General features: G+C 43.0%; 207 protein-coding genes and 2 riboswitches. Of the genes, 88 read left to right on the top strand and 119 right to left on the bottom strand.

The features are described 5' to 3' along the window. From CCS02_RS12435 to CCS02_RS12470, 8 genes are all read right to left on the bottom strand, one after another. On the bottom strand, positions 1–1,557 hold a 1,557-nt coding region (locus tag CCS02_RS12435), incomplete at its 3' end, for an MG2 domain-containing protein (RefSeq protein ID WP_198515373.1). Positions 1,558–1,727: 170 nt separating this feature from the next. Further along, positions 1,728–2,756 carry a peptide ABC transporter ATP-binding protein gene (locus CCS02_RS12440; protein WP_100636717.1) on the bottom strand — a complete coding sequence of 343 codons (1,029 nt, stop codon included), beginning with the start codon at positions 2,754–2,756 and terminating at the stop codon, positions 1,728–1,730. After that, a complete protein-coding gene (gene dppD, locus CCS02_RS12445; RefSeq protein ID WP_100636718.1) occupies positions 2,753–3,721 on the bottom strand; it encodes a dipeptide ABC transporter ATP-binding protein in 969 nt (322 codons plus the stop codon). Before dppD ends, CCS02_RS12440 begins: the two co-directional genes overlap by 4 nt. A gap of 11 nt (positions 3,722–3,732) precedes the next feature. Beyond that, positions 3,733–4,647, bottom strand: coding sequence for a dipeptide ABC transporter permease DppC (dppC, locus tag CCS02_RS12450; protein WP_072838648.1), 915 nt, complete (start codon positions 4,645–4,647; stop codon positions 3,733–3,735). A gap of 10 nt (positions 4,648–4,657) precedes the next feature. Then, positions 4,658–5,668: an ABC transporter permease subunit gene (locus tag CCS02_RS12455; protein WP_072838647.1), complete on the bottom strand. Its 1,011-nt coding sequence runs from the start codon at positions 5,666–5,668 to the stop codon at positions 4,658–4,660. A 120-nt stretch (positions 5,669–5,788) separates the two neighbouring features. Then, entirely contained in the window at positions 5,789–7,381 is a 1,593-nt protein-coding gene (locus CCS02_RS12460) for an ABC transporter substrate-binding protein (RefSeq protein ID WP_072838646.1), read from the bottom strand. Between the two features lie 521 nt (positions 7,382–7,902). Further along, a complete protein-coding gene (locus CCS02_RS12465) occupies positions 7,903–8,772 on the bottom strand; it encodes an NAD(P)-dependent oxidoreductase (protein WP_100636719.1) in 870 nt (289 codons plus the stop codon). Between the two features lie 455 nt (positions 8,773–9,227). Next, entirely contained in the window at positions 9,228–9,848 is a 621-nt protein-coding gene (locus CCS02_RS12470; protein ID WP_100636720.1) for an SGNH/GDSL hydrolase family protein, read from the bottom strand. Positions 9,849–9,942: 94 nt separating this feature from the next. On the opposite strand from CCS02_RS12470, the gene CCS02_RS12475 reads away from it, so the two are divergent. Next, positions 9,943–11,373, top strand: coding sequence for a coniferyl aldehyde dehydrogenase (locus tag CCS02_RS12475; protein ID WP_100636721.1), 1,431 nt, complete (start codon positions 9,943–9,945; stop codon positions 11,371–11,373). A 63-nt stretch (positions 11,374–11,436) separates the two neighbouring features. On the opposite strand, the gene CCS02_RS12480 is transcribed toward CCS02_RS12475, so the two are convergent. Both CCS02_RS12480 and CCS02_RS12485 read right to left on the bottom strand, forming a co-directional pair. Beyond that, positions 11,437–13,422, bottom strand: coding sequence for a methyl-accepting chemotaxis protein (locus tag CCS02_RS12480; protein ID WP_100636722.1), 1,986 nt, complete (start codon positions 13,420–13,422; stop codon positions 11,437–11,439). A 122-nt stretch (positions 13,423–13,544) separates the two neighbouring features. Further along, a complete protein-coding gene (locus CCS02_RS12485) occupies positions 13,545–14,294 on the bottom strand; it encodes a DeoR/GlpR family DNA-binding transcription regulator (protein WP_100636723.1) in 750 nt (249 codons plus the stop codon). Positions 14,295–14,439: 145 nt separating this feature from the next. Here CCS02_RS12485 and CCS02_RS12490 point away from each other — a divergent pair, with 145 nt between their 5' ends. The 7 genes from CCS02_RS12490 (at position 14,440) to CCS02_RS12520 (ending at position 21,556) form a co-directional block, all read left to right on the top strand. Further along, on the top strand, positions 14,440–15,417 hold the full coding sequence (locus CCS02_RS12490; protein WP_100636724.1) for an ABC transporter substrate-binding protein: 978 nt from the start codon (positions 14,440–14,442) through the stop codon (positions 15,415–15,417). Between the two features lie 50 nt (positions 15,418–15,467). After that, positions 15,468–17,150, top strand: a complete 1,683-nt coding sequence (locus CCS02_RS12495) for an ABC transporter permease (protein ID WP_100636725.1) — start codon at positions 15,468–15,470, stop codon at positions 17,148–17,150. Further along, the gene (locus CCS02_RS12500; RefSeq protein ID WP_100636726.1) at positions 17,138–18,181 is read left to right on the top strand and encodes an ABC transporter ATP-binding protein; all 1,044 of its coding nucleotides are present in this window, start codon (positions 17,138–17,140) and stop codon (positions 18,179–18,181) included. Before CCS02_RS12495 ends, CCS02_RS12500 begins: the two co-directional genes overlap by 13 nt. Next, positions 18,178–19,263, top strand: coding sequence for an MBL fold metallo-hydrolase (locus CCS02_RS12505; protein ID WP_100636727.1), 1,086 nt, complete (start codon positions 18,178–18,180; stop codon positions 19,261–19,263). Before CCS02_RS12500 ends, CCS02_RS12505 begins: the two co-directional genes overlap by 4 nt. After that, positions 19,247–19,816, top strand: coding sequence for a histidine phosphatase family protein (locus tag CCS02_RS12510; RefSeq protein ID WP_100636728.1), 570 nt, complete (start codon positions 19,247–19,249; stop codon positions 19,814–19,816). The genes CCS02_RS12505 and CCS02_RS12510 overlap by 17 nt, the downstream gene beginning before the upstream one ends. Next, positions 19,798–20,250 (top strand): phosphatase domain-containing protein, encoded by a 453-nt coding sequence (locus CCS02_RS12515; protein ID WP_072838636.1) that lies wholly within the window; start codon positions 19,798–19,800, stop codon positions 20,248–20,250. Before CCS02_RS12510 ends, CCS02_RS12515 begins: the two co-directional genes overlap by 19 nt. A 130-nt stretch (positions 20,251–20,380) precedes the next feature. After that, positions 20,381–21,556, top strand: coding sequence for an aldose 1-epimerase family protein (locus CCS02_RS12520; RefSeq protein ID WP_100636729.1), 1,176 nt, complete (start codon positions 20,381–20,383; stop codon positions 21,554–21,556). Here CCS02_RS12520 and CCS02_RS12525 read toward each other — a convergent pair. Together CCS02_RS12525 and CCS02_RS12530 are read right to left on the bottom strand one after the other, a co-directional pair. Next, positions 21,525–21,935: a gamma-glutamylcyclotransferase family protein gene (locus CCS02_RS12525; RefSeq protein ID WP_232728872.1), complete on the bottom strand. Its 411-nt coding sequence runs from the start codon at positions 21,933–21,935 to the stop codon at positions 21,525–21,527. The two genes, CCS02_RS12520 and CCS02_RS12525, sit on opposite strands and share 32 nt — an antisense overlap. Before the next feature lie 140 nt (positions 21,936–22,075). Then, on the bottom strand, positions 22,076–23,176 hold the full coding sequence (locus tag CCS02_RS12530) for a bifunctional transcriptional activator/DNA repair enzyme AdaA (protein ID WP_100636731.1): 1,101 nt from the start codon (positions 23,174–23,176) through the stop codon (positions 22,076–22,078). Positions 23,177–23,425: 249 nt separating this feature from the next. On the opposite strand from CCS02_RS12530, the gene ypfH reads away from it, so the two are divergent. The 6 genes from ypfH (at position 23,426) to CCS02_RS12560 (ending at position 29,548) form a co-directional block, all read left to right on the top strand. Beyond that, the gene (gene ypfH, locus CCS02_RS12535; protein ID WP_100636732.1) at positions 23,426–24,052 is read left to right on the top strand and encodes an esterase; all 627 of its coding nucleotides are present in this window, start codon (positions 23,426–23,428) and stop codon (positions 24,050–24,052) included. An 86-nt stretch (positions 24,053–24,138) separates the two neighbouring features. Further along, on the top strand, positions 24,139–24,906 hold the full coding sequence (locus tag CCS02_RS12540) for a transporter substrate-binding domain-containing protein (RefSeq protein WP_072838631.1): 768 nt from the start codon (positions 24,139–24,141) through the stop codon (positions 24,904–24,906). Between the two features lie 162 nt (positions 24,907–25,068). Further along, positions 25,069–25,830: a sulfite exporter TauE/SafE family protein gene (locus tag CCS02_RS12545; RefSeq protein WP_100636733.1), complete on the top strand. Its 762-nt coding sequence runs from the start codon at positions 25,069–25,071 to the stop codon at positions 25,828–25,830. A 224-nt stretch (positions 25,831–26,054) separates the two neighbouring features. Then, a complete protein-coding gene (locus CCS02_RS12550; protein ID WP_100636734.1) occupies positions 26,055–27,572 on the top strand; it encodes a pectate lyase family protein in 1,518 nt (505 codons plus the stop codon). A 462-nt stretch (positions 27,573–28,034) separates the two neighbouring features. Further along, positions 28,035–28,901, top strand: coding sequence for a GGDEF domain-containing protein (locus CCS02_RS12555; RefSeq protein ID WP_157807994.1), 867 nt, complete (start codon positions 28,035–28,037; stop codon positions 28,899–28,901). A 23-nt stretch (positions 28,902–28,924) separates the two neighbouring features. After that, a complete protein-coding gene (locus CCS02_RS12560; protein ID WP_100636736.1) occupies positions 28,925–29,548 on the top strand; it encodes an FMN-binding negative transcriptional regulator in 624 nt (207 codons plus the stop codon). A gap of 21 nt (positions 29,549–29,569) precedes the next feature. Here CCS02_RS12560 and CCS02_RS12565 read toward each other — a convergent pair whose 3' ends face one another. The 12 genes from CCS02_RS12565 to CCS02_RS12620 all read right to left on the bottom strand — a co-directional run bounded on the left by CCS02_RS12565 (position 29,570) and on the right by CCS02_RS12620 (position 45,432). Next, complete coding sequence (locus CCS02_RS12565; protein ID WP_100186282.1) at positions 29,570–30,490, bottom strand: GGDEF domain-containing response regulator; 921 nt, start codon at positions 30,488–30,490, stop codon at positions 29,570–29,572. Between the two features lies 1 nt (position 30,491). Next, on the bottom strand, positions 30,492–33,230 hold the full coding sequence (locus tag CCS02_RS12570; RefSeq protein ID WP_100186283.1) for a response regulator: 2,739 nt from the start codon (positions 33,228–33,230) through the stop codon (positions 30,492–30,494). Positions 33,231–33,284: 54 nt separating this feature from the next. Further along, positions 33,285–34,568, bottom strand: coding sequence for a DUF917 domain-containing protein (locus CCS02_RS12575; protein WP_100186284.1), 1,284 nt, complete (start codon positions 34,566–34,568; stop codon positions 33,285–33,287). 623 nt (positions 34,569–35,191) lie between these two features. After that, a complete protein-coding gene (locus tag CCS02_RS12580; RefSeq protein WP_100636737.1) occupies positions 35,192–36,301 on the bottom strand; it encodes an ABC transporter ATP-binding protein in 1,110 nt (369 codons plus the stop codon). An 11-nt stretch (positions 36,302–36,312) separates the two neighbouring features. Further along, the gene (locus CCS02_RS12585; RefSeq protein ID WP_100636738.1) at positions 36,313–37,275 is read right to left on the bottom strand and encodes a carbohydrate ABC transporter permease; all 963 of its coding nucleotides are present in this window, start codon (positions 37,273–37,275) and stop codon (positions 36,313–36,315) included. A 33-nt stretch (positions 37,276–37,308) separates the two neighbouring features. After that, positions 37,309–38,175, bottom strand: a complete 867-nt coding sequence (locus CCS02_RS12590; protein ID WP_100636739.1) for a carbohydrate ABC transporter permease — start codon at positions 38,173–38,175, stop codon at positions 37,309–37,311. Positions 38,176–38,207: 32 nt separating this feature from the next. Further along, positions 38,208–39,563: an ABC transporter substrate-binding protein gene (locus CCS02_RS12595; RefSeq protein ID WP_100636740.1), complete on the bottom strand. Its 1,356-nt coding sequence runs from the start codon at positions 39,561–39,563 to the stop codon at positions 38,208–38,210. 47 nt (positions 39,564–39,610) lie between these two features. Beyond that, positions 39,611–40,621, bottom strand: coding sequence for a LacI family DNA-binding transcriptional regulator (locus CCS02_RS12600; RefSeq protein WP_100636741.1), 1,011 nt, complete (start codon positions 40,619–40,621; stop codon positions 39,611–39,613). A 253-nt stretch (positions 40,622–40,874) separates the two neighbouring features. Beyond that, positions 40,875–42,176 (bottom strand): methyl-accepting chemotaxis protein, encoded by a 1,302-nt coding sequence (locus CCS02_RS22475; protein WP_100636742.1) that lies wholly within the window; start codon positions 42,174–42,176, stop codon positions 40,875–40,877. Between the two features lie 317 nt (positions 42,177–42,493). Continuing rightward, positions 42,494–43,792: a methyl-accepting chemotaxis protein gene (locus CCS02_RS22480; RefSeq protein ID WP_100186286.1), complete on the bottom strand. Its 1,299-nt coding sequence runs from the start codon at positions 43,790–43,792 to the stop codon at positions 42,494–42,496. Positions 43,793–43,907: 115 nt separating this feature from the next. Further along, the gene (locus tag CCS02_RS12615; protein WP_100636743.1) at positions 43,908–44,516 is read right to left on the bottom strand and encodes a DNA-3-methyladenine glycosylase I; all 609 of its coding nucleotides are present in this window, start codon (positions 44,514–44,516) and stop codon (positions 43,908–43,910) included. Continuing rightward, positions 44,503–45,432: a LysR family transcriptional regulator gene (locus CCS02_RS12620; protein ID WP_100636744.1), complete on the bottom strand. Its 930-nt coding sequence runs from the start codon at positions 45,430–45,432 to the stop codon at positions 44,503–44,505. Before CCS02_RS12620 ends, CCS02_RS12615 begins: the two co-directional genes overlap by 14 nt. A gap of 200 nt (positions 45,433–45,632) precedes the next feature. On the opposite strand from CCS02_RS12620, the gene CCS02_RS12625 reads away from it, so the two are divergent. From CCS02_RS12625 to CCS02_RS12645, 5 genes are all read left to right on the top strand, one after another. Beyond that, positions 45,633–46,664 carry an amino acid ABC transporter substrate-binding protein gene (locus tag CCS02_RS12625; protein WP_100636745.1) on the top strand — a complete coding sequence of 344 codons (1,032 nt, stop codon included), beginning with the start codon at positions 45,633–45,635 and terminating at the stop codon, positions 46,662–46,664. Between the two features lie 112 nt (positions 46,665–46,776). After that, entirely contained in the window at positions 46,777–48,009 is a 1,233-nt protein-coding gene (locus tag CCS02_RS12630; protein WP_100636746.1) for an amino acid ABC transporter permease, read from the top strand. Continuing rightward, the gene (locus tag CCS02_RS12635; RefSeq protein WP_100636747.1) at positions 48,010–49,368 is read left to right on the top strand and encodes an amino acid ABC transporter permease; all 1,359 of its coding nucleotides are present in this window, start codon (positions 48,010–48,012) and stop codon (positions 49,366–49,368) included. It begins immediately after the preceding gene. Beyond that, positions 49,368–50,138: an amino acid ABC transporter ATP-binding protein gene (locus CCS02_RS12640; RefSeq protein WP_100636748.1), complete on the top strand. Its 771-nt coding sequence runs from the start codon at positions 49,368–49,370 to the stop codon at positions 50,136–50,138. The genes CCS02_RS12635 and CCS02_RS12640 overlap by 1 nt, the downstream gene beginning before the upstream one ends. An 80-nt stretch (positions 50,139–50,218) precedes the next feature. Then, a complete protein-coding gene (locus tag CCS02_RS12645) occupies positions 50,219–51,529 on the top strand; it encodes an NAD(P)/FAD-dependent oxidoreductase (RefSeq protein WP_100636749.1) in 1,311 nt (436 codons plus the stop codon). A 308-nt stretch (positions 51,530–51,837) separates the two neighbouring features. On the opposite strand, the gene CCS02_RS12650 is transcribed toward CCS02_RS12645, so the two are convergent. The 4 genes from CCS02_RS12650 to CCS02_RS12665 all read right to left on the bottom strand — a co-directional run bounded on the left by CCS02_RS12650 (position 51,838) and on the right by CCS02_RS12665 (position 55,578). Beyond that, the gene (locus CCS02_RS12650; protein ID WP_100636750.1) at positions 51,838–52,584 is read right to left on the bottom strand and encodes a SapC family protein; all 747 of its coding nucleotides are present in this window, start codon (positions 52,582–52,584) and stop codon (positions 51,838–51,840) included. A gap of 272 nt (positions 52,585–52,856) precedes the next feature. Beyond that, positions 52,857–54,365 carry an adenylyltransferase/cytidyltransferase family protein gene (locus tag CCS02_RS12655; protein WP_100636751.1) on the bottom strand — a complete coding sequence of 503 codons (1,509 nt, stop codon included), beginning with the start codon at positions 54,363–54,365 and terminating at the stop codon, positions 52,857–52,859. 92 nt (positions 54,366–54,457) lie between these two features. Further along, complete coding sequence (locus CCS02_RS12660; RefSeq protein WP_072838610.1) at positions 54,458–54,910, bottom strand: GNAT family N-acetyltransferase; 453 nt, start codon at positions 54,908–54,910, stop codon at positions 54,458–54,460. A gap of 29 nt (positions 54,911–54,939) precedes the next feature. Beyond that, complete coding sequence (locus CCS02_RS12665) at positions 54,940–55,578, bottom strand: Vat family streptogramin A O-acetyltransferase (protein WP_072838609.1); 639 nt, start codon at positions 55,576–55,578, stop codon at positions 54,940–54,942. 106 nt (positions 55,579–55,684) lie between these two features. Between CCS02_RS12665 and CCS02_RS12670 the strand changes: the two genes are divergently transcribed. The 5 genes from CCS02_RS12670 (at position 55,685) to CCS02_RS12690 (ending at position 61,148) form a co-directional block, all read left to right on the top strand. Then, entirely contained in the window at positions 55,685–57,355 is a 1,671-nt protein-coding gene (locus CCS02_RS12670) for a phosphotransferase (protein ID WP_100636752.1), read from the top strand. Further along, positions 57,348–58,283, top strand: coding sequence for a GAK system ATP-grasp enzyme (locus CCS02_RS12675; protein WP_100636753.1), 936 nt, complete (start codon positions 57,348–57,350; stop codon positions 58,281–58,283). The genes CCS02_RS12670 and CCS02_RS12675 overlap by 8 nt, the downstream gene beginning before the upstream one ends. After that, positions 58,280–59,395: an HprK-related kinase B gene (locus CCS02_RS12680; protein ID WP_100636754.1), complete on the top strand. Its 1,116-nt coding sequence runs from the start codon at positions 58,280–58,282 to the stop codon at positions 59,393–59,395. Before CCS02_RS12675 ends, CCS02_RS12680 begins: the two co-directional genes overlap by 4 nt. Before the next feature lie 140 nt (positions 59,396–59,535). Beyond that, entirely contained in the window at positions 59,536–60,873 is a 1,338-nt protein-coding gene (locus tag CCS02_RS12685) for a metallophosphoesterase (protein ID WP_100636755.1), read from the top strand. Positions 60,874–60,878: 5 nt separating this feature from the next. After that, on the top strand, positions 60,879–61,148 hold the full coding sequence (locus CCS02_RS12690) for an amphi-Trp domain-containing protein (RefSeq protein WP_011977997.1): 270 nt from the start codon (positions 60,879–60,881) through the stop codon (positions 61,146–61,148). Between the two features lie 88 nt (positions 61,149–61,236). Here the strand turns inward: CCS02_RS12690 and CCS02_RS12695 are convergent, their stop codons facing one another. From CCS02_RS12695 to CCS02_RS12715, 5 genes are all read right to left on the bottom strand, one after another. Then, positions 61,237–62,046, bottom strand: coding sequence for an inositol monophosphatase family protein (locus CCS02_RS12695; protein WP_100636756.1), 810 nt, complete (start codon positions 62,044–62,046; stop codon positions 61,237–61,239). 17 nt (positions 62,047–62,063) lie between these two features. Further along, entirely contained in the window at positions 62,064–63,137 is a 1,074-nt protein-coding gene (locus CCS02_RS12700) for an ABC transporter ATP-binding protein (RefSeq protein ID WP_072838603.1), read from the bottom strand. Then, complete coding sequence (locus tag CCS02_RS12705; protein ID WP_232728873.1) at positions 63,134–65,368, bottom strand: ABC transporter permease; 2,235 nt, start codon at positions 65,366–65,368, stop codon at positions 63,134–63,136. Before CCS02_RS12705 ends, CCS02_RS12700 begins: the two co-directional genes overlap by 4 nt. Before the next feature lie 84 nt (positions 65,369–65,452). Then, positions 65,453–66,484 (bottom strand): ABC transporter substrate-binding protein, encoded by a 1,032-nt coding sequence (locus tag CCS02_RS12710; protein WP_072838601.1) that lies wholly within the window; start codon positions 66,482–66,484, stop codon positions 65,453–65,455. Between the two features lie 185 nt (positions 66,485–66,669). Continuing rightward, positions 66,670–67,695, bottom strand: a complete 1,026-nt coding sequence (locus CCS02_RS12715; RefSeq protein WP_232728874.1) for a LacI family DNA-binding transcriptional regulator — start codon at positions 67,693–67,695, stop codon at positions 66,670–66,672. 304 nt (positions 67,696–67,999) lie between these two features. Between CCS02_RS12715 and CCS02_RS12720 the strand changes: the two genes are divergently transcribed. Beyond that, the gene (locus CCS02_RS12720) at positions 68,000–69,985 is read left to right on the top strand and encodes a methyl-accepting chemotaxis protein (protein ID WP_100636758.1); all 1,986 of its coding nucleotides are present in this window, start codon (positions 68,000–68,002) and stop codon (positions 69,983–69,985) included. Positions 69,986–70,067: 82 nt separating this feature from the next. Here CCS02_RS12720 and CCS02_RS22550 read toward each other — a convergent pair whose 3' ends face one another. After that, the gene (locus CCS02_RS22550; RefSeq protein ID WP_440137617.1) at positions 70,068–70,370 is read right to left on the bottom strand and encodes a hypothetical protein; all 303 of its coding nucleotides are present in this window, start codon (positions 70,368–70,370) and stop codon (positions 70,068–70,070) included. A gap of 168 nt (positions 70,371–70,538) precedes the next feature. Between CCS02_RS22550 and CCS02_RS12730 the strand changes: the two genes are divergently transcribed. Further along, the gene (locus CCS02_RS12730) at positions 70,539–71,009 is read left to right on the top strand and encodes a hypothetical protein (protein WP_100186304.1); all 471 of its coding nucleotides are present in this window, start codon (positions 70,539–70,541) and stop codon (positions 71,007–71,009) included. A 108-nt stretch (positions 71,010–71,117) separates the two neighbouring features. Here the strand turns inward: CCS02_RS12730 and CCS02_RS12735 are convergent, their stop codons facing one another. The 4 genes from CCS02_RS12735 to rarD form a co-directional block, all read right to left on the bottom strand. After that, complete coding sequence (locus CCS02_RS12735) at positions 71,118–72,497, bottom strand: histidine-type phosphatase (RefSeq protein ID WP_232728875.1); 1,380 nt, start codon at positions 72,495–72,497, stop codon at positions 71,118–71,120. A gap of 190 nt (positions 72,498–72,687) precedes the next feature. After that, a complete protein-coding gene (locus CCS02_RS12740) occupies positions 72,688–73,494 on the bottom strand; it encodes an ATP-grasp domain-containing protein (RefSeq protein WP_072838596.1) in 807 nt (268 codons plus the stop codon). A gap of 134 nt (positions 73,495–73,628) precedes the next feature. Then, a complete protein-coding gene (locus CCS02_RS12745) occupies positions 73,629–74,066 on the bottom strand; it encodes a hypothetical protein (protein ID WP_084122171.1) in 438 nt (145 codons plus the stop codon). A 183-nt stretch (positions 74,067–74,249) separates the two neighbouring features. Continuing rightward, positions 74,250–75,164 (bottom strand): EamA family transporter RarD, encoded by a 915-nt coding sequence (rarD, locus tag CCS02_RS12750; protein ID WP_100186306.1) that lies wholly within the window; start codon positions 75,162–75,164, stop codon positions 74,250–74,252. Between the two features lie 172 nt (positions 75,165–75,336). Then, positions 75,337–75,518, top strand: a riboswitch (FMN riboswitch). Positions 75,519–75,638: 120 nt separating this feature from the next. On the opposite strand from rarD, the gene CCS02_RS12755 reads away from it, so the two are divergent. Next, positions 75,639–76,568, top strand: a complete 930-nt coding sequence (locus tag CCS02_RS12755) for a DMT family transporter (RefSeq protein ID WP_100186307.1) — start codon at positions 75,639–75,641, stop codon at positions 76,566–76,568. A 79-nt stretch (positions 76,569–76,647) separates the two neighbouring features. Here CCS02_RS12755 and CCS02_RS12760 read toward each other — a convergent pair whose 3' ends face one another. The 6 genes from CCS02_RS12760 to CCS02_RS12790 all read right to left on the bottom strand — a co-directional run bounded on the left by CCS02_RS12760 (position 76,648) and on the right by CCS02_RS12790 (position 82,847). Next, positions 76,648–77,802, bottom strand: coding sequence for a hypothetical protein (locus tag CCS02_RS12760; RefSeq protein ID WP_100636760.1), 1,155 nt, complete (start codon positions 77,800–77,802; stop codon positions 76,648–76,650). 1 nt (position 77,803) lies between these two features. Then, entirely contained in the window at positions 77,804–79,117 is a 1,314-nt protein-coding gene (locus CCS02_RS12765) for a hypothetical protein (RefSeq protein WP_100636761.1), read from the bottom strand. A gap of 7 nt (positions 79,118–79,124) precedes the next feature. Continuing rightward, the gene (locus CCS02_RS12770) at positions 79,125–80,183 is read right to left on the bottom strand and encodes an OmpA family protein (protein WP_100636762.1); all 1,059 of its coding nucleotides are present in this window, start codon (positions 80,181–80,183) and stop codon (positions 79,125–79,127) included. Positions 80,184–80,343: 160 nt separating this feature from the next. Next, positions 80,344–81,117, bottom strand: a complete 774-nt coding sequence (locus CCS02_RS12775; protein WP_100636763.1) for a hypothetical protein — start codon at positions 81,115–81,117, stop codon at positions 80,344–80,346. Between the two features lie 600 nt (positions 81,118–81,717). Next, a complete protein-coding gene (locus CCS02_RS12785) occupies positions 81,718–81,996 on the bottom strand; it encodes a zinc ribbon domain-containing protein (protein WP_100636765.1) in 279 nt (92 codons plus the stop codon). Between the two features lie 77 nt (positions 81,997–82,073). Then, positions 82,074–82,847, bottom strand: a complete 774-nt coding sequence (locus CCS02_RS12790) for a complement resistance protein TraT (RefSeq protein ID WP_157807995.1) — start codon at positions 82,845–82,847, stop codon at positions 82,074–82,076. A gap of 375 nt (positions 82,848–83,222) precedes the next feature. Between CCS02_RS12790 and CCS02_RS12795 the strand changes: the two genes are divergently transcribed. Further along, positions 83,223–83,966 carry an autoinducer binding domain-containing protein gene (locus tag CCS02_RS12795; protein ID WP_100636767.1) on the top strand — a complete coding sequence of 248 codons (744 nt, stop codon included), beginning with the start codon at positions 83,223–83,225 and terminating at the stop codon, positions 83,964–83,966. Here CCS02_RS12795 and CCS02_RS12800 read toward each other — a convergent pair. Together CCS02_RS12800 and CCS02_RS12805 are read right to left on the bottom strand one after the other, a co-directional pair. Then, complete coding sequence (locus CCS02_RS12800) at positions 83,961–85,232, bottom strand: class I SAM-dependent methyltransferase (protein WP_157807996.1); 1,272 nt, start codon at positions 85,230–85,232, stop codon at positions 83,961–83,963. The genes CCS02_RS12795 and CCS02_RS12800 overlap by 6 nt on opposite strands. Before the next feature lie 285 nt (positions 85,233–85,517). Further along, positions 85,518–86,699: a hypothetical protein gene (locus CCS02_RS12805; protein WP_100636769.1), complete on the bottom strand. Its 1,182-nt coding sequence runs from the start codon at positions 86,697–86,699 to the stop codon at positions 85,518–85,520. Positions 86,700–86,864: 165 nt separating this feature from the next. Here CCS02_RS12805 and CCS02_RS12810 point away from each other — a divergent pair, with 165 nt between their 5' ends. From CCS02_RS12810 to CCS02_RS12830, 5 genes are all read left to right on the top strand, one after another. Further along, on the top strand, positions 86,865–87,767 hold the full coding sequence (locus CCS02_RS12810) for an EamA family transporter (protein ID WP_198515374.1): 903 nt from the start codon (positions 86,865–86,867) through the stop codon (positions 87,765–87,767). Positions 87,768–87,770: 3 nt separating this feature from the next. Beyond that, positions 87,771–88,754 carry a GlxA family transcriptional regulator gene (locus tag CCS02_RS12815; RefSeq protein WP_100636771.1) on the top strand — a complete coding sequence of 328 codons (984 nt, stop codon included), beginning with the start codon at positions 87,771–87,773 and terminating at the stop codon, positions 88,752–88,754. 146 nt (positions 88,755–88,900) lie between these two features. Further along, on the top strand, positions 88,901–90,109 hold the full coding sequence (locus tag CCS02_RS12820) for an MFS transporter (protein WP_100636772.1): 1,209 nt from the start codon (positions 88,901–88,903) through the stop codon (positions 90,107–90,109). 236 nt (positions 90,110–90,345) lie between these two features. After that, positions 90,346–92,496, top strand: a complete 2,151-nt coding sequence (locus CCS02_RS12825; RefSeq protein WP_100636773.1) for an FAD-dependent oxidoreductase — start codon at positions 90,346–90,348, stop codon at positions 92,494–92,496. Positions 92,497–92,499: 3 nt separating this feature from the next. Then, positions 92,500–93,315, top strand: a complete 816-nt coding sequence (locus CCS02_RS12830) for a DUF547 domain-containing protein (protein ID WP_100636774.1) — start codon at positions 92,500–92,502, stop codon at positions 93,313–93,315. Here the strand turns inward: CCS02_RS12830 and CCS02_RS12835 are convergent. After that, entirely contained in the window at positions 93,310–94,218 is a 909-nt protein-coding gene (locus tag CCS02_RS12835; RefSeq protein WP_100636775.1) for a LysR family transcriptional regulator, read from the bottom strand. The two genes, CCS02_RS12830 and CCS02_RS12835, sit on opposite strands and share 6 nt — an antisense overlap. Positions 94,219–94,349: 131 nt before the next feature. Here CCS02_RS12835 and CCS02_RS12840 point away from each other — a divergent pair, with 131 nt between their 5' ends. Next, positions 94,350–95,072 carry a sulfite exporter TauE/SafE family protein gene (locus CCS02_RS12840; protein WP_072838585.1) on the top strand — a complete coding sequence of 241 codons (723 nt, stop codon included), beginning with the start codon at positions 94,350–94,352 and terminating at the stop codon, positions 95,070–95,072. Between the two features lie 4 nt (positions 95,073–95,076). Here the strand turns inward: CCS02_RS12840 and CCS02_RS12845 are convergent, their stop codons facing one another. The 4 genes from CCS02_RS12845 to CCS02_RS12860 all read right to left on the bottom strand — a co-directional run bounded on the left by CCS02_RS12845 (position 95,077) and on the right by CCS02_RS12860 (position 99,114). Beyond that, positions 95,077–95,928, bottom strand: a complete 852-nt coding sequence (locus CCS02_RS12845; RefSeq protein WP_100636776.1) for an ABC transporter permease — start codon at positions 95,926–95,928, stop codon at positions 95,077–95,079. Further along, positions 95,928–96,776, bottom strand: coding sequence for an ABC transporter permease (locus tag CCS02_RS12850; RefSeq protein WP_100636777.1), 849 nt, complete (start codon positions 96,774–96,776; stop codon positions 95,928–95,930). The genes CCS02_RS12845 and CCS02_RS12850 overlap by 1 nt, the downstream gene beginning before the upstream one ends. Before the next feature lie 102 nt (positions 96,777–96,878). After that, positions 96,879–98,027, bottom strand: a complete 1,149-nt coding sequence (locus tag CCS02_RS12855) for an ABC transporter substrate-binding protein (protein ID WP_100186318.1) — start codon at positions 98,025–98,027, stop codon at positions 96,879–96,881. Beyond that, positions 98,017–99,114 carry an ABC transporter ATP-binding protein gene (locus CCS02_RS12860; RefSeq protein WP_100636778.1) on the bottom strand — a complete coding sequence of 366 codons (1,098 nt, stop codon included), beginning with the start codon at positions 99,112–99,114 and terminating at the stop codon, positions 98,017–98,019. Before CCS02_RS12860 ends, CCS02_RS12855 begins: the two co-directional genes overlap by 11 nt. A 197-nt stretch (positions 99,115–99,311) precedes the next feature. Here CCS02_RS12860 and CCS02_RS12865 point away from each other — a divergent pair, with 197 nt between their 5' ends. From CCS02_RS12865 to CCS02_RS12890, 6 genes are all read left to right on the top strand, one after another. Beyond that, positions 99,312–100,109, top strand: coding sequence for an MBL fold metallo-hydrolase (locus CCS02_RS12865; RefSeq protein WP_100186320.1), 798 nt, complete (start codon positions 99,312–99,314; stop codon positions 100,107–100,109). Continuing rightward, a complete protein-coding gene (locus CCS02_RS12870) occupies positions 100,106–101,155 on the top strand; it encodes a LacI family DNA-binding transcriptional regulator (protein ID WP_072838579.1) in 1,050 nt (349 codons plus the stop codon). The genes CCS02_RS12865 and CCS02_RS12870 overlap by 4 nt, the downstream gene beginning before the upstream one ends. Before the next feature lies 1 nt (position 101,156). Further along, entirely contained in the window at positions 101,157–101,930 is a 774-nt protein-coding gene (locus tag CCS02_RS12875) for an inositol monophosphatase family protein (protein WP_100186321.1), read from the top strand. A 148-nt stretch (positions 101,931–102,078) separates the two neighbouring features. Then, complete coding sequence (locus CCS02_RS12880; RefSeq protein WP_100186322.1) at positions 102,079–103,488, top strand: bifunctional diguanylate cyclase/phosphodiesterase; 1,410 nt, start codon at positions 102,079–102,081, stop codon at positions 103,486–103,488. 134 nt (positions 103,489–103,622) lie between these two features. Continuing rightward, the gene (locus tag CCS02_RS12885; RefSeq protein ID WP_011978025.1) at positions 103,623–104,123 is read left to right on the top strand and encodes a YgjP-like metallopeptidase domain-containing protein; all 501 of its coding nucleotides are present in this window, start codon (positions 103,623–103,625) and stop codon (positions 104,121–104,123) included. Between the two features lie 271 nt (positions 104,124–104,394). After that, positions 104,395–105,138 carry an oligogalacturonate-specific porin KdgM family protein gene (locus tag CCS02_RS12890; RefSeq protein WP_100636779.1) on the top strand — a complete coding sequence of 248 codons (744 nt, stop codon included), beginning with the start codon at positions 104,395–104,397 and terminating at the stop codon, positions 105,136–105,138. Between the two features lie 159 nt (positions 105,139–105,297). Here the strand turns inward: CCS02_RS12890 and CCS02_RS12895 are convergent, their stop codons facing one another. From CCS02_RS12895 to CCS02_RS12905, 3 genes are all read right to left on the bottom strand, one after another. Further along, positions 105,298–106,221, bottom strand: a complete 924-nt coding sequence (locus tag CCS02_RS12895) for a SphA family protein (RefSeq protein WP_100636780.1) — start codon at positions 106,219–106,221, stop codon at positions 105,298–105,300. 265 nt (positions 106,222–106,486) lie between these two features. Then, positions 106,487–107,170, bottom strand: coding sequence for a 7-cyano-7-deazaguanine/7-aminomethyl-7-deazaguanine transporter (locus CCS02_RS12900; protein WP_100186324.1), 684 nt, complete (start codon positions 107,168–107,170; stop codon positions 106,487–106,489). Between the two features lie 221 nt (positions 107,171–107,391). Further along, positions 107,392–107,889, bottom strand: coding sequence for an HPP family protein (locus tag CCS02_RS12905; protein WP_100186325.1), 498 nt, complete (start codon positions 107,887–107,889; stop codon positions 107,392–107,394). A 122-nt stretch (positions 107,890–108,011) separates the two neighbouring features. Between CCS02_RS12905 and CCS02_RS12910 the strand changes: the two genes are divergently transcribed. Further along, the gene (locus CCS02_RS12910; RefSeq protein ID WP_100186326.1) at positions 108,012–108,566 is read left to right on the top strand and encodes a TetR/AcrR family transcriptional regulator; all 555 of its coding nucleotides are present in this window, start codon (positions 108,012–108,014) and stop codon (positions 108,564–108,566) included. A gap of 28 nt (positions 108,567–108,594) precedes the next feature. Here CCS02_RS12910 and CCS02_RS12915 read toward each other — a convergent pair whose 3' ends face one another. From CCS02_RS12915 to nhaC, 6 genes are all read right to left on the bottom strand, one after another. Beyond that, the gene (locus CCS02_RS12915) at positions 108,595–109,452 is read right to left on the bottom strand and encodes a PA4780 family RIO1-like protein kinase (RefSeq protein ID WP_100186327.1); all 858 of its coding nucleotides are present in this window, start codon (positions 109,450–109,452) and stop codon (positions 108,595–108,597) included. A 105-nt stretch (positions 109,453–109,557) separates the two neighbouring features. After that, complete coding sequence (locus tag CCS02_RS12920; RefSeq protein WP_072838570.1) at positions 109,558–110,466, bottom strand: hypothetical protein; 909 nt, start codon at positions 110,464–110,466, stop codon at positions 109,558–109,560. A gap of 476 nt (positions 110,467–110,942) precedes the next feature. Beyond that, positions 110,943–111,968, bottom strand: coding sequence for a GGDEF domain-containing protein (locus CCS02_RS12925; protein WP_232728876.1), 1,026 nt, complete (start codon positions 111,966–111,968; stop codon positions 110,943–110,945). Between the two features lie 144 nt (positions 111,969–112,112). Next, positions 112,113–113,741, bottom strand: a complete 1,629-nt coding sequence (locus CCS02_RS12930; protein WP_100636782.1) for a methyl-accepting chemotaxis protein — start codon at positions 113,739–113,741, stop codon at positions 112,113–112,115. Between the two features lie 76 nt (positions 113,742–113,817). Then, positions 113,818–115,074, bottom strand: a complete 1,257-nt coding sequence (locus tag CCS02_RS12935) for a DEAD/DEAH box helicase (RefSeq protein WP_100186330.1) — start codon at positions 115,072–115,074, stop codon at positions 113,818–113,820. A 168-nt stretch (positions 115,075–115,242) separates the two neighbouring features. Continuing rightward, entirely contained in the window at positions 115,243–116,727 is a 1,485-nt protein-coding gene (gene nhaC, locus CCS02_RS12940; RefSeq protein ID WP_072838566.1) for a Na+/H+ antiporter NhaC, read from the bottom strand. Between the two features lie 743 nt (positions 116,728–117,470). On the opposite strand from nhaC, the gene CCS02_RS12945 reads away from it, so the two are divergent. From CCS02_RS12945 to CCS02_RS12955, 3 genes are all read left to right on the top strand, one after another. Next, complete coding sequence (locus tag CCS02_RS12945; RefSeq protein ID WP_269777502.1) at positions 117,471–118,196, top strand: response regulator; 726 nt, start codon at positions 117,471–117,473, stop codon at positions 118,194–118,196. A gap of 125 nt (positions 118,197–118,321) precedes the next feature. After that, positions 118,322–119,122 carry a substrate-binding periplasmic protein gene (locus CCS02_RS12950; RefSeq protein ID WP_157789871.1) on the top strand — a complete coding sequence of 267 codons (801 nt, stop codon included), beginning with the start codon at positions 118,322–118,324 and terminating at the stop codon, positions 119,120–119,122. A gap of 2 nt (positions 119,123–119,124) precedes the next feature. Further along, positions 119,125–121,470, top strand: a complete 2,346-nt coding sequence (locus tag CCS02_RS12955; protein WP_100636783.1) for an ATP-binding protein — start codon at positions 119,125–119,127, stop codon at positions 121,468–121,470. Here CCS02_RS12955 and CCS02_RS12960 read toward each other — a convergent pair. Together CCS02_RS12960 and CCS02_RS12965 are read right to left on the bottom strand one after the other, a co-directional pair. Further along, on the bottom strand, positions 121,467–122,759 hold the full coding sequence (locus CCS02_RS12960; RefSeq protein ID WP_100636784.1) for an NAD(P)/FAD-dependent oxidoreductase: 1,293 nt from the start codon (positions 122,757–122,759) through the stop codon (positions 121,467–121,469). The two genes, CCS02_RS12955 and CCS02_RS12960, sit on opposite strands and share 4 nt — an antisense overlap. A 64-nt stretch (positions 122,760–122,823) precedes the next feature. Continuing rightward, complete coding sequence (locus tag CCS02_RS12965; protein WP_100636785.1) at positions 122,824–123,774, bottom strand: ornithine cyclodeaminase family protein; 951 nt, start codon at positions 123,772–123,774, stop codon at positions 122,824–122,826. A 156-nt stretch (positions 123,775–123,930) separates the two neighbouring features. On the opposite strand from CCS02_RS12965, the gene CCS02_RS12970 reads away from it, so the two are divergent. Continuing rightward, the gene (locus CCS02_RS12970; protein WP_157807997.1) at positions 123,931–124,719 is read left to right on the top strand and encodes an AraC family transcriptional regulator; all 789 of its coding nucleotides are present in this window, start codon (positions 123,931–123,933) and stop codon (positions 124,717–124,719) included. A 175-nt stretch (positions 124,720–124,894) separates the two neighbouring features. Continuing rightward, positions 124,895–126,565 (top strand): GGDEF domain-containing protein, encoded by a 1,671-nt coding sequence (locus CCS02_RS12975; protein WP_100636787.1) that lies wholly within the window; start codon positions 124,895–124,897, stop codon positions 126,563–126,565. Between the two features lie 102 nt (positions 126,566–126,667). Here the strand turns inward: CCS02_RS12975 and CCS02_RS12980 are convergent, their stop codons facing one another. Beyond that, the gene (locus tag CCS02_RS12980; RefSeq protein ID WP_232728877.1) at positions 126,668–127,081 is read right to left on the bottom strand and encodes a TRAP transporter large permease subunit; all 414 of its coding nucleotides are present in this window, start codon (positions 127,079–127,081) and stop codon (positions 126,668–126,670) included. A 5-nt stretch (positions 127,082–127,086) separates the two neighbouring features. On the opposite strand from CCS02_RS12980, the gene CCS02_RS12985 reads away from it, so the two are divergent. After that, positions 127,087–127,599 (top strand): bifunctional 4-hydroxy-2-oxoglutarate aldolase/2-dehydro-3-deoxy-phosphogluconate aldolase, encoded by a 513-nt coding sequence (locus CCS02_RS12985; protein ID WP_232728878.1) that lies wholly within the window; start codon positions 127,087–127,089, stop codon positions 127,597–127,599. A gap of 451 nt (positions 127,600–128,050) precedes the next feature. Beyond that, the gene (locus CCS02_RS12990; protein ID WP_100636788.1) at positions 128,051–129,031 is read left to right on the top strand and encodes a carbohydrate porin; all 981 of its coding nucleotides are present in this window, start codon (positions 128,051–128,053) and stop codon (positions 129,029–129,031) included. A 273-nt stretch (positions 129,032–129,304) separates the two neighbouring features. Here CCS02_RS12990 and CCS02_RS12995 read toward each other — a convergent pair whose 3' ends face one another. From CCS02_RS12995 to gss, 4 genes are all read right to left on the bottom strand, one after another. After that, the gene (locus CCS02_RS12995; protein WP_100636789.1) at positions 129,305–131,707 is read right to left on the bottom strand and encodes a glycoside hydrolase family 3 C-terminal domain-containing protein; all 2,403 of its coding nucleotides are present in this window, start codon (positions 131,705–131,707) and stop codon (positions 129,305–129,307) included. Between the two features lie 13 nt (positions 131,708–131,720). Continuing rightward, on the bottom strand, positions 131,721–132,362 hold the full coding sequence (locus CCS02_RS13000) for a TetR/AcrR family transcriptional regulator (RefSeq protein WP_232728879.1): 642 nt from the start codon (positions 132,360–132,362) through the stop codon (positions 131,721–131,723). Positions 132,363–132,556: 194 nt separating this feature from the next. Next, positions 132,557–133,231 (bottom strand): aspartate/glutamate racemase family protein, encoded by a 675-nt coding sequence (locus CCS02_RS13005; protein ID WP_100636790.1) that lies wholly within the window; start codon positions 133,229–133,231, stop codon positions 132,557–132,559. A gap of 64 nt (positions 133,232–133,295) precedes the next feature. Then, a complete protein-coding gene (gene gss, locus CCS02_RS13010) occupies positions 133,296–135,197 on the bottom strand; it encodes a bifunctional glutathionylspermidine amidase/synthase (RefSeq protein WP_100636791.1) in 1,902 nt (633 codons plus the stop codon). Positions 135,198–135,451: 254 nt separating this feature from the next. On the opposite strand from gss, the gene CCS02_RS13015 reads away from it, so the two are divergent. Beyond that, on the top strand, positions 135,452–136,528 hold the full coding sequence (locus CCS02_RS13015; protein WP_100636792.1) for an alkene reductase: 1,077 nt from the start codon (positions 135,452–135,454) through the stop codon (positions 136,526–136,528). A 71-nt stretch (positions 136,529–136,599) separates the two neighbouring features. On the opposite strand, the gene madM is transcribed toward CCS02_RS13015, so the two are convergent. The 9 genes from madM to mdcA all read right to left on the bottom strand — a co-directional run bounded on the left by madM (position 136,600) and on the right by mdcA (position 143,988). Next, the gene (madM, locus tag CCS02_RS13020) at positions 136,600–137,367 is read right to left on the bottom strand and encodes a malonate transporter subunit MadM (RefSeq protein WP_100636793.1); all 768 of its coding nucleotides are present in this window, start codon (positions 137,365–137,367) and stop codon (positions 136,600–136,602) included. Between the two features lie 9 nt (positions 137,368–137,376). Further along, on the bottom strand, positions 137,377–137,778 hold the full coding sequence (gene madL / locus CCS02_RS13025) for a malonate transporter subunit MadL (RefSeq protein ID WP_072838550.1): 402 nt from the start codon (positions 137,776–137,778) through the stop codon (positions 137,377–137,379). Between the two features lie 104 nt (positions 137,779–137,882). Next, a complete protein-coding gene (locus CCS02_RS13030) occupies positions 137,883–138,785 on the bottom strand; it encodes an ACP S-malonyltransferase (protein ID WP_100636794.1) in 903 nt (300 codons plus the stop codon). Beyond that, positions 138,782–139,417, bottom strand: coding sequence for a malonate decarboxylase holo-ACP synthase (locus tag CCS02_RS13035; protein WP_100636795.1), 636 nt, complete (start codon positions 139,415–139,417; stop codon positions 138,782–138,784). The genes CCS02_RS13030 and CCS02_RS13035 overlap by 4 nt, the downstream gene beginning before the upstream one ends. Next, positions 139,414–140,259: a biotin-independent malonate decarboxylase subunit gamma gene (gene mdcE, locus CCS02_RS13040; RefSeq protein ID WP_100636796.1), complete on the bottom strand. Its 846-nt coding sequence runs from the start codon at positions 140,257–140,259 to the stop codon at positions 139,414–139,416. Before mdcE ends, CCS02_RS13035 begins: the two co-directional genes overlap by 4 nt. Then, positions 140,256–141,110: a biotin-independent malonate decarboxylase subunit beta gene (locus tag CCS02_RS13045; RefSeq protein WP_100636797.1), complete on the bottom strand. Its 855-nt coding sequence runs from the start codon at positions 141,108–141,110 to the stop codon at positions 140,256–140,258. Before CCS02_RS13045 ends, mdcE begins: the two co-directional genes overlap by 4 nt. After that, on the bottom strand, positions 141,103–141,417 hold the full coding sequence (locus CCS02_RS13050; protein ID WP_100636798.1) for a malonate decarboxylase acyl carrier protein: 315 nt from the start codon (positions 141,415–141,417) through the stop codon (positions 141,103–141,105). Before CCS02_RS13050 ends, CCS02_RS13045 begins: the two co-directional genes overlap by 8 nt. A gap of 13 nt (positions 141,418–141,430) precedes the next feature. Beyond that, positions 141,431–142,327 carry a triphosphoribosyl-dephospho-CoA synthase gene (locus tag CCS02_RS13055; RefSeq protein ID WP_198515376.1) on the bottom strand — a complete coding sequence of 299 codons (897 nt, stop codon included), beginning with the start codon at positions 142,325–142,327 and terminating at the stop codon, positions 141,431–141,433. Next, entirely contained in the window at positions 142,327–143,988 is a 1,662-nt protein-coding gene (mdcA, locus tag CCS02_RS13060; RefSeq protein ID WP_072838544.1) for a malonate decarboxylase subunit alpha, read from the bottom strand. The genes CCS02_RS13055 and mdcA overlap by 1 nt, the downstream gene beginning before the upstream one ends. A gap of 149 nt (positions 143,989–144,137) precedes the next feature. Here mdcA and CCS02_RS13065 point away from each other — a divergent pair, with 149 nt between their 5' ends. Further along, positions 144,138–145,058, top strand: a complete 921-nt coding sequence (locus tag CCS02_RS13065) for a LysR family transcriptional regulator (RefSeq protein ID WP_232617077.1) — start codon at positions 144,138–144,140, stop codon at positions 145,056–145,058. Positions 145,059–145,203: 145 nt separating this feature from the next. After that, the gene (locus CCS02_RS13070; protein ID WP_100636799.1) at positions 145,204–146,361 is read left to right on the top strand and encodes a methionine aminotransferase; all 1,158 of its coding nucleotides are present in this window, start codon (positions 145,204–145,206) and stop codon (positions 146,359–146,361) included. A 122-nt stretch (positions 146,362–146,483) separates the two neighbouring features. On the opposite strand, the gene CCS02_RS13075 is transcribed toward CCS02_RS13070, so the two are convergent. From CCS02_RS13075 to CCS02_RS13085, 3 genes are all read right to left on the bottom strand, one after another. Then, positions 146,484–146,891, bottom strand: a complete 408-nt coding sequence (locus tag CCS02_RS13075; protein WP_100636800.1) for a GFA family protein — start codon at positions 146,889–146,891, stop codon at positions 146,484–146,486. 30 nt (positions 146,892–146,921) lie between these two features. Continuing rightward, positions 146,922–147,197, bottom strand: a complete 276-nt coding sequence (locus tag CCS02_RS13080; RefSeq protein WP_072838539.1) for an Lrp/AsnC family transcriptional regulator — start codon at positions 147,195–147,197, stop codon at positions 146,922–146,924. A gap of 220 nt (positions 147,198–147,417) precedes the next feature. After that, positions 147,418–147,969: a flavodoxin family protein gene (locus tag CCS02_RS13085; protein ID WP_072838538.1), complete on the bottom strand. Its 552-nt coding sequence runs from the start codon at positions 147,967–147,969 to the stop codon at positions 147,418–147,420. A 137-nt stretch (positions 147,970–148,106) separates the two neighbouring features. On the opposite strand from CCS02_RS13085, the gene CCS02_RS13090 reads away from it, so the two are divergent. Further along, positions 148,107–148,487: a winged helix-turn-helix transcriptional regulator gene (locus CCS02_RS13090; protein WP_100636801.1), complete on the top strand. Its 381-nt coding sequence runs from the start codon at positions 148,107–148,109 to the stop codon at positions 148,485–148,487. Positions 148,488–148,500: 13 nt separating this feature from the next. On the opposite strand, the gene CCS02_RS13095 is transcribed toward CCS02_RS13090, so the two are convergent. Together CCS02_RS13095 and CCS02_RS13100 are read right to left on the bottom strand one after the other, a co-directional pair. Continuing rightward, a complete protein-coding gene (locus CCS02_RS13095; protein WP_100636802.1) occupies positions 148,501–149,838 on the bottom strand; it encodes a sensor histidine kinase in 1,338 nt (445 codons plus the stop codon). Next, complete coding sequence (locus CCS02_RS13100; protein WP_100636803.1) at positions 149,828–150,493, bottom strand: response regulator transcription factor; 666 nt, start codon at positions 150,491–150,493, stop codon at positions 149,828–149,830. Before CCS02_RS13100 ends, CCS02_RS13095 begins: the two co-directional genes overlap by 11 nt. Positions 150,494–150,689: 196 nt before the next feature. Here CCS02_RS13100 and CCS02_RS13105 point away from each other — a divergent pair, with 196 nt between their 5' ends. The 3 genes from CCS02_RS13105 to CCS02_RS13115 all read left to right on the top strand — a co-directional run bounded on the left by CCS02_RS13105 (position 150,690) and on the right by CCS02_RS13115 (position 154,876). Beyond that, positions 150,690–151,163: a DUF2271 domain-containing protein gene (locus CCS02_RS13105; protein ID WP_100186361.1), complete on the top strand. Its 474-nt coding sequence runs from the start codon at positions 150,690–150,692 to the stop codon at positions 151,161–151,163. An 18-nt stretch (positions 151,164–151,181) separates the two neighbouring features. Then, a complete protein-coding gene (locus CCS02_RS13110; RefSeq protein WP_100636804.1) occupies positions 151,182–153,404 on the top strand; it encodes a PepSY domain-containing protein in 2,223 nt (740 codons plus the stop codon). Positions 153,405–153,604: 200 nt separating this feature from the next. Beyond that, entirely contained in the window at positions 153,605–154,876 is a 1,272-nt protein-coding gene (locus tag CCS02_RS13115) for a sensor domain-containing phosphodiesterase (protein ID WP_198515377.1), read from the top strand. A 69-nt stretch (positions 154,877–154,945) separates the two neighbouring features. On the opposite strand, the gene CCS02_RS13120 is transcribed toward CCS02_RS13115, so the two are convergent. From CCS02_RS13120 to CCS02_RS13150, 7 genes are all read right to left on the bottom strand, one after another. Continuing rightward, entirely contained in the window at positions 154,946–156,007 is a 1,062-nt protein-coding gene (locus CCS02_RS13120) for an ABC transporter ATP-binding protein (protein ID WP_100636806.1), read from the bottom strand. A 2-nt stretch (positions 156,008–156,009) separates the two neighbouring features. Continuing rightward, positions 156,010–157,002 (bottom strand): levansucrase, encoded by a 993-nt coding sequence (locus CCS02_RS13125; protein ID WP_100636807.1) that lies wholly within the window; start codon positions 157,000–157,002, stop codon positions 156,010–156,012. Positions 157,003–157,024: 22 nt separating this feature from the next. Beyond that, positions 157,025–157,903, bottom strand: a complete 879-nt coding sequence (locus CCS02_RS13130; RefSeq protein WP_072838530.1) for a carbohydrate ABC transporter permease — start codon at positions 157,901–157,903, stop codon at positions 157,025–157,027. Beyond that, complete coding sequence (locus CCS02_RS13135) at positions 157,903–158,982, bottom strand: carbohydrate ABC transporter permease (protein ID WP_011978068.1); 1,080 nt, start codon at positions 158,980–158,982, stop codon at positions 157,903–157,905. The genes CCS02_RS13130 and CCS02_RS13135 overlap by 1 nt, the downstream gene beginning before the upstream one ends. Before the next feature lie 91 nt (positions 158,983–159,073). Continuing rightward, positions 159,074–160,351 (bottom strand): ABC transporter substrate-binding protein, encoded by a 1,278-nt coding sequence (locus tag CCS02_RS13140; protein WP_100636808.1) that lies wholly within the window; start codon positions 160,349–160,351, stop codon positions 159,074–159,076. Between the two features lie 109 nt (positions 160,352–160,460). After that, positions 160,461–161,510, bottom strand: a complete 1,050-nt coding sequence (locus CCS02_RS13145; protein WP_100186368.1) for a LacI family DNA-binding transcriptional regulator — start codon at positions 161,508–161,510, stop codon at positions 160,461–160,463. A 215-nt stretch (positions 161,511–161,725) separates the two neighbouring features. Beyond that, positions 161,726–162,766 (bottom strand): zinc-dependent alcohol dehydrogenase family protein, encoded by a 1,041-nt coding sequence (locus CCS02_RS13150; RefSeq protein WP_072838528.1) that lies wholly within the window; start codon positions 162,764–162,766, stop codon positions 161,726–161,728. A 140-nt stretch (positions 162,767–162,906) separates the two neighbouring features. On the opposite strand from CCS02_RS13150, the gene CCS02_RS13155 reads away from it, so the two are divergent. Further along, positions 162,907–163,368 carry an Lrp/AsnC family transcriptional regulator gene (locus CCS02_RS13155; RefSeq protein ID WP_011978072.1) on the top strand — a complete coding sequence of 154 codons (462 nt, stop codon included), beginning with the start codon at positions 162,907–162,909 and terminating at the stop codon, positions 163,366–163,368. Between the two features lie 141 nt (positions 163,369–163,509). Beyond that, positions 163,510–164,799 carry a GGDEF domain-containing protein gene (locus tag CCS02_RS13160; RefSeq protein ID WP_100636809.1) on the top strand — a complete coding sequence of 430 codons (1,290 nt, stop codon included), beginning with the start codon at positions 163,510–163,512 and terminating at the stop codon, positions 164,797–164,799. A 63-nt stretch (positions 164,800–164,862) separates the two neighbouring features. On the opposite strand, the gene adhP is transcribed toward CCS02_RS13160, so the two are convergent. After that, complete coding sequence (adhP, locus tag CCS02_RS13165; protein ID WP_100636810.1) at positions 164,863–165,873, bottom strand: alcohol dehydrogenase AdhP; 1,011 nt, start codon at positions 165,871–165,873, stop codon at positions 164,863–164,865. Between the two features lie 195 nt (positions 165,874–166,068). Beyond that, complete coding sequence (locus CCS02_RS13170) at positions 166,069–168,072, bottom strand: oleate hydratase (protein WP_100186372.1); 2,004 nt, start codon at positions 168,070–168,072, stop codon at positions 166,069–166,071. A 278-nt stretch (positions 168,073–168,350) separates the two neighbouring features. Between CCS02_RS13170 and CCS02_RS13175 the strand changes: the two genes are divergently transcribed. Continuing rightward, positions 168,351–168,803, top strand: a complete 453-nt coding sequence (locus CCS02_RS13175) for a PA2169 family four-helix-bundle protein (RefSeq protein ID WP_072838523.1) — start codon at positions 168,351–168,353, stop codon at positions 168,801–168,803. Between the two features lie 278 nt (positions 168,804–169,081). Beyond that, positions 169,082–171,070, top strand: a complete 1,989-nt coding sequence (locus CCS02_RS13180; protein WP_100636811.1) for a BCCT family transporter — start codon at positions 169,082–169,084, stop codon at positions 171,068–171,070. 84 nt (positions 171,071–171,154) lie between these two features. On the opposite strand, the gene CCS02_RS13185 is transcribed toward CCS02_RS13180, so the two are convergent. The 3 genes from CCS02_RS13185 to CCS02_RS13195 all read right to left on the bottom strand — a co-directional run bounded on the left by CCS02_RS13185 (position 171,155) and on the right by CCS02_RS13195 (position 174,740). Continuing rightward, the gene (locus CCS02_RS13185) at positions 171,155–171,742 is read right to left on the bottom strand and encodes a cytochrome b (protein ID WP_100636812.1); all 588 of its coding nucleotides are present in this window, start codon (positions 171,740–171,742) and stop codon (positions 171,155–171,157) included. Between the two features lie 201 nt (positions 171,743–171,943). Beyond that, a complete protein-coding gene (locus tag CCS02_RS13190) occupies positions 171,944–173,602 on the bottom strand; it encodes a diacylglycerol kinase family protein (protein WP_100636813.1) in 1,659 nt (552 codons plus the stop codon). A gap of 127 nt (positions 173,603–173,729) precedes the next feature. Then, positions 173,730–174,740 (bottom strand): NADP-dependent oxidoreductase, encoded by a 1,011-nt coding sequence (locus tag CCS02_RS13195; protein ID WP_100636814.1) that lies wholly within the window; start codon positions 174,738–174,740, stop codon positions 173,730–173,732. Positions 174,741–174,924: 184 nt separating this feature from the next. On the opposite strand from CCS02_RS13195, the gene CCS02_RS13200 reads away from it, so the two are divergent. The 5 genes from CCS02_RS13200 (at position 174,925) to CCS02_RS13220 (ending at position 179,693) form a co-directional block, all read left to right on the top strand. Beyond that, positions 174,925–175,581, top strand: coding sequence for a GntR family transcriptional regulator (locus tag CCS02_RS13200; RefSeq protein ID WP_157807998.1), 657 nt, complete (start codon positions 174,925–174,927; stop codon positions 175,579–175,581). Between the two features lie 130 nt (positions 175,582–175,711). Beyond that, positions 175,712–176,647, top strand: coding sequence for a 3-keto-5-aminohexanoate cleavage protein (locus CCS02_RS13205; RefSeq protein WP_100636816.1), 936 nt, complete (start codon positions 175,712–175,714; stop codon positions 176,645–176,647). A gap of 141 nt (positions 176,648–176,788) precedes the next feature. Continuing rightward, positions 176,789–177,898 (top strand): C4-dicarboxylate TRAP transporter substrate-binding protein, encoded by a 1,110-nt coding sequence (locus CCS02_RS13210; protein WP_100636817.1) that lies wholly within the window; start codon positions 176,789–176,791, stop codon positions 177,896–177,898. 37 nt (positions 177,899–177,935) lie between these two features. After that, positions 177,936–178,397 carry a TRAP transporter small permease gene (locus tag CCS02_RS13215; RefSeq protein ID WP_232728880.1) on the top strand — a complete coding sequence of 154 codons (462 nt, stop codon included), beginning with the start codon at positions 177,936–177,938 and terminating at the stop codon, positions 178,395–178,397. After that, on the top strand, positions 178,398–179,693 hold the full coding sequence (locus tag CCS02_RS13220; protein WP_100636819.1) for a TRAP transporter large permease: 1,296 nt from the start codon (positions 178,398–178,400) through the stop codon (positions 179,691–179,693). It begins immediately after the preceding gene. Positions 179,694–180,065: 372 nt separating this feature from the next. Here the strand turns inward: CCS02_RS13220 and CCS02_RS22165 are convergent, their stop codons facing one another. The 5 genes from CCS02_RS22165 to CCS02_RS13240 form a co-directional block, all read right to left on the bottom strand. Continuing rightward, the gene (locus CCS02_RS22165; protein WP_157807999.1) at positions 180,066–180,203 is read right to left on the bottom strand and encodes a hypothetical protein; all 138 of its coding nucleotides are present in this window, start codon (positions 180,201–180,203) and stop codon (positions 180,066–180,068) included. Between the two features lie 115 nt (positions 180,204–180,318). Further along, positions 180,319–181,665, bottom strand: coding sequence for an HD domain-containing phosphohydrolase (locus tag CCS02_RS13225; RefSeq protein ID WP_100186229.1), 1,347 nt, complete (start codon positions 181,663–181,665; stop codon positions 180,319–180,321). After that, positions 181,662–183,179, bottom strand: a complete 1,518-nt coding sequence (locus CCS02_RS13230) for a sensor histidine kinase (protein WP_100186228.1) — start codon at positions 183,177–183,179, stop codon at positions 181,662–181,664. The genes CCS02_RS13225 and CCS02_RS13230 overlap by 4 nt, the downstream gene beginning before the upstream one ends. A gap of 14 nt (positions 183,180–183,193) precedes the next feature. Continuing rightward, positions 183,194–183,736, bottom strand: a complete 543-nt coding sequence (locus CCS02_RS13235) for a heme NO-binding domain-containing protein (RefSeq protein WP_100186227.1) — start codon at positions 183,734–183,736, stop codon at positions 183,194–183,196. Positions 183,737–183,978: 242 nt separating this feature from the next. Continuing rightward, positions 183,979–185,880 carry a B12-binding domain-containing radical SAM protein gene (locus tag CCS02_RS13240; RefSeq protein ID WP_232728881.1) on the bottom strand — a complete coding sequence of 634 codons (1,902 nt, stop codon included), beginning with the start codon at positions 185,878–185,880 and terminating at the stop codon, positions 183,979–183,981. A 227-nt stretch (positions 185,881–186,107) separates the two neighbouring features. After that, positions 186,108–186,301, top strand: a riboswitch (cobalamin riboswitch). Between the two features lie 62 nt (positions 186,302–186,363). Here CCS02_RS13240 and CCS02_RS13245 point away from each other — a divergent pair. The 4 genes from CCS02_RS13245 to CCS02_RS13260 are packed head-to-tail and all read left to right on the top strand — an operon-like array spanning position 186,364 to position 190,820. Continuing rightward, positions 186,364–188,157, top strand: a complete 1,794-nt coding sequence (locus CCS02_RS13245) for a TonB-dependent receptor domain-containing protein (protein WP_100636821.1) — start codon at positions 186,364–186,366, stop codon at positions 188,155–188,157. Continuing rightward, the gene (locus tag CCS02_RS13250) at positions 188,157–189,059 is read left to right on the top strand and encodes a cobalamin-binding protein (protein WP_198432039.1); all 903 of its coding nucleotides are present in this window, start codon (positions 188,157–188,159) and stop codon (positions 189,057–189,059) included. Before CCS02_RS13245 ends, CCS02_RS13250 begins: the two co-directional genes overlap by 1 nt. A 52-nt stretch (positions 189,060–189,111) precedes the next feature. Next, the gene (locus CCS02_RS13255) at positions 189,112–190,050 is read left to right on the top strand and encodes a FecCD family ABC transporter permease (protein ID WP_100636822.1); all 939 of its coding nucleotides are present in this window, start codon (positions 189,112–189,114) and stop codon (positions 190,048–190,050) included. Next, entirely contained in the window at positions 190,047–190,820 is a 774-nt protein-coding gene (locus tag CCS02_RS13260; protein WP_100636823.1) for an ABC transporter ATP-binding protein, read from the top strand. The genes CCS02_RS13255 and CCS02_RS13260 overlap by 4 nt, the downstream gene beginning before the upstream one ends. A 1-nt stretch (position 190,821) precedes the next feature. Here the strand turns inward: CCS02_RS13260 and mtgA are convergent, their stop codons facing one another. Continuing rightward, complete coding sequence (mtgA, locus tag CCS02_RS13265; protein WP_100186223.1) at positions 190,822–191,499, bottom strand: monofunctional biosynthetic peptidoglycan transglycosylase; 678 nt, start codon at positions 191,497–191,499, stop codon at positions 190,822–190,824. A 269-nt stretch (positions 191,500–191,768) separates the two neighbouring features. On the opposite strand from mtgA, the gene CCS02_RS13270 reads away from it, so the two are divergent. Continuing rightward, positions 191,769–192,491: a metal-dependent hydrolase gene (locus CCS02_RS13270; protein ID WP_100636824.1), complete on the top strand. Its 723-nt coding sequence runs from the start codon at positions 191,769–191,771 to the stop codon at positions 192,489–192,491. Between the two features lie 11 nt (positions 192,492–192,502). On the opposite strand, the gene CCS02_RS13275 is transcribed toward CCS02_RS13270, so the two are convergent. From CCS02_RS13275 to CCS02_RS13295, 5 genes are all read right to left on the bottom strand, one after another. After that, on the bottom strand, positions 192,503–192,832 hold the full coding sequence (locus CCS02_RS13275; RefSeq protein WP_072838510.1) for a helix-turn-helix transcriptional regulator: 330 nt from the start codon (positions 192,830–192,832) through the stop codon (positions 192,503–192,505). Next, on the bottom strand, positions 192,829–194,154 hold the full coding sequence (locus CCS02_RS13280; protein WP_100636825.1) for a type II toxin-antitoxin system HipA family toxin: 1,326 nt from the start codon (positions 194,152–194,154) through the stop codon (positions 192,829–192,831). The genes CCS02_RS13275 and CCS02_RS13280 overlap by 4 nt, the downstream gene beginning before the upstream one ends. A 214-nt stretch (positions 194,155–194,368) precedes the next feature. Next, the gene (locus CCS02_RS13285; RefSeq protein WP_100186219.1) at positions 194,369–194,752 is read right to left on the bottom strand and encodes an STAS/SEC14 domain-containing protein; all 384 of its coding nucleotides are present in this window, start codon (positions 194,750–194,752) and stop codon (positions 194,369–194,371) included. Between the two features lie 196 nt (positions 194,753–194,948). Further along, positions 194,949–195,104: a DUF2256 domain-containing protein gene (locus CCS02_RS13290; protein WP_100186218.1), complete on the bottom strand. Its 156-nt coding sequence runs from the start codon at positions 195,102–195,104 to the stop codon at positions 194,949–194,951. Positions 195,105–195,159: 55 nt separating this feature from the next. Further along, positions 195,160–195,756: a hypothetical protein gene (locus tag CCS02_RS13295; RefSeq protein WP_100186217.1), complete on the bottom strand. Its 597-nt coding sequence runs from the start codon at positions 195,754–195,756 to the stop codon at positions 195,160–195,162. A 260-nt stretch (positions 195,757–196,016) separates the two neighbouring features. Between CCS02_RS13295 and CCS02_RS13300 the strand changes: the two genes are divergently transcribed. The 4 genes from CCS02_RS13300 (at position 196,017) to CCS02_RS13315 (ending at position 199,956) form a co-directional block, all read left to right on the top strand. Beyond that, the gene (locus tag CCS02_RS13300; RefSeq protein WP_198515378.1) at positions 196,017–196,904 is read left to right on the top strand and encodes a DMT family transporter; all 888 of its coding nucleotides are present in this window, start codon (positions 196,017–196,019) and stop codon (positions 196,902–196,904) included. Positions 196,905–197,165: 261 nt separating this feature from the next. Then, positions 197,166–197,876 carry a hypothetical protein gene (locus tag CCS02_RS13305; RefSeq protein ID WP_100636826.1) on the top strand — a complete coding sequence of 237 codons (711 nt, stop codon included), beginning with the start codon at positions 197,166–197,168 and terminating at the stop codon, positions 197,874–197,876. Positions 197,877–198,028: 152 nt separating this feature from the next. After that, positions 198,029–198,868, top strand: a complete 840-nt coding sequence (locus CCS02_RS13310) for a hypothetical protein (RefSeq protein WP_157808000.1) — start codon at positions 198,029–198,031, stop codon at positions 198,866–198,868. Between the two features lie 2 nt (positions 198,869–198,870). Further along, on the top strand, positions 198,871–199,956 hold the full coding sequence (locus tag CCS02_RS13315; protein WP_100636828.1) for a hypothetical protein: 1,086 nt from the start codon (positions 198,871–198,873) through the stop codon (positions 199,954–199,956). A 3-nt stretch (positions 199,957–199,959) separates the two neighbouring features. Here CCS02_RS13315 and CCS02_RS13320 read toward each other — a convergent pair whose 3' ends face one another. The 7 genes from CCS02_RS13320 to CCS02_RS13350 all read right to left on the bottom strand — a co-directional run bounded on the left by CCS02_RS13320 (position 199,960) and on the right by CCS02_RS13350 (position 207,281). Then, positions 199,960–200,553 (bottom strand): hypothetical protein, encoded by a 594-nt coding sequence (locus CCS02_RS13320; protein ID WP_100636829.1) that lies wholly within the window; start codon positions 200,551–200,553, stop codon positions 199,960–199,962. A 104-nt stretch (positions 200,554–200,657) separates the two neighbouring features. Continuing rightward, positions 200,658–200,867 (bottom strand): DNA polymerase, encoded by a 210-nt coding sequence (locus CCS02_RS13325; RefSeq protein ID WP_100636830.1) that lies wholly within the window; start codon positions 200,865–200,867, stop codon positions 200,658–200,660. Then, complete coding sequence (locus CCS02_RS13330; RefSeq protein ID WP_100636831.1) at positions 200,864–202,363, bottom strand: Fic family protein; 1,500 nt, start codon at positions 202,361–202,363, stop codon at positions 200,864–200,866. Before CCS02_RS13330 ends, CCS02_RS13325 begins: the two co-directional genes overlap by 4 nt. A gap of 279 nt (positions 202,364–202,642) precedes the next feature. Then, positions 202,643–202,852, bottom strand: a complete 210-nt coding sequence (locus CCS02_RS13335; protein ID WP_332870747.1) for a DNA polymerase — start codon at positions 202,850–202,852, stop codon at positions 202,643–202,645. A 483-nt stretch (positions 202,853–203,335) separates the two neighbouring features. Then, a complete protein-coding gene (locus tag CCS02_RS13340; RefSeq protein WP_100186214.1) occupies positions 203,336–203,794 on the bottom strand; it encodes a hypothetical protein in 459 nt (152 codons plus the stop codon). 67 nt (positions 203,795–203,861) lie between these two features. Next, entirely contained in the window at positions 203,862–206,597 is a 2,736-nt protein-coding gene (gene polA, locus CCS02_RS13345; protein ID WP_100636872.1) for a DNA polymerase I, read from the bottom strand. 273 nt (positions 206,598–206,870) lie between these two features. Then, positions 206,871–207,281, bottom strand: a complete 411-nt coding sequence (locus tag CCS02_RS13350) for a VOC family protein (RefSeq protein WP_100636832.1) — start codon at positions 207,279–207,281, stop codon at positions 206,871–206,873. An 85-nt stretch (positions 207,282–207,366) separates the two neighbouring features. On the opposite strand from CCS02_RS13350, the gene CCS02_RS13355 reads away from it, so the two are divergent. After that, positions 207,367–208,062 (top strand): helix-turn-helix transcriptional regulator, encoded by a 696-nt coding sequence (locus tag CCS02_RS13355; protein WP_100636833.1) that lies wholly within the window; start codon positions 207,367–207,369, stop codon positions 208,060–208,062. Positions 208,063–208,111: 49 nt separating this feature from the next. Here CCS02_RS13355 and CCS02_RS13360 read toward each other — a convergent pair whose 3' ends face one another. Then, the gene (locus CCS02_RS13360) at positions 208,112–209,197 is read right to left on the bottom strand and encodes a GGDEF domain-containing protein (RefSeq protein ID WP_232728883.1); all 1,086 of its coding nucleotides are present in this window, start codon (positions 209,195–209,197) and stop codon (positions 208,112–208,114) included. Positions 209,198–209,442: 245 nt separating this feature from the next. On the opposite strand from CCS02_RS13360, the gene CCS02_RS13365 reads away from it, so the two are divergent. The 3 genes from CCS02_RS13365 to CCS02_RS13375 are packed head-to-tail and all read left to right on the top strand — an operon-like array spanning position 209,443 to position 211,694. Then, complete coding sequence (locus CCS02_RS13365; RefSeq protein WP_100636835.1) at positions 209,443–210,405, top strand: homoserine kinase; 963 nt, start codon at positions 209,443–209,445, stop codon at positions 210,403–210,405. A 29-nt stretch (positions 210,406–210,434) separates the two neighbouring features. Next, positions 210,435–210,998 (top strand): DUF1007 family protein, encoded by a 564-nt coding sequence (locus CCS02_RS13370; protein WP_100636836.1) that lies wholly within the window; start codon positions 210,435–210,437, stop codon positions 210,996–210,998. 60 nt (positions 210,999–211,058) lie between these two features. Continuing rightward, positions 211,059–211,694, top strand: coding sequence for a LysE family translocator (locus CCS02_RS13375; protein ID WP_072838498.1), 636 nt, complete (start codon positions 211,059–211,061; stop codon positions 211,692–211,694). 23 nt (positions 211,695–211,717) lie between these two features. On the opposite strand, the gene CCS02_RS13380 is transcribed toward CCS02_RS13375, so the two are convergent. Beyond that, a complete protein-coding gene (locus CCS02_RS13380; RefSeq protein ID WP_072838497.1) occupies positions 211,718–212,275 on the bottom strand; it encodes a TetR/AcrR family transcriptional regulator in 558 nt (185 codons plus the stop codon). A gap of 234 nt (positions 212,276–212,509) precedes the next feature. Here CCS02_RS13380 and CCS02_RS13385 point away from each other — a divergent pair, with 234 nt between their 5' ends. From CCS02_RS13385 to znuB, 7 genes are all read left to right on the top strand, one after another. Beyond that, positions 212,510–213,655 carry an efflux RND transporter periplasmic adaptor subunit gene (locus tag CCS02_RS13385; RefSeq protein ID WP_100636837.1) on the top strand — a complete coding sequence of 382 codons (1,146 nt, stop codon included), beginning with the start codon at positions 212,510–212,512 and terminating at the stop codon, positions 213,653–213,655. 50 nt (positions 213,656–213,705) lie between these two features. Further along, on the top strand, positions 213,706–216,810 hold the full coding sequence (locus CCS02_RS13390; protein WP_100636838.1) for an efflux RND transporter permease subunit: 3,105 nt from the start codon (positions 213,706–213,708) through the stop codon (positions 216,808–216,810). Positions 216,811–217,132: 322 nt separating this feature from the next. Next, on the top strand, positions 217,133–217,753 hold the full coding sequence (locus CCS02_RS13395; RefSeq protein ID WP_100636839.1) for a MarC family protein: 621 nt from the start codon (positions 217,133–217,135) through the stop codon (positions 217,751–217,753). Between the two features lie 114 nt (positions 217,754–217,867). Continuing rightward, the gene (locus CCS02_RS13400) at positions 217,868–218,827 is read left to right on the top strand and encodes a nickel/cobalt transporter (RefSeq protein ID WP_100636840.1); all 960 of its coding nucleotides are present in this window, start codon (positions 217,868–217,870) and stop codon (positions 218,825–218,827) included. Then, positions 218,827–219,351, top strand: a complete 525-nt coding sequence (locus CCS02_RS13405) for a Fur family transcriptional regulator (RefSeq protein ID WP_072838492.1) — start codon at positions 218,827–218,829, stop codon at positions 219,349–219,351. The genes CCS02_RS13400 and CCS02_RS13405 overlap by 1 nt, the downstream gene beginning before the upstream one ends. Next, positions 219,348–220,124, top strand: a complete 777-nt coding sequence (znuC, locus tag CCS02_RS13410; RefSeq protein ID WP_100186205.1) for a zinc ABC transporter ATP-binding protein ZnuC — start codon at positions 219,348–219,350, stop codon at positions 220,122–220,124. The genes CCS02_RS13405 and znuC overlap by 4 nt, the downstream gene beginning before the upstream one ends. A gap of 35 nt (positions 220,125–220,159) precedes the next feature. Then, a complete protein-coding gene (gene znuB / locus CCS02_RS13415) occupies positions 220,160–220,951 on the top strand; it encodes a zinc ABC transporter permease subunit ZnuB (protein WP_072838490.1) in 792 nt (263 codons plus the stop codon). A 66-nt stretch (positions 220,952–221,017) separates the two neighbouring features. Here the strand turns inward: znuB and CCS02_RS13420 are convergent, their stop codons facing one another. Then, positions 221,018–222,397: a sensor histidine kinase gene (locus tag CCS02_RS13420; protein WP_100636841.1), complete on the bottom strand. Its 1,380-nt coding sequence runs from the start codon at positions 222,395–222,397 to the stop codon at positions 221,018–221,020. 4 nt (positions 222,398–222,401) lie between these two features. After that, entirely contained in the window at positions 222,402–223,067 is a 666-nt protein-coding gene (locus CCS02_RS13425) for a response regulator transcription factor (RefSeq protein WP_072838488.1), read from the bottom strand. Between the two features lie 327 nt (positions 223,068–223,394). Here CCS02_RS13425 and CCS02_RS13430 point away from each other — a divergent pair, with 327 nt between their 5' ends. Further along, positions 223,395–223,787, top strand: coding sequence for a YbaN family protein (locus CCS02_RS13430; RefSeq protein ID WP_100636842.1), 393 nt, complete (start codon positions 223,395–223,397; stop codon positions 223,785–223,787). Between the two features lie 82 nt (positions 223,788–223,869). Then, entirely contained in the window at positions 223,870–224,463 is a 594-nt protein-coding gene (locus tag CCS02_RS13435; RefSeq protein ID WP_100636873.1) for a biliverdin-producing heme oxygenase, read from the top strand. Positions 224,464–224,488: 25 nt separating this feature from the next. Here the strand turns inward: CCS02_RS13435 and CCS02_RS13440 are convergent, their stop codons facing one another. The 3 genes from CCS02_RS13440 to CCS02_RS13450 form a co-directional block, all read right to left on the bottom strand. Next, on the bottom strand, positions 224,489–224,680 hold the full coding sequence (locus CCS02_RS13440; protein WP_072838486.1) for a zf-HC2 domain-containing protein: 192 nt from the start codon (positions 224,678–224,680) through the stop codon (positions 224,489–224,491). Beyond that, positions 224,681–225,310: an RNA polymerase factor sigma-70 gene (locus CCS02_RS13445; RefSeq protein WP_100636843.1), complete on the bottom strand. Its 630-nt coding sequence runs from the start codon at positions 225,308–225,310 to the stop codon at positions 224,681–224,683. A gap of 80 nt (positions 225,311–225,390) precedes the next feature. Next, positions 225,391–225,936 (bottom strand): gamma carbonic anhydrase family protein, encoded by a 546-nt coding sequence (locus CCS02_RS13450; RefSeq protein WP_072838484.1) that lies wholly within the window; start codon positions 225,934–225,936, stop codon positions 225,391–225,393. A 169-nt stretch (positions 225,937–226,105) separates the two neighbouring features. Between CCS02_RS13450 and prlC the strand changes: the two genes are divergently transcribed. Then, the gene (prlC, locus tag CCS02_RS13455; RefSeq protein WP_100636844.1) at positions 226,106–228,136 is read left to right on the top strand and encodes an oligopeptidase A; all 2,031 of its coding nucleotides are present in this window, start codon (positions 226,106–226,108) and stop codon (positions 228,134–228,136) included. Between the two features lie 99 nt (positions 228,137–228,235). After that, positions 228,236–228,496, top strand: coding sequence for a YheV family putative zinc ribbon protein (locus CCS02_RS13460; protein ID WP_100186191.1), 261 nt, complete (start codon positions 228,236–228,238; stop codon positions 228,494–228,496). Between the two features lie 78 nt (positions 228,497–228,574). On the opposite strand, the gene CCS02_RS13465 is transcribed toward CCS02_RS13460, so the two are convergent. After that, positions 228,575–230,500, bottom strand: coding sequence for an amylosucrase (locus CCS02_RS13465; protein WP_100636845.1), 1,926 nt, complete (start codon positions 230,498–230,500; stop codon positions 228,575–228,577). Positions 230,501–230,686 lie beyond the last annotated feature (186 nt).

The raw sequence follows: 230,686 nt of genomic DNA on the forward strand, positions 1-230,686 counted from the left end.
GCCGAAATAGTAATCTTTTAGTGCTGGAAACGGCGTGGTCGAAGGCGAGACTGTAACAACGGCATCGGCATCATTGCTGGCTGCGGGAGCGCCATAGAGATAATCACCTTGAATGGGAACGTCAAAACTGCCTTTTGGGGCATAGCGAGTTTGATTAGGAACATCATCGTAAAAGGAAAGCGTCAGAGTTTCAGGTAAAAAGTCTTCAACCTGAAACCAGTAAGTATCAACATAGTCATTGTTAATGCTGACTTCAAGACGCCATTTTCCTGTTGGCGCGTTGCCGTCTAACTGGAAGCTGGTTTGATAAAGGTTGGTGCTGTCAGGCTGCCAAGTGAACTGTTTTTTACGTTCGCCACGAGCATCATAAAGCGTGGCTTGTAATGGCAAATTTGCGACTTTTTGGCCGTCATAATCGCGTAGAAATAAATTAATCGACACCTCTTCACCAGGACGATAAAGATCTCGTGGGCCGTACATAAACATCTGATAATTGCGATGTAGACTTGGCACATTCGGATAAGCGGATAAATCTAATTCACCTTCATCTAATTTTAAAAAGGTAATGCTATCGCCATGGCGAGCAAGTACTACTTTTGGCAAGTCGTTTGTCGACAGTTGATAGCTGCCATCTAGACCACTTGTAGCAGCTTGTTCGCGAGCCGCTTGTTTATCTGTTTTTGGCCATAAAAAGCGCAAGTTGACATTGGGCATGGGCTTGGCTGTGGTAATGGAATGGCTATAAATCACTAACGAATCTTTGTATTTTCTAGCGTGTAAACCTATGTCTGTAATGGTGAATACCGCCGTATCGTAGGCGTAGTCATAATCTCCCGGCTTACGGATAATAGCGACATAAATACCTGGTGAATTCTTTTCTAAGACAGGATCTAGATTTAAATTGTAGGTCTTACGTTGGTTGGCTTTTGCATCATTTTCATAACGAGCAGTGTGAACCAGATCTGCGTATTTTTTTAACCGATTGAGGCTGTAGTAATCATTCATTCCTTGCAAAGAGGTTTCGTCAATAAAGCGGTCTAAAGTGTCATCGCGAACACGAAATACATCTAAATCGACCGATTTTTGATTGATAACGGTAACAGGAATGCCGTTTTGAATATTGCCGACTAAGAAACTACCTTTGCCTGAAAAATTGGCGCCGGGAATGATTTCACGAGTTTTTACCGTGCGTTCAAAGTTATGAATATTACCTTCGCTGTCTTTTTCAGAGAGCGTTTTACCATCGACCGACTTAGGTTTAGTTTGCACTTTGACGGTGTATTCGGTACTAGGCTCAACAAATGGCAGTACCCATTGTCGGCCATTATTTTGAGGAATCCAGATATTACCAGTGGTGGGATTGGGTGCCACAGAAATGGATTTGCTTAGGTCGCTTTGAGGATCAATCGAATCGGTAAAGCGAATAACCAATGCGGGAGCGTTGTCTTGAGTGGTCTCGCTGACATCAGAGATATAAAAATCCGCTGCGTGGAGCGTGCTGGAAAGAAGCAACAAACTCATCCAAATGAGATGAAGACCTGATAGAACTGACCGCATGACAAGCATCCCTTTTGCGTTTATATGAAGTGGATTCTATTAGCTCATACTATGGGTTACAAGGTGAAATAGATGACGGCTTATCACATGAAAGAAGGGCGGGTATTAAAGTAGATAAAAAAACGCCCTTGCGGGCGTTATAGAAACTCACAAATATTGAATAGGTTCGCTTACGCCGCACCCACCGTAATGGCTTCAATACGGTTTTCTTCCACAGCGTGACACGCAATCATGTGGCCTTTTTCTTGTTCTGCTTGATCGTCTAATCTCAGCAATGGTGTTTCACTTTTGCAGCGCTCGTTGGCATAGCTGCAACGTCCGTGGAAAGCACAGCCGGATGGTGGATTCAGTGGTGAAGGTAGCTCACCTTGCAGCTTAATACGAACACGACGTTTATCCGGTGAAAGCTGCGGCGTACTGGATAATAGAGCCAAGGTATAAGGGTGTTTAGGATTCTCGAACAGTTGCTCGCGAGTCCCTTGTTCAACCACTTTGCCTAAGTACATCACCATCACGTCGTCGGCTATGTGTTCCACCACAGACAAATCGTGAGAGATGAACACGTAGCTCAAACCAAACTCTTCCTGCAAATCCATCATCAAGTTCAATACTTGCGCCTGCACCGACACATCCAGCGCTGACACAGGTTCGTCGGCAACAATGACATTTGGGTCGAGCATCAAGCCACGAGCGATGGCGATACGCTGACGTTGACCACCGGAAAACATATGCGGATACCGGTCGTAATGTTCGGCTTTTAAGCCTACTTTCGCCATGATAGCGAGAGCTTTTTCTTTACGTTCTGTTTTGGAAAGCTTGGTATTAATCACCAAAGGCTCTTCCAAAATAGCGCCGATCTTCTTGCGAGGATTCAGTGATCCATAAGGATTTTGGAAGATGATCTGAATCTTCTGGCGCAGCTTCGCTTGAGCGTCAGAACTCAATGTTAGTAAGTCTTCACCTAGGTGAGCCAAGCTACCACCCGTCGGTGTTTCAATCATAGTTAGCATGCGACCAAGGGTGGATTTACCACAACCGGATTCGCCTACTACCGCAAGGGTTTTGCCTTTTTCAAGATTGAAACTAATACCATCGACGGCTTTCACGACGGCGTCAGGTTTAAACAAACCTTGCTTGACGTGGTAATGCTGTTTTAGGTTTTCGGCTTTCAAAATTAATTGGCTATCGGATTGGTTCATGCGGCTGGTCTCCCTTCGCGGTCCAATGGCGTATGGCATTTTACTTGGCGATTAAGGTCGCCTTGGTTCGCAGGTTCAACCTCACGACAATGATCTGTCGCATAAGGGCAGCGCGGGCTTAGCAAACAACCCAGAGGGCGATCGTATTGACCCGGAACCACACCTGGTAAAGCTTTAAGACGCGCTTTACCAGAGGCTGACTCAGGCAAAGAAGCGAGCAAGGCTTGAGTGTATGGATGTCTTGGTGTGCTAAAAACTTCTGACGCTGGACCAGATTCGACTATTTGACCCGCATACATAACGATAACGCGATGAGCGACTTCGGCGACTAAGGCTAAATCGTGAGTGATCAGCACCAAGCCCATTTGTTTCTTGCGTTGTAACTCGATCAATAGATCAATGATCTGTGCTTGAATGGTCACATCTAGAGCGGTTGTCGGCTCGTCTGCGATCAATAGGCGCGGATCACAGGCAATCGACATAGCAATCATCACTCGCTGGCTCATACCGCCTGAAAGCTGATGAGGATAGTTTTCTAAACGAGATTCTGGTGCCGGTATGCCTACTTGCGTTAATAACTCAATAGCGCGCGCTTTTAGTTCTTTCTTGCTGCCGCCTTGATGTGTCTTTAACGCTTCAATGATCTGGTAACCCACAGTGAAACATGGGTTAAGGCTGGTCATCGGATCTTGGAAGATCATCGCAATGTCGGAGCCAGTTAGCTTACGACGTTGCTTTTCTGGCATGGCTTGCAGATCTTGACCATCGAAGGTCAACTGATCTGCGCTGACTTTTCCAGGGAAGTCGATCAAGCCCATGATAGACAATGAACTTACACTCTTTCCTGAGCCAGATTCCCCAACGATGCCGAGAACTTCCCCTTCTTCGACCTTGTAACTAATGTTATCTACGGCGCGAAAACTGCCGAAGGTAACGCTTAAATTTTCCAACTGTAACAGTGACATAACAACCTCTCTTACTGTTTCAACTTGGGATCAAGGGCATCACGCAAGCCATCACCCATGAGGTTAAACGCCAGTACTGTGATCAAAATCATCAAACCGGGGAAAGTAACCACCCACCAAGCGCGCTGAACAAACTGCAACGCATCGGCTAACATCGAACCCCATTCTGGGGTTGGTGGTTGTGCGCCAAGGCCAAGAAAGCCAAGGGCTGCCATATCTAGGATGGCGCTGGAGAAGCCTAACGTTGCTTGCACGATTAACGGTGCTAAACAGTTTGGCAAAATGCAGACAAACATCAAACGCAGCGGACTAGCGCCGATGACACGAGATGAGGTGACATAATCGCGAGACATTTCTGCCATGGTTGCTGCACGGGTTAAGCGTACATAATGTGGCAGCGAGACAATGGAAATCGCCAACGCCGCATTCACAATGCTTGGCCCTAAAATCGCTACGATCGCAATCGCCAACAATAAGCTTGGCATTGCCAACATGATATCGACGATACGCATGATGGCTGTGTCTATCATGCCTCTGAAATAACCTGCTACTAGACCAAGTAGAATGCCCATTATCAAAGACGCAGTTACCGCCACAAGGCCAACGGCAATAGAAAGACGTGAACCATAAATCAAGCGAGACAAGATATCTCGGCCCACATCGTCCGTACCCAAAACAAAAGACCAGTTACCGCCGTCTAACCAAGCGGGTGGCAATAACAGCGCATCACGATATTGGTCAGATGGGGAATGCGGCGCAACAAAGTTAGCAAATACCGCCATGAAGCAAATGATCGCAATAACGATCAAACCTGCCACCGCGCCTTTGTTGCTACTGAAATAATGCCAAAACTCTTGGAATGGCGTCATTGGCACAGGTGCGGTCAATGGAATGTCTGTCGTGGACGTTTTTGTAGATGTTGTCATAAACGCCTCCTTATCGGCTGTGTCGAATTCGTGGGTTAACAATGCCGTAAGTGATATCTACCAAGAGATTCACGACAATGATGATACAAGCGACAATCAAAATACCGCCTTGTACAACGGGGTAATCACGGCGTCCGATAGACTCGATTAACCATTTACCAATGCCCGGCCAAGCAAATACGGTTTCGGTTAGAATCGCACCAGATAACAAAATACCCACCTGCAAACCAATTACGGTAATCACTGGGATCAAGGCGTTACGTAACGCATGAATCACGATGACTCGCCAAGGAGCGATGCCTTTCGCTCGAGCGGTACGAATGTAATCTTCGCTCAATACTTCTAACATAGAAGAACGTGTCATACGGGCGATAACCGCCATAGGAATGGTGCCGAGAACGATACTTGGCAGGATCAGATGCGAAACGGCAGAAGAAAACGCGCCTTCTTCACCTGATAATAATGAATCAATTAACATGAAGCCGGTAACGTCGTCTATCCAATACACCACGTCGATCCGTCCGGATACCGGCGTCCAACCCAGGTTAACGGAAAATACCAACATCAATAACAGCGCCCACCAGAATATGGGCATTGAATAACCGGTGAGAGAAAACGTCATCACCGAATGATCAATCACAGTTCCCCGTTTAACCGCGGCAAAAATGCCCGCAGGCAAACCAATCAGAATCGCAAAAATAGCGGCACAAAATGCTAACTCAATGGTAGCTGGAAAAAGCGTTAGGAATTCTTTCATTACCGGTTCTCTGGTAATGAGGGAGTTGCCTAAATCACCTTGTAAAACGCCAGTGACATAGTGGTAATACTGAACATATAACGGCTGATCAAAGCCTAGTTGAGCACTTAATTCGGCGTGGCGTTCTGCACTCACTCCGCGTTCGCCGGCCATGACTTCAATTGGATCACCGGGGATTAAGCGAATAAGGGTAAAAGTCAGCAAGGTAATCCCGAGAAAGGTCGGAATGACGAGGCTTAAGCGACGGAAAATAAATTGGAACATAAAGGACTGGCTCTCTTGGGATGTTATGCGATCGAGCAATCTGCTCGGTCAGCAAAACACTTACTCACGTCCCAGCGAGTAAGTGTTTTGTTGTCCAAAGGACATATTTCTAAACGTTGGTTATTTGCTGACGTTGTAGAAGTAGTGACCGCCAAGTGGGTCAATTTTGTAGCCTTTAACTTCTTTACGAATTGGCTCGTAAACCACTGAATGAGCGATAGTGATCCATGGAGCTTCACGTTTGAAAACAACTTGAGACTCTTCGTACAACTTAGTACGTTCTGCTTTATCCGAAGTTTGTTTCGCTTTTAGAAGTAAGTTGTTGAACTCTTCGTTACACCACTGTGCACGGTTAGCACCACCAACAGCATCACAACCTAACAATACATATAGGAAGTTATCTGGGTCACCATTATCACCAGTCCAACCTAGCAACACGGTATCGTGCTCACCTTTCTTAGAACGGTTTAAGTATTCACCCCATTCGTAAGAAACGATTTCTGCTTTCACACCGATTTTGGACCAGTCTTCTTGCATGATTTCAGCCATACGACGCGCATTTGGGTTATATGGACGTTGTACCGGCATTGCCCAGATATTGGTTGAGAAACCATCTGGATAACCCGCTTCAGCAAGTAATTTTTTCGCTTTTACTGGATCGTATGGGTAATCAACAACGTTTTTGTTGTAAGACCACATAGTTGGTGGAATTGGGTTTTTAGCGACTTTACCAGCGCCTTGGAAAACAGCATCGATGATCGCGCTCTTGTCAGTAGCTAAGCTTAGTGCTTGGCGAACACGAGGATCAGTGAATGGTTTTTTCTGCGTGTTAAATGCCAAATAACCAACGTTCAAGCCTTCTTGGCTCATTAGGTTGATATTTGGATCCGCTTCCATTTGCTTAAGATCAGCTGGGTTTGGATACGGCATAACATCACATTCGCCCGCTTTCAATTTAGCGTAACGAACAGAAGCGTCTGGTGTGATAGAGAAAACAAGACGATCGATTTTTGCTTTACCTTGCCAGTAGTCTTTAAACGCTGTGTAGCGGATCAAAGAATCTTTTTGATACTGAACTTTTTGGAAAGGACCAGTAGCAACTGGATCAATGTCCAATTTTTCTGGTGTGCCGGCTTTCATGTAAGCGTCGGCTTGTTCTTTAGAGAAAATAGACGCAAAGTCCATTGCAAGGTTAGCAATGAAAGGCGCTTCTGGTTTCGTCAAAATGAATTTCACTGTGTAGTCGTCGACTTTCACCATCTCTTTAATCAAGGTATCCATGCCCATACCAGTGAAGTATTCGTAAGAGCCGCCTGACACACTGTGGTAAGGATTTTCTTTGTTGCCTTGACGGTCAAAAGTAAAGATTACGTCGTCGGCATTAAAATCACGTGTTGGTGTGAAGTCTTTAGAAGTGTGAAATTTCACGCCTTTACGCAAATGGAAAGTGTATTCAAGGCCATCGCTTGATACATCATAGCTTGTTGCTAAGCCTGGTTCAGTTTCTGTCGTACCCAATTTGAATTCGACTAAACGGTTGAACATGTTTTTCGATGTCGCATCGAAAGTAGTACCAGCAGTATAAAATGCCGGGTTAAAGCCCTCAGGGCTACCTTCTGAACAATAAACCAGTGTTGTTGCAGCGTGAGCGGAAGTGCTGATTGCTCCAGCGGCCATGAGTGCAAGCGTCAGTTTTGCTAACCCTTTTTTCATTGTAACTCTCCATTAGCATAATTATATTCGTGTCGAACACGTGGGAAGTCGAATCAAGGTATTCGTTACTTTTGTGATTATCTTGGCAGGGTTAAGAGCCATCTTTGTCGTTCGAGTCTTTTACAGTTTTAAAACAAACCCCATCCAAACTCCTAGTTCGAATGGGGTTGCTCTGCCTCGTCCCTGAGCCCCCTTTAGCTATAAATGATGAGCCTGAATAAACAGAAGCATCAAAAACAGCGTCTCTGAAGATTACTCAAGCCAATTTAAATAACCAATCGAAATAACGATATGGCCTATGCGTGTAATGAATACAGAATCTCTATAACGAAGGGGAAGCCTTGAGCACAAAGGTTTTGCAGGAAAAAACATAAGTAAGGAATGTGAAAGAAAAAGGACAATTTTTTATAAAAAAGTTTAAAAAGGAGATGAGACATGAGGTTGCCAACTAGTTTGTTGGCCTTTAGGAAGACCGTTTAATGCTCCATCACCGAAACATTAAACGACCTAAAACACTAAAATTAGGCTTTTTTATCGAGCGCTTTCACTAGAACAGAGGTGTCTTGACGACCACGACCTTCTGCTATTAGTGCTTGGTAATCCTGATCAACGGCCTGGGTTAATGGAAGCTTGATGCCCATTTTTTCAGCTTGAGCAAGACACAGACCTAAATCCTTATGCATCCATTCAATGGCGAAACCAAAGTCAAACTCGTTTTTAGCCATGGTTTCACCGCGATTCTCTAACTGCCAAGAACCCGCTGCGCCATGTTTTAGCGTATCTACAAGCGTTGCAATGTCTAAGCCCGCTGTCTGGGCGAAACGAATACCTTCAGACAAACCAGACAATACGCCACCAATAAGAATCTGATTGACCATTTTTGCGATCTGACCATTACCTACCGGACCCATTAAGCTGGTAGCTTTGGCATAACAATCGAGTACAGGTTGGGCTTTATCCAAGTCGCTTTGCGAACCACCGATCATTACGGTTAATACGCCATTTACTGCACCCGCTTGGCCACCAGAAACGGGAGCATCCATGAAGTAGAAACCACGTTCTTGAGCGGCTTGATGAAGCTCTTTTGCCACTTCTGCCGAAGCGGTCGTGTGATCAATAAAAAGCGTGCCGGCTTTTGCTTGTTGGAATGCGCCGTCTTGTCCTAAATATACGGCGCGTAAATCGTCGTCATTACCCACGCAGGTTAATACAATGTCGGCGTCTTGCGCAGCAAGAGCAGGAGTCGTCGCAAAGGTGCCAGTGTATTCTTCACACCAGTTTTGAGCTTTTTGAGTAGATCGATTGAAAACCACAACTGCATGACCCGCTTTACTCACATGACCAGCCATTGGGTAACCCATAGTTCCGAGTCCGATGAAGCTTACTTTCATTGCTTTTCTCCTTACTACGTTTGTTCGAGATATGGATCTGATAGACAAATTTAATAAACAGATCATACGGATTTGCTTAGCAATTACGAGGTACAAAAAACAAGGAAATGGAGCATACAGAAGCGGATTATTGCTATTTGGGTAGCATTTCAGGCGGTGTTTTGATAAAGGGCGCTCACTCACTCTTCCTGTGGATAACTTTGTGCAAGAAAATTTGAGTGAGCGATTATTTCGTAAAAAAGCGAGTATGAACAAAGAATCGTGCATATTTTATACGATTTCCATTCTTTCCTTTTGCGCTTATAGATCTTCCCTTCTTTGTCAATAGCTATAAACGACTTAATCTGATTAAGTCCTCTTAATAATATTATCTAGTTGCGATTGGTTCGTTTTTATAGAAATTGCCTCATTTATTGAAATTTATTAAAAAATCAATATAAAACAAATGCTTAATCTCATATTTTCATTTTTATCAAAGAATATATCGAGTTTGCTAATTGCTCATTTGCTTGCGTGTCTAAGTGCACGCCATCAACGTCGCTTGGCTGTAAGACCCCAGCAGCATTGAGAAAAATACATTGGTTGCGAATGGCGATATCTTGGTAGTACTGATGAAAATGTTGTGATTTTTCAATGGCACCGTCAAAACTTTCGGCCATAGAGCCCGTTGGGGATAAAATATTTGGCGGAGCGATCACTACAAGGGTTGGGACTGGGAAATCGTGAGTATTTGGTATTCTTGACTTCTCGATCAGTTTTTCCACACCTTTTGCTGCTTCATATGCTCCAATATGGAAGTGTCGCTTCAAATCATTAGTGCCCAACATCAATATTAAAATATCGACAGGGCCAAAGGTTTCTAATGCCGCTTGAAGGTACGCTAGGCCATTTCTACCTTCTAAGAAGGGATCATTCCAGATCGTCGTTCTGCCTGGCAATCCAAAGTTAATCACTTGATGTTGTTGGCCTAATAAGTCGTTTAGCATGGTTGGCCAGCGTAGGTGTTTTGGGTAACGTCCTCCGTTAGGTACTCGGCCCCAAGTAAGAGAATCTCCGTAGCATAAAATAGTCGCCATGATGTGCTCCTTGCATTCGTTATGAGTCATTAGATAGTGTAGTAAATAAGCGGCATTTGATCATAAAATAATAACGAGTGTTGAAGAGGCCATCATGAAAGTAACACCTGCTATTTTTTCTTCTAAAGACGACATCTACTCGGCATTATCTCGCCTGAAAAATGTGGCTCAGCAAAACCCCTTACCATCAGCTGAAGAGCGTCGACAATGTCTTACTCGTTTGCAAGCGGCGTTAATGGATCATGAAACCTCTTTATTAGACGCCTTGCAGAAAGATTTTGGACAGCGCGCTCATGAAGAATCTAGGTTACTTGAGCTTGTTCCTTTGCTTGGTGAAATAAAGCACGCGAAACGTCATCTTGTTAAATGGATGAAACCTTCAAAGCGCAAAGTCCACATCAGTACCTTGCCAGCTAGCGCTCAGGTGTTCTATCAGCCAAAAGGTGTGGTAGGTGTCATCTCACCTTGGAACTATCCCGTGTTGCTGTCTCTGGGGCCTTTGGTGGGCGCATTGACTGCTGGGAATCGTGTGATGATGAAACTATCGGAGTTTTGTCCTCAAACTAATCAGGTGCTACGCGACATAGTGACTCACGCTTTGGGGGAGGATTGGGTGGAAGTGGTTGAAGGTGAGGCAGAGATAGCCAACGAGTTTAGTCTGTTGCCATTCGATCATCTCTTGTTTACTGGTTCGACGTCCGTGGGGCACATTATTATGCGCAACGCCGCCGAGCATTTAACGCCTATTACTTTGGAGCTAGGCGGTAAATCTCCTTTACTGGTCGCTCCGTCGGCGGATTTACGTGATACGGCTAAGAAGCTAGTGTTTGGAAAAGTGCTCAATGCAGGACAAACCTGTGTCGCACCAGATTACGTTATGTGCCATTCCGACCAAAAGCAGACCTTAATCGATTATATAAAGCAGGAACTTGCGGATTATTATCCAGAAGGTGTGTTGAGCCCTGATTACACGAGTTTAATTAACGTCCGCCAATTAGATCGCCTAAAAGGCTATTTAGAGCAAGCACGAGCTGCTGGGGTCCAATGTGACAACTTGATGCCGCAAGGGCCAGAGGAAAGCGACGGTAAGCTGGCGTTGTATGCGCTGCATCAACCAAACGATGCATTGAGCGTGATGCAGGATGAGATTTTCGGGCCTTTGTTACCGATTCTCACCTATGCTGATATGTCAGAGGCCTTGTCTTACATTCAGCAACGACCTCGTCCTTTATCTATGTATTTGTTTACGCAACAAAATGAAGATCAAAGGCGCTGCGAGGAAAATATCACCAGTGGCAGTTTGGTAATCAACCACACTTTGGTTCAGGTGGCACAAGCGGACTTGCCGTTTGGTGGTATTGGCGCATCGGGAATGGGCGCTTATCACGCTGAAGAAGGCTTTCGCACCTTTTCTCATAGCAAGTCGGTATTACACAAACGTGGGCCGAATGTTCTTGCCTTGCTGCGTCCACCGTATCGGCGTCGTATTCATCGGTTAGTCGCAAAATTTTTGACATTCCTGTAAACGTAAAAAATCCCACACTAACTAATTAGCGTGGGATTTGTCGTTCTACTGTATTTTATGTATCTATTTCAAGGCATTGAGTCGATTGGCAATGGCATCGATCTCTTGGCTCATGCGGCTAAGATGACTTGAATCGCTGGCGTTGCTGCCAGTGAGTTCTTGTAATCGAGACACAAATTGACTCAAATCATGAGATACTTTTTGCTGTTCTCCAGCCGCCACCGAAATTTGTGTCGCCTGATCGGTGATTTGAGAGAAGGCGCTAACGACTTGCTGCAAGTGGCTAGCCGTTGACTCTGCTGTTGCTACTGCACGTATGGTTTCGCTATGGCCCAGTTCCATAGAGCTGACAGATTCTTTCGACGCGATTTGTAGACGCCCTAGGACTTGTTCAATTTCCACGGCAGAGCTCTCACTCTTAGCCGCAAGGTTACGTACTTCATCTGCAACCACTGCAAAGCCTCGACCTGTTTCCCCTGCCCGAGCGGCCTCAATGGCAGCATTTAGTGCCAAGAGGTTAGTTTGCTCGGCAATGGCTCGAATAACGCCCAACATGCCGTTCGCACGGCGGCTATCTTCGTCTAACTGAAGAATGTTGGCTTGTGCTTGCGTCATAGCGCTGGTAAGAGAGCGCATTGTTTCGATAACGGCATTCATTTCATTACCGCTGTTGCGTACGTCTTTGTGGATGCGCTCAACAGTTTCTCTGGTTTCATTGGCGTACATGGCAACATCATGAGAGGTCGCGCCCAGCTCTTCTGTCGCTGCCGCCAATGTGGTGTTTTCATCACTTAGGCTGTTGGCTTTATTTAAAAAGTCATTGCTAAATGTGCTTAAGCGACCAGCATCTTTCACCAGGTTGGCAGATTCAATATGAATCTGTTCTAGTAATTTTTTCAGCTTATCGCCATAGGCATTAACTGCCTGACGTAAATCGCCTAGCTCATTTAATTTGCCGACTTCAAGTTCTTGGGTGCTGCCGCCATCGGCCAGCTCTTGAATTTGCTGAGTAGTTTGGTTGATCTGACCAAGCAAGCTGCGGAAGTAAGAAATGGCAATGATGCTAACGACGACTAATAAAGCACCAATGACAATCATCAGGAACAAGCCCATGCTTTGAGCGATTTCTGTCATGCGTGCTTTAGGAACGACTAAGCCGATTGTCCAGCCTGTTTGTGGGTGCTTAAAAAGATCGACGTAGGCCGCTCCATTTAATATGTCATCATGATCTAGCGCGATTACTTGCTGCGAGCCACTGATTTTATCTAATGCTGACTTTAACCAAGGTAACTGATTGCCAAGCTCAGCCGCAGTCAACATACTGCCATCGTTTTTGACTAAATTGGCTTTGCCTTTAGGGAAACTCAGCATTTGCCCAGCTTGATCAATGGCAAATACATAGCCTTGGTTTTCGGCGCCGTATTGTTCAAGGGTGTTGGTGATGCCATCTAGCATCATATCCACCGTGGTTACACCCGTGAACGTATTTTTTTCTTTCATTGGAATGGTACAGGTCACCATTGGAATCTTGGTGATTGGATCAATGTAAGCCTCAGACCAAGCACAGCGATTAACGGGAGACGTTTTACCAACGGTATACCAGCCTTCATTTTGATAACCAGAGCCTGCAGGGTCATTATAATCGTCCAGATAGCTCATCTTAGAACCATCGCGCCCCCAGAAAAAACTACGACGCTGCGTTCCTTGAGTAAAAGCAGAAGGTTCTGGCCAGATACCACCACCGGCGATACTTTTGTCGTCATGGTTATTAATAATATTAGGGAAGACTTTTTTAAACAGCGCTTCGTCTTTTGGGAGTTCGGTACTAGCTAAAGCCAGAGTGCTGGTCAGTAGTTGGATTTTTTCTAGTTTGGCACTGAGTAATTCACTCAATCCTTTTTGATTAACGGAAATTTGTTGTTGGCGTTCTGCGGTTAAGTCGGGTTTTACTTTCGTTTCTATAACAATATAAATACTGGCGAGAGCGAGCAATAGAATGACCACTAAACCAATATTAATCTGTTGTCGGATTCTAATGGGTGACTTCATAACAACCTCAATCTTTGCGATGTGGGTGGGTACCTAAGACAATAGTCTTATATAAAGACCGAGGGCAAGCTCATTTTTTACACAATTCATACAAAGGTGCTTTTATTTTAACCTCGTTATTGTTAATACAATATTTCAACACCCTGATAACTTAGCGCGCTGAGTAAAGAAGAAGACGGTTTTTGGTCGGTAATCACACAATCATAATCGCTCATTTTTCCCCATAAACAGCGGGATTCAGTATCAAATTTTGTGCTGTCGATAACCAAAACTCGATAATGGCAATGTTCAACCAAGGCTTCTCGCGCCATAACTTCGTCATCGGTAAAATCAAATAAATGGCCTTGTTTGTTGGCTGCTGCGACAGAAAAAATACCGATGTCCGCTCGGTAGCGCTGAAAAAAACGCATGGCGTCTCCACCTATGACATCTTGATCGCGCATTCTTACTCGACCACCCGATATGGTGAGCTCGCAGTCAGGGTGTTCACATAAATTGCGTGCGGCATGAAGATTGGTTGTCATCACTTGTAAGCCTTGGAAGAGCGAAAGCTGGTTGGCAACTTCAGCCACGGTTGAACCACTGCCAAGAAAGATTGATTGATAGTCCGCCAACTTGCTCACACAAAGGTCGGCAATGTGCTTTTTTCCGGCCGCATGGCGGATTCGTCTTTGATCAAAACTAATGTTCTCTCGATGAGGAAAAGGGATCACTTCACCATGGCTGCGTAATACCAAGCCTTTTTCGGCTAATAACCGAATATCCGATCGAACGGTTTGCACCGAAACCGAAAATTCGTCGGCGACGGCCTGTAATGTTTGGCGTCCTTGTTTATTCACCCATTGCACGATGTCATAGTGCCTTTTGTTCATAGTGATTCAGTCCTTTTTATGAGGCTTTTTAAGTGAAGATCGTCGAAACGAAAGCAAACTAGCATTAAACGAAATTTTTTCGTCACTATAGTGTCAAATTATGTCGGTATTGTTGCAGCTCACTTATCAAAAAGAGAGTTTCTCCATGACCGTTAAGAAGACCTTGTTGCTATGTGCCGCGGCACTTGCTTTTCCTCTTTCCGTACAAGCTCAAGATGTTTTGACCTTGTATACCAGTCAGCCAAACCAAGATGCGCAAATGACGGTGGATGCGTTTGAAGCGGCCAATCCAGATATAAAAGTGGAGTGGGTGCGTGACGGAACGACCAAATTAATGACGAAATTGCGCGCGGAATTATCCTCTGGCGTGGTGAAACCCGATGTACTGCTTATTGCTGACAGCGTGACCATGGAATCTATGGTGTCTGATGGCTATTTGTATTCCTATATGAGCCCTAATCGCGATCAATACGAAGATAGTTTGTACAGCAAAGATGGCTATTATTACGGCACGAAACTGATTACTACAGGCATTGTTCGTCATAAACAAGCGCCGCAACATCCAACGGATTGGGCTGATTTCGTCAAGCCTGAATACAAAAACCAAGTAGCGATGCCAAGCCCTTTGTATTCTGGTGCTGCGCTGATTCATCTTGCGACGCTAACTGCTGACAAATCACTAGGCTGGAATTATTTTGAGCAATTACATGCCAACCAAGCGATGGCGCAAGGCGGCAATGGTGGTGTACTAAAAGCGGTGGCATCAGGTACTAAGCCTTACGGTGTGATTGTGGATTTCCTAGCGATTCGTGAAGCGGCAAAAGGTTCACCGATTGAATTTATCTTTCCTAAAACGGGCGTCACCATGGTGACTGAGCCAGTGGCGATCATGAAAGAAGCCAAAAACAAAGCTGCAGCGAAGCGATTTGTGGACTTTCTCTTATCAAAAGAAGGTCAAGCTCTGGTATTAGAGCAGGGTTATTTGCCTGCTCGAAGTGATATTGGTGTACCAGAAGGTTTTCCTAAGCGTGTAGACATTCGTTTGATGCCGTTCGATGCGGCAAAAACATTGCGTGACAATGAAACGAACAAAGAGCGTTTTAGCAAGATTTTTGAAGGTTAAGCAAGATGACTCCTTTGTTACTAAAAAGACGCTTTATGGACGGGACATCCATGGATAGCCAGCTTCGCTGGTTGTCCATCGGACTCTTCATGTTAATCGCAACGTTAAGTGTATTGCCCAGCCTGCGTTTGTTGGTCGAGGCCTTAAGTCATGCTGCCTTTTCTACGTCCTCACCTATGGCAGAAGTACTCAGAAGTGAGCGGACTTGGACGGCATTACGCAATAGTTTTTACACCTCAGGCTTAGGGACGCTCATCGCGGTGATTTTGGGTTGCGGCTTTGGCTTTGTGGTGACTTTAACGAATATTCGTGGTCGCGCCATTTGGGTGTTTTGTTTTATGTTACCGATGATGATTCCGCCACAAGTGACAGCGTTGAGTTGGTTACAACTGTTTGGTCCAGCAAGCCCAATTTTAAATACATTAGGTATAGCGCCAGCGTTGGGCAGCCCACAGCCAATGTATTCGGCGGAAGGCATAGCTTTGTTGTTAGGCATACAAAGTGCGCCATTGGTGTTTCTGGCTTTGCGTACTCAGCTTATTTCATTGCCTCAGGATTTATTAGAAGCCGCTCAACTATCTCGTGCTTCTCAGTTTCGAATTTGGGTCGATATCATTCTACCTTTGTGTCGCAGTGCGATTATCGCTGGCGCCGCGTTAGCCTTTGTTTCTTCTTTGGGTAATTTTGGTATTCCTGCGATGTTAGGGATTCCTGCAGGCTACATCGTTTTACCAACTTTGATTTATCAGCAAATGGCAGGATTTGGTAACGATATGCTGAGCCAAGTGGCGGGCTTGTCGATGATTATTGCGTTGTTGGTGCTAGCGGGAATGTTGTTACAACAATGGCTACAGCAACGCAGTTGTTATGCCTTGTTAGGTCACACCGCGCAGTCGCTGTCTTTTCGTCTTAAGCAATGGCGTTTGCCTCTCGAAATCCTTTTGGCATTGATGTTGTGTTTTATTTTGGTGGCACCGCTATTTGCTTTGATTGTGAGCTCATTGGTGCCTGCTCTCGGCATGCCATTGAACGCGGATACCATTACCTTTGCCGCGTTTTACGAAATGATTGGGCGGCAAGGCGTTACTTCCAGAGCTTTTGAAAACAGCGCGTTTTTGGCTTTTTTCAGTGCTTTAGTCTTGATGCTGGTGTCTTTGCCATTGGGCTACTTGTTGATGCGTTTACCAATGCGCACCAGAGCTGTGATCGCTAGCTTGATTGAAGTTCCTTACGCCATCCCTGGTATCGTCTTAGCCATCGCTTTTATTCTGTTGTTCGCCAAGCCTTTGCCTTTTATCGAGGTTAGCTTGTATGGCACTTTGGGCATTATTTTCTTGGCGTATCTTTCGTGTTTTTTGAGTGTGTGTTTGAAGCCAGTATTAAGCGCTATGTCGCAGCTTGATCCGGCTTTAGAAGAAGCCGCTCAGCTTGCAGGTGCAAGGCCGATACAGCGCTTGATGGACATTATTTTGCCGCTCACTGCACCAGCCTTCTTTGCAGGTGGATTACTGGTGTTTTTGATCTCGATTAATGAACTGACGGTGTCTGCTTTGTTGTGGAGCGCAGGCAATGAAACCCTAGGTGTGTTGATTTTTAATCTCGATGAAAGTGGCGACAGTGTTTTGGCCTCGGCCATTGCTGTGCTGGTGGTTTTGCTGGTCGCAGGGCTAATGAGTTTATTGAGTCTGTTTGCCCCTCGTCTGCCCAAAGGAGTGATTCCATGGCACGGTTAATATTGGATGGCGTTGAAAAATCTTTTCATGGTGCGTCGGTTGTAAAAGGTTTGAATTTAACGATTGAGCCGGGTGAGTTTGTTGCCTTACTTGGGCCAAGTGGTTGTGGTAAATCGACCATTTTAAGAATGCTGGCAGGATTTGAGAACGTTTCAGGTGGTCAAATCATTCATGGCGATGACTGTCTTTCTAGTTCGACGCGTCATGTGCCAACAGAAGAAAGAAACTTCGGCATGGTGTTTCAATCTTATGCACTTTGGCCGCATATGACGGTGAAAGAAAACGTCGGCTATCCGCTTAAAGTACAGAAAACGCCGGTGGCAGAACGCAACAAACGAATTAAAGACGCTCTGGAAATTGTTCAGTTAGAAGAATACGCAGATCGATTGCCAGCGCAACTAAGTGGCGGTCAGCGTCAGCGAGTGGCGTTGGCGCGTAGTTTGGTCACCGAGCCAGATGTGGTGTTGTTTGACGAACCGCTCGCTAACTTAGATAGACATTTGCGAGCGACGATGGAAGAAACCTTCCGCGCCTTTCACAAACGTACTGGCGCGACTATGGTTTATGTCACCCATGATCAATCCGAAGCCATGTCATTGGCTGATAAAATTGCTGTGCTGAATAAAGGGCAATTGGTGCAATGGGGAACACCTCAGGAACTGTATGCAAGACCAAGAAACACTTGGCTAGCGAATTTTATTGGTCGAGGTTCTGTGTTGTCGGTGGCTGCGGTTGCTCCTTCGCAATACGTGAGCGGTACAAATTTGACTGAGTTGATTTGCCAGCATTCACCAGATAAAGCGGCTAGCTCTGTGCTCGTGCGTCCACAAGATATTCATTTCGTCAGCGCGGACGATTCGGCACTGATTGTTAGTGTTCACAGCTGTATTTTTCGTGGTGAGCGTTACGATATTGAATTGACGCTAAAAGATGGCCAGCGCTTACTCGCGTACAGCGATGTACCTATGACGCTAGAAAGCCTGCATCAGGTTCGTCTTGGGCAAGCTTGGTCACTTGAGAGTGAATCATGAAGGTTAGCATTGATATTTTAAGTGGCGCAGGAAGGAAAACCGCCGCCGCGATTTTGGTGACCTACGAGGCAGAGCATCAGTCAAAACCGATTCGTTTTTTACTCGACGCGGGCGGCGCGTTAGAGGTGGGCGAGGACAAAGGCTGGACGCAACCAGATCACTTAGACGCGATTTTAATTTCCCATGATCATCAAGATCATATGGGCGGTTTGATCGATATTGATAGCAAGGTTCCGGTTTACGCGACTTCACCCGTTCAGCAGCAATTGCCTACGCATTTAAACCTTCATACCTTACCTATTTGTGGCTCGACGAATGTGTCTGGCATTAAGGTGACAACAGGTTCGGCAGGGCATTCTTTTGGCGGTGTGTGGCTGCATCTTGATATGGGTGAGGGCGTATTTTACAGCGGTGATTTTAGCCTAGAATCCGGCTTGTATCCTTTTACCATGCCTCCGCTTGCCAGTGTTGCTTTACTCGATGCGTCTTACGGCTTGTATGACAATTCATTAGAGCAATGTAAAAACGCCTTGCTGCATTATCTGAAAGACGAGCGCGCCTTGCTGATGCCCGTTCCGCAAACTGGACGAGCGTTAGAAATGGCCTGCTGGTTAACTTCACTAGGGTTTCATGATTGGACTCTAGGAGAAGATTGCATTGCGCCTGAAACTGTTTTGGCTGGGCCTAAAGATAGTGTGTGCAGCGAGATTAGACCTGTCCTGGAAAATATGAAAAGCCAACCGTTCAATCCCAATGCCAAAGTGGTGCTGTGTGGTGATCCTGATGGATTGAGTGGCGAAGCGGCTGTTTTATTGCAACAACCAGAGCGATATTTGCCGGTTTATACCGGACATTTGCCGGAACACGCTCGTCAGGCCGTGAGCGAAGACAGAGCGCATTTTGAACGCTGGAATGTGCATCCGCGTAAGCAAGATTTGAAACGGCTGGTGGATCATCTTGGCTGCCGTATTTGTGTTCCATTGTTTTATACCATGAAAGATCTAAGTGAGTGGCGACAGGCCCTTGGCCCAAGCGTTACTGCTGATTCTTATATTGAGTTAGATTATGACCTTAATACCTAAACCTTTTGTCTTTGCGCGTCATGCGCAGAGCGAGTTTAACGCCGCGTTTCGTATAGGTGGTTTTACCGATAGTCCGTTAAGTGAAACCGGAATTCAGCAAGCCAAAGATGCAGCGCCAATATTAAGCGCCATTGATTGGAGTGTTGTGGCAACCAGTACGTTACAACGCACGCAAGAGACCGCATTTCATGCGGTGCCAAAACAAACCATTATGGCTTATGAGCAACTTAAAGAGCGCAATTGGGGCGACTTAGAAGGTTGTCCGATAGAACAGCAGCTGCCTTATGACGTGACGCCGCCTAATGGTGAATCTTGGCGAGAGTTCGAGACTCGAGTGCTAGGCGCATTGAATGAGATCCTCAGCGAGCATTCGTGGCCTCTGATCATCGCGCATTCTGGTGTTTATCGAGTGCTAAACAATGTTATCAACGGCACGCCGTATTGCCCAAGAATCGGCAACGTTACTCCTATTTCTTTTGTGCCTAGCCAAGACGAAAACGGCTGGGAAATTACCCCTTTTAAAGGAAGCTTTACATGTTACCAAATGCCGTAATTGTTGATTTAGATGGCACTCTTGCTGAGTTCGATCACACTGAAGTAGCCCATTGGGTGCTTGGTGCAGAAAAGCATTGGGACCCTTTTTTTGAACACATGAAACATGCACCAGTGATCGAAAATGTGCTGCGTTTGGTCAATATTCTCAAGCAACAAGGCCAACATATTTTAATTTGCAGTGGCCGTCCTGAGTCCCATAAACAGCACTCGGTTGAATGGATTCAAAAACACCAAATTCCGTGCGATGGCATTTATCTACGCCCAGACAATGCTGATGCCTTGCCAGACGAGGATGTTAAAAAAGCCTTGTTGGAGAAAATCCACGAAGATGGTTTTACGCCTTGGTTGGTATTGGACGACCGCGACGCTGTGGTTCAAGGTTGGCGTAACTTAGGGCTGACTTGCCTACAGTGTGCGCCAGGGGATTTTTAAATAGAATTATTACCAGAACGACTCAACGGAGCGACAAGCAACATTGAATAAATAGCAGATTTTATCCTCATGGCTAGCCTTGTTATCTAGCTCGCGCTAGCATGAGGAAATTTTATTCGGAGCTTGGCCTATGTTTCAACTTGTTCTTCTTAGTAATCAACAACATATCGATGTAGCAAATCTGTCTCTATCCGCAGAATTAATGGGCTTACCGAAAGATATTCCGATTAGTGTGCAGCAGACATGTCTTATGGGCGGCAAGCAAACTGGCTCACGTTTGATCACGTTGACCGTGGGCGATTCTGTGGTTCGCGTTGTGCCGACTCGTGGCATGGCGGTTCTTGATGTTGTTAGGAAAGATACGACAGGAAAAGAAGTACGATTTGGTTGGGACTCGCCGGTTAAAGAAATCGTGCATCCAAGCTTTGTTAACCAAGAAGCGTCCGGCGGCATTGGTTGGTTAGATGGTTTTAACGAGATGATAGTGCGTTGTGGTTACCAATGGGCTGGGCATCCCGGTCAAGACGGCGACGAGTTTTTAACATTACACGGTCGTATCCAAAACACACCCGCAGACGAAGTGGTTTTAGAGGTCGAGCAGGTACCGCCTTATCGTGTGACTTTACGTGGTCGAGTCGATGAAAAACGTTTTAAATTCACTAACTTTGAACTGCAAACGGTATTGTCATTAACGCCAGATGAGCCTTATTTATTGGTTGAAGATACCTTAACCAATAAAGGTAGTTATCCGCGCGAATACCAAGCTATTTATCACAACAACTTTGCCCAACCGATTCTTGAAGATGGCGCGCAGTTACACGTTCCTATGGCGGAACTATCGCCTTTTAACGACTATGCTGCTGGTGGTTTGAACGATTGGAATCAGATGCCAGCGCCAACTAAAGACTTTGACGAAATGGTGTTTAATATTCGTCCGATTAGTGATGAGAAAGGTTTTTCTTATGCGTTATTACATAACGCCAACGCGAGCTGTGGCATAGAAGTCAGCTATCAAACGGACACCTTGCCAGTGCTTACCGTATGGAAAAATACGGACACACTGGAACAAGGTTACGTGGTGGGAATCGAGCCGGGCACTAGCTTTGCTTATAACCGTTCTTATCAGCGCGACTTAGGTTTGGTGCCGACAATTGGTGCTGGTGAATCGAAGCACTTTGTGGTGCGTTTTGGCTTGTTAACGGATGAATATCAAGTCCAAGCAAGTGTGGCGAATATCGCTCAATTACAAAGTGATCAAACGGCTCAAGTGGTGTCTACACCGATTGTGCGCCTTGGTGAGGCATAGAGGTTCGGGAATAACGCTCCCAGTCGCCCGCTTCCATATATGGAGCGTGGTCTAGGGATTTGTTGTATACGTAAATCCAGCCACGGCCGTAGGGTGAAAAAACACGTTTTCTAATGTACAAGGAGCTTTCTGGCGTCTTTGGGTCATAACCTTCAAGTTGATCCAAAGACGCGAGTATTTCGTCTGATACGTCATACCATTCAACGCGTATCCGACCGCCGTTTTCATGGGTTGATACAATACCCGGAAATTCTCCAAGATTGTGCATGCGAAACCCTGTCAGCCAACCAAGGCCGATGCGTTTGCATTCGGCAAGAAGTTTGTGATTATTCAGCCCCTCACGAAGCGTCCCATATACAGCAACAATGTTTGTAGGCATGTTGAATTCCATCTAATTACAATCAAAGTGTAGAAGATGAACTGGCTTAACGGTCATTTCAAGCCTTGTAGCGGGAAATTACGTTGCCATGACACAACCTTGATGCATTCATGAAACTACTGGCACTCTAGCGCTTGATCTCAGCTTTTTTCGAGGTTTTGACTTTCGAGGCTTTGATTTTCTAAGTATTGACTATGCGATTTTTCATGATCAAGTAGCCAGCGTTTTCGCTCTAATCCGCCAGCGTAACCGGTTAAACTGCCGTCTTTGCCGATCACTCTATGACAAGGAATAACAATGGCAACACGATTCATGCCGTTAGCCCTGGCGACCGCTCGAACAGCCTTTGGGTTATTCAACCGCGTGGCTTGTTCTTGGTAGCTGGCTGTTTCTCCAAATGGAATCGTTCCAAGGGCTTGCCAGACAGCATTTTGGAAGTCGGTTCCTGGAGTATGAAGCGGTACGCTGAATTCGCTGCGTTTGCCTGCAAAGTATTCTTCTAATTCTATTTTTAGCTGTTTCATGTGGGCGTTTTCTCCCGCAACAATCGGCGCTTTTAAACGGCGTTGTAAGTCTTCAAACTCTGTTTCTAACATGCGTCGGTCGACAAATTCCAACAGACAAATTCCTTCGTCAGTGGCGCAGACAAACATAGGGCCAATGGGCGTTGTCAGCCTATCGATTAAAATCACAGCATTCTCCAAATTTAGGGTCGGTGCATGACCGAGTAACTTTTTAAAAGTGTAACCGAAACCACTCAAAGAATCGTAGCCTGAATCTAACGCAGTATTGGTGGCGCTTTTGCCTGTTTTTAATTCTTGGAACGCATAATTAATACGATACATGCGCTGAAAGGTTTGAAACGTCATGCCGTAATGTTGATTAAACCAACGACGCACAAAGATGGGTCGTATTCCAGATTCTCTCAATTCTTGGTCGTTGATTTTCGCCTTAGTACAGTCTCGCACAAGGTTCATTGCCGCTTGCACTTCATAAGGTGCTTCATGAGCGTTTTCAGTGGGGCGACAGACTTTACAGGGGCGAAAACCTGCGTCCATGGCGTCTTTGAAATGAGTGTAAAACTCAACGTTCTCACGTTTTGGTTTGCGTGCTCGACAAGTTGCAATGCAGAAAATAGAGGTTGTTTTGACGCCGACAAAAAATACGCCTACATAACTAGGTTCTCGGTTTAGTAAGGCTTGATAATAACCATCGGCTTGTTTTTTATCTGTTATTAACATGCGTTTGTCCGTTGTTTGAATAATGGCTGAGATCGTGTGTATTTAGGTGTTGTTTGTTGAGTTAGGTTAGCTTGATTGCCAACGAAGCAACAACCGAAAACTGGACGAGTATTTTTTATTATTTTGAATAGGGTTATCGATTATTTCCAAATACGAAATAGAAGCTTAAGGAATAGCTTATATATCTTGTTTTTGTAGAAGGATAGAGTATTCATCATACTATTAAGTGATGATTAATAAGGATTCCTCATGTCTAGTACTGTTGTGATACAAGAACCTAATTCGCCGACGCGTTTATTTTTATTATTTCACGGTGTTGGCGCCACACCACAGAGCTTGGCGCCTTTGGGTTATGTTCTCGCTAAATCTTTCCCTAAGGCTATTGTAGTGTCGCTACAAGCGCCCGATGCGTCTGATTTTGGACAAGGCTATCAATGGTTTTCAGTGCAAGGTGTGACAGAAGAAAATCGAGTGGAACGCATTGAAGCGGCGATGCCAGCCTTTGTTGAAACAGTGAAAGATTGGCAGCAAAAAAATGGATTGAACGCGGAACAAACGACGTTAATCGGTTTTTCCCAAGGGGCAATTATGTCTTTGTCTTCGACACAAATGGTTGATGAAAAACTAGCGGAGAAAATCGTGTCGTTATCTGGGCGCTTTGCCTTACTACCAAAGAGAGATCCAAAGAAAGATCTCGTGAATACGCAAATACATTTTATCCATGGTAATCAAGATAATGTGATTGACTATCGCCTGTCTAAATCAGCGTATGATGCCTTGATAGACTCTGGTGCAATGACGACTTATGATCTTATTCCTCATCTCGCTCACAGCGTGAACCAAGCGGTGGTGGATTGTTTATTGCAGCGTTTGTGAGTTCGTTGAATAGCGCGATAAAAATTGAAAACATGGCATAGCAAATGCTTATATATTTCTTTCATCTCCATGTTAGGTCCACACTTATGAAGTTCACTGCGTCGTTTTTATTACTAGCGTCCACTATGGCTTACAGCACTATCGCGCAAGCCGATCGTTTAGAAGACATTCAAAAACAAGGCTATATCACTGTTGGAACCACGGGCGATTACAAGCCTTTTTCGTATTACGATGGCAGCACTTTTTCAGGTTACGATATTGATGTGGCTAAGTATTTTGCGACAGAGATGGGCGTGGAAGTGAAGTTTGTGCAAACGACATGGAAGGACTTATTAAAAGGTTTGGATGATGACAAATATGACATCGCCATGGGCGGTATTACTCGTCGAATTTCTCGCCAAATGGCAGCGGAACAAAGCCAAGGCTATATGACATTTGGTAAATGTTTTCTTGTTACTCAAGGTAGCGAATCTTTGTTTGATACGCTAGAAAAAGTGAATAAGCCAGAAGTGAAAGTAGGCGTAAATATTGGCGGCACCAATGAAAAATTTGCCGATCAGTATCTTAGCAAAGCAACTATCGTTCGTTTTGAAAATAATCTAGATGTACCGAAAGCAGTCGAAACAGGCACTGTTGATGTGATGGTAACAGAAACGCCAGAAGCTCTTTATTATCAAGTCATTAACAAAAATTTAGACGCGGTACGTGAAGAAAATCCGTTTACCAAAAGTCAATTTGGTTATTTGATTCCAGAGGGTGAGCAGCGCTTGTTGAATACCGTTAATTTCATGATGGATGAGATGAAATTAAAAGGTGTTGATGAAACCTTGATGGCAAACAATTCTCTTAAATAAGTCATTTTCTATCCGCTCAACTTTTTCTTAGATGAGGAAGTTGAGCCAGTTTCATCTTCCTCTCCTTAATAATCTTTTGTCAGATTGCCTAATTCTCCTTATTATTCGTTTCCTCTTTTTATTCTCTTCCGACTCGCTCAAGAGTCAATTAAGGATGATGTTATGGATTACAGTTTATTCACTGTTTCGCTTTTGATCGGTACAGGTTTTCTTGCTGGCATTATTAATACTTTGGCGGGCGGTGGTTCTAACCTGACTTTACCGGCTTTGATGGTCATGGGGATGCCGGCTGACATCGCTAATGCGACCAATCGTGTTGGGGTATTTTTACAAAACGTGGCAGCGACATTTGGCTTTCGTAAAGCCAAAAAGTTGGACAACGCTGACATCCTGCCGGTGATGATTCCATCCTTGCTGGGCGGCGTAGTGGGGGCTTTCGCAGCCAGTTATGCACCAGAAACCTGGCTCAAGCCGCTATTGTTAAGCGCCATGATAGGCATGACGTTAATTATGATTGTCCGACCTACCATGATAGCGCCACCAGAAGGCACTGTGCCGTTTAAAGTCTCGGAAAAACCGAGTGCATGGATTGCCCTATTTATCGCTGGTGTGTACGGCGGTTTTGTTCAAGCGGGTGTCGGTTTTATCCTGATTGCTGCATTGGCTGGTACTTTACGTTATGACCTAGTACGCACCAATGCGCTAAAAATGGTGTGTACGCTGGGTTTTACTGGCTTGGCATTAGGCGTATTTATTTGGAATGACCAGATCCTATGGATTCCTGGATTGATCCTTGCTTCTGGCACCATGCTAGGTTCATTCCTTGCTGTAAAAATGGCCATAAAAGCCAACCCGAGCCATCTAAAATGGTTCCTTTTCATCATGACAGTTTGTGGTAGTGCCGCAGCCCTTTTAAGTGATTAAAGAACTAAAGGATCCATTCATCCGGCTTATAAAAAAACAGTGATTTATTAAAAATAAAACATCGTTTTAATTTATTGTCTTTCCTGATAGTCTATTCTCCTATATAGAGAGCACTGCCATAGCGTGTTCTCTATATTCTTGCCAATAAAAATAAAAATGCGATTTGAAAATACGCATAGCGAGTCTTCTTAATCTGCTTATTTTCAATATCTTTGGAGAATAAAATGAATAGAAAAATTTTAGCGGCGTCTTGTTTGGCGGCCAGCTTAATTGCCGGATGTTCAGCTGTAAGCACGGATAACTCGTCACAGAAGCTGTCAAATACTGGAAAGAATAGTATGTCGCAAGATATGACGCGTGCTGTTCTTTCTCACAACGATGGCTGGGCTGCTGCCGAAGGTCAAGTTACGGGTGGATCAGATGCGCTTGATGCACATATTTACACCGTCAGTAGTCGGAAAGCCTTTGTTGATGCGCTAAAAGAAGCCGGCAACTCGCCTAAGATTATTCGAATTAGTGGCACGATTAACTTGTCATCTAATGATCAAGGCCGTGAACTGACCGAAGCAGACTATCGTGTTGCGCCTTATAATTTCGAAGATTATAAAAATGCTTATGCACCTGCTGTTTGGAACATACAGCCACTTATCAAAAAACGTCCAAATAGAGATTTAACCGGCCCTCAGGAAGAAGCTCGTTTAGCCTCGGCTAAAAAACAAAAAGATCAAATTGTCATTGATGTCCCTTCTAATACCAGCATCATTGGTTTAGGTAAGAACGCAAAAATCATTAAAGGCACTTTGCAAATTAGTGCGGGTGTCGAAAATGTCATCATTCGAAATATTGCCTTTGAAGACGCATTTGACTATTTCCCAGGTTGGGATCCAGGTGACAGTTTCAAAATCGATCCAAACTATCCCGGCTGTATGGGGGAATACGTTAATGCCAATCAAGGACCACAGAAGTGTCCGGGCGGACGTTGGAATTCTGAATACGACCTGATCTCCATCAACGGCGGTAAGCGCGTCTGGATCGATCACAGCACTTTCTCAGATGGGGATCGCCCAGACTCCATGTTCCCGCCCGTCTATCCGTTCCCACAGAATGAAATCACACAAAAAGTTCAGCATCATGATGGCTTGGTTGATATTACCAATCAGGCGGATCTAGTGACGATTTCTAACAGCTATTTCCATGATCATGATAAGGCTTTCTTGATTGGTAACAGTGATGGCAAAACCGCAGACACTGGCTATTTACGAGTTACCTTGCATGGAAATTACTTTAAAAATGTCGGTCAGCGTATGCCGCGTGTTCGTTATGGCAAGGTGCATGTGTATAACAACTATTTTGTCGGTAATGCACAAGGTGACGGCGTTGGCGCCAATGCTTATGAGCGCCATGTGGATTCTTTGATTAACAAACCTAAACATAATATTGTTCGTCAAGTTTTGGGTGCGGGTAAAGAGTCAGCGATATACTCAGAAGCCAACGTTTTTGAAATTGAAAACGGCAATCCTTCCCATGCGATTGGCAATATGAAGGGTAAGGTCGCTTATGATCAAGGCTCTATGTTCAACGGTAAAATGATTGATATCGTTGAAGGGGCGAACAAAGCAAGTGGCAAGCCACTTTCTAAAGATGTGGGCTGGACACCAACCTTATATGGCCCAACGCCAGTATTGCCTGCTAGTGAAGTCATTGACTACGTCAAAGAAAATGCAGGAGCTGGTAAACTTTAGATCTGAAATATAGAGTGTTTTCTTTTATGCCGATGCCATTTTATCTAAATACATCGGCATTTTTTTGTTCATCTTTTCTCAAAAAAGCAGTTTTTTTCTCCCAATAAATCGTGCCTTACACAGCTAAACCATTATTTACATTATATTTATTCTTTTTCTTAATAAGTTCGTTTACTCTTCAATAAAGGGACGATGTAGGCACATCTTTTGCTGGAGTGCTAATTAGTTACGCTAAAATTAGCACTCTACAATTACGTAAGGAATGACTTATTTTTAAAGATAGAGGTCTACTTAGTGGTATCGCTTTTAGAAAGGTGGTTTGGTACTCAACATACGCATCCTGATTTTCGTTTTCGAGGATTTTTGTTTTCAGCCTTGCTGTTTATCTCTTCTAGTTTCGTTTTCTTCATTTATTATAATTTGGTCATAGACTATTTTCCGCCAATGTTAATAGCGAACTCTGTGTCGTTGTTCTTTTGTATCATTGGTGGATATTACCTGCTGATAAAAAAACGTCCAAAAGTTGCTGCGACTATTCTTCAACTTATTGTTTCTATAGATACTTTTATACTTATCTTAATCGATGGTAATGAAGAATTTGCACTCGTTTTTGCATTTCTAACGCCGGTGATGGGGGTTTTTCTTCTAGGTTATCGTAATGGGTCGATACTCAGCCTTGTGTACTTTGCTGGTATTTTCTATTTTTGTTTTACGCAAATGGATACTTGGCAACCCGAGATATTTCTTCCTATCAGCTTGATACACTTTTCTTTTATTTATTCGTTACTGCTAATTGTGTCTTTTTTCTATGATTCTAGCCGTCGAAAAGCTTACCAAATGATGGAAGAGACTAATCGCCAGTTACAAGAGTTGGCCACCACAGACGTATTAACTAAGCTGCGTAATCGGCGCTACATGGAAGATCAATTACTAAATGCTATAGGCAATCATTATATCGCCATGCTGGATGTAGATGATTTCAAAAAAGTGAATGATCAGTTTGGTCATGATCAGGGCGATAAAGTACTGATGAAGCTGGCTGAAGTTTTAATGCATAATATTGACCTGTTGGATACCGTGGGTCGTTGGGGCGGTGAAGAGTTCATTATTATTTTTGCAGAACAAAACCTTGCCCAATTAGAGGAAAAGCTAAAGCAACTAAATTATAGTGTTGTGCATACTGATTTTGGTATTGGACGGCCGATCACTATTAGTATTGGATTGGCGAATCACTATGCTAATAGGCATCGAGACTGCATACGAGCTATGGATCAAGCACTTTATGATGCGAAAGCCAACGGAAAAAATACCTACAGTATCGCTAGTTAACACATATGGTAAGGGGCATCTAAGTGTATACACCAAAGCATTTTGAAGTAAACGATCTCCAGGAGCAGTTAGCCTTTGTTAAAACCTTTCCCTTCGCGACGTTAGTTTCGAATGGTGATGACGGTTTGAATGCCGAGCATATTCCTATGTTGGTTCATGTCGATGCAGAGAATAGGGTTGTCTTGCAAGCCCATATCGCCAAGGCCAATAAGCTTTGGCAGAACCTAGCGAATCAAGCGGATGTATTGGTTATTTTCCAAGGTGAGAATGCCTACATCACGCCAAACTGGTATCCCTCTAAAAAAGTAGATGGCAAAGTGGTTCCAACGTGGAACTATCGCGCCGTTCACATTAAAGGCACGATAGATTTTATGCATGAAGCTGAATGGAAACTATCGTTACTGGAAAAACTCACCAATACTCACGAACAAAAACAACCTGCGCCTTGGTCAATTTCTGATGCACCACAGGAATACATCGACAGACTGCAAGCTGCTGTTGTTGGCGTTGAAATCACCGTGACTGATATTCAGGGTAAATTTAAACTTAGCCAAAACCAAAGTGCCGAAAACAAAAACGGCGTACGAGATGGCTTAGCTGAAGTGCAGCATCCTATGGTTGATGTAATGCAAAAGATATCTAGTTAAATGTTTTACTTATAAAAGTGATTAGGCTATATCGCTGGTTGTAACGTTTTTCCATTTGACTTGGTTTTTTCCTTCATATTTCGCAAGGTATAAAGCTTCATCTGCGGCAGCGAATAAAGACTCAAATTTAAAGCCATCGTTAGGAATGATAGAAGAGACTCCAGCACTAATAGTGACAACATTGTCGTTTTCTTTTTTACAGGTAATGGCCATTTCTTGAACTTCACTAATGCATTTATTAAGACGTTGCAAAGCTTCTTTTTTTGAAGTTCTGGGCATGATTGCCACAAATTCTTCTCCACCATATCGTGCTACTAGATTGCTATTATGTTTAAAGTTATTAGCTAGAATAGCCGCTACTTTTTGTAAAACTTTATCGCCTGCAGCATGTCCATAAAAGTCGTTATATTGTTTAAAATTATCAATGTCGATAACGGCTAAGGATAAAGTTTCATTAATTTCTTCCATTAATTTCCATTCAGACCGGATTGTTTCTTCATACTTCCGACGATTTGCTAAAGAGGTTAATGGGTCTATGGTACTTAAGCGTTCAAGTATACGGTGTTGATTTATTAATTTAAGGTGCAAGGCTACTCTAGCTTTTATGATTGAAGCGTGTATTGGTTTTTGAATATAGTCACTTGCTCCAAGTAAGAGCCCTTTTTCTTCATTTTTTATGTCATCTAAGGCCGTTATAAAGATGACAGGAATATCACATGTCCGTGAATCTTGGCTCAGCTTTTCCATGGTCTCGAAGCCATCCATATCAGGCATCATAACGTCGAGTAAAATTAGGTCTGGTGAAAGCTCTAACGCTTTACGGACACCTTGTTCTCCGCTTTTTGCCATTATAATGTCGACTTCGCTACGTAAGATATCACTGATGATCTGTAAGTTTATGATTTCATCATCGATAATAAGGACACTAAATGAATTGGGCATTCTAGCTACCTGGTAATTTTACTAAAAGTTGACGAACAAGCTTTGCCGCCTGCTCATACTCAATATCGGTAATATTTTGTATTATTTGAGTAATATCCTCACTATATTGAGTGTTCATGGATTTATGATGTAATGCATGAAAATAATTTTCTACTTTAAAGTCACTTTGCTCCAGCAATGGCAGTACCTTTCTAAGCGTGCTTTTAAGATTGATTCTTGAATCAATATCCTTGTACTCAATTTGATCAAAGACAAGATTTAGCGCTGTCAAAAGAATCGATAGTTTGCTGATCACAGCATCTAACAGTGAACCATCAACATACTCATTTTTTAGTAATTTTCGTTCAATGACTACGCAATCTTTAAATATATCTTGAGCGCCAATGTAAGCCGCATTTGATTTCAAAGAGTGTATGTCGTTTAGTAAGTTGCGATTGTCTAAGGTTAAAAATCGAGTATTAGGGTCTTCTAAAAGCGATGTATATTGCGTCCAAAAAGATCTCACTATTTTTAGGTAAATTGATGTGTCATTTTTTAGAGAATCAATAGCTTTTCCAGCTTCTAGACTACTTATCTTGAAAAGCATAGATAATTTATCGTTTAAAGCTGGTTTTACGGGCAATAGCTCAGCGTCAGCCTTTCTATTTTTTTTATTACTTATTAAGTAGTTACTCAGTGTTTTATAAAGTAAGTCAGATGGAATAGGTTTAGGGATATGATTATTCATTCCCGCAGAGAGACTTTTCTCTTTGTCTTCTGGAGAAGTGTGAGCTGTCATGGCAATAATCGGAAGTTCATAACCAAGATCCATGCCACGAATGATAGCTGATGCGGTTAATCCATCCATAACCGGCATTTGGATGTCCATAAGGATAAGGTCATACTGAGTACCTTTTATCTTATCAATGGCGATTTTTCCGTTTTCAGCGCAATCTACTTGAACCCCAGTGCTTTTTAAGTACCCCAATGCTACTTGCTGATTAATTAGATTATCTTCAACAAGTAAAATATGAAAATCCGATAGCTGAGGTATCGGAGCTATTTTTTTATTCGATATTGCTATTTTCTCAATATTAAAAAACTGATTTATTGCATCGAATAGTGTCGATTTACCAATAGGCTTCTCTATAAACTGCCGAATAATACCTGTGTCCAAGTGAGGCTGGATATGATGCTTTTCATAGGCTGATATCATCAAGATAGGCGGCGCTAATTCTTTGAATAAATTTTTTATCTTTTTTGAAGTTTCTATTCCGTCTATACCTGGCATTTGCCAATCCATGAAAACTACATCGAATGCAACGCCGGATTGATCTGATTGGTGAATAGCATCGATGGCTTCCCAGCCGCTCCCCACACACGTGCTTTCTATACCAAAGCTGGCTAATAGTTTGGCTAGAATGTCTCTAGATAACGGATGATCATCCACTACTAGAGCTTTAAGCATATTTGCAGAGTCGATTGCTGCATTTTTTGGCTGCAGAGTGGGGACTTTTAAAGGCAATAAGACGGTGAAGGTTGAACCTTTGCCAACATCACTTTCGACTTTGATTTCCCCATTCATTAATTCGCATAACTGACGAGTTATTGTTAATCCTAATCCAGTTCCACCATAGACGCGTGTGACACTATTGTCTGCCTGTGTGAAGGGGCAAAATAGCTGTTCGAGTTGAGTGGATGAGATACCTATACCTGAGTCAGTGACCTCGCACTGCAGCAAAATATTCTCACCATCCAACTTATTGCAACGTAGTCGAATAACAATGCTCCCGCTTTCTGTGAACTTAATCGCGTTGCTCACTAAGTTGACCAATATCTGTTGAATACGGAGCGGGTCCCCTAATAAGTATTCAGGAATGTCATCAGCGATGTCTGTTACTAACTCGAGTTTTTTCGCATAGGCTCCAAATACATTCATATTGACTGTGGTTCGAATTAATTTCTCCGTTGAAAAACGCACTGATTCAGCGGTTAATTTACCTGCTTCTATTTTGGAAAAGTCCAAGACATTGTTGACTAAACTGAGCAAAATATCGCCGGAGTCTCGTATCTTTTGTAGGTAGTCTTGCTGTTCTTTATGATTGGGGGAAGTATTGAGAGCTAGGTCACTTAGGCCGATAACCGCGTTAATAGGCGTACGGATTTCGTGACTCATTCTCGCGACAAATGATGACTTCGCTTCTAGCGCCTCTTCCAGCTCCGCTTTAGCGAGTTCCAGTGCGGCTGTTCGTTCCCTGACTTTTGCATCAAGGTTGTCATTGATTTGTTTCAGCCCAACATTGTATTCCTTCAGCTTTTCTCCTGCTTCAACGGCCATTTTTTCGGCGGTTTTGATTTTGGTCGTTTCATGGCTGATACCGCAAATAAAGGCAGGATTGTCTTGCTCATCAAATATAGGCACTAACAAGGTGTTGTAGAATAAATCCTTTCCATCATTTACGGTATATTGCTCTATTGAAATAGGCTTTCTACTGGTGATGGCTTCCCGATAAGTACTGTAAAAACCTTCGACAATCTCTTCAGGAAACATATCGCGAATGCGGTTGCGATGATAAATTTTGTTTGGCTCAATCCCCATCGCAATCCGAGAAGCTGAATTGTTATCATAAAGAGAAAATTCGCCATTCTCTTCGACAGCAACGATAAACATGAGATCGTCAGAATGACTCCATAACTGAAAAAGACATTCTTTAATCATAAAGTCATGTTCTTCTTGGTCAAAAAGCTCATTAAATTTCATGACACCTCCATGTTAATAATAAAAATTTGACGATTATCGGTTGAGTTTGGCGCGTTAGATGTCTTCTTTCGTTAGCAGCTTGTCTAAAGACTCATATGATCCGTAGTAGCCAAATTGCTTTGCCAGAGCAGAAAAGACTTCTTGGTTTTCATTTTTGAGTGTTTCTGGGGCCGGTAAACTAAATAAATACACTTCTTGCCCCTCTACGACGTCTTCTACTGAAAGGCCATGCCAGCCTGAAAGTGATGTATCAGCTTCTTCTTTCTCTATTCCACTGAGTGAGCTTAAACCAGCCAGAATGTCATCTTTAATCGTCTCGTCTAATTTACCTAGCATGCAAATTGAATCAGGACAGATAGTCAGAGGATGATCTTTATCTTTGTCCCAAATGAGTAAGTTTTCATTTTGGTTAATGACAATTAGCTCTCTTACTCGGCCGCTAACCGTTTGAGTAAAAGATAATTTATTAAAATCAAACCCACCCTGAGAAACACTGTCTTTGCTTTTAAGAATAAAAGGTGAGTTGGTCTCAGATAAAGAGTATAGGGATATATTTAATGTGTTTAAAAACACAGCAAGGTCATGGATAATGTTCTTATCATCGACTTTGAATTTATTTAGTTGTTCTCCAATGCTCTGCGCCATTGAGATTGTATTTGATACAAGTGCTGACTTTGCTTGATTGCCATTCATGATCCAGCCTGAAATAGCACCTACACCGTCAAAACTGCCTTCAGACGATAAAATAGGCCTAACCATATTTTCAACGATACTGGCTTGAGCTTTCTTCTTCGTTGCTTCACCTAGGTCCCCGTCACTAATTTGGGGCAAGTTTAAAACGATATCACCTTCAACAAGTACCTCTCCATGGGGTGCATTTAGTACGACAAAAGGCGTGATGTTTATTTTGGAGCTATAGCTCAAGCAGGATAAGGTCGGTACTGAACGTCCCGCACCATCAGCATCAATAACAAGAGCTGGATCTAGCGTTTTTGCTGCCGCTAGCATAGCGACAAAAATATTTGATCCAGTTTCAACAGAAATGGTGAAATTGATTCTCTTTGATTTGTTTAGGTCTTGCATGACCTCAACCGCTCTTTTTTCTGCGCCTTGTAAGCCTATTTTTTCAAAGCTTTCAGGAGACCCCATTGCACCAACTACCACACCAAAATCACTGTGTTTCATCGAACCGGGTGAGCACAGCGTAATAGATTTTTTCGTTTCTACTATTTGGTTAACAAACGAGTAGGCCGTTTTAATCGAACCACCGCCGCCACTTGCTAATAATGTTGAACCATTGACGATATTGAAAAGTGCTTCTGTTGTTAAGATAGTCATTAGGTTAAGTCCTTTTAAATCGACTGATATTGATGAGTAATTGATATTTTCTTTATATCAATTTGAAAATGCATAATTATGACGAACCGATACTAAACTTATACATTAAATATATTCTTGTATGCCATAGCTCCCTTGGCGCCGTCTTATGCTTTAAGGTTATTTTTTGTATTCGGCCCAGAGGGAATGTAAAGTAAATAGAGTGTTGGCTCTATGCGTGATGTCGTAAGCAAGCATGGGCAAGGCAGCAAATTATGGTAGATAGAGCACTGTATTATTGAGCATAAGACAGTTTTTTAAAGTGATCTTAATCAAGAAGGCCGTAAACAGATATGGTTGAAAAAAATGACCTCTTGTAAGGCGCTCCATATGCAAGAAAAAGAGTAATTAAGATGTTGCCATTGCGGTAATGTTCAATTCAAAATCGTCCCCGATGCACATGAACTAATCACATGTAATTGCTCTATTTGCATAAGAAAAAACGCCTTGATGGTTAAAGTGCATGAGAGCAAATACCAACTTATCAACGCCTATAGTTTAAAAGGCTTCAGCACCGAAGGTATTCCGGTGCGAGCAACTATCGACGCGGGGATGGCTTGATAGGTTTAATTTAATCTAAACCCTCAAACCTCTCCCGCATTCAGTAGCATGCCTTGTGGGCTGGTGTCGAATAGCAATATTCGATTCAAATCTACCGACAGCGAGATATTCTCTTGGCGTTTAACGTGGGAGCGTAGGTCGAGTCGGGCTTTGGCGTCTTCACCGCCGAGTTTGAACATGATTTCTTTGTCGAAACCGAGGTTTTCTACCAATTCCACTTGTATATCATTGAATTCAAATAGGTTGTCACTAGGAGATGATAAGGCGCTGTCTTCAAAAAAGTCAGGGCGAATGCCAACCAAAACTGTGTCGTGGGATTTAAGGTCGTGTAAGTCAACATTGGCGATTTTCGCCGCTGGCAGTCGGTAGTTTTCGAATACCAGATCTTCGCCTTCTATCTTGGCTTCAATCAAATTCATCGCGGGTGAACCAATAAAGGTCGCTACAAAGGTGTTGGTGGGTTGCAGGTAAATTTCCATCGGTGTGCCGACTTGTTCGACAATGCCATCGCGCATCACCACGACTCTATCGCCCAAGGTCATAGCCTCGATCTGATCGTGGGTAACGTAGATCGCCGTCATGTTGTATTGATGCTGAATACGGGCGATTTCCGTCCGTATGTGATGACGCAGTTTGGCGTCTAGGTTCGATAAGGGTTCATCAAACAAATACACATCCGCATCACGAGCAAGGGCGCGTCCCATAGCGACACGCTGGCGCTGGCCGCCGGATAAATCGGCTGGCTTACGATCTAAGTAGTCGTCGAGCTTGAGCATTTCCGATACGTCGGCCAGTTTCTGTTTGATCGTCTCTGCATCGGCGCCTGATTTCTTCAAACCAAAAACGATGTTTTCTCGCACCGACATATGCGGATACAAGGCGTAGTTTTGAAACACCATGGCGATGTTGCGCTTGTGTGGCGGTAAATCGTTAATGGCGCGTTTGCCAATTTGGATTTCCCCTTGGGTTATGTCTTCCAACCCTGCCACCATGCGCAGCGTGGTACTTTTTCCGCAGCCACTTGGGCCAACCAGCACGACAAACTCACCGTCTTTTACTTCTAAATTAAGGTTCTTTACGATCGGCAAGTTACCGTAGGATTTATTCACGTTACGTAAGATTACTGAGCTCATAATTCTATTCCTTATCCTTTCACGCCGCCGTCTGTGAGGCCACCTGACAAATGTTTATTTGCCAGCATGAAACAAATCACCACTGGCAGTAGCGTCAGCATGGATGCGGCCATGATGCGATCCCAAATGGCGTTCTTAGAGGTAAATAGGGTTTGCAATGCCAGCGGCAAGGTTTGAAAATCTTGGTATTGTTTGAGGAACACGGAAGCAAACAAATACTCGTTCCAAGCGATGACAAAACAATAGATAAACACGGTAAACAGCATGGGTTTTGACAACGGCATTATGATGCGCCAGAAGGCTTCCACCCTTGAGCAACCGTCCATCATCGCGGCTTCTTCTAGCGAGAAGGGAATGGTGCGGAAGTAATTGCCTAGCATGTACATTGCAACGGGTAGAGTCTGAATCAGATAGATCAAAAACAGACTAAAAACCGTCCCCGCGGCACTGGACGCCAAGCCGACGTTAACGCTCATTTGATAAAGCGGAACCATCAGCAATACGCCGCCAACCATGTAGACAAACAAAACACCGTTTGCCATCAAGGATTGCGCAGGGAAACGTAAGCGCGCAATGGCATAGGCAGCAAGAGACGCCAAGAAAGTCGAGCAAATCCCTGTTACAAAGGAAATCACAAAGGTATTAAGCATGTAGCGACCGAATGGAAACACATCGCCGCCAGAGCTAAATTTTGCCAATAGCTTTTGCTTTTGATCTTCCGACAGCGCCGGATTGCTCAATAAGCGTTGCACACTGGCCGGTACGTCGACTTCTTTGGGCGGCATTAAACCGAGTAGTTCTTTGTAGGCATCCAAGTGTAAGACACGAGGAATGAGCGACGGATTGCCCCAATCAATTGGGTGTTTTAGCGAGGTTGAAAGAATCTGCAAAAACGGAAACACGCAAAAAATCACTAAGGTGAGCACCAAGGCATACAAGATCACAGACTGGGTGGTTGAGCGTTTATTCATCATAACTTTTCACCTATTTTCCTAATCATGACCGTCTTACCACTTAAGTACTTTACGAACATACAGCCAGATCAAGCCGACCAGCACGAGTAATTGAATCACCGAAATCGCCGCCGCGACGCCTTGATCGACGATGCCTGCGAACGCTTGGTAGTAAGTAAAAATCGGCAAGGTTTCTACATTCGGTGCAAGTAAGTAGACGTCTTCAAAGCGGTTCAAATTCCAGATAATGCGCAGCAGTACCACGGTGGCAATGACGAATCTTAGTTCTGGCAAAGTCACATGCCAGAAGCGTCCCCAGGCATTTTGCCCGTCTATTGCAGCGGCTTCGTACAGATCTTTCGGCACACTTTGCAGCTTGGCGAGAAACAGTAAATACGCGATAGGGAAATGCTTCCAAATATCGAACAAGATCACCACGAACAAGGCAGAATCAGGGTTGCCGATGAGGTTTTCTCGAGTGTCGGTTAGATGCAAAACATCGACCACCACATGGTTATAAATGCCGTTCACGGGATCGAAAATAAACTGCCAGCCAAACACCACACTGATGACTGGTGCAAAGTAAGGTAGGAGAATCAAACCACGAGCAAGATTGCGAAAGCGGAACTCTTGATTCATCAGAATTGACGCCGCTAAGCCCAACACTGTCGTGCCGACAACGGTTCCGATCAGATAAATAACCGACACGCCGATAGAATGGTAATAACGCGGATTGCCAAGCAAATCCGTGTAATTTTCCATGCCGACAAAGGTCTTGGTGCCATTCAGTTGAACATCAAAAAAACTTAGATAGATGTTGAACAAAATCGGGTAAATCACTAGTAAGCCAATAATACCAACCGCTGGCGCGACCAGTTTTAAGCCAAGTCGAGATTCGTTTTTTATTAAAACAGAAGACATATTTGCTTCCCTTTATTCATACCTTCGCTTGTTTATTCGCCCATGATGGCTTTCATTTCCGTTTCTGCACTGTCTAGTGCTGCTTGCGGATCTTTGCCTTCAATGGTCACGTCGTAGATCATGCGAGGAATGACGGATTTCGCAAAGATGGCGCCAGACGCAGGAAAGGTTGTGCCTTTCACCACGGAGAAAGAGCGAATGTCGTCAAAACCAGAAACAATCTGCTTCATCTTGTCGGCGCCATAGAGCTTGAATACGCCGCTTGGGTCTTCCAAATAAGCTGGGTCTTCCGCGATGCCTTTCAGCATCGGGTTCATGCCGCCTGGTGCCATATGTAGGAAGGTGATGTAACTGGCGGGATCGTACATAAATTCGATGAAGTCTTTGGTGGCTTTGGTGTTTCCAACGTTGGTTGTTTTTAGTGCGACAAGACCAGACAAAGTGCCGTAAGATGCGGCGCTTTTGTGGTTGATAATCGGTGCGAAGGCGGTATTTTTTACCAACTCAGGGTCAAAGGTTCCGCCGCTGAGTTCTTTAAAGTTCTCAGAAGACAAAGAGCCTTTGGCGACTTCTGCCAAGGCGAGATCATCCATGATGTAAGTGGAGTAGAAGAACATGCCCATTTTGCCTTGTAAGTAATAATCTCGAGCGCGCCAGTTCTGTGGCCCCGGTGGGTTGTACTTAGCTAACTCTTTGTAATACTTAATAGTTTCTAGCGTTGCTGGGCTATTGAAAACCAAATTGCCTTTAGCATCGAACTCGGCGGCGTTATTGGACAGAGCCAGTTGAGTGAAGACTTGTTCTGTGTAGCTATCCTGTTTGGTTCCGACCAAAATGCCGTACTGATTATTGGCTTTGTCGGTCAGCGCTTTCGCAGCCGTTTCGATGCTTTCCCAAGTGTTTGGTGCCGCTAGACCTTTTTCATCAAACCAATCTTTGCGATACCAAATGCCCTGAATCCAACCGTGATAGGGCAAGCCGTAGTAATCACCAGAAGGTGATGTCAATGTGGTTAATGCGCCTTTGTGAAAGCGATTTTTGCCGATGTCTTTGATCACTCCTTGGTGTGTCTTGGTATCGACAATGCCTTCTTCACCCAGCGCCATGATGATTTCGGAGTTCACTTCAATCAGTTGCGGTGTGGTCCCAGCGGCGGCAGCAGCTGCCATTTGTGTTGCCATTTCGTTTTCATCAACCGCGATGACTTTAACGGTCACCCCATCGTTTAAGGCTTCAAACGTGCTGGCAAGTAATTCAATATTTTGTAAGCGGTCGGTTTGTGTTTGTGCTGTCCAAAATTCTACCGTGGCGGCATTGGCGAGCGAGCTGATTAGGAGTCCGTTTACCAAAACAGCACTGGTAACGAGCAGAGATTTACGGTCTTGCATGGTGGCTTCCTCTTGTTTTTATTGGTATTTGTCTGAACCTTTGGTTTTCAAAAACCTATCGTCACAACGCCCGGTGCTAAAATGACCTGAAGGTCTTTCACCGGTGTCCCTTTGATGCGCGATACTATCATTCTGGCAAGTTGCTCACCGATTTGTGCTGGTGGCGCTTGCTGAATGCTGGTGATCCCCATACTGGCGGTCAGCTCATCAGCGGGTGTATCACAACCAATCACACACACTGGTTTTTCTCTTTCATTGAGCTGTGTGTTGTGTAATCGCATGGCCGCCAATGCCGCGGCTCGCGCGCTGGTGCTGGTTAGGCAGATCAACGCGGTGATATCTGGGTGCTGGAGCAGAAATTCGGCGCAGGCGAGGTAACTTTCTTCCTCGTCAAAGCCCACTTCTAGCCATTGTTCAGGCGCAAGAGAAAGCCCAATTTGTTCGGCGGCGTCTTGAATGCCGCGTCGTCTTTCTTGGGCGAAAAAATATCGCTCGCTTACTGATACTATGCCAACCTTACGGTGGCCTTGTTCGTGCAGACGGCTAAGGCTTAAATGACCGACTTGGTAATTATCCAAATCCAACCAAGCAAACTGCGCCGCGCGTTCGGTGCGTCCGTAACACACAAAAGGCACGTTAAGTTTCAGTAAACGATGGACTTTTGGGTCGTTAACCCGGGTGCGAAGGAGCAGGAAACCGTCTTGGTCGCCTGCTTTAACAAGGCGCTCAAACTCGCTTAGTTCCTGTTTGCCGGTATCGATTGCCACCACTTGCAGTAAATAGCCTGCTGCTTGCAGTGCGTGTCGAGTTCCGGCCAACACCTTCAAAAGAATGGGATCGAGATATTGCGTGTCTTGGCAAGGAATAATCGCCGTGATCACACGTTTTGCTTGCACCCAATGCGCCATTTCTGGCCCTTTTAATTGGTAGCCCTGTCGCGCGGCTTCTTTCAGCACACGTTTCTTAGTACTCGGGCTAATGTCTGGGTAATCATTCAGTGCTCGTGACACTGTCGATACCGACAACTCCAACTGGGTTGCTATCTCTTTAATTGACATAAATTAATTCACTGCACCATTCTTATTGTTACCACTGTCCATCATTCAAGCCTGATTTAAAAGACTTAATCGTGCATTTTGTGACCAGCAGTAATTGACGTTAAGACCGAAAATGTTTCGATGCAATACTTTATTTTTGCACAATTTGAGGGCGTTTTACTGAAGCATGATATTGCTTGAAAGGTAGTGAAGTAAGACTTGGAGTGAAAGAGCTAACTCGATTTGATTGAGTTAGCTCTTAGGATGAAAAGGGTTAATCTTTCATTTTGTCGACCATTTCGACGAATCTCGCGACACCAGATGAAATCTCAGTAAGGCCTCGTGATACTTCGTTGATACTTTCTTTGCCATGAAGAGCAATGCCTGTTACCGAGCGTAACATGTCATCCATTTCATTAATTAGGTTGTGATTCTTTTCTACAACCGAGCCAATTTCTGCTGTCGCTGTGGCGGTATTGCTGGCAAGTTTGCGAACTTCATCGGCTACTACTGAGAAACCACGACCTGCATCGCCTGCGCGTGCGGCTTCTATTGCGGCATTAAGTGCGAGCAAGTTAGTTTGATCAGCAATAGAACGAATGGTCACAACGATGTCTGAAATGCTTTTGGATTGTGATTTAAGTAAATCACCTATTTCTGCTGCGTCTTTTACTTTGTCTGCAATTTCATTGGAGGTTTGAACGGATGTATTTAGAATTTCGACCGCATTCGCTGACACTTGGTTGGTTTGTTCGGACGTCGCGGCGGCAAGTTCTACAGCATTTAACGCATTGTTAACGCGTTCTGTGATGTCGGATGCAAACTTGATGACCTTATAGACACGGCCTTTCTCGTCAAAGATGGGATTATAGGTCGCCTCTAGCCAAATGACCTTTCCATAACCATCAAAACGCTGAAAACGGCCTGAAAAATACTTTCCGTGAGTTAAATCGGACCAGAAATTAGGATGTTCTTTGTAAAATTTTTCATTGCAAAACATTTTATGATGTTTACCAACAATGTCTTGTAGATCGTATTTCATTGCTCTTAAAAAATTACTGTTGGCGTGCAGTATTTTACCTGAAGGGTCAAATTCTATGGCGGCTAGAGAAAGGTCTAGAGCATTGAGTATCGCATTTTTACTTTCTAATGATTCTTCAACCTCCGTTATATCACTGGCTATTTTTAGTATTTTAATAACGTTTCCATTGTCATCTGATACAGGAAAATAGTTTGCCGCTAAATAGACTGATTGTTTATTTTTCTTGAATCGCAAGAAAGTGCCGCTGAAGCTTTTTCCTGACTTAAGACCATCCCAAAAAAATTTATAATCGGACGATTTTGTATATTCAGTGTCGCAAAATATTCTGTGATGTTTACCGATCACTTCTTCTAAGTTGTATCCGACTACTTCTAAAAAATTATCGTTGGCATCTAAAATGATACCATCAGTAGAAAAACTAATATTTGCAGTGATTTTTTTAATAGCATCTAGTTCATTTTTACGCTGTGAATTTAAAATGGCTTCTTGTTTGTATTTTTGTTCTATATCTTTTTTTTGTGAAGTGAAAAGCATGGTATGCCTCCATACTAAACGAACATTCTTATTTTTCTAACTAAATTCTAGAATGTTAACGCAAGTAAATTTTTAAGTAAGGTTCAAATCATTTTTTTGAACCGCATGATCAGTCACGATTTATAAATATGATTCTTTCGTTGTATGCTTTTAGTACTAATCCAAAGAATAAAGACGAAATATTAATGGAGTATTAAGACTACCGCTTAAAAATGTTAGTTAACGTTATGAACTGTAATGGACGAATAAAAACTGAAAGTGTCATTTACATTATGTTTCTGAATTTATATTTTTTGTATTTTAAGAATGGCTTTTGTCTAATCTTTCATTTTGTCTACCATTTCGACGAATCTCGCGACGCCAGATGAGATTTCAGTAAGACCTCGAGCCACTTCGTTAATACTTTCTTTGCCATGAAGTGCTGTGCCTGTCACTGAGTTCAGCATTTCATCCATTTCATTGATCAGGTTGTGATTCTTTTCTACAACTGAGGCAATTTCTGCTGTCGCTGTGGCGGTATTGCTGGCAAGTTTGCGAACTTCATCGGCTACCACTGAGAAACCACGACCTGCATCGCCTGCGCGTGCGGCTTCTATTGCGGCATTAAGTGCGAGCAAGTTAGTTTGATCGGCAATAGAGCGAATGGTGACAACGATGTCTGAAATACTTTTAGATTGGATTTTCAGTAAACCACCTATATCGGCAGCGCTTTTTACCTTTTCAGCAATATCATTGGACGTTTGTACTGATGCATTCAGAATGCCGACGGCATTAGATGATACTTGGCTGGTTTGTTCCGAGGTGGCTGCGGCCAGTTCAATCGCGTTCATCGCATTATTAACACGTTCTGAAATGTCAGAGGCGAATTTAATGACTTTATAGACTCGGCCCTTTTCATCAAAGATGGGGTTATAAGTGGCTTCTAGCCAAATAACTTTGCCATTACCATCAAAACGCTGAAAACGTCCTGAAGAATGTTGCCCATGCGCTAAATTAGACCAAAAGCTTGGGTTATCTCGGTAGAATTTTTCATCGCAAAACATTTTATGATGTTTGCCAACAATGTCTTGTAGATCGTATTTCATTGCTCTTAAAAAATTACTGTTGGCGTGAAGTATGTTGCCTTCAGGATCAAATTCAATAACAGCGAGCGAGCGGTCTAACGCCGTTAATACGGCATTTTTGTTTGCCAGTGATTCCTGCATCTCGGTGATGTCGTTGGCGATTTTAAGAATCTTTGTGACCTTGCCACTTTCATCGGAGACAGGAAAGTAGCTGGCTTCTAGGTGAATAGGTTGCTTGTTTTGCTTAAAGCGTAGAAAGGTACCGTGGAAAGATTTGCCTGCTTTGAGGTCATCCCAAAATGCTTTGTATTCAGCTGACTTTGTGTATTCTGCATCACAAAATATACGATGATGTTTACCGACGATTTGCTCTAGTGTGTAGCCCACCGCTTCTAAGAAAATCGGATTGGCATCTAAGACAATGCCGTCTACATCAAAGCTGATACAGGCGGTATTTTGCTTAATGGCGCTTAACTCATCGTGACACTGTTTTAGTTTTTGGTTTTCTGGGTTCGAAGTCGATGGCTTGTCTTTTCTTTTGCTAAAAATCATCTAGGCTTATCCTTAAACTATCGCAGAAGGGGAGCTGCCTCATTGGCAATAAATAAACATTAGATGAATTATGGTTGATGAAATTAAAAAACGCCTCATTAAATAACTGTTTTTTTTAACCTACTTTATTCCGTTGCGGCCTAACAAACCCCTTCCTCGCTTTATCAATTTCCTCCCGCAGAAAACAGTCTTCCGCATGGTCGTTGATGAGTCCCATGGATTGCATAAAAGCATACATTGTCGTTGGGCCGACGAATTGCCAGCCACGTTTTTTGAGCTCTTTGGAAAGGGCGATAGATTCAGCGCAAGTGGTTTGGGTTTCTGGTGGAGGCAGGGTGTTTTCGTTGGGTTCGTAGCGCCAAATGAAGGCGGCTAATGAACCTTCTTTTTCGACCATTTCTAGGGCGCGTTTGGCGTTGTTAATCACCGCGAGGATTTTGCGTTTATTCCGCACTATGCCTTGGTTGTTAAGTAGTTCTGCTATTTCTTTCTCACCAAATAATGCCACTTTATGAAAATCAAATTGCTGGAAGGCGAGGCGAAAATTTTCTCTCTTAGTCAAAATAGTTCGCCAGCTCAAGCCTGATTGAAAGGTCTCTAAACAGAGTTTTTCAAACAAACGCTGGTCGTCATCAACCGGAAAGCCCCATTCGTTATCATGGTATTCAGGAAAGTCAGGTGCGGAACTGGCCCACGCGCAGCGCTTTTTATCATCGGGAAGCATGCTTTGTGTCCGGTGGAAGCTGAGTTTGTATCTCTAATTTACGTATCAATGCGTCGTAAAAATCTTTGGCGAGGCCTGATAACGGACTCAAGTTAGAGGTCAGTACTTCAAGGGGCTCAACAATGCTGGGATGGAAAGGTTTTAGCACGACGTTGGGCAATTGAAAGACTTTATCAAAGTAGCGGAAGTTCAGTATGTCGACCAAGGTGGCGCCCATTCCCAAGTTAACAAAGGAAAGGCCATGAATGGTCGTATGGACTTCTAGGGTTCGATTCAATGGCAATCCCATTTCAGCATAAATGCGTTTTAATGCTTTTGTAGTAGCGTTTTCTGAATCCAGAGTAATCCAGCTAAGATCCAATAAATCATTAGGGTGAATAACGTCTAGCTGGGCAGCTGGGTGATCTTTTGGTACTGCACAATAACAAGGTAAGTCGAAGGCGACTGAGTCGTGCTTTGAGGAACTTTGGGCTTTATCAACCAAGCCGATTTGATATTGTCCTGATGCGATACCTTGTCGAATGGCCGAGCAGCCGGAGAGGTGTAAACTCACATCTACGCCAGGGTTTGCTTTCATATACTCGGCAATGAGTTCAGGTAAAAATTGATAGGACGGACCGAAAATGGTGGCGATGCGTAATCTGCCTGTTTTGCTGTTTTTTGCTCGTTTTATGCTGTCTTCTAGATGGTTTACGCCTTGCAAGATGCCATAGACCTCTTCGTGCAAGTAGAGCGCTTCATCTGTCGGAATGAGCTTGCCGTTGTTACGCACAAACAATTTATAGCCAATTTCATCTTCAAAATTCGCTAGCATTTTACTGGCCGCTGGTTGGCTGACATAGCTCCGCTCTGCGGCTCTAGTGATGCTGCCAGTAACAAAGACCTCGTGAAATATACGCAATTTATTGATGTTCATCGGCATAACCTAAAGTTATTAGACTATTAAAAATATTCAGTGTGATTATAGAAAATCTTCACATAAGATCCTAACTGTTAGTTGTTTGATCTGCATCAAAAGATTTAATAAAACGATGGGATCGCGGACTCGATTCATAATAAAAATGAGTTCGAATAAAAAGAAATTACAAAATCAACAGCATATAAAAGGAACGAACAATGAAGAAATTTTCTCTAGCGTTAGCAGCAACCACCACGCTTCTAGCGGCAAACAGTTATGCAGCCGATGTCACTTCTACCCTAGATGCGGTAAAAGAACGTGGTTATGTAAACTGTGTAATTGGTAACTCATTTCCAGGTTTTTACAGCTTAAACAAGGCCGGCGAATGGCAAGGCATGGACATTGATATGTGTCGTGGCGTGGCTTCTGCGGTGTTTGGTGATGCCACTAAAGTGAAATTCTTGCCAGTACAGTGGGCGCAAAGCTTCACTTCTATTAAGAGTGGTAAAGGTGACATTTTATCAAAAGGCATGACGTGGACGCTTTCCCGTGATTCAGCACAGGGCTTAGATTTCCTTGATACGTATTTTTATGACGGCCAAGGTTTCATGGTGCGTAAAGATTTGGGCGTGAAATCTGTAAAAGAGCTAAATGGTGCAACGGTTTGTGTATTGACCGGAACTTCTAGCGAATTGAACATCGCGGATTACAGCCGTGCGAATAATTTAGATATTAAAACCGTCGTATTTGACGACTCTTCCGTCCGTAACACTGCCTTTTTTAACAACAATTGTGACGCATTAACCAATGATAAATCGGGTTTAGCAGCGCAACGTTCTGCAGCACCGAATCCAAATGATTACGTTATTTTGCCTGAAACTATTTCCAAAGAAGCCTTATCGTTTGCAGTGAAACAAAACGACAGCGAATGGGCGAACGTTGTGAAATGGAGCTTTGCTGCCATGGTTGCAGCAGAAGAATTTGGTGTGAACTCACAAAACGTTGAGAAAATGCGCGCAGAAAGTCAAAGCCCAGTGATTCGCCGCTTACTTGGTGTTGAAGGCGATCTGAATACAGGTCTAGGACTTCCTCAGGATTGGGCATATCAAGTTATTAAAAATGTTGGTAACTACGGTGAAGTGTACGAACGTAACGTAGGAACTGATAGTGTTTTGGGTTTAGATCGTGAAGGTACATTGAATGAATTGTGGACTAAGGGCGGGTTGATGTACGCAAAATCATTCCGTTAATACACGATTATTGTGATCGAAACATCGTGTAAAGGTCTCTATATATGAATAGATAGGTCTCTTGGCCTATCTATTGCAATTTTAGTTTTCCTCCTTCGTTCGGTATATAGATATGATTCAGTCCTCTACGAGTAAACCACAGAAAAGTCCTACTAAGGGTACTGGTTTGCCTTCGTCTACGACACAAAAATGGATGTCTCTGCTTAATAATGATTCAAGTAGAGCGGTGATCCTACAAGCGATTGTCTTAGTGCTAGTGTTGTTCGGCTTGTGGTTTTTATTCGCCAATGCCAGTGAGAATTTAAACCGTTTAGGCATGACGTTTGGCTTTGATTTTCTGCAAGTGACGGCAGGATTTAATATTAGCTGGAGTTTGATCCCTTACGACCCAGGTATGACTTACTGGCGTGTATTTTTAGTCGGTATTGTGAACACGCTGATTTTGTCTTTCTGCGTGATTGTTGTCGGCACCCTCATTGGTACAGTGGTGGGAATTTTAAGACTATCCGACAACCCTTTGGTTTCTCAACTTGCGCGCTGGTATGTAGAAGTTGTGCGTAATGTGCCTTTATTAATCCAAATTATCTTTTGGTTTACCGTGGTGTTTTCGACCTTGCCTGCGCCTCGCCAAAGTTATCATCTTGGCGAATGGCTTTTCCTGAATAATCGCGGCCTTTATGTGATGACAATGGAAAGCACCTTGTCATGGGGATGGGTTGTTACGCTTGTGGTTGCCTTAATCGCGGCTCTTTACGCTTTGTTCCGTTGGTCTAAACCTTATTACACCTTGTCAGGTTCTCGTTCCACAGGATTCTATATCGGCTTAGCTGTGTGGGCGTTGGTTGCTTGTTGGGCCATTTGGACCTTTTCAAATTCGACGAGTTTGTCTGTTCCATCGCTGCAAGGTTTTAACTTCAGCGGCGGTGCGTTTCTTCCTGCGTCATTCGGTGCTGCGTTTGTTGCCATGACGGTGTATCGATCTGCGGCTATCGCTGAAACGGTTCGTGCAGGCATGCAATCTATCGACCGAGGACAACATGAGGCGGCGTTTACGATTGGTTTCTCGCGCGTTCAGTCGTTGCGCTTGATTCTGATTCCTCAAGCGATTCGGTCCATTATTCCGCCAATGACCAACTCTTGGTTGGCAGCGACAAAAGACTCGTCACTGGCGGTAGCGATTGGTTTCCCGGAATTGGTGTCTGTGTTCATGCAAACTTCCATGAACCAAACCGGACGCGCTATCGAGATCATCTTTATGGTCATGGGGTTCTATATCTTCATCAGTTTGCTGATCTCTTACTTGTTCAACAAGTACAACGACAGTGTGCAGTATAAGGTGCGATAAATGGACGATTTGAATGTGAAAAACCAACCTGTTTTAAAGCAATTTGTCCCGACGCCACCTCGTCCGCCACGTAAAAGTGAAAGAGGTATTTTCGGCACAATTCGTCATCGTTGTTTTAACAGTATTGGCAACAGCTTGCTGACCTTGTGTGTGGCGACTGTACTGTTTTATTTAGCGAAACATGTGTTGGATTGGGCGGTATTTAATGCGGTTTTTATCGCGGATAATCGTCGTCAATGTATGGATATCAGCCCAGACGGCGCCTGTTGGGCCGGTGTTATTAGCTGGTTTAATGGCTTAATTTACGGGCGCTTTCCGATGGACGAGCAATGGCGCGTTAATATCGGCGTCTTGCTCGGATTGGTTTGGTTATTGCCGCTGATGTCGAAGCGTATTCCATTACGCAATTTTATATTGTTGTCTTGGATTGGCTTGTATCCTTTTGTGGGCGGTTATCTTTTCTTAGGCGGCCGTTTTGGCGAGGAATTAGGCTTGGTACATGGCGCGATGACTTGTCTTGCCTTGGCTTTCCTAGCCATTATCTACGCAAACTGGATCTTGTCGGCGCTGGGGAAGAAAGGCTTAAACGAACTTTTTGTGCCGCTGGTATCACGCTTGGTTGAGCGCCGTATTCATCTGTTGAGCTTTGTTGCTGTTTGGTTGCTTGTTGCATTGGTGATCGCTCTTGGCCTTAGCCAAGTATCACTTGAGCCTGTGCCAATTGAGCGTTGGGGCGGTTTGTTCCTAACCTTCATTATTGCTGGTTTTGCCATTACCATGGCGATTCCTGTTGGTGTGATTTTAGCGCTAGGTCGACGTTCTAAATTGCCAGTGATTCATTGGTTGTCGATGACAGTGATCGAGCTAGTTCGTTCTGTACCCTTGATAACAGTCTTATTTATGGCGGTGACCTTGCTGCCTATCTTTTTGCCAGCGGATATGGAGTTTAATAAGCTCACACAAGTGTTGGTCGCGGTGTGTTTATTTGCTGGTGCTTATATGGCAGAAAACATTCGCGGTGGCTTGCAGGCGATTCCAAAAGGGCAGTACGAAGCGGCCGCTACGCTTGGTTTAGGGTATTTGCACACCATGGTGCTGGTCATTCTGCCACAGGCGCTAAGAATGATGATTCCAAACATCATGACCTCATTTATCAGTTTGCTGAAAGACACCACATTGGTTTCTATCATCGGCTTGTTCGACATCATGTTGATGGCGCGCAACATTGCCAACGACAAAGACTGGGTGGGAATGCACACTGAGCCTTTGGTGATGATTTCTGTGCTCTTCTTTATCTTGTGTTACAGCATGTCCCAATACAGTTTGAATCTTGAAAAACGTTTAAAGGTGGATCGCTAATGACGACGTCATCAGGAAATTTAGCTCAAAAAGCCGTGACTGAAACGGCGATTAAAATCGACAACCTGAACAAGTGGTACGGAGATCATCACGTTCTTAAAGACGTTTCTCTAGACATTAGTGAAGGCGAAATCATGGTGGTTTGTGGGCCGTCGGGCTCAGGTAAATCGACCTTGATTCGTTCGTTGAACCATCTTGAAGAATACCAAGAAGGTGTGGTTTCCGTGTTTGGCCAGCCGCTTTCTCGTGATCGTCAAAGCCATAAAATTATTCATCAAACTATGGGTATGGTGTTTCAGAATTTTAACTTATTCCCTCATCTTACTGTCTTGCAGAACTGTACCTTGGGTTTAACTTGGCTGCGTAAAATGTCAGAACGTGACGCTGACAAAATGGCCATGCGTTTGTTGGATCGCGTCGGGATTGCCCATCTTTCAACACGTTATCCGGGACAATTATCAGGCGGTCAACAGCAGCGCGTGGCGATTTCCCGATCCCTCGCCATGGAACCCAAAATCATGCTGTTCGATGAGCCTACCTCCGCACTCGATCCAGAGATGGTCAAGGAAGTATTGGACGTGATGATCGACCTCGCCAAAACCGGCATGACCATGGTGTGTGTTACTCATGAAATGCAGTTTGCTCGACAGGTTGCTGATCGCGTGGTGTTCATGGCCGATGGAGAAATCATCGAAGTTGGGCCACCGGAGCAGGTGTTGGTGAATCCCCAGTGGGATAGGACTAGAGAGTTTTTACAACACGTACTTTGATGACTGATTAACTCGCGACATCGTAAGTTATTAATCACAGAAGAATACGAATTTACCCTTATTTATGGAATGAAATCGATATGTTGGCAAAAAATATATCGACGTATACCAACATGCCTTTTTGGCTGGCAGATACGTCTTTGGCGAGCAAAATACACACAAATGCACGCTTTGAAATCCCACAAAAAGCCGACGCTGTGATTGTTGGTGGCGGCTTTACTGGAATCTCTGCGGCTATCACCTTGGCACGAGCAGGACTCAAAGTGGTTCTACTGGAAGCTGGGCATTTAGGCGAAGGCGCGAGCTGTCGAAATGGTGGTTTGCTTGGGCCAAGCTTCAGCAAATTAGGCGTCGATGGACTCGAACGCCAGTATGGTCGTGACAATGTTCATGAGACGATTCGTGAGAGCTTAGTAGCCTTTAATTGGCTAGTGGATTTTATCAAGGAAGAGCAAATTGATTGTGATTTGTCCTTATGTGGCCGCTTCCGTGGCGCGAGCCATCCGAGTCATTACGCCGGCTTGATTGAGCAAGCGGAAGAGCTCGCGAAGGTCGTGGACTTCCCAGCGATTGCGGTGAGCCGTCAGGATCAATTCGAAGAAGTGGGTTCTAACGCGTATCATGGTGGCGTGGTTTACCCGACTGATGGAACATTACAGCCCGCCAAGTTACACCGCGGACTTTGCCAAATTGCTCAGCAAGCAGGTGTGTTAATGCTAGAACACACCAAGGTGCGTGATGTTAGTAAACAGGGCGCTAGTTACAAGGTTCAGTACGATGGTGGTGTTATCGATGCCGATCAAGTGATTATCGCCACAAATGGCTACACAGGTGGCGAGTTTGATAAATTCAAACGTCGCATCATTCCTATTCGTTCTGCGATGATTGCCACTGAAGAATTACCTGAATCTGTGATTCGTTCCGTGAGCCCGAAATTACGCGCTCATGGTGGCACCGAGCGTTTGGTTGCCTATTATCGACCTTCGCCTGATGGCAAACGCATCTTGTTTGGCGGACGAGCATTTGGTCGTGGCGATCAGCCACAGCTGTATTCGAAATACCTACAGGACTTTATGATTCGTACTTTTCCTCAGCTGGAAGAGGCAAAAATAGATTACGCTTGGTCGGGCTATGTTGCCTACACCTTTGACCATGTGCCACACATCGGCAAAATGGATGACATGCACTACGCCATGGGCTACTGCGGTTCTGGTGTCGGTCGTGCGAATTATTTTGGTCGCAAAATAGCGCAGCAAGTGCTTAACCAAGTGGAAGGAAAAACGTCTTTTGACCAGTTCCCATTTAATACTCGTCCACTTTACACTGGCAAGCCTTGGTTCTTGCCAGCGATCATGAGATGGCACGACTTCGCCGACCGTCGGGGTTGGTAAAAGTATCAATTAGAAACGCCTGATTTCAATCTCTCAAAACCTCAGTTAACGACTGGGGTTTTATGATTTAAATCCTTGCCTTAGAAGAAGGTGTCGACTTTTGCCACAAGAAGAGTGTGTTCATTTATTATTGTATTTCTAGCAAGCGGTATCAAATTGTTTGTCCAATCGAATACAGACGTTTTTATAAATGAAATACTGCAGAAGGCTTAGTCTGTAGGTTGTTTTTTTTCAGTCTTCATAAACAGAAGCCGTCTCAAATAGTTATTTGAGACGGCTTCTAGGAGCTTTAAATAGGCGGTGTTAGCTTATTGCAGGCTACTTTCTGCTTGCTGAGGCGTTTCAACGGCACTGATACCTTGCTTAAGCAAGGCTAGACGCTCAATTTGAGAAAGAGAAGTAAGGTGGGAATAAAGCGGCGCTAAATAACCTTTTGCTTTAATTTCAAGGAATTTCTTATCAGAAAGGTTATTTAGACGCTCTTCATTGATCACGTAGCAACCGGTAACGTTTTTGATCTGATCGGCGGCTTTAACACGCATGTTTAGTGGCGTGAACAAGTTGTTCTCAGCTAAAAAGTGGCAAAAGGCTATAGTAAACACTTCCATTTGTTGTAGTTCGCCTAAATAGCGTTTTACATTTTCAATAACTTCCGTTGGCTCCCCTTGATCATTGAACAGTAGTTGACCGTCTTCTGTGCCCACATACTTACTGTCTTCATCAATGCATACAGTAAAGCTGTCTTGATCGGGATTTTTAGCCAAAGCGAATGGGTAGCGACGAATGATCGCAGGAACGTAAGACGCTTGCCATTTGCCATCTTCACCAATGAACAGGTTTTCGCCAGCATCTAGGCTAAGTAAAGCAACAGGTTTAAATTCATCCTGAGACTTGTCTTCTAAAAAAACAATCGGATATACCGATGCCGCTTTAACAAACTCATGCACCATTACCGACGCGATATGAAATTTGCTGGCAAAATCGAAATTTTCAATGGCCTTCACTTTTAAGTTAGCGTGCTGTTCTTTATTTATTGGTGTCAATTTAGTGAACATCGCATTAAGTCCTTTAGTATTCTTTTTAAAATTAGCAAGAGGAATTAGCATTAGTGTATTTTTATTAGGTTAATCTAACTTTATTTGAAAAGCGATAGAATAGACAATTGGTCTAAAGGCATATGCAATCATGTTCGGTAGTTTTGCCATTTTTTCACAACGAAACAATATGATGGAGTCCTATTTAGTGGTATTCAACCAGGTTATTTCCTTGCGATTCGTCTTATCTGATTGATTCAACATAAAACTCAGCTTTCACAGTAAAATATTACTTATTTGGCGTGTGTCTCGTTAAGCGTTTTTAGGATGTAATTTTTTAAATCTGTTGTGGAAATGTTTGCCGTACGAGGAGCATATAAAACAGCAATGTGGTCTTTTTCTAAGCGCAGACTCAGCGCATTCCAACGTTCGCTGCCTTGCCACTCTTCGCCACAAACAACTGTGTTAACGTTGAGCGATTTTATCCATTGAGCGGCGGCTTCGGTTTGAGACATGGGCGCGCTAACCAGATGGACTTCATCAACAACTGATAGTGCGCTGAGTATTGCCATGCGGTCTTGTTCAGACATGACCGGAGCATAGCCCTTACTTTGCTTGCCAAACGCATCAGGAGCGACACCAACCACCAGTGTATCGCCCTGTTGTTTGGCATGATTAAGATAATTGAGATGTCCCTGATGGAACAAATCGAAGTAACCTAATGCAAGTACTCGTGATGGCTGGGTTAGCTTGGTTGCCTGAGTCAGGCGCTCTGCGATGTCTGTCAGCATCGGATCGTCTGTTTGATGTCGTCGCAAGGTAGCCAGTATGCCAAGGGCTTTCTGTGTGTTGCCTTTACTCCATTCACCGTAAAGTCTTGAGTAGCCATAGCATAACGCGAGCCAAGAAAAGTGCCGTAAGTTAGCCGCTGATACGATAGTGTCAAAGTAGGGGTCTGGGACTCGCCAGTTTTCACCATACAATATTGCTAGAAATGCATCGGGTGCGCTTAGGTGCCATATTTCGCCTGCGGGAGAGTGTTTGCTGCTGAGTTTTATGGGAGGAAAGTAAGTAATGCGATTCCAATCAAAAGGAACTTGATCCATCCAAAGCCCTGAAATGGTTTCACCTGAGAGCGTTTCTGTTCCATAGCCACAAATATCCATGATGATGCCAGAGGAACGATGTTTGAAACAGCGGGGATTGATTAAACCATAAGAATGAGACACTTCCTGCCAGCCCAATGTCGTTAATACCTCGATGGCGTTGGACATTTGTAACCAGTCGATACCAATATCAATATCTTTATCGTTTTCTAACAATTGTCCTGTGCGTTCAAGGCCGAGTAAGGTACCCGCGGTGGCAAAGGCGTGAATCCCCTGCTGCTTTAGTTCTGCGAGTGTTGACCATAGTAATTCCTCGGCTTTGATACGATCAAACCCTACGAATGTTTTGACTTGTTTAGGAAGCACGGAAGTAGCAGCCGATGGTTGAAAACAACGCGCCCCAAGAGCCTGATAAAACGCCTGTGATGCTTGGGGTAGTAAGCGGTTTTGTTGATAACACAGGCCTAATGTGTGATAGGCCTCGTGCATGAAGGGCTTTTTACGTAATAACGTTTCAAGTCTCTGGATCCATGCACTTCCGGTACCGTCCAACACAGCCAGCTGGGCTAGGTAAATCTGTGGAATCACAAACTCGGGAGCGTGCTCATAAACACGTTGAAAAAGTGTTTTGGCGTCTTGATATTGCTCAGCTCGAAAATGCTGCAGGGCAAGTTTTATCGTGTCGTCAATCTTCATGTTTTTCCTATGAGAGGTGATGTCTTATCTGTTTTTAGAGCCAGTGTCTTGTTTTCAAAAAGGCATTGCTTGGAAGGGATCATGTAAAGATCTTAAGGCAATATTTTTAATAAGCAAACTACACGTTCTATTTCGTTAAAACCAAGTTGTTTGTGAAGGTTGACGCTTTTTTTGTTGGAGATCGGGGCGTCGCTGCCAAGTTCCTGAAAGCCTTGTTGTTTGGCCCATTCCTCGGCGGCGTGAATCAAGGCTTTGCCAATGCCTTGTCCTTGGCAATCTGGTGAAACAAACCACGCTTCGATGTAGGGCGTGGTTTGCTGGCTACTGCCGGGGACATTGTCGCGAAGATTCAGTTCGATAAAACCTATCATGTGTTGGTTGTCATCGAGTGCAACCAACACCTCTTGTACATTTGGATAGCTTCCAAGAAAGAAGGCATTAACTTCCGCTTGGCTGATGTCTTTGATTTCTGGCAGAAACTCGATTCTTAGCGCTGACCAAGCTGCGGCGTCTGTTGCTTGTATGGTGCGGATCTCGATTGTCATGTGATTAACCTTTTTAGTGGCAGCCTTGATTAGTCGTCTTTGGCGGCTTGTAACCGATTCAAATCAGCACTGGCGATGGCGTCTAAGTGTTGGGTGATTTTCTCGGCGCTCCAATCCCACCAAGCAATGTCTTGTAATGCTTGAATGGTTTGCTCGTCAAAACGGTATTTGATGATCTTGGCTGGATTGCCACCGACCACGCTGTAAGCTGGCACGTCTGATGTTACGACGGATTTGCTGGCGATGATGGCGCCGTTACCTATTTTCACGCCTGGCATGATGGTGGCGTCGTAGCCAATCCATACATCGCTACCTATATTCGTATCGCCTTTGTAGGGTAAATCTCCTGCCTTTGGCGCCGCTTTTTCCCAACCATTACCAAAGATGTAAAACGGATAAGTTGAGAACCCCGCATTAGCATGGTTCGCCCCATTCATAATGAATGTGACGTCTTTTGCGATGGCGCAAAATTTGCCGATAATGAGCTTATCGCCAATAAAATCAAAGTGATAAAGCACATTGTCTTCAAAACGTTCTGGCCCTTCAGGGTCGTCGTAATAGGTGTAGTCGCCAACGATGATATTGTCGCGGGTAATAAAGTTTTTAAGATAACCTACTTGTGGGAAGCCCTTCATCGGCTCTTTGTTATCTGGATTGGGTCCTTTCATATTGTCTCCTTGTTAAGTATTTCGATGGCAGATTGTCACATAACTGTCATTTATATGCTTTTTACTGTGTGTATAGTCAAAGGGAAAGTAATAAGGGAAAAACGTTATGGCTTCAACCCCAGTAGTGTCTTCGTTACAAGAGCATGTGTCTTTTCTCTTGCATGAGGTCGAAACACACTGCCATCTTGTGGAGCTTTTTTTTACTTCCAGTTCAACAGCGTTGCTGTCGAGTATTCGCGGTCGTCGTGGCTATGTGCAAGCGCTACGCGAAAAAGCCGATATTGAAACCGTGCGTTTATTAGAGCGCAGCAAAACCAATACCACCTTTCATGCTCAAGTAAGTGGCATGCATGCTCTGGTTATTGCTCTCGAGATGCTGACCAAGCATTGCTTCGATTGTATTCGAGAAGGTACGTTGTATGAGCCTTATAAACATCCAACAGGGCAAGAATGCCGCAAGCTGGTGAAACGTATAAGGCGTGCCTTACGTCTTGTGAAAGTTGGCGTGAGCGACAATCGTCGTCGTACTGGTATTAAATTAGGTCGACGCACTCACAAGTTGCTCGCCAGTTATAACGAGCTGCAAGCGCTCACTTTGCAAGCAAAGTTCGATTTGAGCAATGACCAGCTGCGTGCGGCGATTTTGAGCAATGTCAGTTTGAAACGCTTGATAGAGCAATTAGGTGTTGTGGCGGAAGCCTTGATTAAAGCGGATCTTGGCCAAGTCGCCACGTTGCAAAATTATCCTCATTTATTAGACAGTGCGACGAACCTGAATTACGACCTACGAGACTTAAGAGTACGACGTTTGGCGTTAACTCGCTCAGGCAGTGCGATTGCTGCGATTACTCACAAAGATGAGTCTGGCAATGATGTGCTTGCAGTTTATAAAGAAGGTGATCGTTCCAAAATTGAAGAAGAAGTGGCTGGCGTGAATCAATGGCGCGATATTGACCCTCGGCTCGCCCCAAGCGTTCTTTGTCAGACAGGCACATCTCAAATCAATGGGAAGAGCGATGATAGCAATGAACAATCGTCTTTATTGATCGAACATATTCCGGGAAAAACCTTGGAAGCTCTGTTGCTTGCTGGCGATCAAGTCGGCACAAAAGCCGCGTTGAAAGCCTTATTTAAAACCCTGAACCAAACGTGGAAAGTTAGCCTGACGCCTGAGTCTTGTACGGCGAATTTCATGGGACAACTGCAAAAGCGTATTGGGGACAGTCGCAAGGTTCACCCTGAGTTTTTTAAAGATGAAGAACGCATTTGTGGCTACACCAGTCTAAGCTTTGATGAGTTAGTTCGTCGCGTGGCGATACAAGAAGCTCAATGGCGAGCACCGTTTTCCGTGCTGACTCATGGGGATTTTAACGTCGATAATCTGATTTACGATGACGCAGAAAAGCGTGTCTATTTTATCGATCTGCATCGCGCGTCTTACTTTGATTATGTGCAGGACTTGTCGGTGTTAATGGTCTCGATTTACCGCTTGCAGGTGCTAAGTGGCGAGACGCGAACACAAATGATGGAAAGTGCCAAAGAGGTGTATCGCTTTGGTCGACGCTTTGCTTCTCGTCAACAAGATGCCACCTTTGAAGTGCGCTTAGCTGCAGGCCTTGCTCGTTCGTTTGCTACTTCCACACGCTTTATTTTTGATAAAAAACTGGCTTCTCGAATGCATTTACGCGCCCGATATTTGCTGGAGCATTTAGCCAAATTATCACCAGAACAAGCCCAAACATTTACTTTACCACTTAAGGAGCTTTACGTTGAATAAGTTGAAAATCGGGGTGGTTGGTATCCCTGGAAAATGGTCCACAGAAGTATTGGCGGATCGCCTTGAAGAGCGTACTGGCTTTCGTGCCGTGATCGATATGAGCAAAGTGGAATTACGCTTAGACACCAATCAGCTGATGTTCCAAGACTTAGATTTGATGACGCTGGATGGTTTGATCATCAAGAAGATCAGCGAAGTGTATTCGCCAGCGACGGAAGATCGCATTCATCTGCTGTCTTATGCCGAGCGCGCAGGCGTCAAACTGTTTAGCCCAACGGCAAGCGTCGGTAACTTGGTGAATCGTTTGAGCGGCACCTTGGCTCTGCAGAGGGGCAATATTCCCATGCCGAAAACACGCATCACCGAAAGCCCAGAGCAAGCGTTTGCCACGGTGCGTGAGTTTGGTTCAGCAATTCTAAAACCGCTGTATTCCACCAAAGCTCGCGGCATGGTCATGTTAACCAAAGACGACAGTGACGAATTTGTCCATAACGCTTTGGAAGAGTATCGTCAGAGTCAGTCCATTTATTATATTCAGCAAACCGTGAAATTGGATGGTCGAGATTTGGGTATGGTATTTGTTGGCGGTGAATACCTGTGTACTTACGCGCGTGTTGGCAATAAAGACTCTTGGAACACCACGATTAATAGTGGTGGAAAGTATGAAATGTTTGAGCCTGATGCCACGCTGATTGAATTAGGTCGTCGAGCACAATCTTGCTACGACCTGAGTTTTACCACGGTGGATATTGCCTTGACGGATCAAGGTCCTGTTGTATTTGAAGTATCGGCCTTTGGCGGTTTTAAAGGCGCGTTAGAAGGCTGTGATATAGATGCAGCCAGTGTTTACGCGGACTATATTTTAAAGGAATGTGTTTCACAAGAAGGTGTTTCACAAGAATGCACTCTAAAGGAGACTACATCATGATTAAAACCTTATTAAATTTGCCTCATGTGGATGAAGCATTAAGTCATTGTAGCGAAACAATTCGCCTTCACTTTGCCGATTTGTCGGTTATCGTGCATTCGAATGAAGCTATGTTGTTGGCTGGCATTGCAGATTATTACCGCAGTTATTTGAAGGCAGAGGCGCACACGACAACATCCTTGAATGTGTATGTGATGGAGCAAAGTGCTGTAGGTGATGAATTGGAGTGGTTAGAAGTCCCACGCGAAGCAGGCAAGCAAGGACGAAAAGAAGGTTTCCTTGATGTTGCTGGTGGACGTTGGATTAAGAAATTCAAAACTGGCATGACGTTTTTACAACGGCCTGATCATACTGTTGCTGTTGGTCCTTGTGCGTCTAACTTGGCACAAATCGTCAACTTTATTAACAACCAGTTTTTGAATCATTATTTACGCCAAGGCTTTACCTTGGGTCATGCCTCAGCGTTTTGTGTAAACGGCGAAGTAACGGCTATTGCCGCTGGGTCTGGCGGTGGCAAATCTACCCTGATGCTACGTTGTCTTGAAAATCCCGAACGTGACTTTCTCACTAACGACCGACTGTTACTAAAAAATACAGGGCCAAAAAAAACAGAATTGAAGAAAACCGAGCAAGGTACGCAAACTATCGGCTTGGCAAAACTGCCGCGAGTAAACCCCGGTACTTTGCTGCATGCTGAGCGATTACGTCATATCTTGCCAGAAGATCGTCAACAAGCGTTACGTCAAATGCCGCAAAGTGAACTATGGTCATTAGAGGAGAAATACGATGTACAGATCGAAGATGAATACGGCCCAAACCGTGTTCGTTTAGCCGGAAATCTGTCGCGTCTTATTATGTTGGACTGGTCATTAGACAGCGCTGAACCGACGCAATTAGAGCCGGTTGATTTGTCTTCTCAGCCTGAAGCGATCGAAGGACTACGTAAACGTCCTGGGCCTTTTTATCAAGATAAATCTGGTGCTTTTGCAGATCTCAACGCCATTGATTCCGTAGAGCATTATTGCAGTGAGTTAGCGAATGTGAAGGTTTATCGACTCACTGGCAGGATTGATTTTGATCGAGCTTATGAGCTTTTAGACACTTTAAAATAAAGAAATCGAGGAGCTTTATGACAGCTTTCATCTTACTGTCATAAAGCTTTGTCACAGTAAAAGGCTTAGTCTATTTTCGGGCAGCCTGTTTTGTTTGAATTTTCTGACGAAAACCATCAACCAAAAGGTAATCATTTCTTATGCCGAATCCTATTTTGAGCCCTATTCCAGCCATAACGGATCGCCCCCATCACTCCGATATCATTGCGCGTTTACCGAGTGAATGGACGGCTTGGCCTCGAGATGAAAGCTCGGTAAACAGTCACGTTTTAGAGCCGAATGAAACTCCGTCTTTGTTCAAAAAGAGTAAGCTGCGCTGGCCAAAGCGTTCTGTGGTGTTTATTTCTGACCCTCATGCCGATGCGGTGGCTTTTGAAGATTCCTTGATTGCTGCTGGCGTAGCTGAACGCAAGAAAAAATCGGGCTTAGGACATCTTTCCCTGACGAAAAAAGGCAAACAGTCGGAAATTATTGTCGGTGGTGATTGTTTGGATAAAGGGCCGAGCAATCTCAAATTACTGCGCAGTGTTAAACAGCTTTATAAACTTAAAGCACGCGTAACCTTGTTGGCTGGCAACCACGACTTGCGCTTGTTGATGGGATTGTTAGCATTGGCGCGCAAGAAGGACGTGGGCAACCAACACTTTTTCGTACGCATGGGTAAAAAAGTCGTGCCGCTGTTTAATGAAGTCTTCGATGAATATTTAGCGGATACCCATTGGGATAAGAAAATTCCCGATGAAGAAACGTGTCGAGATCTACTTTTCCCCGGCGACGATTGGTTTAAAGAGTTTCCGTTTCATGCTGCAGGCTTTTTGACTGTGGAAGGTATCGATCGCGAAGTGCGCAAAATGGAATCTAAGAATCACAGTTTCGAGAAGCATTGCTTGTCAGCAGGATTGAGCTTGCGACAAGTGTATGCGACGTCGTTGAAATGCCAGCAGTTGTTTTTGCATAAAAAAGGCGAATTTAATTGGTTTTTCCGCAGAATGGAGTTGGTCGCCAAGCGTGGTTCCTTCTTGTTTTTGCATGCTGGTTTGGACGACAGTATGGGGCAAATGTTGCTGAAAAGCGGCACTAAGTACGCGAACAAAGCCTTCCACCGCAATTTAAAACGTCGCGATTTATTCAGCTTTTACTACAGTTCGATTGCCAATACCTTTCGGACAAAATACCGTGATGCCGATCTTCCGCTAACAGAGCGCGGTGTAAATGCGATTCACAAAGCCGGTATTCACGTAGTGGTGCAAGGTCATATCAACCGTCAGCAAGGCCAGCGAATTACCATCAAAAAAGGCTTGGTGCATGTGGAAGCTGATATCACCTTGGACTGCCATTCTCGTACCGCGGAAGGTTTAAAGGGCCACGGTATCGGTGCAACCTTGATCGGCAAGGACACTGGCATTGTCGGACTAAGTTGCGATTATCCAACCGTAAAAGTAATGACTGCTACTGAATTACAAGGAATCTACGGATAAACATTATGAAATCGAAAACAGAATTCAAATATGAAGCCTTATTGGATGCCGACGATATTCAAGACGTACTAAAAGCGCTGTCGAAAGGCTTGTCTAAAGGCAAACTGGAATTTAGTGAAGAAAAAGAAGGTTCCTTAACTCTCGATCCAAAGGGGCTAATGCGTCTAAAAGTCAGTGCCTCAGAAGACGAAGACAGTCAGCAGTTTGAAGTCAAAGTGCGTTGGGAAAAACGCCCCAAGCGTCTTAATAAAACTGTTCCTAATATTTTGTCTTGATGTTTTTGCTGCTGATGAAAATGATAAAAAAAGCCGCCTTCCTTAATTTAAACAGTCAGGCGGCGAAGTTGGGAGATAGTCGTTTAGATCAGTTAACACCTGTCATATTGTGAAGAGAGCCTTTAATCCCTTTTGCCGATACTAAGATAGGATTGCCTTTAAGCAGACCTTCACCTGATAAAAAGTTATTGGTTGCGCCACCAGCTTCATCCACCATGATCAGGCCTGCTAAACAATCCCATGAGTTGATGTGAGGTTCGTAGTAGCCAATCAAACGACCAGCCGCCACGTAAGCCAACATGAGCGCACCAGAACCGTTGCGAATAAACATGCCACCTTGGTTTAACAGCTTATCGATGAAGTTCACACATAGCGATGCTGGAACTCGGTGAGACGTACCTAAGCCCATCACGCCTTCTTGTACTGAATTCACTGTTAATGTTGCGACTCTTTTGTCGTTTACAAAACAGCCCTTTCCAGCCACGGCGCTAAATAGTTCGTTACTGTTTGGGTCAAAGATCAGGCCACAGGCAATTTTATCGTTCACCATGAGCGCAACGGAAATACACCAAGAATGCATGCCATTGAGAAAACACGCGGTGCCATCGATCGGATCAATGACCCACAAATACTGGTTGTCGCCTTTGGTAATACCTTGCTCTTCACCAAGAAAGCCATCTTGCGGGAAGTGCTCTTGTAAGCCTTCAATAATGGTGACTTCCACGTTGCGGTCAGCAATGCTGACCACGTCTTGTGGTTCCATTTTGGTTTCGACGATTAACTTTTCTCGATTTCGAAAATATTCCAGAGCTTGAGCTCCAGCGATTTTGATTACCTTTTCTGCTTGATTAAATCGGTCGAGAGCCGCTTGATCTATTAGGTTATGAGCTAAAAACATGAGGTGTACTCTCCACTCTAAGCCGTCTTAACTAATGCAAGACCGCGATTTGAAAACGCAATAGACACATCGGAACCGACGGGAATTGCTTGCTCAACACGATAGTCGACGACGAATAAGCTACCCACTTCGGAATCAACATCGTATTGCATTTGGTTGCCTAAGTAGGTAGCTCGTCTAACGGTGCCTGTAAGCCCAGTGGACTGCTGGTCTCGTAAGGATAAACGCACTGAACTTGGGTGCACCGCTAGCTGCACGCGGCCTTTGTCAAAGCCTCGTTGCGGTAAAGAACAGCGCAACGTGCCAACGGCAACGTCTGCGGTCTTTCCGTCTGTCGCGATGATGTCTGCTTCGATGAGATTGGCGTCACCAATAAAGTCTGCAATAAAGCTTGAGGCGGGCGCTTCGTAGAGTTCACGCGGACTGCCTTCTTGAGCAATTACCGAGCGATTCATCACGATAATACGATCTGATACAGCAAGTGCTTCTTCTTGATCGTGAGTAACATAAACAGCGGTTAAACCGATTTTTTGCTGAAGTTCGCGAATTTCTTCCCGAACATGGCGACGTAATTTTGCGTCTAGGTTTGATAGAGGCTCGTCAAGTAGCAGTACTTCAGGCTCTAGAACAAGTGCCCGAGCCACGGCAACACGTTGTTGCTGTCCGCCTGATAGCTCGCTGGGATAACGTTGCCCGTAGTCTGCTAAGCCAACCAGCTCCAATCCTTCTTCGCTCTTTTCCTTGGCTTCGATTTTATTAACGCCGCTGGCGTTTAAGCCGTAAGCAACGTTTTCGGCCACTGTCATGTGCGGAAACAAAGCATAAGATTGAAACACCATGCTGACGTCTCGGTCAGTGGCGGGTAGATGCGTAACGTCTTTATTGCCAATCATGATGCGGCCTGAGGTTGGGTGCTCTAACCCAGCCAACATGCGCAAAGTGGTGGTTTTCCCACAGCCGCTTGGCCCTAATAATGTGACAAGGTTGCCTGGCTCTATGGTGAAAGACACGTTATCAATGGCAGTGACATTGCCAAAGGTTTTAATGACGTTTTCGAAGCTCACTGAGCCTGGTTGATAATGAAGACTCATGCTTGTTTCTCCTTTAGAGAAGGACGGGAAAGAGAAGACGACTTGGTAGAATGAGAGATAGATGTCGTGCGTCTTAGACGGCGTTCTCCAACAAATAAATTAATAGCGATAATGGCTGTCAACATGACAAGAATCAGCACGCTACAGTACGCGATGGCAATACCAAATTCACCGTTTTCAACCAAGCCAATGATGTAAGACGTCGCCATATTGTGATCGGCACTGACGAGAAAGATCACCGCACTGACCGAGGTAATGGCGCGCACAAAGCTGTACACCAAAGCCGCGATGATGGCAGGACGTAGCAGAGGAAGTATCACGCGTCGGAAGGTCATTAAGCTGTTTGCACCTAAGGTAAGCGAGGCTTCGTCTAAGCTCTTGTCTAATTGACTCATGGCGGCAATACCACCACGTACACCAACGGGCATATTGCGGAAGACAAAACAGATAATCAGGATCACGCCTGTGCCAGTAAGCTCTAGCGGCGGCACGTTAAAGGCAAGGATATAGCTGATACCAATAACGGTGCCCGGAATTGCGAAGCTCAACATGGTGCCGAATTCAAAGGCATTTTTCCATTTGAACTGCTGGCGCACCAATAAGTAAGCGGTAAGCAAACCAACGATTGCCGTGAAAGGTGCTGCAATGGCGGAAATGCTTAGTGTCGTCCATAAGGAATCCCATGCTGCGCCTTCCCAGATCACACCAAACTCACCCCATCCGACAGAAAAAGCGTCTTGATAATGCTGCAAGGTAAAGCTGTTGTCGTAACCCCAGTTTTGAACAAAGCCACCAAACATAATCATTCCATAAATGACGATGGTTAATGCAGCCCAAGGCAAGGCCGTCATGTAGCAAGCTACTTTCATTCCGTGGTTTAAGCCCATGTAAGCACCGGAATCTGCTTTACCCGTTACCGTGGTATAGGATTTTTTACCGATCCAATGACGTTGAAGGAAGAACGCGCTTAAGGTGAAAATCAACAATAGAATGGCGAGGACAGCCGCATAACCTTGATCGTTTTGAGCACCGACAATGGCGAAAAATATCTCGGTGGAAAGCACGTCAAAGTCACCACCCAGTACCATTGGGTTACCAAAGTCGGCCAAACTTTCAATGAAGGCCAGTAAAAATGCATTGGCTAAACCGGGACGCATTAATGGCAGTGAAACATTGATAAAGGTGCGCCAGCGATCAGCGCGTAAGGTTTGCGACGCTTCTTCCATAGAAGGGCTAACGCCTTCCACCACGCCAATCAATACCAAAAAGGAAATCGGTGTAAAGGATAATACTTGAGCAAGTAATACGCCTGGCATGCCATACAGCCATCGACCTGGTTCAATATTAAAAGCATCGGCGAAGAATTGTGTCACTACGCCAGAACGTCCGAATAACAGAATCAGCGCTAAGCCAATTACAAAAGGAGGTGTGATAATAGGTAGAACAGTGAGCAGGCGTAAGGATCTTTTCCAGCGAAATCCTGTGCGGGTGACGACCAGCGCAAAAGACAAGCCTAGCAAGGTTGTTAATGTTGCTGTCAGAATTGCCAGCGTTAGGGAATTCCATGCAGTGCCGCAAGCGTAGCCGCCGCTGAGGCACGACAACGACCAAATATTATCGCTAAAGAACTTACCGAAAAACGCCGTTGGAGCAAACATGCCGTCGTTGTTCATGAAGGCGCTAATTAATACTTGGCTGACAGGGAAAAAGACAAATAAGCCAACCAACGCGACGATCAAACCAATGCTTCCGGTGACAAATACATCACCTTTCAAAAAGCCTGTAGCAGCAAGTCCAGTGGTTAAAAGTATCAGGAAGGACAAACCACATAGCATGGCACCATAGCCAAAACCATATTGTTGGTATTCTAGTTCGCCAAATAAGGACTCCAGTCCCGCAAATTGCCAACCACTGACGCCAATGGTGAAACCTTGGCCCATCATATAGATAAGGCCAAAAGCACCAGAATAGATTAGATAACGACTGTATCTAGGGTCGCTTTTCGTTAATGAAATTAGGCGCAAAGGCGCAATTAAAGGCAAGGCTAATGGCAGCAACCAAAGCTTATCACCAAGTATGCCTTGCAGAATTGTTGGGGCGTAGTAGAGGTCAGTAGGGTAACCGTCGGTTAACCAGACAAATGACCAAAAGCCATCTTCGAGCAGATACCACGGCATCAGTAAAAAACCGATCCAGCCGAGTAACAGCCACGGAATAAAAGAGTGTTTCACGATCGATACTCCAAACAGTAACTTGAGTCTCTGCTGGGACTAAGGCCCAGCAGATCTCAGGAAAACCAAGGTTTGTCTGAATGATTAACGTGGTAGAGATTTGATCTCATTATCCCAACGTTGTAGCAAATGTTGGCGTGTGTCCGCAGCCCCGTATTTTGCAAAGTCGTAATCGATCAGTTTTAGCGTATCGAAGTCAGGCGCGCCCGGTGGCGTTGTCGCTGACTTATTGGATGGTACTTGGTAAGCATTGGCTTTTTCAGCCATGGTTTGAATATCTGGGCGTAAGGCAAACTCTGCCCAAATTTTCGCTTCTTTCAGATGACGAGCACCTTTGACGATACTCATTGAGCCCACTTCATAGCCAGTGCCTTCACAAGGCGCGACGGCTTTAACTGGGTAGCCTTTTTTCACTTGTTTTACTATGTCGTGAATAAAAGTAATGCCGATAGCTGTTTCACCATTGGAAGCGGCTTTAATCGGTGCCGAACCAGATTTTGTATATTGATTGATGTTTTTATGTAGTTGAGCAAGGAAATCGAAAGCTTGGTCTTCCCCCATCATTTGTACAAACGTCGCTAAAGCTGTGTACGAAGTTCCAGATGAGTTCGGGTTGGCAATTTGTACTTCCCCTTTATAAATCGGCTTGGCTAGATCTTTCCAGCATTGTGGTGCGGGCAGTCCTTTGGATTTTAGAATGTCTTCATTGTAGCCAAAACCTAGTGCACCAGCGTAAACCCCGACAGTGCGGTAGCCCGATACTTTCGCTTGATTTTGTGCCCAATCTCGTAGGTTGGGAAGGGCTTTTGGTTTGTAAACCTGAGTGAGTTTTTCCGCTGCGGCTTGTAGATGAGGGTCGCCAGTACCGCCCCACCAAATATCAATTTTTGGATTTTGAGCTTCAGCACGCAGCTGTGCGTAAGCTTCACCAGAACTCTTACGAATAAGAGAGACATCAATACCTGTTTCTGCTTCAAAGCTTGTTTCCATCAAGCTACACCAATCGGTATCTGTGGAGCAAAGAACATTTAGCTTACCTTTGGCCATAGCGGGTGCGGCGCAAAATGTCGCCGCTGTCGCGAAAGCAAGGCTAAGGATATATGGAGAGTTTTTCATTTTTATATTGCCTCCTGATGTTTTAAATAGTTGTGCATACGTATGAACAACAAAATAAGCATACTAGGCAAATCTTGATAACGAAAGGTAAATTTCAAAAATAATTTAATGTGAAATAAAAATTCTATCGAGGTCAATAGGTAACGTATTTCGTTCGGTATAAATAGTATGTTTTGGTTTCGACGTTAGTCCGTTATGGGCTTGGCTAAAGTAGAGCGATAGATTAGTTCCGCGGGAATAGCTTGCTTACTGGGTGCTGAAGTAGGGGATTTCAATCTGTTTAATAAAGTTTGCACCGCCGCTTTTGCTATCTCGGTTGAAGGTTGTTTCACAGTGGTTAAGTCATAGGCTTTAAATCGGGCTAAGGCAATGTCATCACAGCCAATGACACCGATAGACTGCATTTCTTTGGCGGTTATGAGTTGTTTGGCTGCATCTAGAAAGCCACATGCAATATGATCCATGCAGAAAAATACGCCATCTGGTTTATGTTGTGAAGTTAAGATTTTACCTGCAATTTGATAGCCGCTATCGTAGTTTCCGGTTTTACAGAGCACTTCTGTGACTTGAATTTCGTCGTTATTTATATGGGATGCTAAATAATTTAAAAAGCCTTTGGCACGCATTACGCTGCTAAAGCTTGGCTTTTTTGCTCGGACTACGACAAGGTTGGTTTTGCCTGATTTTATAAACGCTTCTGCGGCTATGGCGCCGGCACCTTCATTATCTAAATTAACTATGTCTGCTTCATCGGAGTGCTCTGTCCGGTTTACCAATACCACGGGAATACCGTGTCTTATAAAGGCTTTCCCGATGTTTTCACTGGGTGTTCCTGAAGTAATAATCACACCACTTAGCTGATATTGAATCAGTCCATGTAATTCCTCGTCTATGGTTTGTTGATTGGACACATCCATAACCATGGGACGAAGTCCGCAGTTTTGCACTTCAACGATCAGTTTATGAAGAAACTCAGCGCGAAAAGGGTCTTCCAAGCCAGCTGTGACAAGACCAACGAGATCGCTACGCTTCTTTATCATGGTTTGCGCGGCCTTGTTGATCTGATAACCAAGCTGCTCAGCGGCGGCAAAAACACGCTGACGAGTAGCCTCCGAAATTCGACTATCAGGGTCGAAACTACGCGATACAGTAGATTGGGAAACGCCCGCCAAAACGGCGACATCAGCAGAAGTGGCATTGCGTTTAGTCATGTGTTTTCTTGAATCCATTTCGTAAAAGAAAGCTTGAGCTGTTTTGCGGCGATTTGTTATACCTTTGATACGCATGATAATTCGTACGCCTATTTATCAGCTATCAGGTTAAAACATTTAGGACAAAAAAGGCTATTTTTAAATCCATTATAAAAAATTGTTTAAAGTGCTTGCGGCTTGAAAACGGCTTTCTAGTGCTCCAGCAATAATTGTTACAAATAGATACAATTCTTTTCACTTCATATTAGATATGACCTTCTACTTTTTAATTAGGACGTCTCGTCATTAATATGAGGTAAAGGATATGCTCACCTTCGCTAAAAAATTATATTTAGGTTTTTCAGTCGTTATTATTCTATTGGCCTTGGTCGGGTCCACGGCCTATTTTGCGTTAACCAATGCATCACATGGTTTTGAAGAATACCGTTCCTTGGCAAGAGCTACCAACGCTGTTGGTAGAGTTCAAGCCAATATGCTAATGGCAAGGATGAAAGAAAAAGATTTTATTTTAACTGGAAATATAAAAGATAAAGAAGCGTTCGATATTTATTGGGAACATACACTGCAATTTATGGCTGAAGCGAAACTTGATGTTGATAACGCTGAAGATGTCGATGTTCTGAAAGGATTGGATGTGACTTTAAGCTCTTATATTACTGGGGTTGAAAAAGTTGTTGATTTTAAAAAGCAAAGAAATGAATTGGTTGATAACGTTTTAAATATTAATGGACCTGCGATTGAAAAAGACCTTACTAAAATACTGATGTCTGCAAAAGACGATGGTGATGTTTCGGCTGCCTATAATGCGTCGCTGTCGACGAGAAGTTTGCTACTAGCGCGTTTATATGTGCTGAAGTTTTTGGAATCTAATACGCAATCCTCAGTTGATAGAGTTGAGAAAGAATTTGCAGACCTAGACTCCCAATTAAAAGTCTTAAGCAATGAGTTACAAAACCCTGATCGTAAAGCGTTATTGGACAGTGTTGTTAAAGATGTCGCGACATATAAAGCGGCGTTTAACAATGTGGTTGCGGTGATATCAGATCGAAATGCCGTTATTAATGATACTTTAAACCCTGTTGGCTCTAAGGTTACTAAGCTGACTGAAGATCTCAAGTTATCTATCAAGAATGAGCAGGACTTGCTTGGGCCTGAGTTGGTGACAAGCAATACGACGGCGGTTTATGTAATTGAAGCGTTGGTGGTGATTGCTATTCTGTTGGGCGGTGGCGTGGCGTGGTTGATTACCCGTGCGACGACCACTCAATTAGGTGGTGATCCTGCGTTGGTTACAAATGTAGTTCGCAGTGTGGCAGATGGTGATTTAGAAGTTCAGTTACCAAATAATAATGAGCAAGAAGCGAGTTTATACGCTGCTATCCGAACTATGGTGAAGAGCTTAAAAGCTAAGGCCGTTTTAGCGCAAAAAATAGCCGATGGAGATTTGACCGCAACTGTGGTGTTGGCCTCAGAAAAAGACAGCCTTGGACAAGCCTTACAAGACATGGTGAAAAACCTAAATGCTATTCTAATGGATATTCAAAATGCTGGAGATCAAATTGCCGCTGGCAGTTCGCAAGTATCGATTTTCAGTCATTCTCTTGCAGAAGGCGCGACTCAGCAGAAGGATAATTTGCAGACTATTTCTGCTGCATTAGAACAGTTATCAGTACAAACCAGTGAGAATGCTGAGAATGCTCGAGAAGCTAACTTGTTAGCCGAGACAGCTCAAAGAGCAGTGGTTGAAGGGCAGGCTCATATGCAAGAAATGGTTATAGCAATGAATGAAATTAAAGACGCTGGAGAAAGTATTGCAGGCTTTATTAAGACCATTGATGAAATCGCCGAGCAAACTAACTTATTGGCACTGAATGCGGCGATTGAAGCCGCTAGGGCTGGGGAGCAGGGACGAGGCTTTGCTGTGGTTGCCGATGAAGTACGTGGCTTAGCATCTAGAAGTACAGGTGCAGCGGCTGAAACGGCGAAGTTAATACAGCTATCATCGTCCAAGACTGCAAATGGTGTTTCTATTGCTGAAAATACCAATAAGTCTCTACAAGCCGTATTTGATGGCATCAATGAAACATCGGCTATTGTTGCGAAAATTGCATCTGCTAGCCATGAACAAGCTTTGGCAGTGAGTGAAGTTACGCAAGCAATGGTTTCTGTCGGTGACGTTGTTGAATTAAATGCAGCTGGTTCTGTTGAAGGCGCTGCGGCAGCGGAAGAACTGAGTAGTCAGGGTGCTGCGATGAAGCAAACTATGGCGCGTTTTACACTAGCAAGCTGATCATTATTTAGATTTTTTGTTACTCGAACACCACTAAAATCGTAGGTTTTAGTGGTGTTCTTCATGTTATATAAGCTAGATTCTAATCTGTTTGTGCGGAATGAGTTGGAGGAGAATATATGTTAGAACTAAGGCCTAATTGTGAGTGTTGTGATAAAGATTTACCACCATCAGCCGAAGATGCCATGATTTGTAGTTTTGAATGTACCTTTTGCCTCGATTGTGTCGATACTAAGCTTCCTAATGGGCGCTGCCCAAACTGTGGTGGTAATTTTGCACCAAGGCCAATTCGCCCAGCTAATAAATTGGCAAATAATCCCCCCTCAACGAAACGAGTGATATCGGGCTGCAAAGCCAGATAATCTCGGTTTAATATTGAAGACATTATATTATTTGTGTGTTCTAGTCGTTTAGATCAGCGAAGTATTGTTGATAACTATTTACGATAAGTTTTTGCTTAAATCAGTCTTGGTGTTACTTTATGTAAACGGGCTTAGTGCTATCCGTTGAGCATTTAATCCGCAATACAAAAATAATAAAAAGGAGAAGGGCTGTGAAAACGAAAAACCACTTAATGCTTGTCCTCAGTTTATTTTTTTCGCCTGCGATGTTTGCGGCGAATCCTTCAATTAATGAACTTAACTCTTGTTTAGCTCTGGTAGATTTTGTCGACACTACATTAGACAATTTTTCCGATCACTATACCTTGGATGATATGGCAATCGTTCATAGTGGCTTATCTGCTTATAAAAATTACCTTAAAAATGATGTTATTACGCCAAAACTATTAAGCATGTATGGTGGTAACGAGATGCAAGCCAAGTTGATGCAAAAGCTGTTTGATCGCCAAAGAGCAACTTTTTTTAAACATCTTAGTGAGCGTTATTCAGAGAAAAAATTGTTTACAGAATACGCGGCAGCCATCAATGATTGTTCGGCAAATACTCGTATTAGACCTGAAGTCGCAAAGCCATTAAATACTGCTCTTGATAAGATGATCATAATGGCAAGGCAGATTCAGTAGCCAATGGTTCTGTTGTAAAAAAAAGTTCAAGCAATAAAAAAACAGCCATGACATTTTTTGTGTTATGACTGTTTTTGATTATTAAGTTTGGCGTTTTCTGCCTAGTTATTATTTACCGTAGCATCGAGTTAACTCAGAGAATTGATAAAAATAACTTCCAGTAGAAATTGGCTTACAGCTGTCTTTAAAGGCAATTTCTTTTTCGTTATAGAGCATTTTCACCAATAAGCTGCCAGCTTGATTACGGTAAACATCCCACTGAATATTCGCACTGTATGGCGATACCCAGCCACCATGCCAAGGGCTAGTTTGCAAGGTATAGCCAGTGTCACGAGACACTCCAGTATCGCTGCCTTTTAATTGCATTTGTGCGGCAAATGGAATGATGGTTTCAGCATGGGCAAAGCGTATTTTTGCTGCTTTGGTATTTGTGCCGTCTTGTACGCCCTTGATCTCATTGAAAAAATCATCTTCTAGCACGGACGCCATTTTATAGGTGATATTGGTATCAGCGAAGCTAGGACCTTTTTCGTAATAATCTTCACCATCCAAAACATAAGACAGCCACTGAGATTCTTTTGGGGTGACGAACAGGGTGAAGTTCCATGGCTGTGTGCTGGCTTCATCCGCTAAGCCTGGAGCAATTAAGTAAAGGTTAAACAGTTGGATGGCTGCTTCTACATCGTTGTAAACAGTTGGTTTTTTCTTACCAACTTTGACGAAAGACAGTTTGCCTTCTGCAAGTTGATCGACAAAGGCTGGTGAATAAACGCGCTCTAGCATTTCTCGTGCGACTTGATGGGTTTTAGGTTGGTCAAACAAATGGTCGATGGCTTCACGTAGTTGTCTGTTCTCATCGACGTAGTCTTGATAATCTTTGTTGTTGTCTTGCTTGTGGAAGTATAACTGAACTTTATTTTTCACCGGCTTGTTTATCAATGGTGCTAAAGCTGGATTGACGTTTTCTAAGCCTTGAACGAATGCTAGACCACTGTCTCTTGCGCGATCTTGTCCTGAATATTCAAAAGCGATTTGTTGCTGGTTTTGCACTGCTTGGTTTAACAAACTGGCGTTGCGTTGTGCCATGCGTTCACCTATTTGAGTTTGCTCTTGATTGCCCAATTTAGATAAGTTGCCGTAGCCCATTTTGACGTTGGCTGCCATTAAACGCTCGATTTCAGCACCCAAGCGTTCGCCAAGAGGAGTCAGTGCGTCTTGTTCTTTGGCGGCTTGCCAGATTTTTAAACTGATGTCGTCATATTTCGGGCTAGAAAGTGCACGAGAACCGTGACGAGCGACTAACTCCGTGTAAACCAGTGTGTAGCTTACTGGAACTGTACTGTAGTTTTCTACACTGTCTTGCGGAACATAAACGGATTTTGTTCCATAAACATAAGTATCAGAAGGATTATTTGATGTTGTGCCAACAGAACTGCAGCCAGCTAATGCCAACATGCCGATTACAGGAAGAAATGCTCTAGTATTCAAAGGAGTGCCCTTAATAGGATAGTTGAACTGTGCTGTCAGTTTATCTGTATTTTGTGACGCGACGATGACGCAATTCTATTCCGAGTACTTTAGCGTATTATTTTATGAAGGTAAGATCTTTACTCAGTAGTAGTGCAAAGATCTCAAGGTATGACGGTGTAAGTACACCTTGGCATGATCAAAGGCGTTGTTAAAAACCGCTTGGTTGATCAATTAACATAGCGGTTGATAAAAAATGTTGTTCATTTAGATAACTGAGCAGTTCGGTATTCACATCTTGTTGGATAGTTGGCAGTCCTTGGTTGCCAAAAATACGGTTTATCTCAATCACATAGGGCACAGATCCAACCATAGCGATATCGAACCCTGCGTGGTTGATGTCTAGAGATTGAGCCAAATAAGTCACTAGGTCTTGAGCTTCTTTTGGAATCAATGCAACTTCCACCTGTCCGCCTTGGCTGATGTTATTGTGAAAACCATTGTCTGATTGTAGTCGCCAATAACCACTAACGATTTTGTTTCCGACCCAAATAACACGCATGTCTCTGTCTATTGGCAAGTACTCTTGCACATACAAAACATCAGTTTTAGCAACATAATCTCGCCACTGACCAATGGTTTCTATTAAAAATACACCATTGCCCATGCTGCTGCGTGGAATTTTAGCCACAAAAGGTGATGGCATTTCGTCCCAGATTTTCTCCGCTTCATAAGGTGTATTAGCAGAAATAACCGTATAAGGATGTTGTTGTGGTGCAACAGTACGAAATGTTCGTGTCATTTCAACTTTGTCGTGACCAATCATGTATGACGCAAGGCTTGGGAAAATACGTTTTTTCAGTCCGTAAACCAAAGCAGTAAGTTGCCAATATTGTGGAAATAGCAGCCAATCAGCTTCTTTGATTTCCTCCAAATGTTCGTACATCGACTCAGGTTTAATGTATTTAACCTGGGGTAAGTGGAGGGTTCTTAGCGCGTCAAACGAGATGATCTTCATTATGTATAATCAGTAGCCAAACATGCCGCGATTGTGAGGCTTGGAGGCTAAAAAAGAAACAAAAAATGCCATGATTTTAAATAACTTATGGTGCTAGATAATTCATTTTTTTGATCATTTTTGTTCTAAAAAAATTAATGTTCACGAGGCGCGTATTTTAAGAAAACACCAAGGGAAATCAGTAAGAAGCCCGAACTAGCGACAATTGCCACTGGATAATACAAATTACCCGCCATATCGAGTTGGCTGTATTTGATCACCATAATCAGACCTTCTAATGCCATCGCAACACAAACCGTGCCGATAAAACGCGGTAATGTGCGTCTCAGTAACACAATAACGTCATGTTCATTATCACTGCCGTATTCTTTGTTGATGACCATCGCCAGTTCAAATACCGCAATGGCGATGATGTTGGAATTGATAATTTTGATGATGACTTGAGTAAGGCTCTCACCGTGACGATACTCGTTTATAGCGCCGCCAAAGCTGGCAATGACTACAAAACCGGCAAGTGTGAAAAAAATAGCCGCAAAGGTTTTGGCAAAGGTCTTTTGGACATTAACATGCATAGTAAGAACCCAACTTATTTAAAGATGATCTTAACAATAGGGTTTTGTGAGTGAATAAATAGGTCGATCAATGCGTTACCGCGAAGCTTCCTTGTTGATGACGGGGAATCGTCAATCTTTACGGATTGTTCTGACGTATCTGAGTTGGCATGACTCACTATGAGTCATGCCTTGGGAGTAGAGTTATATCTCGCCATTACTATCAATAAGCTTCGCCACTTTGGTTTTACGAAGACGGCGAATAGAATCCACGATTAGCATAGCAAGAGCAGACCAAATCAGTACAAAAGTGGTGAGTTTTTCTGGGCTGAGCGGCTCGTCGTACAAAAATACCGCTAAGATAAACATTCCCGTGGGACCTATGTATTGGAAGAACCCAAGTGTTACTAGGCTCACTCTGTTAGCTGCTGCCGCGAAGCACATGAGTGGAACCATAGTTATTGGTCCAGAAGCTAATAGTAACCAATTTACAGTGCTGCTGTTGTCAAACATATTGGTGCTTGGTGAGTCGCTGAGTATTAAATAGGCGAGAGCAAAAGGTAATAAAATCGCGGTTTCAATCGCCATACCCGTAAAGCTATCGACGGCGACTTTTTTACGTACCAAACCATAAAAGCCAAAAGTAATGGCCAGAGCCAAAGCGATCCAAGGCAATGAACCAAATTGAATGACCTCAAAAGCAACTGCGCAAAAACATAAAACAACGGCCGCTTTTCGTACCCTATCTAGTTTATCTTTAAAGAAAATCACGCCTAATAAAATACTAATAAGCGGGTTAATGTAATAACCCAAGCTGGCACTTAGTATCTTGTTGTTTTGTATAGCCCAAATAAAGATACCCCAGTTAAAGCCAATAAGTACTGTTGAAATCAGCATGGCTGATAAGGTTTTAGGCGAGCGCAGCACAGTTTTTAGCGCGCTGGTATAACGTAGCAGAATGATTAATACCAAAACGATCAGGCATGACCAAATAATACGGTGAGCGAGGATTTCCTGAGCCGGGATAAATGACATTTCCTTAAAATAGATTGGTGCAATGGCCCATAAGGTAAATGCTGTTAACGCGTATAAAATGCCGCTTTTAGAGGAAGTTTGCATTGAAGTGATCCCGTTCAATGAATTATTTTTGGATAGAGAGTGTATATGAATGCGAGACAAGTGGTCACATTTTTTATTGCATTAGAAATAGATTATTTCATTAGCATACATCTTGAGCTTATTGCCTAAGTAGGGTGATAGGTTTAAAGTTAGACAGTAAATTTTTACATTAATCGAACTTCGGGGCGGGGCGAAATTCCCCACCGGCGGTGATTTGATAAGATTGAAAAGTCTATCAACAGCCCGCGAGCGCCTTGTTTCTTAACTTAAGACATGTCTTTTAAGTAGCAAGGGTCAGCAGATCTGGTGAGACTCCAGAGCCGACGGTCATAGTCCGGATGATAGAAGATCGACCAAGTCTTAGTTACGCCTAATTTCTTTAGGCGTTTCTGTGCTGTGCTTTTTTATGTGCAGCGCTTGGTACTATTCGTTCTCATCACCCCTGTACATCTTATTATTTGGAGAAACCAAAAGATGGCAGGAACATTCTTTATCATGATCGCGTGCTTCACGTGGGCGCTTGATACCTTAATTCGTTACCCCTTGCTGGGTGCGGGTTATTCCACTCTGCAAATTGTCCTAATCGAACACCTTACCTTAGTGCTGTTTGTCGCACCTATGTTGTGGCGCTATCGCCATGTTTATCGTCATATGTCGATAGGCGGCTTTTCGTGTTTGTTTTTTATTGGCGGCATTGGCTCTGCAATGGGAACTTTGGCGTTTACCGAAGCTTTCCATTACCTGAATCCAACTGTGGTGATCTTGCTGCAAAAACTGCAGCCAATCGTGGCGATTTTGCTGGCGTATTGGTTGCTAAAAGAACGCATTGAAGGGCATTTCGTTCAGTGGGCAGCGGTTATATTATTGGGCAGCTTCGTGATGATGTGGCCGGATTTACGTCAACTGGGTGACGCACAATGGCATTATTCAAGCGACACCACGAGCATTCTAAAAGGTTATGGTTATACCTTGATTGCGGTCATCGCATGGGGCGCGGCAACGGTTTGTGGCAAATACTTGTCTTATCAACACATGCCCGCGAACGCGATCATGTCAGGCCGTTTTGTGGCAGGTTTATTGGTGTTATTACCTATGGCGCTAGCGCAGTCTGATACTCTAGTCGCAATGAAGTCGATTGACCTTGGCCTAGCTATTGCGATGGCCCTGCTGAGCGGTTTTATCGGCATGTGGTTCTATTACCAAGGACTTAAAACCGTGCCGGCGCAACTCGCTACCTTGGCTGAGTTGTCTTTCCCTGTCTTCGCCGCCGCCATCAACTGGCTATTCCTTGATATGGGCCTAACGGCTTATCAAATCATCGGCGGTATGATGTTAATTTTAGGTAATATTGGCTTGCGGATGAAAGAGTTAAGAAAGGCGGAATTAACGCCAGTGGCTCAGTAGTTTTTCTAACTTCCTTTTAAATGGTCAGGTAGATTATCTGCCTGACCATTTATGACTTACTGTTATTTTCTACTAGGTATTAAATTTTAGATAGGCTGATAGGATGCTGGTAAGGGTTGCCTTGGCTATCGATGACAGATTCGTCTTTACCGCCGACATAGCCTTTTAAGCTTTTCAATGTTCCTTCAATACGTAGGACATCTTTTTTTCTAAAGGCGTCAAGATTTGGTGATGCTAATACCTCAGCATCAATAGTGCAGTTCTGCCCACTACATTTCACTTCACCTGAGACTGGTAGGTACATATCAGCTATTTCTAACCAACCATGTCGAATTTTTCCATCGTCGCCAATAATCATCCTAAAAGCTGAAGCTCCTTTCATGCCGGAGACTTGAACATAACCTTTAAATTTATAAAAGTCCCAAGCTAAAGTGTCTTCCTCAACGGCCAATTGGGCCCCATATTGCTCAACATAAGCTCCTGATAACAGAAGAAATTGGCTCCAGAAATCACGGATATTTTCATTAATCGTAGTTTCGTTATTCGTGTAATTAATGCCGTAAATCTGAAAACTAGAATAATTTAAAAACATTGGATAGCGTTTAGCTACAGACTTTGCTGTATCTAATGGGTTAAATGATTCAAGTTTAAAAAGATCACTATTTTCTATCATGTCAGAGAAAATAATTACTCTGCTAAATACATCATTCACATCCAAACGTTTTGAATCATAATAGATTGCTTCAATTAGCTTCTTGCGTGGAAATGAAGAGGCTGAAAAGGATGGTGCTGTTTCATGCCGAGTTTTTTGTAAGGGATAGCTTAAGGCTTTAACTATTTGTTTATTAAAGAATTTTTGATCGTTGGATAGGTTGTCAGCTACTCCGCCTGTAAATAAACTTCCAAATCCTTCATTTTCTTTTAATTTTTTCAACCGTTCTGGCGTGAAAGATGGGTAGCATGTTTCCCATATTAGTTCGACAGTAGATCCTCCATTGTTAATATTTACAAACTGGATTTTTTCGCCTGGACGATACTTTACTTTATTAAGAATGTCTTTGTACCAATTTGGATCCTTAGAGGCAATAATATTTTGGTCTAAATAGATAACCGTCTGTCTATCTCCTGGGTTAATTTCACAATATTTATCTAAGTTTGTCGTTCTTAAAAGGCCGTCCGCCATTACTATAGAGGGTAATATTATCAACACGGAAATTAATAATTTATTGAACATATTAAATCACCTCCAAAGAGAGTGTATGACGAACGAAATTGCTATCTACAGAAATTGACTTGGATTTAAACTCGTCAATAGATAATGCATCAGGACCGATTTTTACATCAAACATTAATCTAGTGTTAAATTCAGTAATTAACATTGAGTGATGCTTTTCTAGCATATTATTTATCGAGGTTGAGGCCTGTTTTATAAGGCTTGCCTCTTTTGCAGCTAATCGATCAAGCAAATTGGATATGTCTTTTATATCTTTTTGATGGCTAGTAAGAGAGTTTGTTATCTTTTTAAGTTGTTCTTCAAAATCTTCTCCTATCCTCTCAATTTCTTCTTGTAAACCTTTGTCTGCTTTATAAAATTTAACCTTTGCTTGCTCATAATGCTTAAAGGCCTCCTGATAATCTGGTCGAGGGTCATGAGTAAAATATGAAATAGCAACACCAACAATCCACACTAGTATATTTAATAAAGCAAATTGTATTAAAACACCTGTAATTGATTCTGTTTGGTCATCTATTCCTGCTAAGCTGATACCACCAGAATCAATAACGTTGGCTGCCAATATGTCATATCTATTATAGGTTACTATTATAAGAGCAATAATTAATAGTAAAGAAAAGAAAGATTGCTTTATTATAATTTGTCGTTTTTCTTCTTTTTTTCTATGCTTGGCAAAAAGAGATAGTCGCTGTTTTAATAATCCACCATGAAAATGAGATGCTAAGGCAATTGAAAGTGCAATCAATACTGTTGCACCAAAAGCTATACCTGGAGGATACTTTGTGCTGAAAGTGGAATAATTTACGAACCACTCAATAAAGCCAATAAGGGCAATTCCTATTATGTATAGCCAGATTCGGCTCCTAACAGGAGGCTTTCCACCTAGCTCTGCGCGCATATCTTCATAGCGTCTTTTAGTACCGTCAAAGTTGGCTTTTAAATCAGCGTAGTTATTGTTGCGCATATACGAGTCTTTCGCTTTTGACTTCGTATCTTCCATTTCTTCAGTTAGTTTTCGTTTTTTTATATCTAGTTCTGAGTTCGACTGTTTGGCAATGATACCCTTAGCCTTAAGTACTATATCATTACGCTGATTTGCCCAGCGCCCGAGTTTATCTTTAATACTACCAATGGCAGCCTCTTCTATTCTGTGTGTACGATAATATTTATCGGTATGTAGTACTTTTGATGCACTGACTTCACTTATGTCTTCATCTACAAGGTGTGAAATATGAGACTTATCATGATGTCTCGTTGCTTCATCAACAGGAGACTCATTAATAAGCTTCTCTATTGATAGCTTTAATTCTTCCATAAAAACCTCAGTCTTTGATTATATATTTTTTAGGGATGTGAAAGCCCGCTCGTTTTTGTACTGTTAGCCTAAGAACAGGTCTCATATCTATTTTAATTAGAAAGTCTTTCCGTAATTCACCCATTTTAATTAGGTTTCGTTTATCATTTAAATTTAATGATTTAGTATCAAAAAATTCTGGGTTTTTTCTGAGTGATTCATCAAGTTGAATTAAATTATTTAGTTCAGGAGAGTAGGTTACAAACGAATGTGAATTTTTGATATTCATTTCTGTATTGGTACCTGCTTTTCGAACATCAAATATATTGAGTATTTTTCTTTGACAGCTTTCATTAATTGGACATTTTAGCTGTTGAAGGTAGGATTGAATGAGTGTTCGACTATCTGCAGAGATTACTTCTACTCTGCGGTTAAGTTGTTTTCCTTCCTTTGTACTATTCGATGCTCTAGGCAAGTATTCACCAGCCGGAACAATGCTCAATTTTGACGCACCAACTTCATTATCAATTAGAATAGAGGCGACTGAACGTGCGCGTCTTGCACTCAATCCATAGTTGTATGTTGCACTTCCATCTGTATCTGTGTGGCCGATAATATAAAGATACTTTCCGAAAGCTTCAGAGCCATATAATTTAGAAAAGCTATCCAATAAAATTTGGTCTGAATTCCTGACGCTGCTTTTGCTATAGTCGAACATTAAGGCATTTGAAAAATCAGCCACATAAATTGAGTTGTTCTTACCAAAATGATACCTAACAAATTCAATTTTTTTGTCTATAAAAGATACTGTTTTATTAATAACTTCAGAGTCTAATTGATCTTTAGCAATAGCTGAACTTTGTGAGATTGCAAAATTCACAGCTGTGCTACCAGATTCTTTTTTATAGAATCCTAATTCTTCAGAAGGCTCATCTTGCCTTGGAAGTAGGATTTCTGCTTGCTGGGTAGAGGGATTTTCTTCAATAGGTTCTATAGACTTAGGAGTTGTAGAGGGGGTGGAAGCACATGCAGACAGTAAAGTAGTTAATATGCTAAAATATATATATTTTTTCAAGCGATTATCCATATCTCGATAACGCCATATCGGGCGTTCCCTACTAAATTATAAGTGTCAAGATATCGTAAGTTTCATGCAATAACAATAGCACAACCTTAAAACTACCACATTCTTTTTCTGGCACAACACCTTTCTCGAACTTTTTATAATAGGCTATATTAATTTAAATTTATCTTTCTAAAATGAGTATCTTTGAGTTTCTTACGGAGAATTCCCCTGCTGCTTCTTGGTTAGCTTGCCTTGCTATATCGACAGCTTTAGGCAGTATCAAAAAGTAGGTGTAGGCATATTGATTGATCTTTTCACCACGGAACATATTGGTATTAAGTTGAAACGCTTGTAGATCAATGCTTAATACGAGGCTGCGTCTATCGGCCGATTTTCCAAAAAATGTACCGAGTTCATGCACACTACCAAAAGCGGATTTAAGGCTTTTTTCATCGGTACTTTTTAAGTAGGCGTAATAACTGACTCCGCTATTTTGATCATCAATAACCGCTTCTATCCGGTTTGCAGTGAATTGCCCGGAGATGAATGGCATGGCTTCTTTATGGTTCGAGGAGCCATTTTGGCAGCCTGTTGATTCAGGTAAGTCGTGTCTGAACCTATATTCTGCACAACCAAATTGTTTAACTACATTACTGATAGCTTGAGAGAAGGCTCTTGATGCTAATTTTTCCTGAAAGTACAAATCACCATATGCTGATTTCGGAAAGAGATATTGCTTCATTCCTTTTATGCTGCCCGTATACTCAAGTGGAATCGTACTGGCTTTCTCTATTGCTCTGGATACATTGCTAGGCTTTGCAGAAACAGACTCCCCCGATGGCCATAAAATGGCATCGGAGAATCTTGGGTAGTTTCCGAGATGATATTCATTTGTGTTACCTGAATTTGTAAATATAAGGGGAAAAAATACCAATATTATTTTAATTTCTTTCATTTTTTAAATTATTAAAATTAAAAATAAGGAAAAATATAATTATAAAATCTAATAGAATAGATGAAGCAATATTTATAATTACTTCGTTATTTATATAACTATGGAAGAATTGATTTAATAATATGATACCACTTATTATAGCTATTGTTTTAGTTGATATTGCTATAGTTGTTATTAATAGCATTTCGTTTTTAAATGCCTTATTTATTTTTCCTGGGAGTATCGTAAAGTAAAATATTGTTATGGTCAATGAATCTATAATGGATGAAATTACATTGTGCGAATACAATATAGTGTCAAATGTTATTCTAGACGAAAATAAGAAGGCTATTTTATTTTTTATTTCAATGCCTTCTAGTAATATTAAGAATATGCATGCCAAAAATAAAAAAATATAATTTTTATTTTTTAAAAGAGAAATAAATAAAAATGATAATGCGATAGGTCTAATGTAGTCGTCATTCCAAGAAAAAAAATAATAAATTTTCGATGATGTTTCATACATAGTGAAAGCTATTAAAAACAATAATACTACACATATTTTCAAATAATTTTTCAATTCGTTTTCCTTCTATGGTTTGAAATCATCGGGTTAATTTTCTATTGATTGTTTTTTAACTCAGATTGACAGTACCTACATAAAGTTGCTTCTGATTTTACAAGTTCTGCACAGCTTGGGCATTTCCTCATACCGCCATTTTCTATCGCTTTAGATTCAACTATCTCATTATTTTTGGGGACTACCAGCGCAATGATTAGTCCAACTATGGGAGAAAGAATTAACGCTAAAAAGAAAAATAAAAATCCTGATCTACCTTTTGAACTGGCGAGAAGGCCGACTAAAACTGCAAATACAAACCACAGAATAACTACAAACATAATGATCTCTCTAATTTTGTATGTTAGGTAGGCTTCAATATATAAAAATATTCGAAGCCTACTTTGGGATGGGGCTATTAAAGTAGCATTTCAGACAAACTGTAGGCTGTTTTGTCTTGTACAGCTGGAATTGCTTCTTCAATTTTGAGGTTCATCTGATTGGCAGTGGTGACGATACGTGTTTCGTAAGTGATCCATTTATAGTTTTCGCCACGTTCAACCGAGCTCTTGGCTACGGTCAAGTTAGCTGCGTTTTGACTGCTCATACCTTTTGCGCTGATACTCTTTTTCGAATTTTCGATGGAATCACCTTCCAAAGGTCTTTCTCGCAGTTCAACATCCATTACAAAAGTGTAATAAACATCTTCAACAAAGGCGTCAGCTAAAAAGCCACCTACCGCTGTCAGTGCACCAGCTTTTAGAGCGTCAGAGTTTGATCCACCTGTAATAGCCGTAAGTCCTCCACCAATAAGTGCGCCTTCGGCTGCACCTTTGTAGCCGCTAGAAAGAGACCTGCTTACTTCGTCTGCTGTCATTTTGCTGGCTGAAAGAATGGTTGCATTTAGCATTAGATTTGCTTTTGTAGGATCTTCGGTGACAGTGAAGCCTTCTGATGTAAGATGCTCAACGATTTTCTTTTGCATATCTTGGCGCATTTTGTTGCCGCTTACGTCTCTTACTCTTGCATAGACTATGCGTTTTGAAGGTGCTACTGGTTCTAATACAATTGAATGACTAAGACGTGATTCAACCGCAAGGTCTTGTTTTTTTGCCATGGTATTTACTGCAGAGCAACCAACAAGGGTATATAAGATGGCAAAAATTATGCCTGTTTTAAAAAATGTATTCATAACAAAATATTCCTTCTCATTCATGAATTTGGTATAAATCATATGTTTGCGCAAAAAAAACCATCTTAACTGATTGGTAGTTATGAGTTTTTTCACTATGTGTATCGCTGGTACTCAACGATAATTTTTCAGATAGTGGATATTTTTCCTTATTCTGGCAATGTAGGAAATTACTCTTTCTTTACATTTTTTTGCACATTTTAGGTGATGAGGAGGGGAGTGTTGATAAAAGTAAGCCACTTTAGGGATATAAGTCATTCTATTTCCAAAAGATAAGTAACTGCTGAAGTCTGTCATGTTGAAGATGGATCTATATCCGAAGGCGTATGAAGACATTGATGAATCGTGCTTTTAGATCATTTTGAGAAGATAACTATGGATGTAAGTAAGGCAAATTTTGCCAGTTCTGTTAGTGATAGTTTTGAGAATTTGACCGATGAAATTAAAAAAATGGGTTTTGATGCTGTCCTTTATTCGTTTTATCCAAGACCAATGTATTTGAACTCTATGGTTCAACCTGTCTTGCATTTTTCTGAAGGTTTCTCTTCATTTGTTTCACACTATATCAAGAATGACTATGGCAATAGGGATTTTGTATTGAGGTTAGCTAGCCAAGGTCGGCGTACTCCTGTTGATTGGTGGGAAGAAATAAACCTAGGAAATGTTACGCAAGATGAAAAAAAAGTCACTGTCGATGCTAAAGAAAATTTTGGTATCTACAATGGGCTTTCTATTCCTGTTTTCTATGGGAAGTTTGCAATAGCTGGGATTTCAGTGATTACAAAGAATCCTGAAAATCAATATTTTAAAGACTTAAAAGCATCATCTATGATTGAGCTGGAGAGGTTATCTAGGTCTTATCACTATAAGGTGATGGAGTCTAAAGAAGATCTTCGTTTTTTTATCGCTCCATTATTAGAGACACTTACACAAAAAAAAATAATGGTGCTCAAACACCTGTTAAGTGGAGAAGCCTTAACAGAGATTGAGCGCCATTATCCTATAAGTCGTCGCTATGCGGAAAAACTTTTACTTAATATTAGAGAAGAGTTCGGGGGCATATCAACAAATGAACTGATGTATATGCTTGGAACTATTAATATAGATGAATATCTATAGCTGATTTTTTAACTCTAAACAGGAAACACCTCCAAGAAAAAAGTTGCTATGCGCGGAAACGATAGAGAAACCAGCCTTTCTTACTTGCTTAATTAACTCGTCCATAGTTGGGTAGTTAGCATTTTCTGCGATATCGAAATTATACGAGAGAAATTTATCTAAGTATGGGTGACCGAAAGAATCTCTTATGACTAATCGAGTTAGCCTTTCTTTGTCAAATTCACTATTTGGGGTAACTAGAAAAAAACTCCCGTTTTCAGAAAGCACGCTTTTTATATGGTTCAAGCATTTTTTTTTGTTATGCCAGCAATAATAACTAAGAGTGGAAACGATAGTGTCATATTTTCCTTCAATATTTTCTATATTGGATAGAATCAGCTTGGCTTGTTTATAGGCTAACCTTTCTTTAAGTTCTATAGCCAGTTTAATCATCCCGTTACTAACATCAATCCCAGTATAGCTAAGGGATTGAGGGTTTTCTTGAATAAAGCCCATTATTCGACCTGTTCCACAACCTAGATCTAGGATATGACCTTTTACCTTTGATGCTAACTCACTATATACTTGGTGTTGTACAGAGGTACAAACCCCTAAATGATAAGTACTGTACTGGTCCCATATTTCTTTATTAAACTTGTGATCAGTCGTTCGCTTGGCTAGTTTGTAAAATTTGTCCTGATTTGCATTTATATCCCATTCTACCAAACAGAGTGCAGCTTTTTCCTTATCCCAGCTAAATCCCATATTTTCTGAAAGTATATTGACTGCCATGATTTTTTTATGTGATGAAAAGTTGCTTTTCTTCATTACAATAAGAATGGCATCCACATCTAGAATGTGTGCTACATCAAGGACTACTTTGTAGAGCAAAGGGAGCAAGATGCTTTTATTTTCTAGAATGAGCAGACGACCTAACTCAGCAAACTTTTTTCCTTCCCCCCTCATTTTATGTACTGATTCTGGTAATAATTTTTCTTCTGGAAAACCTTCTTTGGAATCTAATAATAGGCGTATTGTTGATGTTATATTTCCTTTCGAATCTGTACTATAAAAGACATATCCATCAGAATCTAAACCATCGTTATGAAAAGCTTTAACCTCATCACTGTTGTCTTGGTAGTAGTTTTTCCTAAGATCGATAATAGCTTGAATTTCCTCTTGGTTTTGCGCCAAATGAATACCATTGGGTAACTTTCTGAGTATACTTTTCTTAATGGATTCAAAGGCATTATCTTTGGTTTTTAACATATTTATAGCGTTGATCATTTCATTCTCCGAGTTCTGAGTTTTGGAGAATGTATTTTTTTTCATAGGGTGATTTTTTACAGGCAATTGGAAGTGTAACGAAAGTGTTCTGAAGGTGTAATGTAAGTGGAATTAAATTAAAAAATAATTACAATTCAATGGTTTATGTTTTTTTTGTAGAAGCTTAAATGATTTTTATCGCATTAAAAAATGCGATTTAAGATAAAAAATATCTCCTATTTTTCTGAAAACTATACTCATTCTAAGATGTATCTAGCAAAGCTCAGTAAAATAATAATCTTATTCCTATTTATCAGGATCATAAGAGAATTTATTGGCCATTATTTTTGTTATTTCCTTATCATTTGGTTGTTTGATGTATAAGGTCACCGATGTATCCTTAAAGGCATTATAGTCTTGTTTTGGTGAGAAGCTTCTCAAGTTAGGGCATGCAAACCATAAGCTAAAAGGATTTAATCCTGCTGAAAAATCGGCAGTACTTTGCATACTGTATGATTGACCTTGACCTACATAAACTTTTTTATCAAAAATACTTTCATTATTTACTTTTAACGTTAGTTGGCACTTTTTGGGGAATTGTTGAATAAAGTGTTCACCAGATTGATAGTTAAGTTGAAAAATAAATTCTCCATTACCTTTTAAATCTATATAGCCTTGATAATGCAAACCTACATCTCTATCTGCTGTAGAATTGGCTATATTTTCATTCACTATATGGTCAACAAACGAAAATTCTCCACCTTTATTCAAGGGTAATCTAGCAATTTTTAGACCCTCTGGTTTGTCTGGAAGGTTTTTGTATTTATCCCCAAGCGAATAAACATCTAATAAAAGCCCTTCAGATAAAACGATAGCTGCCTTAGAGTCTGTTATCGGTTTTTTCACGGAAGTATCAGGCGGATTGTTTATGATTTTTTTTAGTGTACTAATAGATGGGGTGTCAGAGGGTCTTTTTTCGTTTTTATTAACTATTGAGTAGAGTAAATAAAGTACAGATAATAATATGAAAATGAATAGTGCTATTTTAGGGGTGACTATTTTTTTATACGGCTCAACTTTAGGCTTTTCTTCTTCGGTAGTGTCTAATTCTTGAGGTTCTTTGGCGCTTTTTGAGTCTGTTTTCTTATTTGCACTTTTCTTTATTGTGTCATTTGCCACTTTTTGTTTTTCTATCTCTGAAAATGAATCCATCCACTGTTGTTGTACTGATTCATCACATATCTCTTTAAACATTAGCTTGATTGTGTTTCTAGCATAAGAGCTTGGAAATATCTCGTTGTTATATTTTTTAAGACTGTCAGACGAGATAGTGGTGTGCCGATAAACATCTTCAGTCAATTCTTCTGTTATCACAGAATAAGTCTCTTTCGTAATACCTGCAAATGCCATAAAGGCATTTAATAATGCTCCTAGATTTTGGGTTTCAGGTGGCGGTTGAGTAACAGTGGAGTATTTTTTTTTATCCAAAACAAAGTACCTAATTTAAATCTAAGACAGCGAGTATTATAAATTCAAAAGAAGCCTATGTGCATTAATAAGTTGTCTTGTCTCTTTTGACCCTATTGTCTGTCCTCGTTTATCCCATATCACCTTTTTATAATGCTTCTATCAAATTTAATGGTGGAACGTATTATGACGTTTAAAGACAGTCTCTTGGCTCTGGTGATTATCCTCGCTTGGGGGTTAAACTTTGTGGTGATTTCTTTTGGTCTTGGTGAAGTGCCTCCTTTATTGTTGGGTGGTTTACGCTTTTTAGCGGTGGCGGCGATTGGTTGTTTGTTGGTTAAACGGCCAAATATTCCGCTGAAATGGTGGTGCATTTATGCGCTGCCGATGGGGTTTATGCAGTTTGCCTTTTTATTTATAGCGATGGCGAATGGTATGCCTGCGGGACTGGCGTCTTTGGTATTGCAGTCTCAGGCTTTATTTACCATGGTGTTTGCGTTGGTCTTTTTGAAAGAAGGTGTGCGCTTGCATCAAGTGCTGGAGATTGTTTTAGCGGGCAGTGGTTTGCTGATGATTGCGGTAGTGTCTGGTGTCGGCGATATGACCTTGTTTGGCTTTATCCTGACCTTGTTTGCCGCGGCGAGTTGGGCGATGGGCAATATTAGTGCTCGCACAATGAGTCAGAAAGGCTACTCGGTGAATGTGAACTTGGTTATTTGGAGCGCTTGGGTGCCGCCATTGCCTTTCTTTGTGTCCTCTTGGTTGATGGAAGGGCCTGAGTTGATGCAATCGGCTCTACTTAGTATGAGTTGGGTTTCTATCGGTGCTTTGGTTTATCTTGCCTTGGTGGCGACGATTTTAGGTTATTCTTTGTGGGGATATTTGATGGGCCGTTATCCTGCGAGTCAGGTTGCGCCGTTGACTTTGGGTGTTCCTGTCGTGGGGTTGACCTTTGCGGCTGCCATATTGGATGAAAGCTTATTAGCATTACAATGGATTGGGGTGTGCTTTGTCCTAATGGGATTGTTGGTGAATACCTTTGGCGCCCGGCTTTTCTATCAGATAAAAACAATGTTCAAAGAGGCATAAAGAGTGTCCGCGATAGCTAAGATTCCTGTTTATTTTATCATGCTACCAAATAGTGTTTTGTTGGATACGATTGGCCCTGCGGAGGCTTTCCAATATAGCAATCGGTTTGCAATTGGAGCTGAATGTGAGGAATTGAAACAATTCGAGCTGCATTTTGTTGGCCCTGAAACAAAGGTTGAAAACACCTTGGGTTTGGATATTCAAGTTGAGCCTTTACCTGATGTTATGGTGGCTAATAGCTGGGTCGTTAGTACAGGATTGGCGGGTGATCGTATTGATTTAGAGACGCCTGCTATGGAAGCCGCTATCAATTGGTTAGGTCAAAGAGCCAGCAACATTGGCCGTTATATTAGTATTTGTGCCGGGACTTTGTTGTTTGCTAAAGCTGGGCTTTTAGCGGGTCGAGCCTGTACCACTCACCATATGCATCTCGACGAACTACAAGAAACAGAGCCCAGTGCTAAAGTGCTTTCCAATCGATTGTTTGCCGTAGATGGTGATTTTTATAGTAGTGCTGGTGTGACGGCCGGTATTGATTTGGCTCTGTATCTTATACAGCAGGAATTTGGCGCAAATTGTGCGAGTCAGGTGGCGCGTCATATGGTGCTGTTCTCTCGCCGTGGTCCCAATGATCCTAGTCAATCTCCGTGGTTAGAAAACCGCAATCATTTTCATCAAAGCGTGCACCGTGTGCAAGATGCTATTCAGGTTGATCCTGCTCGTGATTGGTCATTGGAATGTTTAGCTGACGTCGCCCAATGTAGCCCGCGACAACTTGTGCGGCTGTTTAAAGAAAGCGCTGGTGTAACGACACGAGAGTACATCCATAAATTGCGACTCGCTTTAGCGATGCAGTTTTTGCAAAGCACCTCTATGCCAATAGAAGAGGTCGCAGAACGTTGTGGCTTCGATGATCCAAGGCAGTTTCGTCGTCTTTGGGCGAGACAACATTCATTTCCTCCTTCGCATTATCGAGCGAAATACTAAGCCTTTCCTTACTCTAGTTATAAATACCTGCCCATCTTTGGTGCTTTTTGTTTTAGAATAGCGGCCATAATTTGTCCGTCAGGTCAGCTTTAAGTGCATCTCTTCATTAATGGATGGCTTAATTTTCATTTTAATAAGGAAGCGAGATGCCAAACACCTCTTTTCATTCATCAATCACTGAGCCTAAAACCCAGTGGTTGAACGTTATTTTGCTTTGGGTGGCGGGTATTGCCGCTGCGATGCAGTTTGCGAAGTTCTCGGTGTCTTTCGATGATTTACTTGCGCATTATCAAGCTGGTGCAACGTCAACTGGTGCGGCATTGTCTGCGGTTGGCATTGCTGGGTTGGTGTTCGGTGTGTCGGCGGGCATGATCGCGAGTCGTGTCGGTTATTTGAAGGTGTTGGTTGGCGCTTTGTTGTTGGGCGGTGGCTTATCGCTGGTTCAGTCAACTTTGCCGCCTTTTAATCTGTTATTCATAACTCGAATGCTGGAAGGTTTTTCTCAATTAGGTGTTGTTGTCGCGGCACCAACTTTGATTGCTAAGTTAAGTGCGCCGCAGCATAAGTCTTTGACCATGGGCATTTGGGGCACCTTTTTTGGTGTCGCGTTTGCGCTATGTGGTTGGGCTGGTAAGAACATTTTAGATCAATATGGTTTGCAAACTTTATTTTTAAGCCATGGCGTTTTTATCATGACAATCGGTGTGGTGTTGTTCTTCAAGCTAAGAAAAAATCCAGTGCTGGACTTGGTACCAGTGACGGAAATTCAGGATGGCTTCTTTAAGCAGATGATAAAAATTTATCGCAATCCTCGCGCTTTATTGCCTAGCTGTGTGTTCTTGTTTTATACCTGCACACTTGTGTCCGTGTTGACCTACATTCCAGGGCTGATTGGCGATTCGTCATTGCAGAAGTTGATGTTGGTTGTGTTGCCGTTAATCAGTACCAGCGGTACTTTTTTGGCAGGCGCCATTGCGCAATATCTGATGCGTCCGCAGCGTGTTGCATTGATGGCGTATTTTGGCGTGGCAACTAGCGTGATTGTGTTGTCATTCATCAGTGGTTCGGCTGAACTCTTCTGTGTTGTGGTTGGTGTGATGGTGCTGTTTCTTGGCATGGTGCCGGGTTCTGCGTTGGCGATGATTCCAACTCTCGCCCGTAATCCAAGTGAACAAGCGCAAGGTTATGGCTTACTTGCTCAGTTTGGTAATATTGGTGCAACTGTTGGGCCACCGACGTTTGCAACGGCAATCGCGGTTTATGGTCTTTCTGGTTTGGTCGTATTGATCTTGTGTATTTGCTGTTTTGGCGTGTTGTTTAGCCTGTGGGCTGGTCGTATTAAAGCCGTCGTTTAGCTCGATTCCTTACCTTTCTCGGCAACGCTTTTTCGTAAGCGTTGCCGTCTTTAGCTGCTATGCCGTGCAGCTTTTCTGCTTTTGCTTTACTCTCTTATTTATACACTTTTGGGTTTATTTTAGAAAATACGCCAAGATGCTGTAATAATTTACACTGGAGTCGAGTCTAACCTTTATATATCGATTCTTGTCTTGGCTTTCACCGTGAGTTGAAAGGCTCTTTTGGAGTTCTACTAATGAAAAAAATTGCATTGCTGGTATTGATTGCAGCATTGGCCACGGGCTTTTTCTATTTCGATTTGAATCAGTTATTAACACTAGACGGTTTGAAATCTGGCCTTACGCAGTTTGATGCTTGGCGCGACGAAAGCCCGTTATTGGTTGGCGGTGCATTTTTGCTGTTGTACGTTATCGTTACCGCTTTGTCTTTGCCCGGTGCAGTGATTATGACCTTGGCCGCAGGCGCGTTATTTGGCTTGTTGTGGGGAACCGTGATCGTGTCTTTTGCTAGCAGCATTGGTGCGACGTTGGCGTTCTTGGTGTCACGTTATTTACTGCAAGACATGGTGCAGTCGCGTTTTGGTGGTCGTTTAAAAGCCTTTAACGAAGGCATTGCGAGAGAGGGCGCCTTTTATTTATTCACCCTTCGTCTTGTGCCGATCTTTCCTTTTTTCTTGATTAACTTGCTGATGGGTTTGACCGCGTTTCGTGCTTTCACCTTTTACTGGGTGAGCCAAGTTGGCATGTTCGTCGGTACTTTGGTTTACGTGAATGCTGGCACGCAATTGGGTCAGTTAGAGAGTTTGTCGGGCATTTTGTCGCCTTCGTTATTATTGTCTTTTGTGTTGTTGGGAGTGTTTCCTCTTATCGCGAAAAAAATAGTCGATGTAGTGAAAGCGCGTCGCGTTTATGCTGGATTTACCAAGCCAAAATCCTTTGATCGAAATTTGATTGTTATTGGTGCTGGGGCTGGTGGCTTAGTGAGTGCTTACATTGCAGCCACAGTGAAAGCCAAAGTGACCTTGATTGAAGCTAACAAAATGGGCGGTGATTGCTTAAATTACGGCTGTATTCCGAGTAAAGCATTAATCAAAAGCGCGAAAGTTGCCCATCAAATGCGCCATGCTGAAAACTATGGATTGAACAGCAGCGAACCGACGTTTTCGTTCAAAAAAGTCATGCAACGTATTCACGATGTGATCGCAAAAATTGAACCTCATGACAGTGTTGAGCGTTACAGCAAAATGGGTGTCGATGTGGTGCAAGGTTATGCCAAATTGATCGACCCTTGGACGGTGGAAATTCAATTAAATGAAGGCGGAACGAAACGCTTAACGGCGCGCAGTATTGTATTGGCAACTGGCGCTCGCCCTTTTGTGCCAGATTTGCCCGGCCTAGAAGAGGTGGGTTATTACACCAGCGATACCATGTGGGAAGCCTTCGCTAAATTCGATGAGCCGCCGAAGCGCCTTGTTGTGTTAGGCGGCGGTCCTATTGGCAGTGAGCTGGCACAAAGTTTTGCTCGCTTGGGGTCGACAGTGACGCAAGTTGAGCGCTCGGCTCGCATCATGGGAAGAGAAGACGAAGAAGTCTCTGCTTTAGCGCAAGAAAGCTTAATCCAAGATGGCGTGATTATGCTGACTTCGCACAGTGCCGTGCGCTGTGAAAAAGAAGGTGAAGCAAAGCGTTTGATTGTTGAGCACGAAGGACAGGAGTCGGTGGTTGAATTTGATGCGCTGATTTGTGCGGTTGGCCGCGAAGCGCGTCTTGAAGGTTACGGCTTAGAAAACCTTGGCATTGAAACCAAAGGCACCATCGTTACCAATGATTACCTTGAAACACTTTATCCGAATATTTTTGCCGCAGGCGATGTGGCTGGGCCTTATCAATTTACTCACGTAGCGGCTCATCAAGCTTGGTACGCGGCGGTGAATGCTTTATTTGGTACCTTTAAAAAATTCCGTGTCGATTATCGAGTCATTCCTTGGACCACCTTTGTTGATCCTGAAGTCGCGCGAGTCGGCTTGAGTGAGCAAGACGCGAAAGACAAAGGCATTGCCTATGAAATGGTGCGTTACGAACTGGATGATCTGGATCGTGCCATTGCAGACAGCGCCGCAAAAGGTTTTGTGAAAGTGCTGACTGCGCCGGGCAAGGATAAGATTCTAGGTGTGACGATTGTGGGCGAGCACGCTGGGGATTTATTGGCCGAATTTGTGTTAGCGATGAAACATGGTCTGGGTCTGAACAAGGTGCTCGGCACCATTCACACTTATCCAACATGGGCGGAAGCCAATAAATACGCCGCAGGCGAGTGGAAACGTGCCCACGCGCCACAGCGTATTTTGAACTGGTTGGAAAAATACCACACTTGGCGTCGAGGTTAGTGTATGAAAACGCTTCGAGTACTGGTTGTTACGCTGCTTAGTGTCATTTTATCTGCCTTGTTTAGCGCGCAGGTGATCGCAAAAGGGTTTGATCATCAAGCATGGGATACCTTGCTCAAACAGCATGTGGTGATGCTCAAGGGCGGTCAGGCAAGCCAAGTGGATTATCAAGGCTTTGCCGATGATAAGTCTCAGCTGAAAAGCTACTTAGCGAGTTTGTCCGAAGTGAGTAACGCTGAGTTTGATGCTTGGCCGAAAGACGAGCAATTGGCTTTTTTGATCAATGCCTATAATGCGTGGACGGTGGCGTTGATTCTTACTAAGTGGCCTGATTTGGACTCGATCAAAGATTTGGGCAGTTTTTTTAACTCGCCGTGGAGCAAGTCTTTTATTCCGTTATTGGGTGAAACGCGTTCTTTGGATGATATCGAACACACCTTGATTCGCGGTTCGGATCGTTACCAAGACCCACGCATTCATTTCGCGGTTAATTGCGCCAGTATCGGTTGCCCGGCGCTACGAAATGAAGCCTATACCGGAAAGTATTTAGATACTCAGTTAGGCGAGCAAACTCGGCTTTTCTTGGAAGATCGTAGTCGAAATCGAATAGATAACGGCAAGTTGGCGCTTTCATCGATTTTTAAATGGTATCGAAAAGACTTTGAAAAAGGCTGGCAAGGTTATTCGTCGTTGGAACAGTTTCTGGTCGATCACGCCGCCGATTTGTCTTTAAGCCCTGAAGAGGTTCAGAAGCTAAAAGACAAAGATATGACTATTCGCTTTTTGGATTATGACTGGGCGTTAAATAAAACTTTATAGATCTGTTCTAGTGACATTCGAAAAGTTCTTCATCATTTCCCAAAAAATATTCGCCTGATAACTTTGTGTTTGATGGCGTAAACGAATCATAAAAATAGGCAGCTGATTTTGTGAGGTGAAATTTTCTACTTCCATTGGCACTAGTTGACCATTATCTAACTCCGACTGAATGCAGTGTTTTGGCATTCTCGCCCAGCCAAGACCGTGTAATAGTATGGCTTTTTTTGCTTGAAAATCATTTACATACCAACGTTTCCCCGTTGGTAGTACGTATTGATGTCCGTTCTCTGGTGCGTTTTCTGCCGTATTCGTCACTAAAATTTGTGGGATTGAATACAGTGACTGTTGTTTTATTTTGGCGTCGTTTGCACTGAGTGTGGCGAGTAAATCGGGATTGATCACGGCCATCATGGTGATTTTGTTTAGCTCGATAAAAGCGTGCCGGTCATCGAGTCCGTATCTTGGGCCAATAGCGATTTCGCATTTGTTCTTGACGAGCTTTTCTTGCACGCCATAGAGATGATCTGTGGTGATGTCTAAGGCGATGTCAGCATGCTGAAGCTGAAAAGCTTTGATTCGGGACATGCAGTCATCGTCTAGCGCCATTTGGCTTAAACAGAGCTGTAGTGGCGCTTCTGTACCTTGTGCGAGGTCGTGACCTAAGTTTTCCAGTTGTAAAACTTGAGACATGAGCTTTTTGCTTTGCTGGAAAAAAGCATGACCTTCGGCGGTCAGCGTTGGGCGATAACTGTTACGATCAAATAATAAAATTCCGTATTGTTCTTCTAAGGCTTTTACGGCCGCGCTAATCCCCGGTTGAGTCTTATGGATCGAATCGGCCGCAGAGCGAAAACTTCCCGTTTCGACCACAGCAATAAAGGCTCTTAACTGATCCAGTTTCATAAAGCTCACTACATGATTAGTAACTATGATCGTTTTAATAATAAAACGAGATTATTTATTGTTCATTATATGTCTTATCATGGCAATCATTAAAAGAGCCTTACTGTTAGTTTCATGAAGGAGATACATAAGTGGATTCAGCATTCGTCGTGCTATTTTTGGCGGGATTAATTACCGGTTTTTCTAAATTTTCAGTTGGTGGCATGGGCTTGTTGGTGCTGCCTATTGTGATGATCGCCTTTCCTGGGCCTGAAGCTTTAGGGATGATATTGCCGCTTTATATTATTACCGACATTCTGGCAGTGTGGAGCTACCGATCTAAAATTGCATGGGCGGTATTGGCGCGATTTTTACCCTTGGCATTTTTGGGTGTGTTTGTTGCTAGTCGGTTTTTGGCTAACATCGACGCGGATCAATTCGTCAACTTTTTAGGCTTCATGATTATTTTGATGATCGCCTTGGGATTGTATTTGGACTTTCGTCCAGCTTCGTTCATGCAAAAGCCTTGGGCGGCTTATTCAATGGGCTTTTTTGGCGGTATAGTCACCATGATGGCCAACGCTGCAGGTCCTATCTTTAGTCTCTTCTTGCTAGAGCAAAAACTCGATAAGGAAACCTACGTAAGTACTCGTGCTTGGGCATTTTTTATCATTAACGTGCTTAAATTGCCTTTCTACATCAGCCTTGGTTTGCTGTCTGTCGAAAGCACGCAAGCCAGTTTATACGCCATTCCTGGACTGGTCGTTGGTTCATTCATTGGCTATCACTTTTTGAAAAAAGTGAATCCAGTCCAGTTCAAATGGATGATTCGTATTATGTCGACCATCGCCGCTGTGAAGTTGTTTCTTTTTTAGTCATTTATTTTCCCAGTTTGGATAGCATGTCTGGTCGTATAAATTTATTAATAATGATCATAAATAAGATGGAAGGCACGAGCAGAATTAAAGCGGTTATCGAAGCGATCTGATAGTTGCCTTCTATGCTGGCGGTATAAAGCAAAAGCGGTAATGTACTGATATTCGGTGAACCTACGAAGAAAGTGCCAGTAAATTCGTCTAATGACTCTAAAAAGACAAAAATACAGCTGGCGATTAACCCCGGCGCTGCTTGTGGCAACACAATATGGAAGAAGGTATAGAAAGGCCCAGCGCCTAGATTTCTAGAAGCGCGTTCTAGCATGGGATCTGTCGAGGAAAATGCCGCCACACTGATCCAAATGGAAAACATTAAACCATGCACACTATGGACCAAGATCACACCCAACAAGGTGCCATTCAAACCGAAGTCATAAAATAGTCGAGCTATGTTCATGTACACGGTTAGATTTGGAAACGCCTGAGGAATTAAAAACAGTAACATCCAAAAAACACGCAACGGCATACTGCGTTTTGATAGCGCGTAACCAGCGGGAACTGAGACGATTAAACAAACCACCACGGTTAATACCGCAATCAATAAGCTGGTAAATAAAGACCCTGAAACATCGCTGTAAGGATTAAACACTTGCTGCCAATACTTAAAACCCCATTGGCTTGGTAGTGCATGAGGAAAGTACCAGCTTTCTGTTACGGTCCAAATCAGTAGGTTCATGATTGGCCCAAATATCGCCAATGCGAGCAACAATATAAAAACACATTGCAGCCAGAAACTTATGCGCAAAGAACGTATGTTTAATGTCTTTAGCAAGTTGCTGTTTAGTGAATAAATCATCAGTTCGCCCCTTTTTCTTTTAGATTTTGGCGCAGATAAAACCAAGCCAATCCTGCGCAAATACAGTACGACACTAAACCTAGTGCGTTCGCGACGTGATAATCGCCATAAGAATTAATACGGAACGCCATGTCCGCGGTCATCATAGTGGGCGAGCCCGTTCCTATCATGAGAGGAACTGACAATACCGACATCATGGTGACAATGGATAAGACCATAGCGACACCAAGCGTCGGGACGATTTGTGGCAAGATGATTTGAAATAAAATACGAAAACGTGACGCGCCTAAATTACGCGCAGCTCGTATTTGAGAATCGTCTAAGGCGGCCATCGCGCCTGAAATTAACAAGGTTGAAAAAGCCAATTGCTTCCAAACAAAGGTAATAATAATGCCGCTCCAACCAAGGAAAGACACGGTATCCATGGGTGTTAATAAGCCAGAAGCGACAAAGGCATTGTTCATTAAGCCATTCTTTGCCAAAAAGCTTCGCATCATTTGCGCGGTAACAATAAAGGGAATGAACAAGGGTAAGCGATAAAGAAAGCCCAGTGTTTTAGACAAAGAGCGAAAAGGCGATAAGGTAATGAGAGCGGCTATGGTGATGGATAATATCGCTAAGATGGCGACTGAGATCAGCACAATGATGATGGTGAAGAGGATGTCTTTTGAGTAAAGCTCGAAGGCTTTTTTCAAATGGGCGAGAGTGAATTCGCCGCTGTCTAATGTAATGGCCGAATAGAGTGAGAAGCACAAAGGGTATAAAAAGAAAATACCAACCATGAGCGCTGCTGGGGCGATTAACCAAAGATGATTCTTGAGTAGATTGGGTGATGTCGTTTGACGCATGTTTATTTCCAATAACCAACACGAGATAAAATGGCCCCGAGCAGCTTAATTTAGAGTATCAGCGCTCAGGGCTTATGTTTAACGTATTTCTGTCACTATTATTTAGTTAGAAACGTTACGCTCGTAACCTTCTTTGATGTCATCAAAGTACGGCCCAATCGGGAAGCTCTTACCATATTTTGATAAATCGCTCGGTGTGATTTCCGCGAACAGTTTTTCCCATGTCGCGTTATCAAGCTTGGCTTTTACATAGTTAGCGTCGATCCCTGGATACCAGTTAAATTGCTTCACAATACCGTCGGCTTGAACTTCTGGGCTGGTTGCTAATTCAATGAATTCTCGTGCCAGTTGTGGGTGCTCAGCTTTGGTTGGTGTTACGTAGTACATTGGCTGCCCAGGCATACCCGGAGCAATCAGAGAGAGCTTTAATGATGGTGGAATCTTGCCTTGCTCTTTCCAGCTGTAAAACATGTCTACCCACACAGGCCCCATGAAGATTTCACCACGGTTTAGCATGTCTAATGTGCCAGCGTTACCAGGTGTGAAGGTGATGTTTTTGTTGAACTCTTTAAGTTCGGCAAAAGCTTTGTCCCAAGAAGACTCAACGCTTTTGTCGTATGGCATAGAAGACAATTTGTTGGCATCTGTGCCATAAGCGTAAATCCAACCGGTCACGAAGCTCACCCCAGACATGCCGTTTTTTATGCCGTTGTAACCAAAAGATTTAGGGTGTTGCTGTGTCCATTTCACTAATTCATCGTATGACTTAGGTGGTGTTGTAATAAAGTCGCTGTTGTAAGCGATGGCGGTTTGGCTATGGAACATAGGCATAACGTAACCGTCGACATCGATACCTAGAGCATTTGTTGCGCTATCGCGGGAAACCATTTTGCCTGTATTTATATCGCTGCGGTATTTTGAAAGCAGGCCATTTTTGACCAGTTCACCGCCAATTTGTTGATGCACTACGGCTACATCAATATCCCATTTATCAAGGCCACTATCATTTTGAGCCGATAACTTTTCCATGATTTTGTGGGAACCTGCATCACCAGGACCTGTACCAACAACGTTTACCTTAACGCCTGGGTGAGTTGCCTCAAATTTTGGCGCAAGGTACGTTTTCACATAATCCACCATGTTTTGACTACCAGCAGAGGCCACATTGAGCGTGGTTTCTGCATGTGCAAAACTGGAAAATTGAGTGAGGCCGATAGCGGCAAGTACGGCGATGTGAGTTTTAGCAAACATGATTCATCCTCATTGATTTGGCAGAAACGATATTGGTTTTTTGATGGTCAGAATGTTTCTCTTTTTTAGCGAAAACATGCAGAGCATCGATGGGAATATGTAAGGTAACGGGAGTGTGCTCAGGCAGATTCTGATCGTGATCAGCCTGTATGGTGTGCTTCCCGCAGCGCACACTAATTTGGTAGTTATTGCCAAAAAAAACACTTTGTTCGACCTGGCCGCTGATAATTAAACCTGTATTGAAATCAGTGCTTTCGGACGTTGGCTGTGCTGATAAAACAGCACTTTTGCTACGAAAATAAATGTCTAGTTGATCAGCATGGTTACTGAGGTTTAGGCAGAAAGCATCATCATGAGTTGGCCATTCGATATGATTCTCCGCGCCCATAAAGTCGGCAACAAACGGCGTGCTTGGGTGGTGGTAAATTTCTTCTGGGGTACCGATTTGTTCTATTTTGCCTTGGTTTAATACGGCAATTCGATCTGCCATGACCAAGGCTTCTTCTTGATCATGGGTAACAATGAGCGAGGTAAAGCCAAGTTGCTTTTGTAGCGCTTTGATTTCGTGACGGACGCTTAATCGGACCTTTGCATCAAGATTGGATAGAGGTTCATCTAATACCAAGACATCGGGCCGGATCGCTAAAGCGCGAGCCAATGCCACTCGTTGACGCTGTCCTCCTGACAAGGCGGTGACTTTCTCATGGTCTAAGCCATCCAGCTTTACGATGCGTAATAGCTCGGCGACTCGAACATCGATATCTGCTCGCTTGGCTTTTTGAACTTTTAATCCGTAGCCAATATTTTGCGCGACTGTCATATGAGGCCACAGGGCGTAGCTTTGAAAGACCATAGTGATATTGCGTTTTTCGGCAGGCAACTGAGAAACAGCACGATTACCCGCAAAAATTTCGCCATGGCTAACAGGAACAAAACCGCATAGCGCATTGAGGAGTGTAGTTTTTCCACAACCGGATGGTCCAAGTAATGCAATCATCTCGCCTTGCTCAACGGTTAAATTGATGTTGTCTAATATCAATTTTTTACCGTAACCTGCCTGTAAGTTTTTTATGTGTAAGTGCGCCATTCCTTCTCTTTACTCCAAACCGATAAAAGGTCGATAAAATGAGCGCCGGTAGGTTTTTTTAAGTTTTTTTCAAAAAATGAACACGTGTTCAGTGTTTTGTAAAAAAAATGCAATCTCTAACCGACATTATGGTGGCCTACTTTGTCGGATCTTTATGACAATTTAATTAAGCTAAAAAGACATCTTGGTGAGACAGTATGAAAATTGACGTGATTGGCAGTGGCAGTGCGTTTTCAAAACGCAATAATACTTCCTCGATTAGAATTATAGATTGTCAGAAAAACCAATGGCTTATCGACTGTGGGCCGACGGTTCCACGAGCCATTTGGCAACGCAATATCGATGTGAATGATATACAGGTAATTTATTTTACTCACATTCATCCTGACCACAGTTCCGGGCTAGCTGCGTTGATTAATCAATGGAAAAGTTTTAAACGTACTGAACCTTTGACCATTTTTTGCCAAGCAGAACAGCGCCAACCTCTTCAAGCGCTGGTGGATTTGGCTGTGTGGCCAGAAACTCATGTGTGTTTCGATATTCATTGGCAGGATATTACTGACGGATTCGAATGGAAGCATTGGCAAATTCGTACCGCGAATACCCAACACGAAATGTCGAACAAAGCGATTCGTATCACTGTTGATGAAAAAACGCTGTTTTACAGTGGTGATGGGCGTCCTACCTTAGCCAGTCAAGTGCTTATGAAAGGGGCTGATATCGCTTTTCAGGAATGTGCGTCTTTTGCTGCATTACCAGATGACTCCTCTCACGGTGATTTACCTGATTGCGAACGATTGCTGGTCGATACAGAAGTCAAAGCGTTAGGTATTTATCATTGTTTTGATGAAGCGATACCGAGCTTGCTTAATGCGCTGGCTGATATTCCTGACATGTTTTTGAGTCGAGATGGTTTGCAACTGGATTTAGATAATCTCGATCTCAGCGAGAAGACCTTCAATTTGCTTTCCATAGGGCAAGGAGACAAGTTGTGACAAATTCTAGACGTGGTCGTTCTGCGTCAGCCGAGGATGTTGCGAAGCTTGCTGGCGTGTCGCGTGCGTCGGTGTCTCGGGTGTTTAGTGATCAAGGCAATGTCGCGCGAGAAACCCGTGAAAAAATATTACAAGCGGCAAATGAGCTTGGTTACCAAGTCAATTTTTTAGCTCAAGGCTTAAATCGCAAACGCAGTCAGTTAATTGGCGTGGTTGTAGCGCGTTTGAGCGATCCTTTTCGTAGTAGTTTGTTAGAAGGGTTGTTGAGTGAAATCCAAAGAAAGGGCTATCAAGCGTTGGTGACGGAAGTTCGTGATGCCAATGAGCTGGAAATGACCATCCGACGCTTTACACAGTTTCGAGTCTCGGGCGTGGTCGTCACGTCCGGCCAGCCTCCTGCTGATTTGGTTAAAGAATGCGTGCAGCACAATATCCCTGTGGTTGGCATTAATCGTCACATGGACATTCCTTATGTGGACTTCGTTTGTTCCGACAATAAAATGGCGGCTTCTCTTGTTGCCGAGCAGTTCATTCGTTGTGGTTGTAAATCTATTGGTTGGTTGAATTATAAGGAATCTACTTGGTCTGGTATCAATCGTGGCAAGGTGTTCTACCAAGTAATGGTTGAAAAAGGCGCTTGCGATGAGAGTGATTTACTTCAGATTACAGCCGAGATGGATGGTTACGAAGGTGGAAGGCAAGCGGCTCATCGGTTTTGTGAGCAAGGCAAAATAGTCGATGGTGTTTTTTGTGCTAATGCTCAATTGGCCTGCGGTTTTTTAGATGGTATGCGCGAAAATGGCTTCGATGCGCCTGCTGATTTTCACATTATTGGCTTTGATAATACACCGCAAACTGCGCAATATAGTTACCGCCTGACAACTATTCATCAGGATGTCTTGGAAACCGCAAAGCGTGTTTTATCTCGCTTAGAAGCCAGAGGGCAAGATCCGCATATTGTTCAGAGTATAGAAGAGATCCCGGTCAAATTGGTGATTAGAAATACGTCGCCAAACTTTGAGCCGACCATGATAAGGGCAAAATAACATGCAAGATGAATATCAGGTTTTAGAATCCGCGATCAAACAAGCCGGACAACGTGCTCAAACCATTCGTCAGTCGGGGCTGTCAGTGACTACGAAAGGCCGGCAAGATTTTGTTTCACAAGCAGATATAGCCGTTGAAGACGAGTTAAAACAAGTGATTCGCTCCTTGTTTCCGGAAGATGGTTTTTTAGGTGAAGAGAGTGGTTTGATTCAAAGCGTAGATGCAAACACCAGCGGTGTATGGGTAATCGACCCGATTGATGGCACCACAAATTATGTTCAAGGTATGGATTATTGGTGTGTTTCGGTCGCTTATGTAAAAAATAACGAGATCCAGGTGGGCTTTGTTTATGCGCCTGATCGTGATGAATTTTTCATGGCAAAAAAAGGCCAAGGGGCGTATTTAAATGGTGCTCGGTTAGCTATTCATGATCCTGAAAAAGGTCAGGCTATTATTGGTTTGGGTCGTTCTAATCGTCGACCCGTACAAGAATATTGCGATCTTATCTTGATGTTAGATACACAGAATGTTGAATATCGACGTTTTGGCGCTGGTGCTCTTATGCTTGCTCATGTGTCATCTGGGCTTGTTCATGGCTATTTCGAATCTCATCTTAATAGTTGGGATGCTTTGGCGGGACTGTTGTTAATCAAAGAATCAGGCGGGCAGGTAACAGATTTTCTTAATAATGATGGGCTGCTAAGTGGTAATCCTGTTTGGGCTGCGAGTCCGCAGTTATGGGAGAATTTGAACAAGCTTCTATTTTTGGTATAAAAATCTAGAGCAGGCAAGGGCTGGTTGTTTTCGTACAAAAAGCACACAAAAAAGCTTTTTTACAAGCTTGTTATTCGTTAGGTTGTTCCGTATTACTATGTGGTAGGCAGTAACTTCTGCATTAAGCACGCTATTCCACGGATATTGTATGAAAGACAGCCAGAACAATGAGGTTCGGTTAGAGGATATTCTAAATACCACGCCAATTGCTGTTAGTTGGTCAAGTTTGTCTTCTGGTCGTATTGAATATATCAATAAAGCATTTAGTGAGCTTTTTGGTTTTGTTTTGGGTGATATTCTTGATATCGAAAGCTGGTTCTTACGTGTTTCTCCTCAACCTGAATATTACCAAAACGTCATTGCACCTTGGATTCATGAATACCGTGATAATGCATCTGCGCATGACTTAAGCGCTACACTGTTTTGCAAAGATAACTCTGTTAGACATATCAGTATGTGTTTTTCCACGATTGGGGATAAACAACTTTGGTATTTTAATGACATCACAGATCATTGGGTGGCTGAAGAGCGATTACGTGCCCGCAGTGACATGTTGGAAATGGTGGCTAAAAGTTCTGCACTAAAAGACATTCTTAATGTGATTGTTAAGCAGATTCAACAAGAAAGCCCGCTTTCGTTATGCAGTGTGTTGTTGTTTGATAAAGACGAGCAATGTCTAAGGTTGGGTGCAGCTCCTAGTTTTCCTGATGTTTATAACCAAGCTATTGATGGTGTGAAAATAGGCTTAAATGTTGGATCTTGTGGTACCGCCGCGTATTTAGGGCAACGCGTCATTGTCGAGGATATTTATGATCATCCCTATTGGGCGGATTATATTCAGCTCGCCCGTCAAGCCGAAGTCGCAGCTTGCTGGTCTGATCCTATCATGTCGTCAAAAGGGGATTTATTAGGTACTTTTGCCATCTATAAACGTTTTTCTTCAACACCTTCAGAAAAAGATTTTGAATTGATTAATTTTGCCAGTAATTTGGCGAGTATTGCGATCGAAAGTTTTCGGGCACAAGAGGCACTTCAAAAAAGAGCGTATTTTGACCATTTAACTGAATTGGCAAATAGGGGCTACTTTTTTCAGCAATGTGAAACGCTTCTTAATCAGTCGAGAGAGAAGCATTTTCCGCTCGCTATTTTAATGATGGATGTGGATCATTTTAAAAAAGTAAATGATGAGTTCGGCCATAAAACAGGGGATTTAGTGCTACAAATGCTTGCACAGATGAGTCTGTCGATTCTCAGGCGAGACGATCTTATTGCTCGAATCGGTGGTGAAGAGTTTGCTATTTTACTGCCGTTCACTGAAAAGGACGAGGCTATACGAATTGCTGAGCAGTTAAGGGAGTCAATAGAATCAAGTATGGTATTGAGCCTTGATCATCAGGAAGTATTTTTTACGGTATCATTAGGTGTGGCTTGTCGACAGGATGGCGACTGTACGGTAGATGATATATTGAATAAAGCGGATAAGGCCTTGTATCAAGCCAAAGCGGCTGGAAGAAATTGTGTGTTCTTGGCGATGCCTCAAAGCAATACTTTGTTTTAACTGGTTTTTCTCTTTTCTATAGCACTATCGATGCTCTTCATTAATGGTTTTTTAGCTCTAATTCTGCCAAAATCTCCGCCCTTTTGAACCGTTTAGCGACAGAATATATGAGTCAAAATAGTCAGGTTAATGACATGAAAAACTACCTTGGAGCCTATAGCCCTCAAGTTCAACAGCAGGCGCAAAGTTTGTTGGAGGCGGAAAAATCAGGTGAATGGTTGCTAAAAAAATACCCTGACGTTCATGGACTTAACGGAACTCGTGCTCTGTATGAATACGCAATGGATCTCAAGAATGAGTTTATGCGCAGCTCCCCGCCAATCAGTAAAGTCATTTATGACGATAAGATACACATCATCAATAATGCCCTTGGGTTGCATACTTTTGTGTCTAGAATGCAGGGCAACAAGTTAAAGGCGAAAAATGAAATTCGTATATCGTCTTTATTTCGACGTATTCCTGAACCTTTATTAAAGATGATTTTGGTGCATGAACTCGCACATCTCAAAGAAAAGGATCACAACAAAGCCTTTTATAAGCTTTGTTGTTATATGGAGCCAGATTATCACCAATTAGAGTTTGATTTACGTCTATATCTCAGTCATCGAGACCGCTTCGGTGACCTTTGGTCTTGATGGCCTTGCTGTAACTATATCTTCAATTTCGAATAGATCCTGCCCTGAAGAACTGCCTTCATAAGAGAGAATGGTTCTCGATTTCTTGATTTTCTTATTTTTTACACTTTCTTTGTAAACCTCTACATATCTAGCTTCTAGATTGAAACTACCTTATTTTTAAAACGATGTTTTATTATTTTAAAATTTTCATAGCAAAAATACTTTCAAAAAATCAAATAAGGGTTTAAATTAAAACTTCAACCCTATAAAAATAAAACGGTGTTTTGATATGAAGATTAAAATTGTATCTGCAGCAGTCCTGATTGGGCTAACCAGCGTTGCAGCTCATGCAACAACGATTAATATTCGTCATGAGTACGTTCCTGAATACGATGGACAGGATCAAGAAAATAAAGATCGTATTGAAGTCAGTCATCGATTTGCCAATGGCATTGGTTTTGGTGTAGAAGCAAAATGGGGCAGCGCTAAAGGTGCAGATCCTTTCGATGAACTAAGCGGCAATGGTCAGCAAACGAATATCAGCTATCGCTATAAAATCTCTGACACGCTTACTTTAACTCCGCAGTACAAGTGGGAATCAGGTTCTGACAAAGTAGGTCATCAGTTTAATTTAAGTCTTGGTTATAAAGTAAATGATGATTGGTCTGTTGGTTTCCGTCATCGCTATCATTACGATAAGTTAGCTGATAAGACGAAACAAAACTCTCATTACAACCGTTGGACTTTCTCTACTGGGTACAAAGGTATTGAGGATTGGGGTTTTGGAGCATCAGTTGATTACACTTTCAACCAAGAAAGCTCAGGCCCAAGATGGAAAGGTGACAAGTCAGGCTTTTCTGAAGTTAATTTCACCGGCGAATACAAAGGCTTTAAAAGTGGTTGGAGCCCATTTGCAGAAGTTGGTATGAAACCCTATAAATCTGGCGATACCTACAGTTATAAAGGCGCGCAGGTTAAATCTAATGATAGCTGGCGCCCTGTGTATAAAATTGGCGCTAAATACAGTTACTAAGCGAACTAGCCTTTAATTCAAGCACTGTAAAGGCCTATTTTTCTTCCCTTTTAGATAGGCCTTTATTTGCTAGTATCATTGTATGTATTGAACGCATAACGACGGAAACAGAAAGGGGATAACTGCCACCGTGTTATGGTTCAATATTTAGCGAGAGTATTAAAAGCTTTGGGAAACTAATAATGCTGCTGTATAGCCTTGTGTACGGTTTTTTGCTTTGAACTCTTTGTAAGCATGGAACGAGACAAAAGGCAGGCCTGGCCTGAAGAAACTAAGCTCTGGTCCTATTGCTACCACTTCCCCTTTGTTGCCATTCACAATATTGCTGCTTGCTGGTGCTTTGTCATCGGTTAGTTGTTTGTAGTAAAAACCACCCAGCCCAACTGTCCAATCAGTTAAATGCTGACCAATAGCAAACTCATGCCGGTATTCAATCCCGCTTGTGTAGTTGGTGTCTTTGTTTTCAGTATTGATGTCTAACTGGAAGCTAGAGGAAATTTCAATTTCACTGTCTGTCATGTAAGTGAAGTTAAATGCAGGAGAAAAGGTCCAGTGATTTAGGCCTGTTGTGATGGTATCGTCTTTGCTGTAATGACCCGTTGGAATTTGTATTTGCAATTGTGTATTGGTTGCTAGATTTTCTGATGGATGCCACTGCAAAATGTAAGGCACAATTTGAATATCAGCGATACTAGAATCTGATCCGACTACCGAAATATTTGAATTAGGCACTTTGCCGTCAATATCTAAATCCAAAAATGGGATAACGATTCCGTATCCATAGTTGGCACCTTGAAACTGGGTATCTGTCATCTTTATGTAAGTGAGAGATAGCGCCTTCACTGTTTGTGAAAAGTCACTTAGATTTTCGTCGCCCTTACCATTTAAATTTTTATTTGCTTTGTAAATCGATCCTCTTATAGAAAAAGCACCGATATCTGTTACTGGAGGCATATAGCCAGCGCTAAAACCATAAATGCCTGGAGCTGTACTTGGTGCACCATTTTCAGTGGCGAGTACTGAACCTGATATGACTAGGCCTGCACTGATACCGACGATTGAGTTTAATTTAAATCTATTCATACATTCCTCTTTTATTTTTATTAGTTGTAGTGGAGAAGCATGCCTAGAGTTGAGTATTAATTCATATCCCATATAGGATAGTTGGTGGTTTTAATTGTTTATCTTTGTAACTAATTAGAATGGTTTGTTTATATGAAATGTTTATTTCTGTCTTATAAGGAGCGATGAAAACTAGGGAGAGTAAGGAAAATCTTGATACATGCAAAACGATGGGGCTTCCGATTAGATCAGAGGCTCCATCGTTTATCATAAAAATATTGGGTTTTTATTGGGCACCATTTCCTTGCGCGTTTGGCATTCTGAAGTCGGGTTTTACCTCTGTTATTTTCTTGGTTAGATAGTTTAGTAGCACGCCATATAGGGGAATAAACAAACCAAGGCTGATGATGAGTTTAAAGCCAAAATCCGCCAGTGCAATTGCTTGCCAATGTTGCGCCATAAATGGATCTGGGCTTTGGTAAAAGGCGATACCGAAGAACGCCAATGTGTCCAAGCCATTACCAAATAAAGTCGATGCCGCAGGTGCAATCCACCACTGCTTAAGTTGGCGTAAGCGATTAAATACTTGAATATCAAGTACTTGACCAAGTAGATAAGCCATCAAGCTAGCAATAGCAATTCGTCCGACAAATGTATTTAGTGATGACAAAGCCCCGAAGCCTTGAAACTCGCCTTGAGCAAACACAACTGACAATACGTAAGAAACGATTAGCGATGGAATCATGACTAAGAAGATGATTTTTCTAGCTAATGCCGCGCCGAAGATTCTTACTGTGAGGTCTGTTGCTAAAAAGATAAAAGGGAAAGTGAACGCACCCCAAGTGGTGTGGAACCCTGATACCGTGAAGGGAATCTGAACTAGATAATTGCTAGAAGCAATGATTAGTAGGTGGAACATCGCAAGGTAGCACAGTGCCTTGCCTTTTTGCGCAGATGTAAAAGTACTCATATTGTGACCTTTTTCGTTTGATTGGGGTGAGGGAACCCAAGTTTAAAATTTAATGACGCTTTGCTTTGACATCTGACCGTAAGGTCAAATGCGGAGCGGAATTATACATGATTCATTTGGTTAAAAAAGCACCAAATGTAATAAATCGCATTTGATCAGCTGAAAGTTCGTGGAAAAAAACAATTACCGTGTCTTTTAGTGTATTAACCCTTTGTATGGTTTCAATTCTTTGACTTTAGTGGATAGCCAATACGTGAGATCCAGTTGTGGTAGCACCAGCCAAACAGAATAATAAGCAAGCATCCAGATAGAACCGGTGAGAGTAAAAAACCCCATGACACTTTCAGTGATAGTACTAAAAGAGGGTTCGCGCCTGCCGGAGGATGAAGTGTATTGGTTAACATCATCAAGGAAACGCCGACTCCAACACTTATTGCCATGGTTAATGGGGTTACATCCCAGAATTGTAATGCGATTAATCCTATTGTGGTTGTTAATAAATAACCGCCCAGAATATTTTTGGGTTGAGCTAAAGGGCTTTTAGGTAGGGCGAACAGGATAACCATAGTTGCGCCAAAAGGCGCCATCATACCAAGATACTCTGGTGCAAGCTGAGCGCCTTGGGCAATCATAAAGATACACAGTGTTGCTCCAATCCCCGCTAGGCAAATAGTAAAGAATCTCGATTGATAAAATGAAGTGAAAAAGTTGGATAGCATGAACGGATTCCTCTTGAACGTTGTTTATCGTCGGTAAATACAGGTAGACCGATTTGTCTCTCTAATGGTAGACAAGTCTGTTCACTCATGTCAATATTCTTTTTCGACTAGGGAGAAGTGAAGTGACTAAACCTGACTTATTAATACACGCCGCGTTTAAGCTTTTTTATCAACATGGCATTCATGCTGTGGGAATAAATCTGATTTTGTCGGAAACCGGTGTGGCAAAAAAAACGCTCTATCATCACTTTAGTAGTAAAGATGATTTGGTTGAAGCTGTGCTGATTTACCGAGACCAGATCTTTATGGATTGGCTAACATCCAGAATGATGGCGGCTGGGGAAGGAAAAACCGCTGTTTTAGCCTTGTTTGATGCGCTTGATGATTGGTTTCATGACAAAATTGAGGTGTTATCGCCATTTAAAGGCTGCTTTTTCGTAAAAGCCAACGGGGAGTTTTCTGATCATGTGGTTAATGAAATATGTCAGCGTCATAAGCAAAATATTACGTCTTTTATTCAAGCGAATCTTGTGGGTTCTACAGGTAAGTTGGCTCCAGCTGATTTGGCACAGAGTATAAGTGTGCTTAAGGAAGGAGCGATTGCACAGGCGTATGTAGCGGGTGACCTAGATGCTGCTAAGAGAGCAAAAGCAATGGCTGTTGCTCTCTTAGGTTAATCTAAAAAATCTGTACCTAAATTGCTAATTAATCTTCGTCGTCTGAACTGTTAATACGAGCTAAACGGTCTTGTTCTTCTTCGAAGGCTTCTTTGATTTCTTGTAGTACGGAATCGACATCGGCTTCTTCTGTTGGCTCTTCGAATAGACCTGTCAGTTCGGTGTGCGGCGTTAATTTACCGGCTTCAAATAACGCCCAGATTTCTTTGGCGTATTTGGTCTCAAGAAGTTCTGGCGCGAACATGCCGTAATAATTGCGCATATTATTTACGTCACGTTCTAGCATCCATTCGGCATTATTATTTGCTGCTGCATCAACGGCCTGAGGAAGATCTATAATCACAGGGCCGTGAGAATCAACCAATACGTTAAATTCAGATAAATCACCGTGGATCAAACCAGCACACAACATGCGGACAATATCTTTGATGATAGTATCGTGATCTCGTTTGGCTTGCTCTTCTGTCAGTACTACATCATTGAGGCGTGGTGCTACTTCACCGCTATCATCGGTAACGAGCTCCATCAATAAAACGCCATCAAAGCATCCATAAGGAGTTGGAGCGCGAACACCAGCAGCCGCTAATCGATACAAGGCATCGACTTCAGCGTTTTGCCAAAGGTTCTCTTGCTCATCTCGGCCAAATTTAGAGCCCTTTTCCATAGCTCTAGAACGACGGCTATTGCGGACTTTTCTGCCTTCGCGATATTGCACAGCCTGTTTAAAGCTGCGTTTACCGGCTTCTTTATATACTTTTGCGCAACGGATCTCTGATCCACAGCGTACTACGTAGACAGTCGCTTCTTTTCCGCTCATTAATTGTCGAAGTACTTCGTCTACTAAGCCATCTTCGATGAGTGGTTGTATTCTTTTAGGGATTTTCATGCGGCTCGTTATACAGTGATTAGATGACAAATGAAACTACCAGAAATAGAAAATAGACTTTATCGCTGGTATAGCGGAATCATTTCTACCTTGCAATTAACAAGGCTATTCGTTGGAATCTCGCTTTTTATATTCATTCCTTACTAAATACTCAACCATCTCGTTGATTTTCATGTTTTTTTCTTCAGCCAGTGCATTTAGCTTTTGCTTGGTGTTGAGCGTCATGCTGATGCTGTAAGGTTTTCTACCACTCGATTTTTCACGAAATTTTTTCTGACTCCAAGCCTTTTTCATTTTATCAATGATTAATGCTTTACGGTCTACGTTATCAGATAAATCGATAGTAGCAATAACTGCAGCTTTTTTTTCTGCTTCTGTGGTCGGTATCCAAGCCTGTTTTAGAGGTCTTTGAGTAATATTTTGCAGATAAGACCAAGCCCAGACCCATTGTGATGGATTATTTCCTTCAAGCCAATTGACGATCGTTTCATTAAAACGAATTTCCTGCCATTTCGCTTTCAGTTCTTCGAGTAGGTCTTGCTGTTGTTGTGTATCTGCTTCGCCATGATAAAAAGCATCCAAGATATCCATGTGTCTATCAGCAGCATTGCTTCTTTCGGTATTGAACGCTTTTCCTGAAAGCAATAAGAATGGGTTTTCTTTCGTTGGATCTTGTTCTGATTCGGTTTCTGACTTTTTTGTAGTGCTTTTTAAGTAACACCATGCCCAATTGCATAATCTTTCGTCTTTTTTATCTATCCAGCGGAAATAATTGGAAGGGAGTTGGCTTGCTTTAAACGCAGTACGCATTTGAGTTGCAAAGTTCTGCGGCGCTCTTTTTTTGTTGATTAGATTTTCTAATTCTTCATTCAGCTTTTTTATACGCTCAGCTTGCGAATTACCGCGTAAATTTTTCAAAGATGCGCTTCGAATATTTTTGAGTAAATAGTCATTATAAAAAGTGCACTCTCTTTCAGACGAAGCATCAAGAAAATCAATATTATCTCTAATCATAGCTTTTTATTCCTTTTTGATTTTTTCTTATTCTAAAATGCTATCTATTACTGTGTAGTATGTTTCGTAAATCTTACGTGTATTTGTGTAACCTTACAATAATTTTACAGTGTATTTATTGATATTATAATGATCTCTTAGTCTTTTTTTGATATTAAAATTCAATGGGTTTTTACAAAAACGAGAGCTGTTCTCTATAGGAAGTATGTTTAAGGAGATGGATAGAGGGCTTGAGGTTTTAACTGTGTTTTTCGATAACTAATGTTAAGTGGATCTCTTTTAGTTGAGTTGGATGGAGTTATTAGAAAAGGAGGACGGAGCTAAAAATGGGCTGAACTGGAAATAGTAATGGAATAATAGCTTTATATATCAAGATGTTTTTGTGCGTAGAGCGATTCTTATGTTTGCTAGAAAGATAATGTTTTTTACTAGATGGAGGTGGGTAGGTGGAAGATATTTAGTGAGAAAAATAGGAGCTAAGTGTTACTCGTGCGAATGGTATTGCGCCCAGATTGTTTAGCTATATAAAGGTGGCTATCAGCGATTTTGAATACAGCCTCTTTTGAAGAAGCTTCATATGAGTATCCAATGCCAATGCTTACCGTAATGTTGGATATGTTGTCGATGACGAGGTTACTGACTGCTGTTCTTAAGTTTTCAGCTAGGGTCATTACTTGCTTTGGCGTTCTATTCAAAGTAAGGACAATAAATTCTTCGCCCCCCCAGCGACCCAGAACATCGTTAGGATGAACTGTTCGGCTGAGTTTACCTGCTATGCTGCTAAGTACTTTATCTCCCGCCAAGTGACCATTTATATCATTGACCTGTTTAAAATGATCAATGTCGATTATTAGAATTGCGTAATTCTTCTTTTGCTCTGTTGAATCTAGATTAAGCTCGTTAAAAACTTTTTCAATTCCTCGTCGATTTAGTACTCGAGTGAGTAGATCGACATAAGCATAGTTTTTGAGTGTGTCTGCTCGTTCTATGACTTGGTCGGTTTTGACTCTGAGTTTAATCACTGTCCATAGCAAGAAAATGTAAATAAGGTGTGCAATGGCAATATTTAAGACAACCCCCATTGTGTCTGCCATTGTGTGGTATTGGATGATCGCTATGTAATGGCCAATGATGGTTACAACAAAGACGATGATGGTTGTGGGGGCGGCTTTTTTGACTTCGAGAAAGAGATAAGCAATGACATAATTTAATCCCAACCACTGCGCCGCGTTTGAAAACAAGCCATTAGCAGCCATGTGATGCCAAATACTTGAGCTAATTAGATAACCGGCAACGATAAAGTAGACAAAAAAATGTAGGCTTTGATGATTGATTTTAGTGGTGATACTAAGGATAAAAACAAGGCTAAAAGCACCTATGCAAATAGGGTAAGCTGCAGCGTCAAAGGACACAATAATTCCGCTTGAAGCATCAATTGTCCATATTGCACTAAAGCCTAAAATAGCGACAACAAGCATTCTTCGAAACAATGTTGGAGACATTGATGAAGTGTTAAGTTGCCTATTTGACGTGCTTTGGAGTTTCATTGCACAAGTAAACTCTGCATATATAGGCCTTATATTTCATATTAAAACCGACGCGCTAACAAGTATTTGATAGCTCTTTTCTTGTTAACGCAGCCTATACTAAACGACAAACCTATTTAATTCATTTTTCAACGACAAGCTTGAATTTTGAAGACGATCTGCTGCTTCGGCAATTTCCTCTGTGCTGTTCCTGTTAAAGATAGCTTGGCTTTCCACATTAGACATTAGTGATAGCACCTGGTGAATATCTCTTAAGACATTAGTTACATTCCCAGAGGTGAATTGCATTTTTTGACGAGTGTCAGACATGGTTGTTGAACTCTCTGTAATGCTGTTTAGCGCCTGAGAAGATTCCTCTAGTAGCTGATTAAACTGGCTTTCGCTGTTTTTCATTTTGTCAGCAACCTTGCTTATCGCTGAGATGATACTGCCAATGGCGATACCAGTATCATTCAAACTGCTTTGAGTGCGGATAGCAAGTTGGCGAACTTCGTCAGCAACAACCGCAAACCCTCGTCCTTCCTCTCCTGCACGTGCCGCTTCAATTGCGGCATTTAGTGCTAATAGGTTGGTTTGGTCTGCTATACCACTGATAGAGGAGAGGATTTTATTAACTTCTTCTGCTTTATGCGAAAGTAAGTTTAATTCGTCAGAAAGTTGTGATTGAGACAATGCTGTTTCATTGATGATTTCGGTTACTTTACCGAAAGCATGCTGCCCTCTTTCTAAGGAAGTAGTTGCACTCTGAGTATCTTTTACCGCCGTTGTTAAATCAGAGTCTGATACTTCTAATAACTGACTAGTCGATACCGCATGCTGGCGGGCTTCATCGACCGCTGATGCAATTTTTTGTGCTGCTAAACGGATTTCTTTACTGCTACCTTGAAGTTGGGAAGATACTGTGGAGTTTTCAATAGCCGAATTAGTTGATGCTGATAGCGTTGATTGAAGCTCTGAAATTAAATGGTTGAAGTCTTCTAGTAATAGACCAATTTCATCTGAATTGGTTTTGGAGCGTAAGGTCAGATTACGTGTTGTCGCAATAGTGCGCATTAGTACTTGAGCTTCGGCGAGAGGCTTCAATATATGAGAAACAAGCCAATAAATAATGGTCGAGGAGATAATGAATATTATAAAGCCGATTATGCTAGATATTATTAAGGTTTTTTGTAATTCCGCTTGTATCCTAGATAGCAGTATATCTGCGCCAGCTACAAATTTTTGACCGTTCTTTGTTGTATAAGGAATAAATATAGATCTGAATGTTCCCCACTCATCTGTATATTCGTCGAATATTGGCTGTGTTCCATTTTGAGAGAATGCCTTTAGTAGCTTGTCACTTGGATCTTCATAGGATGGCAAAGGTGCGGGCAGTTTATTGCTTTCGACTTCTTCTGGATCGGGTGTGTCTAATACAAATACAATATCGTCAGACGTTTTAACCATGGTGTAGATATATTCTACATCTGAGAATTTTAGAACATTGTAGGCTTTTAGTTGTAGAAGGTCTGATTGAGCTACAGTGAAACTACCATGAGAAATTTGGTCGTAAATATCTGCATCAGCTAGTTCTGCCGCGGTATTTGCGGCAAACATGAGGTTACGATCGACCTGATCATATAAGTCTGTTTTGCGAACATCGTAAAGATAAGCTGTATAACAGATACTGGCTAAAGCATTGAGTAGAAGAACTGTTATTAACAGGCGAGACTTAATTGTTGTAAACATGTGATTTCCCTATCGAATACGAAGCTGACAGCTGATTTTTACCTAATAATTATTAGAATAATAACAACGAATTACTTTATTTTGAACGACGTTTTTTATTTGGTTTTTTGTCTTTTGAAGGGTGTATGCCTAGCGCTTTTGCTCTTAATTCTTTTTTAGATGGCTCGCGCTTTTTCTGGGCGTTGTTTACTTTGTTTAGGTCTGGTTCAAAACCTGGTAGCCACTGAGGAACGAATTGCTCACCAACTAGTTTTTCAATGTCTGTTAGTAGATAGCGCTCTTTTTCAGAAACTAGGGTAATGGCAAGGCCTGTTGAACCAGCACGACCAGTTCGGCCGATGCGGTGAATATAGTCTTCTGCGTTGTAAGGTAATTCGTGATTTACGACATATTGTAATTGCTCTATGTCTATACCTCTTGCTGCAACATCAGTTGCTACGAGAGCACGTACTTTGCCTGCTTTAAAATCTGCCAATACGCGATCACGTGCACCTTGGGATTTGTCACCATGGATGGATTGAGTGGCAATACCATCTTTTTCCATTTCTTTGGCTAGCTCGTCAGCGCCTTGTTTGGTACGAGTGAAAATAAGTACTTGTTGCCAGTTTTTAGATCCTATGAGGAACGACAGTAGGGCACTTTTTCGATCTTGATCTACCGCGTAAATCGTTTGCTCGACATGAGTTGCCGTGGTATTTCGGCTGTTCACTTCGATTAATTGTGGGTCTTTTAATAGGGTTTTGCTGAGGGCGAAAATTTCGTCATTGAAGGTGGCGGAGAAAAATAAAGTTTGTCGAGATTCAGGCAGTTTTTTTAATATTCTTTGAATATCAATGATAAAACCCATGTCTAACATGCGGTCTGCTTCATCTAATACTAGGGCTTGTAACTTACTTAAATCAATCAGGTTTTTCATGATGAGTTCAAGTAAGCGGCCTGGGGTTGCAACCAACACATCACAGCCTTGTCTCAATGCATCGAGTTGTACATTTATACTTGCCCCACCATAAGCGACAACCGACTGGATCGGTAGTTTTGCGCTGTATTTAAGGAAGCTAGCATGAACTTGTTGCGCCAATTCTCGAGTAGGCGTGAGTACCAGCACTTGAATGCCTTCAGCAGTATTTGAGTCTTTAGCTCGTAGAATTTGGTGTAACAGAGGTAAAGCAAAAGCAGCCGTTTTCCCTGTACCAGTTTGCGCTCCGGCCATAAGATCTTTTTTCGCCAAGACGGCTGGAATAGCGGCAAGTTGAATGGGGGTTGGTGTTGTATATCCCAGCTCTGTTACTTGCTGAATAATGTCTTGATGAAGTCCTAAAGACGCAAAGCTCATGGATGTCTCGCTTATTTTTAAGGTGCAAATTGAGGGCGCTAGTGTAGCACTTTGCTGACATTTCAGAGTTGTTTTTTGATTTGATTTTAGAAGGTTATTGTTTTTAGAAGACAAAAAAGCAGAACCTCGTGAGTGCTCTGCTTTTTTGTTGATTTGAATATCTGGCGATTACTTAGCGGTACCGTAATCCATAACCAGCTCGTTGTTTTTCTTCCATCTTGCTTGTTCTTCTTCCGTTGCTTTTGGAGAGAAAAAACCTAGCTGAGCATAGATGAGGCCTAGAACGGGAGAAATCCAACATGCGAAGGCTAGAGGGATATAAAGTAGATTCTCGAAATTGCCATCGCCAATACTCAAACCCAATGCACCGATAACGAAAGCACCGCCAGCATTCCAAGGCACAAGAGGAGAAACTAAGGTGCCGCCTTCTTCGATTGCGCGAGAAAGGTTAAGCGTTGAATATTTCATTCCGCGATATACTGGCGCATACATACGACCAGGTAGAGCGATGGATAGGTAAGGGTCGCCTGCGACAAGGTTGGTTGCAACCGATGTTAGTGTGGCTGACGTCTGAACACCTTTGAATGTTGTTACTTTAGTCATGATGGCGCTGATAATGGCTTCTAGACAGCCTGTTCTTTCAAGTGCGCCACCAAAACCGAGTGCGATCAAAATCAAGGATATAGTCCACATCATAGATTGGATGCCGCCGCGATTTAGGAGGCTGTTAATCGCATCAGAGCTTGTGGTGATGGAGTAACCGCTGTTCGCATAAGTTAAAATGTCATGGATGCCTGCGCCTTGTGTAAACACTGCAACAATTGCACCTGCAATAACACCCGCGAATAAAGATGGAATCGGCGGCATGCGTCTAACAGCAAGTACAATAACGACTAAAGCCGGAGCCAGTAACCAAGCAGAGATTTCGAAGTTTCTTTGTAGGGACGATGTGATCGCAGTGATGCGTTCAAAAGAACCATTGTCGTTGTCGATTAAAGTAAAGCCTGCGATTAAATAGATAACCAAAGCAATTAACATCGCTGGGATAGTGGTTGGCATCATGTTTTTGATGTGGGAAAACACATCAGTGCCTGTCACTGCTGGTGCTAAGTTAGTGGTATCGGAAAGAGGTGAAACCTTATCACCGAAGAAGGCACCAGATACAACTGCGCCGGCAGTCCAGTACATTGGAATTTCAAAACCTGCACCAATCCCCATTAGGGCTAGGCCGACTGTGCCGACTGTTCCCCAAGATGTACCCAAAGATAGAGATACAACGGAACAAAGAATCATTGCCGCGGCTAAGAATATTTGTGGTGATAGTAATGTTAGTCCGTAATAAATCAAAGTAGGGACGGTACCGCTGGCAATCCAAACCCCGACCAACATGCCGACTAAAATCAATACGGATACAGAAGGCATAGATACGTGGATTACATGAAAAATTCCTTCTTCAATTTGCTTCCACTTTAAGCCCTGTTTAATACCAACTAACGCTGTAATGGCTAAGCCAATAGCAAGAGGTATATGCGGTGTGAAATCACCAAAATAGAAGATTTGCACGCCGAGTAAAGCAAGAGTGAGTATTACAGGGACAAGAGCAAGCGCAAGGCTTGGCTTCTGTGTCTCTGATTGTTGTGTGCTGACAGCCATATGTTGTTCCTTTTTTCTTTTTTATTGAGTTCGGATAAAGGAAATTGACATGGTGAAATGTCATATTCCATTTTTCTTAATTAATGTTGTAGCAGGAAGGGATAATTAATTCACAAACAAGTCGTAATACTTTGTATGAACAATGTGAAATAGAAATAGCGAAAAATTCCTTGTTAAATCCGTATTTGATTAGGGAGCATTAAATATCACGAGTATTTTTTTAATGACTTGATGACAAAAAATATGGCGAGAAACCTTATTTAAAAACCATATCGAATGAGATACTCATATCTATTGCTCTATTACTGTGCATGATAAATCGGTCAGTTAATCCTAAATAAGGTAGAAAGAATCATCAATGATGACGTATTGATCAAGGGATAAACGAAACTGCACCAAGACTGAGCTGAGCAAAAAAAATGCTGTGTTTTGTGGCTTTGTTATCACTTCTTAGAAAAAGCGAATATCAGCATATATTTGCTCTGTGATAGCTTTCGTTACGAAATGGTTTTATTTAATGATAGGATTGAAATTAATATTAACAGCTGTTTACATAGTGCAGATCTATTTACATTTCGTTGATATTTTTTAGAAATATTATGCTCTTATCTTTTCTTGGCTTAATTGTTATAGTTCATTGAACAGGTCATGAGATGGCTTGTTTAATATTAAAAATAACGATAATAAAATGATCATGAAACACTTGATTTAACTTTTACCTTTTGTAGTACTTAGCTATGTTAATGTCAGACATTAAAATTCTCGTGGTTGACGATTCTAGCGTAATCAGAGAAACACTCGAAAGCTACTTTGCAGAAGAAGGCTATACAGTCTCAGGGGCTGATACTGCTGAAGCCGCTGAACAGTTATTGAGTGAGCAAGAATTCGACCTTATTCTTCTAGACATTCGTTTACCTGGTAAAGATGGATTGACTCTGACCCGCGAATTACGGAGCCGTTCAGAAGTCGGAATTATTTTAGTAACAGGTAAACAGGACGATATTGACCGCATCATAGGGCTAGAGTGTGGAGCCGATGAGTACGTTTGCAAACCTTTTAATGCACGAGAAGTCTTGGCTCGTGGTAAAAACCTCATTCGCCGCGTTAGGAATCAGAGAGAGCTTGCTAAAAAACCAATAGAAGAACCCGTTTTTCGTTCGATTGGGACATGGCAATTAGATACATCACGCCGTATTTTGCTTAAGTCTGACCGCAGTGTGAGCCAATTAACCGAAGGTGAATTTCAGCTTTTGTTAGCGCTTAAGGCAAATGAGGGGGTTGCCTTAACGCGTGATCAACTTATGGACCGAATCAAGAATCGCACATGGAACGCTACAGATCGCACTATTGATGTTTTAATAGGCCGAATTCGCCGTAAGTTAAGCGAAGACCCGCATTGCCCACAAATGATTATTACCGTTCATGGTGTTGGCTACCTCCTTAGTAATAACCCTCAAGACGATTTGTAATGCGAGCGGTGATAAGGCGATTATTTGTGGTGAATGTTAGGAAAAAAAACGTTCACCGCGCAACACTCTATTATAGGTTTGAAACGTACAGCAGAGCTCTTTGGTTATGTTTCATCTGGTTTAGTATGTTGTTTTCTTGGAATGCTTTAGCAGAAAATAGTGCCTCGGCAGAAAAGGCGCTGTCGTTAAATGGCTTATCTGGATTAACAATAAAAGTGTGTGGGAACAGTGCTTATCCACCGGTTTCATGGCTGAATGCCGATGAAAAAATTGATGGCGTTAACGTTGCTGTTATTAGAATGTTATTAGAGCCACTTGGTGTGACGGTTGATGCTCGTCAAAATAGCAATTGGCGGCGTTGCCTCAAAGAAGTTGAGTTAGGCAACGTTGATATGCTGTCAGGGTTCAAAACCACAAAACGCCAACAGTTTCTTACCTACCTAGACGCTCCAGTCATTCGAGAGTCGATTTACCTTTATTATCCTATTGAGCATCCACTGGTATTTAAAGATTGGAAAGCCTTGTCTGGCTTGCGCGTTGGATTGTTAATGGGCGACAGTTTTGGAAATGAAGTGGATGCTGCTCTACATGAATATCCAAACTTAGAGCTTGTCTCCACTCAGGATCAAAATCTATTAAAGCTGGCTGATAATCGCTTAGACGTTGTGCCAATGGGAAAATTGTCAGGTCAATTGGATGTTCATCGACTCGGTCTAGAAGGAAAAATAGGTCATACAAAAACGGATGTTAGCGACTTTTGGTACCTTGCTATTTCCAAAAGGTCTCCTTTAGTAAACTGGCTACCGTTTTTAAATCAGCGCTTAGATAAGTTACTAAAAGAGCCGGATACAGTGTCTGAATTGGTGGAACGCTATCGCCAAATTTACAATACTGATCTTGGTTTAAGTGGGGAGTTTGACTACTAGTTATGCGCCAATTAATAAAGTTTGCATTAATCCCTAATCTATTACGCTATAAGAAAATGCACCCGCTGGCATACCGTATTTTTATCAAACTTTTGTCATTAAGTTTGTTGCTGGCACTTATCTCGACGAGCGTTCAAGTATTCAACGAATATCGACGTGAGCGTGCTTCGATGCAGCAGCAAACTGATTATATTACTTCATCGCATATTGAAGGTGTGCGCAAAGGTTTGTGGGATCTTGATAGCGAACAATTAGAATTGCAGCTAAAAGGCATTATGAACTTCTCCAATGTGAATGCGGTTACCTTGCATTCTGCGGATTGGCAAGATGACATCATAGTCGGAGATAAAGACTCGATTGTGAACAACAATAATGGTACCACTTTGCCTATTTACTACATTGACCGAGATGGCAAGCAGACGCAGCGCATGCTTGGCGAGTTAACGGTATATCATGATATGGCGGCTATTCAGTCAAAATTGCTGCGATCTGCTATCGAAATTGCGCTTTTTCAAAGTCTTCTTGTGTTAATTAATGGGGTTTTGTTGCTGCTTATTGTGCATTTTATGGTAACGCGGCATTTGGAATACATGGCCAGTTATACCCGCTCTATCGGTGCTGGAAATCTCAAAAAAAAGCTTATATTGCCGCATAAAACACCGCGCTCAGAAAGTGATGAAATCGATTCTGTAGTGAATGCGATGAATGACATGCGGGAAGCAATTTTAGCGGATATCAAACAAAAAGATGTGATCGAAGCTGAATTACGTTATCACCGAGATCAGCTGCAAGAGCAAGTTAGCCGCCGGACTCGACGATTACAAGACGCTAAAGAGACGGCTGAAAAAGCGAACTTAGCCAAGAGTCAGTTTTTGGCCACCATGAGCCACGAAATCAAAACGCCGTTGAATGGTATTTTGGGTATGGTGGAACTACTACAGAGCCAGCCTCAATCTTCTCAGAGTCACGAGAAGCTTTCCGCGATTTACCAGTCTGGGGAGGCACTATTAGAAATTCTCAACGGTCTATTGGACTACGCTCGTCTAGAAGAAGGTATGTATAGTCCGGAGATTCTGCCGTTTTCAATTAGCGAGCTAGTAAATTCCACGAGCTTGCTGTTTTTGGCTCAAGCCCAGCAACAGAATACGCAGCTGAATGTACAAATTAGCGATCAATTACAGGATCGCTACCAGGGAGCCGTTGGTGCGCTACGGCAAATCTTATCGAACCTTGTGTCCAATGCCATTAAGTTTACTCGTGATGGCTCTGTAACCATTTCTGTGATGCCTGCGGAGGAGAATCCTGAGCAATCTAGTGGTGTACTTATTGAAGTAGAAGATACGGGAATGGGCATTCCTGATCGTTATCTTTCGCATATATTTGAGCGCTTTAGCCAAGCTGATGAAAGTGTCACACGACAATTTGGCGGTACAGGATTGGGGTTGGCCATTACGGCCCAATTGGTGAGGTTACTCGAAGGTGAAATGGGTGTAGAAAGTGAGGAAGGCCGTGGCAGTGTCTTCTGGTTCTATGTGCCATTAATTGCGATAGATAAAGCCGATATCGCGTCGGTCGAGGCTATTGAACCGCCTCGGAAACTAGCGCCTATGTCGATTTTACTGGTTGAAGATACGCCAATTAATCAAGCCGTTACTACGGAACTATTGGAGCAGGATGGACATCAAGTGACACTCGCTGTGGATGGCCAAGAAGCGCTTTATAAAGCAAACAACAGTCACTTCGATTTGATTCTGATGGATATTCATTTACCCTCGTTAAGTGGCTTAGATGTTGCGGATCAAATACGCAATGGTGGCCAGATAAATGCTCAAACGCCTATCGTAGCGCTTACTGCCAATGTTCTGCCAAGCAATGTGAAACAATGTCATGATATTGGTATCCGAGCCGTTATTCCTAAGCCCTTTAAGCGTGAATTACTCTATCAGGTAATGGGGGAGCAGCTAAACCTCAATAGCCAGATAGCACTAGATCAGCAAGCGAGTAGCGGCTTGTTAAACATCAGTCTTATTTACTCTCATCTAACGGCGTTGGGTAAGCAGCGTTTACAAAAATTGGTGTCGCTGTTTTCGTCGGCGATAGAGCGAGGTTTGGATGAGTTGACTGAAATGAATGCGCAAAAAGATTTGTACGAGTTGGCAGACATTACTCACCGTTTAGCAGGTGATTCTGATGCTGTCGGTGCACAAACCTTAGCAGCGGCTTTCCGCGAATTAGAAAACCACTGTAATGACAGCACCAAGATGGATTTTAGTGTTGAAATAAACGCATTGAGACCACTTTATGAAGAGACGTTAGATTTATTGTTAAACGCCGTTCATGGCCATTAAAATCGGTCGACTTGCAATGCCTTCATTGGGATTCGCGTTGGACGCATTTCTATTTTTTCCAGTAAGAGCTCTGCACTTATCGCTGCCTGTGTAATCCCCAAATGCTGATGACCAAAAGCAAAAGATAAACGAGAATAAAGAGGGTGCTGGTCAATTACCGGTAAGGAGTCTGGCAAAGAAGGCCGATGCCCCATCCATTCGCTCGACTGAAGGTTAGGGTTATCGAATAGCTTAGGTAGCAAGCCTTTGGTGTGTTCGCGTAAAACCTGATAACGCTTTTTGATTGGTGGTAAATCCAACCCTCCGATTTCGCTCATACCTACCGCGCGCAGCCCCGCTCCTAAAGGCGACAAAACTAACTTTCGGTCTGCCGATAAAATAGTGTGATGTATGCGTGTTTTATCGTTGGGGAAAGTTACGTGATAACCACGTTCAGCTTCCAATGGCACATGAATTCCGACCTGTTCTAGCAACGTTTTACTCCAAGCACCAGCGCAAATGGAAACGCGATCAAACGTCTCTGTTTGTTGTGTCGTTCCTAACCTAATGCTGTCTTCATAAGGTTGAATGGCGTTCACTCTGGCGCTGATAAAGCTTCCTCCACGTTTTATAAATGCATCGAATAATGCTTTGCAAACATCATAAGGGTCCGACAACCGATGAATTTCTGGGAAGAAAACCGCATGGCTGAGCGTTTGGGATAGTTCAGGCTCTAACAAGGCTAACTTGTTCCCATAGACTAATTCACAGGAAATGTCGTAGCTGTGCATTTTTTCAATCAATTTTGAGGCTTCATCACGTTTATCGGGATTTTCCCAAACAACCAAATGCCCACCTTTGATGAGAAGAGCTTCCGCGCCGATGTCGGTTAAGGTGCGTTTCCAAGCGCCAACGGATTCTTTATTTAGCTGGTGTATCATCTCTGTTCCGCGTTGCGCCTGATCTGGTTGAGCAGCTTTAATGAAACGCCAATACCAAGGTGCAGCTTTTGTTATATAGCGTATTGGTGTACAGATTGGTCCTTTTGGATTTAACCAAAGCTTGGGAGCAGATCTAAGTACCTCTGGTGTTCCCAGTGGGTCGATGATCTCTGTAGCTAAATACCCAGCATTGCCTGAGGACGTAGATTTACCCGGAGCCTTATCGTCAATCAATGTGACTTTATGGCCTCGCCTTTGAGCTTCTAGTGCCACACATAAACCGACGACACCCGCACCTACGACAGCAAAGCTGCTTGTGGTCTCTGGTTTTTTATTGTCCAGCGTAGGTGATTGGGTGTTGTTTTCCATTGATTTTCTCCAAAAAAGTGCGTATTTGATGTTGTTAAGTCGATTGATTTTTGACTAAAAAATGTTATGAGTTCTGATACGCCAGAATTGCCGCGGCTAAATCTTCACGGGAATCACCTACAGATTTGAATAAAGTGATGGCTTGATCTGGTTGGCGAAGAGATGTTCTGCCTTGATGAGTGTTGCCACAAAGCTCAGTTAACTCCGCGTGAATGTCGTCAGCCGAGATAGTTCCTTCTCTAATTGGTATGATCAAATCACCTGTTTCGGATAGGGCGCCAGCTCGAGTATCGACAAATATTTCTGCTTTTTGCATAGCTAGGTTATCTACTTCGCGCATGGTTGGAGTGAAGCTACCGACTAAGTCTACATGCACGCCAGGCTTGAGCCATTCGCCTAGAATGATTGGCTCGTTAGCAAGTGTGGCACAGCTGATGATATCTACGGTACCTGCGATTTCTGGAAGTTGCTCTGTGTTACAGACGCGAGCATCAATGCCTTGGTTTTGTAGTTCGGCGACAAACTCTACCGCTGTCGATATAGTTCGGTCCCAAACCCAGACTGTCTCAATAGGACGAACACTACAGTGTGCAGGAACAAGATGATGGCCCATTCTCCCTGCGCCAACCATCAACATAGAACGAGAATTTGGACGAGATAGAAAGCTAGAAGCCAAAGCTGATGCCGCTGCAGTACGTATGGCTGTTATCACATTGCCATCCATTTGTGCCAAGGTTTGTCCTGTGTTGCCGCAACTTAAAGTGTAAAGACTGGTTAATCCTGGTAGGCCTTTTGCGTTATTACTCGGAAACACGCTGACTTGTTTTACGCCTAAATATTTACCTTCAATCCATGCGGGCATCAGTAGCAGGGTGGCTTGGGCTTCGCCTGGTACGTCTATAAAATGGTGGTGACGAACAGGAGACTGAACGTCATCAACAAAAATAGCGCGCAGAGCGTTGATCATTTTTGGCCATGTTAAGCGTTCACGTAAGGTTTCGGCTGAAATTTGCATGTTACGACTCCTATCTATTGAGTGAAGTGTCATCCTAGCAAGTTGGTTATTCCTTTAGTTGTCCAAAACTATGACGATTAATACCAAAGCTATGCAGTGCCATAGGGAGCTGCTATAAATATAGTCGTTATGATATTTAAGGTAAGCTGTAGTGCTATGAACAGTGAAATTCGTCACAATTTGATCTCGACACAGCAAGGTGAGCATCTGCATGATTTTTCTCAAATCCTGATCGGATGGAAAGGAAAAATGACATGTGAATTGCCTCAATCTTCGGGAGCGTTGGGGCGAGGGCATTTTGCGTTAGCACCGAATAACATTCCGCACTTATTTTCTGGGCAGACTAAGGATTGCGAGCTGCTGGTGGTAGATATGCATCGCCAAGATCCTTTAATGACTTACATTGCAGAAAGTTCAGGTTCTTCTCTGGATATTTTATTATCTTCAGCGCCATTTTTTTCCCAGTTACCTGTTGAATTGATTGGCTGTCTTGAATTTACCGCCAAGCAATTACAGCATGCATCTGAACAAGTAAGGCGTCGAGTTAGCACGCAGATGTTGCCTATGGTGCTGCTGCAAGTGACTGATATCGTCAGTGAGCAAGACTGTGCGTGGAGAAGTGTTGCCCATCAACGATTAGACTTAGTGATTCTCAACGGTTTGATTGATAGTAAGCCTGATCAGACTTTTAGTAATGAATGGCTTGCGCATTATTTCAATATGAGTGAAAGCCATTTTTATGTAGTGTGTCAAAAGCAGTTTGGTATGAGTCCACAAAAATATATTTTGACGCGTAAACTGCAACAAGCACATCAACTAATTATGACATCATCGATTTCCATTGCCATGCTTGCGGAAAAATATGGGTTTTCTAATGCTTCTTCGTTCTCGCGAGCTTATCGCAAAATTATAGGTTTTTCGCCAACATACAATCGTAGTAAATAGTTATTGTTTCACTTTATAAAATAGGTCAGCTTATATTTTTTTGTTACAAAAGTGCTCTTATTTTTTGATGGATAATAGTGTCTTATGTGCCAGCTATAATTCATAGGCGCATTTCTTGCTAGTGTAATAAGTGTTCTTGTCAGTTTTTGTTTTAATTATATGGAATCTTGTTGACATGGCTATTAAGTCGCGCTTTTTAATATCGACTACTCTAATTTTGTTGCTCACAGGTTTTTTTTCTTGGCTTTCAATGAGAGTTTTGGCCGAAGATATTATTGTTAGCTGGGTTGAGCGTTATGCCGAGAAACAGGTTCAATATGATAAAGTGCGAACTTTATTACCACTGATTCAAGAAGTGAATTTATCTAAAGAGTTTGCTGAGCTTGAATCGTTAAAAGAGTGGGCTAAACATCCATTTAATGACGCTTTAAAACAGCAAGCGCTTTATGATACAGAAGCATTTCGACATCGCTTTTCGGATAAATCTTACTTCATCGCCTTAAAAGGGAATGAGCACTATTATTATAGTGATGGTAAGGAAGCATCTAATTTTGATCCTTATCGGTATACACTTCACGAATCTAATCCTGATGATGCATGGTTTTACCAAATCATGGCGAAAAAGCTCAATCTACATTTGAATGTAAATCCAGATGTAGAATTAGGGGTTATTAAGCTTTGGAGTGATGTCTTAATTCGTGATGGTGATGACGTTTTGGGAGTGGTGGGGACAGGCTTAGATCTTTCAGGGTTCTTACGTCAAATGGTTGAAAAACAAGATATTTATTCAGCCATTGTTTTTACTAATAATGAAGGCTCTATTCAACTTTATCAGAGAGAAGAATTAATTGATTACTCTTCTTTAACGAAACAATCCGAAGATAAGAGTTTAGTTTTTCAGCTGCTGGATGATGAGCAATCTCGCATGCAGTTAAAGCAAACCTTGGAAATGGCAAAAGAAGCGCCTAATCATGTCAAAACCTCTCCTGTGTATAAAGATGGTGTTCGCCAACTCGCGAGTGTTGTTTACATTCCTGAAATCGATTGGTTTCAAGTGAACTTTATTGATATCAATGCTTTCCTTCCTCTGACAGAGTTTTCAGGGTTGCTAGTCGTGTTTTTCATTAGCCTTGTATGCGCTTTAATCGTGTTCTATCTATTGCTCACATTGATTGTGACAAAGCCATTGTCTGAGTTGGATCTTTCTATTGGGTCATTGGATAAAAAACAGTATCGAGCGCCAAAATTAAACCGTTTTGCTGGCCTAGAAATCAAAAAACTGGTTTCCCATTATCAGAAGATGTCGACATCTCTCTTGGAGTACCAACATGAATTGGAGAATAAAGTTGCGGAGCGAACAGAGGCATTGAGTCGCCTTGCTAAGCTTGATCCTTTGACGGAGCTATATAATCGTCGAGGCTTTGAAGTGCACATGACCGAATATATGCAGCGTTGGCAGAAAAACCACCATTCATTTGGTCTAATTAATGTGGATGTTAATCGTTTTAAGTTAGTTAATGATTTATATGGGCACGCTGCAGGGGATCTAGTATTACAGGAAATTGCTACCTACTTAACCAATGTTGTAGGAGATAAGGGTGAAGTGGCTCGCTGGGGTGGTGATGAGTTTTTGATACTCGTAAAGCAAAATAGTGATCAAGACCTAGTAACTATATCTGAGCAACTACAGAGCGACCGTGAATCACTTGTTATCAAGATTAAGGAGCAAAATATTACGATTCAATTTAGTGTGGGTAATGCATTGGTAGAAGACAATGACACATTAGAAAGCCTATTACACAGAGCGGATAACGCAATGTATGCGGTTAAGTTTAATAATCGCTAATGGCGTTACTCGTATCAATGAGGTTTTGGATAAAAAAATCCCAGCAGGTGATTTTATTCGCCTGCTGGGATTGAGTCTAATAACGACAAGTATTAGGATTTTTCATCCTGCATAACCAAATAGTCTTGGAACAAACAAGACTAAATCTGGAAATACTGTCATTACGACCAGAGCAAATATAAGTACGCCGGTAAAAGGTAAAACACCTTTTATGATATCCGCAAGCGGAATACGTGTTGTGCCATTGATAACAAACAGCAATATACCGTAAGGCGGAGTAATCATGCCTATCATCAGATTCACGAGAGTAATAACACCGAAGTGAACGAGATCAATGCCTAATTCACGGCAAGCTGGTATTAACAGCGGCACTATGACCAATACAACGGTTGCAGTATCAAGCAAGCAGCCTAGCAGCAGAAACAGTATGTTTACGGCGATCAGGAACTGTATCGGAGACAAATCCCAAGCAACTAATGTGCTGGCCACTAATGTTGGGATATTTTCTGTAGACACTAAGTGTGCCAAATGCGCTTGGAATCATTTCCACATTGTCTAAAAAATACAAAGAACAAGGGATCCTTATTGGTGCAGGCACTGTTTTAGATGCTGAAACTGCAAGAGCTGCAATTCTTGCTGGTGCAGAGTTGCTTGTTAGTCCCCATGTCACAGCAAGTATGATTCAAGTCGCTAACCGCTATCAGGCTGTTAGTGTTTGTGGTGCTTATACGCCGACAGAAGTTGTTGTGGCAATGGAAGCTGGTGCAGATATTGTCAAACTGTTCCCCGCCGATATGCTTGGGCCTCAATACGTAAAAACAATCCGAGCTCCATTGCCACAAGCACCTTTAGCGCCAACAGGTGGTGTTACTCCAGAAAATGTTGGTGAGTGGTTGGCTGCTGGTTGTGTATCCGTTGGTGTTGGGAGCTTTATTTCCAAAGCGGCACAAGGCACAGGCGATTACTCTAAAGTTACTGAAGCTGCAAAAGTATTTCTTGCTGCTGTAGCAGAGGCGCGTCAAGTTCAAAAATAAGCAAACTTGAATAGAAATGTAGACTATTTTGTTTTTATAAAAATCTCAGCTGTGTGCTGGGATTTTTTTTTGCGCGAAAAATGATGTGTTAACAATGTTTTGGATGGACGATTTACGTTAGGTGTCAGATCAGTTCGGTAGCTATTGCGTGTTTTTTTATATTTCATAATCATGTAATTAAAAAACATAACGCCATTTTTTTCAGTATTTTTTACTTAATTCGGCTAATTTTAATTATTTTGCATATCTCGTTTTTTTTAAAAAATCATTGCATATCAAATGGTTAAATTTCTATTTTTTAATCTTAAAAAATTAAGTAAAAAATAAGAATAATTCTTGATGTTGTTTTGTTGTAATAAAGTTACCGAAATGTATTATTGGTTACGAAAACACACGTTTTTTGTTAATGCTCTATTTATTATAAAAACAACATAAAATTAGGTCTGAAATCATGAAAAAAACTATCCTAGCTACTGCTATTGTTAGCAGCATCCTATCTGTTAGCGCCGCTCATGCCGCTCCTATATTTGACGCCAATTTCGAGTTAAACACAGACGCTGTTGATACTGAGACTGGCGATACAACCTATGATCAGAATGGTCGTGTCGAATTGAATGCATATAGTAAGCATACTGCGGGTGATAACTTCTTTGCTGGTAAAGGTACTGTGCTATTGAATACTGATGGAGAGGCAACAGTTGATGATGCTTTTATCCAACTAGGTAATAGTACATGGGACTTCCAGCTTGGCCGTTTTGAAGCAATCAACTTATTTCCATTAGCGAAAGATACCTTGATTCAGCATGTTAGCGATGATTACGTTTATCAGGCCAATAAAGTGCGTGGTCGTATTGGCGATGGCGGCGGTCAAATAGCTTTCCATTATAACGCTAATGATGCACTAAAATTTGAAGTTGATACTTTGTACAGTGATGGCGATGGTGATGGCACTAGCACTGGTGATGGAGATAAGACCAAAGCTATATCAGGTGTTCGCCCTTCAGTAACTTTTGTTACTAGTGCAGCGACAATTACAGCCGGTTTTGAGAGTGTTAAGTATGATGAAGTAGGTGGCACTAATGTTGACCTTACTGGTTATGCCGTTACTGCAAATTTTGATGTTGCTGCTGCAAACGTAAACGTTTCTGCTGCTTTCAGTAAAGATGACGTTACAGACAAAAAGATATCCTCATTCGTCGCAAACATGGTTTATGGAAACTTTGGTTTGGGCGTAATTGGATCAAATGTTGATAATAAGACGGGTAATGATCCATCTATGTTAACAACCTATATTGCCTATACTGTTCCGTTATTAGATATTGAAAATGCAACGGTGACATTTGCTGGTTCATATTCGACTGCTGATGACGTAGCAGCAGGCGCAAATGATAAAACAACCGCGGCACGAGTTCGCTTTAACTATGGTTTCTAATAAATAGTTATAAAAAGAGCAATATCGCTAGTTATTCCCTTTTCTAGTGATATTGATCTTTAAACTGTTGACAGATAAGACATAGTTGAAAACAAGAGCGATATCGTTGGTTACTCCCTTTTCTGGCGGTATTGTTCTTAACTTGTATTACTTCCTTTCCTTTTTTAATTTTTCCTTATCTTCAATTGAAGCTTTACTCCCTTCAAATTAATGCGGCTCCATATTAGTAAAGACAGTAGAACCTCTGGGTATTTCTACTGCCTAATTAGGTTTTTATATCATTGAGCGACTATTCATTGAATGGATTAATATCAAAATGTCTTCTTCGCTATATTGCTGACCGTTGAATACAGGTAAATTACGTAATGGCATATCGGCCACCATAGATTCCGCCATCAGACGATCTGCTTCTGCTGCTGAGTCGTTTTGATCTCCCCCCATCATTTGTGTAAACACAGATAGCATGTCATCGAAAAGAGGTTTTCCTAGTGGCTCGTTGGCAATGTCGCCCAAGGTCGAATTCACCGTGTAAGGAGTAATTGGTGTTGGTGTTGGAATGTCGTAACCCAATAAAGCACTAAAAGCTGCGTCGTTGAAGTCGCGTTTAGCGGGATCAAAATACGTAGCCAAAGCGAAATTTGGTTGCTCGGCCACGATGCCTGTCTCTAAGGCGATTGTCGCGGTATCTCGAATGTCATTAACAGAAGAGCCAATATGAATTTGATAGTCACCACTTTCGGCAATCCAAGCCGCTTTTTCTTTATGCCAATAAGCGAAGGCTCGATAATCCAGTTTGAACATAACCTCTTTGCTCTCACCTGGCTCTAAAAAGATTTTCTCAAAGGCTTTAAGCTCTTTTGCTGGACGAGGTTGTGACGGAGATTTTTGTCCCACATAGCACTGTACAACTTCTGCTCCGGCTCTATCGCCAGTATTAGTAATGGTAATTTTCAGCTTGATGGAATCGCTTTCATTAAATTGCGTTTTATCACCGCTTAGCAATTTCAAATGATAATAAGTGAAGTTTGTGTAAGACAAACCATGGCCGAATGGGAAGAGTGTCTCAGTGTTGGTGGTATCGAAATAGCGATAGCCTACCCAAATAGCCTCACGGTATTGAACTTGCTTAGTGGTACCTGGGAAATACGGTTGGCTTGGCACATCGTCTAAACTCGCAGGGAAGGTTTCTGCTAATTTCCCGCTTGGGTTTACGTCACCAGAAAGTACTTTAGCAACCGCTGACGCGCCTGCTTGGCCGCCTAAATAGGCTTCAAGTATGGCGGCGGTTTTATCTACGAAAGGCAATAATACGGGGGCGCCATTTTGTAAAACAACCACGGTTTTACTGAGCTGTTCGCCAAGAGCCGCTATAAGATCCAGCTGGACTTGTGGTAGATTCAGGTGCTGGCGGTCAAAGCCTTCGGATTCATATTTTGGCGTTAGCCCGGCAAACAAAAAGACCACATCTGCTTGTTTCGCGAGTTCAACCGCATTGGCGATCTCGGTACTATCTTCCGCATCATTTAGGTGATAACCCGCAGTATAACTGACGTTATCGGCACCAAATTGTTTTTTGATTTCGTCGAGAGGCTGTTCCAATTTGAATGGATTAATCTTAGAGCTGCCCGCGCCTTGGTAGCGAGTGTTGTTGGCTAAAGCGCCAATAACGGCGATTTTCTTCCCGACGGGAACTGGTAATAAGCCATCATTTTTCAATAGTACACAGGTTTCTTCTGCGATGCTTGCTGCGAGCTCATGGTGAGCTTGTAAGTCTGCTTGAACTGTATTGGCTTCTAGGGAAGCTTGTGATTTCAGAGTCAGTTCCAATACGCGAGCGACGGATTTGTCTAAAGCTTCTATCGTTAGCTGGCCGTTCTCGACAGCGGTAATGATCTTCTTAGTATTCATCTCACCAGAGCTTGGCATCTCAAGATGCTGACCGTTTTTAACGCCTTCAACGCGGTCGTTATTTGCACCCCAATCGGTAACGATAATGCCTTCGAAGCCCCATTCTTTAACAAGAATATCGTCGAGCAATTGTTTGTGCTCTGCCGCGTATGTGCCATTAACCTTGTTATAAGAACACATGACAGTCCAAGGTTGTGTCTGTGTAACCGCTCTTTCAAAAGCCGGTAGGTAAATCTCACGAAGAGTTCTTTGGTCGACGATAGCATCTACAGTCATGCGGCAGTGTTCGTGATTGTTCACCGCGAAATGTTTTAAGCTGGTACCCACGCCTTGGCTTTGTACGCCTTTGATCCAAGCCGCTGACATATCGCCAGCAAGTAATGGATCTTCAGAGAAGTATTCGAAGTTACGGCCACCTAATGGATTACGTTTAATATTGGTGCCTGGGCCAAGCAAGACAGACACATCTTCGGCGCGGCATTCTTTGCCAAGCGCTACGCCCATTTCTTCAATAAGTTTGGTATTCCAAGATGCCGCAAGCCCTGATGCTGTTGGGAAACAGGTGGCTTTTACCGCTGCGTTTAGGCCGACATGATCGCCTTCGCCTGCTTGTTTTCGCAAGCCATGAGGGCCATCAGTTACCATGATGGATGGTAAATTTAAACGTTCAATCCCATGTAGGTTCCAAAAATCCTTGCCTGTACAGAACATGGCTTTTTCTTCTAGGGTTAGTTCGGCTAAGAGTTGTTTTATTTTTGTATCACTCATCGTTTCATCCTTTCTAGAGTTGTGGTGACGGTTTCATACCATCGAGTAGTAATTGAATTAACACGGGGGTGAGTTGTGGAATGGCATCTTGTTCGATTTCCATTAAGGCATCTCGGCGCAGTAGCATGCGGCGGAAAAAGGTCGGGACCGCATTGAATAGTGTTACCGCTAAGTAGGCGGCTGGAATATCGTTTCGAATGCTACCTTCGGTTTGCCCTAATGCGACAATGTCAGTAAGAGATTGGCTTACTGTGTCGGGCAATAATTGAGTCAATTTGTCACGAAATTCGGTTGGTATGCGGGATCCAGCATAGTAGCCATCAAATTCGGCAATGAAGCGGTCGTCGTCAGCATATTGAAGGTCTGAATAGGCATTCATTAATACGCCAAGGCCTTCGTGAATGCTGGAATAGTGACGTGCTTTGATGTTTCCTATGATGCCTTCATAAACGCCGATCTTGCGTGTGAGAACCACCACAAGAATGGCAAAACCTAAATCGTACTTGTCTTGATAGTAGCGATATAGGGTATTACGGCTCATGCCAGTGGCCGTCGCAATGTCTTTCATTTGGGTATCAGCAAAGCCGTTTTCGATAAAAAGTGCTTCGGCAATGTTGATGATTTTGTCCCGAGTGGCTTCGGTTTGGTGGATCATTCTAGAAGTCATAAAAATGTTACACGTGTTATATTTGTTGCTGTCTAATCTAAAAGGCGTGCAGTATGGAGTCAAGGTTTTAATAGCGGAAAAGGACTGAATAAAATGGAGTGGATGAAATCAAAACAAAAAAGTGACGTTGAAGAACATCACTTTAGTGTGTAACAGATAGGGAATAGTTGGCTTTTAAGGTACTAGACAAGCAATGTTCGCAAGGCCTTCACGGCGCTTTCTGGTGTGGTTAGTACAGGAATAGTCAGTCTTTCTCGAATTAAAGGAGCAGCTTTAGCAAGAGAAAACTGTCCCAACACCAGCACGTCGATATCGTTTAGTTGGGAACAGGCCTCGGCAGCAAGCCTATTGTGAGTATCCACATCACCGCTTTTTAATGCAGTTAAAGCACCTTCAACCAAAACAGGAAGTACATTAATGGTTTTACCCAGTGACTCAGCCATAGTTTCTAATTCAGCTTTGAGCGCTGGTAAAGAAGGGCCAAACGTAACCATCAAACCGATACGATTCCCCATTTTAATAGCTTCTTCAAAAGCCGATTCATTTGGCCGCAAGACCGGTATTGTTAGCTGATGTTTAACCGCATCAATGGCAGGGCCAAAGGCTGAACAAGTGAATAGAATAGCGTCGGTTTTATTTGCTTTACCAGTAGTACGTGCCGCGTAGTCCGCTAACTCGCTAAAGCGATCCATCATAGTGTCATCGAGTTTACCGGCATTTGCTAAATCGATAGCCAAGGAGGTATCCAACAAGTCAAAACAAAACGCTTCAGGCCATTCTTTGATGAAGGTCTCACGGGCTGGAATAACGGATTCTTCTAAAGCATGAATCAAGGCAATACGAGGTTGAGTCGTCATAAATTGTCTCTTAGTGTTAATCATGACACACCAATACGGGGTACAGGTATTGGTGTGTTTAGGATTATTTGTTATCGATGAGATCGTCGTTTTCGATAACGCGCAAGGTCATTAAATCACTGTCTTTGGTAATGACCAAGGTTGGATCCACGCGCAAACAACTACCTGCGTAATGTCCTGCTACAGAAAAAGTACAGACTTGTGAACGATAGCCTTCAATGTCAGGCAGTTTCCACAGAGCTTGGAAGATTTGATCTTGATGAGAAAAACGACCAGCAGTTTCTTCCATTAAGGCATCTTCGCCATCGTACATGCTGATGTTAAAACCACAGCGACCAGCAATCGGTTTGCTCACGTAACCGTTGGTTTTTAGCTCATCACTTAACTCAAATGACGATTCCAATAAATACGGATGATCAGGGAAAAGCATCCATAAAACGGGCAAGATCGCCTTATTACTAGGAATAAGCGTCCAAAGAGGTTCATAGACCATCACGTCTTTACGTAATAAAACATCGACTAAACGTGGTGCTTCACTGCGAAGTACATCGGTTTGATAGTCGCGTAGGCGTTGCTCGTCGTCGTCACATTCAGCACGAATTTGATCAAGCGCGGTTTCCCATGCCCAGGTTTTCCATACCCAACGAATTTTCACGCCATCTTCATCGACCACATCACCGTCTTTGTCCCAGCGTAAACTACTTACACCTTTGATAACCTTGCAATTCAGTCCGGCTTTTTCCATGGTGCGTTTCATGAAAAGCGCGTGATAGTTCTCTTCTAGATCCGTATCTTGCATGATGTGAATCACGCCTTTTACATCGCTATTTTTCCACGCTTCGATTAGTTCGTCGACCAATTCAGTTGCCGAACCTTCGCCTTCTGTCGCGCCATAATGCTTGGCCCATTTCTCTTGAATAATACCTGCTTCCATGTAGCAAGACGCTGAATCGCAGTTGTATTCGTAGACCTTGATGCCTTGAGCGGAAAGACTGAAATCAAAGCGTCCAGTGATCATTTGGTTGCGACGGTTATCCCAAGATTGATGGATTTTAGGCCACAAGGCGGGCGGAATATTAAAGCTGGAAAGAAGGTCATCGTTTTGCAATACGTAATCTGTGGCGTGCATAAACAAGGCGTGTAATTCATTGGTTGCGCGTTTTAGCTCACGTTCGGCGGTTTCCGTCATCACCATGTATTTGTAGTCGTCTTCCTGTCGGCTGGCGAGTTTGTGTCCGCCCATCATGTCGACAAAGGCTTCTTCTGCTGGATTTGCTACATTTAACCAAGCGCGAGAAGCTTGGCCTTTGTTGGGCACGTGGCGTATCTGTAAATCAAACAATGCTGGATTTTCAGGTTCAATATTTTCAGCATGTAAATCATTGTCAGTTTGTATTACCCAGCCCATAACCGAAGCATCACCATAGGAGCAACGTAGCCAATAGCCGCCATCTTCACTGATTCTAGCGTCTAACACGCGGGAATAGTCTTGACCTTCTTTCCATACCTGATGACCGACGTTTTGCTCAACCAAGTACAAGCGATCTGGCAACACTTTGGTGACAATCGCCACATGGCCGGTGACTTCAAACTCACCGCCTTCGTTCCAAATTAGCAGTGCGCCCACTTCTGGATGACGCAACGAACCATTACGAAACGATTTCAATGGCAAGCGGCTTTCGTCGGCGATTAAGCGCGCCGAGGTAAGGCGAAAAATATCATAGGCCATGGCGACGTCATCAAAGATGTAACCTTTGTTGAGATACAGCCAGCGGCGGGCAAACTCAACGCACTGCCACTTGTAACCCATGAAAATACCATCCACATAGCTACGATAAGCATGGCGGTTAGGTAATTCATTATCATCGGCGGAATCGTAATCGGAAGAGTAAACGGGCACATTGCCCGGAGCTACGCCTAACAAGGTGCCAAAAGGAGCCATTGGCCTACTGGAATCGGATGTCATTAGGTTGATTTACCTCACACAGAAAGTGTTTTAAAGGGTAAAAGAAAGGCGACATAACTATCGTCTGGTGCTCGCAATATAGACCTTGAAAAGTTCAGCTGCAAGCACTGATGGCGGTTATTTTTTGAGCTACTATTTAGTGAACTTGGAACGACTATTCGGGAAAGAAAGTGCACGAGATTGTTTTTTAAAATAACTGCCATATGTAGTGTTTATCCTTGATATCAAGATTGAAATTTATTCTGGAGTTCATAATGACAAGCACAGAAACAAACCTGTTCAGCCCGGTAAAATTGGGAAGCATAGAATTGCCAAATCGTTTTATCATGGCGCCTTTAACTCGTACACGTGCCCCAGGTCATCAGCCTAACGCCTTGATGGCGGAGTATTACGCTCAACGCGCAAGTACTGGTTTGTTGATTACAGAATGCACCATGGTTACGGAAGGTACGTCGACGTTTGGTGACGACCCAGGTATTTATTCCCAAGAGCAAATCGAAGGTTGGAAACTAACGACAAACGCTGTACATGAAAAAGGCGGTCGTATCTTTATGCAAATTTGGCATGGCGGGCGTGCAGCGCATCCTTTGTTGAATGGTGGCAAAGAGTCGGTTTCTGCCAGTGCCATTGCTATCGATGGTGAAACTCATACACCAGAAGGTAAAAAACCATACGCAGTACCTCGTGCATTAACCGTTGATGAGATAAAAAGCATTGTTAATGATTTCCGCCAAGCCGCGATCAATGCGAAAGAAGCTGGCTTTGATGGCGTAGAAATTCATGGTGCGAATGGTTATTTGATCGATCAATTTTTGCGTGAAAGTGCCAATCAACGTACTGATGAATACGGTGGTTCTTTGGAGAACCGTTCGCGCTTTTTGATGGAAGTACTTGATGCGGTAACGGGAGTATTGGGCAGTGAGCGCGTGGGCTTGCGTTTATCGCCGCTTAACAGCTTCCAGAGCATGAAAGAGAGTGACCCTATGGCTTGGACGCGCTTTTTGAGTGAACACCTAAACCGATTTAACTTGGCGTACTTACATTTGATGCGTGCGGATTTCTTTGGTGTGCAGCAAGCAGATGTGGTGAGTGTTGCCCGCGAAGTGTACAAAGGCCATTTAATGGTCAATATGGGTTATTCACCTGAAGAAGCTAATCAGGTTATTGCGAGTCATCAGGCGGACAGCGTGGCGTTTGGTAAAGGCATTCTTGCTAACCCAGACTTTGTTGAACGCGTTCAAGCTGGAGCGGAATTAAACGAGCCTAATCCAAATACTTTCTACACGTCTGGTAAAGAAGGTTATACAGATTATCCGTTTATGACGGCGTAATATGTCAACTTGATGTAGCCAACAAAAACGCCAAGGCATTTGCCTTGGCGTTTTTGTTTCTGATGGCTCAATTAGCCAGGGAGGATTGCTCTTACGGCGATAAATAGAATAGAAGGCCCTAAAAGACAGCCAAGAGCTGTGTAGAAGGCTGCAGTGATACAGCCATAAGGAACAAGTTTGGCGTCAGTCGCTGCAAGTCCTGCAGCAACACCGCTCGATGTTCCCATCAGACCACCAAATATAATGGCTGTTCTTGGGTTATTAAGACGAATAAGCGGCGCGACAAATGGTGTTGCCACCATAACAAGGATTGATTTCACCAAACCAGCTGCAATGGACAATGCCATAACTTCTGAACTTGCGCCTATTGCAGCACCCGTTACAGGTCCAACAATATAAGTGATCGCTCCAGCACCAATGGTGGTTATGCTAACGGCGTCGGTATAGCCAAACATTACGGCTACGACAGCACCAACGATAAAAGAAGAAAAAATACCGAAGATAAGGGCGGTAACGCCAGCCATTCCTGCACGTTTTAATTCATCTATTTTGACACCAAAGCCTGTAGCGACAATGGCGAAATCTCGCAACATTGAGCCGCCTAGTAAGCCGATACCAGATAATAAAGGAACGTTTACAACACCTTTACTGCCACCAGTGAAAAGGCCGCCGAAATAGGCCATAGTTAAGCCCAATAAAATCGCAATAGCCGAGCCATGGATACGACCTTGAGTCAATTTAGCTGAAAGCCAATACGAGACCCACATAGTAAAACCTATAACGGCAAATCCAGTGATTAAGCTGTATTTCGTGCTAACTAAAAGTAAAGATTCGAACATACAGTCACCTTATAGGTTATTAGTTGATTTAGTGGAATTAGCAGATTCTGTATTGTCGCTGTTTCCCATACGATCAATAACAGGCACTAAAGCAAATGCGACAACAACCGCCATGACGCCGGCAAGGATTGCCATTGGGCCGCCGCTTAATGCACCATGAACGTTTTGTGTTGCAGCCATAGCGACAACAACAGGTATGTATATGGCGCTCCAGAACTCAACACCTTGTTCTGTTTTTGCATCGATATAGCCTTTTTTATTTAAATAGCTGCCTGCAACAATTAGTAAAATCATGGCAATACCAACACCGCCAACATTCGCAGGAAGGCCCATTAAGTTGCCTAAAATCTGCCCTATACTAATCCCTGCTAACGTACATATTGATAATAACGCGACGCCGTAAATAATCATTTTTTTCTCCCACTCTTATCATTTTTGTTTTTGGATGAAAGTACTGCACTGGTCTATAAAGTTGTGTTTACCTCCCGGCTTCAGCCTCATGTTCTTAGGTGTGTTCATAAAATAGTCTTAAGATTTATGTTTTCGATACTGTAGCATTCACCACCGTTTAAAACCTTCCGAAATAGCCCTGTCAGAGTACTGCCAGGAGGCATTTCTAGAGCTTTGTTTACACCTCGCTCAGCAAGCATCTGACAGCTGTCATACCAATGTAATTGGTGTGCCATGTTTAGTGCTAAATCTTCTTTTATATCATCAGGCTTGCGTAAGACTCGAGCTTTGGAGGCACTGACATATAGACTGTTAGATGTCTTCAACGTGATGGCTTGAAACATGGCAAGAAGTTTTTCCGACTGCTCTTTGAGTAGAGGGCAGTGCGAGGGTACGGTTACATCTAAAAAGACGCTTGCACCAATCCCTTGGCTTCTAACTTGTTCAGCTGCGTTTTTTAAAACTCGCTTTTCTCCAGCAAGGACGAACTGATATTCTCCATTAAGATTAGCAAGATAAACTTTTTCGCCCTTTTCTTGAAGTAAATTTACGGCGGCTTGCACATGTTTAAATTCTGCTCCGGTGATTGCAAGCATGCCATATCCACTAGGGTAAGCTGACTTCATGGAATCGGCGCGAGCTTTTACTAATCGTAATGCATCGCCAAAATCTAGACTTCCTGCTACCACTGCTGCAGGGTAAGCCCCGATAGAAAGACCTAAAACGTAGTCAGGTTTTATTCCTACGTTTTGTAAATATTGTCCCCAAGCCACTCCACAAATTAATAGTGCAAGCTGCACATTCACCGTATCAGTGAGCGCTTCTTGGGAATCTAGTGCGTTTAGTTTTACGCCTAAGATATCCTCAGCCTGTTGTTTTATAAGGGTCACATTAGGATGATCTGGTAAGTTTTGTAACATGTGAGCACGCTGCGACCCTTGCCCCGGAAAGGTAAATACTTGAGTCATAATTGCCTACCTCCTTCCCAAGGATTAGCGACCAAAAATGGGCCTTTTTCCGTTTTAATAAGCACTGTCGAACTTTCACCAGCCCACTCTAATAATGCCATTGCTCCGGTCATTGTTTCGATTTGAATATCTAGGCGGCATGGTAATTCGCCTAGCTCTTTCAATAGCTCCCGTGCAAAGGATTTACTTAATGGCTTTGGTGCCTTGATGACTAAGTCCAGATCACTTTTCGCATGGATTTGCTTATCTCCAGTTGCAAGCTCGTAACCAAGGCTTCCGGTAATCCCCCACTCTAAATTATGACCGTTGAGCATTTGGGCGACTATTTCCAGAGCCTGTAAAACGGGGGCTTTAAAGCGATCTTGATGATCTAACCAAGCTTGTGCCCTTGTTATTTCATAAGGCGTTAAGCTCGACTGCACCGCAGATAGAGGAGCATAAGCGGCACAACGTTCACTTTTGTTAGCACCACGAACACCTACTGCGACAAGCTCTGCTATCGAAACCAGTTCTCGGCGCACGACAACTGGGCCATTTCCACTTGTTACCCAATCAGGTAGGTCTGGTTTTTCAGCACCAGCAACAAGCAAAGAACGGTCAAGCCAGAGTAAATCGTGCGCCAGCCACATCATAAGCTTGGCTCAGCCTTTTTCCATTGAGCGCGAAGTAGTTCACGAACTCGACGCGATGCACCTCTATTCTCACCTTGTAAACGCTTTGTTATTTGCGTGTCGCCCTTCAGGCTTTCTACGGCATCGGCTAATAGGATTTGCACTAGCTCAATATCTTTAGAAGAAGGTGCATCAGCACTGCTTACATCGATAAACTTTTCAATCAGCCCAAGCGTTGCGAAGCTTTTAAGGTCGTAAGCCATTGGCGGTATGGTTTTGGCTAGTTGATCTAATTCCTCTTCAGAGCGCATGGTAATTCGAGCCGCCGCGGCTTTGCCCATCGCATGCACCATGACGCCATCGTCATTTAGGGCAAGAATCGTATTGGCTTGATAGCCGTGAGCTAAAAATGCTCCTGACATGGCTTTTCCGACGAGTAGCGAAATAACGGGATGGCCTGCTTGTCTGGCTTGAGCATAAGCAGAAACGGCAGCCGCTAAGGCTTGGTGAATACCAAGCGCTTCTTCTCTTCGTCCATAAGCCTGACTAGGTACATCGACAATGGCGATAATGGCTGATTTTTGTTCGCTTTCAGCGTCTTTAGAAACAATATTATGGATAGCATCCGCCAGTGCCCAACCTTCCAAAAGCCCTACCTCGCCATTAATGGCTCTTGGGTAGAGGTTATTTTTATCGGGTTGAACCAATATCAGTGAGCATGGAAGTTCAGCTAAGTTGCCATTGGCAATCATCACCGAGGGAACGGCACCTTCATGCACCATCATATTGTCTGCTAATAGATCAAACCAAACACGACCACGGTGCGTTTTTACGGTATCTGTCTTGATTGCTGCAGTATTCATAATGATGCTCCCTTAGCGAAAATCTCACGTGCTGCTTCAGAGGTAATTTGATGCTGCGTATCTACATTTTTTAGTCTGTCTAAAGAAGGCTGAACCGCTTCGCTGCGGAAGGTATCTGGTACGCCTTTGCGTAAATATTCTTGTACTTTGTTACGAACTTCTATGACATCTGAGCCAAAAAAATCGTCAACCAAACCTGTCGTATAACGTTGCTCGCCTCCGGTTAAACCCCAGATAAAAGGACGATCACGAGAGTCATATTCACCCACGCCAGCTTCTTGCTCAATAACTTGTGGGCCGTTTAATCCAAGGCGACCTTCACGAGTCATTAATAAATAGCTGCACAGACCTGCGGTAATAGACATACCACCAAAACAACCAACTGGACCCGTAATCAATGCCACAACAGGCTGTAGTTTTCGTAACGCTACGATGGCTGATTGAATCTCGGCAATCGCGGCCAAACCTAAATTGGCTTCTTGTAGACGAACACCACCGGTTTCGAACATTAATACAGCGGCAATTGATTCCCCTGCTTGGTTCGCTTCAACGGCTAATTCAAGAGCGCCCGCTATTTTTGCCCCAGCTACTTCACCCAAACTGCCACCCTGAAAGCTGCCATCAATCGCGATAGCAATCACAGACTTGCCATCAATGGCGCCACGAGCAACCACAACGCCATCATCAAACTGAGGTACAATGCCTTGTACTTCTAACCAAGGCGAAATAACTCGGTCGAATGGCGTAACCAGTTCACGCATCGATCCCGAATCCAATACGTATTCAATTCGTTTTCTTGCGCCTTGTTCGACAAAGTTAGTGTTTAATCTTGAGTCTTGAGCGTTACTCATAAGACGCCTCCTTGGTTAAGGCTTGCTCTAATGCTTGTTCTAAACGTAAACGAATCACGCCCGGTGTCGCGGAAAAATCATGAATGTCCATGCGCATCATGGGTAAAGGCTGACTGGCTTCAATACGTTCGATAAGAGCGAGCCAACGTTGTTCTCCAGCCGAGCTAGAAGAGTGGATATAGATGTCAGCTTGAGGACTATCGCTGTTATCAATCATGACTTCTAAATCACCTGACCCAACATAGCCCACTAAGGTTTGATTAATGGGGGCTTTACGAGCAGGGCGAACAATATGAAAAGTATCCATAAAAACTCCTAAATTAGTGGCTAGTCTGGTGAGTCAGGCTGTCTATAAACAAGGTCGCAGCCAATAAATCGGCAGCGCCACCAGGAGAGGCATTTAATCTCAATAAGTCTTGCTCTAATTTGTTAAGCAACTGACGACCTAATAATGTGCCTGTACCACCCGCATCAAGCACGGCATTAGCGCCTTGCTGCATGGTATTTACCCCTTCAAGTCCTGCTCGTGACGCAACACAGGTGTCTGAAAGTCGCGTCATAATGGCTAATAATGCGTTAAGTTGAGCATCGGATTCTGAGTCGCCTCGAGCTCTGCTGATGAACAACATGGGAAGTCCGAGCTCTTGGACATGAGGAAAACCCTGTTGCGCCTCCTCCTTCGCACCTGATAAGCCATATTGGTGGCGAACTTGTAAGCCGTTACTTAGGTACACGGCTTTAAGTCCTTCGTCAGGTAAGTTTGCTAAACACGCAGCGTCATTAAATAACTCATCAAGCGTGTTAGCTTTAGTCGCCGCGGCGACTAATAACCCTAATGCCCAGATTGCACCTTTATGAGTATTAACGCCGTTTGTCTCTTGGCGCATCGCTTGTTCTGCATCACGACCAATGGCACCAATATTCCGACGCAGCTCAGAACCTATTGGGCGCACGATTGCATTTTCAGCCATCTTGCAAAAGTAAGGTTCAAGGCAATGAGCAGATCTCATTAACAAACCCACATCCATATCAGTGTGGGCACCAGAACCTCGTGAATCCACGAGGGCTGGCTTTGGACTCAACGTTGCTTCTTGCTTTAATGCCTGAGCAGCAAGTCGAGCAAGACTCTTGGCATCAAGGCGTCTTACCTTGGTCGTGTCCAGAGACTGTTCATCTTTCAATAAGATGGTCATCACTAACTTTAATAATATAGTCATTACCAGCTCCGGAATTTAGCAGGTGGCTTGTATAGACCATTCGACCATGTTTCAAGGTCTGAAATACTCGAAGCCGCCAACAAATCTCGGCTAGCATCGCTTCTTCGTATGCCTAAATCTTCTGGGTAAGCAACCAAGCCATCCCGTCGTAATTGAGCGGTAACTTCAGGGTTTTGGCTGAGTCCCAGTGGCGTAACGCCAGCCACTGCAGCGATCATTGCTCGGCGTTGTTCTAGTGATTCGGCTTTATACACATAAGCGATGCCTTCCTCGGTAAGAACATGAGTCACATCGCTGGCATAAATCATCACCGGAGCCAATGGCATTTTGTAATCGCGCGCCATGGCTAGAGCATCGAGCTCTTCTACAAAGGTCGATTTATTACTGTCTTGATAGGTTTCTACCATTTGGACGACAAGCTTGCGGCCTTTGCTTAACAAAGAGTCATCGGGCTTCATATCCAGCCAAGCGGGCGATGAATGTCTTCGTCCGCCTGGGTCATGACCCATATTTGGCGCGCCGCCAAAGCCGGCTAGACGGCCTCGTGTGACGGTGGAAGAATTACCATCGCCATCAACTTGTAACGTCGAGCCAATAAACATATCAACCGCGTATTGTCCTGCAAGCTGACAAAAGGCACGGTTAGAACGCATAGAGCCGTCTTTACCGGTAAAGAAAACATCTGGACGATTGGCAATATAATCTTCCATACCGAGTTCGGTGCCGAAACAATGCACGCTCTCAACCCAGCCAGTTTCAATCGCAGGTATCAAGGTTGGATGAGGGTTTAATGTCCAATGGCGGCAAATTTTGCCTTTTAGCCCTAACGACTCGCCATAGGTTGGCAAGAGCAACTCAATCGCTGCGGTATTAAAGCCGATACCATGATTTAGAGACTGTACTTGGTGTTTCGCGTAGATGCCTTTGATCGCCATCATGCCCATCAAAACTTGCAGCGGTGTAATAAGGCGAGGATCACGAGTAAACAAAGGTTCGATGAAGAAAGGTTGATCCGCTAAGACAATGTAATCGACCCAAGACGCCGGAATATCTACTCGCGGTAAGTCCGACACATCGTCGACAATTTCATTGACTTGGAAGATTACAATGCCATCACGAAATGCAGCCGCTTCAACTAACGCAGGCGTATCTTCCGTGCTTGGTCCTGTATAAATATTGCCTAATCTGTCTGCTTTAAAACCCGCTAGTAGCGCAATATTTGGATTAAGATCTACGTAAAGTCGAGCATACAACTCGATATAGGTGTGTATAGCGCCAACTTCTAAAAGGCCATCTTCCATTAGTTGGCCAATGCGTAAGCTTTGTGGGCCAGAAAAAGAGAAATCAAGTTTACGAGCAATACCCATCTCAAATAGATCCAAATGTTCGGATCGACTGATGCTAGGCATAATCATATGGAGGTTGTTGATTTTATCAGGGGAGACTTTTGCTAATGAACGAGAAAGGAAGTCGGCTTGCTTCTGGTTATTGCCTTCTAGTACGACTTTATCACCAGGCTTTATTAACTGCTCCATGGCAGCAACGATGTTCTCTGTTGGAATGATAGACCCGTCAACTAGATGACTAAGATCTGACATACGGCGTTCTTTATTTTGACGACGGCTGAACCAATTATGTCCAGAATCAGTATTCGTTTGCATCGCACTTCATCCTGTTTTTTTTCTTTCACAGTATGAAGGAAGGCATTCTCTATCAATCAATGTGCTTGTGGAATCATTACTCTCATGCTAATAATCTTTGAAAAAATAATAGAGAGCAGTGACGCTCTAATAAAAAGCTGGGAAAAATTATGTTTGATGAAATGATCACACTTAAAAAATTGGAAGTGTTTCTGACCTTTATGAAAGTGGGTACTTTGTCTGAGGCGGCCGAGAAGCTACAGCTCAGTTCAGTAAGTGTTCATCGGGCGATACACTCTCTTGAAGAAGGATTGAAGTGTCCTTTGTTTCGACAAGAAGGGCGATTACTGACGCCTTTACCCAGCGCTAGAGTGTTGGAAGAAAGGGTCACACAAGTATTAAATGACCTCCAAGACGGGATCACCAGCACTCGAGAAGTCGCCGGTATTTATTCCAATCAATTCAAATTAGGAGCGTTATATTCGCTCACTATCAGCACATTACCGCAGCTAATTGCAGGTCTTAAACGCCGCAAAAGTGACTTAAATATCGAGCTATCATTAGGTTCAAATGCTTCTTTATTAGGCAAGCTAAGATCCTTTGAACTCGATGTGATTCTTATCTCAGCGGAAAAAACCATTGATGATGTAGAGTATACCCACCTGCCTCTTTTTGAAGATGAGCTGATGTTGGCCGTGAGCTGTGATTCACCTCTTGCTAATAATAGCCAAATTAGGCTCGAGGATTTTCAGCACGAAAACTTTGTCACACTATCAGATGGGTTTGCTACCTCAGCAGATACCCAAAAAGTCTTTCAGAAAGCAGGGATACAACCCAATATTGCGATGGAATTGGGGGACATATTCTCGTTAATGAGCATGGTGAGTGGCGGTGTTGGTTACGCCATATTGCCACGTCGTGTAGAGCATGTCTTTGATACCAAAATAAAATTATTATCGATGGAAAATATGGCCGATATGAAACAGCAAGTGGTCATGGTGTGTCTAGCGAGTCGTGAAAGAGATCCTAGAATCTTAAACTGCATCGCCGAATGTCGTAATTACGCACGAGAATACAAAGCAAGAATGTGATGCGGGGGAACAACGAAATGGGTTTGTTATTGTCCTTCATACATTGCGGTTAATAACCTTTGACTCGGCATTATTTTTTCATAGAAAATGGCTCTCAAATTCGTATTTTCAAATGCCCAACCTTATATGATGAGGCAAAATCACCGTGACCATCGCTTCAGCTCTTATTTCCAAGTTGCCGTTAGTCGGCACTACTATTTTTACAAAAATGTCGGCGTTAGCCGTCGAGAAAGGCGCGATTAACCTGTCGCAAGGTTTTCCAGATTTCTCACCTGATGCTCGATTATTGGAACGCGCGTCACAGGCGATTTTAACCGGTAATAATCAATATTCGCCTATGGCTGGCTTGCCGATTTTAAGAGAAGCGATTGCCGGCTTGATCGAACGTCATTACGACCGAAAAGTTAACGCGTTTAGTGAGATTACGGTGACTAGCGGTGCGTCGGAAGCCATTTTTGATGCGATTGCTGCGTTAGTGCATGATGGCGATGAAGTTATTTTGTTCGATCCCGCTTACGATTTATATGAGCCAGCAGTGACCTTAGCGGGTGGTGTTTGTCGTCGAGTTACTTTGAGTGCGCCTGAGTTTCGCCCTGATTGGCAGGCGTTTTCTGAATTACTTAGTGATAAAACGCGTTTGGTCTTAATCAATACGCCACACAACCCAACGGGAAGCTGTTGGTTGGCAGAGGATTTAGAATCCTTATGGCAAGTGATTGCGAGTCGTGACATTTATGTACTGTCTGATGAAGTGTATGAATTTATCCACTTTAGTGAATCCGCAGTAAGTGTTCACAAACACACAGAGCTTTCAAAACGAAGCTTAGTGGTTTCTTCTTTTGGCAAAAGCTTTCACTTAACTGGCTGGAAAGTTGGCTACATTGTGGCGCCAGCGGAATTAACCGTGGAACTGCGCAAAGTGCATCAGTTTGTTTCTTTCTGCACCGCCACTCCTTTGCAGCAAGCCTTGGCGGAGCATTTGATGGCTTTACCGGAAGCGAGTGCTGGCTTGGCTGCGTTCTATCAGCAAAAGCGTGATGTACTGAGAAATGCACTAGCTGGTAGCCGCTTTACGTTACTGCCATGCGAAGGCACGTATTTTCAATTATTGGATTACAGCGCGATCAGTGATTTAGATGACGTGGCATTTTGTGAGTGGCTAATTGACCAAGTCGGTGTAGCCGCGATTCCAGTCAGCGTGTTTTATCAGCAACCGCCAAAAGATCAACGCATTATCCGCCTGTGTTTTGCCAAAGAAGAAAGCACCTTGCTTGAAGCCGCTCGTCGTTTAAGTGAGCTTTAATCAATAGAGTGAGTAGCGCAAAGAAAAGTCATTAGAAAAAAGTCACAAAAAAGCCAACGTCGATGTTCGGACATCTCGTTGGCTTTTTAATGACTGCTTAATTCATTGTTTGGTTTGGCTATTTAGTTTGGTAGCGCCTCAAACGCTGGAATATCGCCTAAATGCTCATCCCAGTTGCCTTTGCTGTCCATAAAAATATGCGCTTGTGGTGCTATATCGACGTCAGTGTCTAAGCAGCCAGCAGGAACGACAACTAAGCCGCGAGCTTTCGCATCAGTCGGCAAATTTGAGCCACACACAGAGCAAAAAGTACGAGCAAAGTTTGTGTCTTCTAATCGATAAAAACTGAGTTTATCTTCGCCACTCAACCAAGTAAGCGTAGCACCCGGCGCAAATAAATTGGCGCAGTGTGCTGTGCCAGAGGTTTTTCTGCAGCGGCTGCAATGGCAAAGGAAGAACTTCTTAAACTCGCCTTCCAATTCAAATTTAACCGTACCGCACAAGCAAGATCCAGTGTGAAGATGACTCATAATCGAATGCTCCAAAAAAGATATTAAAGGTTAAGCGCCAACGGAAAACATGCCTTCTAAATCATCTTTTGAATAAGCCTTAAATGCCAACATGGTTTCTGTTTTCAAAATGTAATCAATCTGTGCAAGGTGTTGTGTCACCAACTCAGATATTTCGTCATTGTTCTGAACACGAGCGATAGCGGCGATATCGTATGGACCACTAACTGAATAAACTTCAGACAAGCCTTTGATGGAAGCTAATTTTTCAGCGACTTGGTTGATGTGTTTTTTCTCAACAGAAAGCATGATGATAGCAGTAACCATGGGTGTTTCCTCTTCGGACTGTGAGTGACCGCTGTAATTTTAACAATTAATACCAGCGAATAGTTGGGAATTAAAGCACCTTAAGCGGCGATTTACAAAGGAACAAAGAGACAACTTATGTGGACGAATTGGAAAATATGTAGAGGTTAGAGCATTGCTTAGGATGGACGAAAAACGGCATGGAAAGCCATGCCGTTTGAAACACCAAAATAATGCTTAATTAATTGAAGCGGCTTGCAATGTGCGCAACGCGTTCACCGTAAAGACGAGCTGTTTCTAGGTCGCCTTCAGGAATAGCGTCGTTACCAGCGTCAGATGGAGACTGAACTAAAACGCCAACAGAACCACCTAGATTATTGACATCTTTGCGTGTAGCAGCAAGCGTATTAGATGGTGGAAGTCCTAAACTTACCCAAATGCCACCATGCTGAGATGCAAGCGTTTGTAGGTAAATAAGAGTGACTTGTTTGTCACCATTTAAACTTGCACTGTTGGTAAAACCACCGAATACTTTGTTCTTCCAAGCTAGAGTAAACCAGGCTTTAGATGTTGCATCAGCAAATTTCTTAAATTGCCAAGGTGCACCACCCATGTAAGTTGGGGCACCAAAAATAATGGCATCAGCCGCGTTTAATGTATCCCAATCCGCGTCTGTAATATCGCCATTTTCATCGATTTGAATACTTTCTGCGTTAGCACCCTTTGCAACGTACTCGGCAACGTGTTTGGTATGTCCATATCCTGAGAAGAAAACCACTACTGTCTTTTTCATTACTCACTCCAATGCTTTTGATTATATGAATACGAGGTAAGGCCTCGTCTTGTTTCAACAAAATTGATAGTATGTTTTAGAAACTAACTATACAAGAAGTAACCTTTTAGTGACTAGGTTACCTGAGGGAAACTACCTTGAACCAAGATAACGCGCCTTTATCCTATAGTATTTATGCCAAAGGCTGCCCAGCAAGAGCCTTTTTCGATCGTCTGGCTGATCACTGGACACTATTAATTATTAGGTTACTAAGAAAAGACTCATTTCGGTTTAATCAAATTAAACGTGAAATAGAAGGTATCTCGCAAAAAGTCTTGTCTCAAAAGCTCAAGCAACTAGAACGAGATGGCCTGATAACTCGTACTGCTTTTGCCACCGTGCCAGTGACAGTAGAGTATGAATTAACGGACTTAGGGCATGATTTTGCCCAAACGATTGAGCTGTTTGCTGATTGGGCAGAGCAAAATGTAGAGCAGGTAAAACAGGCGCAAAAAAACTACGACGATGTTAATGCATAGAAGCTGGCTATACTTAGTCGCTACTTCCGGTTCTAGGGTTAACATTTAATTCCACTTCAAAGCCGTCTTGCTTACCCGCCGCTGGGGATTTGAGCTGCAAGGCAATTCCCGCTCCTGAGGTAATGGCATCGACAATCGCTAGCCCTAGACCTGAGCCGGAAGCGGTCGTATTTGCTCGCACAAACCGATTGCGCAACAAGGCGAGATCTTGCGGTGCAACAAGATCGCACTCATTCACCACTCGCAGCGTTCCATTTTCCAGCAAACTCACTTCCACTGGACGATTAGCTCGACCATGTTTGAGCGCATTTTCAATCAGATTACGCGCTAGAATGGCAAAGGCATCTGGGTCTAACAAAGAGTTAATATCACCTGTCGACAAGATTAATTTGATGCGTTCTGGTGACTGACGAGTAAAGTCGCCCGCAATCATCTTCAATATAGGTACAAGATTATGCTGTTGTTGTGAGATGGCGCCACCGCCTTCTGCTTTGGCTAATTCGAGTAATTTTTCAGACTGTTTTGATAGGCTTTTGAGCGAGCTTTCAACATCAGTAATTTGCAGTTTTAATTGCTCGTCTTGTGTGACCGATTTGATTCGTTGCACCTTAGCCAACGCTGTCGCCAGAGGTGTACGTAATTCATGGGCACTGTTGGCGGTAAAACTGCGTTCTGCTTCTAGTGTGCGGCGTAGTCGCTCGAGCAAGCGATTGACGGCTACCGCAATGGGTTTAAATTCTTTGGGTAGTTTTTCCATTTCCACTGGCGATAAATTCCCTGCGCCACGTTCTTCAATAGCATGTTGAAAGATAACGACTTTACGAAGAGACAATCGAATAATCCACCAGATACCTAACAAACTAATTGGTGCTAAAAACAGTAAGGGAAGCAGTAGTGCAATCGCTGCCTCCATGAGATCTTCTTCCCTGTGCTCTAGCGGTTCAGCCACTTCAATATAAACACGGTGTTCTAATGCGGATGTGGTGTAAATCCGATGGGTCGAGGTATTAGAGAAACCTATTTTCAGGTCTTCGCCAAATATCTGCGGATTGGCATCTTTAGAGCGCAATAGAACATTGCCTTGCTGGTCTTTGACTACATAGGTGAGGTATTCATCATCATTTTCTAAAGTTGGGATACCTAATCTATCGTTATTTTGTTGTTTGAAAGAATCGGTAATCACCAAGGGCAGAATATGTTGGGTCGATTTTTTGAGCGCTTTGTCGAAAGATTCGTTCATCTCCTTTTGCACCACCAAACCCGAAGTTATGGCGCCGAATAGCCAAAGTAATGAGACTCCCAAAGTAAGGCCGATGCTCAGGCTTTTCTTTAAGCTAGCGTTAGTGCTCATAAGTCTCCAAACGATAGCCCATGTTTCTGACGGTAATAATGACATCTCGGCCAAGTTTCTTGCGTAACCGACTGATGTAAACTTCAATGGTGTTGCTCTCGATTTCGGCACCGAATTGGTACAAGCGGTCTTCAAGCTGCGAGCGAGATAGAAGCGTCCCTGGGCGTTGTACAAAGCCTTCGAATAGCGCCCATTCACGCGCAGTCAATTCCACTGTTTGTCCATTCGCCTTGATGCGATGTTCACTCAGATCTATTTCTAAATGACCGATTTTGACGAGCGGATTTGGATCGCCACGATAACGTCGAGCAACGGCTCCGACACGAGCGGACAATTCGGATAGGTCGAAAGGCTTTACTAAATAATCGTCGGCTCCGGCGTTTAGTCCCTCAATTCGGTCAGACACCTGATCACGAGCGGTAAGAATGATAACGGGCGTTGAGTCTCCGGATTTTCTTAGGCTTTTTAAAAAATCAAAGCCATTACCATCCGGTAACATGAGGTCCAGTAAGATCAGATTGTAGCTGGTGGCTTTCACGCTGGCTTCGGCAAAACTCAGGCTTTGCACCCAATCTACAGCGTGGCCGTCGTCACGAATTTGATCCCGAACGGCTTCTCCTAACCCAGTTGTATCTTCTATTAACAATACTCGCATGCCGTATCTCTGATTCTATTGTTTTGCTCATCATAGCTCATCGACCTGACATTAACCTGAATGACGCGGATTTTTGTCTTGTTAGCTTTTTGTGCCTTCTTAAGAACTTGTGTCTTTTTCAGAAAAACATTCGCGTTCAGCTCAGAGTCAGGTAAGGGTTATAGAGTGTGCTTAACAGACATAAAAGGAAACCACGATGAAACACATTCTATTGGCGTTAAGCATTTTTTCAGGCTTGGCATTGTCCATGTCAGCACAGGCTCGGGAAGTAACCTTTACTACCCAACTGGCTCGCTACAATGGCAGCGGCGCGTATTTTGCGATTTATCTTATGGACGCCAATGACAAGTACCAGCAGACGATTTGGGTTGCAGGAAAAGAACGTAAGTATTATTCACACTTACGTGGCTGGTCTCGTGCAAGCGGTAAAAAAAGTGCTGAATACGACGGCAAAACTGGAGCAAGCATCACCAGCGGTAGATCGTTAACCATTACCCAGAACATAGACAATAGCTTGATCGACTCTGGCTATAAAATAGTGATTGATAGCGCTGTCGAAGACGCAAACAGCAACCAAGCGGATGTGTCGACGCCTTTGACAACGGCAGGATCCGGCAAAGCAGTAATCGGGTCCGGATATGTGATGTCATTTACTTACGATCTTAAATAAGCGGGTGGAGTAAAGGTTATGTTACGCAAGTTGCATGGTTTACCAAGTTTAGCGGTGATGTTGTTTGTCATAACGCTGGCCTGTACTGGTGCGGTGCTGTCTTTGATGCCGACATTTCATCGAGCCGCCGCTATGATTCCAGCAGTAGGTGAGGTAAGCGTTGCAACGCTGGCGCAACATGTAGTGACGCATTTTCCACAAGCCGAACGTATAGAACGAGATCTTTCTGGCGAAGTCATTGTGCATTATCAACTAGATGAAAAGTCTCATGCAGACTTGGTTAATCCGTTAACTGGCGAAAGTATTGCACCGTACCAACCTTCCGCTGTTATGGTTTGGTTAAAGGATCTGCATCGCTCATTTTTATTGGGTGACACCGGCCGAATTATGGCAGGTGTGACTGCTGGTTTTATGGTGCTGATTTGTCTTTCTGGAACCTTTTTATTGGTGCGTCGCATTGGTGGTTGGAAAGCCTTAGTTAGACCTTTTAAAGGCAAAGGCGGCAAACGCATTCATTCGGAGTTAGCGCGTTTCGCGGTACTTGGCTTGCTTCTCTCCTCATTGACAGGTGCCTATATGTCAGCACTGCGTTTTGGTGTTTTTACCGATCATACTTATGTAGAAGCCGAGTTTCCTGATGCGGTATCGGGTGGACAACCCGCTTCCGTCGGTTCGTTAGCGGTATTAACAAAAATGGATTTAAGCGAGCTACGAGAGCTCATCTTCCCTGTGCCTGATGACACACAAGATGTTTACTCAGTAACAACTCGCCATGGTGCTGGCTTTGTCGATCAATCAACAGGTCAATGGCTTTCTTTTGAGCCTTTACCTGAAAGCGGTGCGTTTCAGCAGTGGGTGACGAAACTCCACACAGGTGAAGGTTTGTGGTGGTTAGGGTTAATCCTAGGAGCTTCTGCGTTGACTGTGCCGGTGTTGTCTTATACTGGTGCTCGGTCTTGGTGGATTCGTCGCCGTTCGGCCATTACCCAAACCAATAGCCAGACTAACAAGGTGAGTTTTGAGCAAGCGGATACCATTATTTTAGTCGGATCAGAGGGCAATATAACTTGGGGATTTGCTCGAGATCTGCAAGCAAACCTCTGTAAAGCGGGTTGTAGGGTGTATTGCGCTGAGATGAACCAATTGGAGGATTATTATCCACAAGCTAAGCGATTGTTTATTTTAACTTCGACCTACGGCAATGGCGATGCACCGTCTTCTGCCCATAATTTTTTAACAAAATTAGGGAGCTTTCGGCCGGATCAGACCCTGCAATTTGCCGTATTGGGCTTCGGTGATCAGCAGTTTTCGCAATTCTGTCAGTATGCGCTAGATGTGGATGCAGCTCTGCAAAACAAAGGCATAGCTCGTCTTCATTCGGTAGGTTTGATCAATCGAGGTTCTTCTGCACAATTTCGGGAATGGGGTAATGATATTGCTGATGTGACCGGTATTCCGCTTGCTTTAACTCATAACCCTCTGCCGACTCCGACCGCAAAACTGACACTGATAGATCGTGAAGACTATGGTCTAGAAGGCTTGGCTGCCACGAGCATTTTTCGTTTTAGCGCTACTGGTAAGGATTCATTACCTTTTTTTGAAGCCGGTGATTTACTGGGTATTGTGCCGCCGGGAGACGACGTGGCGCGTTTCTACTCCTTGGCGTCATCAACAAGCGATGGCGTGTTGGAAATCTGTGTACGTAAACAGCCTCATGGTGTTTGTTCTGGGTATTTGCACGGTTTAATAATCGGCGGCGGTATTGAAGGCTTTATCCGTCAAAACCCTGAGTTTCGTCCTGCACTTGGCAGCAATCCAGTGATTCTAATTGGAGCGGGTGCGGGTATTGGACCGTTGGCGGGTTTTATTCGCAAAAATACCCAGCGCAATCCTATGTTCCTTTACTGGGGCGGACGCAATGAAGAGGCTGATTTTCTTTATCAGCCAGACCTAGGTCGCTACCTTGAGGATCATCGTTTAACTGGACTACAAACGGCTTTCTCTCAGGTAAAGAGCCAAGCCACTGATCAAATTACTGAAAAAACTTATGTGCAAGATAAGTTGTTACAAGATCAAACCGCCGTTCGACAAATGTTAGAGCAAGGCGCGCAAATTCTTGTTTGTGGTGGCCGAGACATGGCTGCTGGCGTTGCTCAAGCAATTAATGACATTCTTAAACCCTTGCAGATCAATGTTGATTCATTAAAAGCGCAAGGGCGTTATTTAGAGGATGTGTATTAGCCTATTTACCTAATGATTCATTTATTTACATAATGACATTAAGAAACAACGATAGACTCAATTGGTTACCTAATAACGTCTAAACAACACAGTAAGAACGTCAGTGTCTTTGTTATCCTTTGCTTAGTTTTTGGGATGACTTTCATCATATCCAATGCATATAGATAAATTCTCAGAGGTAGAGAGTGTACGAGATAATGATGCTGAAAATAAACGATGATGTTGACTTATTGTCTGCTATTTTAAATATGCAGAGCGAAGAGGAAATTGAAGAAGATCTTCTGACAGCATCGCTGCATCAGGACTTAGATCATTTGATTCAAACCATCCGTCAGCACTTGGGAATGGACACGGCTTTTTTATCTCGTTTTCATCATGGTTATCGCGAAATGCTACATGTCGATAATAGTGTTGGTTGTACCACTGTTCTTCATCAAGGTCATAAAGATAAAAATGAAGAAACCTATTGCCGGCTGATCGCGGATAAAAAACTACCAAATATCATTCCAGATACCTCAAAAAACAAACTAACAAAAGACTTAGCAGTCACCAAAGTGTTGAATATTGGTAGTTACATTGGCGTACCAATCTATCTATCAGACGACTCCATTTACGGCACTTTATGCTGTTTCAGTGAGCGTGCGGATCAATCATTATCGAATAAAGACCTATCGCTTCTAACCCTATTCGCAAAATTTGCAGCGCGTAACATAGAAAAAGAACTTATTGTTTCAAAAATACAGCAAGTAGCCCGTGAAGATATTTTCGATATCATCCATAAAAAACGGCTGAATGTTGTCCTCCAACCCATTTATGATTTGAAAAGTAAGAACGTTCAAGGCTTTGAGTGTTTATCGCGCTTTCAAACCGAACCATATCATTCTCCTGATTATTGGTTTAATAAAGCTAATGTGTCTGGTATTGGTGAAGCACTTGAGTTATTTGCCATTGAGGAGGCGCTTAATTTGTTGCCTGATATTCCAGAGCAGTATTACATAATCCTCAATATCTCTCCTAAGCATCTTACCTCGCCTTATCTGCAAGCCATGTTAGATAAAGCACCTTTGAATAGAATTGTTTTGGAGGTGACTGAGCAAGAATGTATTCCAAACTACAAGGCATTTCGCGATGCTATTCAGCCTTTTCGGGAACGAGGCATGCGACTTGCCGTTGATGACGCTGGAGCGGGTTTTGCAAGTTTTCAGCATATACTGGAGCTGCAAGCAGATATCATTAAATTAGATAGAAGTTTAATTTCTAATATCAATTCAGATCATAGAAAAAGAGCCTTGGTTGCCGCTTTAATCGGCTTTGCAAAAGAAACCAAAAGCAACGTTCTCGGTGAAGGTGTAGAGACCTTGGCAGAGCTGGAAGTGCTACAAGAGTTAGGCGCTCAAACAATTCAAGGATACTTTTTTTGCCATCCGCTGCCAATTGATGACGTGTTAACTTTTTGCTCTAGTCGAGCTTAGTTTGTATGAAAAGAGCCTCTTTAATGAGGCTCTTTATCATGATTGTTTTAATAAAATTTGCTCGTCTTTTTAGAAGACATGAACCTTTTCGATATCAAAACACAGGCTTATTTCTTCGTCGATTTCAAATACTTTATCTTCATTAATAGACGCAATTACCTTATTGCCATCTGCTAATGTAATGTCTAGCACGGTTTCGGTACCAAGACGTTCTGATAATGACACACGGCCATGCATCGAACCTTTTATTTCACCGTGATGAGGCTCTAAATACTGAGGACGAATCCCTAGCTCAAGCGTGTCTCCAATGGCAACATCACGATCGTGTCTAGGTAAGACCACCTCATCTATAACGTCTGAACTGACGGTGATGCTGTCGTTATCATGAGCCACCACTTTTACTTTCACAAAGTTCATTGATGGAGAGCCAAGAAACCCCGCGACAAAGCGATTTGCTGGCTTATGGAAAAGCTCCATTGGTGATCCAATTTGTTGCACTTCTCCATCTTTGAGTACGACGATTTTGTCTGCTAATGTCATCGCTTCAACCTGATCGTGAGTCACATAAATCATGGTGGCATCGAGTTTTTTATGCAGCTTTGAAATCTCCATTCTCATATCCATCCGCAAGGCGGCGTCTAAATTCGAGAGCGGCTCATCAAATAAAAACACTTTAGGATTACGAACAATGGCGCGACCTATCGCAACACGTTGTCTTTGACCACCAGACAGCTGGCTAGGGCGACGATCCAGCAAATGTTCCATTTGCAGAATCTGTGCAGCTTCGTTTACCCGCTGCACTTTTTCATCTTTGGGAACGCCAGATACGGTTAATCCAAAGCCAACGTTCTCTCGTACCGTCATGTGAGGAAAAATGGCATAAGATTGGAAAACCATGGCGATCCCTCGGTCCTTTGGTTGTAAGTCATTGACGACTTTTCCATCTATGGTTAACTCTCCACCAGAAATATCTTCAAGCCCTGCTATCATGCGTAAAAGAGTGGATTTACCACAACCAGAAGGGCCAACAAAAACAACGAACTCGCCGTCTTTGATATCGATATCGACGCCCTTAATAATACGAGTAGAGCCGTAGTTTTTTTCAATGGATTTTAGCTGTAAATCCGCCATGACTACTGTCCTTTTTTATTGTTATCGTCTGTACTTAACAATCCTTCATCATTCACATGTACTGCGACAGGATCTAAAATTTCACCAACAAAGCCATTTGGGCCTTGATCATGAAAACCTATGATAACGGGGCCAGTATCGGTTTGTAGGATGCGTGCAGCATATCGGTAGCATGGTTCATCGCCGTCTAGGAATTCACTTTCTGGGAGGCTCCATGGCCCTTCAGGGTTGTCCGCAACCAAATAGTGATTACCAGTGACTGGTTTACCTGCACGAGCTTTTATAAAAGCATCGGCCCAATGAGAAGACGATGTGCAGAATAAGCAGTACCAACGGCCTTCAAGTTCAAACACTTGTGGTACTTCTAATTGGCCAAAGCCGCCAACAAAAACAGGTTTTTGTAGCTCCCAGTGATACAAGTCGTCAGAGGTAGCAAAGCCAATTGCGCCGCCAGCATTGGGTTCTCCAATACCTGGTGCACGAGCGGTAAAATACATTAACCAGCCTTTGCCATTTGGGTTTTTCATCACCCATGGGTCTCGCATCGCTCGATCATGCCAATGACCTACTTGATGCTGGTCTTCATAATATTGGGCATTTTCGCCGATTATGTCTAAGCACAAGCCGTCTCCCACACGTTTCCAATTATGCAGATCATCGCTTATTGCGTGACCGACACGTTGATATAAACTTTTCTCGGCTAAACAGGTACCAGTATAAAAGAGGTGATATAAGCCATCATCGTCTTTTACCACGCTGCCGGTCCAAGTTGTGGAGTCGTCCCAGGCTGTTGATGTTGAAGGCTCAAAACAGGTGCCTAAATGTTCCCAGTGGATCAAATCTTTTGATATTGCATGAGCCTGAGTGACATTTAAATGGCGCAACTCAGGATTGATAAGCGACTTATCTGCTTGCAGGAAATACCCATGCCAAACATCACCTTCTTTGTGATACCAGCTGTCCCATATCCATTTTTTTTCTAATGCTATTGTCATTTTTATTACTCCAAAAAAAAGCCTATCCTTTGACACCTGTCGATGCGATAGAGGCGATAAATGCACGTTGTAAAGCGAGATAAAAAGCTAAGACAGGCACAGTGATTATGGTGAGATATGCCATAACTTCTCCCCATGCCGTGTTCAATTGAAAAAAGTACTGTAAGCCAACTAATACTGGGCGATATTGCTCTTGCTGCGTCACCATGATTGGCCATAAATATTGGTTATACATGGCTAGGAACTTCAAAATTGCAGCTGTGGCAATGATCGGACCAGACAAAGGCATAACCACTCTCCAGTAAACCTGCCACCAACTGCAGCCTTCTATTCGGGACGCTTCAATAAGCTCCTTAGGCAAATCTTTAAAGTATTGAGCGAACAAGAAAATGGTTAGACCGTCGGCGATAAAGGGGATAATTTGCACTCGATAACTGTTTAACCAGCCCCAGCTAAAGCCATCTAATCCAAGCCAAGGCAATTTTGAAACCATCAACAACATTGGAATCGCTATGGTTTCAAAAGGCACAATTAGAGTGGCTAAAATAATGGAAAAAGCGATGCTTTTTCCTCGCCAGTTGAGGAATACAAACGAAAAACCTGCCATCGAACAAACTAGCAGACCAAGTACAACCGTCACGCCTGTTACAAGGAGTGAGTTCAGCATAAACATGCCAATGGGAGCGCGTTCAAAGGCTGCCTTATAGTTGTCAAAACTAATGTCCCCAATGGGTAGAAACGCTTTAATAGAGGATGTATCTGCTAACAACTGTTGATCAGGTTTTAGTGACGACATCATCATAAAAAGAATCGGCGTGACAAAAATGAGAGCGATGAGAGTCAATACCATATAACGCACGATTAAGCGCAATGTTGGGTTGTCCGTATCTAGTTGAAACATCAGTTTTTCTCCCGTGTTAAGTAGCGCTGCAGTAGGGAAATACTCAAAACGAGTAGGAATAACACGACAGACATCGCTGAGCCTCCAGAAATATCCTGCTTTCCGTAACCGCGTTCTACTGCCTGATAAACAATAGTCTGAGTGCTATCCAGAGGACCGCCACTTGTCATCACATCGATCTGCGCAAATAGCGAGAAGGCTTGCATGGTAATGACGATTACGACTAATACGGCCGTATTACGTAAGCCTGGCCATGTGACGTAGCGGAATGTCTGCCAAGGACTTGCACCCTCAATTTTCGCTGCTTCATAGAGTGTTGGAGAGATGGTTTGTAAGCCTGACAGCCAGATAATCATGTGAAAACCTACCGCCTGCCAAATAGACATAGCCATGATTGAACCGAGCGCCGTATCTTGATTACCCAGCCAGTCCACCGCTTTGAAATGACCAAATGTGAGAGTATTCAGCACACTATTTAATAGTCCGTTTTGGCCGTCATAGATAAAACGCCATAACAAAGAGACGACCACGATCGATACAACGACAGGCATAAAATATATCGACCTGAAAATCTGTATGCCGCGTAATGGTTGGTTAATTAGCAATGCCAATATGAGTGCCAAAGCACCTTGAATAGGGGCAACAAACGCCACGAAGGTAAGGGTATTAACCAGAGCTTTCATAAACACAAGATCACTGGCCATAATCGCGACTTTTTGCTCCCCCCAAGAGAATGAGAACCACTCTTTCATCCCTTGTACATTGGGATAATCAGGGTTATTTCGGGTGAATTTTCTGAGTCTTGGGTATTTATTGTCCCCGTTCTTATCCACTAAAATGTTGCCACTAGCATCGATTTCAGGATCAACTACCAAAATGCCTACATCTAGCATATTGGTGTAGTTTTCTAACCCCACGAACTCTGCTGCGTTAGGGGACATCAAGCGCTGATTCGTTAAAGAGAATGCAATAGCTAAAATAAATGGAATGACAATAAATAGAAGCATCAAGCCGAAACCGGGAGACGCAAACAGCCATCCTGTGGTGTTATGCCGCGTTAATATCGAGTTTTTTTTCATAAAAAATACCAGTATCGCTAGCTCTAAAATATTTTGCTAAAAGTAGGCAGGTAGAGAAGTCCTATACCTGCCAAGGACCTATCAAAACGTATTAACGGCTGTAGCCGCGGTTTTTCTCAATATCGGCATTAATTTCATCAGCTGCGCTATCTAACGTGTCCGCAACATCTGCACCATCAGCGATATCTGCTAAGGCTTTTTCAAAGACTTTTGCTTCAACAATATAACCAGGAGTGACGGGACGAACTAAGGCCTGTGCTTTGGATAGGGCATAAAAAACGGCCAAAGCTCCGCCTTGTCGATAATTTTTTGTTAATTCTGCCGCGGATTGTGTTGGTGGTATTACGCCAATGCTGTCTGAAAATGCAGCTAAGTATTTATCTTGAAGAGCAAATTCAATAAAGTCCGATGCGCCTTGTGGGTGTTTAGAAGCCGAAGAGACTCCGAATTGCCAACTTGCAGCACCTATTTTAGGCCCATGTCCAAAATCAGGTGCAGGCAAAAACAGCGCATCATCACCAAACTTATTTAAGTTTTTTAAAGCCGCCCAGTTTCCGTACCATTGCATCGCATATTTTCCCTCTAATAATCCTGTTTCATGGTCTGCTGGGTCTTGAGAGTTGCCTGGCGCATAGCCATTGACGAATAAGCTTTGCCACCACTCACCAAAGGCTATGGCTTCGGGGCCATTTAATGTACCTTCAGCTGTTTTATAGGTGGAACGATCAATCAGGTCGCCACCGAAACTTTGTAAAAATGGGCTAAAAGCATAAGGAAACCATTCGCCACTTTCAGCCATACCTAAATCAAGCGGATAATCATATTTTCCTGTCGCTTTCAGCTTTTTAAGAACGTCGTTGAATTCTTCTTCAGTCCATGGTGAGTCAATTGTTGGTATACGAGCTCCGACTTCATTTAAGGTTGAGCGGCGTGTCATCATAGCGACGGCAGAGTCCCATAAGCCGATTGAATACAATTGCCCGTCCCAATAGCCTTTAACTCCTGGTAAAAAATCAGCAATTTTTGCTTCGTTGATTAACAAAGGTCGTAAATATCCAGCCCATGCCCAATTAGGCATCACAGGACCATCCACATCTAAAATATCCGGTAAATTGTTCGCTAATGCGGCTGCAACAACGGAGTCGTTGTATGAACCTTGGGGAAATGACTCTAAAACCACATTCCAATCGTCTTGGCTGCTATTAAAGTCATTCACAATTTGATTAATGACTTTTGCTTCCACTTTATTACCGGCACCGTGATACCAAAGCGATAGATCCGTTTTTGCAAAGGCGGAAGTTGAGCCAAAAGTGCCCCCTAAAGCACTTGCAGACAACATGGTTAATGCCAATCTTTTTGTTATTTTCATGTTTTTCTCCCATTGGTATGAGCTATTTTTTAAAATGACACCGATGTCATTTTTTGTTAAAAGTAACTCAGCGTAGCTCTGATGCGTTACTCGATAAATTTATTGGTGATTAAATCTTAAGAATTGATTGCCGCCAAATAACAGGACTATCAACGATGGTTATTGCTGAGTTTGGTGCTTTTTGGTCTTTACCATCAATCAACTTTAAAAGTTGTCGTGCCGCTTCTTGCCCAATTTCTTGATAAGGCAGATGTACCGTGGTTAATGCTGGGTACAAACCTTCAGTAATCGCAAGATAGTTATCATAACCTGCAATGGATATTTGCTCAGGTATACGGATACCCTTGACTCTTAAAATACCATAAAGCTTGAGTGCCATTTTGTCGTTACCACAACAAATAGCAGTAGGCGGACAGGCCAATGAAAGCAAGTGATCAATCGCGTCGATGATCAATTTTTCGTTGTCTAGTAGATCTAGTGTGTCTGCACATAAAACTAACTCAGGATCGTACGCAATGTCGTTTTCATGTAAGGCCTGTTGGTATCCTTCAAGTCGTTGATGCGTTGCGACCATGGATGGGTCTAAGGTCAAGTATGCAATTCTGGAGTGACCTTCTTTTATGATTTTATCCACTAAAGATTTTTGACCCATTTGGTCATTTGGAACCACGGATGTTGTGTGGTTTGTATCAAAGCAGTTTGCTAGTACAGTGTGGATGCTTTTACTGGCGATAGGTAAATCTATTTGCTTATGATAATTCGCCACATAAATAAGCCCTTCAACACGATGTTCTTGAAATGTCCGAATTAAATGAGACACCGATGCAGCAGAATCTCCTGTATCGGCGATTAATAACGTTTTACCAGAGGCTTGCATTACCTTTTGAATACCCTGAACAATAAATAAATCAGGCAAACCAGTGGGTGCATTAGATGTGTCAGAAAAATGAGAAATAGCACCTGTGACCAAGCCGATAAGCCCCGATTTATTTGATCGCATAGATCTCGCCGCAGTACTTGGAACATAGCCAAGAGCTGCAATGGCAGCTTCTACTTTCTTACGGGTCTTTTCTCCGACAGGAACATCATTATTTAATACGCGAGAAACTGTCTTTGGAGAGACTCCAGCGGCTTCTGCAACATCGTAAATGGTCGTCATTTTTATTCTTTTCTCGTTATGACATCGGTGTCATTTTTATTTAAAAATAAATCCCTGTCAACCTCATTGAATATAAAAAGACCAATTTTATTGTTATATTAGGACGATGATGGTTATTTAAGACTCTTTTAAAAAGAGATATCTGATTGGTTTTATTCAATAAAAAGAGCGCTTACTTTTTGAGTTAAGCACTCTTTTTTATAGATAAAAAAAGGTTAAAAGCTTGTGACGACAGTGACGCCCGGTGGGTTGATCTTGTCCATATTGGTTAGCGCGACAATAGATTCTTCCAAACTGATGGTTCGACCAAGCAGTTTCTCTGGGCTGAGTTTGCCAGACTTAATCATTGCCAGCATGGCGTCGTAACGAAATGCCTGCATACCATGGCTGCCGATGATTTCTAGCTCATGAGCGATAACCAGATTCATCGGAATCGGCGGTGTGGCTTGATCGGCTAATAACAAGCCGACCTGAACGTGCTTGCCTAGTTTTTTCAAACTTTTAATAGAGTTGATGCAAGTCGTTGGGTGACCTAAAGCATCGATCGATACATGGGCACCGCCGCGGGTGATTTCTTTAATCGCTTCAGCCACATCTGCCACGCTGGTGGCGTTAATTGTTGCGTAGGCGCCTAGGGCTTTTGCGAGCTCAAGTTTATCGTCTGTCACGTCTACTGCGATAACATTGGCACCAATACTGTTAGCAATCATGATGGCAGACAGTCCAACGCCACCGCAGCCATGAACAGCGACCCACTGACCTGCGCTGACTTTACCTTGATCGACAACCGCTCTAAACGAGGTAACAAAGCGACAGCCAAGGCTCGCTGCTGTGGTGAAGTCTATGGTTTCAGGCAAGGTAACTAGATTCACATCCGCATGATGAATAGAGACGTATTCCGCGAAAGATCCCCAATGGGTAAAGCCTGGCTGAGTTTGATTGCCGCAGACTTGATGATTCCCTCCGTGGCATTCTGGACAAGAACCGCATCCGCTAACAAAAGGTACGGTCACTCGGTCGCCGACTTTAAAGCGCTGAACATCTTTGCCAACGGCTTCAATAATACCGGCAAACTCATGGCCCGGAACGTGTGGCAGCACAATGTCGGGATCGTGTCCCATCCAGCCATGCCAATCGCTACGGCATACACCTGTCGCTTCGACCTTGATCACTACACCATGTTTTTCTGGCGTTGGATCTTCTACATTCATAATTTTTGGTGTGGCCGAAAAGCTTTCGTAGACAACTGCTTTCATGGTTTGCTCCTTTGGTGATCTATACGTCAGACTAATAGACTACTTAATACACTAGAAATTACCTTGCTCTTTTCCTTGTATATTAGAGAACTTAAGAAATATTATTTCAGATATAAGGTTAATTAGAGGGGAGTCTTTCAATGGCGGCTTTGGATAAGGTAGACACTGATATTGTTCGGCGCATGCAGCAAGATGGCAAATTGACCAACGCTAAATTGGCCAGTGAACTATCATTGAGTGAAACGCCCTGTTGGCGAAGATTAAAGCGGCTGGAGGAAGAGGGCATTATAACCGACTATCAGGCAAATCTTGATCGTCGTAAATTAGGCTTCGGCGTGATGGCGTTTGTGCAACTCACTTGTAATCAGCACGATGCCGAAACCACGCAAACTTTCGAAGAAATGATCCAACGTTGCGACAATGTTTTATCCTGCCATAACACCACAGGAGCGGCGGATTTTTTGTTGCAAGTGGTCGCCAAAGACTTAGATGATTACAGCCGCTTTGTCGATCAAGTGCTTAGGAAATTACCCGGTGTGTCTGCGATTGCTTCGAATATTTCTTTGCGGGAATTGAAAGCCTCAACGCGGTTGCCAATATAAATTTGGTGTAACAGAAAGAGGTTAGTTTGCTATGTAAGAATGACGAGTCACGCAGTTACAAAATAAAATTTACATCTACATGGAGGTCAGGTTTGATAACAAGGATGAATAAATAAGTAAGCTTCAGAAAGGAGAGTAACATTGACAAACAATTACGATCATTTGATCCATATTAGAGATCATTCCGAAGTTGCCTTATATGAACTTATCCCTGATGTTGTGTGGATTTTTGACCTTGATAAACACGGCTGGTGGTGGGGCAACTCCGCCTCTCTTAAGTTTTGGGGATTAAACACACTTGAAGACTTGATGAATAAAGACTTGTCTGGTGATACCCAAGGCGCAAAGGATCGCACTGCACAAACGTTTGAGCTGGCAGCGAAGTCAGGCTTAACGATCGACCCTTGGACAACCTATCCAAATGGAAAACCAAAAACTCTGTATATGCGTCATCGTGCGGTTTTGGTCGGGCCGGATAAACATAGAGCCATCATTGCGTTTATCAATGAAGAAGTGAATATTGGGGATATTCCAGAAAATCTATTACTGGTTGAAGCCATGCGCTACACAAGTGTAGTGGTGACTAGCTTCAGTTTTGCTGGTGATCCAATTGTAGAGAATCCAGCCTCTACAGAAGCTTACAAACACCTATCAAGACAAAACACCTCAGAGGGGCAATCTTTCTTTACCTCGCGCTTTGCCAGTTTAGTAGAAGGTCAAAAAATACTAGCACAGGCAATAGAAGAAAAAGGCGGACAATGGACTTGTGATGTTAAAACCTCCGCGGGTCCTCGTAAGCACAGCTTAGATGTACGCATGACACGTCATCCTTTAACGGGAGAATTTTTGCTGCTGATGTCTGAGTATGATGTTTCTGCACTACACACGGCTCTAGAAGCAGAGAAAGTGGCGCAAGATAAACTGCGACGGCTAGCACATTATGATGCCGTGACTGGGATTCCTTCATTGCATTATTTGTTGGAAAAAGAAGGGGAACTGATCGCGAAAGCCAAACAAGACAACCATTTATTATCCATTTTATATTTGGATCTAGATGGCTTTAAACAAGTGAACGATAATCACGGTCACGAAGCGGGTAATCAAGTTCTTACTAGCATTGCTGAGCGGTTACATTCCCAAACTAAAGATGTTGGGCAAATCGTCAGAGTCGGTGGTGATGAATTTGTTATTTGGCTTGATCGTCTTGATGATCGTGATGAAGTGCTTAAATTGGCCAATATCATTCTAAATGTCGTATTAGAGCCTGTCATGATCAGTGATACGAATAAAACGGTACAAGTTAGTACTAGTCTAGGTATTGCTCATTACCCTGAATATGGTGAAGACATGAAGTCGCTTATACAAACTGCTGATAGCACTATGTACCGTGTTAAAAAGCAGGGTAAATGTGATGTACAAGTGGCAATTTAAATAATGAAGCCAACCCTTGATGGTTGGCTTCATTGCTTTTAGGGGTGGTTAAAAGACAAGAAATTACAAGGTCATTACGATACGGCCTGTAATTTCGCCTTTTTCCATATCGGCGAAGATTTCATTAATATCGTCTAAGGATTTTTCTGCGATAATCGCTTTCACCTTGCCGCGTGCGGCAAATTCCAAGCATTCTTCCAGATCTTTACGAGTACCGACGATGGAGCCAACGACACTGACGCCATTGAGGACGGTGTTGAAAATAGGCAATGGCATGTCTTCTGGTGGCAAACCAACCAAGACACATTTACCGCCACGTCGAACCACGTCATAACTTTGTCTGAAGCCCGCTTTACTAACGGCTGTACAAACGGTGGCATGAACACCTGAGGTTGTTTCTAAAATCTCTTTAACAACATCGTTAGTTTTGAAATCAAAGAAATATTCTGCACCGAGTGACATGGACAGCTCGCGTTTCGCAGTGCCCGTATCGACAGCGACTACTCGAAATCCCATAGCAACGGCGTATTGCACCGCTAAATGGCCTAGACCGCCAATACCAAACAGAGCCACCCAATCGCCTGGCTTCGCACCGGACACTTTGAGCGCTTTGTAAGTAGTTACACCAGCACAGAATAAAGGTGCCGCTTCAACATAACCTAAACCTTCTGGAACTTTAACGACATATTCTGCATGAGCCGCACAAAATTCAGCGTAGCTGCCATCAACAGAGTAACCTGCATTTTGTTGTGAAAGACACAAGTTTTCGTTACCTGTTAAACAATATTCACAATGTCCGCAGGCACTGTACAACCAAGGAATACCGACTCGATCCCCCAAGGCTAAATGCTTTACTGCACTGCCGACTTCGACTATCTCACCAACACCTTCGTGACCCGGAATAAAGGGCAGTGTCGGTTTAACAGGCCAATCTCCATGACAAGCATGTAAATCCGTATGGCACACACCGCAAGCATGAATTTTGACGAGAACTTGATGTGGTTCAATCTTGGGTTTAACAACATCCTCAATTTTTAGAATGGCACCAAACTTACTGGCTACAGCTGCTTTCATAACAAACTCCATCTTTTATTTTTTTGTGCTGTTTAGGACAGCGTTATATTTAAGAACACTTTCGTTTGCTTCTTTACTTTAAAAGTAACCAAATAAAAAACTTATCCATCAGTCCAATATGTTTGCATCACAGTATAATTTACATTTTAAACTAGGTTTTTTTGCTTTTTTAATCTGATAACTTTTTGTTTTTAATCAGCTTTTATTTTTGTTGGATAGACTTTCTCTAAGCGAGCTAATCCAACCGCCGAACTTATGCATCACTGTGCTGCCTTTACCGAGTAGCTCATGCATCTCTTCTTCAAATCGAGATTGCTTGCTTTCCTCAGGTTCCGGTAGTGGTGGTAAAATGTGTGCGAAATAGGTTTTGTCGAGCAAGCGATGCAGCAGGCGTTCACCCATAAATGGCTTGCCACTATTGAGTGCTCTGGCGCCTTTAATCAAGTTACGAATATCGTACTGAGTCGGGCTAATATCAGGCACTTGTTTAGGAATGTTCAGTAGTTTATAAACCCCAATACGAGCCGTACGAATGGACGCTTCCATGGTGAAAATAATGTCGTTGCGTGTTTCTACAAACTGTCCAATTAAACCTAAATTAGTGCAACCTTCTGGCACAGCATGAGGGCGATCGCCAGCCGCTCGGGTCATAAATTGAGCCGTAATATAAGGCATGAGTGCGAGGCGAATTTTGGTATTGGCAACAATCACATCAAGCTGGTCTTCAATATTTAGGTGATAACAAAGCTCGGTGAGGATTTCTTTACCGGTGCATTGCGCCATGGTTTTGTGGATACGATTACCTGGTTTATCCATCAATAAGCCATATACCCAAAGAACCAATGTATCGTCTGGTTGGTCTGGGAAATGTGGCTGACGGTTACAGGTAACGCTCATTAGCCAGTTTGAATCGGTAATCGTGATGATGCCGCCAGTGACAGAGCGACCAGAATACGGATCATTTACGGACAAAGTTTTCAGCTTGTCGATAAGAGGAGAAGGTTTACAAGTGAGTGTGGCCGATTCCCAGATGGATTTATCCACATCACCGTAGAATTTTTCTGGCTTGCCGAATACTGGCGATTTTTTTGCCAAATTTTTCCATAAGGTCCAGCCGCTGTTTTCACCCGGATCATGCTTGTCGCAAGTGAGCTCAGGCACGTTTTCCATATCGCCATAAGCCGTGTGTTCCGTCATTGATCCCGTTAGCGTAAAGACCAAATCGCCAAGCCCGACATTAATATGTTTGGCTTCTTCTTTGCCTTCTTTAATGACAACCGCTCGAATACCGGTTACGGTTTTTTTATCTCCAGAAAAGGAGATATCAAGATCTTCCACCCGAGTGCCGAACTGAAAGGTCACGCCTTTCTCGCGCAGCATATCTGCCAGCGGTTTAATAAAGGTATCGTATTGATTATACTTAGGAAAAACCAATGCCGACATATCAGCAAAACCATCGATAGAGTCTAGGAAACGATGCAAATACAGTTTGGTTTCTAATAGGCTGTGGCAATTTTTGAAGGCAAACATGGAGCGGAAAAGGAACCAAAAGTTTGTTTTTAAGAAACCTTCACTGAAATAATCTTCGATACTGATGTCGTCTAATTCTTCCTTACGTTTTAGCATCAAACGAATCAGTTCCCATTGCTGGGATTTGCTCAGACCAAAGTCCTTCGCGTCCAACAATTCGCCACATTTGTGCATTAAACGCGCTGCGGAATAGTTGGGATCGTTGTCATTAATAAGACGGTATTCATCCAGAATGGAATAGCCTTCTGGCAACTCGACTGCAGGTACATCTTGAAACAAATCCCACAGAGTGTCGTAGTTCCAATTCATCTCACGACCGCCACGGATGATATAACCTTCTTCAGGATTACCCGCACCATCCATAGAGCCGCCTTCCACAGTCATTTCTTCTAAAATGGTGATGTTTTCAGCCGGCATATGAGCGTCACGAAGCAGATAAAAAGCCGCCGCAAGGCCGCCGATGCCACTGCCAACAATCCACGCTTTACGATTTTGAATACCTGGAGTTGGCAAAGTTGTGTGGCGAGCATAAGGCGCAATAAAATCGCAAGGCGGTAAGGTGTTTAACGCTTGGTGATGCCAATAATCGCGGGTGCTATCGGGTTCATGTTCGAATCCCTCTGGGGCAGTGGTAGAAATAGTAAACGTCGAAATGTCTTTATGACTCATCACATTTTTCCCTTCTTTAGGCGCATTAGTCGAAATGCTATGTGATCATAGTGGCACAGAAGAAGACGGTGGAAACTGCGTTAGATCAAGGATTGCGTCTTAATTTTCTATAAGAAAAAGAGGTGTTGTAAAAGAGTCTCTACTTATTGCAGTAAATATGCAGTCTAAGTGCATCTCCTGAAATACGGTTGTTTTTAGTCGTGTCATCGCCAACTATGTATGCAGGAACACGAAATAAAAGAAACGTTAACTAGAACAATTTAGCTTAGGAGGAAAATATGCAAAATCAAACTGCACATGCCCACCACATTACAGACATTATTAAAGTGATGAACGGCGGTATTGAATTCTACCAAGAAGCGAAAACCAAACTAGATGACAGTACTTACAACGCTTTTTTTGATCGCATGATTGGTGCTAAAACGGAGGCTGTTACAGAGCTACAACCATTCGCTATCGATCAGCAAGGTGAAGTAGAAACTGATACTAATAATTTAGTAAAAGCGCGTCAGGCTTATACTAAATTAATATCTAAAATCTCCAGTGAATCCACTGCTTTTACTTATGTTGACCAGCTAGAAGAAGTGGAAGATAAGGTACTTGAAGAGCTCGACCTCGCGTTAGAACGAAACCAAACGCAAGACTGTGAAGTTACTCTACGCCGCGTTAAAGTCAGAATGAAAGAGTGCCATGACGAAATGAAAGCTCTGCAAGTAGCAGCTCAGCATTAACAGTTTGTACTTGAAACAAACTGTATTTTCCAAAATAGCAGCGTCTTATTTCGCCGATTAGTATCCGTTTTTTAAAACGAGACCAAGGTGAAAATTAAGCAAAATAGTCGCTGAATACTGCTTTAATTCAAAAGCCAGCATTGACAGATTAGGGGTCAATGCTGGCTTTTTTGTGTCTATTTAACGGGTTCACTTATGGCAATAAATGTTTAGACATCTAATCATTTATTGCAATTGTTGTCGGCTTTTGTCAAAGTATACATAGAGGAGGAGCCTTTATGACCAATTCACAAAAGACGGCAACGGGTGCAATTTTGCTACCGGTATTTATTCCAACCGTTATCGTTACCCTATTTCTTATCGTTGGAACTCTAAGTAATCCAGAGCTTGCAGGGGAAGTATTTCAAAGCGCATTGGCTTGGGTGACTAAGACCTTCGGCTGGTTCTATATGCTGGCTACCGCGATTTTTCTCGTATTTCTTGTTTGTATCGGATTCAGTCGTTGGGGCAATATTCGCTTAGGCCCAGACCACGGAGACCCGGAATACAGTTTTCCGGCTTGGTTTGCGATGCTATTTTCCGCGGGTTACGGTATTGCTTTATTGTTCTTTGGCGTTGCTGAACCTGTCTTGCACTTTTCCCAACCACCTAATGCAACCGCCGAGACAATCGGTGCTGCTCGCGAAGCCATGCAAATTGCCTACTTCCATTGGGGTTTGCATATTTGGGGTATTTATGGCCTGATGGGGCTTGTGCTCGCCTATTTTGCTTTTCGTCATGGTTTGCCGCTAGCGGTACGTTCGGCGCTTTACCCGCTGATTGGTGATCGTATTTATGGCCCTATTGGTCATATTGTCGATGTGTTTGCCATTCTCGGTACCTTATTTGGTTTGGCGACCACACTTGGGTTATCGGTTACACAAATTAATGCGGGTTTGCATTATCTTTGGGAAGACATTCCGATTAATACCACGGTGCAAATCACCGCCATTGGCTTAATCACGTTAGCCGCGATTGGTTCTGTGGTTGCGGGTATGGATAAAGGGGTGAAAAACCTTTCGATTTTGAATATGGGGCTGGCTGTATTCATTATGGTGATTGTGTTTTTCGTTGGCCCAAGTATTCACATTCTTGATGCCTTCGTACAAAACACCGGCTCGTATTTGAGTAACATTGTTGAGCGTACCTTCAATCTACAGGCTTATACGCAAAGTGATTGGATTGGTAACTGGACGCTGTTCATCTTCGCGTGGACTATCGCTTGGGCGCCGTTCGTCGGTTTGTTTATTGCCAAGATCAGCCGTGGTCGTACCATCCGTCAGTTTATTTTTGGCGTGCTTGCAGTTCCGACATTATTTACCTTCCTATGGTTTGCTATCTTTGGTGATACCGCTCTGTATTTGATTATGGAACAGGGCAAGGATGTTTTGATTGGCGAAGTACAAGCCGATCATTCTGTTGCGTTATTTCAGTTCTATGACTTGTTGCCTTGGTCTACTTTTTTATCTGTGATCACGGTATTTTTGATAATCACCTTCTTTGTTACCTCTTCGGATTCGGGGTCATTAGTGGTCGATTCATTAGCTTCTGGTGGCGCACTAGAAACGCCAGTTTGGCAGCGTGTGTTTTGGGCGTCTCTTGAAGGTATCATTGCCGCAACCTTATTGTTGGCTGGTGGCTTAGGCGCACTGCAAACCATGAGTATTCTGGCTGCTTTGCCTTTTGCCATCATCATGTTGATTGCAGCTCTTGGTTTATGGCGAGCCTTGGTAATCGAGGGTCATCGTGGGGCAGCCGTGGAGGCAGCAGCAACTCCAGGTCGAGCTTTCAGTAATGAAGGCAGCTGGCGCAAACGTTTAAGCACCTTGTTTAAGTTTCCTGGCGAAGCCAAGGTGACGCACTTTATTAAAGACGTTGTGGAGCCGGCGATGGAAGAAGTGCAAAAAGAGCTGGCGACTCATGGTTGGAAAGCCAATATAACCAGAGAAAAAAATGGCGTGACCTTCCAGCTAGAGCGTGACGAAAAATTGGATTTCTATTACCAAGTGGTGGCCACGGAACATGAAATACCAGAGGCGCACAGTGAGAACTCCAAATACGATACGCATTGGCAAGCGGATGTGTATATTCGCAATGGTGCTCTGGGTTATGAACTATATGGCTGTAGTCAAGATGAAGTAATACGAGACTTGATTGACCAGTTAGAGCAGTACTTCAACTTTGTTGATGCCGCGCCAGGGCAATTGCCTTGGAATACGGTTTCTTAGACATAGATCTAGTAAAAAAGAGCTAAGCAAAAAGCCAGTATTGACTCAACAAGAGTGAATGCTGGCTTTTTCATTGGCTTCAATTTAGCCTGCCATGCGAGCCAAAATGTTATCTTTGAACCAAAAGCGGTGTATTAGTGCCATTGCTATGTGGCCTATCATTAATCCTGCCAGTAGCCATGAAAGAGGGCTGTGTAACAGATCGGCAGGAGCAACCATCCACGCAATATGACGTTCTGCTGCAGGCAGCATGGTCATGCCATATAAACGTATTTCATAGCCCTCACCATACTGGCGTAGTAAGGCAATAGCGGGTAATAGAAGTAGTAATACATAAAAGGCTGCATGTACTAGACGCGCTAGCTTGCCATCCCAGCCTAGTGTTTTGGGAGGGCGTTGTTTTCTGTTTAGCCATGTCCAATATAAACGAACAAGGGTGACGACCAGAATCAGCAAACCTAATGACCCATGTGGGCCAATGTTAGCCAAGAATAATGTAACAGCGTTTTTTCCTGTTCCTCGCCAAGCTAACACTACGAAGAACTGTAATATGACGAGGGCTGCGGTAAGCCAATGTAACGTACGGCTGACTCTTCCGTAGTAATTTTGACTGTCTCGCCATTTTGTATCACTTTGATTTATGATGCCTGTGTTTTCTATATGTAACGTCATTGAATCTAGAGCTCCCTAATTTTTTAACCTTGTCCTGAAGTTTGTAACTCATGCTAGCGGTTAAAAAGCTTTGTATAAAAGAGTTTGATTATAACGATAACTGTTATCATTTGAAGGCGTTTGTTGTGGAAATTATGACACTAAAACGAGAGTCTAATGAAAATTAGGCTCTCGTTTTAGTGTTTTGAAAGGATGGCAGAGCTAGCTAACTACCGATTCAGGCACGATGACGCTTAAAGATTGAGGTCTGACGACCACTTCTAGCTTCTCTGCTTCACGCTCTTCGCCATCCACTACATAGTGACCAACTTGGCTTATATCCACTGTGACACGCTGTGCAGAACGGTGAAAGATCCCATTGTTGCCTTCAGGGCTATTGCTGTCTTCTGGTAATTCGCTGTCTTCGTTTCTGTCACCCATACCTAGCATGGCTAATTCTGCTAAGTTTAATATTTGCATGCGTTCTGGGTCTAACCAAGTTAAATCCAATTCGCCATCCATGATATTCGGCACACCTTTACCTTGTGCTAACAAAGTGGTGATTGGCGCTGCGTTAGCAATGGTTAAACTCGGAGTTTTGATGGTAAACGGCTCTTCGTTATTGAGCTGTACAGTAAACTCATAGACATCGTTTTGTCCGATGGCTTCCCATAAACCTTTCAAATAGGCAAGTTGCCCGCTAGTGTTCTTTTTACTGCGATCGGCTTTTTCAATCATTTGTTGTTCAAAGCCAACACCAGCCAGTAATAGCATTAATTCGCCATTGCAGGTTGCGGTGTCGATGCGTTGCTCGCAGCCGTCGATCAAATTCAAGCAGATCGTTTCCAGTGGGGCGATTTTCGACATGGTGCCGCACAATACATGGCTTAACGCGTTAGCGGTTCCAAATGGAATAATGCCCAACTTGATATTTGTGCCTACCATTGCGGCAGCAACCTCGGTGACGGTGCCATCGCCACCGCAGGCAATGATCATATCAGGTGAGGCTTTGACAGCTTCTTTGGCTAGATCAGTACCGTTTATTTCCGGTGTTGTTGTTTTTACCGTGATATCAAAATAGGCAGATAAGTAACGCAAGATAAGGTCTTGTTGTTCTTCCCATTGACGCGTACCAGACACTGGGTTGGCGATTAACCAAGCCGAGTTATGAACCACTAGCAGCTTATTATCCAAAGCACGTTTTAAATACTTAAACTGGCGCTTATTCAAACGAGCTGTTTGGCGTATTTCACGTATTTTATCCATTATATCGCTGGGTGACGATTTTGGATTCTGGCTGAGTAAATACGCCGCCATCATAAATACCGAGCGGCCACGGCCCAAAGCACAATGCACGACAACGGAACGTCCCGTTTTACGATGCGTATGTATCCAGTTTAGCGCACGATGTATTTGGGTATCGGAGGGAACAGAATGGTCAAGAATAGGGACGTTTAAATAATCCACATCGGCTTGGTATAACATCCAATTCAAAGAGCTGAATTCAGCCGTTACATCTAATACTGCACTGATGTTCTCGCTTTTGATTTGGTGAATATCAGAAGGAAACAAACGTCTCGCAAGGTATAAACCTTCATCTATTTTTTGTAACGCAGGAACAGAATCTGTGCTTCTCGCCCAGCTGTTATAAAGTTGTGTGCTCCATAAAAATGGCATAAAGACCCAACGAACATACACGGGTACTGTGCCATCGGAGCGTTTGCGAAAAATGGTGGGTTTGTTAAGAAGGTAGGCAAGGCTGACAGTGAAAAAAGACAGGGCGAACCATGCCCAAGCTAGCTGAAAGTAGACATTGTTGGTCATAATAACCAACAAAACAAAGACAGCGGTGACCAATAAATAGTAGTTTGGTTTAAACAATACAACTCTCCTAGAGTCCAGCCATAGTCTAAATAGAGTACCACACCACCCTCTAAAATAAAGGCAGGGAGAAGTGATGATGTTGTAAAGGTATCTTAAAATCGAAAATGTTGGCCTTTCTATATGGTTATATTTTGATGATTAATTTACCAACATTTTTTCCCTTGAATAGACTCATAAAAGCCTGAGGTGCATTTTCAATACCTTCAACAATATGTTCTCTAAAGGTCAGCTTTCCGTCTTGCAACCACGTGACTGCTTGTTGATGATAGTCATCTTTCATGTCTACTAACTCATCAAATATGAAACCTTGTACTTTTAGTCTTTTAATCAGTACCTGTGAAAAAGCACTAGGAAAACGATCTATGCTTTTAACCTGAGGAAGGTTACGGTCAAAAGATATTGTCCCACAAACTAGAAACCTACCATGGATAGCCATATTATTTAACGCTTCAAACGCAATATCTCCACCGACGTTATCAAAGAAAATATCAATTCCTTGTGGTGTAAGTTTTTTTAGATTTTCTGAAAAATTATCATCTTTATAATCAAGTGTTTTAATGCTGAGTTCAGTCTCCAATATCTTGCACTTCTCTTGCCCACCCGTAATACCTATAACATTACAGCCAAGGTTTCGTCCTGTTTGCGCCACTATTGAGCCAACGCTGCCATTTGCAGCAGATACAACAAGCGTTTCACCTGCTTTAGGTTGGCCATAGCGAATTAATGCGCCATACCCAGTTAAACCAGTTAAGCCCAATACTCCAAGATAAGCACTTGGAGAAACTGCATATTCAGGCAATTTCACTAAATTGTTACCGTCTGAAATAGCATATTGCTGCCAACCGTGCGCAGAAGATACGAGCTGACCAACAGAAAAATTTGCATTATTGCTTTGGATCACCTCGCTAATCGTTTCGCCAATCATAACAGCGCCTAATTTTACCGATGCGGCATAAGAAGGTGTGTCGTACATGCGTCCTCTCATATACGGGTCTAAGGATAGATATAGGGTTTTAAGCAAGACTTCGCCTGCTTGAGGGAAAGGTATTTGAGATTTCTGAAGGGCAAAGTTCAGCTCGCTGATTCCTGCAGTTGGGCGAGAATGCAAAATAATCTGTAGGTTTTTGTTTTCCATGATTTTTCCTGTAAGTAATTCGCTCAAATCCTGTTTATAGGATGGTCAAAAAAGCATCGTTAAGATCGTGTATATTTGTGTAGACTAACAAATAAAATATATTTTGTGATAAAAATATATTTTACATATTAAAAAATATATTTTAGGATCGAATGCAATTAGGGTTTTTAGGAGTAGTAAGGTTTTGAGTGTAATTAAGTCAAAGGCAATGACAGCGTATAAGCAGTTACGAAAGGACGTTATGTACGGCAAATACCAGCCACTAGATAGGTTACGTATTGATCCGATTTGCGAAACCTTGAAAGTTAGTCCGGGTGCTGTTCGTGAGGCCTTATCTCGTTTGGTCTCAGATGGGTTAGTTGTTGCTGAGGAGCAGCGTGGTTTTATTGTTGCGCCAGTATCCGCTGTTGAAATGATTGAACTGACAGAAGTTCGTATTGAGATTGAGTCTTATTGCCTCAGAGAAGCGATTAAGGCCGGAGATTTAGATTGGGAAGCGTCAATCTTGTCTAGTCATCACAAGCTTTTACGTACACCGGTTGGAAACGATTTCTTGCCTGTTGAATGGCTAGAAGCCCACTCTGAATATCATGACTCGTTGGTATCTGCCTGTGGTAATCGTTGGTGGCTGCGTTTTAGAGAACAGCTTTTTGCGCAGGCCGAACGTTATTTGAGCCTACATAGGGTAAAGGAAGAAGTTTACCTTGATGTTAATGAAGATCATCAAGGACTTATGCAAGCTGTTTTAAATCGAAATGAAAAAGAAGCTTGTGAAATTATGAGTAACCACCTGCAAAAAGCGGCTGATAATTTACTGAAGTCAGGCGTTCTGGACGGTTGATTTATAGCTTCTCTAATATTTTATATATGAATAAGCCATTATGAAAAAGTAGATAGTATAAAAATAATTATTTAAGAGTACTTTTTAATATTTCATAGCAATCTGAAATATTATTTATTGGAGATGTTTAATGAATAAAAATAAAAGCGTTATTGTGACATGTGCCATTACAGGCTCACTTCATACTCCGTCTATGTCCCCTTACTTACCTATTACGCCTGATGAAATTGTTTCGGAATCGATAGCGGCGGCAGAGGCTGGAGCCTCTATTTTACACCTACATGCCCGTGATCCTAAAGATGGACGTCCTACTGCTAACCCCGATATTTTTATGGATTTTCTTCCTCGTATTAAGCAGCAAACTAATGCCGTACTGAACTTGACCACTGGTGGTGCACCAGGTATGAGCATAGACGAGCGCTTAGCCGGCCCAGAACGAGCAAGCCCAGAGATGACTTCGTTGAATATGGGATCCATTAATGGTGGTTTATTCCCTGCTGCAGAGAAAATCAAAACGTTTAAATACGACTGGGAAAAACCCTTTCTTGAAGCCAGTAAACGCACATTATTCGAGAATTCATTTGAAAATATTGAAGCTATTTTAAATCGCATGGGCAAAGGACATGGCTCACGGTTTGAATTCGAAATTTATGATTTATCTCATATCTACAACCTAGCAAATGTTCTGGACCGAGGTCTATATGACGGCAAGCTTTTCCTTCAGTTTGCGTTAGGTATTCTGGGTGGAACCGGTGCAGAGGCTGACAATTTACTCTTAATGCTTCGTACCGCTCAGCGCCTTTTTGGTAACGATTTTGAATGGTCAATCTTAGCTGCTGGGCGTCATCAGATGCCGATGTGCACTCATAATGCTCTACTGGGCGGAAACGTTCGTGTTGGTCTAGAAGACAGTTTAACCATTGGTCCAAAGAAACTGGCGACGTCAAATGCAGAGCAGGTTTTGAAAATTAGAGGCATTCTAGAAAGCTTAGATTATACGATCGCAACACCGGATGAAGTACGAGAGCGTTTACAACTTAAAGGTGCCCATGAGGTTAATTTTTAGAACTTATATTTTGTAATTTTTTAATACTAATTTTTTTAATTAATATTAATTTGACGACTTCTTTATATGTTTTCTGAAATTTTTACTAAATGATGTTTATTAACTTTAAATATAAAAAAAATAAAAGATTAGGAGTTATTAATGAAAAAAATAGTGATGACTGCAGCTATATTAGCCTTTGGTGTAATAAATTATGCCCAAGCAGATACGATTAGAGCAACCAGTGCTTTTGGGCCTAAACATGTAATGGCACAAGCTGGTTACCCTGCATTATTCAAAAAATTAAAGGAGCTCACGGATGGTCGTTGGACAGGTTATGACACGCCATCTGGTCTTGTTGGGCCGAATGAAATGAACTCAGCCTTGCGTGAAGGTATCACTGATATGGGACCGGTAATGTTCCCTTATTTTTCGGCTGATTATGTTGAGAGTGGCATTGTGGGTGACCTCTCTATGTTAGGTACAGACAATAGAGCAATCGCCTCTGCTGTTTCAGAATACATTGCAACTTGCCCGGAATGTATCAAAGAATTTTCTAAAAATGGTCAAGTCTATTTAGGCTCCGATGCAACAACTGCCTATCAACTATTGTCGACAAAAAGAATAGAAAGTCTGAGTGATTTGAAAGGTTTGCGTGTTCGAACTGGAGGTGCCACATATTCTTATATTATAGAAAAAATGGGCGCTTTACCGGTTTACTTCCCTGCCAGTGAAATCTTTGAAGCCCTAAGTTCTGGTGTTGCTGATGCTACTTATAGCTCTATACCTGATTTAAAAAACATACAGCTTTATGACGCTGTAAAGTACGTGACCTTGATCGATAAAGGGGTCTTTAATGCCGCAGCGATGACGAATCTCAGTCAAAGAGTGTGGGATAAAATGAGCTTGGAAGATCGCTCATCTATGGCTCGTGCTGCTCAGTACGCACAAACTATTGCAATTTATTCATGGCGCGATACTGCAGCAGAAGCAGAAAAAATAGCGAAAGAGAAAGGCATCGAATTTATTCAACCTGATAAAGAATTTGTCAAAAGAGGCAACAACATTCGGGACGAATATATGGCAGGTGTGACGGAAGCGCTTACTAAAAAAGGTGTTACAAATGCAGCCGCCAAAGTGGATAGCTACAAGGCATTGCTGAAAAAATGGGAAGGCCTTGTTGCAAATGTAACAACGTCAGATGAGCTTGCAGAACTCCGTTATAAGGAAATCTGGAGCAAAGTTGATATGAAAACTTACGGATCACATTAAAATGCCTAGTTTTGAGCTCATTTTAAGACGAATGACTATGGGCATCGGGATTTTAACTCTCGGTGTTATGCCTGCCGTCATTGTTGCTGATGTTGTAATGAGAAACCTGTTTGATGGTGGCTTTCCAGCCACTATCGAAATAGTGTCCAGATACCTTATTTTAGTCATCAGCTTTTTACCCATTGCTTATGCAGAGGTGAAACGCAGACATATAGAAGCATCCATTCTTACCGATAGATTACCTAGTTCAAGCCAGCCTTTTATTAATTTTTTAGGTTTTGCCCTATCACTTCTTGTTTATGCCGCCTTGACTTGGGGGACTATCTTAGAAGCCTATCACCAAACGGAAATCAAGGCGTATATTGAGGCCGGAACCGCTATTTTTTATGTCTGGCCTGGGTATTGGATACTGCCAATATGTTACGGGTTAATGGTGCTTGTTTTAGCTATGCGAATAGTGCAAGTGGTTACTGGCCGATTTAATCAGGAGGTCGCATAAATGGAACCTATTACGATTGGTGTAGTGTCATTAAGCGCTGTTTTTGGCTTGATTCTCTTACGAGTACCAATAGGCGTGACACTAATTGCAGTTTCTTTTGTTGGTATCTACGCCATTATTGGTGAACGTGCAGCATTTAGTATGCTTTCTACTGCACCTTATAGTTTTGCTGCAAACTGGACCTTGAGTTCTGTTCCAATGTTCCTACTTATGGGATATGTTTCTTATCATGCTGGACTGACGAAAGGGTTATTTAATGCGGCGCGTGCTTGGCTTAGTTGGTTGCCAGGTGGTTTAGCAATTTCTTCACTTGCTGGCGCGGGCGGCTTTGCTGCTGTAACCGGATCATCCATTGCGTGTTCCGCCGCTATTGGCCGTATTGCTGTCCCAGAAATGCATAAAACGGGCTATGATATTCGTCTTGCCACAGGCTCTGTTGCTGCAGGTGGTACTATTGGTGCTTTAATTCCACCTAGCTTGATTTTGATTTTATATGGAATTCAAGCTCAAGTTTCGATTACTAAACTCTTTCTTGGTGGACTGATAATAGGACTAGTCTCTCTTTTTCTCTATATTCTTGTCGTCTTGGTGGTCTATTTTCTAGCGCCTAAATCAATGCCTCGTACAAAACAGGTAAGCTTTGAAGAAAGAATGGCTGCACTTAAAGAGGTGTGGCCTGTTCTTCTGATGGTGATGATAGTTTTTGGTGGCCTTTTTTCTGGCATATTTACGGCAACCGAAGCCGGCGCGGTGGGCGCTGTGATTTCTCTTCTGATTGGGTTTGGGAATAGATCTCTGTCCATGCGAGGAGTGGGTGAGAGCTGTATTGATACGCTGTTAGCAAGTGGTTCGCTTTTCATCATTGCCATTGGTGCTAACTTATTTACACGACTCGTTTCTCTTAGTGGGTTATCTCATTTTATTGGTAGTGGAATTGAAAGTTTAGACTTGGGGGTTGTAGCTGTTTTATTGCTCATATCCTTTGTGTATTTAGCGCTAGGAATGTTCTTGGAACCAGTTGGCGCGATGTTATTAACCTTGCCGCTGTTTCTTCCATTGATGGCTACTTACGGTGTTGATGTCATCTGGTTTGGTCTTCTGGTTGCTAAGCTCCTTGAGATGGGAATGATTACCCCCCCAGTCGGATTAAATGTGTTTGTAATACATTCTGTGGCACGGGATATTGTTCGATTAGAACAAATATTTTATGGGATTATACCTTTCTTAATTGCTGACTTTATACTGGTAGGAGTCATGATTCTGACAAGGGATATGTATATGGGTTTTATATCTTAGAGGTTGTTCTTTTATTAAAGTCCGCTTACTAAGGTGATTTTTAATATTCACACTAGAAAAAAGGCTTTTGATGATTCAGAAGCCTTTTTGTTTCTAATCAGGAATATAATGCATCTAATGCAGTTCGTTCTAGTTGTTCCAATGACTAGTCTGTATCAGGCCGGTACTCAATTAACACATTTCACGTGATGGTTAATAATACTTTGAGCTAATGTCGATGACTGTTTGCATATTCCAGAAGACGGTAAGAATGCTGAGCTAGATGTATTAGATTGTGATCTGACTTTAATGCTCTAATTTAATCGTCTTTGATGCATACGTTGTTTCAGTATAGTCGTGGATATTTCCTGAATTTTCGGCGCGAACAGAACATTAATTTGCATCGTATCGAGTATTGCTTCGAGCTTTTGCCAACCATGCCCAAGCTAGCTGAAAGTAGACATTGTTGGTCATAATAACCAACAAAACAAAGACAGCGGTGACCAATAAATAGTAGTTTGGTTTAAACAATACAGCTCTCCTAGAGTCCAGCCATAGTCTAGACAGAGTAACACACCACCTTTTAAAATAAAGGAAGAGGATTGTGAGAATGCTGTAAAATAATCCTAATATATTTATTAAAGCTTCATTTTTGTATTTCTTTTAAGAGACTTTTGGATACTTCCAAACCGGCTGGAATATCGACAAAAAGGTTAAACTCTTTTTTCGAACTTTTCTCCAATTCAATCAGTAGCATTATTGCACTGTCGGCGAGCTCTACACCTTTGGCAAGTAAAAAATCACCGTGATGATTTCTTAAGTCTCGAGATAGTATCATCCCTGCCGTAAGCTGCTGAGAAGCAACACAATGATCATCGATAGAGTGTTCGATTTTCTGTGTAGATAAACAAGACTTTAGTGCTTCAACGGCACTGGTGGAGTAATAAGTGCCTGATTTTGAAATCAAATAGTCCATAGCATCTTGGTGTGACAATGTGGTTTCCCACATGCGCCCTGTGATTAGCTCAACATAGTCATTGGCGACGGTTAATATTTGCGCCGACTTTGGAATGGACGCCTCTTTCTCTCCTCTTGGGTAGCCTTCACCGTTTAGGTACTCCTTATGATGAAGAATAATGTCTGCGACCGGAACTAATGGGCGAATATTTTTCAGTAATGTCGCTCCTTTCAATGGATACTGTTTGTACTCGTGTTTTTGTTCTTCTGATAACAAAACATAAGGGGTAAAAAGCAATTCATCAGCGAAGCTCATTTGGCTCATATAGCGCATTTTTGCCGCTCTGGTAAGATGAATTAGCTCTCTTTGGGGTAAGTTTAATAACTCTGCCATGTCGGTTACTAAGCTGATTATATCGGGTACATCCACGCTCGATCTTGGCGTACGCATGTCTAAAAGATTGGCAAATAAATCGACCGTATTTTTATAGTTTTCTTGTAATGCTGCATTGATCTCAATGATTTTTTGCGTACGTTCTTTTACTGTTGCTTCTAATGTTTCATTCATTGCGGTGAGTTTTTCGTTCTGCGAAGTAACCAAAGACTGTAAGTGCTCATTTCTTTTCTTTAGGTTTATGGTGACAAAAGCATCGTGGACCAGCGTTTGTAGCTTTTCATCGTCCCATGGTTTTTCAACATAATGAGAAATTCTACCTAAATTTATCGCATCGGAAATGGCTTCCATATCCGCATAGCCAGTTAATAAGATCCGTATTGTATTTGGATGTTTTTCTGCTGCAATGGCCAAAAATTCAGGTCCTGTCATCTCTGGCATACGAGCATCTGAAACAATCACATCAATGGCTTGCTCTTTTAAAACCTCAAGACCTTCTTGGCCGCTATTAGCAATAAATACATCACAGTTAGCCTTACGAAATAAGCGTTTTAAAGAAGACAATACGTTCTTTTCGTCATCAACTAATAATAAGCTAGGACGGGTTTCCATCGCGTCTAGATTTGATGCATCGTTGCTCATTTTATACCCTCCATTGATCTGGTTGAGCGGGCGCCTTCATAAGGTAGCCAAATACTAAACTCCGTGCCTTTGCCCAGTTCACTTGTTACATCAATCGTGCCTTGGTGGTCTTCAATTATGCCATAGGAAATCGATAGCCCTAACCCTGTACCGACACCAACTTCTTTGGTGGTAAAAAATGGATTAAAGATAGATTTCAAATTCTGTTTATCAATACCGCTACCGTTATCTGATACTTTAATTCTTGCACCGTCAGCGCTTTCGGCGAGATGTATGGTTAGTTCCCCGTGCTCATTCATAGCATGGGAAGCGTTGACAAATAAATTCAAAAACACCTGCAAAAGCTCACCGCTATTTCCCAAGATCGGCTGCACTTCTTCAATTTGCTTTTTCACTACACCCTTAAACTTTAGTTCATTACTGGCAAGTTTTAATGCTTCATCGATAATTTGATTGAGGTGGCAGAATTCTTTTTGATGATCCGACTGACGAGAGAAGCGTTTTAAGCCGCCAACGATATCGATAATTCGTTTTACGCCCTGTTGTGACTCATTTAATAGGTTTTGTGTATCTTCTATTAAGAAATTCATATCGACATCGTTCCATGCCTTATCGAGTGCTTTTGCCGCATTTTTTATGTTTTCATCAGTGGACTTGATCGATTCATCTGTCAGGGTTTTAGACGTTTCGACATACTCGATAAAGTCAGCAATATAGCCGCCCAAAGAACTTATATTACTTTTGATAAAGCCCATTGGATTATTTATTTCGTGAGCAATCCCTGCTGATAACTGGCCTACAGTCGCCATCTTTTCGGACTGAACAAGTTTCTGTTGTGTTTCTTTTAAGGCTTCATTGGCACTGGTGATTTCCTCATAACTCGTTAACAATTTATCTTCCTGATATCTGTGTTCCAGAATGATCGCGAGCTGTTTGAAGCCTGTTTCAAATACATTGAAAACTTGGGTTTGTTTGTCTGTCAGCCCTTGGCTAAACAAAAAAACGATGCCGCAAAGATGATCTAGGCTAATGATTGGCAGAGCTATGACGGTATCAATGTTTTTCTCGTCGATAACTAAGTCTATTATTTGTAGATGTGTTGCTTTTCTTTCACGAATGAGCGGCTCTATCTCAGCAATGATATTTCCCACTTCATCACTTTCTATTTCTAATGGCTGCCCTTCATGTTGATCAGGGTTTTTAAGTAGCGGAGAGTGAAAATCAGATTGATTATTATCAAAGGGAAAGTGCGCAAACGTCGCAAAGGAAATGTTACTTAAACGCATCATATCGTTGACAATCTTGGGTAGAAAATCACGAAGGCGTAGCCTTTCCAAACCATAACGACCGATGTGGTTAAGAAACTTATTTTCCTGCACCGCTGAGTGAAGAGAATTGACACTTTCTTTCAACGCGAGATTAGCAAAATGAAGCTCTCTGCTTTTTTGCTCAAGTATAGATTCTGCTTGTTTACGTGCTTTACGTTCTCGCTGAAAAGCCGCTTCGTATTCCATAGGTATCTCCGGATCTAGATCCGCTCTACGAGTAAAGAGCAATGATCTGCCCCTTCATTCATACAGCAAGTATGTTTAATGATAACGGGAGTACCAAAGCTTTCAGCGGCTTGATGTACAAGACCTATGGCCAATAAACACATTTTACGAGGTGATTGATAATAAAGAGTGACGCCGTTTTCATGTTTTTCAGTAACAAGAATTTTCGGTGTTAACGCATCTGGATACAGCTTATGAACTTCCACATGAATCACTGAATCCACAGCGCCAAGCAGCGACCAAAGATCAGGAAAATTCATCATTGCAGGAGGCAAGCTGTGTGCTAAGCCCTTGTATAGATAACGGCCAAATGCCTCAACTAGATCTGGAACCGGGACCGAGCTGTATTCTGACAAAGCAACAACAAGGGATAAAATCTCTTGGTCGTCGTAATTGTTTGCACTGGTATAAATACCGCCACTGGGCAAATCACATTTTTCCAGTAACGTTTCCCAACATTCCATACCAAATTGGTCTTCGATCATTTCTTGAAAGTGAGTAAAAACGGCGCCTTTCATGACTCTTGTCCTGTCTCTTTGTGTTAGTAATAGAGTAGACAAAAAATGCAAAAACTCTTACAGGCAATTGGTTTAGGTGCGTAATTTTTTGTTGGACGTTAAGGTGCTTAACGTAATGAAAACAGGCGTTTCATATGATTTTGTGGGGATTTAGCATTGTTCTGGAGGTATATAGGAAGGGAAACGTACCGAGCCAGATACATAAAGTATCTATCTGGCTCTGGGTGTTTTAGAGGCTATGTTTAACTACTAACAATTAGATCGTTCAAGGCTTTGGAAATCAGATCTTTTTTCACCAAGGTACGTTTAACTGGTTTATCAAACCAAAAATCCATTGGTTGATCAAAACCGATGCCGTGCATGTAGTTGTAGAGCGCTTTACGCAGTCCGTCACCCAGCATGTCATGATCTGTGCCGGTTGGATCAGTGAAATCCACGTCGTTTTCTGCGAACAAAATATCGGGGCGTTTCGCGAGAGTGATGCCGTATTCTTCCGGATTAATACCAATCGGGCTGTGTGCAGTGGCTGCGAATCTGTGCCAGAAGGCCGATTGGAAACATTCTTGAGCCATCATCTGACGCACCATTTCTAGGGCATCAATGGTTTCTTGCTCGGTTTGTGTTGGGAAGCCATACATCAGATAGGAATGAACCAGAATATCCGCATCACTGAAGGCTTTGGTCACTCGGGCCACTTGCTCGACGCTGACGCCTTTTTTCATCAGTTTTAGTAATCGGTCGGACGCTACTTCAAGGCCGCCGCTGACGGCGATACAACCGGAATCCGCCAATAACTGACAGCGCTCTGGTGTAAAAGTTTTTTCAAAACGAATATTGCCCCACCAACTGATCACCACGCCCCTTTCGATTAAACGCCTTGCTAGCGCAAACAAGGCTTTTGGTGGCGCGGCTTCATCGACAAAGTGGAAACCAGTCTGTCCTGTCTCTTCGATCAACTCTTCGATACGATCCACCAAAATATCAGCGCCAGCCGCATCATAGCGATCAATGTAATCCAGTGTCACATCGCAAAAGCTACACTTGCGCCAGTAACAACCATGAGCAATGGTCAGCTTGTTCCAGCGGCCATCGCTCCAGATGCGATGCATGGGGTTGAGCATTTCACACAAGGATAAGTATTCGGTTAATGGCAAACCATCGTAAATTGGCGTGCCGACATCGGTTTGGGGAATATCGTGCAGCTCCGCGTTTTCATTATAGTGAACGTATGATTCGCCATTCTCGTCTTCTGCGAGGAAGTAAGTACGTACTAACTCATCTATTTCGCGCTTGCCGTCAAAGAATTCCAGCAAGGTCATAAAAGGACGTTCGCCATCATCTAGACAGATAAAATCGACAAACTCAAACACACGAGGATCTTTTAGCGCACGCAGCTCGGTATTAATAAAACCACCGCCCAATACCACGGGTAGATCAGGATTGATGGCTTTACAGGTTTGCGCAATACGCAGAGCCCCCAACATATTACCGGGGAAAGGCACGGTTAACGCCACGACGCTGGGTAGAGCTTCTTCGAGATATTGCTCGACCAACTGCTCTAGAATCTCAGAGCTAAAACTCGGTTCGCCCATCAGTGTATTGTATAGATCATCAAAGCTTGGGTTGGCCGCCGCCAAACGCTCGCCATAACGGCTCACTTCAAAATACGGGTCAACGCCTTGAGTAATCACCGCGGACAAATCATTGATAAACAATGTCGCGAGATACTTGGCTTTGTCCTGTACGCCAAGATTACCAAAGGCGGTTTTGAGTATATCGCCGGAAACTTCTTCCATCTGAGCGATGGCATCGAAGGCTGGGCCTTCTGGCAAGAAACGACGGGAAATAATACGCAGCGCAAGGCTTGAATCTTTGCCCTGCAAAAAACGAATCGCAGGCTCGACACAAAGGCGATAACGATCAAACTCGGCCAGAAAGGTAAAAATGGCATCGGGCAATTCGTCGTCTTCAAATGACTCAAAGTTCTCTTCCACATGCTGACGGATAATATCCAATGCGGGCGCCGTCATCATCTCAAGGAACAGCTCAATGGCCGGATCTCGCTGCACCGCCTCATAGCCCCGAGAGCGCAAAAAGCCAGTCAGATACGCTGTCGCTGGATACGGCGTATTCAGTTGCGTCATGGGTGGGGTCATCAGAAGAACGGTCATAGCCTGCCTTTAAAGTAAAACCTAATCATAATCTGGCGAATTCTAGCACTTAAAGAAGAGTAGAACCCTTAAAAAATGATGTGCTTGCGGTGATCAATAAGCTGGATATGGAATGATTTTGGCAACATTAATCATTCAAAATGAAGGAAACCGAGTTTAGACGGTAGTTTTTTCATCTGACCCTGATGGAGCCTTATGTTAGAGTACGCGCCGTTACAGGTTGCTGGCGTGATGTCAGCAATAATAGGGAAGTCAGTGCAACTCTGACGCTGCCCCCGCAACGGTAAAAAAGTCAAACTTTGCCAACAAGCCACTGTGGTTCACCATGGGAAGGCGGCAAAGCCTGCATTCGCAACTTTTGAGTCCGGAGACCTGCCTGTAACTGGGGGTTCTGCGTAAGTTGGAACCAAATGTCACCACTGTGCGGGCGTGCTCAGTGCAACAGTAGACTTTATTATGAAAACTCAATGTATTTCCCCAGCGTTCACGAGAACCCTCGTGGCGCTTAGTGTTGTGTCCGCCGTTTCGGCTCACGCAGAGACAACAGCAGATTCATCGTTGACCTTATCGCCTTTGGTGGTTACGGCAACATCTACTTCGGTCAGTGTGGCGGATTCGCTGTCATCTGTTACGGTCATCAATCGTGAAGAAATCAAAGCTCAGCAAGCGCAAGAAATAAGCGAGCTACTAGCGGCGCAGCCGGGTGTAGATATCAGCTCGAATGGCGGTTACGGAAAGACCACTAGTGTTTATATGCGCGGTGCGAGTGCAGAATCTACTAAATTTTTGCTCGATGGTATTCCCTTATATTCTGCGACATCAGGTGGCGCGCCATTTGAAAATATTCCGGCATCTTTAATTGATCGTCTAGAGATCGTTCGAGGTCCTAAAGCTACCTTGTATGGCGCCGATGCGGTAGGCGGCGTGATTCAAGCGTTTTTGCCAGAGGCCGATGATGATTCGCACATGAATGTATCTGTAGGTGGTGGCTCGTTTAATACAAAAACTATCGATGCGACTGTGTCTGGTTCCAGCGATAACACGCAATACCTTTTGTCAGCAGGCAAGTTTGAAACCGACGGTGATATTGTTAAAGAAGGTGAGGGAGCTCAGGGCTACCGCAACGAAAATGTATTGCTCAATGTTGGACATGATTTTAGCAGTGGTGCGCGCATCAGTGGTTTGATTATGAATAGTGAAGGGCGAAATCACTATGTCGGTGACGAAAATGATTACCAGGTGCAGGTGATCGGGTTGAGCGTCAGCCTTCCAGTAACGGAAAATTGGGATACAGAGCTGAAATTGTCTCAGACTCGCAACGACAGCAAAACCATTTCTTCAGAGGATAAGTACAACACTAAAACTCAAACTGCTCGTTGGAGCAACACTATTTCGGCAGGTGAACATGAGTTTGTGTTGGGAGCTGAAACCTCTGAAGACAAGGTCGACGTCACCAGCTACCAAGCACCTGATCGCAGTAATAATGCGGTGTTTGCCCAGTCTCAGTTTGATTTTGGGGCAACCAATTTGCAACTTAATATTCGTCAAGATCATAACAGTGCTTATGGTGATTCGACGACAGGCGGTGTGGCTGTTGGTTACAAGCTTGATGGCATACATACCCTACGTGCAAGCTACGGAACCGCTTTCGAAGCGCCAACGTTTAACGATTTATACTATCCAAGCAGTGGTGACCCAACACTTAAAGCGACGAAATCTAAAACTGTTGAACTGGGCGTTCGTGCCGATTATGACAATATGTACTGGGATGCTTCGGTGTTTGATGCCTCCTATGGCGATATGGTTATCTGGTCTAATTACACAGGGTCTTGGGCGGCTTACAATGTGGATTCTAAAGTCCAAGGTGTTGAGCTGTCTTCAGGCCTAACATTAGAGCAATGGCAGTTAAACGCGGCATTAACGTGGCTAGACGCAAAAGACGACGATACGGGTTTTCAGTTGCCTAAACGTGCAAAACGTAGTGCCCGTTTAAGTGCAGATCGCCTATTTGAAAAAGGACGGGTTGGTGTGACATTAATCGGAGCGGATGGTCGAGCTACAACATTGGGCAGCTCTGAAACGTTGGCAGGCTATGTGACGATGAATTTGCGCGCTAGTTATGACTTTGCCGCTGATTGGAACGCTGAACTTAGTGTCAAAAACGCCCTTGATAAAGAGTACCAAACGGCCAAAGGCTACTTTAGTCCGGGTCGTGGCGTGTTCTTAACCCTTAACTATTCGGCATTTTAATGGCTAACCCGATGCGTAGTTTGTTGTCAATATCGGCTTTATTGCTCAGTGGTTGGGCATTCGTGTCCAACGCGTTGGCTGATCCTATCTGTGTGGTGGATGATCGCGGGCGAGATGTCTGTATTGATCATGCGGCAATGCGCATCGCGGCGCTATCACCTGGCGCCACCGAGCTGATTTATGCTGCTGGCGCGGGGGATAATGTGGTTGCGGTGGTGTCTTATAGTGATTACCCAGAAGCTGCAAAAAGCGTTACTTCAGTGGGCAGTCATACGCGCTTAGATTTAGAGCGTTTGATCAGCCTACAGCCCGATTTAATACTGGCTTGGGGAACCGGTAATCCAACCGAGCAAATCGAAACACTAGAACGCTTGGGGCTACCTGTATATTACGTAGAGCCCCATGAGTTCGAAGACATTGCTCGTAATATCGACAACTTGGGCGCACTAGCTGGCACCTCACAACGAGCCAAGGAAGAAGCAAAGCGCTTTCGTACTGGCATTGATGTTTTGCACGAACGCTATAAACAGGCCCCTCGGGTCAAAACCTTTTATCAAGTTTGGGATGAACCGCTAATGACGATGAATGGCAGCCATTATATTAGCAAGGTGGTCGACTTATGTGGCGGCGATAATGTGTTTGCGGATTCGCCGCGTTTGATTCCTCGCCTGAGCCAAGAGGCGGTATTACTGAAAAATCCTGAAGCCATCATTGCTGGAGGTATGGGAGAACGAAACGCCAACTGGCTCGAAAAATGGCGAGCGTTTGCCGATTTGTTAGCTACGCAAAAAGATAATCTGTTTTTTGTGCCGCCATCGTTGATTCAGCGTCCAACGCCGCGATTATTAGAAGGTGCACAAATACTCTGTGAAAAACTGGATATTGCCCGTGCTCGACGTTAAGACTCGTCACCCGACAAACCGACGCGCGTTGATATTGCCACTTGGGGTATTAATGTGTGTGTCGATGCTTAGTGTCGTGTTTGCGATGACCCAAGGCAGCGTCAACTTATCGCCTTATGCGGTTTGGCAGGCTTTGCTTGGGCAAGGCTCGGGTCTTAATCAAACTCTCGTATTAGAGCTGCGTTTGCCTCGTGTTATGGCGGCGTTTGCTACGGGCGGTTTGTTGGCCGTGGCGGGAGCTTTGATGCAGATCCTCCTTCGTAACCCATTGGCAGATCCTTATGTGTTGGGGATTTCAGGTGGCGCATCTGTGGCAGCGCTGGCGGCGATTTTGCTTGGAATCAGTGGGGTTTTGATGTCAGGCATGGCGTTTCTCGGCGCGGTTTTATCTACTTTATTGGTATTTGGTTTATCTGCTCGCTTGGGTAATACGGCGACTATGCGGTTGTTACTAACTGGCGTGGTGATTGCTGCAGGTTGGGGTGCGTTGATTACACTTATGTTGGCCCTCGCGCCGCCCCATAAAATCCCTGGTATGTTGTATTGGTTGATGGGCGATTTATCCTACGCCAGCACGCCATGGTTAGCTTGGCTGGTATTGGTTCCGACCTGCTTGATTTTAATGCCGCTCGGGCGCAGCCTCAATGTGTTGGCTCGTGGGCCTTTGCAAGCAGCGGCACTTGGTGTGAATGTGAAAAGCCTCGAACGCTTTGTTTTTTTGTTAGCCAGTTTATTGACCGCGATTGCAGTGACAACGGCCGGTAGTGTTGGTTTTGTTGGTTTGGTCATTCCACACATGCTGCGTATGGTCTTGGGCAATGATCAGCGACTTATTTTGCCCGCAAGTGCTCTAGCTGGCGGTTGTTTGGTAACACTTTCTGATACCTTGGCACGTACTGTTATTGCCCCAGAGCAACTGCCTGTAGGCGTCATCACTGCGTTGCTTGGGGTGCCAACCTTCTTGTACCTATTGCAACGGGGGCGCTTATGACCAAGCTGAAATTAACTCAATTGCTGGCGGCGATACCTAATAAATCCCCCCAACCAACGCATGCTTTGTCATTAACCTTTCAAGCTGGCCAAATGTGGGGGATTTTGGGGCCAAATGGCGTGGGAAAAACTACCTTACTGCATACTCTGGCAGCTTTGAAAGCGCCAGCACTAGGCACTATTGAATTAAATGACCAACCTATTACCGAATTGCATCGCTTAAAACTCGCTCAGCAAATTGGCATTATGTTTCAAGAGCATCAAGATGGTTTCCCTGCGAGCGTGCTGGAAACTGTTTTGTTGGGGCGCTTTCCGCATTTATCGCCTTGGGAAATGGAGAGCGAACAGGACTTAGCTCTGGCATACTCGGCGTTAGAACGTTTGGACTTGGCAGAGTTTGCACAACGGGCGTTAAACAGTTTATCGGGTGGAGAACGACAACGTGCAGCGTTAGCGGCCTTGATGGCGCAAACGCCAGATGTATGGCTGGTGGACGAACCGACTAATCATCTAGATTTGCATTATCAAGTCGCGGTGATGGGTTTACTCGCAGAACAAGCTAGCATGGATAAAGTGGTCGTTATGTCACTGCACGATGTGAACGTTGCTGCTCAATGGTGCTCTCATGTACTGCTTTTGTACCCAGACCGTCCACCAATCTGGGGAAAAGCCGCTAGCTTATTAACTCAGCAAAATCTAGAGCCGCTTTATCGCCAGAAACTGGCCATGACAGAACTAAACGGCAAACCACTATTTGTGCCAATAGCCTAATTTACTCAATAATTGGTTTGAGATAATCAGGGCCAAGTTGCTGCATTTGGCGTTCAACCCAATCCACTCTTTGACGAAGATAATAGGTTAAAGCGTTAGGATTTCGAGTGCGCGGGCTTGGTAATAATACGGCCAATCGCGCGGCTTGGTTCATGGTGAGTTTACTGGCAGATCTACCAAAATAATGCTGGCTCGCGGCTTCAACACCGTAAATGCCTTTGCCAAATTCCGCTATGTTTAAATACACTTCTAGAATACGTTTCTTGCCCCAAAGTGCTTCAAGGCTCACCGCTAAGCCAGCTTCTAGGCCTTTGCGAACAAAGCTACGACCAGACCAGAGAAAGAGGTTCTTTGCAGTTTGCTGCGTAATCGTACTCGCACCACGAAGACCATCGCCATCGTCGTATTGGCTTAGCGCCTTACTGATGGCAGCAAAATCGACACCTAAGTGATCAGGGAAACGCTGATCCTCTGAAGCTACCACCGCCAACGGCATATAAGTCGGTAACTTATCAATGCTAATCCAAGTGTGTTTGACCGGATACTGGCTTTGCAGCATAAACGCTGTTGTCGGTGGTGGCACAAAGCGAAACAACAACAAGATGAGAATGAGAAATAGCAAAAAACGCCAAACAACAAACCAAATCCTACCGAATATACCTTGTTTACGCTTTGCCATTCATTGTCTCTTAATAGTTTTAATGGGGCTTTCTAGCCCGCAACAAGCATAAGTATAAACAAAAAAGGCATCGGTCTCCTTTAATTCTGACAAGTGGGCTCATCATGAAAAACTTGAATGGCAAATTGAGAAGCTTGGAAGTTTATTATTCCTTTACATCTGACTGTCTTTAATTCTGTTGCTTTATTCCTGTAGTATGCGCCCACTAACTTTTAACTATATATAAAACAATATCTTACTTTAGATCATCGCAATAAGGGCAACATCAAATGGCCGATTTTAAAACCCACGTTACCGTGGCTGCCATACTCAGCACACCATTGGCAGCAAGCACGTTTATTATGGGCTTTGCCAACATGAACGAAGCCATTCTTTATGCTTTGGCTGGAACACTGGGTGGGTTACTGCCGGATATCGACGCCGATGATTCCGCTGCGATTCGATTGGTATTTCGACTGTTCGGCGCATTGGTAGCTGGCCTCGCCATTGCCTTTGGAATGGATAAACTACTTCATTGGCAAATACTCGCCTTAGCGATAGTCAGCTACCTAATCGTGCGCTTCCCAATACAATGGGTGTTTGAACAATTTACCATTCATAGAGGAACGCTACACAGCCTGCTGGCCAATATTATGTTTGCCATTCTTGCTGTGCCAGCGGCGTATCACCTGTTCGCTTTGCCAGCGAAAACCGCGTGGGGCATTGGTGCTTTTGTGTTTCTTGGTGCGACCATTCATCTGGTTCTCGATGAGTTATACAGCATCGAGCTGTCTGGGATGCGTATTAAACGTTCATTTGGCACGGCTATGAAAATCACCGACTGGGGCGAGCCGCTAGCTTCTATTTTGTTAGTACTTGGATGTGTGGTGGGCTACTGGCTCAGCCCAAGTGCTGATGCTTGGCTCGATGCTTTTGCTTGGTGGCCGGAGCCAGAACGTTTGGCTGAGTGGATAAAGCAGGGACTGAATGAGTTTAATCACTTGTGGAGCTAGAGCTCATAACATTACGGTTTCACTTTTAAGTCACCATCAAGTTGAGCACCAGCCATCATCTGCTTTGCTACATGAGGGTGAATTGGAGTTAATCCAGATTTCATTCCTAATGGCTTGAATACTTTATCGATAATACTCTGCATTTGGCTGCCTTTGTCTTGCTCGATATCGGTCAAGGTGCGACGGCTAACGCCAACTAATTCTGCGTAGCGAGTTTGGGAAAAACCAAGTACCTCTTTGCGAAGACGTTTTAACATTTGCCCTTGGGTGATTTCACCTAAAAGATGTTTTTGTAAAAGTGCTACGAGTAAAGCTTGGCGTTGTTCAGCTGTCATGCTCATAAAAGTCCCCAGCGATTGAGTTTTGCTTCTAACCATTTAATTTGAATAACCTCTAAGATACGTTCAGGAACCCCTCTTGCTTCTAAGCGTTGTTGTAACCCAACAAGTTTGCTGGCTGTTTCTTTTAACGCCGACAGCGATGTTTCACTTGGGCACAAATCGTTAAGTTCTTCAGTAATAGCTTGCCAACGATATTCTCCGCCTTCTTCAAATGGTGAGCCCCATTTTGTCGTTCTAGTAACACCTTCAGGATCGACCTTCATTGGCGCAAAGTCATAAATAGGGGATAGCCAAATATTATTCGGTTTTTTGAGCAGAGCCGTATTTCGCCCATGGTTATCTGAGTTGCCGAAAGCGATATTGAGCAAATCGCGTGTTAACCAATCGCACAAAAAACGTTCAGCATCAAACTCTGTTGATCGCTTTTGTAATAAGTTACAAACAGAACGGATGACCTCAAAATGGTTAAGGTAGCTTCCTGCAGGTTTGTTTAACACAGAAAAAATAGACTCCAAACCGAAGCGCTCCCAGTTATTCCCATTCCAATGCGTATCAAATCTAGGTAGCCAAAGAGAAGGGTATCGACTTCCCTCCTGTAGTTTCATGTTTTCCGTGCTGATCGTATTAAATCCCATCGCTGTTAGCTCATGGTAAAAGTGATATTCCGCTCGCAAAATATCACAATCATCTTGCGTTTTTCTACCACGAGGAAACTTCACTAAATAATAGGCATCGGCAATATCATGTTGTTCTTGAAAGGTATCAATCCAAATTTCTTCATGGTCAGAGCAACGTAATAACAGCTTAGGCGCTTCTCCACCTGCGCCTGTCGCACCACCACTAATAGCCCCCATTTCTTGAGCATATTCTAAAAAGCTAGAGTCGCGTTCGACCACATCATTTAAAGTGAATTTTCGAAGATGAAGGGTTGAGTCAGCAGGCAAACTCGGGAGGGATTCTTTTATTCTCAAGTTGCCTACTGGTGCGATAGTGCCTTTTGCCAATAAGACACTGTCTTGTTCACTAGAAGAAAGCGCTTGAAGCCCCCAGAAATCAATTAAATAGCGGCGGGCTGCGCCAGCAGGAACGATATCTTCTAAAAAGCCAAACCAATGATCGGCTTCATGCTCAATCATAATTTGTACGGGTAGCACTAAGCTGCAAGCATGCTCATCATGAAAGTCTAACCATTCAACAGCATACTCGAATTCATAACCAAGGCGACTTGGACTCGCTGTCCCTCTTTCAGGACTGAGTAGCTTTAATATGGCGATATCGCGCCATTGTTGTTGAGTCAGAGCTTGAATCGTGAGTGCTTTCATTGAATGCCTATATGTGCATAGTTTTGCTCATTATAGTCATTGGAAGTGGTTTTTGAGAAATTAATTGCTCAAAAATGTCGGTAAAAGTTATTTTTGAGTACAATGTTGCTCATTTTGTATGGCATAGATTGGTTCACAGCTCACTTTTTGGGATATTAATAAGTGGCTGTCGATACATGAAACAGGTTAAGTCGTTCAACCATGCAAGACTGGCTTATGAAGACATAACCCAGTCTGTGGCTTCTTTCTTACGCTTGAACACCTTGATGTCTGCCGAGATAAACCAGCTGATCATACGGATAAGTCGGTTTTGCCAACGATTCTTCCCATAAATGGCAATGCGATTAAATTCACCGCCGAGTCGTTGGCTTAATAAAAACTCCGACCAAGCGCTTTTCATGCTCCAGCCTTCAAATTCACTAATATCGACTAGCAATACCGCGTATGGGGAATGGATAGAGTAAAGCGCTGCTTCTAGTTTAGGCGTAATGTTTTCAAAATCCATATCACTTGGGTGGCCCGATGTTTTAATGTTAAGTAACAGCTTGTCGTTATAACGCTTTGCATTCAGTGATACACCGCTCTCGTAGACAGACATAACTCGCTCCTGAGTCGTTTTAATTGATACTAATACTGTAAAACAAAGTGTCCTGTTTGAAAGTTGATTAACTCAGCATTGATAGTCAGCAAGCAGCGTGAAATTTACGCTTTTTGTCATGATTGTCAGCAAAGACAATAGAAAAAGGGGAAGCCATTAACAGTAGGAGACTGAACGAGTCTTTTTCCGTTCGACATCACGCCAAGGAAAGCGACTTTTTTGCTTGGCGTTTGCAGCGTTCAGAGCAGTACTTCACCTGAGACCAATCGCGTTCCCACTTCTTGCGCCATGCAAATGGACGCTGGCAGACTGGGCAAATCTTTTCAGGTAAATGTAGTTTTTTATGAGTCATAGCTGTTTTTACGTAAACAGCGATGACTTAGGATCAGTTGACATCGCCAGTCCAATTACGACGTTTGCTGAGACAGTGCACTGCGACGGTGTTGCAAGATAATCAGTAAAACCAAAGCTCCTACTGCCAAGCAGAATGGAAACAGTACCGTGGTAACCGAGTAGGCTTCGAGCGCCACAACGGAACACACATTACGTAAAATTATAATAATAAAAAAAACACGACTTTCTTCAAAGGGGCGATGGTAGGCTTTGCGGAAGGTGGGGCCAAAACCTATCATATCGACTGTGGTCAGAATTACCACTGTCCACAAGGGATCATTGGTGATGTACCACAGCGGTAACGACGCCAACGCCACGATTAAAAAGCCCCAATCCAACTTGCTAATAGTGGCATCGCCACGCTTTATATACGCCAGAATGGCAATGAAAATTGTAACAAAGCCTGATAACCCAATAGGCCATGCGCCTACGCCGCCCTCGGCTTCCAGCTGAGCAAAGAAAATGATGGTGGTGGTAATGCCCCAAATCACCCACGAAAATACGTGAGGCTTTACTTGGCCGCGTAAGATCAGCGCAATGTAAGGCACAAAGCCAATGATCGCCAACACAATGGCGATGACACTAAAAATAAGCTTTATATTGAAATCCATCTGCCTGCCTAGCTCTAACCATCATAGTAAAACTTATTCTACCGACTTCATCACGAAACAGACGGACAAAACACGTCAGATTTGCACTGAAACAGGTCGTTTAAGGTAAATCGGTTAGATATAAATAGTACTCGATAGAGTACGCATAGCAACCTAGTCCGATGTAGCGTTGGGATTGAAGCCCAAAGTCGAGATATTCAACTTTATTGAGATGTTCTACAATCCGATTATTAAACGAACGATTAAAGGCGAATAACCAAATGAGCCCATTGGAAATGGAAGCGGAGCGCACCTTAGTAGGGAAAGGTGTGCTGTTATGTTTAGCGGCGATGTTGGTATTCGCGTCACAAGATGCCGTGACGAAAATCCTCGTGCAGGATATGTCCGTGGCGCAAGTGGTATTAGTGCGCTATTGGGTATTTGCCTTGTTTGCCATCGTTTGGGTGTCACGCACCAGCACCATTCGCCATGCATTACGCTCGGTTCGTCCTAAGTTACAAGTATTGCGCTCCTTATTATCCATCGCTGAGATTGCGATTTTTAATCTAGCTCTGCGTCATCTTGGCTTGGCAGAATCCCATTCGCTGATGGCAGCGTTCCCATTGATGGCGATAGCTTTGGCGGCCCCCATCCTAGGGGAACGGGTAAGCATGAAATCTTGGTTAGCGGTTTGTGTAGGCTTTGCAGGAACGCTCGTTATCCTTCGGCCTGGGCTGGACGTCTTCAAACCTGAGTCATTGATACCATTAACCGCCGCCCTGTGTTTTGCCTGCTACCACGTGGTGACTCGTCAGGTGAGTTCAGCGGGTGATGGTTTTCATACCAACATATTGTATATGGCGTTGATCGGCTTCGTGTGTGCAACCCTCTTTGGTGTGACGGCATGGCGTGCACCAAGCATGCAGGAATGGGTTTTATTGGCCGTGATCTCGATTATGAGTGTCGCCGCACAGCTATTGCTAGTGAAAGCTCTAGAGTATGCACCAGCCTCGGTATTACAACCGTTCAACTACAGTTTACTGGTGTTTGCCACCATTATCGGCTTCTTAGTATTTAGCGAACTACCGGACAGATGGACCATTGTAGGAGCTGGCATTGTCACTGCCAGTGGACTGTACGTCATCTATTTACAGCGTGCTCGCGAATAGTTTTTGATCAGACCTTGAATCCTGATCCCGAATTCCTCTTACGGACAGACGAGTCTCGCCTATGAAGCGAGGCCAGAAGCCTAGCCAGAGAGCTTAATTTTCATCTGACCCAAATTGCCCTGCCTTAAATAGTAGTGCCTTACATATTAATTTTAATGGCTAATAAAATATCAAGCTCAACATGGTGTGATCGTTTATTATTGTGTATAAACGAGCTAGCAAAGTGCTTTAATAACAAGGAATTAATCTAAGGAGTGAATTATGGTTAGACGCTTAGTTCTAATCACTGCCAGTTTTTTGTTTTTCATATTCCCATATGTCGCAATTTCCGCTCCAATTGCCAGTGTTGTTGGCGAGTTTGAAGAGCACTATAGTAAAGAAGTTCCTGTTTCAGGAAATGTTATTGCAGGCATCATGGTTTCTACTCAGGATGTGAACCTCTCAAATATATTCTCGCCCTCTGTATTAGTAATAGACAGTAATAGTCTGGATCGTTTTTTTTGTTTATCGGTTGTATCCGTAGATGGTATTTACTCTTCTCGAAACACCTACCAACTACCCAATAATATTACGGGTGGTTTTGTTGTTGCCGATTACAGTAAAAGCGAATACTTAGAACTTTTAGAGCAAGCAGGAAAAGACTTCGCTGTAAAAGCGGTTCCTGGAAAGTGTATGTCGGAGTCAGAAAGTACTTACTTTGTGTCAAACGCAAGTACATCGTCAAAGATTGATGAAATTAGTTTTTTGATCGACTCAATTGGAGCTACAGATATTGTATTAGCAGCTCGTGATGAGTCAAAAAAGCGGTTTTATGGTGAGTGTGAACCAATTATAGGAGATCGTAAAACAGGTTTTGACTATCGCTGCAAGTTACCACTAACGGACGCTGTAGAAGGTAGTTTGGACGTTCGTATCCAGCGGATCCGCTATGATCGTCGACTTAAGCCAATTAGCATCAAAGTGATCATTTAATGTATAGGAAAGGTGTAAAGTATCTCGGCTTTTTGAGTTTATTTTTAGTATTCAAGCCCTCATTGTTTTTAAGAATGTTATCTGTCTGTCTAATACTGATTTTGGTATATGCCATTCTAAGTGATCGTAATCGTCTATATCATGCTGACCTGATGACAGAAACTGCGAACTTATTAACGGTCGAATCGAATCAAAATCGCTGGCTTATAACAGGTTTTAATCTTTGTTCTCCTATTATAGAGATAGACTTATTTGATGATGAAACAGAACAAGAAAGTAATAGCAGCTGTAATGCAGGTTTTAAACCAGTAAATAATTTAGATGATGATCCTGTATTCAATATTGCAGCAAATACATCCATTCAACTCAGCTGGAGCCATTTGAAGGGCTTAGTTATTAGTGTATCCAATGTACAGGGTTCAGTGGGAAATATCACAAACTCTCTTGGAGATCGTCTTATACTACCGACCATGCTTGCTCTAAGCAGATCTAACTCGGTTGATCGACAGTACCCACCACTTAACCTTACCTTTGAAGGCACAGGGGAGTTTGGGTCAGATGTAAGGTTAGGATCAACTGCAGTATTAAATCAGGGCGTTATTTCAGCTTATGAACAAACACCCATAACGCATGAAAGATACCTGTTACAAGAGTTTTCTCTGACCACCGGTGACACGATTAGGTTTGAAAAAACGAATGGAGATGCTGCTCTCATGAAAGGCTTTTTCAGAGTAGGTTTAAATTCCGATGGTATTTCAAGTGGAATGCATTTTGTTTCTTATAGCAGTAGCGGTACGCATGCAGATACAGAAGAAAGTGATCGTATAAAGGTTTTTCGGTTTGGCACTGATGGGTACTTCTTCTCACCAACTCTTTGGGCTCGTATCGAGTCTGCTCCCGATATTATATTACTTATTAGCGGTTTAGGGTTGGTTCTTGGTGTTATTGAAATATTTAAAATGCTTAGATTAAAATCTAAGGAAGGTGAGTGAGTATGATGTTGTTTAAATCTATAGTCGTTGGGCTATTTTGTTTTACTGCATCTCTTGCTCTATCTTCTCCAATAAGTGTTTTCGTTGATGCTGGTTCGGAAATCGGTCAAGGATTGCTTGTAAGTCATAATCAGAACTGTCATTTAATTACACCCGCTCATGTAGTGAATGGTACGTCATTTGTATATCTTAGTGGACGAGGATCCAAACCTCCTTTGGGGGATGGGATTGGCGGAATGGTTTTTGGTTATGACTTATCTGTCCTTGATGTTGAAGGTGAGTTATTTTCTCAATGCGGTCAACCTTTTGATTCAGTAAATAGGAAGATTGAAAAATACCTTGTTGTAGATTCACTTGGGGAAGTAAATATTGTTAATCAAGATGGGTCTGTCTATAGAGTTCCTGTGGCCATAGTTGATCAGTCTTTGACATATTTGAAAATTAAACCTACTGATGTTTCCGATCAATTTTTAAAAGGTATGAGTGGCAGTTTACTAACAGTTCAAGGTGAGGCTATTGGTATGTTGATGTCCGTCTCTGATGGCGTTGGCAATGTGCTACGAACGGACCGGCTTTTGGAGACTATAACGCCTTACTTTCGTAATACTAAAGCAAGTTACAGCTCAAAAGCAGGCCCTGACTCGTTTATTCTACAGTTTGAGAATGAGATACAGGACATAAAAGTGGTTCGTTGGAGCTCGCGGGCTATTGATTCTACTCATCGTGCTGCAAATGTTTTGGTTAGAGATTCTAGTGTTGCGCCTTGGATTACGAGTATTAATGCTCTACCTGAAAGCATCACTTTTGAGCTTCCTGAATCATCTAAAATTCAAAATATTTATGTGTCCGACGAAGGGTTAGAAAATAATACTTCCATGGCTACAACGATAGAGGTTTTATTGGATATATCGGGTTCTGGGGCATGGCGTTCATATGGCGTGATGTTGCCAGCAAAAGTGAAAGGAAGGCCTATGTTGGTCTTTGATTTACTTGGTCGTAGTGGTAAGCAAGTAATGCTGCGACTGCACTCAAACAAAGGAAACGGTCGCAGCATTGGGCTTGGGAAGGTGTATATTACGTCTAATTAGCCATTAACGAAGTTGCATGGATATAGGGATTGGCTGAGCTTTGTTACAAGCGAGGTAGCCTTTTACATAACCATCATTTTTGAGTGAAGCATTAACTTTACAATTATCACCACCTGCATAGTATATGCTTATAGTTTGGCCGTTTAGACTACCTTTGCAAGAACCTGTTCTAAAGCACTCAAATCCACCATCCTTATAAAATTCACTAAAGTCTATTGGGTACGCACTACCATAATCAGCCACAATTTTTTTGGTTTGGTCAGAAGCATTTTTAGGTGTCTCCATCAAAAAAACGATGCGTTTAGATTGTTTTATTTGGTATTGGAACCCTAAAGCCTGCATAGCTTGATCTGGATAGTTAATTGCTTCAGAAATAGCGAGCTCTACCATGACTGGATCGCCGCTATTTACAATTTGATCAAATGCAGCAAAGCGAAGGCTTTTATCTGGGCTGTTTAAGAGCGCAATGAATTCTTTATAATTACCTGATGAGCTTCTTATTTTGTTCAATAACTCTGACTTATCTACAGCTGCATGAGCTGATATTGATAAAACTAAAGTTGGTAAAATAGTAGCGGTCAAAAATTTTGATAGCATTTTCAAATTCCCTTTTATGTTGTGTGGGTCTTAATTTGTATAGTTGCTAATTATTATACAAATAAAATTAATGAGTTACGTTGTTTATTTGTAAAAGCGAAGCTCTAATGCGCCTCGCCCCAGTTGTCTCCAACACCCGCTTCAACCAATAAAGGCACGTCGATTTTGCTGCTGTTTTGCATGATGTCGACGATTTTTGCTTGGGCTTTTTCTAGGTCTTTTTCGACGACCTCGAAGATGAGTTCATCGTGTACTTGCATGATCATTTTCACGTCTAGGTCGATTTCTACTAGCCATTCGGTTATTTTGATCATGGCGTATTATCTAAATCTTTTTCTCTAAATAATATTTCTAAGTAGGCTTGTTCCAAAGTGTCAAAGGCATCAGTGGGCACTTCATATTGAAACTGATCTCTACGTTTCTTAGATATCTTGCCGCTTTGCTCTAAACAGAAGACTACCAACTTTGAAAGTGTTCTGTCATTAATATCGTACAGCTTATTGATGTGGCGTTTTAGAGCGTCGTATTGGTTGAGATATGCCACTTCCTGCTTGATATAGTGTTCCATGGCTTCGTCGCATGCTTCCGCCATCAGCTCGGCACAGGCTGTGCCATCCCAATGGCGATAGATAGATTCATGACCTTTGAACTCAAAAACATAGTTTTCTGCGTCGAGGTAGTCAACTTGCCAGAAGGTTCTGATTCCGGAGGAGTAGGCGCTTAATGTTGCAAGATACTCCCGCTCTTTGTTATGTAAAACGGCCGAGACAGGCAGTAATAGGCCATTCGCGAGCTGACCGCTACGACATAAAACATGATGAAAGAGAAAGCGTGATAAGCGTCCATTCCCATCCATAAAAGGATGTAAGAATACAAAGCCAAATGAGATAACCGCTCCAAGCACAATAGGATCTACTTGCCCTGGTAACTGGTTGGTCAGTTGCTCCCACTCTTCCATCAGTTCACGGCATAAATTCGGTGAGGGCGGTACATACGTGACGCCGATAGACCCAGGACCATTGCTTAAGTAGTTCTGCTCATTGCGATAGGACACGGCCCATTCATAGGGGTTGTTGATCGTGGCCTTCTGCAATTCTGCTAAATAGTCTTCATCGATTGCACGGGGAGTGTGTGCTTGTCTCAGTAGGTTGGTATACCGCTGGATTTTATTGGTATCGGGCTGCTCTTTCTCGATAGCGAAGGAATCTTTGGTTTCACTGAGATACACCCAAGATAAAGCTCGGTTGAGCATGGCGTCATCTAACCCATCAGTAAACTCTTTGGCTTTTTGCAAAGTGTTTTTGGCCAATGCCTTTTCAAGTCGCTCAGTTCGCTTCACTATGATGCTGTAGTCTAAGGAGCCGATTACATTGATATGTACGCGCCAGCGTTTATTCGTCTGATTATCTGCGGTGATAAAACGCTTTGGATCTAATAAAGGGATATAGTTACCACGTGTTAGTTCAGTGGTGCGTGGTAATGATTGCTGATGAAAGTGTTCCCAAAGTAGGCAGGCAATACGGATATATTTCCCCATAGGAGCGGATTCATAGCACTCTAGGAGCGCTTCTGCACTAACTTTGAGCAGTGTTTGAGAAAGTATTTGTAAATTAAGGTCTTCGTATTTCAGTGCAAAAAGAATGTGATCGAGTATCTTATCCGAAGGCTTTAATGAGGCAGGCGTTGCTAATGTATTGTCAATTAGCTGTACCTTAGTTACTGGCATAACACGGGCAGATACTTGCAACGGCAGCGCTTTTATATCTGTGCGCTCCAGTAAGTATGCGTAGCCTACGGATGTATTTGTCATATTCAGCACCAAAAAATTTTTACAAAACTAAGATTTTAGTTATATCTGCTTCATTCACTAAGATAATAGTTACATTCTAGGCATTGTTCCTTGGTGTTGGATACGCCTAACTGCAATTTAATCTAAGAAAATGTTTACGGAGCTAAGATTTTTGTTACAAATCGTCATTTCTTTAAGAAAATGTTTACAGGCTGTGTAAGTAAGCGTTTCTATATGGTTTATCTTGAGTATGATTTGTTATCTGGGCTTTTTAAAAATAGGCACTTAATGCGCGTCATCTCAGCTGTCTCCAACTCGCGCTTCTACAAGCAAAGGCACGTCGATTTTGCTGCTGTTCTGCATGATGTTGACGATTTTTTTCTTGGCAGCGTCGATGTCTTTTTCGGCCACTTCAAAGATGAGTTCATCGTGTACTTGCATGATCATTTTCACGTCTAGGTCGGTGTTGGCGAACCAGTCGAGCATTATTGTCATGATGTATTTGATAATAGTTCTGCAATTATATCTAGCCTAATTATTTCGGCGTTGCGAAAAATGAACTACTGACACATAATTAATCTCAACACGGCTCCTTTCAATGAGACTACTTGATGTAGCGGATTTGCTTAGGAGTTTTTTGTACTCAAAGTAAGTCGGTATTCGCTAGGAAGCTGCGGGTAAAAAGCTTTCGATTAGACTATCTTGGTTATTTTACATCCTGCCTGAAGGTTTTTTATCACGACTGTTTGTTGTCGGTTGCAATACGTTGGTGTCAGTACTAAAATTGACCATGTAGAAGGGCTTAACATATGACTCATTACTGGATTGTCCATATGTTCTCACGCTACCAATGATTCGCCAGTGACATCATTGTTGATGGTTAGACTAAACATTGTTTAGTCACCCTGACCCCAAAGAGCTAAAGGGCTGCCACGAACTATCATTTTCCATTTTAAAAAAGAGCATTTGTCATGCTCTTTTTTTATGCCTGTTTTATATCATTGCGATTACTGTCCCTGGGTGGGATTTTCTATCGTAGGCGCTGATAATGTCGTAATAGGTTTTGTCTTTAGATAGTCTTAAAATGACCAGCCCAGTCTTGGACTCAATAACCAGCGCGGCGTTTTCGTCTTTCACTGTGTCAACAATGACGGTTGCTCCGTCAGTGATGATAGATTCTATATAACCCGATACTTGACTTGGGCAGGTAATGCCAATTTCTTGGCTATGTTTTTCATAGATATGTCTAATGCCAAATGCCCCAGACCTTGTTCTTCCAAAGCCTGCAAAGCCGACTTTCAATCTAATCTCAAGTTCTGGCCAGTGAGCGTTGTTTTTAGGAAAGGTGCCAAATGAAAGTAAGTCGTTTGTTGTCGTAACAAAGACGTTTTTACTTCGTTTGTGCGACATCCATTCGACTGAAAGGTCGCTATGTAGAATGGTGGTTTCCATTTAATCCCTTAGTTTAAAGCAGGCTCTTCCTTGAGCCTTGCTCGTATTCATTTGTTATTTTAGAGCCTTAATGCGCCTCGTCCCAATTATCCCCAACCCCAGCTTCAACCAACAACGGCACGTCTATCTGGCTACTGTTTTGCATGATGTCGACGATTTTCTCTTTGGCGGCGTCGAGGTCTTTTTCGGCCACTTCAAAGATGAGTTCATCGTGTACTTGCATGATCATTTTCACGTCTAGGTCGGTTTCCGCTAGCCAGTTATGCATCTTGATCATGGCGCGTTTGATGATGTCGGCGGCGGAGCCTTGCATCGGGGCGTTGATGGCGGTGCGTTCGGCGGCTTGGCGCATCATGGCGTTTTTCGCTTTGATGTCTGGCAAGTACAGGCGGCGGCCGTAGATGGTTTCGACATAGCCTTTTTCTTTCGCGCCTTCGCGGGTGTTTTCCATGTATTGCTGTACGCCTGGGTAACGTTCGAAGTAGCGTTTGATGTATTTGCCGGCTTCTGGGCGGCCAATACCAAGCTGCTTCGCTAGACCAAAGGCAGACATGCCGTAGATCAAACCGAAGTTGATGGCTTTGGCGCGGCGGCGTTGTTCTGTGGTCACTTCTTCTAAGCTCACTTCGAAGACTTCCGCTGCGGTGGCTTTATGCACGTCGGCGTCTTTTGTGAAAGCGTCTAATAAGCCCGGATCTTGGGACAAGTGCGCCATGATGCGTAATTCGACTTGAGAGTAGTCGGCCGCCACTAACTTGTAGCCTTTAGGCGCGATGAAGGCTTGGCGAATACGACGACCTTCGGCAGAACGAATTGGGATGTTCTGCAAGTTCGGATCGGTCGACGACAAACGGCCTGTCGCGGTAATGGCTTGGTGGTAAGAGGTGTGAATCCGTCCGGTTTTCTGGATCATCTCTGGCAGTTTGTCGGTGTAAGTGGATTTTAACTTAGACAGGCTGCGGTGTTCCATGATCAAACGCGGTAGTTCATAGTCTTGTGCCAGTTCTTGCAAGATCGGCTCTGCCGTGGATGGTTGGCCTTTTGGTGTTTTCTTGATAACCGGCAAGCCTTGTTTTTCGAACAAGATGACTTGCAGTTGTTTTGGCGAGCTTAGGTTGAAGCTTTCGCCCGCTTGTTCGTGGGCTTTGATTTCCAGTTCTTGCAGTTTGCCCGCGATTTCGGTGCTTTGCAGGTGCAAGAGTTCTGGGTCGATCAAGGCGCCAGTTTGTTCCATTTTTGCCAAGACGGGAATCAATGGGCATTCGATGTCTTTAAAGATGCTGACCAATTCTGGCGTGGTTTCGATTTTCGGCCAAATTGCTTGATGCAAACGCAAGGTGATGTCGGCGTCTTCTGCCGCATAAAACGCCGCGACCTCTAAATCGATTTGGTTAAAGGTTTTCTGCTTGGCGCCTTTGCCGGCAATGTCTTCAAAGCTCACGTTGGTGTGGCCGAGGAACTTGCTGGCAAGGGTGTCCATGTCGTGACGTGAACTTACGGAGTTGTACACGTAAGACTCCAACATGGTGTCGTAAGCGATGCCGCGCAAGGTGATGTCGTAGTTGTTCAGTACGTTGGCGTCGTATTTTAGGTGTTGACCGACTTTCGCTTGGCTGTCGTCTTCAAGCCAAGGTTTCAGCTGTTCTAACACCCAAGTACGATCTAGCTGTTCTGGCGCGCCTTCGTAATCGTGAGCCACTGGAACGTAAGCCGCTTCGCCCACTTCTACCGAGAAGGACAAGCCAACCAGTTCCGCAGCCATGTAATTGAGGGACGTGGTTTCTGTGTCAAAAGCAACCAGCTCAGCGGCTTGGATTTTTTCTAGCCATTTGTTGAAGCTTGCTTTGTCTAAGACGGTTTCGTAGTTGGCTTCGATGTTGGATTTAACCGGTGTTTCCACTTGGCCGTCATTACCAACGGTATCGCTGGCGGTTTCGACGCTTGGTGCTTTATCAAGGTCGGTTAGCCAGGTTTTGAATTCCAGTTTGGCGAACCATTCACGCAGCTTTTCTTTGTCGGCTTCGCCGTTTTTCAGATCTTGTGGATCGAAGGGCAGTTCTACGTCGCATTTGATGGTCGCTAAGGTATAAGACAGCTCGGCCATCTCTTTGTTGTCTGCCATTTTTTGCTTCATGGTTTTGGAACCACGAAAGCCCAAGTCAGCGATCTCGTCTAAGCGAGTGTAGATGTCTTTGATGCTGCCCAACCCTTGCAGCAAGGCAAGGGCGGTTTTTTCGCCAACGCCAGGTACGCCTGGGATGTTATCGACTTTGTCGCCCATCAGCGCAAGGTAATCGATGATGAGTTCGGGTGGAATGCCGAATTTGTCTTTCACGCCTTGGATGTCCATGATGGTGTTGTTCATGGTGTTCACAAGGGTGACTTTGTCGGTGACCAGCTGCGCCATGTCTTTATCGCCAGTGGAAACGACGACCTCGCGGCCTTGCTCGCCCACTTGTTTGGCGATGGTGCCGATCACGTCGTCTGCTTCTACGCCATCGATGATCACCAGCGGCAAGCCCATGGCTTCCACCATGCGGTGAATCGGTTCGATCTGTGGGCGAAGGTCGTCTGGCATGGGCGGACGGTGCGCTTTGTATTCGCTGTAGATCTCGTCGCGGAAGGTTTTACCCTTGGCATCGAAGATGATCACCATAGGGGAATCTGGGTAGGTTTTGATTAGGCTGCGGATCATGCTGATCACACCGCGCGTGGCGTTGGTTGGGTGACCATCGCTGGTGTGCATCGGTGGAATCGCGTGGAATGCTCGGTAAAGGTAAGACGAGCCGTCTACCAAAACCATAGGTGGAGTGCGTGTTGTTGAATCCGTAGCCAAAATAGAACCTCTTTGTGAATCGGCAAATATGAGGTCTATTCTATGTGTTTGAGCGTGTTTTTACAGCCAAAACGGCGAATTAAGTTTTAAGCAGGATTCTCACTTGTAATAATAGACCTGTATGAGCGAAAGATTTCTTTCATTATTCAATAGTTGGTTTTGATAAGAGACATCCAACAATAAAAACCTGTTTTTGGCCTAACGAAGGTTAGGCCAATATAGAAAGTGGACGTTGAGACACTAGGCTTGTCGATGACATAGATTAAATCGATCTTTTGCCGCGCTGGTTTTAGGTGTGAAAAACGACACTAGGTTGCCTTCTGGGTCTCTAAATTGAAAGGTTCGGTTACCCCAAGGCATATCTTTAGGGGAGTGAACCAGATCGACCTTGTTTTCCAGACGTTCAAATTCTTTATCAACATCATCTACTAAGAATTCAAGAATCGCCGTGCGGTTGGATGAGGGTTCAGCGCAACCTTCTTTAAACAGGGCAACGGTTTCTATACTGCCGAATGCTAAATGAGCCTTTTCTGTTTTTAGTTCAGCAAATACAGGAACGAGCCAGTCGGCTTCCTGTTCGGTTATAAATTCGTAGAAGCCAACCATCTTTTTGATGTCGTTAACAATGAGCCGAGTGGAAAATAGATTCATACTTCACCTTTTTAATGAGAATCAGAGAGTGCAAAATGAGTATGTCACCCTGATGCTGACAGCGTTGTGGCAATAGGAGAAAAAAATGCGACGTGCCGATAGATTGTTTCAACTCATTCAGATATTGAGGCGGGTAAATAGACCTGTGACGGCGGCTAAGTTGGCTGAGGAGTTAGAGGTTTCTAAGCGAACGGTTTATCGAGACATTGCTGATTTGGTGGGGCAAAGGGTGCCAATCGAAGGAGAGGCGGGTTTAGGTTATACATTAAGCGAATTTTACAACATGCCTCCTTTGATGTTCACGCAAGATGAGCTGGAGGCGCTGGTTTTAGGTGTCCAGCTTGTGCAAAGCCTTCCGGATAAAACAATCGGTAATTTCGCCAAAGATGTCTTTGCTAAAATTAGAGACGTTATTCCTCCCAGTTTTATTTCCACGCTGAGCGATGCGGGTGTGCGCATAAAACCCAGAGAGTTGGAGCCAGAAAAACAAGATACACGGTATTTGCGAGAGGCCATTAGAGCAAACAAAAAGATACGCATTACCTATTTCGATCGAGATGAAAATAAATCCGAAAGAGTGGTGTGGCCCATTATTTTAGGGTATGACGAAGTCTATTGTTTATTAATCGCATGGTGTGAACAGCGTCAGCAGTATCGTCATTTTCGAGTTGATAGAATTCGGCAGATAGACAGATTGGATACTAGCGTGCCAATTGCAGGTAATGAGCTGCGACAGCGTTGGGAATTATGGCGTGAGCAGACTTGGCTGAATAAATGTTAAATCGCATGTTTTTAATATTACCTCCCACACTAACGCTGATCTTTTTGGCTTAATCGGCTAGTTGAGGATGAATGCTGTTGAACATAACCGCTTGGTTGCGGCCGTTATTTTTAGCGGCGTACAAGGCCAAATCGGCTTGGTTGACCAAGTCTAAGAAGTCATCGTGATGGTTTATGTTAGATATGCCAATACTTACAGTGACTTTTCCAACAGACTTATAGGGTAAGCTGCTCAGCGCTTGTTGGAACATAGAACCAATGTAAGGCAAGGTGTTGGTTTTTGGGTTAACTAATAGCACAGCGAACTCTTCCCCACCCCAACGGGCGATGGTGTGTTTTTCGAAGTAAATAGTCCGTAGACGAGACGCCACTTCCACCAAAACTCGGTCACCAATCGAGTGACCATGACGGTCATTTATCTGCTTAAAATGATCTACATCGATGAGCAAAACAGCAACCCTATCATCATGATTGAGTTGTCCTAACCAAAGGTCCAAGCCTCTACGATTATAGATATCGGTTAAATAATCTCGCCCTGCTTCTAGCTCGTAGCGACGAAGGTCGCCAGTCACTTTGTTTATGTGTTTGCGGATGCTCTTTTGGAAAGGGAATACAACATAAAGCAGCAAGCTTGCAGGGCCAAAAGTGCCGATTAATTCATAGCCTCGGGGTGTTTGTAATTCGTCAGGATGGTTTAGCAGATAAGTAATAATGGGTAGGGCAATGGATGCCCACATCAGCACAATATAACGTCGATACTGCTTTGGTAGCATGATGATACCCAGCATGATAATCGCCATCATAAGACCTGTAACCGGTGGATATTCATCGACAAATCGCCACTCACTGTTCCAAGCCATAAAGACATAGTAAATAGTCGACGGTGAAAAGGTCAGAATGAAAAAAATGATATAAAAAACAATGATTTTATTTATATCTGTGTGGGGATTGTAGTGATAGTAGATTAGTACAATAAGTAGAACGATAGCGTCGATACTTGGAATTATCGAATCGATGATATGGGTAGTAGGGTAAGTGTTAAAAAAAATAGCAAAAGCAGTGCTTGTTAAAAATGAAGCAATAAGTAGCCGATATACGGCAGATACAGTGATTTTTTTCTCATCGTCATAGATCATCACAAGAGGCTTTCAGTTGAGTTTGTTATTCAATAATAGAAGGCTTGTTATGAATTTGCTGTTGTCCCTTGGTTAATATATGTCTCTGAAATTAACTAGGTTGTAACAAATAAATGAATTGCTCGATAAAATGTGTACATAAAAAGGCCTATTTACGCTACTTAGAATTGACCTTTCGGGGTTAATTGTAGAGCATAGGCAATAATTTTTTATTCCATCTCTTTTAGACAACAATAGGTAGAAACTTGGCTGTTTACACTTCCCTTTCGGACTCTGACATGCGTGCCTTAGTGGCTGACTATTATTTAGGTGAACTGGTTTCGTTCCAAGGCATTTCCGGAGGGGTAGAAAACACAAACTACTTTTTGACAACGACCACAGGGAAGTACGTGGTAACTTTGTTTGAAGAGTTTCAACTTGACGAAGTACCGTACTTTTTAGACGTTGTCGCGCATTTGAAACACAAAGGTTTTAATGTTCCTGCTGCTTTGATCGACATTCATGGTGAGCGACTACGCGAAGTAAATGGCCGACCAACCATTATTGTCGATTGTTTTCCCGGTGGTGAGCTAAAAGGCACAGATGAAACTTCTTGCCGATTAATGGGCGAAGCCTTGGCGAAGTTGCATATTGCGGGCGAAGATTTCCCTGTGCATCGTGACAGCCATCGCGGTGTAGCTTGGTGGCATAAAACCAGCAAAGCCATTGCTGATGAGTTAGAACCAGCACAAGCACAATTATTGTTGTCACAAATTGCTGAATTTGATGACTTTATTGCCGAATATCCAGACTTACCTAAAACCACCATTCACGGGGATTTGTTCTTCAACAACACCTTGTTTGAAGGTAATAAACTGTCTGCCATTATCGATTTCTATAACGCTTGCCATTCTTGGGTTATGTACGATTTAGCCATTGTGGTGAACGATTGGTGTTCGGATATGAAGACTGGCGAGCTGGATAAAGCCAAATATAAGGCGTTAATAAAAGCCTATTTGCATGAACGTGAAGCTAGTTCAGAGGAAGTTCTTGCTTGGCCTTATATGTTGAAAATTGCGGCGCTACGTTTTTGGTTGTCTCGTTTGGAAGCATGGCACGGTGCAAAACACGACCCTGAACGCTTAGCGCAACAGCATGATCCGCTTGAATTTCAGCGTATCTTAGAAGCGCGAGTACGTCACACACCGAATTTAGTTGAGTTCCAATAAAAGGTACTTTTAAAAAAGGTAATAATCTGATGCGTTTTTTGTTGTGTTTGTGCATTACGGTCTTGTTTGCTGGATCGGTCATGGCGCATCCTCATGTTTGGGTGGATTCACAGTATCGAGTCAAGGTGGATCAAGCCAATGTAGAAAGCCTTGAGGCAACGTGGAGTTTGGATCTTTTTACTTCCACAAGCTTGATTGCCGAATACGATATTGACGGCGATGGCGAGTTTAAAGGTCAAGAAAAACTCGACATGATCGATGTATTGAAGAGCTTTGAAAACTATGGCTTTTTCATCAAAATGAAGCAAGATGGCTCTGAGCTTATACCAAAAAAAGTACACATTTTAGATGTTCGCATTCGCGATCAAATGCTGTGGATTCGCTTGGGCATCGATTTGCCAACTCCGGTCAATCTTGAAACCTCGACTTTGAGCTTGGCCTTTGGTGACGACGAATTGTATTTTGCGATGGAGCCGTTGGAAGAAGGTTTAGTGCGTTTGTCTGGTACGTTATCTGAAATTTGTACACCAGTTGAGCGTGAAGCAACGGAAACATCGGTTGCAGTGTGGGTTGATTTGACTTGTAAGCCCTAACTTATAAAGTGATCTCGTAAAGAATTCTCTTTTCAACGCCGAATATAAAGGTAAAAGCACATGTTAGAACATTTCCAATGGTTGCCTTTTTTAGCTGCTATCACTGTGCTGACAATGAGCCCAGGTGTTGATACGATTCTGGTCATGCGTAACGCAGCATCTGGTGGCTGGCGTTTGGGTTTTTTGACAAGTTTGGGTATTTGCATGGGTTTGTTCGCCCATGCGACTGTATCAGCGTTAGGTTTGTCGGTGATTTTGCTTGGTTCCGCTGGTTTGTTCACTGCGTTTAAGCTGGTGGGTGCGGCGTATCTTGTGTACTTAGGTGTGCAAGCTATTCGCAGTGCGATGAAGCCGGTCGGTATGACATTTAAAGACGCAAAAAATCCTAAATCACTGACGTCTTGGGGCAGCTTTCGCCAGGGTGTTTTGTCTAACGTCTTGAATCCAAAACCGATTATTTTTTACATGGCATTTTTGCCACAATTTATTGATCCGAGCCATTCTGCGTTGGCTCAATCCCTTTTTATGGCCTCACTTCACTTTATCATAGCGATGGTGTGGCAAACGTTTCTTGCGCTTATGGTTCATAAGGCGCGAGTTTGGCTGGCGCGCCCAAAAGTGGCGCTCGTCTTAGATGGCTTGACTGGCGTGTTGCTATTGGGCTTTGGTGTAAAACTCGCACTGAGCCAGCGCTAGCATTTGCTTATTAAACACACATTTTAGGAAGGTGTACTTGAAGCTGTACTGGCACCTTCCATCAGTATCAATTCTATTATAGTTAGTACTCTTGCTCTAGGTACTCGTCCTAGTCGCTCCGCTTCAATCATGGCAAAGAATAAGCCATGGAAGCACTCTGTAATAGCCGCTGCACTGATATCTACTCGAAAGTGGCCACTTTGTTGGCCTCTTAAGAAAAATGCATCGATTTTTTCTTGTGCAATTATACACTCACCATTTTCTAACAGTTCCGGCTGCCAATGCTGAATAGTAAAGAGGGTTAATTCTTTATTCTTATAGCAATTTTCTAGTAATTTTCGAACCCCTTCTCTTGGCTCCGCCGTGTCTAGATTAGCGTCCTTGATTGCCGATTTATAAGCGTTAAGGCTGCTGCTTTGTAGTCTTTCAAGCAGGCTTTCTCTAGTGGGGCAGAAACGATACAAGGTAGCTTTACTGACACCTACAGCACAGGCGAGTTCTTGCAGTGAAGCTCGTGGGTGCTCAACTAATGCAAGCGCTAGTGCATTCTGCAGTGCATTGTTTGTTTCGTGTTCTGTCATATCTTTATCCAGTTTGTCTTTAAATAACCATGTCTCATGGTTGTCTACGTTTTACGTATTTTATGCAAGGGGATTTTACGCAGAATATCTAGTATATGAAATCTTAGATGCGAGTAAAAAGCACAAACAAAGTGAATTAAGTATATATCAAATGAATCACTATGGATTCATTTGGATTATTTTAATACTATTTAAAGCTGTTTTATCTCTGGCAAAAATTTAAGGTATTAACCAATGATACGAATTCTGAAAAATGGACGAGCGTTGCTACCAGTTTTGGCGGTGTTATTTGTAGTGTCTGGCTGTACCTCAAGTGAGCCAGAGGCTCAAGCCAGTTCTCCTCCAAGCGCAAGAGCTGCCACAGTAACGACTGTGCAACCAATTGAATATGAAGAAAATGCTATTTTGCCAGGGCGAATTGAGCCTATTCGTGAAGCCGAGGTGCGTGCTCGTGTACCTGGTATCGTGTTGCATAGAACCTTTATTGAAGGCTCCGATGTCAAAGCGGGAGATATATTATTTGAAATCGATCCCGCGTCTTTAAAAATTGCACTTGCTAGTTCTAAGGGCAAATTAGCAATGGCGGAAGCGACCTTGTTTGATGCAAAAGTGCTGGTCGATCGTTATGCGCCTTTGTTGCAGTCTCAAGCGGTCAGCAAGCAAACTTTTGATGCTGCTCAAGCTGCCTATTTAAGTGCAAGTGCCTCTGTTGCTTCAGCCAAAGCAGATGTTGCGAATGCCGAACTTAACCTTGAATACGCAACAGTACGAGCGCCTATTTCAGGTCGAATTGGTCGAGCAAATGTTAGTGAAGGCATGTTAGTGGGGCAAAGTGATACAACTCTATTAGCAACTATTCAGCAACTTGACTCTGTTTATATAGACTTTACTCAATCTGTTACCGATACCCTGAAATATAGACAATCTGTAGAAGATGGCACTTCTGCTAACAGTACGAAATTGATGGCCAAGTTAGATGGTTACAACAAAAGCTTCGAAGGGAAATTGTTGTTTTCGGACAGTCAAGTAGATGAAAAAACTGGCAATGTTGTGTTGCGAGGCTTGTTCCCAAACCCTAATAAAGTGCTACTGCCTGGCATGTATGTTCGTGTTGAGGCTGTTCAGTCTCATTCTGCTAAGGCGATATTGATTCCTCAACGTGCTGTTATGCGTGGTAACGGAGGACAAGCATTTGTTTACGTTGTGAATGATCAAAATGCAGTGGAATCTCGTTCAGTTGTAACGGGTTCAATGTCACAAAATTTATGGCGTATTACAGAGGGATTAAATGCTGGCGATAAAGTAATTATTGATAATGCAGCTATGTATCAAGCGGGAGAGAAGGTAATAGCTTCCGTTAAAGTAGCCTCTAACACTTAGTTCATTGTTCACTTTATCTTAACTATTAAGACGTTTTAGAGGCTCAATACATGTCTAATTTTTTTATTGCACGCCCCAATTTTGCTTGGGTCATGGCAATCTTTATTTTGTTGGCGGGGCTGCTTGCTTTGCCAACTTTGCCTGTGTCGCAATTTCCGGTAGTAGCACCACCGCAGATTGAAATCACCACCACATATCCCGGTGCATCCGCTCAAGTTTTAGTTGATTCGGTAACCAGTGTTATCGAGGAGGAATTAAATGGAGCGAAAGGTTTGCTCTATTTTGATTCTTCTAGTAACGCAAATGGTATCGCCCAGATTACGGCATCTTTCGAGCCCGGCACTGACCCTGATCTAGCTCAGGTTGACATACAAAACCGTCTTAAAAAAGCGGAAGCGCGCTTACCAAGTAGTGTTATTGCTCAAGGCGTGCAAGTTGACCAAGCAAGCTCTGGTTTCTTGATGATCTATGCTTTGACTTTCAAAGGTGATGATGCGTCTAAGAGCATTATTACTTTGGCAGATTACGCAGCACGAAATATTAACAATAATATTCGCCGTGTGGAGGGGGTGGGTAAGCTGCAGTATTTTGGCACCGAAGCCGCTATGCGGGTTTGGGTTTCACCGGAAAAGTTGCTGAGTTACGGTTTATCCATTGGTGATATTAATAACGCAATTAGAAACCAAAACGTTCAGGTACCTGCTGGTAGTTTTGGTGGTCGACCCGCCGATGATACGCAAGAGTTAACCGCTAGTCTGGTTGTGAAAGGCTTTTTGGAAGATCCTGAAGAGTTCGGCGATATTGTTCTACACAGTAACGTGGATGGTTCAGCTGTTTATCTTAAAGATGTGGCTCGTGTTGAGCTGGGTAAGCAAGATTATAATTTTGAAACTCGTTTAAATGGTCATAAAGCCATCATGGGGGCGGTTCAGCTATCGCCGGGTGCGAATGCCATCGAGACGGTGAAAGCGGTAAAAGCTCGTGCTGCGGAACTGGAAGCGAACTTTCCAGATGATATTCAAATCAGCTTTCCTTATGACACCTCTAAATTTGTTAGTGCAGCGATTGAAAAAGTAATTCATACCTTGATTGAGGCGATTGTCTTAGTGTTTCTTGTGATGCTGTTGTTCTTGCAGAATTTACGCTACACCTTGATCCCTACTATCGTTGTACCTGTTTGTATCTTAGGGACGTTTGCAGTGATGTCCTTGATGGGCTTCTCGGTAAACATGATGACCATGTTTGGTATGGTGCTCGCCATTGGTATTTTAGTGGATGACGCCATTGTGGTGGTCGAAAACGTTGAGCGTATTATGGTGGAAGAGAGTCTTTCTCCAAAAGATGCAACGATCAAGGCCATGGGGCAAGTATCCGGTGCCATCGTGGGTATCACATTGGTGCTATCGGCGGTATTTGTCCCTCTTGCTTTTATGAGCGGGTCCGTTGGTATTATTTATCAGCAGTTTTCTATGTCTCTTGCTGTTTCTATTATGTTGTCTGGGATATTGGCGCTAACTTTTACGCCTGCATTGTGTGCGACTCTATTGAAACCCATTGATAAAGAAGCACATCATGAAAAAGGTGGTTTTTTTGGCTGGTTTAATCGCCAATTTGCGGGGTTAACTAATCGTTATTCTGCGTTGAACGGCAAGTTAGTAAGCCGCCCAGGACGATTCATGTTGATGTATCTTGTACTTATTATTGGGCTTGGTTATGCCTATATGCGTTTACCTGAATCTTTTGTGCCAACGGAAGACCAAGGTTACATGATCGTCGATTTGCAGCTCCCTGCAGGTGCTACTTTTTCTCGAACCAATGAGACAATGAAAGATGTTGAGGAGTTCTTAGGGCAGCGTGATGCGGTTGAAAACGTAGTTACTGTTATGGGCTTTAGTTTCTCTGGAATGGGGGCGAATGCTGGTTTGCTATTTCCGACTTTCACCGATTGGTCTGATCGTGAGCAGTCTTTATTTGATGAAACGATGGCTTACAATCAATTTGCCGGTAGCATCACAGATGGCCGTTCGATGGCCGTTCCACCGCCATCGATTGAAGGAATGGGGAACTCTGGTGGTTTCTCATTGCGATTGCAAGACCGTAGTAATCTAGGTAGAGAAGCGTTAACTAATGCACGTAATATTGTTCTAGGCCAAGCGAATGCATCTCCAATCATTGCTTATGCCATGATGGAAGGCTTAGAAGATGCGCCACAGCTTAGAATCGATATAGACCGTAAAAAAGCGACAGCATTAGGTGTGGGGTTTGAATCGATCAACAATGCCGTATCAACGGCGTACGGTTCGGCCTCAGTTAACGACTTTACTAATGCAGGTCGCTTGCAACGCGTTGTTGTTCAAGCCGATGTTGCAGATCGTATGACACCAGAGCGTGTCTTAGAGCTGCAAGTGTTAAATGACGAGGGTAACCTTGTTCCAATGCGCTCTTTTGCAAGCAGCTCGTGGGAAATCGGGCCGGTTCAGGTATCTCGTTACAATGGTTACCCAACGTATAAAATTTCCGGAAGTCCAATGCCTGGACACAGTTCTGGTGAGGCAATGGCGGAAATTGAACGTATTATTAGTACTCTGCCAAAAGGTATTGGCTATGAGTGGACCGGGTTGTCTTACCAAGAGAAAGCAGCGGGGTCACAAGCTCCAATGCTGCTGACCATTTCTATTTTGGTGGTTTTCTTACTATTGGTGGCATTATACGAAAGCTGGTCTATTCCATTGTCGGTTATTTTGATTATTCCGATTGGAGCACTCGGTGCGGTTGCAGCAGTTTATCTGATGGGGATGTCGAATGACGTTTACTTCAAGGTAGGTCTGATTACGATTATTGGTTTATCGGCGAAAAATGCTATCTTGATTGTTGAGTTTGCCAAAGATCTTTATCAGCAAGGGAATTCGCTAAAAGACTCAGCGATCCAAGCCGCAAAATTGCGTTTTAGACCTATTATTATGACGTCAATGGCCTTTATTTTAGGGGTGGTACCTTTAACGATAGCTACGGGAGCAGGTGCGGCAAGTCAGCACTCATTAGGTGTGAGTGTTATCGGTGGCATGATCTCCGCAACAGTCTTAGGTGTATTGTTTGTTCCTGTGTTCTTCACATGGGTGCTTGGGCGCTTCAAAACGTCAAATAAAACAGTCTAATAAAAGACACTTATTTTTTGTTCGAAAAGCCGATTTTGTGTCGGCTTTTCTTTTTGTAATTCAATGCCACTTTTTCCTCATTTTTTCTGATTCTTTGCTAGAATTCCCCCATCTGCGTTCTCTTCGGGACGGTCCTTAAATAGAGACTGCTTTCAGATAAATATTTGCTGTGCCACAAGCGCGGTAAATTGGGTGAGTCCTAGCAATATAAGATAGGGCTTTAGATAATAAGAGATCTTTGTCTCGTCTTGGCTTCTGACATCGAGCAAAGGTTTCAATAAGCATTCGGTTTTGCTGTCTGCTTTTTTGGTGATTATTCTAAATGAGTTTATTAATTTCAACTTGGATTAAGTTCTTCTTTCTCTTCGCGCCGTTTTTTGTGTTGTCGATGTTTCTTGCGTTAACCCGCGGAGAATCTTCGGCATCTCGTCGACAAGTGGCGAACAAAGCCATTATTGCCTCTGTGGCGATTTCTATTGTGCTGTTGTTTTTTGGTGGCAGTTTGTTTGCTGTGTTAGGCATCACGCTGGATTCTTTCCGTATTGGCTCTGGCGTATTGTTGTTTTTATCAGCTTTGAGTTTGGTCCGTGATGGTACGCGTAACCATGCGGTTGGCATGCCAAGCGAAGAACGTGATGATGTGTCTGTTGTGCCATTGGCGGTACCTACGATTATTGGACCAGCGACGATTGGTACAATTCTAGTTTACGGTGCTGAACTACAAGGTTGGGATTTATTTATTGGCTTGTGTGGTTTGTTGTTGGCATTGGGTACTTTGGCGATCATTTTGTATTCCGGCTCTTTGATTGAAAAAATGCTCGGTCGAACAGGCTTAAATGTCTTGTCTAAGATTACCGGTTTGGTTTTGGCGGCCATGGCTGCGCAGATCTTTATGAGTGGTGTAATGGGTTTTTTGCATCCAGTCACTTCAGCCGTTAGCTAAGTGGTTATGAATTAAATTTTGTACAAAATGCGGCGTTTCTAGGCTTTGGCTTCTCCTTGGGTTTTACTTGTTATATCATAACAAAATTGTATCCAATTTCGGTGAGAGCCAATTATGGCAAAGAACGTCGCTTTTTTATTGTTATCTTTTTTATGTCTCAGCTCGCCTCTTTATGCCGCGATTGATTTTGCGCTGTATCAAGATTTTATCCAGTGGATTATTTCTCAGCAAGCCACTTTTCATCGTGAATTAGTGTCTTTAGTTCGCTCTATCAGCAAAGGCGGCAGTCCGGTTTTACTGTGGGGGTTAATCTCTACAAGCTTTTTTTATGGCGTTTTTCACGCGGCTGGACCAGGTCATGGTAAGGCGGTTATTTCTGCTTATATGTTGGCGAGCAAAGCGCCATTACGCCGTGGTATTAGCTTGGCATTTTTGTGCGCTGGTGTTCAGGCAGTGATGGCAGTCTTAGTCATTGTTGTGCTTAGCCAAGTGTTTTCCTTGGCAGGAAAAGCCATGCAAATAAGTCGTTTTTTTGAAGTGGCGAGTTTTGCTGCAGTTGGCTTGATTGGTGTGTGGATTCTTTTGCGTTTATTACGCGGCCAATCTGGTTGCGGTCACGATCACTCACAAGACCATCTTGAAGAACATCATCACGATCATTCTGCGAAGCATCACGATCACTCCCATAAACACTCTCATGATCATGCATGTTGTGCGCATCATACAGATGAAGCGAAAACCGCTCGTCGTAGTATTTGGGCAATGGTGGCCGCGGTGGGTATTCGTCCCTGTACTGGGGCGATTTTAGTTTTGTTATTCTCTTTGAGCACGGGCATTTTTGTTTGGGGTTTGGTGGCAACCTTTGCCATGGCACTAGGTACTGCTATTACTGTCGCTGCTTTGGCTGGCGTTAGTGTTTTTGTTCGTGATACAGGTTTTGCGTTAAGTAGTGAGCATCGTGTTTGGCGACAACGAGTGTCGCGCATCTTTGGTTTTCTTGCCGCTTTCGCTTTGATAATAATCAGTACTTCAATGATTTGGAGTTACGTAAGCAATGCAGGAAGGGCTTTCTAATGAAACATGAAGACTCACATCAGCACTCACAACAAGATTCTCATCAACACAGTCATCATAACCATAATGATTGTATTGATACCGCGTTAGAAACAGCGGAAACCCTGTGTGCAGAGCAAGGCCAGCGATTAACGAAAGTACGTCGCCGCGCATTGGAATTGATCTGGGAAAGTCATCGCCCACTTGGTGCTTATCAGTTATTGGCGAAGTTGGCCGAAGAGGGTTTTAACTCTGCGCCGCCAACGGTTTATCGTGCTTTAGACTTTTTGTTAGGTGCGGGTCTGATTCACAAAGTGGAATCGATGAACGCTTACCTTGGCTGTGCCCATGCAGATAAAGCGCACAAAGGTTATTTCTTGATTTGCGATGAATGCCACAATGTTATGGAATTCGATTACCAAGATATTCATGCGGCCTTGATCGAAAAAGCCGCGCATCAAGGTTTTGAGTTACGTGCTGAAACCATTGAATTAACAGGCTTATGTGCGAAATGTAAGGCAAAAAAAGTAGGAGCAAGCGCGTGAGTAAGCGATTGGTTGCTTTTGATAAAATTGGTATCTCGTTTGATGGCAGAGTTTTGCTTGAAAACATTGATATGACGATCAGCGAAGGTGAGATTGTTACCCTAATTGGCCCAAATGGCAGCGGGAAAAGTACCCTTATTCGCACCTTGTTAGGGCTGCAAGAAGCAACTTCTGGCGAGATAGTCAGGCACAAAACCTTGCGTATCGGTTATATGCCGCAGAAGCTGCATATCGATCCGACTTTGCCATTAACGGTAAAGCATTTCTTGGCTTTGGTGCGTGGTGTTGATAAACAACAAATTCTTCCTACACTAGAAAAACTCGGCATTGGGCATTTGTTGAAATCACAAGTGCATGTGTTGTCTGGTGGTGAAACACAGCGTGTTTTGTTGGCGCGTGCCTTGTTGAACCGACCAAATCTATTGGTGCTCGATGAGCCGGTGCAGGGCGTGGATGTGAATGGTCAGGTGGAGCTTTATAACCTGATTGAAAACATCCGTAATGAGCTAAATTGCGGCGTTCTGATGGTATCTCATGATTTGCATTTGGTGATGGCGAAAACCGATACCGTGGTTTGTATCAATCAACATGTTTGCTGTTCTGGAAGCCCGCAGCACGTAACCGGCCATCCGGCTTATCAAGCTTTGTTTGGTGTGCCAGGAGCCGATGAATCCATCGCGATTTATGCCCATCAGCACGATCATGTGCATGACGAACACGGCAGTATTTTATCGGACGATGGCGATGCTCACGCTCATTGTAAACACCATTAATAACACCCCAGTTCAGATTCGGAGTCAGTAATAGCATGTTAGATCTTTTGCTCAGAGCCTTGTTAGGCGGATTGGGTGTGGCCGCGGTCGCAGGGCCATTAGGCGCGTTTGTTGTTTGGCGACGCATGGCGTATTTCGGTGATACCTTGGCGCATTCTGCGCTATTAGGTGTGGCGTTAGGCTTTTTATTAGACATCAATTTGAACCTTGCGATTATCGTTCTGTGCGTTGGTTTGGCCTTGGTGTTGGTGACCTTGCAGAAAAAACACATTATCGCGACGGATACCTTGTTAGGGATTCTCGCACATTCGGCCTTGTCGCTTGGTTTGGTGGCGGTGAGCTTCCTCGACAATATTCGTATTGATTTAATGGCGTATTTGTTTGGTGATTTGCTGGCGATTAACCAAGCCGATGTTTACTGGATTTACGGCGGTGGTTTTGCGGTCATTGCGTTATTAGTCACATTTTGGAAACCTCTGTTGGCGGTCACGGTTAATGAAGAGTTGGCCAAGGTAGAAGGTTATCCGGTCGAAGCGATTCGTCTATTGCTGATGTTGCTGGTGGCTTTGGTAATTGCGGTAGCGATGAAAATCGTCGGTGTCTTGTTGATTACGTCTTTGATGATTATTCCCGCTGCGACGGCGCGTAAGTTATCGAGTACCCCAGTACAAATGGCATCGTTTGCTAGCTTGATTGGTTGTTTGGCTGTTTGCGGTGGTTTGTGGGCGTCTTATCGTTGGGATACACCAACTGGCCCAAGTGTTGTTGTGTGCGCTGCCTTGTTATTCTTGATTGCTTATACTTTGCCGTTTAAGCGCTTGCGTTAGGTTTTTAAAGCTTAGATGAAGGCCACCTTGGGAAACCAAAGTGGCCTTTTGTATTTTTCTTAAATGCTATGAAGTCGTTTTATTTGAACGAATTTTAATACAAGCACAGAGTCCTGGGTGCGTATTGGTTAAAACCAACTCGCCATTATGCAAAGAGACTATAGCTCGGATCAGAGTCAGTCCTAATCCGTGCCCGAATACGTCCTTTTTGGAAGAAAGCCTTTTGAATCTCTGAGTGACAAAATGCAGACTCTCTTCTGGGATACCTTTACCTTGATCTGAGACTTTTATAAAGGTATTCCCCAATGATGAATCTATTTTAAGAGTTATAGTTTCACTTTCTGGCGCGTACTTAATAGCGTTATCTAATAGGTTTGCAATAGCTTGAAAAATAAGGATTTTATCAGCACAAAAAACATGTTTTTTTTGTGCTTCGAGCTTTATGTTAATTCCATAATTTTCTGCTAATGGCTGATAATACTCATAAACTTCATGCAATATGTCATAAGCATTAATGTTGTCTTTTTGATGGCTAACTTGTCCTGTTTCGACTTCAGAAAGTCGCATGATAGAGCGAAAAAGTATTTGTATTTGCTCGGTTTCTTTAATTGCTTGCTCGAGCTCGTTGAGCTCTTTTCCTCCTACACGTTCTGATAAGTTGATCAACTTATGCTGCAGGCGAGTGAGTGGTGTTCTTAGTTCATGTGCAACATGACTAGTGATGTCTCGAACTTCTCCCATTAGCCTCTGAGTGCGTTCAAGTACAATATTAATTTCTTGACTCAGTTGGTCGAATTCATCTTTATTGTCGTTTGAGTTAACTCTAACGTTGTGTTTACCACTAGCATATTGCTCTAGGGTGTCAATGATATGATTAACGCGGTAGAGATTGTGTCGACTAAAGCGTAGGCTAATTACTAAAATCATGAGTTGTATTGCCAGCAGCCCAACACCTGTCATAAGAGATATTATTTGAGTTTGTTGGTTCATTGGTTTTACGTTGTATGCGTTAAAATACATACCGCCATCTGTTAAAGGCACTAATAGTCCTAATAACTCGACATTATTATTTTTTAACGAGACAATATCTGGCGAATTTATATTGTGTTTTTGTAAGTATTGGATTTGACTATCTGATACGTTCTGCTTATTTCCTAATAAAACTTTTCCATAAGCGTCAAAAATAAAGGTGAAGTGATCTTTTCTGCTTTCTTTATAGTTTTCATTTTTTAATTGTATTGATAAATCATTGCTGCTGTTAAATTTATTATTTAATTTTTGATTTTCTATATTTTCAAAAATCATATTTTTAACATGACTTTTCATGATGTTGTCTAAAATGTAGTCACAAATAAAAATAGAAGCAGAAGATATCAATAAGCAAATAAAGGCAATGATAGTAGCTTGCCTAAAGCTGCTACTATGGGACAACGATTTAATAAACACAGAATCATCCTAAAGCATAACCAACTGAACGAATAGTTCGAATGATTGGATTTTTAGATCCACCATCTAGCTTATGTCTTAATTTGGAAAGGTGAACATCTAGGATGTTAGTTTGTGGGTCGAAGTGATATCCCCATGCTTTTTCTAACAACATGCTGCGAGTAACGGTTTGTCCTGGATGTTCGGCAAGTACATAGAGTAATTTGAATTCTTTGTTGGTTAAGTCAATCTTTTGTCCTGAACGAGTTACTTCGTGTAATTCAAGATTTATCATCATATCTTTGATTTTTATAAGATTGCTTGAAGCTACTTTTTTGGTACGGAAGTACAATCGTTCTAGGCGTAAAAGTAGCTCGGTAAAATCAAATGGTTTGCCGAGGTAGTCATCCGCCCCTGCTCTGAGACCTTCTATTCGATCCGATATTTGATCGTTCGCCGACAGAATAAGTATAGGTGGGTGAGGAGTATTACCAAGTAAACCAAGCAACTGGATACCGTCTAGTTTAGGGAGGACACGATCCAATAAAATGACATCAAAAACTTCTTTCTTAATCAGCTTCAATGCGTCTTCACCATTATCTACTAGCTTGCATATATGACCTGATACATGCAGCTTGCTGCTAATCCAATGGCTAACGGAAGCATCATCTTCAACAACGAGAATTCGCATATCTTCTTATCTCTATAGAGTAAAAATGGTAATGAGTGTTCGAAACAGCATCAGCATACTAGCATCAATTGATAATGGTTATCAATATCGTGTGTTTTGTTTTTTTAGCCTTCCTTCTTCCTTACAATCTTAGTTGTTTTTTTCTGCAAGGATTGACCATCCTAGCAACTGACAGGCAAAGAGCTAGCTTTTGTTTATTAAGCATTCTTAATACATTAATGGTTGAGTTATTAGAGGGAATGACTGTTAATAATTCGGATTGATATTTTATTTATTAATACTTAATAGATTAAATGCTAATAAATAATGTTTTCTGGAATTGAATTCATGTTTGTAAAAAGTAAAACCTTCATGTATCAAGTTATTGCTTTTCTTAGCTTGATAATGGCGTTTGTAGGTGTGATGGTTCCTGGTATTCCTGCTACCGAGTTTATATTACTTTGTGCTTGGTCATCATCAAAAGGTTCCCCTAGGATTTATCGGTTTTTGCATAATAATCGATTTACAGGTCCTGTTCTTTATAATTGGAATAATGGCAAGGTGATTTCTAGAAGCAATAAAGTGATATCATCAATAAGCATGTTTTTATGTGCCTGTTTATTAGTATATAGCGGAGTTAATTCATACGTTTTGTTTTTTGCTTTATCAGGGATGTTTGTTGGCTTTTTATGGATGTGGTCTAGGCCAACAGAAGTTAAAAATTTAACAAAAGAATGTTAGCTTTTCTTAATATAAATGAAGTGGTCATTTGGAAGGTAAGTTTTTATCATTAAATAAGATGGATTTTTAAATGAGGCCAGATATGCAAACAATAGAAAAAGACCAAGATACACTGACATTTGCAAAGCGTTTAAAATATTCTACGCGTACTAATCACGATAGTGTCGATTCACTGGTGATGCAGTCAGAGCCATTTGCAAACGAAGAAAATTACAGAAAATTTTTGCGTTTACAGCATATTTTTCATTTATCTGTTGCGCCTTTGTACCAGCATGATGACCTGCAGGCATTGTTCCCTGGATTAGCTGAATTACCTAGGTTGTCTGCTGTTGAGTCTGACCTTTTAGATTTAGGCTTAAATACGGATGTGGTGGATTCATCATTATTAACAAGCGTCACAGATCTGTATCAGGCGATTGGATGGCTTTATTGCAGTGAAGGGTCGAATATTGGTGCAGCATTTTTGTATAAAGAAACACAGAAATTGAGCTTTGATGCAGACCATGGCGCTAGGCATTTAGCAGCACATCCTGAAGGACGAGCGCCGCATTGGCGTAAGTTTGTTGCTCAGTTAGACGCTTTGTCGCTAACGGAAGAGCAAGAAGCTCTGGCTATAAAAGGAGCGATGGACGCTTTCGCTTTTTATAAAAAAACACTGGCGAGCTTGAATTCCTAAGCGTCGTTCCGAGGCCAGATGAGTATTACTTTTCATCTGGCTTTTTTGCTTTGGTATAGGATTTTGATAATTCGCGAATGGTCTCCATTTGTTTTCCAAACTGACGACAAGGAGTGCAAATTGCAGTGTGCATGGTCAAGTTTATTTTTTCTTTGGCGGATAACGTGCGATCGAGTTTCTCCGAGAGCATTTGGGTCGCTTGTTTGCATTTTATCATTTACGACTTCTCCTTTTGAAACCAGTGATCTTCTAAACATTCCCGTAAACGTAGACGAGCACGATATAAAGTGACATTTAGGCTGCTTACCGACACATCTTCGTTATGACAAATCTCAGGTGTATCCATTTCGAGAAATTCGCGCATCATAAATAATCGACCATATTTGGCTGGTAAAGCATCCAAACAAGCATCGAAAATACGCCAGAAGTGCTCGTTTTCAACACCATGCTCTGGCTGATCCCATTTTTTAGGACGCTCGTCTTTTTGCCAATGGCCATTTTCCTCGAACAAGTGCTCGATTAACGCTTCACCGCTTAGATTGGGCCCCTCTTCGAGCTGACTGGCTGCCGTATGGCGTTTTTCCTTACGCAATAAATCGATGATCTTGTTCTTCAATATGGAAAATACCCAAGTCTTAAACGCCGCTTGTCGCGCAAAACGATCACTATTTTGATACGCAGAGAACATGGCTTCTTGTACTGCGTCTTCGGCTAATTGATTGTCTCGTACTTGAAGCCTGGCGAACTTCAGCATCTGCGTGCGCAACTCTTCAATAAAAACAGCATCCTGAAAGATGTTAACTGCTGCTGAAGAATCCATCTCAACAGAGAGGTTCGCATTGGTCATTTAAGCCTCGGGTTGTTTGTCTGATTGTTAGACGATATTCGTCTGGTATTTATTACCATTCAACCATGATTTTAATTTGTCTATTTGCTCGCTGCTGCTTCTGCCAAGTATTCATCTTTCAGTTTGACGTAGTTAAGTCCGGCATACTGAAAATATTCGATTTCTTTGTCGTTGAGTGGACGGATTTGTTTCACAGGAGAACCCATGTACATAAAGCCCGTTTCTAAACGCTTGCCGGGTGGCACCAAAGAGCCTGCGCCTATGATGACTTCGTCTTCAATTACAGCGCCATCAAGGATGGTGGTTCCCATGCCAACCAATACTCTGCTGCCAATCGTACAGCCGTGTAACATCGCCATGTGACCCACGGTGACGTCGTCGCCAATGGTCAGAGGATGGCCTTCTGGCTTATAGTCGCTGGCGTGAGTAATATGCAAACAGGAGTTGTCTTGAACACTGGTACGAGCACCAATACGAATGCGGTGCATGTCGCCACGAATCGCAACCAAAGGCCATACTGAACTGTCTTCGCCAATGGTTACATCGCCAATAATTACAGCACTGTCATCGACCCAAACACGATCGCCAAGTTGTGGTGTTTTACCACGGAAAGATTTCATCACCATAAATCCTCTCTTAAAGGGGGGCTTCTTAATAGAATGTACTAATAAATGAAGGAACTATTAACACAATAGGCTTTTATGCATTGAAAAAGTGTTAAGACAACCTATCTTAGTAAGCATAGTATTGATCAATGCAATACAGCGTTCAATTAATATAAAAGGATATCATGATATGTCACAGTCTGTATGGGACGCGACCAGCTTACCGAATTTTACCGATGTCGATGTTGCGAACATCGAAGCGGATCTAGAGAAACTACTAAAGCACAACCAAGAAGCCATCGACGCCTGTGTGAGTGAAAATACCAATCCAACATGGCAAAGCCTTGTTTTACCATTGGATCAACTGCACGATGACCTAAATAATTTCTGGTCTCCGATTGGCCATTTGAACTCAGTAAAAAACACTCCAGAGCTGCGTGCTGCTTATAACGCTTGTTTGCCAAAATTGACTCAGTTTTATACGGATCTTGGGCAAAACAAAGCCCTGTACCAAGCCTACAAAACGCTTGCGCAAAGCGATGCAGCAAAAACGCTAACACAACCACAAAGTGAAGCTTTGACCCAAACCATCCGTGACTTCGAATTGTCAGGTGTTGGTCTAGAAGGCGACGCCAAAAAACGTTACGGCGAGATAAGCCAGCGTTTGTCTGAATTGGGTAGCCAGTTTGGTGAAAACGTGTTGGATGCGACGCAATCGTGGAGCAAGTTAATCACCGACGAAAGTGAATTGTCTGGATTACCGGAGTCAGCACTAGCACAAGCGAAGCAAATGGCCGAAGCTAAAGAAAAAGACGGTTGGTTGTTCACCTTAGACTTCCCATCGTACATGCCTGTAATGAGCTATGCTGACAACGCCGTTTTGCGCGAAGAAATGTATCGAGCTTTCGCCACTCGCGCTTCTGATCAAGGTGGAGACATCAAATTCAATAACGCACCTTTGATCGACGAGATTTTGGCATTGCGTCATGAAATGGCACATATTCTTGGTTTTGATAATTACGCTGAATTGTCGGTTGCCACTAAGATGGCTGACAACGGACAGCAGGTTATCGACTTCTTGGAAGATTTAGCTAAAAAGTCAAAAAGCTCGGCAGAACAAGATCTTGCACAGTTAACCGCGTTTGCAAAAGACGAAAATGGCGTAGAAAAATTGAACGCGTGGGACATGACTTACTACGCGGAAAAATTGCGTCAGCATAAGTACAGTATCTCTCAAGAAGAGCTGCGTCCTTACTTCCCAATGAATAAGGTTTTGTCCGGATTGTTTCACGTGGCACAAACCTTATTTGGCGTGGATATTCGCGAAGAAAAAGAATTTGATAGCTATAACAAAGACTTGCAACTTTTCACTATCAGCAAAGACGGCGAAGACGTTTCTCGTTTCTATCTAGATCCTTATGCTCGCGAAGCAAAACGCGGTGGTGCATGGATGGATTCTTGTCGTACTCGTCGTCGTTTGAGCGACAATCGTCTGCAGCTACCGATTGCGTATCTTGTGTGTAACTTCACACCACCAATTGGCGCTAAGCCAGCCTTGTTGACTCACGATGAAGTCACCACCTTGTTCCATGAATTTGGTCATGGTTTGCATCACATGTTGACCCAAGTGGACGTTTCATCCGTATCCGGTATTAATGGTGTGGCATGGGATGCCGTCGAGTTGCCAAGTCAATTTATGGAAAACTGGTGTTACGAGCCAGAAGCGCTTGCCCACATCGCAGGACATTACGAAACGGGCGAACCATTGCCTCAAGACTTGTTAGATAAGATGCTGGCAGCGAAGAACTTCCAATCTGGTATGCAGATGATGCGCCAGCTGGAGTTTTCTTTGTTCGATTTCCGTTTGCACATGGAATACCAAAAAGGCATTTCTGTTCAATCCGTTATCAACGACGTACGCAGCAAAGTCGCTGTTACTACGCCACCTGAATTTAACCGTTTCCAAACTAGCTTCTCGCATATTTTTGCGGGTGGTTACGCGGCGGGTTACTACAGCTATAAATGGGCGGAAGTCTTGTCAGCCGATGCGTTCTCGAAATTCGAAGAAGACGGCATCTTCAATAAAGATACCGGCGCACGCTTCCGTGATACCATATTAGCCAATGGTGGTTCTCGTCCAGCAGCGGAATTATTCGCTGAATTCCGTGGTCGTGAACCGAGTACAGATGCCTTGTTAAGACACAGCGGTATCGCAGCTTAAGTTTTTATTCTGCAAGGAAGCAGCGTCTTATCTGATGATTAGACGCTGCTTTTTTATGGCGTCGTACTATGGCGTTATTTTTTTAAAGGTAGTTGGGTTATGACAGTAAAACGCTTTATTGCAGGGGCTGTGTGCCCTCGTTGTAGTGAGATGGATAAGATTCGCGCATGGCGCGACGATGATGTTGAAAAGCAATATCGTGAGTGTATTTCCTGTGGTTACACGGATGAGCAATCTACGGTAATACAGTCACAGCCAACTGAGATTCCAACGCGAGTGAATACGCCTCATAGTAGCGCTCCTCAAGCGGAAGAAATGGTGATTAATTTTATACCAAATCCGGGTTCAACCAAGCACTAACCCTAACCGAGCACAGAGCAATTAAAAAGCGGATTGATATTTCTATCAATCCGCTTTTTTGTATCCGTGAGAAAGCACTTAGTTATTAACCAACCAAAGAATATCTAACGGTTCAATGAGGCTTAACGATGGCAAATCAATGAATTCCTTGTTTAACAAGTTCATTGCTGTGTCTTGTCCGATCAGTTCGCTTAGTGATTTCCCAAGTGGTAGGTGTTCGAGCGGTACTAGGTGTTCGCTCATGTTGGCGATGACTAATAGTGTTTTGTCGTTCATTTGTCGTTTGAAAGCAAATACATGTTCGTTGCCTAGGGAAACCAATTCAAATTCCTGCGCAGCGAAAAGTGGATTAGATTTGCGGATTTTAATCATCTCTCGGATCAGCTGAGCGATTTTACCCTGCGGTGTCTCAACGTTATCAGCAAGAGCGAAATCGTCCTTGGTGAGCTTCTTACGGTGCACCCAGCGGCTATCGTCTACTTTTGTCGGGTCGTTTAGGTAATCATCATTATTAAGCACGCCAAGATCGTCACCTTGATATAGCAATGGAATGCCCGGCATAGCGAAGTTGATACCGTTGAGCACTCGTATGCGTCTGATAGCATGATCAAGCAACAATGGATCGTTTGCAGCGATGGCATTTTCCACGCCCGCAAGAGACGCCAAGGTACCACAAACACGGCAATCGCCATTCACTGGGTTCTCTTGAAACGGCACACCTGCAGCAAAAGAGCCTTCGAATTGGCCAGTATAGAATTGATTCAAGAAGCGACGATGACCAATCCCATCAATGCCAAGACGATCAGAAATGGCGTCATCCCATAACCAACCAATATCGTCATGACAGCGGATATAGTTGATCCAAGTCGTATGCTCTGGAATCGCGAAGCTGCGCTCAAGAGATTGGTACAACAAGTTGGTTTGGCGTGTCGCTAAACTTTCCCATAACAAGGCCATCATTAGAGGGTTGTAAGACAGCGTGCATTCATCGGCGCCAATGTATTTATTGACTTCATCTGGGTGAACAATAGCTTCGGATTTAAAGACGACTTGTGGTGCTGCGATGTCCAAGCAGGCTTTGAAAGCTTTGATCAGGTTGTGAGCCTTAGGTAAGTTCTCACACACTGTTCCTTTCTCTTTCCAGACAAAGGCTAAGGCGTCGAGTCGTAAGACATCACAACCGTTTAAAATTAGATGTAACATTTCTTCGACGACAGCGACAAAAACCGCCGGATTGGAATAGTTTAAATCCCATTGGAATGAGTTAAAGGTCGTCCAGACATGGCTGTCTAATTCAGGTAAATAGGTGAAACTACCGCGACGAATTTGAGGAAATATTTCGCGTACGGTTTGGTTGTATTCCATGGCGTCTTGCTCGCCCATGAAGTAGTAGTAGCCTTGGAACTCTTGGTCACCTGATTTTGCAGCTTCGGCCCAACGATGTTCGTCTGATGTGTGATTAAACACAAAATCCAACACCATGCGTATGCCTTTTTTGTGTAGCGCGGAAGCAAGGTCTTTTAGGTCTTTGTTAGTGCCCAAATTAGGTGACACGGTACGGTAATCTGAAATCGCATAACCGCCGTCACTGTTGCCTTCTGGAGCTAAATAAAGCGGCATTAGATGCACATAGTTAATTCCTAAGGATTCAAAATAAGAGATCTTGTCGATTAGAGAGCTGAGGTCGTCAGCTAATAAATCCACATATACGGCAATGCCGACATTTTGATTGGATTCGAACCAGAACTCTGATTTGTCTTTGATTTGGGCAGGGCGTTTTTTCTTATGAAAATCGATAAAGGATTGTAGCAACACCTTGAGATGATAATGCAGGTCGAAGCACTTTCCATAAAGCGGGAAAAGCTGTTCGAAGAGTGGTGCAAAACCGTTCTCTAATCGCTTAACGAAGATCGCTTTTTGTTGAGAAGTCAGTTGGCTAAAATCTAATTCGGCTAACAAACGCTGTTGTGTTTTTTGTGCTTCAAAAGCGAAATTCATGACCATATTTTTGCCTTGTAAGACGTGCTCGTGAAAAACGACGAGTTCGGATTATTGTTACCTAGGCTGGAACCTTAGGCTAAAAGTTTGGTTGGAGAGTTCGCTTTAACAACAAGATCAGCGCGCTTCGTTTTCCATGGAGAAAACGTAGCCTAAGGGGTATGGCGGGTCAATATGGCAGCTTTCTAAATA

The organism is Marinomonas sp. ef1 (assembly GCF_002806845.1).
GTDB classification, from domain to species: Bacteria; Pseudomonadota; Gammaproteobacteria; order Pseudomonadales; family Marinomonadaceae; genus Marinomonas; species Marinomonas polaris.

Excerpts from the sequence above, each read along its gene's own strand:
- CCS02_RS13000 (WP_232728879.1), bottom strand. The coding sequence starts at position 132,362 with ATGATCCACCAAACCGAAGCCACTCGGGACAAAATCATCAACATTGCC.
- CCS02_RS13360 (WP_232728883.1), bottom strand. The coding sequence starts at position 209,197 with ATGATCTATGACGATGAGAAAAAAATCACTGTATCTGCCGTATATCGG.
- CCS02_RS12680 (WP_100636754.1), top strand. The coding sequence starts at position 58,280 with ATGATTAAAACCTTATTAAATTTGCCTCATGTGGATGAAGCATTAAGT.
- CCS02_RS12660 (WP_072838610.1), bottom strand. The coding sequence starts at position 54,910 with ATGACAATCGAGATCCGCACCATACAAGCAACAGACGCCGCAGCTTGG.
- CCS02_RS12655 (WP_100636751.1), bottom strand. The coding sequence starts at position 54,365 with ATGAAGATTGACGACACGATAAAACTTGCCCTGCAGCATTTTCGAGCT.
- CCS02_RS12710 (WP_072838601.1), bottom strand. The coding sequence starts at position 66,484 with ATGAAAAACTCTCCATATATCCTTAGCCTTGCTTTCGCGACAGCGGCG.
- prlC (WP_100636844.1), top strand. The coding sequence starts at position 226,106 with ATGTCACAGTCTGTATGGGACGCGACCAGCTTACCGAATTTTACCGAT.
- CCS02_RS13180 (WP_100636811.1), top strand. The coding sequence starts at position 169,082 with ATGACCAATTCACAAAAGACGGCAACGGGTGCAATTTTGCTACCGGTA.
- CCS02_RS13295 (WP_100186217.1), bottom strand. The coding sequence starts at position 195,756 with ATGGATTTCAATATAAAGCTTATTTTTAGTGTCATCGCCATTGTGTTG.
- CCS02_RS12925 (WP_232728876.1), bottom strand. The coding sequence starts at position 111,968 with ATGTCTCCAACATTGTTTCGAAGAATGCTTGTTGTCGCTATTTTAGGC.
- CCS02_RS12700 (WP_072838603.1), bottom strand. The coding sequence starts at position 63,137 with ATGAGTCTTCATTATCAACCAGGCTCAGTGAGCTTCGAAAACGTCATT.
- CCS02_RS13195 (WP_100636814.1), bottom strand. The coding sequence starts at position 174,740 with ATGGAAAACAAAAACCTACAGATTATTTTGCATTCTCGCCCAACTGCA.
- CCS02_RS12510 (WP_100636728.1), top strand. The coding sequence starts at position 19,247 with ATGACCTTAATACCTAAACCTTTTGTCTTTGCGCGTCATGCGCAGAGC.
- CCS02_RS12975 (WP_100636787.1), top strand. The coding sequence starts at position 124,895 with ATGGCTATTAAGTCGCGCTTTTTAATATCGACTACTCTAATTTTGTTG.
- CCS02_RS12525 (WP_232728872.1), bottom strand. The coding sequence starts at position 21,935 with ATGCCTACAAACATTGTTGCTGTATATGGGACGCTTCGTGAGGGGCTG.
- CCS02_RS13305 (WP_100636826.1), top strand. The coding sequence starts at position 197,166 with ATGGTTAGACGCTTAGTTCTAATCACTGCCAGTTTTTTGTTTTTCATA.
- CCS02_RS13120 (WP_100636806.1), bottom strand. The coding sequence starts at position 156,007 with ATGGCGGATTTACAGCTAAAATCCATTGAAAAAAACTACGGCTCTACT.
- CCS02_RS12485 (WP_100636723.1), bottom strand. The coding sequence starts at position 14,294 with ATGAACAAAAGGCACTATGACATCGTGCAATGGGTGAATAAACAAGGA.
- CCS02_RS12835 (WP_100636775.1), bottom strand. The coding sequence starts at position 94,218 with ATGAAACTGGATCAGTTAAGAGCCTTTATTGCTGTGGTCGAAACGGGA.
- CCS02_RS13275 (WP_072838510.1), bottom strand. The coding sequence starts at position 192,832 with ATGAGCATGACAGCTGAACAACGCCAAGCTTTACTCGTAGCACTTTTA.
- CCS02_RS12920 (WP_072838570.1), bottom strand. The coding sequence starts at position 110,466 with ATGATTAGAGATAATATTGATTTTCTTGATGCTTCGTCTGAAAGAGAG.
- CCS02_RS13430 (WP_100636842.1), top strand. The coding sequence starts at position 223,395 with ATGTTTGTAAAAAGTAAAACCTTCATGTATCAAGTTATTGCTTTTCTT.
- CCS02_RS12685 (WP_100636755.1), top strand. The coding sequence starts at position 59,536 with ATGCCGAATCCTATTTTGAGCCCTATTCCAGCCATAACGGATCGCCCC.
- CCS02_RS13370 (WP_100636836.1), top strand. The coding sequence starts at position 210,435 with ATGCGTTTTTTGTTGTGTTTGTGCATTACGGTCTTGTTTGCTGGATCG.
- CCS02_RS12580 (WP_100636737.1), bottom strand. The coding sequence starts at position 36,301 with ATGAGCTCAGTAATCTTACGTAACGTGAATAAATCCTACGGTAACTTG.
- CCS02_RS13085 (WP_072838538.1), bottom strand. The coding sequence starts at position 147,969 with ATGAAAAAGACAGTAGTGGTTTTCTTCTCAGGATATGGACATACCAAA.
- CCS02_RS13005 (WP_100636790.1), bottom strand. The coding sequence starts at position 133,231 with ATGACGACTCAACCTCGTATTGCCTTGATTCATGCTTTAGAAGAATCC.
- CCS02_RS13255 (WP_100636822.1), top strand. The coding sequence starts at position 189,112 with ATGTGTGTGTCGATGCTTAGTGTCGTGTTTGCGATGACCCAAGGCAGC.
- CCS02_RS12900 (WP_100186324.1), bottom strand. The coding sequence starts at position 107,170 with ATGAGTACTTTTACATCTGCGCAAAAAGGCAAGGCACTGTGCTACCTT.
- mdcE (WP_100636796.1), bottom strand. The coding sequence starts at position 140,259 with ATGAATACTGCAGCAATCAAGACAGATACCGTAAAAACGCACCGTGGT.
- CCS02_RS12760 (WP_100636760.1), bottom strand. The coding sequence starts at position 77,802 with ATGTTCAATAAATTATTAATTTCCGTGTTGATAATATTACCCTCTATA.
- CCS02_RS12955 (WP_100636783.1), top strand. The coding sequence starts at position 119,125 with ATGCGCCAATTAATAAAGTTTGCATTAATCCCTAATCTATTACGCTAT.
- CCS02_RS12575 (WP_100186284.1), bottom strand. The coding sequence starts at position 34,568 with ATGACTATCTTAACAACAGAAGCACTTTTCAATATCGTCAATGGTTCA.
- CCS02_RS12935 (WP_100186330.1), bottom strand. The coding sequence starts at position 115,074 with ATGAGCTTTGCGTCTTTAGGACTTCATCAAGACATTATTCAGCAAGTA.
- CCS02_RS12860 (WP_100636778.1), bottom strand. The coding sequence starts at position 99,114 with ATGGCGCACTTACACATAAAAAACTTACAGGCAGGTTACGGTAAAAAA.
- CCS02_RS13245 (WP_100636821.1), top strand. The coding sequence starts at position 186,364 with ATGAAAACTCAATGTATTTCCCCAGCGTTCACGAGAACCCTCGTGGCG.
- CCS02_RS13440 (WP_072838486.1), bottom strand. The coding sequence starts at position 224,680 with ATGATAAAATGCAAACAAGCGACCCAAATGCTCTCGGAGAAACTCGAT.
- CCS02_RS12625 (WP_100636745.1), top strand. The coding sequence starts at position 45,633 with ATGAAGAAATTTTCTCTAGCGTTAGCAGCAACCACCACGCTTCTAGCG.
- CCS02_RS13270 (WP_100636824.1), top strand. The coding sequence starts at position 191,769 with ATGGCCGATTTTAAAACCCACGTTACCGTGGCTGCCATACTCAGCACA.
- CCS02_RS13290 (WP_100186218.1), bottom strand. The coding sequence starts at position 195,104 with ATGACTCATAAAAAACTACATTTACCTGAAAAGATTTGCCCAGTCTGC.
- CCS02_RS12950 (WP_157789871.1), top strand. The coding sequence starts at position 118,322 with ATGTTGTTTTCTTGGAATGCTTTAGCAGAAAATAGTGCCTCGGCAGAA.
- CCS02_RS12765 (WP_100636761.1), bottom strand. The coding sequence starts at position 79,117 with ATGGAAGAATTAAAGCTATCAATAGAGAAGCTTATTAATGAGTCTCCT.
- CCS02_RS12440 (WP_100636717.1), bottom strand. The coding sequence starts at position 2,756 with ATGAACCAATCCGATAGCCAATTAATTTTGAAAGCCGAAAACCTAAAA.
- CCS02_RS12825 (WP_100636773.1), top strand. The coding sequence starts at position 90,346 with ATGAAAAAAATTGCATTGCTGGTATTGATTGCAGCATTGGCCACGGGC.
- CCS02_RS13215 (WP_232728880.1), top strand. The coding sequence starts at position 177,936 with ATGGGCATCGGGATTTTAACTCTCGGTGTTATGCCTGCCGTCATTGTT.
- CCS02_RS12945 (WP_269777502.1), top strand. The coding sequence starts at position 117,471 with ATGTCAGACATTAAAATTCTCGTGGTTGACGATTCTAGCGTAATCAGA.
- CCS02_RS13445 (WP_100636843.1), bottom strand. The coding sequence starts at position 225,310 with ATGACCAATGCGAACCTCTCTGTTGAGATGGATTCTTCAGCAGCAGTT.
- CCS02_RS13030 (WP_100636794.1), bottom strand. The coding sequence starts at position 138,785 with ATGACTCAAGTATTTACCTTTCCGGGGCAAGGGTCGCAGCGTGCTCAC.
- CCS02_RS12635 (WP_100636747.1), top strand. The coding sequence starts at position 48,010 with ATGGACGATTTGAATGTGAAAAACCAACCTGTTTTAAAGCAATTTGTC.
- CCS02_RS13150 (WP_072838528.1), bottom strand. The coding sequence starts at position 162,766 with ATGAAAGCAGTTGTCTACGAAAGCTTTTCGGCCACACCAAAAATTATG.
- polA (WP_100636872.1), bottom strand. The coding sequence starts at position 206,597 with ATGGTTTTGGTAGACGGCTCGTCTTACCTTTACCGAGCATTCCACGCG.
- mdcA (WP_072838544.1), bottom strand. The coding sequence starts at position 143,988 with ATGCAAACGAATACTGATTCTGGACATAATTGGTTCAGCCGTCGTCAA.
- madM (WP_100636793.1), bottom strand. The coding sequence starts at position 137,367 with ATGTTCGAATCTTTACTTTTAGTTAGCACGAAATACAGCTTAATCACT.
- CCS02_RS12770 (WP_100636762.1), bottom strand. The coding sequence starts at position 80,183 with ATGGATAATCGCTTGAAAAAATATATATATTTTAGCATATTAACTACT.
- dppD (WP_100636718.1), bottom strand. The coding sequence starts at position 3,721 with ATGTCACTGTTACAGTTGGAAAATTTAAGCGTTACCTTCGGCAGTTTT.
- CCS02_RS13385 (WP_100636837.1), top strand. The coding sequence starts at position 212,510 with ATGATACGAATTCTGAAAAATGGACGAGCGTTGCTACCAGTTTTGGCG.
- CCS02_RS12965 (WP_100636785.1), bottom strand. The coding sequence starts at position 123,774 with ATGCAAATTTCAGCCGAAACCTTACGTGAACGCTTAACATGGCCAAAA.
- CCS02_RS12820 (WP_100636772.1), top strand. The coding sequence starts at position 88,901 with ATGCCAAACACCTCTTTTCATTCATCAATCACTGAGCCTAAAACCCAG.
- CCS02_RS12795 (WP_100636767.1), top strand. The coding sequence starts at position 83,223 with ATGGATGTAAGTAAGGCAAATTTTGCCAGTTCTGTTAGTGATAGTTTT.
- adhP (WP_100636810.1), bottom strand. The coding sequence starts at position 165,873 with ATGAAAGCAGCTGTAGCCAGTAAGTTTGGTGCCATTCTAAAAATTGAG.
- CCS02_RS12715 (WP_232728874.1), bottom strand. The coding sequence starts at position 67,695 with ATGACTAAACGCAATGCCACTTCTGCTGATGTCGCCGTTTTGGCGGGC.
- gss (WP_100636791.1), bottom strand. The coding sequence starts at position 135,197 with ATGACATCCGATTCCAGTAGGCCAATGGCTCCTTTTGGCACCTTGTTA.
- CCS02_RS13355 (WP_100636833.1), top strand. The coding sequence starts at position 207,367 with ATGCGACGTGCCGATAGATTGTTTCAACTCATTCAGATATTGAGGCGG.
- CCS02_RS13330 (WP_100636831.1), bottom strand. The coding sequence starts at position 202,363 with ATGACAAATACATCCGTAGGCTACGCATACTTACTGGAGCGCACAGAT.
- CCS02_RS13450 (WP_072838484.1), bottom strand. The coding sequence starts at position 225,936 with ATGGTGATGAAATCTTTCCGTGGTAAAACACCACAACTTGGCGATCGT.
- CCS02_RS13320 (WP_100636829.1), bottom strand. The coding sequence starts at position 200,553 with ATGCTATCAAAATTTTTGACCGCTACTATTTTACCAACTTTAGTTTTA.
- madL (WP_072838550.1), bottom strand. The coding sequence starts at position 137,778 with ATGATTATTTACGGCGTCGCGTTATTATCAATATGTACGTTAGCAGGG.
- CCS02_RS12595 (WP_100636740.1), bottom strand. The coding sequence starts at position 39,563 with ATGCAAGACCGTAAATCTCTGCTCGTTACCAGTGCTGTTTTGGTAAAC.
- CCS02_RS13105 (WP_100186361.1), top strand. The coding sequence starts at position 150,690 with ATGAAACACATTCTATTGGCGTTAAGCATTTTTTCAGGCTTGGCATTG.
- CCS02_RS12465 (WP_100636719.1), bottom strand. The coding sequence starts at position 8,772 with ATGAAAGTAAGCTTCATCGGACTCGGAACTATGGGTTACCCAATGGCT.
- CCS02_RS12850 (WP_100636777.1), bottom strand. The coding sequence starts at position 96,776 with ATGCGTCAAACGACATCACCCAATCTACTCAAGAATCATCTTTGGTTA.
- CCS02_RS12520 (WP_100636729.1), top strand. The coding sequence starts at position 20,381 with ATGTTTCAACTTGTTCTTCTTAGTAATCAACAACATATCGATGTAGCA.
- CCS02_RS12895 (WP_100636780.1), bottom strand. The coding sequence starts at position 106,221 with ATGAATAGATTTAAATTAAACTCAATCGTCGGTATCAGTGCAGGCCTA.
- CCS02_RS12570 (WP_100186283.1), bottom strand. The coding sequence starts at position 33,230 with ATGAAATTTAATGAGCTTTTTGACCAAGAAGAACATGACTTTATGATT.
- CCS02_RS13075 (WP_100636800.1), bottom strand. The coding sequence starts at position 146,891 with ATGAGTCATCTTCACACTGGATCTTGCTTGTGCGGTACGGTTAAATTT.
- CCS02_RS13310 (WP_157808000.1), top strand. The coding sequence starts at position 198,029 with ATGACAGAAACTGCGAACTTATTAACGGTCGAATCGAATCAAAATCGC.
- CCS02_RS12720 (WP_100636758.1), top strand. The coding sequence starts at position 68,000 with ATGCTCACCTTCGCTAAAAAATTATATTTAGGTTTTTCAGTCGTTATT.
- CCS02_RS12615 (WP_100636743.1), bottom strand. The coding sequence starts at position 44,516 with ATGCTTCCCGATGATAAAAAGCGCTGCGCGTGGGCCAGTTCCGCACCT.
- CCS02_RS13140 (WP_100636808.1), bottom strand. The coding sequence starts at position 160,351 with ATGAAAATAACAAAAAGATTGGCATTAACCATGTTGTCTGCAAGTGCT.
- CCS02_RS12875 (WP_100186321.1), top strand. The coding sequence starts at position 101,157 with ATGCAAGATGAATATCAGGTTTTAGAATCCGCGATCAAACAAGCCGGA.
- CCS02_RS13285 (WP_100186219.1), bottom strand. The coding sequence starts at position 194,752 with ATGTCTGTCTACGAGAGCGGTGTATCACTGAATGCAAAGCGTTATAAC.
- rarD (WP_100186306.1), bottom strand. The coding sequence starts at position 75,164 with ATGCAAACTTCCTCTAAAAGCGGCATTTTATACGCGTTAACAGCATTT.
- CCS02_RS12845 (WP_100636776.1), bottom strand. The coding sequence starts at position 95,928 with ATGATTTATTCACTAAACAGCAACTTGCTAAAGACATTAAACATACGT.
- CCS02_RS12515 (WP_072838636.1), top strand. The coding sequence starts at position 19,798 with ATGTTACCAAATGCCGTAATTGTTGATTTAGATGGCACTCTTGCTGAG.
- CCS02_RS12995 (WP_100636789.1), bottom strand. The coding sequence starts at position 131,707 with ATGAGTGATACAAAAATAAAACAACTCTTAGCCGAACTAACCCTAGAA.
- CCS02_RS12790 (WP_157807995.1), bottom strand. The coding sequence starts at position 82,847 with ATGAATACATTTTTTAAAACAGGCATAATTTTTGCCATCTTATATACC.
- CCS02_RS12885 (WP_011978025.1), top strand. The coding sequence starts at position 103,623 with ATGAAAAACTACCTTGGAGCCTATAGCCCTCAAGTTCAACAGCAGGCG.
- CCS02_RS13225 (WP_100186229.1), bottom strand. The coding sequence starts at position 181,665 with ATGAGCAACGATGCATCAAATCTAGACGCGATGGAAACCCGTCCTAGC.
- CCS02_RS12620 (WP_100636744.1), bottom strand. The coding sequence starts at position 45,432 with ATGAACATCAATAAATTGCGTATATTTCACGAGGTCTTTGTTACTGGC.
- CCS02_RS12475 (WP_100636721.1), top strand. The coding sequence starts at position 9,943 with ATGAAAGTAACACCTGCTATTTTTTCTTCTAAAGACGACATCTACTCG.
- CCS02_RS12970 (WP_157807997.1), top strand. The coding sequence starts at position 123,931 with ATGAACAGTGAAATTCGTCACAATTTGATCTCGACACAGCAAGGTGAG.
- CCS02_RS13170 (WP_100186372.1), bottom strand. The coding sequence starts at position 168,072 with ATGAGTCATAAAGACATTTCGACGTTTACTATTTCTACCACTGCCCCA.
- mtgA (WP_100186223.1), bottom strand. The coding sequence starts at position 191,499 with ATGGCAAAGCGTAAACAAGGTATATTCGGTAGGATTTGGTTTGTTGTT.
- CCS02_RS12745 (WP_084122171.1), bottom strand. The coding sequence starts at position 74,066 with ATGCATGTTAATGTCCAAAAGACCTTTGCCAAAACCTTTGCGGCTATT.
- CCS02_RS13185 (WP_100636812.1), bottom strand. The coding sequence starts at position 171,742 with ATGACGTTACATATAGAAAACACAGGCATCATAAATCAAAGTGATACA.
- CCS02_RS13155 (WP_011978072.1), top strand. The coding sequence starts at position 162,907 with ATGGCGGCTTTGGATAAGGTAGACACTGATATTGTTCGGCGCATGCAG.
- nhaC (WP_072838566.1), bottom strand. The coding sequence starts at position 116,727 with ATGGCTGTCAGCACACAACAATCAGAGACACAGAAGCCAAGCCTTGCG.
- CCS02_RS12490 (WP_100636724.1), top strand. The coding sequence starts at position 14,440 with ATGACCGTTAAGAAGACCTTGTTGCTATGTGCCGCGGCACTTGCTTTT.
- CCS02_RS12530 (WP_100636731.1), bottom strand. The coding sequence starts at position 23,176 with ATGTTAATAACAGATAAAAAACAAGCCGATGGTTATTATCAAGCCTTA.
- CCS02_RS12500 (WP_100636726.1), top strand. The coding sequence starts at position 17,138 with ATGGCACGGTTAATATTGGATGGCGTTGAAAAATCTTTTCATGGTGCG.
- CCS02_RS12455 (WP_072838647.1), bottom strand. The coding sequence starts at position 5,668 with ATGTTCCAATTTATTTTCCGTCGCTTAAGCCTCGTCATTCCGACCTTT.
- ypfH (WP_100636732.1), top strand. The coding sequence starts at position 23,426 with ATGTCTAGTACTGTTGTGATACAAGAACCTAATTCGCCGACGCGTTTA.
- CCS02_RS13375 (WP_072838498.1), top strand. The coding sequence starts at position 211,059 with ATGTTAGAACATTTCCAATGGTTGCCTTTTTTAGCTGCTATCACTGTG.
- CCS02_RS13300 (WP_198515378.1), top strand. The coding sequence starts at position 196,017 with ATGAGCCCATTGGAAATGGAAGCGGAGCGCACCTTAGTAGGGAAAGGT.
- CCS02_RS12865 (WP_100186320.1), top strand. The coding sequence starts at position 99,312 with ATGAAAATTGACGTGATTGGCAGTGGCAGTGCGTTTTCAAAACGCAAT.
- CCS02_RS13050 (WP_100636798.1), bottom strand. The coding sequence starts at position 141,417 with ATGGATACTTTTCATATTGTTCGCCCTGCTCGTAAAGCCCCCATTAAT.
- CCS02_RS13315 (WP_100636828.1), top strand. The coding sequence starts at position 198,871 with ATGATGTTGTTTAAATCTATAGTCGTTGGGCTATTTTGTTTTACTGCA.
- CCS02_RS12905 (WP_100186325.1), bottom strand. The coding sequence starts at position 107,889 with ATGCTATCCAACTTTTTCACTTCATTTTATCAATCGAGATTCTTTACT.
- CCS02_RS13425 (WP_072838488.1), bottom strand. The coding sequence starts at position 223,067 with ATGCGAATTCTCGTTGTTGAAGATGATGCTTCCGTTAGCCATTGGATT.
- CCS02_RS13045 (WP_100636797.1), bottom strand. The coding sequence starts at position 141,110 with ATGAGTAACGCTCAAGACTCAAGATTAAACACTAACTTTGTCGAACAA.
- CCS02_RS12830 (WP_100636774.1), top strand. The coding sequence starts at position 92,500 with ATGAAAACGCTTCGAGTACTGGTTGTTACGCTGCTTAGTGTCATTTTA.
- CCS02_RS22550 (WP_440137617.1), bottom strand. The coding sequence starts at position 70,370 with ATGTCTTCAATATTAAACCGAGATTATCTGGCTTTGCAGCCCGATATC.
- CCS02_RS12880 (WP_100186322.1), top strand. The coding sequence starts at position 102,079 with ATGAAAGACAGCCAGAACAATGAGGTTCGGTTAGAGGATATTCTAAAT.
- CCS02_RS13230 (WP_100186228.1), bottom strand. The coding sequence starts at position 183,179 with ATGGAATACGAAGCGGCTTTTCAGCGAGAACGTAAAGCACGTAAACAA.
- CCS02_RS12785 (WP_100636765.1), bottom strand. The coding sequence starts at position 81,996 with ATGTTTGTAGTTATTCTGTGGTTTGTATTTGCAGTTTTAGTCGGCCTT.
- CCS02_RS13175 (WP_072838523.1), top strand. The coding sequence starts at position 168,351 with ATGCAAAATCAAACTGCACATGCCCACCACATTACAGACATTATTAAA.
- CCS02_RS13115 (WP_198515377.1), top strand. The coding sequence starts at position 153,605 with ATGCTGAAAATAAACGATGATGTTGACTTATTGTCTGCTATTTTAAAT.
- CCS02_RS12460 (WP_072838646.1), bottom strand. The coding sequence starts at position 7,381 with ATGAAAAAAGGGTTAGCAAAACTGACGCTTGCACTCATGGCCGCTGGA.
- CCS02_RS12600 (WP_100636741.1), bottom strand. The coding sequence starts at position 40,621 with ATGTCAATTAAAGAGATAGCAACCCAGTTGGAGTTGTCGGTATCGACA.
- CCS02_RS22480 (WP_100186286.1), bottom strand. The coding sequence starts at position 43,792 with ATGATTTTTAGCAAAAGAAAAGACAAGCCATCGACTTCGAACCCAGAA.
- CCS02_RS12915 (WP_100186327.1), bottom strand. The coding sequence starts at position 109,452 with ATGAAAATCCCTAAAAGAATACAACCACTCATCGAAGATGGCTTAGTA.
- CCS02_RS12585 (WP_100636738.1), bottom strand. The coding sequence starts at position 37,275 with ATGATGAATAAACGCTCAACCACCCAGTCTGTGATCTTGTATGCCTTG.
- CCS02_RS13235 (WP_100186227.1), bottom strand. The coding sequence starts at position 183,736 with ATGAAAGGCGCCGTTTTTACTCACTTTCAAGAAATGATCGAAGACCAA.
- CCS02_RS13125 (WP_100636807.1), bottom strand. The coding sequence starts at position 157,002 with ATGACAATAGCATTAGAAAAAAAATGGATATGGGACAGCTGGTATCAC.
- CCS02_RS12470 (WP_100636720.1), bottom strand. The coding sequence starts at position 9,848 with ATGGCGACTATTTTATGCTACGGAGATTCTCTTACTTGGGGCCGAGTA.
- CCS02_RS13065 (WP_232617077.1), top strand. The coding sequence starts at position 144,138 with ATGTTTGATGAAATGATCACACTTAAAAAATTGGAAGTGTTTCTGACC.
- CCS02_RS12990 (WP_100636788.1), top strand. The coding sequence starts at position 128,051 with ATGAAAAAAACTATCCTAGCTACTGCTATTGTTAGCAGCATCCTATCT.
- znuB (WP_072838490.1), top strand. The coding sequence starts at position 220,160 with ATGTTAGATCTTTTGCTCAGAGCCTTGTTAGGCGGATTGGGTGTGGCC.
- CCS02_RS12695 (WP_100636756.1), bottom strand. The coding sequence starts at position 62,046 with ATGTTTTTAGCTCATAACCTAATAGATCAAGCGGCTCTCGACCGATTT.
- CCS02_RS12545 (WP_100636733.1), top strand. The coding sequence starts at position 25,069 with ATGGATTACAGTTTATTCACTGTTTCGCTTTTGATCGGTACAGGTTTT.
- CCS02_RS12775 (WP_100636763.1), bottom strand. The coding sequence starts at position 81,117 with ATGAAAGAAATTAAAATAATATTGGTATTTTTTCCCCTTATATTTACA.
- CCS02_RS13145 (WP_100186368.1), bottom strand. The coding sequence starts at position 161,510 with ATGACGACCATTTACGATGTTGCAGAAGCCGCTGGAGTCTCTCCAAAG.
- CCS02_RS12855 (WP_100186318.1), bottom strand. The coding sequence starts at position 98,027 with ATGTTTGCTAAAACTCACATCGCCGTACTTGCCGCTATCGGCCTCACT.
- CCS02_RS13280 (WP_100636825.1), bottom strand. The coding sequence starts at position 194,154 with ATGAAAGCACTCACGATTCAAGCTCTGACTCAACAACAATGGCGCGAT.
- CCS02_RS12690 (WP_011977997.1), top strand. The coding sequence starts at position 60,879 with ATGAAATCGAAAACAGAATTCAAATATGAAGCCTTATTGGATGCCGAC.
- CCS02_RS12665 (WP_072838609.1), bottom strand. The coding sequence starts at position 55,578 with ATGAAAGGACCCAATCCAGATAACAAAGAGCCGATGAAGGGCTTCCCA.
- CCS02_RS12755 (WP_100186307.1), top strand. The coding sequence starts at position 75,639 with ATGGCAGGAACATTCTTTATCATGATCGCGTGCTTCACGTGGGCGCTT.
- CCS02_RS13015 (WP_100636792.1), top strand. The coding sequence starts at position 135,452 with ATGACAAGCACAGAAACAAACCTGTTCAGCCCGGTAAAATTGGGAAGC.
- CCS02_RS22475 (WP_100636742.1), bottom strand. The coding sequence starts at position 42,176 with ATGCTTTTCACTTCACAAAAAAAAGATATAGAACAAAAATACAAACAA.
- CCS02_RS13100 (WP_100636803.1), bottom strand. The coding sequence starts at position 150,493 with ATGCGAGTATTGTTAATAGAAGATACAACTGGGTTAGGAGAAGCCGTT.
- CCS02_RS12480 (WP_100636722.1), bottom strand. The coding sequence starts at position 13,422 with ATGAAGTCACCCATTAGAATCCGACAACAGATTAATATTGGTTTAGTG.
- CCS02_RS13460 (WP_100186191.1), top strand. The coding sequence starts at position 228,236 with ATGACAGTAAAACGCTTTATTGCAGGGGCTGTGTGCCCTCGTTGTAGT.
- CCS02_RS12670 (WP_100636752.1), top strand. The coding sequence starts at position 55,685 with ATGGCTTCAACCCCAGTAGTGTCTTCGTTACAAGAGCATGTGTCTTTT.
- CCS02_RS13435 (WP_100636873.1), top strand. The coding sequence starts at position 223,870 with ATGCAAACAATAGAAAAAGACCAAGATACACTGACATTTGCAAAGCGT.
- CCS02_RS13110 (WP_100636804.1), top strand. The coding sequence starts at position 151,182 with ATGTTACGCAAGTTGCATGGTTTACCAAGTTTAGCGGTGATGTTGTTT.
- CCS02_RS13220 (WP_100636819.1), top strand. The coding sequence starts at position 178,398 with ATGGAACCTATTACGATTGGTGTAGTGTCATTAAGCGCTGTTTTTGGC.
- CCS02_RS13400 (WP_100636840.1), top strand. The coding sequence starts at position 217,868 with ATGGCAAAGAACGTCGCTTTTTTATTGTTATCTTTTTTATGTCTCAGC.
- CCS02_RS12640 (WP_100636748.1), top strand. The coding sequence starts at position 49,368 with ATGACGACGTCATCAGGAAATTTAGCTCAAAAAGCCGTGACTGAAACG.
- CCS02_RS13130 (WP_072838530.1), bottom strand. The coding sequence starts at position 157,903 with ATGTTTCAACTAGATACGGACAACCCAACATTGCGCTTAATCGTGCGT.
- CCS02_RS12930 (WP_100636782.1), bottom strand. The coding sequence starts at position 113,741 with ATGTTTACAACAATTAAGTCTCGCCTGTTAATAACAGTTCTTCTACTC.
- CCS02_RS13135 (WP_011978068.1), bottom strand. The coding sequence starts at position 158,982 with ATGAAAAAAAACTCGATATTAACGCGGCATAACACCACAGGATGGCTG.
- CCS02_RS13080 (WP_072838539.1), bottom strand. The coding sequence starts at position 147,197 with ATGGTTACTGCTATCATCATGCTTTCTGTTGAGAAAAAACACATCAAC.
- CCS02_RS13350 (WP_100636832.1), bottom strand. The coding sequence starts at position 207,281 with ATGAATCTATTTTCCACTCGGCTCATTGTTAACGACATCAAAAAGATG.
- CCS02_RS12890 (WP_100636779.1), top strand. The coding sequence starts at position 104,395 with ATGAAGATTAAAATTGTATCTGCAGCAGTCCTGATTGGGCTAACCAGC.
- CCS02_RS13465 (WP_100636845.1), bottom strand. The coding sequence starts at position 230,500 with ATGGTCATGAATTTCGCTTTTGAAGCACAAAAAACACAACAGCGTTTG.
- CCS02_RS12590 (WP_100636739.1), bottom strand. The coding sequence starts at position 38,175 with ATGTCTTCTGTTTTAATAAAAAACGAATCTCGACTTGGCTTAAAACTG.
- CCS02_RS13035 (WP_100636795.1), bottom strand. The coding sequence starts at position 139,417 with ATGATGTGGCTGGCGCACGATTTACTCTGGCTTGACCGTTCTTTGCTT.
- CCS02_RS12505 (WP_100636727.1), top strand. The coding sequence starts at position 18,178 with ATGAAGGTTAGCATTGATATTTTAAGTGGCGCAGGAAGGAAAACCGCC.
- dppC (WP_072838648.1), bottom strand. The coding sequence starts at position 4,647 with ATGACAACATCTACAAAAACGTCCACGACAGACATTCCATTGACCGCA.
- CCS02_RS13325 (WP_100636830.1), bottom strand. The coding sequence starts at position 200,867 with ATGATCAAAATAACCGAATGGCTAGTAGAAATCGACCTAGACGTGAAA.
- CCS02_RS12740 (WP_072838596.1), bottom strand. The coding sequence starts at position 73,494 with ATGAAGATCATCTCGTTTGACGCGCTAAGAACCCTCCACTTACCCCAG.
- CCS02_RS13340 (WP_100186214.1), bottom strand. The coding sequence starts at position 203,794 with ATGGAAACCACCATTCTACATAGCGACCTTTCAGTCGAATGGATGTCG.
- CCS02_RS13395 (WP_100636839.1), top strand. The coding sequence starts at position 217,133 with ATGAGTTTATTAATTTCAACTTGGATTAAGTTCTTCTTTCTCTTCGCG.
- CCS02_RS12540 (WP_072838631.1), top strand. The coding sequence starts at position 24,139 with ATGAAGTTCACTGCGTCGTTTTTATTACTAGCGTCCACTATGGCTTAC.
- CCS02_RS13095 (WP_100636802.1), bottom strand. The coding sequence starts at position 149,838 with ATGAGCACTAACGCTAGCTTAAAGAAAAGCCTGAGCATCGGCCTTACT.
- CCS02_RS12960 (WP_100636784.1), bottom strand. The coding sequence starts at position 122,759 with ATGGAAAACAACACCCAATCACCTACGCTGGACAATAAAAAACCAGAG.
- CCS02_RS12550 (WP_100636734.1), top strand. The coding sequence starts at position 26,055 with ATGAATAGAAAAATTTTAGCGGCGTCTTGTTTGGCGGCCAGCTTAATT.
- CCS02_RS13055 (WP_198515376.1), bottom strand. The coding sequence starts at position 142,327 with ATGACTATATTATTAAAGTTAGTGATGACCATCTTATTGAAAGATGAA.
- CCS02_RS13405 (WP_072838492.1), top strand. The coding sequence starts at position 218,827 with ATGAAACATGAAGACTCACATCAGCACTCACAACAAGATTCTCATCAA.
- CCS02_RS12810 (WP_198515374.1), top strand. The coding sequence starts at position 86,865 with ATGACGTTTAAAGACAGTCTCTTGGCTCTGGTGATTATCCTCGCTTGG.
- CCS02_RS13240 (WP_232728881.1), bottom strand. The coding sequence starts at position 185,880 with ATGACGCAACTGAATACGCCGTATCCAGCGACAGCGTATCTGACTGGC.
- CCS02_RS12645 (WP_100636749.1), top strand. The coding sequence starts at position 50,219 with ATGTTGGCAAAAAATATATCGACGTATACCAACATGCCTTTTTGGCTG.
- CCS02_RS13260 (WP_100636823.1), top strand. The coding sequence starts at position 190,047 with ATGACCAAGCTGAAATTAACTCAATTGCTGGCGGCGATACCTAATAAA.
- CCS02_RS13205 (WP_100636816.1), top strand. The coding sequence starts at position 175,712 with ATGAATAAAAATAAAAGCGTTATTGTGACATGTGCCATTACAGGCTCA.
- CCS02_RS12630 (WP_100636746.1), top strand. The coding sequence starts at position 46,777 with ATGATTCAGTCCTCTACGAGTAAACCACAGAAAAGTCCTACTAAGGGT.
- CCS02_RS13390 (WP_100636838.1), top strand. The coding sequence starts at position 213,706 with ATGTCTAATTTTTTTATTGCACGCCCCAATTTTGCTTGGGTCATGGCA.
- CCS02_RS12565 (WP_100186282.1), bottom strand. The coding sequence starts at position 30,490 with ATGCCCAATTCATTTAGTGTCCTTATTATCGATGATGAAATCATAAAC.
- CCS02_RS12800 (WP_157807996.1), bottom strand. The coding sequence starts at position 85,232 with ATGATCAACGCTATAAATATGTTAAAAACCAAAGATAATGCCTTTGAA.
- CCS02_RS13250 (WP_198432039.1), top strand. The coding sequence starts at position 188,157 with ATGGCTAACCCGATGCGTAGTTTGTTGTCAATATCGGCTTTATTGCTC.
- CCS02_RS12650 (WP_100636750.1), bottom strand. The coding sequence starts at position 52,584 with ATGTTCACTAAATTGACACCAATAAATAAAGAACAGCACGCTAACTTA.
- CCS02_RS13380 (WP_072838497.1), bottom strand. The coding sequence starts at position 212,275 with ATGACAGAACACGAAACAAACAATGCACTGCAGAATGCACTAGCGCTT.
- CCS02_RS13210 (WP_100636817.1), top strand. The coding sequence starts at position 176,789 with ATGAAAAAAATAGTGATGACTGCAGCTATATTAGCCTTTGGTGTAATA.
- CCS02_RS12495 (WP_100636725.1), top strand. The coding sequence starts at position 15,468 with ATGGATAGCCAGCTTCGCTGGTTGTCCATCGGACTCTTCATGTTAATC.